Source organism: Streptomyces cavernae (assembly GCF_004023625.1).
GTDB classification, from domain to species: Bacteria; Actinomycetota; Actinomycetes; order Streptomycetales; family Streptomycetaceae; genus Streptomyces; species Streptomyces cavernae.
On the sequence record NZ_RPDJ01000015.1, the window covers coordinates 56,095 to 286,780 of the forward strand.

The window sequence follows — 230,686 nt, forward strand, 5'->3', positions numbered from 1 at the left end:
AGGACGACGGGTGCGCCGGTCCGGGGCTCGGGTCTTCATGGTGACCTCCAAAAGAGTCGAGGCTCCGTCAGATGCCGGGGTTCCTCGCCAGCCGACGGCGCAGCGCGACGGACGCGAGGGTGAGCAGGGCGACCGCGAAGAGCGCCAGGACACCCACCTCGCGCGCGATCGCGGTCAGGTCTCCGTCCCGGGAGAGCAGCGTCGTCCACGCGTCGACCGCCCAGGCCTGGGGGACCGCGTGCCCCGCGGTGCGCAGCCAGTCGGGCACGAGTGCCAGTGGCCACATGCAGCCGCCCAGCATGCCGAGCCCGATGCCGAGCGCCGGACCGACGGCGTTCACCTGCTCCGGCGTGCGGAACAGGGCTCCGGCCAGCACCCCGGCACCCGTTCCCACCAGCGCCCACACTATGACGAGGACCCCGGCGGCGAGCGGGTCGCCCCATGCCACGTCGAACGCGAGCGAGCCGACACCCACGATCAGCAGCGACTGCATCAGGGCGAGCAGCAGGTAGGCGACAGTCTCGCCGAGGACCAGGGTGCGGGCGGAGACCGGTGCCGCGAGGGCACGGGCGTACACCCCCGTCCTGCGTGTCTGCACGATGGCCGCACCGCCGGCGAGGGTGTTGATGAACACGAACAGCACCAGCATGGTGGGGGTGCTGTAGCTGTAACCCAGCGGCAGGAAGTCGCTGGTCCCGTTGACGGTGACCGAGCGCACGGCGATCGGGGACGCGGCCCGTTCCGCGCCGCGGGCGAGACCGAGGCTCTCGTCGAAGCCGGTTCCGGTCTCGTCGGCGGCGAAACGGGCGGCCTGCAGTCGTGCCGCGTGGTCGGCGACGACGGCCGACACGGAGGACACCGCCGCGTGCCCGGCGCTGCCGGAGGGCTCCACCAGCACCCGCACCGTGACCGAACGCCCATCCCGCACCGCCTCGTCCAGACCGGACGGCACCACGACCACCGCGTCCAGCTCGGCCCGGCGCAGCGCCGTGCGGGCGTCCGCCGCGGAGTCGTAGACACGGCTGCGCAGACCCGGCGCGTCGGCCAGATCGGACACCAACTCTCTTGCGACAGGGCCTGTTTGCGATGAGGTGACGACGCCGGTCCGGAACTGGTCGAAGCCGCTGACCGTCACCCCGATGACGACGATGATCGCGACGGGGAGCAGCACCATGAAGAACAGCGCCGTACGGTCGCGCACCGCACGTGCGATGGTGGCCCAGGTGACGGCGAGCGCGGTCATGGCGTCCTCCTCAGCCGCAGGATCAGGGCGGTCAGCGCCGCCACGGCCGCCGAGAAGGCGGCGATGCCGAGCAGCGGCGCACCGACCGCGGCCCAGCCGCGCACCCCTGTCCCCAGATCGGTGAATCCGCGCAGCGCCCAGCCGTTGGGGGTGAACAGCGTCAGGCTGCGCATCAGCGGGGTGCCCGCGGCGAACACGAAGTTGCCGCCGAGCAGGGCGAGCGCGAACACGACCACCGACGCGATCCCCTCGGCCTGCCGTTCGGTCCGGGCCAGTGCGATGACCAGGGCGGTCAGACACACCACCGCGACCGCCATGCCCGTGCTGAGGGCGGCGACCCCGGCCGGGTCCGCCCAGCGGGCACCGAAGGCCAGCCACGACACGAGCGTGACGGTGGCGAGTCCGGCGAGGCTGTAGACGAAGGTGGACAGCGACTTGCCCAGCAGCAGCGCGCCCCGGCCGACGGGTGCCGCCGCTATCCGGTCGAGCGTGCCCTGTTGCTGCTCGATGAAGTAGCCGCGCGCCCCGAAACCGACCGTGAACAGGACGAAGAACATGCCCATGCTCGGCCCGAAGTAGCTGATGACCTTCAACGGGTCGTCCGCGAGGCCCTGCGGCCGGACCTGTTCCGGCAGCCGCAACACAGCGGCTTTCGCGGCCAGTTCGGGTATGTCGGACCGGGCGGCTCCCGCCGTGACGGCCGTGGCGACCGACAGCCGGTCGGCGTTGACCTGGGCGACGTACGACTCGGTGACCGCACGGGCCAGCTGGGCCTGCAGACCGTAGTCGACGCTGTCCAGGACCGTGACGGGGCGTGCGCCGCCGCCGCGCAGCGCGGCCGTGAACCCCTCAGGGACGACGATCGCGGCATGCACCCGCCCGGCGTCCACCGCGCGCCGGGCGGCGGCCTCGTCACCGTAGGAGCGTGTGCTGACCGTGCCCTCGAGTTGCGGGCTCTTCAACACCTGGGTGAGGCCCGTGGCGGCCGGCCCCCGGTCCAGGTCCACCACGCCGATGTCGGCGCGGAACTCGGAGCTGTTGCTGAACGCGAGGGCCATCAGACCGGAGATCAGCACCGGCGCCAGGAACACGATCACCCAGGCCGACCGGTCGCGCATCCGCTGCCGCAGGTCCTTCGCCGCGATGGTGAGAACGACGCGCATGGCTCGCTCACTCCCTCAGCGCGGTGCCGGTCAGCTGGAGGAAGACCGCCTCCAGGTCGGGCTCGTCGATCTCCACGCTCCGGATGTCGAGGCCCTGTTCGTGGGCGAGGTCGAGCAGCTCCGGCAGCAGACTGCGGGCGTCCTTGACGACCAGCTCGACCACGTCGCCGCGGTCACCGCCGCGGGCCGCGCCCTCGACCCGCGCGAGCCGCCGGCACGCCTGCGCGTACCCGGTCAGGTCCCCGCCGGCCGTGAGCCGCACCCGGTCCCGTTCGGCCACCAGCGCCACCAGCTCGCGGGGCGTGCCCTCGGCGACGAGACGGCCGCGGTCGATGATCCCGACGCGGTCGCACAGGCGCTCGGCCTCCTCCATGTAGTGCGTGGTGTAGAGGACGGCCATGCCCTCCTCGCCGAACCGGGTGACGCTCTCCAGGATGGCGTGCCGGCTCTGCGGATCGACGCCGACCGTCGGCTCGTCCAGCACCAGCAACGTCGGCGAATGCACCAGCCCGGCCCCTATGTTGAGACGTCTGCGCATCCCACCGGAGAGGGAGTCGACGCGGTCACCGGCCCGGCCGGCCAGATCGATCAGCTCCAGCACCTCGTCCACCCGGCGCTCCAGTCGGCGGCGCCCCATCCGGTACAGCCGCCCGAAGAATCGGAGGTTCTCGCGGACGGTGAGGTCCGGGTAGAGCGCCACGTCCTGCGGAACGAACCCGATGAGCCGCTTGGCGCGTCCGGCGGCCGTGCCCATGGGCCGTCCCGCCACCCGCACCGTCCCGGCGTCGGGCCGCAGCAGCCCGCAGACCATCCTGATCGTGGTGGTCTTCCCGGCACCGTTCGGCCCGAGCAGCCCGTACGTCTCGCCGGGCGCGATGGTGAGCCCCACGTCGTCGACAGCGGTGCGTTCGCCGAACCGGCGGACGAGATGGGCGCATTCGAGCACCGCCTGCCCGCCCGCACCGGGCACGGGTTCCACCGGATCGCTCATGACGTCACCTCGACGGATCTGGTCCCACGGCAAAGTCCCCTCGATCTCGAGCCTGGTCCGCGCCGAGCGTCCGGGACAGGGCCCTTCCGGACCCGCCCACAGGGCCCTTCCGGGCCCATCCACAGGGCCGTTCGGCTCCCTAGTGCCCCGACGGGCAAAGAGCTTGGGGGAGTGCCGGGCGTCGCGACGGGGCGAACTGCCTGTCGGGGCACTAGGTCGTCCGAGGGCGGTTCACCGTGCGCGGGAGAGGTGCGTCTCCTCCTCGCGCGCGCCGTGCAGCCGCGGCACGGTGTGCGGACCCTACGGGCAGGCGCGCAGGCCGTCGAGCCGATCGGGGCGAGTTCCATCGCGGAGCGCGCGGGGTGGAGCTCGTGCGCCGTGGGTCCCGCGCCCCACCGGTCGGGCGGGACCCGTCGGCCGTCGGCCTACGGTGGAAGGTGATCGCCTGTCCGACAGGAGGAGAACACATGGAGATCGTCGCGTACGGCGTCCTCACCGACGAGGAGCCACTGCTGCGGGAAGCCTTCGACCGGGCATTCGCGGACCGTCACCGCCTGCGCTGTCTGAGGCTGTTCCTGGACCGCGACACCGCTCCAACCGCCGCAGGGCGCGAGATCGTCCTCAGCAGCGTCAACGACACCCTCGACGAGGAGGTGCTGCGAGTCCTGGCCGAGGGCGGCACCCGGATGATCGCCCAGCGGTCCACCGGCTACAACAACATCGACCTGACCGCTGCCGAGGAACACGGGCTCACGGTTGCCCGGGTCTCGTACTACTCGCCCTATTCGGTCGCCGAGTTCGCCTGGACCCTCGCGCTCGCCGTGAACCGCAGGATCGTGCGGGCGGCCCATCGCACCCGCGAGTTCGACTTCCGGCTGGACGGTCTGATGGGCCGTGACTTCCGGGGCCGCACGGCCGGAGTCGTGGGCACCGGAAAGATCGGCACCGCGTTCGCCCGGATCGCCCACGGCTTCGGGATGCGCCTGCTGGGCTGGGATGTCGCGGAGAACCCCGAGTGCCGGGCGCTCGGCATGGAATACGTCGGACGTGAGCGGCTGTTCGCCGAATCCGACCTGGTGAGCCTGCACGTGCCGCTGCTGCCGGACACCCACCACCTGGTGGACGCCCAAGCCCTCGCCCTGATGAAGGACGACGCGATCCTCGTCAACTCCAGCCGCGGTGGCCTCGTCGACACCGACGCCCTGCTGGCCACGCTCCGCGCGGGCCGCCTCACGGGTGTCGGTCTGGACGTCTACGAGGAGGAAGCCGGTGTGTTCTTCCTCGACAAGTCGCTGGAGGTGATGACCGACGAGCGTCTCGCCCGGCTGATGACCTTCTCCAACGTCCTGGTCACCTCGCACCAGGCCTACTTCACCCGCGACGCGGTCGGACAGATCGTCGAGACGACCACGGCCAACGTCGAGGACTACCTGGCCGGTCGCGCCGGAGACAACACGCTCGTGTTTCCCGCGGCCCGCCGCCGGTAGACGAGGTACGGGCGGGCGAGAAGACCGACCGTTCATGGCTGGGCCAGCCGCCCTGCCGCGGCTGGGGGGGCGGTCAGCTCGGACACGCGGACGGCAGCGGTGAGCGGCCGCCACCGGCGGCTCCGCACGGACGCCGTGCGATCCTTCGCGGCCGGGCCACGAACGGTAGTGCTGGTGGCCGTGCCGTCTTCGCCGCCGACGTGGTGCCGCAGGCCTCTGACCGTCTCCGGTTCACCGGGCCGCGGGACCGCGCCCCGATGTACCCATGAACATGATCAGTCCGACAATTCCGGTCACCATCAGGGCGAATCCGACGACGATCGAGCTGTAGCCGAACACCATGCAGGCGCCGACCACTGTCGCGCCGATCAGGACGAGGGGAACCATGAGTGCCTTCCTTCGCTCGGTCGGCTCCCGGTGCGTGCCGGTGCGGCGAGGTCGGCTTCGTGCTGCTCTGTGTCGCCGCCCGGTGCGGGAGCCGGGGTGTTCATCGTCAGCGTCCGCCAGGAACGCACCGGCTCACAGGGGCTGAACGGGCCGGTCCGGGGCCGAGTGGCCTCTGAATGACCCGTGGCTTTCCTCGGACCGGGGTCGGATTTCCCGGGCCGGGGCTCCTGGAGCGGGTGAGCCGGGCGGCACCATGGGCCGAACGGTCCCCACCGGCGCCGAACCACCTCTGTCGCCACCCGGCTGAGGATGCGAGGGTGAAGGTGAAGGCGTCTTGCTGCACGATCTCCGCAGCCCGACGGAAGGCGGTGGCAATGATGGAACTGCCCCTGGTCGTAGGCGTCGACGGATCCGACGGAAGCCTGGCCGCGGTCGACTGGGCGGTGGACGAGGCCGCCCGGCACGGTCTGCCGCTGAGGGTGGTGTACGCCTCGCTGTGGGACCGCTACGAAGGTGTCGCGTGGCCCGGCAGCCCGAAGCGGCCCTCCGAGCGGGTGCTGGCCGAGCACATCGTCGCATCCGCGGCCGAGCGGGCCCACAAGCGCGACCCGAATGTGAAGGTGTCCACCGAGATCCTGCCCCAGGAAGCGGCGTCCGCCCTGGTGAGCGAGGGCGCCAACGCTTCCCTCCTGGTGACGGGCTCACGGGGCCGCGGCGAGCTGAAGGGACTGCTCCTCGGCTCGGTCGGACTGGCCGTGGCCGCCCGCGCCCACTGCCCGGTGGTCGTGGTCCGCGGCGACAAGGCAGGCCTGACCGGGCTCCACGAACGGATCCTGCTCGGTGCCGGGGAACCCGCGACGACCGGGGAGGCGGCGCGGTTCGCCTTCCGCGAGGCCGGGGTACGCGGGTGCGTCCTCGATGTCGTACGGGCATGGCGACGGCCCGCGCACGAGACCGCCGACCACCCGCTGCTCACCGGAGAACCGGCGCACCGCCACGAGGACCAGGCATCCGCGCTGCTGGACGCGCTGCTCGAGGAACCGACGGCGGACCACCCGGATGTGCGGGTGCGCCGCGCCACGATCGAGGGACCGGCCCGCAAGGTGCTGCTGCACCGCTCGGCCGCCGCGGACCTCCTGATCATCGGAAACCATCGCCGGCACGGCCACTTCGGCCTCCAGCTGGGCCGAGTGGCGCACACACTGCTGCACCACGCCGAGTGTCCCGTCGCGGTCGTACCGCAGCGGGTGTGAGCGCCCAGCGCCGGGCCACTCGCGGGTGGACCGCACCCACCGCCCCGACCCCTTTGCTGAAGGAGCCCCCATGGCCCCGATCACCGGCCGCCCGCTCCACGTCACCGCCCCGGTCCACGTCACCGCCCCGGTCCCCGGCGGAGCGCTCGAGACGGGTGCGCCGAGGTGACCGGCTGGACCTGGGAGTACGACGGCTACGACCCGGCCGACGAGCGCCTGAGGGAGGCACTGTGCACCCTCGGCAACGGCTACGTCGCCACCCGCGGCGCGCTTCCCGAATGCGCCGCGGACGACGTGCACTATCCCGGCACGTACGCCGCGGGCTGTTACGACCGGCTCACCTCCGGCGTCGCGGGCCGCCGGGTCGAGAACGAGGACATGGTCAACCTGCCCAATTGGCTGCCTGTGCGCTACCGACTCCACGGCAGCGGGGACTGGCTCACCCCGGACAAGGCGACCGTGCTCGAGCACCGCCAGGTCCTGCACCTCGCCTCCGCGCTGCTGGAGCGCCGCACGCGCTACGACCTCGGCGAGGGCCGCCTCCTGTCCGTGCGGCAGCAGCGCATCGCCCACATGGCCGACCCCCATCTCGCCGCCCTGCGCACCGAGTTCACCGTGGAAGGGCCGACCTGCGAACTCGAGGTCGAGGCGGCCCTCGACGGAGGCGTCACCAACGCCGGCGTACCGCGCTACCGCGACCTCGACGGCCGTCACCTCACCCATGTGCACACCGGTGAGGCCGCCTCCGACACCGTGTGGCTGCGCTGCCGCACCCGTACCTCCGACATCCGCGTCGGCCTGGCGGCCCGGCTCACCGCCGACGCGCCCCTGTCCACCGGGCACACACCGCCCCGCGTCACCCAGCGGACGCTGCTCCGCCTGACACCCGGCCGAACCGCCACCGTCGACAAGACCGTCGTCCTGCACACCTCACGCGACCCCGCCATCAGCGACCCACTGCGCGCCGCGATCGACCGGGTGCAGGACGCGCCCGGCTTCGACGAACTGCTCGAACGTCACCTCACAGCCTGGGACCAGCTCTGGCGCCGCGCCGACCTGGACGTCCGCGGCGAGGCGGGCGGCATCCTGCGGCTGCACCTCTTCCACGTGCTGCAGACGCTGTCGCCGCACACCGCGGACCTCGACGTCGGAGTACCCGCCAGGGGGCTGCACGGCGAGGCCTACCGCGGGCACGTCTTCTGGGACGAACTGTTCGTACTGCCCTACCTGAACCTGCACTTCCCCGAGGTCTCCCGCGCCCTGCTCCGCTACCGCCACCGACGCCTGGACCGGGCCTGCGCCACGGCCCGCGCGGTCGGCCGACGCGGTGCGCTGTATCCGTGGCAGTCCGGCAGCGACGGACGCGAGGAGACCCAGCTCCTGCACCTCAACCCGCGTTCCGGGCGCTGGCTGCCCGACCACTCCCGGCTGCAGCACCACGTCGGCACGGCCGTGGCCTACAACGTGTGGCAGTACTGCGAGGCGAGCGGGGACGCGGAGTTCCTGCACACCAAGGGCGCCGAGATGATGCTGCAGATCGCTCGCTTCTGGGCGGACTCGGCCGACTACGACGAGCACCTCGGGCGGCACCGCATCCGCGGGGTGGTCGGCCCCGACGAGTACCACGAGGGCTACCCCGGGGCGCCGCGGCCGGGCCTCGACGACAACACGTACACCAACGTCACCGCCGCCTGGGTGCTGGCCCGCACCCTCGAACTGTTCGACGCGCTTCCCGAACCGCGCCGCCGGGAACTCGTCGAACGCACCGGTCTCGACGGAGGCGAACTCGAGCAGTGGCAGGACGTCTCGCGCAGCCTCCACGTGCCCTTCCACGACGACGTCATCAGCCAGTTCGAGGGCTACGGCGAACTCGCCGAACTCGACTGGGCCGGGTACCGCAAGCGGTACGGCGACATCCGGCGCCTGGACCGGATCCTGGAGGCCGAGGGCGACACCGTCAACCGCTACAAGGCGTCCAAACAGGCCGACGTCCTGATGCTCGGATACCTCTTCTCACCGGCTGAACTCCGTGACCTCTTCCGCCGCCTGGGCCACCGCCTCGACGAGTCCATCTGGCAGCGCACCGTCGACTACTACCTGGCCCGCACCAGCCACGGCTCCACCCTCAGCGGACTGGTCCACGGCTGGGTCCTCGCCCGCGCCCGGCGTGCGGAGGCGTGGACGTTCTGCCAGGAGGCGCTGCGGGGCGACATCGCCGATCTGCAGGGCGGTACCACGGGCGAGGGCATCCACCTGGGCGCCATGGCCGGCACCCTCGACCTCGTCCAGCGCGGCCTGACCGGACTGGAGACCCGCCACGGAGCGCTGTGGCTGGACCCCGTGCCGCTCCCCGAGCTGTCCTCGTACCACTTCGCCATCCGCTACCGGGGCCACTGGGGGGTGCGGCTGCGGCTGGAGCGCGGGCTGCTGGAGATCGCGGTGCCGTCGTCCGACCGGTTGCCGATCGACGTACGCCTGCCCGACCGGGCCGTGTCCGTCGGGCCGGGGGAGCGGTGCCGGCTGATGCTCGCGGACTGACCTGCCGTACCGCCGGATCGCGGCCACGGAAGCGGCGGCGGCCCTGGCGAGTGATGACATCGCCCGTCTCGTTTCTGGGTCGACGTGGTTACTATGTCCTCCTTGCCTGCCCGGGAGGGTGCGCAGGCTGGTCGTCCACGGGCGAGGGCCAGTGCGTGTGGATGAGGAAGTCGGCGCTGCCGGACAGCGTGGTGAGCCGGGGTGTGTCCTTGCCGGGGTGTGTCCTCGTCCTCGATGCGGACGCGGACCGTTCGCTGAACCGCCGATGTTTCGAGCCGGGTGCCGCCCGGTTCTTGCGGGCCCGAATTGCAGGGTGCGCGGTCTCGCTCCCTGCCGATCGCGGGACTTACGGGCCTGTCGCCGCGGATACCGGGCCTGTCGGCCCATGCGGCGGCCCGGCGCGCGTGGCACGTTGGATACAGCACCATCTGAGGAGAGGGCGACGATCATGCGAGCTCACCTCGGCGACCAACTCATCATCGAAAGCCCGACGACCGGTGCTGCCAGGCGCGACGGCGAGATCGTCGGACTTCACCATGAGGACGGAACACCGCCCTACGACGTGCGCTGGTCGGACACGGACGAAGTGACGCTCGTGTTCCCCGGACCCGATGCGCACATCCGCCATCTCGGGCACGAACGGTTCCGGACCGAGCCCGGGTCTTCCCAGCCGGACAGCGCTGCGGCAAAGGCGCCCGTGGCCGCCCCGCCGGGGACACGCAACCCCGGAGACATCGGCCGGCGCGTGGCCGCCGAACGACACAGGCAGGGGACGAGCCGGGAGGAAACAGCCCGCCGCGCCCGCATGTCGCCCGACTACCTGGCCTACCTCGAAGAACAGCCCGCCGACCCGACTGCGGCCACCCTCATCAGGCTCGCCGACGCGCTGGGCACCACCGCCGCCGCTCTGCGCGGCGGAGGCATCGATCTGCCACCCGGCCGGGGTCACGCACTGCTGCATCCTCAGCTGCGGGACCTCGGCCCGGAGGAATGCCGTGCCCTGCTGTCCACACATGGTGTGGGGCGCGTCGCGGTGTCGGAGCCCGACGGACGCCCGGCGGTCGTCCCGGTCAACTACGAGGTCATCGATGACTCGATCGTCTTCCGGACCGCGCCCGACTCCCTGCCCGCGGCGGCCGTCGGAACGGAAGTCGCCTTCGAAGTCGATCATGTCGACGACGTCCTGAGCCAGGGCTGGAGCGTGCTGGCCACCGGCCCCGCGGGCGTTGTCACAGAGCCCGACGTCGTGCGACAGCTCAGCCGGCGCGTCCATACCACTCCATGGGCGGGCGGTGAACGCGAGATGTGGGTGGCGATCCGGCCCACGCGGATCACCGGCCGCCGTATCACTCCGGCCGATCAGTAAGGCCGATCGGCACATCAAACGGTGTGGACAGGGGTTTCCGGTCATGGCCGGGCAGGAAGGCGGTGGTGACCATGGAACTCCCGCTGGTGGTGGGTGTCGACGGATCGGATTCCAGTCTGCAGGCCGTGGACTGGGCGGTGGACGAGGCGGCGCGCCTCGGGTTGCCCTTGCGGCTCGTCCACGCCTCCCTGTGGGAGCGCGCTACGAGGGACGCCGCTCGTCCTTGAGCACCGCCCGTCCGGCCGAAGAGATCCTGTGTGGCGCATCACGTCGCCGATCGTGGTGGTGGAAGGCGCTCGGAGCGGGGAGCGGTTGACGAGGCGGACGATGACCTGACCGGCCGCCGTGCCGTCCGCCGCGAGGACTGGGAAGGCGGAGCGGCTGGACACCCCGCGCCACCTCCAGGCACTGGGCCGCCAGGCCCCCAGCCGGTTCTCTGCATCGCGCGGCCACCGCCCCCGGGGCGTGCCGGCGGCGTGGGCTACGGCGCCGCGCCCCGCACTACCGCAGGAACTCCTGCACCTTCGCCTTGAGCCCCCGCTTCACCACGGCCCCACGCTCGGAGTCGCCCTTCAGAAGCGACGCCGCGGTGGACTCCATCTGTTCCCACGTGGCGTGCGGCGGGACCGGCGGTACGGCCGGGTCCGTGAGGAACTCGATCACCGCGGGCCCGTCGGCCTCCAGCCCGGCCCGCCAGCCCGACTCCACGTCCTCCGGTTTCTCCACCCGGACCCCGGTCAGCCCGAGCGAGCGCGCGAAGGCCGCGTACTGCACGTCCGGCAGCTGCTGCGAGGGCAGGAACGACGGTGCGCCGCCCATGGCCCGCAGTTCCCACGTCACCTGGTTCAGGTCATGGTTGTTCCACACCCCGACCACCAGCCGCGGGTCCTCCCAGCGGTCCCGGTACTTGGCCGCAGTGATCAGCTCCGCCAGCCCGTTCATCTGCATCGCCCCGTCCCCGACCAGCGCGATCACGGGCCGGTCCGGATGGGCGAACTTCGCACCGATCGCGTAGGGCACCCCGCAGCCCATCGTGGCCAGCGTTCCCGACAGCGAACCGCGCATCCGGCCCCGCATGGTCAGATGCCGCGCGTACCAGTTCGCGGTCGAACCGGAGTCGGACGTGATGATCGCGTCGTCCGGCAGCAGCGGATCCAGGGCATGTGCCACGTACTCCGGGTTGACGGGGTCCGCGGACAGCTCCGCCCGGCCCTTCATCACCTCGCGCCACCGCGCCACGTTCGCGCACACCGTGTCGTACCACTCGCGCCCGCGGTCCCCGTCGATGAGCGGGATCAGCCGTTCGAGGGTCGCCCTGGCGTCACCGACGACGTTCACCTCGTACGGGTAGCGCATCCCGACCATGTGCGGATCGATGTCGATCTGCACGGCCCGCGCCTTGCCGAACTCCGGCAGGAACTGCGAGTACGGGAACGAGGAGCCGATGGTCAGCAGCGTGTCGCAGTCGCGCATCAGCTCGTACGACGGACGGGTACCGAGCAGGCCGATCGCCCCGGTGACGTACGGCAGCTCGTCACTGAGGACGTCCTTGCCCAGCAGCGCCTTCGCGACCCCCGCCCCCAGCAGCTCGGCGATCCGCTCCACCTCGGCCCGTGCGCCCGCCGCACCCTGCCCGGCCAGGATGGCGACCTTGTCGCCGGCGTTGAGCACCTCGGCCGCCCGCTCCAGCGCCTCCTGCGACGGGATCGAGGTCCACCCGCTGCGGTCCAGGCTGGAGGGCACCATCTTGAACTCGTGCGGCGGCGGCGAATAGTCCAGCTCCTGTACGTCGCCGGGAATGATCACGGCCGTCGGGGCGCGGCGCGCGTACGCCGTGCGGATCGCCCGGTCGAGCACGTTCGGCAGCTGCTCGGGCACCGTCACCGTCTCCACGAAGTCGGACGCGACGTCCTTGAAGAGCGTGTGCAGATCGACTTCCTGCTGGTACGAGCCGCCCATCGCGCTGCGGTGCGTCTGCCCCACGATCGCCAGGACAGGCACATGGTCCAGCTTGGCGTCGTACAGACCGTTCAGCAGATGGATCGCCCCCGGTCCGGAGGTCGCAGCGCACACACCGAGGCGACCCGAGAACTTGGCGTAACCGACCGCCTGGAACGCGGACATCTCCTCGTGCCGTGACTGGATGAACCGTGGATGGTCGTCGGCCCGGCCCCAGGCGGCGAGCAGCCCGTTGATGCCGTCCCCGGGATAGCCGAAGACCTGCTCGACGTCCCACTGCCGCAGCCGCTCCAGAACATGGTCAGCGACCTTTTCACTCATTTCGGGACCTCCCGGTTCCAAAGGGCGTTCCAGGCCGAGTCACCACGGGAGGGCACCCGAAAACCTGAGCAAGTGTTTGCGCCGCATGAGCTGGGGCAGGCGACACCCAGTGCTTCGGAACGGAGGCACGTCCGTGGGAGCGGTGTATGCCGTGGCCCGGACTGTGCCGGAGTCTGTTGAAGGTGCTGTACCGGAGTCCCGTCCCCGTAGAGGGACCGCTCTCCCGCGGTGACCGTCCAACCCAAGGCACTTCTAGGGAGTTGCGACGCACCATGCGAACCCAGGCGACCCTGAAGCAGCATCCGCACGACGACGCCCCCGACACCGCCGAAGACTTCCGCCGACTGGCGACCCTGCCCCCCGGTCCCCAGCGCGACACGCTGCGTGACCAGATCGTCGAGGCATGGCTCCCCATGGCGGAACGACTGGCCGGACGCTTCCGCAGCCGTGGCGAGTCCTTCGAGGACCTGCGCCAGGTCGCGGCACTCGGCCTGGTCAAGGCCGTCGACCGGTACGACCCCGACCGCGGCAACGCCTTCGAGAGCTACGCGGTCCCGACCGTCACCGGTGAGATCAAGCGGCACTTCCGCGACCACATGTGGACCTTGCACGTCCCCCGACGAGTCCAGGACCTGCGCAACCGGGTCCGCTTCGCCTGTCAGGACCTGTCCCAGACCATCTCGGGCCGCAGGCCCACCGTCGCCGAGATCGCCCAGCACGCCCACATGAGCGAGGACGACGTCCGGATCGGGCTGGAGGCACTGGAGAGCTTCACCGCGCTCTCCCTCGACGCCGAGCTCCCGGGCAGCGAGGACGGCTACTCGCTCAGCGACGCACTCGGCACCACGGACCCCGCCCTCGACGTCGTCGTCGACCGCGAGGCCGTGAAGCCCCGCCTCGCCGCACTCCCCGAGCGCGAGCGGGCCATCCTCTACATGCGCTTCTTCGGGGACATGACGCAGAGCCGGATCGCCGAGCAGCTGGGCATCTCCCAGATGCACGTCTCCCGGCTGATCACCCGCTGCTGCGACCGACTGCGCGAGCAGGTGCTGTCGGACGCCGCCTGATGTCCGTCGGGGCGCGGAGGCAGCTCTCCCGGCCCTCCGCGCCCTGCCGGTCAGCCCTCACCACCCCGCCGGCCCGCCGTCCGCGCCCTGCCGGTCAGCCCTCACCACCCCGCCGGCCCGCCGTCCGCGCCCTGCCGGTCAGCCCTCACCACCCCGCCGGCCCGCCGTCCGCGCCCTGCCGGTCAGCCCTCACCACCCCGCCGGCCCGCCGTCCGCGCCCGGTCGGCCTGCCCTCCTCGCCCGGTCGGCCTGCCCTCCTCGCAGTGCCGACCGCAGTGGCGGCTTATGGCAACCGGCTTAGTACCAGGGCGATGTGACGGGACATCATGTCCATCGCCTGCGCTTCGGACATCGAGAAGGCCAGCCTGGCACCGGTACGGAACAACGTGAGAACACCCTGGACCGGACCGTCCCCGGTGATCAGCGGCACGCACAGCAATGACGTCACATCGGCCCTGACGAGGACAGGAGCGCCGGAGGCATCCTGACCGAAACCGTCCGGGTCGTCCGGGCGCACCTGAAGCGCGGTCGACCCCCCGCGAGCCGCCTCCACCACGAGGGGCGCCGCAGTCGGGTCCTGCTTCGCCAGCGCCGCGGCCTCCTCCTCCGAGGGGCCGAGGACGACCGTACGGGTGGGGCGCGCGGCCCTGTCGTCGGCCACCACCCAGTCCGCGAACCGGCCGTGCAGCACCCCCGCCACCCGCCGGAGCACATCGGAACGGTCGCCCAGGGGGACGGAGAGCAGCGCCGTGGTCATCGCGTCCAGCACCTCCATCAGCCCCGCGTGCCGGGTCGCCTCGGTCAGGTCCGGGACCTGGGTCGGGCCGATCTCCGCCGTGGGCACGCGGGTACCGGCGGGCTGCAGCACTGTCAGGACCGCGGTGCGCGGCTCGCCGCTGGGCCGCAGCCCGGTCAGCGTGGCGTTCACCGGCACGTCCGGACGCTGCTGCAGGTGCACGACGAGGCTGCGGTCGCCCTCGCCCCGCGCCACCGCCGCCACCTGGGAGCGGAACGCCGCGCGGTCGGAGTGGGCCAGAAGACCCGTGAGCGGACGGCCCGTGGCGTAACCGGCGCGGACGCCGGTGAAACGGGTTGCCGCGAAGTTCAGCCGTCGTACCACCGTCTCGCGGTCCACCAGTGCCAGCGGCATCGGCAGCCGCTGGAAGATGGCCCTGAGCAGCTGCTGCTCCAGCCGGTCCGCAGGGGCCGCGGCGGGCGCCGACAGCCGTTCGTACCAGGGCCACAGCTGATCGGCCACATGGTCGAGCTCGAAGATCGCCGCGTCGAGAACGGTCTGGAGATCCCCGGTCGGCACCGACCGGGCCGACTTGAGTTCCGCGACGCGGCGTACGAAGTCCGCGAGTTCTTCACCGAATTCCTCCGCGTGCGCCATGGGACGAACGTATCCCGTAGCGGGCGATCGTGGGGTGCGGGAGGCCAACCTGCCGATTGGTTCAATCTGACCGTTTTGCCGGGCTCCCATCGGGCACGCGCAGAGAGGAGCGGGAGGCAGGAGGATGGACCAGAAGGCACCAGCAGTTTCAGGAGGGCGGGGGAAGATGCCGGAAACCGATCAGCTGGACCAGCTGGGGACGGAATCCCCCGAGTCGGCCCTGCCCGGACGCAGGCTCGCCGAGCTCGCCGAGCAGGCGATGCGCTGCACCGTGGAGGCGTGCGGCGCCGCCGCCACCGTCACCGACTCGGGCCCGGAGCGCCCGGCCGCGGTGACCCATCCCGACCTGGCCAGGCTCGTCTCCGTCCAGCTCCGCTCCGGACAGGGACCCATTTCGGATGCCGCCGCCGAAGGACGGACCGTCGACGTGACGGACCTCCTGCGGGACGAGCGCTGGCCGCAGTACCGGGCCATGGCCCTCGACGCCGGCGTACGCTCCAGCGTCACGTTGCCGTTCCGACGCTCCGGGCTCACGGTGACGCTGAGCCTTTTCAGCTTCCGCCCCGGCGCACTGCGGAACGCACCGCACGGCCCGGTCCGCGCACTGGGCAACCTCGCCGCGACCTGCCTGGCCCGCGACCGCTCGTACCGCGCGGCCCTCACCGAGCTGGACCAGCTCGGCAACGCCCTGCGCTCCCGCCCGATCGTCGACCAGGCCTGCGGCATCGTCATGCACGTCCTCGGCTGCGACGCGGATTCCGCCTTCGCGGTGCTGCGCCGGGTCTCCCAGGGCACCAACCGCAAACTCTCCGAGGTCGCGGCGGGTCTGGTGGAGGCACGGGGGCGGGGTCTGGAGAAGGAGCTGCTGTCACTGGGCAACATGGCGAACTGAGACCGGGGGGCCGAGAGCGGGCCGCGCGTCGCACGGATGCGCCGGGGTGGCCGGTGCGGCGCGTGGCTCTCGCCTTGCGCAGGGGCGGGACTGTCGCTGGTGGCAGGGGCTCGTCGAGGCCGAGGACTGTCGGGGCCGGGGGTGGTCGGCGCCGTTGCTTGTCAGGGCTGGCGCTTTGTGGGGGCTGGGGCTTGTGTGTGGCGTTGAGGTCGGAGGCGCAGGAACCCTCGAAGGAACCCACTGGAGCGCCCCCGTCGGCGCCCGGCGTCACCCACCCGGCCCCCCGCGTAGCGCGAATGGTGTCCGGCCACGGGCGGCGCGCGCGATGCCGGGCTCTGATGGGGACGGGCACGACCGTCGTGTCCGTCCCCTCGGTCGAAGGAGCTCCACATGCGCCGCACCGCCCGTGTCCTGTCCGTCACTGCCCTGACCTGCGCTGCCGTGGGCACGCTCGCACCGGGCGCGAGCGCCACACCTGCGCAACCCTTGGATGCCGCCCACGCCTCGTGGCCGGCGGCTGCCGACCGTACGGCTGCACACACGGACGCGGAAGCGGACGCGGACATGAACCGGGGCGGAGAGGGCGGCTCCGGCTCCGGACCGGACTCCGGGCCCGGTAGAGAGAACTCAGGCCGGGACTGGAGCCAGGGCCGCGGCGAGGCGGGCGCGGGTTCGGGTTCGGGTCGTGGCGAGGCGGGTTCGGGTTGGCATCAGGGTCGTGGTGAGGCGGGGGCTGCCTCGGGTTCTGGTCGTGGTGAGGCCGGCGCGGGTTCGGGTTCGGGTCGTGGTGAGGCGGGTTCGGGTTGGCATCAGGGTCGTGGTGAGGCGGGGGCTGCCTCGGGTTCTGGTCGTGGTGAGGCGGGGGCTGCCTCGGGTTCTGGTCGTGGTGAGGCGGGGGCTGCCTCCGGCTCCGGTCGTGGTGAGGCCGGGGCCGCTTCGGGTTCCGGTCATGGTGGGTCGGAGGCCGCTTCGGGTGCGGGTCGTGGTGGAGCGGGTAAGGAGTCCGGCTTCGGTAACGGTGACGCGGGTGTCAGTGGCGCGGAGGGCGCCGGTCGTGGTGGAGCGGGTAAGGAGTCCGGCTTCGGTAACGGTGACGCGGGTGTCAGTGGCGCGGAGGGCGCCGGTCGTGGTGGAGCGGGCAAGGAGTCCGGCTTCGGTAACGGTGACGCGGGTGTCAGTGGCGCGGAGGGCGCCGGTCGTGGTGGAGCGGGCAAGGAGTCCGGCTTCGGTAACGGTGACGCGGGTGTCAGTGGCGCGGAGGGCGCCGGTCGTGGTGGAGCGGGCAAGGAGTCCGGCTTCGGGCACGGCGACGCCGGTGTCAGTGGCGCGGAAGGCGCGGACGCCGGCGGCGACGGCCGTCCCGCCGCACCCGTCCTCGGCACCGTCCAGCGTGGTGTCAACGCCGGCGTAGGCGGTGCCTTCGGCGACTCCCCGGCCACCACGATCGCCGGCGGAATCCTGGTCGCCGGCGCACTGGCCGCCGCCGCGCACCGCACCGCCGGGCACCGCCTCCGCCGCCGCGACACCCAGGGCTGACCCCGGTCAACCTCCCGGTATGGGTCGGCCCGGCGTCTCGACAGAGGAACGTGAGAGGCGTGACACGCCCCGCCAGGGTGGAAACGGCCGAAGGGGGCACTGGGTACGCAGAGCCCAGGGAGGTCAACGCGGTGCCGATGAACAGGCCGACAGGCCGGGCAGTGGAGGAAGGGATGCGGCGGACGGACGCGGAGGGGCACGGGCCCGTTCGCTACGGGCCGCCGCTGCCCGGCCAGGGCCTGCCCGTGCTGCCGGACCTGGCCGCCGTCGTGGCCGCCGTCGCCGGCCTCGGCCGGGCGGAGCCCGCCGGCGGCGGCCCCGCACTGCTCGACGCGGCCTGCGGCTACTGGTCCCGGCGCGGGCTGCCCGCCAGGCCGGAACTGACCGCCGCGGCACCCGGTGGCACCGCCCTGCTGCTGGCTCTGACCGCCGCGGTCGGCGGCGATGTGCTGGTGCCCCGCCCCTGCGCGGCCTGGTGGGAGCCGCACGCCCGGCTCCTGCACAGCCCCGTCTTCCACGTGCCGACGCCCGCCGAGTGCGGCGGCGTCCCAGACCCGTACGCCTTCCTGGAAACCGTCCGAAGGGTGCGTGACGAGGGTGGCGATCCGCGGCTGCTCTTCCTTTCCGTCGCCGACGACCCCACCGCCACCGTGGCCCCGCCCGAAGTGCTGCACGAGACCATGGAGGCCGCCGAGGCCGAGGGCCTGCACCTGGTCAGCGACGAGACCTGGCGCGACACGGTGCACCCACCCAAGGACACCGTGCTGGTCAGCCCGGCCGAGATGATGCCCGACCGGGTCACCGTCATCGCCGACCTGGCGGGCGCCCTCCTGCCGGAGGGCTGGCCCGCCGCCGTCGCCCGCTTCCCGGACACCGCCTGGGGAGCGGGGCTGCGGGCCCGGGTCCTCGACGTGCTCACCGCGCTCGGCGCGCACATCGCGGCGCCGCTCGCCGCTGCGGCCGCGTACACCCTCGACGAGCCGCCCCCCGTCACGGCGCGCCGCGCGGCCGCCGTAAGGCTGCACGCGCACGTGGCCGACGCCGCGTACCACGCGGTGGTCGCGGCCGGGGCGCTGGCCCGGCCGCCGCAAGTCGGGCGCCATCTGTACGCGGACCTCGACCCGCTGCGCCCCGCGCTCACCGCGCACGGCGTCGGCGACGCCCAGGAACTGGAGGACTTCCTCAGCGCCCGGCTGGGCATGCCCGCGCCCGGCGGACACCGTTTCGGCGAAGGCGTCGACGCCCTGAGTGTGCGGCTGTCCACCGGACCGCTGCTCGGTGCCACGGACGAGGAGCGGCTGGCCGCCCTCAGCTCGCCCGAGCCTCTCCAAGTGCCGCACGTGAAGCACGCGTTGGCCGCCTTCGGAGCAGTATTCGACGATCTCCGCGACGACGCTCAGCGACGGGAGTCTCCTCGATGACGCATCAGCCCGAGTCGACCACCACCCAGGACTCCGGCGAGTCGTCTCCAGGCGCGGGCCCGGTCAGTACCGGCGATGCCGGGTCCGCGACGCCCCCCGGCGGTGCCGGGTCCGCGACGCCCCGCCCCCTCGGTGAGCCGCGCATGTGGCCCCGTTCCTTCACCGACCGGCTGACCGCGCCGCTGCCGGGGCTGCGCGGGTTCGCGCGGTTCGCCCGCGAAGGCGCCGTACGACCGGGACCGGAAGGCCTCGTCGACATCCCCCGGCTGCCGTACGAGCCGGGGCCGCTGCCGCGCGTGGACGCCCGCACGGTCGCGGTCACCTGGGTCGGCCATGCGACCTGGGTGGTCCGGATCGGCGGACTCCTCGTGCTCACCGACCCGGTCTGGTCCCGCAGGATCCTCGGCACCCCGGCCCGGATCACTCCCGCCGGGGTGACCTGGAGCGCGCTGCCCCGCGTGGACGCGGTCGTCATCAGCCACAACCACTACGACCACCTGGACGCCCCGACACTGCGTCAACTTTCGCGAGACACACCGGTGTTCGTCCCGGCCGGACTCGGACGTTGGTTCCGGCGGCGGCGGTTCACCGTGGTGACCGAGCTCGACTGGTGGGAAGGGGCCGAACTGGACGGTGTCCGCTTCGACTTCGTGCCCGCGCACCACTGGTCCAAGCGCACCCTCACCGACACCTGCCGCACGCTGTGGGGCGGCTGGGTAATGACCGATCCCGACGGGCAGCGCGTCTACTTCGCGGGCGACACGGGATACGGCCGCTGGTTCGAGCAGATCGGCCGCCGCTACCCGGGCATCGATCTGGCCCTGCTGCCGATCGGCGCGTACGACCCGCGCTGGTGGCTGAGCGACGTCCACTGCGACCCGGAGGAGGCGGTCCGCGCGGCGCAGGACGTGGGCGCCCGCCGGATGGCTCCCATGCACTGGGCGACGTTCATCCTCTCGACGGAGCCGGTGATGGAACCCCTGACACGGGTGCGCAGGGCGTGGGACGCGGCGGGACTTGACCGCGCGGACCTCTGGGACCTTCCGATCGGAGCGTCGAGGGTTCTCGACCGGGATCCGTCACGTTCCGGCTGAAGTCGCGTTCCGGCTGAAGTCGCCTTCCGCCTGTGGTCGCGTTCCGCCTGTGGTCGTGTTCCGCCTGAAGTCGTGTTCCCCGGCGCTTTTCCGGACCAGGGAATTGATGGTGAGGGGAGCCGAAGGGCAGCCGGAGGGCAGCGGACGCAGGGTGGTGCCTGGTGATCTCACGGCGTGACCTGCTTGACCTTGACACAGTGACAAGGTCTTGGCTGTGTCGAGGAGGTGGTCCCGATGACTTTGGAGAGGCTGGAGGACAGCCGCTCGTCAGTGCGGCTGCGGGCAGCGCTGGCGGTCGGCTCGACCCCTGACCCGCGGTACATCGACAAGCTCGTCGAACGCTGCGCGATCGAGCCCGAGTTCTACGTGCGTGACATGCTTACGTGGGCACTCACCCGCCACTCAGCGTCCATGACGGTCCCCAAGCTCATCGATGAACTCCGCTCGGAGCGTGCGCAGGCACGAAGCCAGGCGTTGCACACGCTGTCCAAGATCGGGGATAGGCAAGCGTGGCCGGCGATCACACGGGAGCTGCTGACCGACGCCGACGACGAGGTGGCGCGGAGCGCCTGGCGAGCAGCGGTCATACTCGTGCCCGAAGGTGAAGGACCCGAGTTGGCCGCGGTGTTGTCGACACAGCTCGGGCGGGGTGAACGTGAGACACAGTTGAGCCTGAGCCGGGCGCTGATCGCACTCGGTGAGGTGATCATGCCGACCCTGCGCACCGCGATGACGGATCTCGACCCTCGCGTGCGAGCGCACGCACTCGCGACGGAACGGCTGTTGCGCGACCCGGACGCCGGATTCGAGTTCGCGATCGAGGAGGCGAAACGCGTCGTCGCCCTCGGCGGGGCCGGTCAGAAGGGGGCGGTAGGCAGTGCTGATCGGTGATGTCGCGCGACGGTCCGGGGTCAGCGCCCGCATGCTCAGGCACTACGAGTTACTCGGTCTGGTACGGCCAACGGGTCGTACCGATTCCGGCTATCGCGAGTACTCCAGCGAGGACATCCGGCGAATCTTCCATATCGAGAGCCTGCGGTCATTGGGGCTGTCGCTGCGCGACGTCGGGCGCGCGCTCGATGACCCCGGCTTCGCGCCAGCGGAGCTCGTCGACGACCTCATCCGCCAGACGCGCGACCGCATAGCAGCGGAGACGGAGCTGCTCACGCGACTCCGTCGGATCGGTGCCGCGGAACCCGCGGGCTGGGAAGAGGTCCTCCAGACCGTCGCGCTCCTCCAGGCGTTGGGCTCGAAGAGCGCCGGGGTGCGGCAGCGCGCGGCCCTGTCCGCGGTGGCGGAAGTTCCCGTGCCGGTGGAAGCACTGGTCGAGGCCGTGCTGAGCGAGTCGGACCCGAACGTCGCCGGAGCCCTTCGTTGGGCTCTGGCACAGGCGGGCGAGGACGGGCTGGCCCTGCTGGCGGAGGGCCTCGGCTCACCCGCGGCCGAGGTGCGGAAACGCGCCGTCCAGTCCATCGCCGAGATTCCGAACGGTGAGGCGACCGCGGTGCTGCGGGACGCCCTGACGAACCCCGACATCGTGGTTCGCAGATACGCAGCTCTGGCGCTCGGGGCACGTGGCGTAGCCGACGCGGTCCCGACGCTCATCGACATGATCGTCGAGGAACGGAACGACGCCGACGCGGCCGACGCACTGAGCGCGCTGGCGAACGAGCCCGCGTTGGCGGATCAGATCGCTACCAGGCTCGTTGACTGCCTTGCCCACGGCAGCACCGATTCGTCTGTACGCCGACGGCTGACACAGGCGCTCGCGGACATCCCGGGAACCACGGCGTCAAGTGCCCTCGCGGGTCTGTCACATGACGAAGACCGCGCCATCGCGCTTACCGCGGCCTACATTCTGCGGATACGCAACGCACGATGACGGATCTTGGCGGATCCTGACGTCGTCCCAGTGACTGCGATGGGCTCGGTGGACTCAGTGGAGGCACAGGCAGAACGGATGGCCGGCCGGGTCCGCGTAGATCCGCCAGTTGGCCCCCGGGCGGTGCTGGTCCGTCCGCTCCAGCACGGTCGCGCCGAGGGCGAGCGCCCGCTTCTCCTCGCCGTCGAGGTCGTCAACGTCGAAGTCCAGGTGGAGCTGTTGCGGGCGCTCCTGGCCGGGCCATTCGGGCGCTCGGTAGCCGTCCACCCGCTGGCATGCCAGCGGCGTCCCCTCGAACCCGTGCACCTCGACCCAGCCGGAATCCTCCGGATCCGCGACCACCCGCCCGCCGAGCAGATCCGCGTAGAACTCCGCGAGCCGTAACGGATCGGCGCAGTCCAGCGCGACCGCCTGCAGCTTTCGAATCACTTCCGACACCCCTCGCTCTTCGGCCGCTTCCGCGACGCCCCCTACGGCAGGGGTCGTACCCGCCGCGTCGACGGGCATGCGCGGCGGCACGCCGGACCGCCGCCGCGCTTCGCACCGAATGGGAAGGCAACGGCAGGATCCGCCATCCGCTACGCGAAGCCAGGCGCCACCTCCGGAACAAGTCCACCGGTACGCACAGCCAGTCACGTCGTGGCGCGCAGCGCCGCCCAGGTCTCGGAACCCACGACACCGTCCACACCGATGCCCCGGTCGCTCTGGAACTGCCGCACCACCGCCTTGGTGTCCTTGCCGAACTTCCCGTCCACACCGCCGCCGCCGACTCCGTACCCGCGCTTCACCAGCATGCACTGCACCTGCAGCACCCGTTCGCCCTTGTTGCCCTGGCGCGTGAGTTCGTCCCCGGAGTAGTACGTGCAGTCGGTCACCCAGGGAGGCGCGTCCGGTTGCGTGGCGGGAGCGCTCGACGAGGGACCACCGCTGCCCTCGGCGGTGGGTTGTCCCCCGCCTGGTGCGGCGCTCGGTGAGCCGGATGGTGAGGAACCGTTTCGCTCGATGTCGTCGGCCGTGTCGGTGCCGCCGTCGGGAACGGGGTTCGGGTTCCCGGCCGCGCCCTTCCCGTCGTACTCGCCGGACTCACCGGACACGCCCGAGGTGGCGTCGTCCGGACTGCCGGGGAGCGGCGGGGCGGCGGGGGCGCCGCCTGTGGTGCGCGTGGCCGTCCCCGCCCCGTTCCCGGGGGCGGCGCTCGCGGGCTCGTCCGACCGAGTCAGCAGCACAGTGCCCGCTACGGCGAGACAGACGGCCACACCCGCGGCGACGGTGAGGACCAGCCGCCTGTTGCCCCGCCTACCCGCCTCGTCCGGCCCGTCGGCCTCGTCCGGCCTCGCGGCCTCGTCCGGCCTCGCGGCGTTGTGCGGCCTGCCCGCTTCGTTCGACCCCGCGGCCTTCTGCGGGTTGCCCGCCTCGTTCGGCCCGCTCGCCAGTCCGGCTTCCGCCGGCCCCGCGGACTGCGGGCGCGGCAGCGGACGCGGGGGCGTGGGACGCTCCGAGGGTGCCAACTGCGGTGACGGCGGGACCGGCGACGCACCGGGCGGCGGGGGCGGGGAAGCCGATGCCACCGGCGGCCCGAAGCCGGCAACGGCGCGGTGCTGGTCCACTGGGCCGGGCGGGGTACCCACGCCGTCCCGTTCGCTCAGCGCTCGTACGCCGTCCCGTTCGCTCAGCGCTCGTACGCCGTCCCGTTCGCTCAGCGCTCGTACGCCGTCCCGTTCGCTCAGCGCTCGTACGCCGTCACCTTCGCTCAGCGCTCGCACGCCGTCACGTTCGCCCGGGGGCCGCATGCCACCCCACTCGCTCGGGAGCCGCGCGGCCCCCGGTGCGGCCGGGGCCCCAAGGTGTCCGGTCTCGTCCACCGCGGCGTGCCGCAGCGCCTCGTACGCCTGTCGGCGGCCGAGCAGTTCACCGTTCAGCGGCTCCGGCCAGGCGGTGACTCCTGGACGCCGGGCGGCCGCGTCGATCAGGGCCCGCGGGGTGGGCCGGAGGGCGGGATCCTTGACGAGGCAGGCGGACAGCAGCGAGCCCAGGTCGGAGTCGGCCGCCCGGAGTTCGTCGATCACCTCCCGCTTCGGTTCCTCGAAGGCCACCCGGTGCATGACGTCCACGCCGGTGCCGTCACCGAAGGGCGCGTGTCCGGTCGTCGCGTAGACCAGGGTTCCGGCGAGCGCGAACACGTCCGAGGCGGTGTCGCACCGGCCGTCCCTGAGGTGCTCGGGAGACATGTAGGCGGGCGTGCCGACCCGGTTGCCGGTGGTGGTGATGGCGCTGGCGTCCACCGCCTTGGAGACCCCGAAGTCGATCACGTAGGCGGCCTCGGTGCACAGCAGTACATTCGACGGCTTGAGGTCACGGTGCACGATCCCGGCGGAGCCGAGGTCGAGGAGGGCCTGCCCGAGTTCGCCCACGAGCCGCCACACGGCGGCCGGGTCCAGCGTGCCGCAGGCGCGCACGGCCTCCGCGAGATCCAGGCCCGGCAGGTACTCCGTGGCCATCCAGAGCAGTTCCTCCTGGAAGCCGGTGCCGAGCAACGGGGGAGTGTGGCGCGTGTCGACCCGGGCGTGCACCGACGCCTCCCGCTCGAACCGCCGCCGGAACGCGGCGTCCTCCGCGTACTCGGGTCTGATCACCTTCACCGCGGCCAGTCCCGGGGCTCCGTCCCGGGGGCGGGCCAGATAGACGCGGCCCATGCCACCGCTGCCGAGCAGCCCGAGCGGCACATAGGGCCCGATCAGCCGCGGGTCCCCCTTCTTCAGCGGTTCCGTACCCGCACCCCCCAGGATGGCCATCGCACTCGCCGGTAAGGGCGGCGGTACCGGTCGCTGCTCCGACACTGATCTCCCGAGACTTCTGGCTCAACTACAGGACCGCGAGGCTATCGCAACCGGGTCCGAATTTCGGTCACTTACTCGAAAGCGGTTTCTCCCCGCAGCTCAGAGGTCCGAAACTCGGAGGTCCGAATCACGGAGGTTCGAATAGTGAAGTTCGCAATCGCGGAGCTCCAAGTGCGGACTTCCGAATTGCATGCATTCGAAGCGCGTAGTCCGAATCGTGGAGTCCGAATCGCGGAGTGCCGAATCCAGGAGGTTCGAATCTCGGAGGTTCGAAACGCAGAGATCGGAAAACCGCAGGTCGGATACCCGCAGGTCAGGTCGGAAACCAGCAGGTTGGAAACCGGCAGTCCGAAACCCGCAGGTCGGAAACCCGCAGGTCGGAAACCTCCAGGTCGGAGATCCAGAAGTCGGAGATCCAGAAGTCGGAGACCCGGAAGTCGGAGGCTCAGAGGTCCGGAACTCAGGCGTCCGTCGCCCGGCGGATCCGGCGCCACACGCTCGGCCCCGTGCCGATTGCCACGGTCAGTGCCACCGCCGCCAACACCCCCTGCCACGGCTCGGGGAACAGCGATCCCCCGAGGACCCCGATCAGCTGGTAGGTGAGCGCCCAGGCGAGACAGGCAGGGGCGTTGCCCCGGGAGAAGCGCCGCAGCGACATCTCGGCCAGCAGACACGCCAGCATCACCGGGATCCGCCCGGCAGGGATCAGCCGCGACAGCACCAGCACCGCGACCCCGTGGTCGTCCAGCTTCCGCCGGGCCTGCGCCAGCCGGTCCTCCGGTGCGCGGGCGCGGATCGCCGCCAGCCACCGTGAGCCGTTCCTCGACCGCAGCCCGCGCCGGCCCAGCCAGTACAGCGCCCCGTCCCCGAGGAACGCCGCGAGCGCCGCCGTGATGAAGACCAGCGTCAGCGTGAGCGGTTCCCCGCGGTGGAAGGCCACCACGGTCGCCGAGCTGACCAGGGCACCCGTCGGCACCACCGGAACCAGCGCTCCGATCAGCACCAGCAGGAACAGCATCGGATAGCCGACGGCCTGCTGGCCGGGCGAAGTGGGCGCCAGGGAGGCGGCGGCCAATACCGGGTTCACCGCGCCCCGACTTCCGGTCGCACGCTCTGCCCGTGCTCCAGCCGGTGCACGCTCACCTCGGGCGCCCGCTCACGCGCCAGGCGCACGAACTCATGGCCCGGCGCGTGGAACTCATGGGGGCGCACGGCGTCCATCCCGATCGGCCAGTAGGTGCCGTAATGCACCGGAACGGCGCTGCGCGGGGTCAGCCGCGCAAGGGCCTCGGCCGCGCGCGCCGCGTCCAGGTGCCCCTCGCCCAGATAGGGGCCCCAGCCGCCGACCGGCAGCAGCGCCACATCGACCTTCCCGACCTCCTCGGCCATCGCGTCGAACAGGCCCGTGTCTCCGGCGAAGTACGTGCGTGCCGCCCCCTCGACGACGTACCCGAGCGCGGGGGAGCGGCGCGGTCCGAGGGGCAGCCGGCGGCCGTCGTGCTGGGCGCGGACCGAGTGCACGACCAGGTCACCGATCTGCGTCCGGTCACCCGGAGCGACCTCGGTGAGCCGCAGATGGGACAGCCGCCGAAGCCCCGGGACGCCACCCGTCGCGCCGCGCGGGACCAGGACCCGGGTGCCCGGCGCGAGCCGCGCCAGCGAGGGTACGTGCAGATGGTCGGCGTGCAGATGGGAGACCAGGGCCACGTCCGCGAGCGCGGCCCGGGGTGGCGGCGGGGCCCCGCGGCGGCGTCGCAGATGGGCCAGCCGGCGGGCGAAGAGGGGGTCGGTCAGCACGCGCACGCCCGAGTCCTCCACCGTGCATGTGGCGTGACCCCACCAAGTGATCTCCACCGGCACCTCTTTGCCTCCTCCGAGCGACTCCCCCCGAGCGTACGGGCAGGAGTAGGGTCGGCGGGAAAACCCGGAGGTGAGGGGGACGCCATGGGAGACGCGCGCGACCATTCGGACCTGGCCGCCTCCGAGGAGTGCCCGCCACCGGTGCGCGTCACGGCGATCGCCAGTCTGACGCCCCTGGAGGAGCTGGACGTCGACCCCTTCCTGGTGGACTCCCGCAGCCAGTACGCGATGTGCGCCCGCTGGGCGGCCGAGCGCGGCTACGTGGTGACGAGGGAGCTGCTCGTACGCGGGCTGCGCCCCGACCACTGCGCCCTGTGGACCGACGTGGAGGCCGGCCTCGTCGACGTCTTCGTCGCCCCCAGCCGCCGGGTGCTCGAGCGCGCGTTGGCCTCGGTGGACGAGTTCACCGCGGAGTGCGCCCGGCGCGGGGTGCGGGTGGAGACGGTGGGCCACGCGGAACCGTCGTACAACGCCGAGATGAAGGCTCATGTGCACCGCCGGCTGTCGATGCCGACCGCGGGCTACGACGGCCGCTGAGAGCCCGGGTGCGATGTCGTGTGCCGGGGCGGCCGGTGTGAGGTCGGGTGCGATGTCGTGTGCCGGGGCGGCCGGTGTGAGGTCGGGTGCGATGTCGTGTGCCGGGATGGCCGGTGTGAGGTCGGGTGCGATGCCGTGCGCCCCGACGCCCGTTCACCGGTCCGCGCGATCCCATCGACCAGGACCCGCCTCCGGCCCGTTGCCCGGGCGTCGCCTGGAGCCACCGCCCCCTCCGAAGGCCCGGCCGCCCCGACCCCTTGTGACAAGGTGACAAGGTGGAAGAGGGGCCCGTACGGCCGGGGCCTGGGCCGGGACGTGAGGTGGGTGGCGTGGGGCGTTGGCGGCGGGTGGTCAGCGGTGTGGGGCGGAGCATCGCCGTGTGGGCCGTCTCCACCGTGACCATGCTCTTCCTCGCGGGGATCCTGCCCGACTTCCGGCTGAAGTCCCACGAGGACGGCAGCGCGACCCAGATCGGCATCACCGCCGCCGCGGGGGCGGGCGTGTTCGGTCTGCTCTCCGCCCTGGTGTGGCCGTTGCTCGTACGCGCCCTGCTGCTCGTTCCCGCACTCGTCCTCGGTCTGCTCGTCTTCTTCCTCAACGGCTCCCTCCTCCTGCTCGCCCTCCGCCTCAGTCCCTCGGCCGGCGGTGAGGCGGCCCCCGAGACCGCCGTCGTGGTCGCCGCCGTGATGTCGGCCGTCGCCTCCGCCACCGGCGGTGCCCTTGCCGTGCGCGACGACGACGCCTACCGGCGCAGGCTCTACCGGCTCGCGGACCGCCGCCGCCGACGCGACACCGGCGGCGTCGGGCCACCCACCCCCGGCACCGTCTTCGTCCAACTCGACGGCGTGGGGTACGACGTGCTCGAGGACGCCGTCCGCCGCGGTCTCATGCCCACCGTGGCAGGGTGGCTCTCCGGATCGGCAGCCACGGCTGCGTCCGGGCGGCCGGACGGATCCGCCGGGATCGGGGCCCCCTACGGCGCCGAAGTCATGGACCAGCCCGACGGAATCGACGCACCCGACGGAATCGACGCACCCGACGGATTCGACGGCCCCGACGGGCCCGACAGGCTCCCGGTCCCGAACGAACCCCCAGCACCTCCTGCACCCCCCACACCCGCAGCAACCCCCGCACCCCCCACACCCGACGGACCCGAGGGAACCGACGGACCCGGCGGCGGGCGGCCCACCCACCGCCTCGTCCCCTGGCGCACCGACTGGTCCAGCCAGACCGGGGCCAGCCAGCTCGGCATCCTGCACGGCACCAACCACGACGTCCCGGCGTTCCGTTGGTACGAGAAGGACAGCCGCGAGGTCATGGTCTGCAATCGTCCCTCCAGCGCCGCCGAACTGCAGCGCCGGTGCATCGAGCGCATCGGTGACGGCGGACTGCTCACCGTCGACGGGGCCAGCCGCGGCAACCTGTTCAGCGGCGGCGCCGACCAACTCGCCCTCGTCCTGTCCATAACGAACCGCAGAGGCAAGGACAACCGCTCCCGGTCCGGCTACTTCGCCTACTTCAGCGACCCCGCCAACGCCGTCCGCACCGCGCTGTCCTTCATCGCCGAAGTCGGCCGTGAGATCGGGCAGTCGACGAGGGACCGGCTGAGGAAGCGGCGGCCGCGCGTCAAGCGCGGCGGGCTCTACCCCTTCATCCGGGCCTTCGCGACCGTCGTCGAACGCGACGTCGTCGTGGCGGCCGTCATCGGCGACATGCTTGCCGGACGCACCGCGGTCTACGCCGACCTCGTCGCCTACGACGAGGTGGCCCACCACTCCGGCCCGCACAGCAAGGACGCCGCCCAGGTCCTCGGGCGGCTCGACCGCTCCCTCGCCCTGATCGAAAAGGTCGCCGAGCATGCCCCGCGCACCTACCGGATCGTGGTCCTGTCCGACCACGGCCAATCGCCGGGCGAGACCTTCCAGACCCGCTACGGCCTCAGCCTCGGCGATCTGGTCCGGGCCGGCTGCGGGCTGCCCGTGCCGCGCCGGGCGCGCCGCACGCACAGCGGCGCCGAGGCCCGCTCCGCAGTCCGAGCCGCGCTGCACCGGCCGGTCGAGGAGGGGGGCGAACAGCACCGGCCCGCGGGCCGCCGCTCCGAGCCCATCGTGCTGGCCTCCGGCAACCTCGGCCTGGTCTCCTTCCCCGACGTGCCGCACCGGATGAGCCGCGAGGAGATCGAACGCCGCCACCCCGCGCTGCTGTCCACCCTCGCCAACCACCCCGGAATCGGCTTCCTGCTGGTCGCGAGTGAGGAGCACGGCGGTGTCGTGCTCGGCGCGCACGGGGCGGCGACCCCGCTCGACGACCTCGACCACGACCCGGGCCCCCTCGCCGACTTCGGACCCGGCGCCGCCGACGCCGTACGCCGCACCCACTCCTTCCCGCACACCGCCGACATCATGGTCAACTCCTATTACGACCCGGCCGACGGAGAGGTGCTCGCCTTCGAGGAGCAGATCGGCTCCCACGGCGGCCTGGGCGGTGCCCAGGGGCGCCCGTTCCTGCTGGCGCCCCTCGCCTTCTCCCCGCCGGTCGACGACGGAGCCGAACTGGTCGGTGCCGAGCATCTCCACCAGGTCTTCCGCCGCTGGCTGCGCGAATGCGACGGCCCCCAGATACCGCTCGACGACGTACGGCTCAAAGCCCCCGGCGAGGCACCCTTCATGGTGCCGGACCCCACCGCCGTACGGGACCCGAGCGCCTGAGCCACCTCGCCGTCGCGGACCTTCCCCCGAGGGGATCCATTCCGGTCGCGGTCATCGCGGACGGGTACTTTGACTGCTCCCCTCCCCGAAGGGAGGGATTCCATCCTTCAGGGCTGAGTGGGGATTCCTGGCTCAGGCTGCCTCCGGGAACAGCGCTCCCGGAGGTCTTGGGCCCTCGACACCAGCCGGGTTCAGACCTGCCCGGACGAGCATTACGCGTGCGGAGTTCTTGTCCCGAGGTGAGACGGCTCCGCATGCGGTGCAGGTGTAGGTGCAGCGGCAGGGCGTGCTTGGTTCTCGCTCCGCAGGCTGCGCAGTCCATGGTGGTGTGCGCGGGATGGACCAGGCGGATGTCCCGCCCGTGTTTGCGGCCCATCTCGATCAGAGCCTGCTGCACTGCCGTTCACCGCACGTGCGGCTGTCTTCCGCGTGAGCTGAGCCGTGGTGTGATCGGATGGGGGGTACGGGGATCCGAGTCGGGGACCCCATGTCGGAAAGGGATTCATAGTGGCTACCACGCGCACCGCACACACCGTCTGGGAAGGCAACCTGCTCGAGGGCAACGGCGTCGTCACCTTCGACTCCTCCGGCATCGGCCAGCAGCCGGTGTCGTGGCCGTCGCGCGCCGAGCAGGCGAACGGCAAGACCAGCCCGGAGGAGCTGATCGCCGCCGCCCACTCCAGCTGCTTCTCCATGGCCCTCTCGCACGGCCTGGCCGGCGCCGGCACGCCGCCCACCAAGCTGGTCACGTCCGCGGATGTGACGTTCCAGCCCGGTGAGGGCATCACCGGTATCCACCTCACCGTGGAGGGCACGGTCCCGGGCCTCGACAACGACGGCTTCGTCGCCGCCGCCGAGGACGCCAAGAAGAACTGCCCGGTCAGCCAGGCGCTGACCGGCACGACGATCACGCTGTCGGCGAAGCTCGCCTGACGGCTGAGCCGCTCCGCGTCACCTTCATGACCGCCGCGCTCCCCGAACGGGGGCGCGGCGGTTCTGTTCTCTTCTCTCTTTTCTGTCGGCCTCCCGGGCGTAACCAGGTGCGGTGGTCGCCAGGGGGCGCACCGGGTGGTTTCCGGGTCTTTTGGGGCACGCGGCATTGACAACCGCCCGCTCGAGTCTTGGGCTGGAGGTCGGGGGAGTCGGGAAGGGCCCGGGCGGAAGGGGACGGACATGGCACGTGCGGTCGGTATCGACCTCGGTACGACGAACTCGGTGGTCGCCGTTCTCGAGGGCGGCGAGCCCACGGTCGTCGCCAATGCCGAGGGCGCGCGCACCACACCGTCCGTGGTGGCCTTCGCCAAGAACAACGAGGTGCTGGTCGGCGAGGTGGCCAAACGGCAGGCCGTGACCAATGTCGATCGCACCGCTCGGTCCGTGAAACGCCATATGGGCGACACGAGTTGGCGTTTCCCCGAGCGGGGCGCCGTGGACGGCGCCCGCTACCGCGCACAGGAACTGTCCGCGCGCGTGCTGCAGAAACTCAAGCGGGACGCGGAGGCGTACCTCGGTGAGAACGTCACCGACGCCGTGATCACCGTCCCCGCCTACTTCGACGACACCCAGCGCCAGGCCACCAAGGAGGCGGGGGAGATCGCGGGACTGAACGTCCTGCGGATCATCAACGAGCCCACGGCCGCTGCGCTGGCCTACGGACTCGACCGCGGCGAGGAGCAGACCGTCCTCGTCTTCGACCTCGGTGGCGGCACCTTCGACGTCTCACTGCTGGAGATCGGCGACGGCGTCATCGAGGTCAAGGCCACCAACGGCGACACCCGACTCGGCGGCGACGACTGGGACCAGCGCGTCGTAGACCATCTCGTGCAGCGGTTCAGGGGCGGGCACGGGGTCGATCTCGGCCGGGACCGGATGGCGCTGCAACGGCTGCGTGAGGGTGCCGAGAGGGCGAAGATCGAGCTGTCCTCGTCGACCGAGACGACGATCAACCTGCCCTACATCACCGCGTCCGCCGAGGGACCCCTCCACCTCGAGGAGAAACTGACGCGAGCTCAGTTCCAGGAACTGACGGCCGACTTGCTCGACCGCTGTCGGACGCCCTTCCATCAGGCGGTCAAGGACGCGGGCGTGAAACTGGCCGCGATCGACCATGTCATCCTCGTCGGCGGCTCCACCCGCATGCCGGCCGTGACCGACCTCGTGAGGGAACTGACCGGCAAGGACCCGCACAAGGGGGTCAACCCCGACGAGGTGGTGGCCGTGGGTGCCGCGCTCCAGGCGGGTGTCATCCGTGGGGACGTCAAGGACGTTCTGCTCCTGGACGTCACCCCGTTGTCCCTGGGCATCGAGACCAAGGGCGGCATCATGACCAAGCTGATCGAGCGCAACACCACCATTCCGACGCGGCGTTCGGAGATCTTCACGACGGCGGCGGACAATCAGCCCTCGGTCGGCATCCAGGTCTACCAGGGTGAGCGTGAAATCGCCGCGTACAACAAGAAGTTGGGGGTCTTCGACCTCACCGGCCTGCCGCCCGCGCCACGCGGGGTGCCGCAGATCGAGGTCGCCTTCGACATCGACGCCGACGGGATCATGCACGTCTCGGCGAAGGACCTGGCGACGGGGCGCGAGCAGAAGATGACCGTCACCGGTGGCTCGGCCCTCCCCAAGGACGACATCGACCGGATGATGCGGGAGGCGGAGCAGTACGCCGACGAGGACCGCAGGCGCCGTGAGGCGGCCGAGACCCGCAATCAGGCGGAACAACTCGTGTACCAGACGGAACGGTTCCTGCGCGAGAACGGCGAGAACACGGCGCGAGTGCCGGCCGACACGAGGGGGGAGGTGGAGGCCGCCGTCGCGGAACTGCGGTCGCTGCTGGAACAGGAGGCGGACACGGCCGCGCTGCGTGCGGGGGCGGAGAAGCTGGCAGGAGTGAGCCAGCGGATGGGGCAGGCGATGTACGCGGCGGCCCAGGCGGGGCCCTCCGCCGGTGACGGCGGGGCCTTCGGCGCCGGTGCGGCGTCTGACGCTGATGAGGAGGAGGGTGTGGTGGACGCGGAGATCGTGGACGAGGACCGGGGGAAGGGCGGGGCCGCTTAGAGAGCACGGCCGCCGGGGGAGTAGGGCCGCCAGAGGGGCAGGGCCGTCAGGGGAGTATGGCCGTCAGGGGGAGTATGGCCGCCAGAGGGGCAGGGCCGTCAGGGGAGTAGGGCCGTCAGAGGGGCAGGGCCGTCAGGCAGGTAGAGCCGCCAGAGGGGCAGGGCCGCTGGAGGGTTGGGCCGCTAAAGGGGGAGGGGCGGGGCCCGGTGGCTCCTACAAAGCCTCGCGGAACTCGTGCAGGATCTTCCTGGTGCGTTGGGCGGAGGCTGCCTGGGCGGTCATGTGGTCGAGTACTTCCAGGTGGGCGGCCACCTCGGAGCGGGAGTCGAGGTAGAGGGCGCCGGTGAGGTACTCGGTGTACACCATGTCCGGGAGTTCGGGCTCCGCGAAGCGGAAGAGGGAGAAGGGGGCGTAGGTGCCGGGGTGCGGGCCGGTGGCGAACTCGGCCACCTGAACGGTGACTTCGGGTCTGTCCATCAACTCCAGGAGCCGGGTCAGCTGGTCCCGCATCACCGAGGTTCGGCTGCTCACCGGCCGGTGGAGGACCGTTTCGTCCATGACGACCCACAGGTGGGGCGGGTTGTCGGAGTCGAGCAGCCGCTGACGGTTGAGCCGCAGCTGCACATGGCGTTCGATCTCGTCGGGGTTGCTCTGTCCGACCGTGCCGGAGGCCAGCACCGCGCGCGCGTACTCCTCGGTCTGCAGCAGACCGGGCACGAAGTGGGGGTCGTAGGAGCGGATGAGCCGGGCGGCACCCTCGAGGCTGACGTACAGGCTGAACCAGTCCGGCAGCACGTCGTGGTACCGCTGCCACCAGCCCGGGAGGTTCGCGTCCTCGGCCAGCGCGCAGAAGGCCGCCACCTCGGCGTCGGGCACGCCGTACGTGGTCAGCAGCACCTGTACGTACGGGATCTTGAGCGCGACCTCGGCCATCTCCATGCGCCGAACGGTCGCCGCGGCGACACGAAGGATGCGGGCGGCTTCCTCCCGCTTGAGCCCGCTGGCCTCCCGCAGCTCCTGGAGCCGCTTCCCGAGGACCACCTGCCCCACCGTCGGCGCAGGCCGCCGTTCACTCACGCCACGCCTCCCCACGCGCCCAGGTCACAAGGCAGTGTGCCATGACCACCCCGGGATGGTTCAAGAGATGGAAGCTTCAAGGGATCAGTGAACGAAGGTACTTGACGGTCGCCGGGTCCGCGGGAAGGAACGTCTCGATGGCCAGTTCGGCGACGGTGACGTCCATGGGGGTGTTGAACGTGGAGATGGAGGAGACGAAGGACAGCACCCGGCCGTCGTGCTCGATCCGCAGGGGGAGGGCGAAGTGCACGACCGGGTCGTCGAAGGTGGCGGGCTCGTCCTCCTCCGGTACCGGATAGGCGGCCACCTCCTCGTACAGCTCCCGCAACGGCTCCAGGCGGTGCAGGGCGAGCTCCCGCTCCATCTGGTGCAGCAGGTGGCCGCGCCAGGCGCGCAGATTGCGGATGCGGGGCGCCATGCCCTCCGGGTGCAGGGTGAGCCGCATCGCGTTGAGCGGCTCGGTCAGCAGGTGCTCGGCGACTCCGTCCAGCAGCATCGCGATGCCCCGGTTGGCCGCCTGGACGTGGTAGGTGGCGTCCAGCACCAGCGCCGGATACGGCTCGTAGCCCTGGAGCAGTCTCTGCATGCCCTCGCGCAGTGCGGCCAGGCCCGGGGCGTCCAGCGGGGTCTGCGGGTAGTGGGGCGCGTAGCCGGCGGCGAGCAGGAGCGCGTTGCGGTCACGGACCGGGACGTCGAGGTGCTCGGCCAGCCGCAGGATCATCTCCTCGCTCGGACGGGCCCGGCCGGTCTCGATGAAGCTGATGTGCCGGGCCGAGGAGTCCGCCTTCAGGGCGAGCTCCAGTTGACTGATGCGGCGCTGCTCCCGCCAGCCGCGCAGCAGTGGCCCTATACCTGGCTGAGGGGCGAGAGTTGTCATAGGAGCAACCTAACAAGGGAGCAGGTCATGGCCGTCGAACCGCTGACGCAGAAGGAGATCGAGGACCGCCTCTCCGAGCTGCCTGGATGGTCGCTCGACGGCGACCGCCTCGCCCGGTCCTACCGGCTCGGCTCGCACTTCGCGGCGACCGCGATGGTGGTGCACGTGGCCCAGGTGCAGGAGGAGCTCGACCACCACTCGGACCTCACGCTCGGTTACAACACCGTGTCACTCACCGTGAACACGCACAGCGTGGGAGGTGCGGTCACCGAGCTGGACTTCACGCTGGCCCGCAGGGTCGAGGAGCTCGCTCCCGGGCACGGTGCACATTGAACAAACTGGTGTTCGATTACGATGAGGAGGCCGTACGGTACGACGCCACGCGCGGCGGTGAGCCCCGAGCCGCCGCTGCCGCCGAGGCCGTCGTGGGCCTCCTCCCGCTGGGGACCCGCCGAGTGCTGGACGCCGCCTGTGGCACCGGCACCGTCACCCGGCGACTGGTCCTGGCGGGGCTGGACGTCACGGGCGTGGACGCCGCCCCCGGCATGCTGCGCCGGGCCGCCGAACGCGTCCCGGGCCGGCTCGTCCTCGCCGACAGCCGTCAACTCCCCTTCCCCGACGCCACGTTCGACGCCGTCACCACCATCTGGCTGCTGCATCTGCTGGACGACGCGGCGCTCGTCGTCGCCGAGGCCGCCCGGGTGCTGCGGCCCGGCGGGACGTACGTCACCACCGTCGACAAGGCCGCCGCGCACGACGTCCGCAGTGACATAGACGCCGTCATGGCGCCACGCCCGCGCCGGGCCCCGCGCGACGAGTCCTCACTGGTGACGGGATTCGCCGAGGGCTGCGGCCTGTCGGTGGCGGGTGCGTCCAGCTTCCGCGGTGTCGGTCAGGGCCGTACGCCCGCGCGGGCCGCCGCCGACGTACGCCGCGGCTGGTACACCCTGCTCACCCCCGGCGATCCGCTCACCGAACGGCTCGCCCGTCGCCTCGAAGAGCTGCCCGACCAGCAAGTGCCCCGTCGAGAACCGGAGTTCAGTCTGCGGGTGTATCGGAAACCTCCGACTGACGACGAGTGAAGTCCATGCCCCCTTCCAGCCCTGGCTCGGCACATCGAGCTCGCCGATGTTCGCTGCCCCGTCGAACAGGCACCAGCAGCGGCTGGTGGCCGGGAACTCCTCCCAGTCGCTGTCCGGGTCCAGGAAGTCGGTACGCCGCCGGTGGGCGACGTCCCACTCGCCGATGAGGAAGTCGACGCCATGCGGTGCGCCGGTGATGCTCATGAGCGGCCTCCTGTGGTGCCCTCGGGGAGGGTGCCGGTCAGACAGGCGTCGAGGTGGGGGACGTCCGGCACGAGCAAGAGAGCGCTTGCTGAACGGCGGCAACTCCCTTGCCCCGAGCGGCAACTGACGGAACAGAACCCGTCTGTCCTCCCAGGAGGTGTCCTGAAGTGCACCCGCACAAGCACCGCAGACGTACGCTGCTCTCCGCCCTGGCCGCCACGGCTCTCGCCGCCACCGGGCTCACCACCCTCACCGCCGGTCCGGCCGAGGTCGTCGCCGCCCTGCCCCAAGTTCTCGGATCCGCTCGAGCCGAGGCCGCCATGGTCGAGGCCCTCGACCGGGGTGTGGTCAGTGTCCACACCGACAGCGGCAACCTGATCAGCTGGCGCTGGCTCGGCACCGACCGGAACGACGTGTCCTTCAACGTCTACCGCGCCGGCACCAAGGTGAACGCGACCCCCGTCTCCGGCTCCACCAACTACTTCCACGCGGGAGCCCCCGCCCACGCCGACTACACGGTCCGCGCCGTGGTGGACGGGGTGGAGCAGGGTGACTCGGTCCACGCGATGCAGTTCCGCACCGGGTACAAGGACGTGCCCCTCACCCCGCCCGCCGGTGGCACCACCCCCGACGGCGTCGCCTACACCTACGAGGCCAACGACGCCTCCGTGGGCGACCTGGACGGCGACGGCGCGCTCGACTTCGTCCTCAAGTGGCAGCCCACCAGCGCCAAGGACAACTCCCAGTCCGGCTACACGGGCAACACCATCGTCGACGGCGTCAAACTCGACGGCACCCGGCTGTGGCGCATCGACCTGGGCCGCAACATCCGTTCCGGCGCGCACTACACCCAGTTCCAGGTGTACGACTACGACGGCGACGGCAAGGCCGAGGTCGCCATGAAGACGGCGGACGGCACGAAGGACGGCACCGGAGCGGTCATCGGCAGCTCGACCGCCGACCACCGCAACTCCAGCGGCTACGTGCTGACCGGACCCGAGTACCTGACCATGTTCAACGGCCAGACCGGCCGGGCGATGGCGAGCGTCGACTACGTCCCCGCCCGCGGCACGGTCTCGTCGTGGGGCGACTCCTACGGCAACCGCGTCGACCGGTTCCTCGCCGGCACCGCCTACCTCGACGGGGTGCGGCCCTCGCTCATCATGGCGCGCGGCTACTACACCCGTACGGTGATCGCCGCGTGGGACTGGCGGGGCGGCGCCTTCACCCGCCGCTGGACCTTCGACACCAACTCGTCCACGAACAGCGGCAAGGGCTTCGACGGCCAGGGCTCGCACAGCCTGTCCGTCGGCGACGTCGACAACGACGGCAGGGACGAGATCGTCTACGGCGCCATGGCCGTCGACGACAACGGCAACGGTCTGTGGACCACCAGGACCGGGCACGGTGACGCCCAGCACCTCGGCGACCTCGACCCCTCCACCTCCGGCCTCGAGTACTTCAAGGTGTCGGAGTCCACCTCCCAGCCCGCCGAGCTGTACATCAACCCGGCCGACGGGGCCGTCCGCTGGCAACTCGCCGCGTGCTGCGACAACGGCCGCGGGGTCGCCGGAGACATCCACGCCGGCAACGCGGGCCCCGAGATGTGGTCGGCGTCCGACTCCTCCGTACGCGACCGGTCCGGTGCCACCAAGGGCCGTGAACCGTCCTCGGTGAACTTCCTGTCCTGGTGGGACGGTGACCCGGTCCGTGAACTCCTCGACGGCACCCGCATCGACAAGTACGGCACCTCGTCCGACTCCCGCCTGCTGACCGGCTCCGGTGTTTCCTCGAACAACGGCACCAAGGCCACACCCGCGCTGTCCGGCGACATCCTCGGCGACTGGCGGGAGGAGGTCGTCTGGCGGACCAGCGACAACACGGCCCTGCGCATCTACTCGACGCCGCACGAGACCACGACGAAGATCACCACCCTGCTCCACGACACGATGTACCGAACCGGTCTGGCGTGGCAGAACACCGCATACAACCAGCCACCGCACCCGAGCTTCTTCATCGGCGACGGGATGGGGACGGCACCCAGGCCGGCCGTCACCACGCCGTAGCAGGCAGAACGTCTCCAAAAGGCGACGGGTCGGGAGGACCGACCGAGCCCACGGACGACCCTCCCGCCCGTGAGCGAAACCGCTCTGGGGAGAATCTGGGGAGATCCAGAACCGTTACTGGCCCCCAGGCGATTCCGAGGGGCCGGCAGCGGTGGGCATCTCCTCGACCGGTGCCAGACGCTGCCCAAGTGCTGCTCGGCACATGGGACATGCCGCGGGAGTACGGCTTCCACGTTCTGCGGCACACCTTCGCCGGCGTCGTACTTGCTGCCGGGGAGACAATTACCCAGCTGGCCGCGTGGCTTGGGCACACTGACCCGGCGTTCACGCTGCGGACCTGTGCACTTCATGCCGAAGTCCGACAGGCGCGACCCTCGGGTTCCCACCGGGAACCCTTCAGTTTTCGCGAACTCGCGAGGCTCTAGGGGGTGTGAAAGTTCGGTCACTGGTCCGATCGTCACGCCCGCGCCGCCCTTGCGGTACTACCGCAGTAAATGCGTATCCGGCCTGGCCTATGTGCCGCTGGCCGCCACCCCCACCTACAACGCGACCAAGGCCGCGATCCACTCCTTCAGCGAGTCGCTGCGGGTGCAGCTGACCAAGAGCAACGTGCAGGTGATCGAACTGGTCCCGCCGGCCACCCGAACCTCGCTGATGGGCCAGCAGAACAGCGACGTCGCCATGCCCCTGGAGCAGTTCCTCACCGAAGTCATGGACCTGCTGCGGACCCAGCCAGACGCTGAGCAGATCCTCGTCGAGCGGGTGAAGTGGCAGCGCAATGCCGAGGCCGAGGGCCGCTACCAGGACGTCCTTAACGTCCTGAGCGCCCGCTACCGCGAGTGACCCACCGGACCGGGACGGGCGACGTCCGCGCCGCCGTCCCGGTACCCTGCCGATCTCCTGGCAGGAGCCGTGAACACCGTCGCGTTGAACGACGGCCGGCGCCTCTCGCAACTCGGTTTCGGCACCCTCAATCGCCAGTCAATAAGGACAGCCGGTCTGGACGCCCGCGCCGACAAGGGCCCGGAACCATAGGAGGTGGCTTCGGGCGCAGCTTCGACTCTACGGCCCGTGCTCACACGAGAAGGCTCGCGGTCGGTCAAGCGGCCCGGCCGAGTCCGGCGGCGGTCAGGTGCTGCTCGCGCGGGGTGAAGTCAACGTCGAGTTCCGGGTCGTACGCGTCGGGCTGGATACCGAGTTCGTGGGTGCTGTACTCGCCGAACCGGTTGATGTGCTCGGTCAGGTACGGCGAGATGTGCGCCAGGTCCTCCGGGTCGATCTCCCATCCCTCCTCCAGCAGCTGCCGCACGATCTCCGCGATGTCCAGGGCAAAGGAAGCCGTGGCGATGGTGAACCTGAGGGTCGTCGGCCCCGCGCAAAGCGATGATCTGTTTCATTGACTCTCCTGTGCTTTGGAGGGGGAGAGAACCCAGGCTATGTTTCCGACAGGAACCAGCAGGTGCCTTAAGGAGCCAGCAGGTACCTTCGGCGCCATGAGCGGTTTCGGTCCCCGTGATTTCTTTCTCGCCGACTGTCCGGCGCGTCTGGCGGTCGAGCTGATCGCCGACAAGTGGACGGTGGTCGTGCTCTACGGCCTCAGCGAGGGCCCGGTGCGCCATGGCGAGTTGATCGAGCTGATCGGCGGCATCTCCCGCAAGATGCTCACCCAGACGCTCCGACGGCTCGAGGCGCACGGACTCATCCGCCGCCACGCCTACGCCGAGGTGCCGCCCCGCGTCGAGTACGAGCTCACCCCGCTCGGGGCGACGCTGATCGATCCGATCCACATGCTGACCGAGTGGGCGAGGGCGAACGGCGACGCAGTGCTCGATGCGCTCGACGCCGATCCCGAGCCGGTCGCCCGGAGCGGCTGAGGCCCCCGCTAGGACACTGAGTATCCTCTCGGGCGCTACTCGGTATCGGCCCGGCCGCGCTCGGTCTGCAGGCTCCCGATGTGTTGGACGATCTGCCGCATCGGGGTGGTGGTCCTGGCCACGACCCCGAGCGTCTCACCGGTCTCACCCAGGTGTGGTACACGAGGTCAAGCTCGTGGTCCACGGCGGACGCGACATTCCAGTCGGCGGGGGCCGGTCATAGCGCAGCCGAACCCGCACGGAACTCGCCTCTCAGCTCAAGGAGGAGGGCGGCATCCTCCTCGACCTCTCGATGACCTCGCCGTCGAGCACGGCCTGCACGCCACCGACCAGCTCGCGGTCAGCGTCCAGGACCTCTCGGTCATCGCCCGCGCCATGGAACAGCTCCGGAAGCAGCCCCCGACCTCCCTCGCGGGCCTGACCGCCACCTTGGCCGAGGACCTCACGCGCGGCACGGACACCCTCCCGCCCACCGAAGGCCTGCGCTACACCTTCGAGGGCGCCCGCGTCATCGTCCGCCCGAGTGGCACCGAGCCCAAGCTGAAGTGCTACCTGGAGGTCGTCGTCCCCGTCCCCACCCACGCCGACCTCCCGTCCGCCCGCACCAAGGCGAACGGCCTCCTCACGGCGATCAAGCGGGACCTGCCGACGGCGGCGGGCATCTGGCAGGGCGCGGATGTACGCAAGGTCAATTGCTCTTGCCCCAAAGGGCACATCGAGTAAATCCGCCGTAGACGAGCAACCGATTCCGCCGACCGCCGGTCTTCCTGGTCGATTCGATGCACATCCCCCACTGCAAGGACCAGAAACACAGTGAAGACCCGCTCCACAAGTCGGAACATCCTCCGCTTCGTCGGCGTGACCGCCGCGGCCGTCGTGGCCACCCTCGCGACCTCCCTCCCCGCAAGCGCCGCCGTGGACAGGACGGACTGCGGGAACAGGGATGACATCCTGAAGCTGGAGACCAACACCGGCAACCTCTGCTTCGCGAACCCGGGCGTTGCAGACGTGGCCATCTACGGCGTGAACGTAGTGCGCCCGAACAAATACACGGTGACCATTGGCTACCAGTACGCCATAGGCAGCGAAGTGCTGTGGGTCACCCGCGAGCCCGGGCGGAGCTGGGAAGCGCCGATGCACAAGATCACGAGGATCGTGATCTGGGGTTAGAGATCCACAGCTGAATCAGCCGAATTACCGGTGGGTGACTCCCCGCAGTCACCCACCGTCGTCATTCGTCGGCCTCGCCGGCAGCAGCCCGCCGCTCCAGGCGCCGGGCGTCCCGAATCCCCCCGCCTCACCCCACAACCAGGAAGATCCCCAGCACCACGGCCCCCGCCAGCGTCGGCCCCATGATCTCCCAGGCCCAGCGCACTCTCACACCTCGGCCTGCGCGCTCCCCTCCTTCTCGTGGGCGTCCCACAGGTGCCGCACCTCGTCCGAGTGATCGCCTCAGACGGCTTCTCTCTGTTGGCGCAGTTCGTGGACGCTGGCGGTGAGGGTGCCGTCCTGCTGTTCGTACTGGGAGAGGGCGACGCCGAGGCCGAAGAAGGTGGGCGCCCATTCGCCGACGAATATGCCCCACCGGTCGGCGCGGGCGAGCCCTTGGCCGGGCTCGGCGCCGAGGGAGCTGGCCCAGGTCATGATGGATGCGCCGATGCTGAGTACGGCCGCCGCGTAGGCGTGTTCGCTGCGGATGCCCATGTCGTGCATTGCCTTGATGAACACTGGAGGCTCCATTCGAAGAGATGGACATTTCCGGACGAGGTGCCCAAAAGTTTCGATGGTATGCCGTGCCTCTTTGTCGACATGCCGGACGGTTTCGTGATGTCGATCGCCGCGACGCTGGCGAGCGTCCCTTCGTCGTGGCGTCGGCGGGCAGCCCTTGTACCGATCGTCATGCACGGGAGGCGCCATCCGCGGGGGGCGGCCGTCAGAGCTCGTCGAAGGCGGCTCGGGCGAGGTCGACGGCGTCGGTGTCGGAGCCGGGTCTGGGCTGACCGCCGCCCAGTCTGTCGAGAACCTGGGACTTCCGCAGGTCAGACGGTTCTCGTCACCGGCGCGGAAGGGGCCGTCGGGGGCTACGTCGTGCAACTCGCCAAGCACCGGGGACTGGTCGTCAGCGCCGGCGACTTGTCCGCCGATGGACGGTTCGCCACCGAGGTGGCCGGTGCCGACGCGTACGTACCCGGCGGCGGGGACGTGGTCGGGGCCGTCCGCGCGCTGTATCCCGACGGTGTGGACGCGTTCTGGACGCGGCCATGCTCGGGCAGGCGGTCATCGGGGAGATCGCGGACGGCGGCACCTTCGTGATCACGCGTCCCGGCTGCGATCGGAATCAGTCGGCGTGCGCCATGAGCTACCGGGCGGACGTTGCTCGTTGCGGGACTGGCTGAACCGCTCCGGGCGGGCGGTAAGCGTCTCGGAAACTCTGTGTGTGCCTGAGGGCGTCAGGCTTTTCGGGCGCGGCGTGGCCGTGTGCCGTCACGGTGGGGTCCGAACCTCGGGGTGAGGGGGTGGACTTCGGTGGCGTGCAGGTGGTGGAAGCCGGTCCGCTTGGCGGCGCGGGTGCGCCGTCGGCAGGTTTCGCGGGAGAGCCGCCCTGTCCTGGCCGGAGGTGGCTCCGGCAGAAGCCGGGCCAGGAGTGTTCCAGCCCAGGCGGCGCAGGGCCATCCAGCCCTTGGACGGCAGCACCTCGCCCCGCTCGTCCACCCCAGCGGCCAGCGCATCCAGCGACGTCTCGTCCCACCGGGCAGCGACCAGCTCAGCCGTCAGATCCCGGCACAAGGCGGCCAGGAACCCACCCGTTCGTACAGCACCCGCTGCCCAACCGGCCGGCCGTTCTCCTCCCGGACGGCTCGGAAGGCGGTACACGTCGCCGTCGCCATCAATCCAGCCACGGCTGTCCCCCGCCCGCACGGCCTCGGCACCCTGGGGCTGGTGCGATGCCGATGTCCTGGGCCGGAGGTGTCAGCCGCCGTCGGATGGGTTTTCCATCAGGTGGTCGATGTGGCGTTGGAGGATTGCCAGCGCCGTGGCCGGGGCGTGGTGGCCCGCCAGCACGTGGACCGTGAGGCCGTCGGCCAGGGCGAGGAGCGTGTGTGCCTCCCGATCGGGGTCGAGGTGCCGGTGAACTTCCCGGGTGTCCTGGCCGTAGCGGATGAGCCACGCGACAAGGCCGTGGAGCTTGACATAGGTGTCGTGCAGGACGGCGGCCAGTTTCTCGCTGGCAGGGGCATGGGTGACGAAGGCCAGCCAGACGTGAGCCTGTGTCTTCGATTCCTCGTCGAGCAGGGCGAGTTCGGCCAGGGTGTGGGACAGCAGGGTCGCTGCGGCCTCGGGGGTGGCGGTGGCGGCGATGCGCCGGTTGGCGCGTTCGCTGACCTGCTGGGAGATGTGCTCCAGCGCGAAGAGCAGCATGTCCTCCTTGGTGCGGAAGCACCGCTGGACGGCGCCCATGGAGACATTGGCCTGGGCGGCGACGTCACGGAGGCTGACGGCCTCCATGCCCGAGTGCGCGATCAGGGTGCATACCGCCTCGGCGATCCGCCGGCGTCGGTCCTCGTAGTCGACCTGCCTGGGCACGGTTTGCTCCTTCCCGCGTTCTGATGCACTTGCATCGTATCCCGCTTCACTGCACGATGTGATGCGTTCGCATCGGAACGGTGCGTCGGATTCCGGGAGGGAAATCTCGTCATGGCGAAGCAGGTCAAGAGGGCGGACAACGGCTCAGGTCAGGGGCTGCTGTGGCTGTTCGGTGCCATCCTCGTCATTCAGGGCTTCGGCTCCGCCGTCACGGAGGCCCGGTGGGACACCAGCTTCGGTGTCGCCGGCCTCCTGCGGGCGGCCCATATGCCCGAGTGGGCCACGCTCCTGGTCGGCTCGGCGGGTTTGGCCCTGTTGGGAGTGGCGGCGCGCCGTCACTGTGTGAGGAAGCGGGGGGATCGTCACTCGTGAGAGGTCCGCAGGCGAACCGCTGGTGCCCCGGCGGGCAACGTTCGCCCCTCAAGGAACGGCGTCATGGGGGTCCCGCTGCTCGAGCGAAGTCGAGAGCTCAGACTTTGCCATCCCTTTACCAACCCGTCGCACCGTTGCCGAGTCTCCAAAGTCGACCCCAACTCGGTCGCCAGTCCTCCGTCAGAAATCCATGCCATCCGGCGCGAGGAAGGACCTGTTCAACTGAATCCTGACGAATTAGCCAAACCATTGATATCCATAGCATCGCGGGTGTTCTCGCGAATAAGACGCAGAACCACGTTCGCCGGGTGGTGTCAACCACGGGTGATGCTGTGGGCCGCTGCGGGGGTGGCGGCCCTCGCACTCTTTGTCGCGCTGGAGATCACCGCGCGTCGCATCGGCGTGCCGGGGCCGATCACCAACCAGCTGCAAGAGGTGATATTCGCCCCCAGACCCGGGCCGCTGTACGCCGGTATGGCGTTGATGATGGTGGTGCTCACCTGGCGGCAACGGTTCATCGCGACTGGTGCCGCGATCGGCATCGACGCCGTCTTCCTGCTGGTGAGGTGGGCGGTCGACGCCAAGTTGGCCTTCGGCAACGGCGCGTTGTGGGTGATTCTGGGCTGCGCGGTCATCGCTGTCACGCGACGCACCGGCCGGGAACGTGTCCTGCTGCTGAAGGGCGTCGGGCTGGGCCTGCTGCTGGTGGCCGTGCGCAAGGCCGGCGATACCTGGCTGCTCATCACGGCGAAGACCCGCCCGACGGTGCTCGACCAGTACGTGGCGACCGCCGATCAGGCGCTGGGCAACCCGTCGTGGGTGGCAGGCCGGATCGTCGCGGCCACCAGCCCGGTCAGCACTCAGGTTCTTGACTTCGTCTACGGCCAGATCGCGGTCGCCGCGGTCGTCGTCGCGCTGTACCAGATGCGGAACGTGGCGGTCGAGCGCCGCTTCCCGAGCCATCATCTGGTGCGCACATTTCTGGCCATCGGCCTCCTCGGGCCGGGCATCTACATGATCTTCCCGGTGGTCGGACCGATCTTCGCCTACGGCGTCGGCGCCTCCGGCACCGGCGGCGGGCACTGGGCGCTGGCCAACCTGTGGCCGGACGTGCCGCCGCCGATCAGCACCCCGCACCCCATGCCGTACGACGGAGCCACCCCACGCAACTGCATGCCCAGCCTGCACACGGCGTGGGCCACCGCGATCTTCATTCATTCCCGCAAGGGCCCACGGATCCTGCGGTTCGCAGGCACGTTCTGGCTGATCGCCACGCTCGCCGCCACGCTCGGATTCGGCTACCACTACGGCGTGGATCTCGTTGCCGGCGTGGTCTTCACGCTCACGATCGAGGCCGGTCTGCGCTCACACGAACGCGGCTGGGACCGCTCAGGTGTCCAACTGGTCCTCTACGGCACGACGGTCTTCGCCGTGCTCCTGGTGTCCTATCGCTATCTGCCGATGCAGATGGCCGAACAGCCGTGGGTCTTCGGCCCACTTGTGATCCTGGCGATGACCTCGGTGGTCTACGGCTATGTGCGGACCATCAGCCCGTGGGAACCGAAGGCCGCACCAGCGCGGCAACCGCAACCGCGACCAGAACTGGTCTGAGCTCACACCTGCCTCACTACGAGGCCGCCCCGCGAGGGGTGTTGGCCGGCTGCGCCTCGGTAGGAGTTTGCTGCCCGGGGCAGGTGGTGCTCGATCCCTCCCTGCGCCAGGGGCCGGCGTCGGTACTGCCCGTCACGGTCACCTTCGCCTTGTCGAGGTCCGGGTTGGTCATGAGGTGGGCCATGGCGGCCGTGCAGATCAGCTGGTCGGCCGCCATGCCGCGAAGGGGGCTTCTGAACGTCGGGGGCAGTTCGATCGACACCGTGTCGCCGTCCGTCCGCACTTTCGACGCGTACGCCTTCTGCTCCAGATCCCCGAAATTCCGCAGGTTGAAATTCTCCGTCGACAACGGTGGCAGCTGGGTGGTCAGACCTTGGAACTGTTCCGGGAGGTCCGAACCCTTGAGCACCTCCGGCCCCATGAACACCATGGCCACGGCCTTCTCGACAACGACCGGTTCAGTGCTCGTGCGGGGGACGGCGACCAGGGTGGGGCCGTCGACGAACAGGGTGGGGCCGTTGACGACGAAATAGAGCAGCGTGGTCGGCTTGATACCGCTGGCGGCATCTCCCGCCTGCACCACGCCGGTCGGGGAGATGCCGCAGGCGGAGAGCGTGAAAAGCGCCGCCGCCAGGAGCGAGGAGCGCAGAAGCGGGGAGCGCGGAAGCGGGGAGCGCCGAAGCGGGGAGCGCTGAAGCCGGGCGACCGCACGGCGAGCGGGTCTCATAGGGGGCCTCCCGTGGGCCGGTCGTCGTGGAGTCGCAGCGGAAGTTCCACGGTGAAGACGGCACCGCCCCCGGCGTGGTTCGCCGCACGGATGGTGCCGCCGTGCACATGTACGTTCTCGGCGGTGATCGCGAGTCCGAGTCCGCTGCCCTCGGTGCGGGTCCTGGCCGTGTCCGACTTGTAGAAACGCTCGAAGACATGGGGGAGGACGTTGTCGGGGATGCCGGGACCGCTGTCCCATACCTCGATGACCGCCCGCGTCTCCTGCCCGGTCCACTGCCCGTACAGACGCAGCTCAACAGGGCGTGCGCCGTGCCGCAGCGCGTTGCCGACCAGGTTCGCGACGACCACGTCGAGGCGGCGCGGATCGACACTGCCGCGCAGTGCGCCGGGCTCGGGCAGCCGGGTCTCCACCTGCTCCGACCAGGCGCGCGAGGCGAGCGTGCGGCGTATGGACTCGGCGAGGTCGATCTCGTCGAGGTGCACGACGGCCGCGCCCGCGTCGAAGCGGGAGATCTCCATCAGGTCGTCCACCAGGCGGGCCAGTTTCACGGTCTCCTCGCTGATCAGCCGTACGGCCGTGGCGGTGTCCGGGTCCAGCCGGGCCGCGTCCTCGTCCAGTACGTCGGTGACCGCCGACATGGCGGCCAGCGGGGTACGGAGTTCGTGCGAGACGTCGGCGGCGAAGCGACGGGCGCGTGCCTCCATCTCGCGCAGCTCGGCCACCGACGTCTCCAGGGCTGCGGCGGTGTCGTTGAAGGTGCGTGACAGATCGGCCAGTTCGTCGGAGCCGTCGACGGCGAGCCGGGTGTCGAGGCGGCCCTCGGCGATGCTGCGGGTGGCGTGCCGCAGTGCGCGTACCGGCCGCAGCACTCCACGGGCGGCCAGCAGTGCCAGGAGAACGGCGAGGCCGAGGGCGGGTATGGTGGCCCGCTCGACGGCGGTGACGAGGGCGTCGATGACGGCCGTCTCGTTTCCCTGGGACACCGTCAGGAAGACCTGCACACCGCTTGCGCGGATGGTCCCCCCCGCCGAGGGCTCGAAGGTGACCGGCATGCCGACGACGAGTGAGGCACTGTCCCCGTCGCGCACCCGCTGGAAGACGGTGTCGCGCTGGGAGCGCACGGCCTCGCGCACGGCGGGCGTCAGCTCCTCGGACCGGTCGCCGGGGATGGAGGTGGCGCTCACGCCGCGGTAGACGACGAGCACGCGCCAGGGCCGGGGCTGCTCGGTGGCCGCGATGTCGGCCGCGAAGCGCTGCAGATCGGACTCGGTCGGGGGGTAGGCGAGGCCTGGGGCGAGCCGGTTGACCTGCCCGCGCAGCTGCTTGATCACGGCGTCCTGGCTCTGCTGGAGGATGCCGGTACGGGCCTCACGGAAGGTCAGGGTGCCGGTGGTGACGGCGGTCAGGACGGCGACGAGGCCGAAGGCGACGATCAGACGGGCGCGGAGGCCGCGCAGCCGAGAGACCCTGAATCGGTCCCTGATCGGGGCCTTGGCCGGAGCCTTGGTCCAGTCCTTGGTCGGATCCACGGTCGGGGCCTTGGCCGGTGCGTTCACCGGGGCCTTCGCCTCAGCGGGTGCCTTCACTGGGCCGCGAACCGGTAGCCGAAGCCGCGTACGGTCTGGACGTAGCGGGGCCGGCCCGCCGGCTCGCCCATCTTCGAGCGCAGCCGTTTGACGCAGGCGTCCACGAGGCGCGCGTCGGCGTGGTAGCTGTGCTCCCAGACCGTCTCCAGGAGCTGTTGCCGGCTGAACACCTGGTTGGGCGAGGCGGACAGGGTCAGCAGCAACCGCAGTTCGGACGGGGCGAGAGCGACCGGCACGCCCTGCCGGGAGACGGACAGCCCGGCCCGGTCGATGGACAGGTCTCCATGGGTCTCGATCTTCGGTATGCCCTCGGCGGCCGGTGCGGTGGTCCCGCCGCCGGCCGCGCGGCGCAGGACGGCGCGGATACGCGCCTCCAGCACACGGGCCTGCACGGGTTTGACGACATAGTCGTCGGCCCCTGTCTCCAGGCCGATAACGATGTCCACGTCATCGCCTCGTGCCGTCGCCATGATGATCGGCATCGTCTGGTCGACGGCGCGGATCCCGCGGCACACCTCGAGGCCGGTCATCCCGGGCAGCATCAGATCGAGTACGACGACATCCGGCCGGAACGACCGCAGGCGGGCCAGCCCGTCCTCCCCGGTCTCGGCGGCCTCGACTTCGTGGCCTTGTCGGCGCAGCGCGAGCCCGACGCCCTCCCGGACGGCGCGGTCGTCTTCGATCAGCAGAACACGTGGCATGGGCTCAGTTTTCGGACGGGGCCGCGGGGGCCAGGGGATCGTTCCAGGTGATCATATAGTCTTCGTTATCTTTTCGTGACAACATCGGTCAGGTACGCGCAGGGCGCACACGGCGACGGCTCATCCGGGGCGCGGTGCCCCGGACTCGCCGTCGCCGCCGGACCGTTCGGCCCTCGGTCGGCCGTCCTCGCCCTACCGGACCGTGAGGTAAGCCCGGTCCACCGTCTGGACCAGGGTGTTGCCATCACGGTCGGTCAGCTTCGCCCGCAGCGAGACGGAGCCCGGCTCGGCCGGGTGCTCCAGCGACAGGCGGTTGCCGTCGACGGCCTCGGTCGTGGTCCAGTTCTTGCCCTCGTCGTAGGACACCTCGAACTCCAGCTTCTCGACCGTGTCCGTGGTGGCCGCACCCTCCACCGTGAAGGGCACATCCAACTTCCTGCCGGCCTTCGCCGTGCTGGCCGACGACAGCTCGGGGGAGAAGCGGACCACGGACAGCGGCAGCCTGGTCCAGCTGTCCTCGGCCACCTCCGCCGAGCGGAACGTCCACTTCGCCCGCACCCGGGTGCTGACCGGGAACATCTCCGGGTCCCGGGAGGCGTCGAGGCTCAGCTCGTACGCGCGGTCCCCCGCGGGGACGGTGTAGCTGGCCCGGTACACCGGATCGCCCTCGCCGGTGATCTCCTCGCCGTCGGCGCGGAGCGAGGCGTCCACCGTGTAGATGCTCTGGCCCGGGTTCCCTTCGCCGTCGCCGAACAGGGGCAGGGCCGCCTTGACCGTGTTCCCGCGCCGCGCGAGCCCGGGATAGACATCCGACGGTTCACCCTTGCCCGGGGGCACCGGCGGCAGGGACGGACCGAAGACACCGACGTTGAGCCTCTTGGTGTAGCTCCTGCCCGGCTCGTACGCCCTGAACTGCCCCTGCAGCGAGGACAGCGCGTTCCACTGTTCCATGGAGTACCCCCACTTCACGCCGTTGCCCAGGACGTATTCGGTGGTCCGCAACGGCAGTTCCCGCCAGACGGGGGTGCTGAAGTCGGCCGCGATCCATTCGTCGGGCGAGAGGGGCATCGCGTAGAGCAGCCCGGTGTCCGGGGTGGGCGCGCCGACCGTGAGGTCGATCTTGGCGAGTTCCTCGCGCCGGACGTCGGCTTTGAAGGCGCCGAGCGAACCCGTACGGTTCCACGCCATGCGGTAGTTCACGGCGCGCCCGTCGGCGTCCTCGCTCCTCCAGAAACCGCTGTACTGGGCGTATGCCGCGTCCTTCGGCGCCTCGGGGCCGACATGCGCGACCTTGAAGCTCTGGAAATCGGGGTAGGCGTAGACGGCCCAGGCGTCGAGGGCCTTCCCGTCGGTGCCGGTGTAGCCGGGGACGAGCTGGGCGTGGTCGTTGCGCGCCCCGGCGTCGGGCATGGTGATCCCCACGGAGTCGGCCTTCCGGGCGTCCATGACGATCGTGGTGTCCTTGTCCAGCTCCACGGCCGGGGCCAGGAAGTACGAGTCGGTGGCCGACCCGGCACCGGCGCCGAGGATCCCGGTGAGCGCGTAGCTGCCCTTGGGCAGGCGCACGGTGACCTCGCCGTCCTCCGGGTCGGCCAGGTCCGCCATGTAGTCGCGGTCGTCCCGGCCGTTGATCAACGTCCAGCCGTTGCCGGACGGCTTGCCCTCGTCGTCGAGCTGCTTGATGGTCAAGTTGTACGACTCGTCCTCGCGCTCCACGCCGAACGCGGTGCGCACCGAGGTCCGGCCGTCGGCCGAGGCCGCGGTCACCGAGCCGCCGTAGGAACCGTAGGTCTCGCCGCCGACGCGGGTGTCGGCGGTCACCGTGACGCTTGCCGTACCGCCCGCCGGAACGGTGACCTGCCGCGAGGAGATCTCGAACATGCCCTCGGGGGCGGGCTTGCCGTCCACCCCGAGCGCCTCGACGGACAGGTCCAGGACGACCGGCTCGGTGCCGAGGTTGCGGTAGGTGATCTCCTTGGCCACGGGCTGGTCGTCGGTGTGCGGCCACGCGGGGCGGCCGAAGCTGATCGGGCCGTTCTCGACGACGACGGTCTGCCCGATCGCCCGCGCCACATCGGTGCGGCCGGTGCCCTGCTGGTACGCGCTGTACGGGTCGGGCTTGGTGGAGCCGGTCAGCGCCGCCTTGATCCGCTCGCCGGTCCAGTCCGGGTGCTGCTGCGCCAGGAGGGCGGCGGCGCCCGCGACGTGCGGGGTTGCCATCGAGGTACCGCTCAGGAGGGCGTATCCGGGCGTCCCCGCGGGGAACTGCTCCTCCATGGCGCTCGCGGTGGAGGCGGCGGCAGCGATGTCGACGCCCGGCGCGGTCAGGTCCGGCTTGAGGCCGCCGTCACCGACGCGCGGGCCGCGGCTGGAGAAGTCGGCGAGCTTGTCGTCCTTGTCCACCGCGCCGACCGTCAGCGCGGAGTCGGCGCTGCCGGGAGATCCGACGGTGCTCTCGCCCTGCTCGCCCTCGTTGCCCGCGGCGATGACGAACAGCGTGCCCGACTCGGCGGAGAGCCGGTTGACCGTCTCCTCCAGCGGGTCGACGCCCATGGTGTCGGTGCCGCCCAGGCTCATGTTGACTACATCGGCGCCCTCGGCGACCGCCCACTCCATGCCCGCGATGATGTCGGAGTCCCAGCCGTAGCCCCGGTCGTCGAGGATCTTGCCGTCCAGGATGCGCGCTCCCGGGGCGACGCCCTTGAGCTTGCCGTCCGACTTGGCGCCCGTACCGGCCACGGTGGAGGCCACATGGGTGCCGTGGCCGACCCGGTCGACGCTGTCCTCGGAGTCGGAGAAGTTCTTCTCGGCGATCTCCTGGCCCGCCAGGTCGGGGTGCGTCTGGTCCACGCCGGTGTCCAGCACGGCGACCTTGACGCCCTTGCCGTCGAACCCGGCGTCCCAGGCCGTCGGCGCGCCGATCTGGGGCACGCTCTTGTCCAGGGTGGCCTTGCGCTTTCCGTCCAGCCAGACCTTCTTCACCTTCTTCACGGCCGCTGAACCGGTCAGCCGTGCGGTGCCCTCGCCGCCGTCCCCGCCGTCGGTGAAGGTGTCCCAGAGCGCGGTGCCACCACTTTTGTCGGCCCGCAGCGCCACGCCGTTGATGTTGTCCAGCTTCTGGCTCACGCGGGCCCGTGCGTCACGGAAGGCGCTCGCGGCGGGGGTCTCGTCCCCGGTGTAGGTGACGATCAGCGGCAGGTCGGAACGGCTCTTGTTGTCGTACCCGTACGCGACGAGCTGCGTCACGTCGAACAGCCGCCGGTCGAGCTTGCCCTGGGCGACGGCCTGCGCCGCGTCACCCGGTATGACGAAGTGGTGCCCGTCGGTCTTCCGGACCGAGAACGACGCGTCCTCGCGTCCCTTGGCCCGCTCGATCCGGGCGATGGAGCCGTCCGCGGCGACCGACACCTTGTCACCGGTGATCAGCGTCACCGTCTTCGTGTTCTTCGCACTCTTCGCCCCCTTGAGGGGCAGGGAAGTCCCCAGATCTGCCGGGGCGTCAGGGGCCAGGGCGAAGGCCTGGCCCGTCCCCGGCATCCCCATCCCGGTCGCGGTCAGTACGACCGCGATGGCGAGAGCCCCCAGCGGTGCGGTCACACCTACGCGTCTGTTGGGAGGTCTGTTGGGGGGTCTTCTGCGAGGCCTGTTGGGAGATAAGGGCATGCTCATGCCACATCTTTCGCATCGGGGAACGAGGGAGCGAAGCGCTGGAGCGAAGAGGCCCGCCCGCGGTGTCCCTGGGTGCTCGAAGGTCACGCCCTGCCGTACACCGGCCGGGACAGGCCACGCCAACGACTCCAGCGCCGGAGGCAGACCGCTCCGGCGGCGGGATCAGAATGCCGAGGACCCCGCGCGCTGAGCGATCATGGTCGTTGAGGCTAGGCCCGCGGTGTGATCGGACCTGGCCCGGACGGTAACGGAACCATAACGGCGGCTCGGCGGAGACCCGCCCGGGGCAGCCACCCGGACGTGCCCGGCGCCGCCGAGCGCCGGGCATCCCGCGAGGACAGAGCGGTGTGCGTCGTCGTGCGCCGACTCACCGCTCCGGGCCGGGGGTTGGCGGCCCGCAGTGCGGCGGAGCCACGCAGGCCGCACCCCTCCGCGAACGACTCCAGCACACGACAGTCCTTGCGGCCTCACCCTCACCGGAACGGTCCGCCGCCCACGCCCGCCGCCGTCACCGACCGGGGCCGCCTCGCGCTTCGGTCACGCCCGGCCCGTGAAGGCCCACTCCCCGTGCCCGACCCGGAAGACGACGAACGCGCCGTCCCCGCGCAGGAACTCCGCGCCCTTGGGTGCCGTCACCCGGTCGCGCGCCCTGCCCGGCACGTGCACCTCGGCCGTCGAACCCACCGGCACCCGCACCGACAGCCGCAGTCCCCGGTCCAGCCGCGACCAGGACACGGCGGCCTCGCCGCGCACCGTACGGATCGACGTACGGGCCCAGTCGACCCCCGTACGGGCGTCGGGGCGCACCGTGAAGGTGCGGTAGCCGGCGTCCCCGGGGCACAGCCCGGCCACGTTCTCGTACAGCCACTGCGCGACCGTGCCCAGGAAGTAGTGGTCACGGGAGCGGGAGTCCAGCTGCCATATCTCCCACATGGTGTCGGCGCCGTTGGCCTGCCAGTACCCCCAGCTCGGATAGGTGCGCTGGGTCGCGACGGCGTGTGCGACGTCCGGGCGGCCGTGGGCGCACAGCACCTTCAGCAGCACACTCGTGCCCAGGCAGCCGGTGTTGAGATGGTTGCCGCGCGCCTCGATGTCCGCCACCAGACTCTCCAGCACGGAGGAGCGGGCGCCGGGCGGCACCAGACCGAAGGCCAGCGGGATCGCGTTGGACGTCTGCCGGTAACCGGGGTCCTTCGCCGTGCGGTAGTGGCCCTCCGGGCCGAGGAACGCCTCGTTGAACGCGGCCTTCAGATTCTCGGCCGCCTCCCGGTACCGCTTCACCACCTCGACGTCGCCCAGCAGTTCGCCCAGTTCGGCGGTGTGCACCAGCGCCCGGTGGAGGTACGCGGTCGCGGTCAGCCGGGTGTCCTCCGGGGGAATCTCGTAGCCGGGCGCCACCCAGTCGCCGAGCGCCGTGACCGCCAGCCCGTCCCGCAGCCGGGCGAGCTCCCAGTCCAGGTACCGGGTCAGCGTCGCCCAGTGCTCACGGGTCGCGCGCTCGTCCCCGTACACCCGGTACAGCTCACGGACGACGAACGGGTAGACGGTCGTCCACTCCGGGGCGGGGGCCAGTTCCTGGTAGCCCCAGCCGCCGCTCGGCACGATCACCGGGATCTGCCCCGCGCCGTTCTGGCTGTCCGCCAGATCGCCCAGCCACTTGGACAGGAAGCGCTGCACATCGAAGGCGTACGTCATCACCGGCGTGCCGACGTGGGCGTCGCCGGTCCAGCCGTTCTTCTCGTACATGGGGGTGTCGGTCGGGACGCCGTGCAGGTTGTTGAGGACCGTGCGGCGCATGGCACCGTCCAGCCACTCGTAGAACGGCTCCGAACAGGCGAAGGAGCTGACCTCCTCCACACGCGTGTGGACCAGCCGCCCCAGGACCTGCTCCGGGGAAGGCCGCTTGGGCAGGCCGTGGATCTCCACATAGCGGAAGCCCTTGTACGAGAACTTCGGCTCCCAGACCTCGCGTTCGCCGCCCTCGCCGCCCGCGCAGATGTATTCGTCGGTCTGGAAGCGGCCCGGGACATGGCCGGTCTCCGCCTGCACACTTCCGTCGGCCTTCAGCTTCTCACCGTGGACGAGGCGGACGACCGTGCCCGGCTCGGCGCCGCGGACGGTGAGGCGGGTCCAGCCCGCCATGGTGCGGCCCATGTCCACCACGTACACGCCGGGCCGGAGCTCGGAGATCTCCTTCGGCCGTACCGTCTCCACGATCTCGATCGGTTCGTGGGGCTGTGCCTTGAGCGAGCCCCGCGGGGCCTGTTGCACCTCCGCCGCCCGCCACCCCTTGTCGTCGAAGCCGGGACCGCTCCAGCCCTGCGGCGCCCGGCGTGCGTCGTAAGTCTCGCCCGCGTAGAGGGAGTTGGACAGGGTGGGTCCCTCGGTGATCCGCCACTCGCCGTCGGAGGCGACGGTGGTGCGGGAGCCGTCCGGGTGGTCGATCTCCAACTGGGCCAGCAGCCGGGGCTCCCCGTGCCACGGAGGACGGTGCCAGTTCCAGACGTTGGGGGTGGTCATGCCGAAGAAGCCGCGGCCGAGGGTGACGCCGATGGCGTTCTCACCGCGCCGGAGCAGCCCGGTCACGTCGTGGACCGCGTACAGCACGGTCTCGTCGTAGTCCGTGAAACCGGGGTCGAGCACCTGCCGGCCGACCCTGCGGCCGTTGATCTCCGCCTCGTAGTAGGCGAGTCCGCTGATGTAGAGGCGGGCCCGGGAGATCCGCTGCCGCACGATGAACGCGCGGCGCAGCAGCGGCGCGGCCTGCTCCGGAACGGCGACGCTCACCCCGCTGCCCCAGGGCCCCTGCCCGTACGGGGCGAGCACGGCCGCCTCGGCCCAGGCCGCGTCGTCGAACTCCGGGCGCTGCCAGCCCTCTTGGGGTTCGGTCGCCGCAACGCGCCAGCCGGGCCCGGAGACCAGTTCGTACGTGCCCTCGCCCGGGCCACCGTCCGCCGTCTCCACCACCAGCCGGACCAACAGACCCCCGGGGTTCACGGAGGCGCCGGGGCGGTTGGTGGCACGGGCGGCGAGCACCACCAGATCGCCGGCGGCGCGAACCTCCTCGGTGACGTCGACCGCGCGGCCGGTGCGCCAGCCGTCCTGCTGCTCCGGCGCGTGCAGCACCTGCCGGCCGTCCAGATGGAGGGTGAAGTCGTCGTCGGCGGTGGCCACCAATGTGGCCCGCCGCACCTGTGTGCCGTCCGGCAGGCGCAGTCCCGCCCGGAACCAGCGCGGCCCCGCGGGGGCGTCGGAGGAGGTCGCGCCCGGCGACCAGATCCACGAGGCGCCCGAGAGGGAGGGCGGCTGCGGCGGCGGGCCGGCACCGATCCAGCGGGCACCCGCGGCCTGCCGGTCGGCGTCCGACAACGTTGTCTCCCACCAGCCGGTCTCACTCCAGCGCGAAGGCCGCCCGGCTCCGTCCCAGACCCGTACCCGCCAGTGGTAGCGGGTACGGGGGCGCAGTGCGGGCCCGGCGTAGGGGATGCCCACGCTGCGGTCGGACGCCACTTTCCCCGAGTCCCACACCAGCCTGGCCCCGGACCCGGTGCCCTTCAGCTGCCCGGGGTCGAGGGCCACCTGGACCTGGTACGCGCTCTGTCGGGCGCCGCGCCCCGGAGCGGACAACTCCCAGTTGAGGCGGGGGCGTTCGACGTCGGTACCGAGGAGCCGCTCGGTGTGCTCGACGGTGGTGCGCTCGATGCGGAGCGCTCCGGCGCGATCGCCCTGTGGGCCCCTGGCCGGTGTGCCGGCGGCCGCCGCCGGGCCGCCGGACAGCGCGGTGAACCCGGCGCCCGCGCCCGCCGTCGTGCCTTTGAGGAAGAGTCTTCTGTTCCAGAACTGGCTCATGCGTTCCTCGCTCGCTGTGTCGCCGCGGACAATCGAAGCCGCGTTTGAAACGATTCAGAACTCTGGGTGCCGGGAAATGCTATGTACCCGAGGGGCGCCCAACAAGACGTGTGACAGCGGTGGTTCAGGCACGGCGGGACGGGAACGGCACCCCGGCCGGCCGTCGGCATGCCCTGAACGGCACAGCCCGCGCCACGGACCCGGCGGAAAGGGCGGCCAACCGAACCCTTCGGGTGGCCGTCTGCATAGGGTGTGGGCTGGACTGACAGCCCGACAGCCACCACACCGCGCTCACAACGACCTGGACCGCGCGTGTGTGAGTGAGAGGTATGGGCCGGGAGAGTCGTGCTCCCATGAATCACGCAAGGGGAATTGGTGCAAGGGTTGATCGAACAGAAGGCGGTCGGGCTGTCGCCCGACGAGCTGACCGGGGCAGGCATCCTGCCGGTGGGGGACCCCGGACGCGCCGGGCCTGAACGGGCAGGGGGTCCGTCCGGAGCCGTGGCCGAGGGAGAGCCCGCCGTCCGATGAACCAGATCCTCTTCGCGGGGGCCATCGCCCTCTGCCTGACCCTCATAGGCACCCCGCTGCTCATCAAACTGCTGGCCCGCAAGGGGTACGGGCAGTACATCCGCGACGACGGCCCCCGCGGCCATCACGGCAAGCGCGGCACCCCCACCATGGGCGGTATCGCCTTCATCCTGGCCACCCTCATCGCCTACGTCATGACCAAGGTGATCACCGGCGAGGACCCGACGTATCCCGGCGTCCTCGTGCTGTTCCTGATGGCGGGCATGGGACTCGTCGGCTTCCTCGACGACTACATCAAGATCGTCAAACAGCGTTCGCTGGGACTGCGGGCCGGGGCGAAGATGTTCGGTCAGCTGCTCGTCGGCGTCGCCTTCGCCGTCCTGGCGATCCAGTTCGCCGACGACCGCGGACAGACGCCCGCCTCCACGAAACTGTCGTTCGTCACCGACTTCGGCTGGACCATCGGGCCCGTCCTCTTCGTCGTGTGGGCTCTGTTCATGATCCTCGCCATGTCTAACGGGGTGAACCTGACCGACGGTCTGGACGGGCTCGCCACCGGGGCCTCGGTCATGGTCTTCGGCGGCTACACCTTCATCGGCCTGTGGCAGTACCAGAACTCCTGCGCCCAGGCGATGTTGCTGCGCGAACCCGCCACCTGCTTCGAGGTACGCGACCCCCTCGACCTCGCCGTCGTCGCCTCGGCGCTCATGGGCGCCTGCTTCGGCTTCCTGTGGTGGAACACCTCTCCCGCCAAGATCTTCATGGGTGACACCGGCTCCCTCGCCCTCGGCGGGGCGCTGGCCGGACTGGCCATCTGCTCCCGCACCGAGTTGCTGCTCGCCCTCCTCGGCGGTCTCTTCGTCCTGATCACCCTGTCCGTCGTACTCCAGGTCGGCTCGTTCAAGCTGACGGGCAAGCGGATCTTCCGCATGGCACCACTGCAACACCACTTCGAACTCAAGGGCTGGTCCGAGGTCCTGGTCGTGGTCCGCTTCTGGACCATCCAGGGAGTGTGCGTGATTGTCGGGCTCGGCCTCTTCTACGCGGGATGGGCGGTGAGTTGAGGCCCGGCGCGGGAAGGCAACGGGGCACGATGCCCCCGCCGCCGCTTTGTCCTGCCTCGCCGTCACCCCAGACAGGCCCGAGGGCCTGTGTCGGAAGTGGCGACTGCCGGCCGACGCCTGGCACGCTCCCCCAAGCTCTCCGAGCAGGGGGCACCCCCACTCGCCGCACCGGGCGAAAGCCCAAGTACATCCAGTACGAGGACTTCCGCCCGGCACACCGAGAGCACGCACCAGACGCCGCCCGGCCCGCCCTTCGGGCGAACGACGCCACTTCCGACACAGACCCTAGTTGTCTCGGAGGAACTGCTTCGCCAGTCGGTCGCCGAGAGTCACGGCCGCGCTGTGGCTTTCTATGGGGGACACCTGGGAGTTCTTGAACAGGATGTAGGTGACCCCGGAGTCGGTACCGCCGTCGGCCGGGTCCGGGTCGATGCCGAGAGCTTGGGCGGTCGCGTACGAGGCCTCGCCGATGATCTTCGAGGGGCCGGTGTCACCGACGACCGCGTACTGGACCTTGTTGCCGTGGATCACCGCGACGACTCCGCCGCCCTTGATGCCGGCCGAGGCGTAGTTCCAGATGGAGCCGGCGCTGGGCACCACGACGTACGGCAGGGTGTCGGCGCGCAGTGGCCTGCCGTCCGACTGGTGGAAGGCCGTGTCGTCCTGGTACCAGGGGTCGGTGTTCTCGTTGCACCGGTCGGTGCGTTGGCCGTCGCAGTCGATGTCCATGTCGGCCTTCCAGAAGACCGCGCCGTTCTTGCCGCACACCGGGACCGTGGCCGTAGTCCCTTCGTCGGTACGGTACTTGCCGGTTGAGATCTGGGAGCACGTCGTCACCTTGGCGAGCAGGTCGGCCGCGCTGACCGAGCCTTCCCGTGCCGACGTGGGGTCGGCCGGCGATGTGGGGCCGGCTGCCGATGTGGGGCCGGCGGTGATCAGGAGGGCGGCACCGGCGGCCGCGGTGAGGGTCAGTGTTCGAGAGCGCACTGTGGGGGGACCCTTCGTTAGGAAAGTTTCCTACCGGGCGACGTACACGGTGGACCCGTTTCCGTGATGCCGTCAACTCCCCCTGGTCAGGCCCGCGTTGTCGGGCACGACGAAGGCCCGGTCGCGCGGGATGCGCGACCGGGCCCTGGTTGGCGCGAGCCTCGGTGGGCCGGGCCGGTCAGTTCACGTTGAAGGTCGCCGGGTCTGGGCCCAGGCGCCGGCCCTCGTTCAGCGCGCTGATCGCCGCGAGGTCCTCGGTGTCCAGGCTGAAGTCGAAGACCTCGATGTTCTCCTTGATCCGGGACGGCGTCACGGACTTCGGGATCACGACGTTGCCCAGCTCGAGGTGCCAGCGCAGCACCACCTGTGCGGGCGTGCGGCCGTGCTTCTGGGCGATGGCCACGATCGCTGGGACCTCCAGCAGGCCCTTCCCCTGCCCGAGCGGCGACCAGGCCTCGGTCGCGATGCCCTGCTGGGCGTGGTACTCGCGCGCCTCGTGCTGCTGCAGATGCGGGTGCAGCTCGATCTGGTTGACGGCCGGGATGACGGAGGTGGCCTCGGTCAGCTGCTCGATGTGCTCCGGAAGGAAGTTGGAGAGGCCGATGGCGCGGACACGGCCGTCCGCGTGCAGCTTCTCGAACGCCCTGTAGGTGTCGATGTACCTGCCCTTGGCCGGCAGCGGCCAGTGGATCAGATACAGATCGAGGTAGTCCAGGCCCAGCTTCTCCATGGACACGTCGAAGGCGCGCAGCGTGGAGTCGTACCCGTGCTCGCTGTTCCAGAGCTTGGTGGTGACGAAGAGGTCCTCGCGGGGGAGGCCGGACGCGGCCAGCGCCTTGCCGGTGCCCTCCTCGTTGCCGTAGATCGCCGCCGTGTCGATGCTGCGGTACCCGGCCTCCAGCGCGGTGGTGACGGCCCGCTCCGCCTCGTCGTCCGGAATCTGCCAGACCCCGAAGCCCAGCTGGGGCATCTCGACGCCGTTGTTCAGAATGATCGGGGGGACCTTGCTCACGAGCTCTCGATCCTTCAAGTCGTCGGTTGGTTACTCCCATCGTCGACGATCACGGAGCCTCATGCATTCCTGACCGGTGGATTGGCTGTGGAGACTTGTGGTGATCTCCACATTGGCCGGAAATGGCTCCGAGGTTGGGGGCTTATCGGTCCGGACCATTGACCGAGTGCGGCCGTACCGGGACGCTGTTGGACGCCACTGGACCCGTTGGTGAACCACGTACACGCATGTGAACTTCCCGGCCCTCCGTACCGGCACGTGGGCCCCACTGACCTCTCCAACCCCCATCTTCACGAGGTGAGTCAGCCATGAGTACGAGCCGTAGAACACTGCTGGGCGCGACGCTCGGGGGCGCCGCCGGAGCCGCGCTGGGCGGCCTGCCCGCCGCCACCGCGCACGCCGCCTCCTGGCAGCAGAAATGGGCGCCGTCGGCGAGCAGCGACGGAATGCGCGCCTTCGAGACCATCGAGGACGACCGCGCCGACTCGCACACATCGGCCAGTCCGCACATCTTCGCCACGGGCAACAACTGGCGCTTCAACATGCACATGGTCGACCGCGACACCTCGACCGACCGGCAGCGCCACGAGGTCACCGGACTGCGCAACGGCAGCGGCAGCAACTACCTCAAGTGGACCGAGGGCCAGACCTGGCGGGTCACCTACTCGATGTACATCCCCAGCTCGCTCAAGGCGACGACCACCTTCACCCACATCATGCAGATGAAGCAGCCCGGCGCCGGCAGCGCGCCGATCGTCGTGCAGTCGCTGCGACGGGTGAACGGGACGCAGACCATCGAACTGAAGCTCTTCGAGTCCGACACCCTCGTCGGCCGCACCAACCTCGAGCCCCTGCACAACAAATGGACCGACGTCGACTTCCAGATCAAGGTCGGCAACGGCTCGGCGGGCTCGGTCCGCTGGATCCTCAAGAGCGGCGGCAGCACCGTCATCGACGCATCCAAGACAGGCGACACCTTCCTCGCCGACCGGGTCCGGCCGAAGTGGGGCATCTACCGCTCCCTCGGCGACACCTCCGGATCCCTTCAGGACTGCTACCTCCTCCTGACCAATATGCGCGGATACCAACTCGTCTGAGACACCGGGTACTTCAGCGTTCGACGGGGACGGCACCCAGGTACGCGTCCCTGACCCTCGCATCGGCGTGCACCTGCGTCGCCGTTCCCTCCGCGAGGACCGAGCCGAGGTCGAGGACGACGACCCGGGTGCACAACGCCATGACGAAGGCGACGTTGTGCTCGACCAGGAGGACGGCCGCGCCCTCCTCCTCGGCCAGCCGGCGCACGACGGCCGACAGACGGTCGCTCTCGCCGGCCGACATGCCCGACGCGGGCTCGTCCAGGAGCAGCACCCTGGGCGGGTCCGCGAGCGCACGTGCCAGCTCGACCATCCGGGCCCGGCCGACGGGCAGGGTACCGGCGTAACTGCCTCCGACGTCCTCGAGACCGCAGTCGCGCAGTACTTGTTCGGCCCGGCGGCGGCGGTCCCGCTCGTACACCCGCCGGGTCGGCGCCGCCAGCAGGTCCGCCGCGAGACCGCCTCCGCCGCCGCGCCACTCCTGGGCGACCAGCAGATTGTCGGACACCGTGAGCTGGCCGAAGAGCTGCTGACGCTGGAAGGTACGGCGCAGGCCGTGGCGGGCGCGCCAGACGGGGGAGCGGCGGGTGATGTCCGCGCCGTCGAGGAGGACGCGGCCCTCGTCGGGGCGGCGGATGCCGGACAGTACGTCGAACAGGGTTGTCTTTCCCGCGCCGTTGGGCCCGATCAGTCCGCACACCTCGCCCGGACGCAGGGCGAGGCTCACCCCGGCCAGGGCGCGGACGCCGCCGAAGCGGACGCCTATGCCGCGGGCTTCCAGCACGGGCTCCGGGTCCGAGCCGGTCACGCTCTGCGTGGGCTTCACGACCGGATCGCCCCCTTCGGCGCGGCGGCGATCCCCAGGTACGCCTCGGTGAGCCGGTCCGCCTCGACCGCGGAGCGCGGACCGCACCAGCTCACCCGGCCCCGGGCCAGATAGGCGACGGTGTCCGCGACCCGGAGTACCTCGGTCGCCTTCTCCTCGACCAGCAGCAGGGCCGTGCCGGCCGACCTCAGCTCGGTGAGCAGCCGGAACACCTCCTCCACTACGCGCGGGGCGAGCCCCAGTGACGGTTCGTCCGCGATCAGCACCTTCGGCGGACGCTGCAGGAGCGGGGCGAGGGCCAGCATCTGCTGCTCACCCCCGGACAGCGAGCCCGCGGTCACCCGACGCCGGCCCGCCAGTTCGGGGAACCGCTCGTAGACGGCGTCGCGTTCCGCGGCGGAGCGCAGGTGCAGGGTCAGGTTCTCCTCGATGGTCAGGGCCGGGAAGATGCCGCGTCCCTCGGGGGCGAGCAGTACGCCGGCCCGGGCGCGGCCCACCGCTCCTGTGCGAGTGGCGTCGCGTCCGGTGACACACACCTGGCCCGCGAGGGGTGTGAGGAGTCCGGCGGCGACCCGGCATGTCGTCGACTTCCCCGCCCCGTTGGGGCCGAGGAGGGCGAGGATCTCACCCGGACGTACGGCGAGGTCGACGCCGTGCAGCACGGGAGCCCCGCCATATCCGGCGCGCAGGGCACGCAGTTCGAGGGCGGGCTCCCGCTCCGCCGTGTCGGCGGGAGCGGCGGTGTTCGCCGGGGCGGGCGTCAGTCCTGCGGTGTTTGCCGGGGCGAGGGCCGGTCCTGCGGCGTCTGCCGGGGCAGAGGCAGAGGCAGAGGCAGAGGCAGAGGCAGAGGCAGAGGCAGAGGCAGGGGCAGGGGCAGGTGCCGGGGCAGGGATGGGGGCGGGTCCGGCCGCGTCGGCGGAGGCGCGGGGCCCGGCGGACGCCTGCCGGTCGTCGTCCGTAACGGGTTCCCGGGCGGGTTCGGGGGCGGGTTCCAGGGTGGGCACGGTGGCCGCCGCCCGCCTGAAGTGCCTCCGTACCGACAGGGCCGCGCAGTACCCGTCCGGGTCGTTGGCCAGGGCCAGGCCCGCCAGGCCGAAGAGGACCACGGGGAGATGCGTCGACTCCGTCACGTAGTCCGACAGCACAGGCGGTACGACGGCGAAGACGAGGCCCGCCACCACCGCGAACTGGGGGCGTCGCAACCCCGCGGCGACGACCACGGCCAGCCAGATCAGGCCGGTCATCGCCGTGAAGTCGGTGGCGGTGATGCGGGTCGAGTACGACGCGTACATCACTCCGCCGAAGCCCGCCAGGCCGGCGGAGAGCGTGAACAGCAGCAGTTTGGTGCGGACTACCGAGACGCCCGAGGCCATGGCCGCCGCCGGTGCCGAGCGGACCGCGAGCATGGCGCGGCCGGACGGGGAGTCGCGCAGTGCGCTCAGCGCCGTGACGGTGAGCGCGACGAGGACCAGCATGGCCACTCCCATCGCCCGGTCGTCGCTCAGGTCGACCGGCCCGAAGACCGGGCGCGGGATCTCCCAGCCCGTGTCGCCGTTGCGCAACCAGCCCATCTGGAACAGCACCTGATCCGCGAGGAAGGCCAGCGCCAGGGTGGCCAGGGCCAGGGACCGGCCGCCGAGCCGCAGCGCGGGCAGCGCCACCAGGGCGCCGAGTACGGCCGCCGCGCACGTGCCCACCGCTGCCGCCGCCACGAACGGCCAGCCGTGGCTCATCAGCAGGCCCGCCACCAGCGCCGCACCGGTGACGAAGGTCGCCTGCGCCAGCGACACCATCGCGCCCAGTCCCGTCACCACCGTGAAGGACACGAAGACCAGGGACAGGGCGAGGCCCTGCGCGATGACGCCGCTCCAGAACGGGGTGGTGACGGTGTAGAGAGCGACGGCGAGGAGCAGCGCGGCCGCCGTCCACGGGCCCCAGCGGTGCGGCCAGGACCGCCCGGCGAGATAGTCGGTGGGCGGTGGGTCGACGGCGGCCGTCCCCGCCGTGCGCTGTCTGCGGGTCAGCACCAGCAGTCCCGCGAACAGGATCAGGAACGGTACCGCCGTGCGGAAGCCCGTGATGCGTTCGGCGAAACCCGCGTATCCGGCGACCAGGTTCTGCAGCACTCCCAGCCCCAGGCCGCCCGCGAACGCCAACGGCACGGAGGCGAACCGGCCGAGCACCGCGGCCGTCGCCGACACGAACAGGAACAGGGTGAAGTCGTGGGCGGACAGCCCGAGGAGGGGGGTCGCCAGGACTCCCGCGAGTCCCGCCAGCGCCGAGGACAGCATCCACGCGATCGACGACAGCCGGTCGGCGCTCATCCCGCGCAGTTCGACGAGGGAGCGGTTGTCGACGGTGGCCCGCAGCCTGAGGCCCAGCGCGGTGTGTCGCATCAGCAGCCACAGTCCGACGGCCACCGACGCGGTGACCACCCAGGTGATCAGCTGGTCCGAGTCGACGCCGACCCCGTCCGTCAGCTGCCAGGACCGCGCAGGACTGGGCCCCACGCCGGGGAGCCCGAACTGGTTCTCGGCGGGTTTCACGGGCGCCCCCGCGTCCTCGAGCAGTTCCACGATCCACAGACCGAGGGCGGGCAGCGCCACCAACAGGCCTATGGTGGCCACTATCTGCGCCGTCTCGCCGACCCGTGCCAGCTTGCGGAACATCAGCCGGTCGAGGCCCCAGCCCAGGGCGGGCGCCGCGACGCACACCAGGAGCAGGGCGGTCGGTACGGCGGGCCAGCCGAAGCCCGAGTGCAGTTCGTAGAAGGCGAGCGCGGTCACGTAGGCGGTCGCGCCGTGGGCGAAGTTGAAAAGTCCCGAGGCGGAGTACGACAGCACCAGTCCGGTCGCCAGTAGAGCGTACAGCGCGCCGGAGACCAGTCCGCTCAGTACGAAACCCAGCAGGTCCGACATGCGGCGGCCCTACGTGAAGGGGATCGGTTCGTAGCACTCGAAGGGCGCCGACACGACGTACCGGCCGTCCTTGAGCTGGACCAGCGCGCCGCAGCCGAACGACTCCTTCTGCCCCCTGGGCTCGGTGCGGTCGCCGACCAGGGTGCCGGTGTCGGAGAAGCCCCGCGCCGCCTTCTGGAAGGACTCCGTAGTCAGGTTCTTGCCCGCCTTTTGGGCGATGGCCAGGAACAGGTCGGCACTCATGTAGCCGGTGACCATGTGCATGTTCAACGGGACGTCCTTCCCGGCTGTCTTGCGGATGTCCTCCTTGAACTGCCGCATGGCGGCGCTGTCCTGCTCGAACGGCTGGAACGACAGCAGGATGTGCACCCCGTCCAGGGCCTTCCGGGTCGCGCTCCGGGCCAGCAGCGCCGGGTCGTAGTCAGTGGGGTCGGTGAGCACGCCGTCATAGCCCGTGCGCTTGATGGCGGTGAACAGGCCGATGTTGTACGGCGTCTGCATCACGGACACGATCGCGTCCGGTGCCCTGCCGCCGTCGCTGCGCAGGATCTCCTTGGTGTAGGCCGACCAGTCGCTCGGTACCGAGCCCGCGGGCACGGACGCCTCGGCGAAGGTCACCTCGTACCCCGCCGAGGCGAAGCTCTGTTTGTAGGTGCGGATGGCGAAGGTGCCGGCGTCGCTGTCATTGGCGAGGATCGCCACCGATTTGCCCTCGGCGCCGCCCGTCACCCGCTTGAGTCCCTCGGGCCAGGTCTGTGAGATGGTGCCGCCCGGGGTGGGGACCATACAGCCGCCGAAGCCGTAGATGTAGCTGGGTCCGCAGAACGAGGGCAGGGTGCCCCAGCCGAAGGTGGGCACCTTCTGCTGCTGCAGGAAGTCGGCCCCCGAGAAGGTCGTCGAGCTCATCGGGGCGATCGCGAACACCTTGTCCTGCTGGACGAGTTTGCGGGCCGCGGCGAGGTTCCTGGCCGGGTCCTGGCCGTCGTCCTCCGCGCCCAGGTAGTCGATCGTGCGGCCGCCCACGCCGCCCTCCGCGTTCGCCCTCTCGAAGCGGGCTCTGGCTCCGAGGTCGGTGTCCTTCTTCGAGTAGCCGGTGGAGGTGGTCATCGACACGATGCCGCCCACCTTCACGGAATCGTCGGTCACCCCGCGTACCGAACCCCCGGCCTTCTGCGGACCGGTGTTGTCGGCGGCCGAGTTGCAGCCGGAGACGAATAGCAGCAGCGCCCCTGCGCAGGCGACGGTGGTGCGGATGCGCATCGCTCGTGACACGGTCGGTCCCCCTCATGCCGAGTGACCAGTCGGGTGACCGAAAGTCTCGAACCGATCTGACGGACCGTCAATATCTGACGCGACGACAGATGACGGTTAGTCAGGAAACGTCGCCGCCCTCGTGGGCCTGGTACAACGCCTCAACCTCCTTGGCGTAGGCCCGCTCGACCGCCTTCCGCTTCAGCTTCAGCGACGGGGTCAACAGGCCGTGCTCCTCGGTGAACTGGTGGGCCAGGATCCGGAACGTACGGATCGACTCGGCCTGCGAGACGAGGGTGTTCGCGGCCACCACCGCACGACGCACCTCGGTCTCCAGATCCGGGTCGCGCACCAGCTCGGCGGGGGAGAGCCGCGGTTTGCCGCGCATCTCGAGCCAGTGCTCCACGGCCTCCGCGTCCAGCGTGAGCAGCGCGGCGATGTAGGGCCGGTCGTTGCCCACGACGATGCACTGCGCGACGAGCGGGTGGTCCCGTACCCGCTCTTCCAGTTGTCCGGGCGAGACGCTCTTGCCGCCGGAGGTCACCAGGATCTCCTTCTTGCGCCCGGTGATCGTGAGAAAACCGTCCTCGTCGAGCGAGCCGAGGTCCCCGGTGGCCAGCCAGCCGTCCTGCAGCGTGGCGTCGGTGGCCTTCTGGTTGTTGAGGTAGCCCTGGAAGACGTTGTCGCCGCGCAGCCAGATCTCGCCGTCGTCCGCGATGTGCACGGTGGTGCCCGGGATGGGCTGGCCCACTGTGCCGTAGCGGGTGCGATCGGGCGGGTTGGCCGTCGCAGCCGCGGTGGACTCGGTCAGCCCATACCCCTCGTAGATCTGGACGCCCGCGCCCGCGAAGAAAAGTCCCAGCCTGCGGTCCATCGCCGAGCCGCCGGACATCGCGTGGCGCACCCGGCCGCCCATCGCGCCCCGGATCTTGGAGTAGACGAGCTTGTCGAAGAGCTGGTGCTGCATGCGCAGGCTCGCCGACGGGCCCGGACCGATGCCCCAGGCCTTCGACTCCACGGCGTCGGCGTAGCGGACCGCCACGTCCACCGCCTTCTCGAACGGGCCGGCCCTGCCCTCCTTCTCGGCCTTGCGGCGCGCGGCGTTGAACACCTTCTCGAAGATGTACGGCACCGCCAGGAAGAACGTCGGCCTGAACGCGGCCAGGTCGGGCAGCAGCGCCGCCGCGCTCAGCTGCGGCTGATGGCCCAGCTTGACCCGCCCGCGCACCCCGGCCACCTCGACCATCCGCCCGAAGACATGCGCGAGCGGCAGGAACAGCAGGGTGATGGCCTCGTCGCCGCGCTTGGTGTGGAAGATCGGCTCCCAGCGCTCCAGCACGGTGTCCGCCTCGAACATGAAGTTGCCGTGCGAGATGACACAGCCCTTGGGGCGCCCCGTGGTGCCCGAGGTGTAGATGATCGTGGCGATGGAGTCGGGGGTCACCGCCTGCCGGTGCCGGTGCACCACGTCGTCCTCGATGGTGGCACCGGCCTCGTACAGCTCCTGGACCGCGCCCACGTCCAGCTGCCACAGCTTGCGCAACTGCGGCAGCCGGTCGATGACCGTCGCGACGGTCATCGCGTGGTCCTCGTGCTCCACCATCGCCGCCGTCACCTCGGCGTCGTGCAGCGTCCAGAAGACCTGCTCCGCCGACGAGGTCGGGTAGATCGGCACCACCTGGGCGCCGATCGTCCACAGCGCGAAGTCGAAGAGCGTCCACTCGTAGCGGGTGCGGGACATGATCGCGACCCGGTCGCCGAACCGGACGCCGTGTGCCAGCAGCCCCTTGGCCAGGGCGAGCACCTCGTCACGGAACTCGGAGGCCGTCACGTCACGCCACTGACCGCCCTCGTCCTTGCGTCCGAACGCGACACGGAGGGGGTCGTCCTGGGCATGCTCGAACACGACATCGGCCAGGCCGCCAACCGGCCTCGCCGACCCCAACGGAGGGTTGGTGAACTCGCGCAATCCCCGCTCCTTGTGGCGCTCCAGCGCCGTGAAAGCTACCCCACGGGGTCGCCGCCCGGGAGAGGCCGGAATCCACCGTTCGATCGTGCGTACGCCCTGGTCAGCCGGTGAAATAGGGTCACAAGAGGGAAGTACGGGGCCGAAATCCCTACGGTTCAGTAAGTTTCGCTGCCGTAATCTCCACGGAATCTGTACCGGGTGCTTACGGCCGCCGCGCCTCTACGGAGCAGTACCTGCACCGTACGTCACAGACGCGTGCAAGACCGTACGACCTCGGCCGAGACACACGACACCGGTCGCCCCTCACCCCGGCCCCTCGGTGAAGTCCGGTTCAGCGCCCGCGCAGCCGGTCCCCGCCACCCAGGACGGCCGCCGCCAAGGCGTCCGCCGCCCCCTGGGCCGCGCCGCGCCGCGGCCCGTGCACGACCACGAAGTCCACCTCGCCCAGCTCCGGCAGTCCCGCCCGGTCGGGGACCCGCACCAGACCCGGCGGGATCATCCCCCGGGAGTGCGCCATCACGCCGAGCCCCGCGCGCGCCGCGGCGATCAGGCCGTTGAGGCTGCCGCTGGTGCAGACGATGCGCCACGCGCGCCCCTGCTTCTCCAGCGCTTCCAGGGCCAGGGCCCGGGTGATGCCCGGCGGCGGATACACGATGAGCGGCACCGGCCGCTCGGGGTCGAGGCGGAGCCGCTCCGCGCCGATCCACACCAGCCGGTCGTGCCGTACCAGCTCACCGCGCGGATCCTGGGGACGGCGCTTGGCGAGCACCAGGTCCAGTTTTCCCGCGGCCAGTTGCTCGTGCAACGTACCGGACAGCTCGACCGTCAGCTCCAGGTCCACCTCGGGGTGGTCGTGCCGGAAGCCCTCCAGGATCTCGGGCAGCCGGGTGAGCACGAAGTCCTCCGACGCCCCGAACCGCAGCCGCCCCCGCAGCCTGGTCCCCGTGAAGAACGCGGTCGCCTGTTCGTGCACCTCCAGGATCCGCCGGCTGAAGCCCAGCATGGCCTCGCCGTCCTCGGTGAGCTCCACGGAGTGGGTGTCCCGCTGGAACAGCTGCCGCCCGGTCGCCTCCTCCAGTCGGCGCACATGCTGGCTGACCGTCGACTGGCGCAGCCCGAGCCGCCGGGCCGCCCGGGTGAAGCTCAACGTCTGCGCCACCGCCAGGAACGTACGCAGATGGGAAGGGTCGTACACCATTACAGGTTATCGCGGAACGTGATGACAGTCAGAGTGGTATGCCGGATTCCCGATCGCTGTCTCCAGGAGGACGATGGAGAGGGCACGTCCCGTGCCAGGCGCCGACGCGGGCGCCGACGCACAGCACAGCACCATCGAAGTAGTGGAGCACAGTGAAACGCCTGCAACGGCCGCGCCGGATGCCCGTCGATCCGTACATCCTCCTCCTGCTGGGCACCGTGGGCCTCGCGGCCCTCCTCCCGGCCCGGGGCACGGCCGCCGATGTGGCGTCGGGGGCGTCCACCGCCGCGATCGCCTTTCTCTTCTTCCTCTACGGCGCCCGGCTGTCCACCCGCGAGGCACTCGCCGGACTCAAGCACTGGCGACTCCATCTCACCGTGCTGGCCTGCACTTTCGTGGTGTTCCCGCTGCTCGGCCTCGCTGCCCGGGGCCTGGTACCGGTGGTCCTGACGCACTCCCTCTACACCGGACTGCTCTTCCTGACCCTCGTCCCCTCTACCATCCAGTCGTCGATCGCCTTCACCTCCCTCGCGCGCGGCAACGTGCCCGCCGCGATCTGCGCCGGCTCCTTCTCCTCGCTCGCCGGCATCGTCATCACTCCGCTGCTCGCGGCCGTACTGCTCGGCAGCAGCGCAGGCGGCTTCTCCACGGACTCGCTCGGCAGGATCGTCCTGCAGTTGCTGGTGCCGTTCGTCGCCGGTCAGCTCCTGCGGCCGTGGATCGGTGACTTCGTCACCCGCAACAAGAAGGTGCTCTCCCTCGTCGACCGCGGCTCGATCCTGCTCGTCGTCTACACCGCGTTCGGCGAGGGCATGGTCCAGGGAATCTGGCACCAGGTCAGCCCGCTGCACCTGGCCGGACTGCTCGGCGTCGAGGCCGTCCTGCTCGCCGTGATGCTGACGCTGACCTGGTACGGCGGCAAGGCGCTGGGCTTCGACCGGGCGGACCGGATCGTGATCCAGTTCGCCGGCTCCAAGAAGTCCCTCGCCTCCGGGCTGCCCATGGCGAGCGTCCTGTTCGGCGCCCAGGCCTCACTGGCGGTGCTGCCGCTGATGCTCTTCCACCAGATGCAGCTGATGGTCTGCGCGGTCATCGCGGGGCGCCGCTCCCGCGACCCCGAGGCGGTCAGTCCGGCCCCAGCCGCAGCGTCACGAATCGCGGTCGGTACAGGGACACGTTCCGACTGATCCGTTCCACCGCCGTGGTGGCGGTGGCGTCCAGCCAGTTGACGTCGTAGCTGAGCACCAGCCGTCCGCCGCCACCCACCGCCAGGTGGACCTGGGGGTTGTACGCCGCCACGCCCGCCGCGGGCAGCGGTGCGCCGAAAGCCTTGGCGGGACCGTGCCAGGGCCCGCTCGGCGAGCAGGCCCAGTACGAGGTGACGTCCGTCAGTCCCGCGGTGCCCGCCGCCATGGTGAACAGCACATAGGTGTCCCCGTCGCGGACGACGCTGAAGGCGCTCCCCACGCCGGTGTTTTGCGCATTGCCCTGGACCGCGACCTGCCCGCCGCCCGGTACGCCGCCGCCACCGTTTTCCCGGGCCGCGCCGAGGACGGGTTTCATCCGGGCGCGGGCCTGCCACCCCGAGCCGTTCCAGAACTCCCAGGCCTCGGGCCGGCCGAGCCCGCCGCGCGGCACCCGCGCCACATACGCGTTGGACGCCGGCGCGGACGTGGCCTGACGGTCGTCGCCGCCGAAGACGTACGTCCACTCGCCGTCGTCGACCGCCGTCGTCCCGAACAGCACCCGCTTGGCGGGATCGGCCACGGACCGCTGGTCCAGCACTGTGACGATCCCCTCCAGCCGCAGATCGGGCAGTGAGAGGGTGGCCACCTCGGTGGCGGTGGGGACGCCGTAGATCCACGGCGCCTGACCTGCCGTACGGGTCCACAGCAGTACGCGCAGGACCTGCTCGCGGGCGCCCGGCGAGCGGGGTTCCACCCGTGCGGCCACCGGCCAGCGCCACTGCTGCGGACTCGGCTGCGCGAACAGCGCGGGAAACGTGCTCTGCAGCCGGCCGTTCGCCATCACGACCGCCGAGTTCCGCACCATCGGGGCCGAGTTGTCCCGCCAGGCGTACGACTCGCCCATCGGATTGGGCGGCCGGTGCACCTGGCCGAGGAAGGTGTCCGAGAACAGCCACAGCACCCGCCCGTCCGGCAGCCGTACCGAATGGGTGCCGTCACCGCCGGTCCAGTCGTCGACGCGGCCGCTGTCGTCGCCGTAGCGCGCGAACTCGCCGGTGAGGCCCTCGTCCGCCGACCAGGATGTCACCGTCCGCGGCGCACAGGTGCCGGCGCCCTCCCGGTCGCCGTCCGGCAGGGCGGTGAGCAGCACGGCCGCCAGGACCAGCGCGAGGATCAGTCCAAGGCCGGTCCCGGTGGTCCGTCGAGCCGTTGCGTCGTCGGGCATCCCCCGGGACGTTAGCGGCTGTTGTGCACCCGGTCCATGGGGCGGTGTTCCCCTCGCAGGAGGCTTCGCCCCCCGGCCCGGCCCAGCACACAGGACCGAGGAACGACTGAAGCAGGACCCCGCCGGCGCAGGGGGCGCTCCCCGCCGGACGAGGCCCCGCCGCCGTGCCGCGGGGAGCGGGTCAGCCCTGGGTGGCCGCGGCCCGCAGGGCGATGCGGTGCTCGCCCGCGTACACGTTCATGGAGGTGCCCCGCAGGAAGCCCACCAGCGTCAGCCCCGTCTCCGCCGCCAGGTCCACGGCCAGTGACGAGGGCGCCGAGACAGCCGCGAGCACCGGGATGCCCGCCATCACGGCCTTCTGCGCCAGCTCGAACGAGGCGCGCCCCGAGACCAGCAGGATCGTCCGGGACAGCGGGAGCAGGCCGCTCTGCAGGGCGCGGCCCACGATCTTGTCGACCGCGTTGTGACGGCCCACGTCCTCCCGGATGTCGAGCAGCTCGCCGTCCTCGGAGAACAGGGCGGCCGCGTGCAGGCCCCCGGTCCGGTCGAAGACCCGCTGGGCCGCACGGAGCCGGTCGGGGAGGCTCGCGAGCAGCTCGGGCTCGAGGCGGACCGGGGGAGCGTCACCGCCGTGCGTGTCGTCGACGGCCCAGCGGGCCGTCGTGCGGACCGCGTCCAGCGACGCCTTGCCGCACAGACCGCAGGACGACGTCGTGTAGACGTTGCGCTCGAGCGTGATGTCCGGGATCGCGACGCCCGGCGCCGTCTTCACGTCCACCACGTTGTACGTGTTCGAGCCGTCCACCGTGGCGCCGGCGCAGTAGACGATGTTCTGCAGATCCGACCGCTCCCCGAGCACTCCCTCGCTGACCAGGAAGCCCGCCGCGAGCGCGAAGTCGTCGCCCGGGGTGCGCATGGTGATCGCGAGCGGCTTGCCGTTCAGCCGGATCTCCAGGGGTTCCTCGGCGACGAGCGTGTCCGGGCGCGAGGAGAGAGCCCCGTCCCGGATGCGGATCACCTTGCGTCGTTCCGTGACTCGTCCCATGTCCCGTTCCCGATCAGTCCCGGTTCTGTACGTGCTGGTAGCCGAAGCGGCCCTTGATGCAGAGGTTGCCGTGCGTCACTGGGTTGTCGTGCGGCGAGGTCACCTTCACGATCTCATTGTCCTGCACGTGCAGGGTGAGGTTGCAGCCCACACCGCAGTAGGCGCACACCGTCGTCGTCTCCTCCTGCGCGGACTCGTCCCAGGTACCCGCCGCGCGCATGTCGAACTCCGACTTGAACGACAGCGCCCCGGTGGGGCACACCTCGATGCAGTTGCCGCAGTACACGCAGGCGGAGTCGGTGAGCGGAGCGTCGTGCTCGACCGCGATCCGGGCGTCGAAACCGCGGCCGGCCACCGAGATCGCGAAGGTGTTCTGCCACTGGTCACCGCAGGCGTCCACGCACTTGTAGCAGAGGATGCACTTGTCGTAGTCACGGACGTACAGCTCGTTGTCGATCTTCGGTTCCTCGTCGAGGCGGGCCGCGTCGGAGCCGAACCGGTCGGGCTTCGCCTCGTACTCCTTGATCCACCCGGCCACCTTCGGGGTGGTCGACAGATCGACCGAGGAGGCGAGCAGCTCCAGGACGACCTTGCGGCTGTGACGGGCCCGCTCGCTGTCGGTCCGCACCTCCATGCCCGCCTCCGCCTTGCGCGAGCACGCCGGGACCAGGGTGCGGGCACCCTCCACCTCCACGACGCACACCCGGCAGGCGTTCTTGGGAGTCAGCGTGTCGCCCTGGCAGAGCGTGGGCACGTCCTTCCCGGCGGCCCGGCAGGCGTCCAGGATCGTCGAGCCCTCGGGGACCCTGGCCTCCTGCCCGTCGACGGTGAACCCGACGAGCCGGCGCGGCACCCCCAGCGGTATCGCGGTCATTCGTAGGCCCCCAGACGGTCGATGGCGGATTCCACGGCGTTCCACGCGGTCTGTCCCAGACCGCAGATCGAGGCGTCCCGCATGGCCCGCCCCACCTCCCTCAGCAGGGCGATGTCGTCGGCCGCGGCGGCCCCGGTGCGCTCGACGATCCGGCTGAGCGCCTCCTCCTGACGCACGGTCCCCACCCGGCAGGGCACGCACTGGCCGCAGGACTCGTCACGGAAGAATTCGGCGATCCGCAGCAGCAGCCGGGGGAGGGGGACGGTGTCGTCGAAGGCCATGACCACGCCCGAGCCGAGCGTGGTGCCCGCCTCCCGGGTGCCTTCGAACGTCAGCGGGACATCCAGCTCGTCGGGGCGGACGAAGCCGCCGGCCGCGCCGCCGAGCAACACCGCCCGCAGCCCCTCCCGTACCCCCGCGAGCGTGAGCAGTTCACCGAGCGTGGCACCGAACGGCACCTCGTAGATCCCCGGCCGGGCCACACTGCCGGAGACGCAGAACAGCTTCGGACCGGTGGACCTGCCGGTGCCGACCGCCGCGTACGCCTCGGCACCCATGGTGAGGATCGGCAGGACGTTGACCAGCGTCTCCACGTTGTTCTCGACCGTGGGTTTGCCGAACAGACCCTTCTCCACGGGGAACGGCGGCTTCGACCGGGGCTCCCCCCGGTACCCCTCGATCGAGTTGAACAGGGCGGTCTCCTCACCGCAGATGTAGGCGCCCGCACCGCGCCGGATCTCGATGTCGAAGGCGTAGCCCTGACCGAGGACGTCGTCACCGAGCAGACCGCGCGCCCGCGCCTGCGCGATGGCGCGGCTCATGCGTTCCAGGGCGCGCGGGTACTCGCCGCGCAGGTAGAGATACCCCTGGTGCGCGCCGGTCGCGTACGCGGCGATCGTCATTGCCTCGACGAGCGCGTACGGGTCGCCCTCCATCACCACCCGGTCCTTGAAGGTGCCCGGCTCGGATTCGTCGGCGTTGCAGACGAGGTAGTGCGGATGGTCGGGCTGAGAGGCGGTGGCCTGCCACTTGCGGCCGGTGGGGAAGGCGGCGCCGCCGCGTCCCAGCAGACCGGAGTCGGTCACCTCGCGGATCACCCCGGCGGGGCCCAGCGCGAACGCCCGCCGCAGGGCCGTGTAGCCGCCGTGGGCCCGGTAGTCGTCGAGGGACGAGGGGTCGACGACACCGACGCGCCCCAGCAGGGTCAGCGACGCATCCCCCGCCTGGGGCACCGCCATGACGGCGGGAGGTTCCTCGGGCGCCGAGTCGGGCGAGCTCGCCGCGAGGACGGCGGCCTCGACGCTCGCGGGCGCCGACACCGCCGTACGCACCGGGTCCCCGGCCCTGATCGCCAGCGCGGCCGGGGCGCGCTCGCACAGTCCCAGGCAGGGACTGCGTTCGACGCTCACCCCACTGCCGAGCCCCAGCCGGGCCTCGACGCCCGCGCACAGCTCTGCCGCCCCCGCCGCCGCGCACGCCAGATCGGTGCACACGTGCAGGACCGTCGCCGGGCGGGGCTTGACGGAGAACATCGCGTAGAACGTGGCGACCCCGTACGCCTCGGCCGGCGGCACCGTCAGCCGCCGGCACAGATAGTCGAGGGCGCCCTCACTGATCCAGCCGACCCGGTCGTTGATGGCGTGCAGCCCCGGCAACAGCAGGTCCCGGCGGTCGCGCGCCTCCCGGCCGCCGCGCGCCCACCTCAGATCCACGGCCCTCATCTCGTCGCGGGCGGCACCCTCCCACGAGGAATCCGGAGGGCCGAGCAGGGCGTCCACCGCCGCCCGTTCGTCGTCCGTCGGTTTGCTGTCGCCGAAGTGCAGGTCCACCACATCACCTCACGTAGGTCGCCACGGGCAGCTTCTCGATCCGGATCGCCGACGCCTTGAACTCCGCCGTGCCCGCGATCGGGCAGTTCGCCTCGATGGTCAGCTGGTTGGTGTCCACCTCGTCGGGGAAGTGCATGGTCATGAAGGCGAGCCCGGGCCGCAGACCGGGGTCGACCCACACGGGCGCCACCACGGATCCGCGCCGCGACGAGACCCGGACCTCCTCGCCGACCACGACGCCGAAGGCCTCGGCGTCCTCCGGGCACAGCTCGACGTACTCTCCGCGCCTGAGCGGGGAGGCGAAACCACCGCTCTGCACACCGGTGTTGTACGAGTCGAGCCGCCGTCCGGTGGTGAGCCGGATCGGGTACTCCTCGTCGGTGAGGTCGACGGGCGGGTCGTGCTGGACGATCCCGAACGGCGCCCGCCTGCCCCGCTTCGCCGGGTCCGTCTCCCACAACCGGCCGTGCAGATAAGTCGGTTCGAGCCTGCCGGTGTCCGGGCAGGGCCACTGGATGCCCTGGTGCTCCTCCAGCCGCTCGTACGTCATCCCGTAGTGGTCCGGCGACACCGACCGCAGTTCGTTCCAGACCGCCTCGGCGTCCGCGTACTTCCAGTCGTGGCCGAGCCGGGCCGCCAGGTCGCAGATGATGTCGATGTCCTCGCGGGCCTCACCGGGCGGGGTGAGAGCGCGGCGGACGCGCTGGACCCGGCGTTCGCTGTTGGTGGTCGTACCGTCGGTCTCGGCCCATCCCGCGGTGGCGGGCAGCACGACGTCGGCCAACTCGGCCGTCCTGGTGAGGAAGATGTCCTGGACGACGAGGAAGTCCAGCTGCTCCAGTCGCCGTACGGCCTGCTCGCTGTCGGCCTCCGACTGTGCCGGATTCTCACCGATGCAGTAGACCGCCTTGAGCGTGCCCTCCTCCATCGCCTCGAACATCTCCGTCAGGTTCAGCCCGTAGTGGGGCTGGATGACGGTGTCCCAGGCGGACTCGAACTTCAGCCGCGTCTCGGGTTGGAGGATGTCCTGGAAACCGGGCAGCCGATTCGGGATCGCCCCCATGTCTCCGCCGCCCTGCACGTTGTTCTGACCGCGCAGCGGTTGCAGACCCGCCCCGTAGCGCCCCACGTGCCCCGTCAGCAGGGACAGGTTGATCAACGCCCGGACGTTGTCCGTCCCGTTGTGGTGCTCGGTGATGCCGAGCGTCCAGCACAGCTGGGCGCGCTCGGCGCGGGCGTAGGCGTGAGCCAACTCCCTTATGGCGGGCGCCGGCACACCCGTCACCTTCTCCGCGAGCGACAGCGTCCACGGCTCGACGAGCGCCCGGTACTCCTCGAAGCCGCTGGTCGCCCGCTCGATGAACGCATCGTTGGCCAGGCCCGCGTGGATGATCTCGCGGCCGATCGCATGCGCCATCGGGATGTCGGTGCCCACGTTCAGCCCCAGCCAGCTCTCCGCCCACTCGGCGGTCGACGTACGGCGCGGGTCGACGGCGTACATCCGGGCCCCATTGTGTATGCCCTTGAGCACGTGCTGGAAGAAGATCGGGTGTGCGAAACGGGCGTTGGAGCCCCACATCACGATGAGGTCGGTGTGCTCGATCTCCTCGTACGACGACGTCCCGCCGCCGGAACCGAAGGCGGCCGACAACCCCGCCACGCTCGGGGCGTGACAGGTCCGGTTGCAGGAGTCCACGTTGTTGGTGCCCATCACGACCCGGGCGAACTTCTGCGCCACGTAGTTCATCTCGTTGGTGGCGCGGGCGCACGAGAACATCCCGAACGCGCCGCGCGCCCTCCGCAACCCCCGGGCGGCACGGTCCAGCGCCTCGTCCCAGGTCGCCCGCCGGAACGGCTCGTCGCGGGAGTCCCGGACCAGGGGATGGGTGAGCCGGGTGTAGGTCTTCGGGGTCCGGTCGCGTTTCCTCGTGCGGGGTTCGTCTGCCTTCATGCGGCTTCCTCCGCCTTTCATGCCGCGCTCCGCAGCGCGAGCAGGTCCGAGATGGCGTGGACGGTGCGCAGGGTGGGCACCTCGATGCCGGTGATCTCCGCCAGCTCGACGACGGCGGCCAGCAGTACGTCGAGTTCCAGCGGCTTGCCGCGCTCCAGGTCCTGGAGCGTGGAGGTGCGGTGGTCGCCGACCCGCTCGGCGCCCGCAAGGCGCCGCTCGATGGAGACACCCACCCGGCAGCCCAGCGCCTGGGCGACCGCGAGCGTCTCGGTCATCATGATCTCGATGACCCGGCGGGTGCCGCCGTGCAGGCACATCTGCCGCATGGTGGCGCGGGCCAGCGCGCTGATGGGGTTGAAGGAGATGTTGCCCAGCAGCTTGAGCCAGATGTCGTTGCGCAGATCGGGCTCGACCGGGCACTTCAGACCGCCGTCCCGCATGGCCTCGCTGAACCGCACACAGCGTGCCGAGACACTGCGGTCCGGCTCACCGACGGAGAACCGGGTGCCTTCGAGGTGCCGTACGACTCCCGGTCCCGCCAGCTCGGTCGCCGCGTAGACGACGCACCCGACGGCCCGTTCGGGCGCGAGCACCGCACTGACCGCGCCGGCCGGGTCCACGCTCTCGACACGGTGGCCGTCGTACGGGCCGCCGTGCCGGTGGAAGTACCACCAGGGGATACCGTTCTGGGCCGCGACGACCGCCGTCGTGTCGTGCAGCAGTGGCTCGATCAGCGGCCCGCACGCCGCGTACGAGTTGGCCTTCAGGCCGAGGAAGACGAAGTCGACCGGGCCGATCTCGGCCGGGTCGTCGGTGGCATGGGCGCGCGCGGTGAAGTCCCCGCGCGTGCTGAGCACTTGCACTCCGTGCTGCCTCATGGCCGCCAGATGCGGTCCACGGGCGATGAGGTGCACATCGGCACCCGCGCGATGCAGCGCGGCGCCGACGTAGGCGCCGATCGCACCGGCGCCGAGAACTGCGACTTTCATACGAGGGAGCTCCGATCGGTCGAGGGGTACCGAGGAACTGCCGAACTCTGTCGACGAAATATTGTCTACAGTATGTGACTTGGGGCAGCAAGGTTTTGCGCAGCAGGGGTCTTCCCCACCCCCGGGGTCCACCGATCGGTGGACGGCAGGTTCAGCCTGACACCCCTGTCCGTCAACCGCCCTGACCGGCAAGGCTTTCTGGCATGAGCTCACTCACTGTCCGCACGGCACGCTGGAGTGCACGGCACCCCCTGGCGGGCGGTCGCCGGATGGCTCGTGTTCATGGTGCTGTGCCTGGTCGTCGGCGCTGCCGTCGGCACCGACAACATCGGCGAGATGACGCAGACCGGCTTCGTCCTGCGGCGGCCGTGCTCCTCGACGCCTTCGTCGCCCGCGTGATGGTGCTGTCGTCCGCCCTGCTCCTGCTCGGCGAGGCGACCTGGTGGCCGTCACGCGCGATGCGACGGGCACCGGCCACCGAGGGCAGAGCTGCCCACGGGCAGCCCGTGGTCGACGTACGTTGATCGGTATGACCACTCTCGCCGCGCCCTCTGCCGACCCCTTCTGGGCCGCTTCGCTGCGCCGCTGGAACACGGTGTGCTGGGTGCTGTTCGCCGCGATGGCCGTCGGGCTGGTCGCCATGGACCCGCCCGGCGGCACCAAGTTCGCGGCGTTCGCGCTGCTCGGCAGCGTGGTGCTGTGCTACGCGGTCCTCGACCGCTTCCCGGGCAATCCCGTGGTACGGCCGCACGTCTGCCTCTGCGTTCTGGTGCTCGCGCTGGGCGGGCTGGCGTATCTGGGCAGCAGCTACGCGGCGCTGTTCATGGTGACACTCCCGCACTACTGGATGTTCGGGCGGACACCGAGGGTGTCGATGGGCTTCCTCGGGCTGGCAACCGCCGTGACGTTGCTGAGTATTTGGTGGCGTCAGGGCTGGTCGGGGGAGTTCCTGGGGGAGACGGTGGTGTCCACCCTGATCGTGGTGGCCGTGGGGGTCCTGATCGGGCTGTGGGCACACTCGGTGGTCGCTCAGAGCACCGAACGTGCCCGGCTCATCGTGGAGTTGGAGCGGACCCAGGCGGAACTGTCCGAGGCGCACCAGCGTCAGGGCGCGGCGGACGAACGGGAGCGGATGGCACGGGACATCCACGACACCCTGGCGCAGGGGTTCGCGTCGATCGTCGTGCTCGCGGAGGCGGCCCGGGCGGGGCTCGCCTCCGATCCGGCACCCAGCGGCCGGCAGTTGCGCTCGATAGAGTCGACGGCCCGCGAGAACCTCGCCGAGGCACGGGAGTTGGTGGGCTCGGCACGGCAGCGGGGCGCGGCGGCGCCCGGATCCGTCGCGCGGACACTGCGCCGCATCCTCGACCGTTTCGCGGAGGACACCGGGACCCCCGCGCGCCCCCTCCTCCTCCGGATGTGCAGGCCCGGTGGCGGCTCCGGTTACGCGACGGCGCTGGCCGTTCCGTAGGCGCCGCCGAAGAAGTCGGTGTGGCCCGACCCGTCGTACAGCATGAGGTCCACGAACGCGCCCTCGGGGATGTCGAAGTCCAGGGTCGAGTAGTCCACGACCTCAGAGGTGCCCGGCGGGCTGAAGGTGCCGAGGCTGTGGGTGGTGCCGTTGTAGGCGTACTGGACGCGCACGTAGTAGGAGTCGCCGTCGTTCCTGGTGTCGTACACCCAGAGCTTCTCGTCATTGGGGTGGAACTCGACCTTGCCGATGAACCAACCGCCCTGGTACAGCTCCAACTTGACGGCGGTGCCGCCCGCGTCGTTCTGGAAGTAGGTGCCGTCGAACGGGTCACTGAGGTTCCCGCCGCTGCACGGACAGTCACTCGTTTGGTAGTAGTACCGGTTGACGCTCGGGTTCGGATCGTACGCCTGGGCCGGCGCGGCCAAGGCAAGCATGGCACCCACCAGCAGAACGACTCCCCCGACCAGTCCCGCTAACCGCCGTCTGAAGTGCATTCGGACTCCCTCCGCCTTCCGGGACGGTGGCGCTCAGCGCCCACCCTGTTCCGGACCGGTGCCCGCTGGTCCGGTCAATGAGATCCAGTATGGGATCCCGTCCGCTCTCCAGGGGGCCACTTCGGGCAGCCCGGCACTCGGGGGTCGGCTCCGGGCGCCGGAGAGGATCCGACCGCTCGTCCCGCCCCAACTACCGCTCACCGCACGCGGAATACCGCTCACCGCATACGGCCCGCGGGGGACGGCGGGCCGCCTTCCCAACGGAGCAACCGCTTCCTACCCTCCCGGATCATGAGCCCACCCCTCGCACCGCCCGGCTGGAGCCGCTGGCTCGTTCCCCCCGCCGCGCTCTCCGTCCACCTCTCCATCGGTCAGGCCTACGCCTGGAGCGTCTTCAAGCCGCCCCTCGAATCCGCGCTGGACCTCAGCGGCACCCAGAGTGCGTTGCCCTTCCAACTGGGCATCGTCATGCTGGGGTTGTCGGCCGCGTTCGGCGGAACCCTCGTCGAACGCAACGGCCCCCGCTGGGCCATGACCATCGCCCTGATCTGCTTCTCCTCCGGTTTCCTGATCTCCGCGCTCGGCGCCGCCACCGAGCAGTACTGGCTGATTGTGTTCGGCTACGGCTTCGTGGGTGGCATAGGGCTCGGCATCGGCTACATCTCACCCGTCTCCACGCTCATCAAATGGTTCCCGGACCGACCGGGCATGGCGACCGGCATCGCGATCATGGGGTTCGGCGGCGGAGCGCTCATCGCCTCGCCGTGGTCCGCGCGAATGCTGGACTCCTTCGGCGACGACCCCACCGGCATCTCGCTGGCGTTCCTGGTGCACGGTCTGACGTACGCCGTCTTCATGTCGCTCGGTGTGCTGCTGGTGCGGGTGCCCCGCAGTGAGAAGCCCGCCGGCGCGGCACCCGGCGCGGATGCCGGTCCGGCCGCGGACGCCGGTCCGGGCGCAGCAGCCGGTCCGGGCGCTGCTGCCGGACCTGCGGCCCTCCAGGGCGTCCAGGTCTCGGCCCGCAACGCCGTGCGCACCCCGCAGTTCTGGTGCCTGTGGGTGGTGCTCTGCATGAACGTGACCGCCGGCATCGGAATCCTGGAGAAGGCCGCGCCGATGATCACGGACTTCTTCGCGGACACCTCGACCCCCGTGTCGGTGTCGGCCGCCGCGGGCTTTGTGGCGCTGCTCTCGGCGGCCAACATGGCGGGCCGCATCGGCTGGTCGTCCACCTCCGACCTGATCGGCCGCAAGAACATCTACCGCGTCTACCTCGGTGTCGGCGCCCTGATGTACCTGCTCATCTCGCAGTTCGGCGACTCCTCGAAACCGCTGTTCGTGGTCTGCGCACTGGTGATCCTCTCCTTCTACGGGGGAGGGTTCGCGACCATCCCCGCGTACCTGAAGGACCTCTTCGGCACGTACCAGGTCGGCGCGATCCACGGCCGGCTGCTCACCGCCTGGTCACTCGCGGGTGTCCTCGGCCCGCTCATCGTCAACTGGATAGCCGACCACCAGGAGAGCGCCGGAAAGAGCGGCTCGTCGCTGTACGGGCTGTCATTCCTCATCATGATCGGGCTGCTGGTCGTCGGGTTCGTCGCCAACGAACTCGTCCGCCCGGTCGCCGCCCGCCACCACATCCCCGCACCCCGGGAGAGCAAGGAGAGCACCGATGTCCAGCAGCGACAGCAGTCCGCCTGACCGGCGGCCACTGATCGTCCTCTCCTGGCTGTGGGTGGGCCTCCCGCTCGGCTACGGGGTGTACGAACTCGTACGGAAGGCGACACAGCTCTTCACGGGATAGCCGTCGGCCGTTGCTCACGGGATGGCCGTCGGCGGTTCCTCGGGGGATGGCCGGCGGTCGTTGCTCACGGGATGGCCGTCGGCGGTTCCTCGGGGGATAGCCGTCGGCCGTTGCTCACGGGATGGCCGTCGGCGGTTCCTCGGGGGATGGCCGGCGGTCGTTCCTCGCGGTCTCAGCCGACGGCCTTCCCGATGAGCTCGACGATCCGTGCCTCGGTGGCGGCGGTCGCTCCGTAAGGGCATAGGTGGTGGGCCACATGGTGCCTTCGTCGAGCTTCGCCTGGTCGCTGAAGCCGAGCGTGGCGTACCTGGTCTTGAACTTCTGCGCGCTCTGGAAGAAGCAGACGACCTTGCCGTCCCTGGCGTACGCGGGCATCCCGTACCAGAGCTTGGGCGCAAGGTCCGGCGCGGTGGACCTGATGATCTCGTGGAGCCGCTGGGCGAGGACGCGGTCCGGGTCCGACATCTCGGCGATCTTCGCGAGCACGTCACTCTCCCCGTCCGCCTTGGCCTTGCGTGGGCTCCGCCGCGCGGACGCCTTCAGCTCCTGGGCGTGCTCCTTCATCGCTTGACGTTCCTCGGCCGTGAACCCGTCGAACTTCTCGTTGGACGTGGACGTGGTGGTGCTCTTGGCAGGCTTCCGCGTGTTCGTCATGGCGGGTTTCCCTTCGCGCACAGTTCGGTCGGAGATCTGAAGCGGGTGTGCTCTCGTACGGTCGTCGGTGGTGTCGTTCTCGTACGGGGATCAGCGGAGGTGTTCTCGTATCGCTGGTCAGTCGAGCCAGCGGCCGTCGCGCATGAGCTCGCGTCCCCGCAACTCGTCCTCCTCACGCCAGGCCTGGATGCGGCGCGGGGTGACACGGAACCAGCGGTAGGGCGTGGCCAGTGGGCGCGGGTCGAAGCCGGTGCGTGCGGCAAACCGCTCACCCCGCTGCCGAGGCAGGGCGTCGATCTCGAGGACCTCGACCTCGCCCTCGATCATGGACACGTCGCGGGTATGGCCCAGTGCCAGCCGAGTGGTCCGGGTGGCGGCCAGGTTCCTGCCGGTCGGACTGCCGGACGGGGTCGCCATCAACAGCGTTGCACCGTCCCAGTCGAAGGACAACGGCACCAGGTGCGGAGCGCCGTCCGGCGAGGCGCTGGCCACCCAGAGGTCGGTGTCGTGGGTGAGTCGATGTTCGGTGTCGCGGCGACGCCGAGCGCGGGGGCGCGGGCCGGCATCGGTCATGGTCGATCCTTTCGTCGTCGTCACGCCGGCAGGCTGAGCCCGGTGTTTGCGGCCGGCTTGATCGCGGTGGTCACAGACTCTCCCGGCCGGGGCACGGTCCGCCTCCGTGGTGAGCACGGAAACCGCCACGGAGACGGCCACGGACCACCACCGATGAACGGATAATGACGCGGTGTCCAGTCCAGCGATCTCGCCACGGGAAGCAGAAGTGCTCGCGCTGCTCGGGGAGCACCTCAGCAACGCGGAGATCTCCGCGCGGCTGTTCATCTCCGTGCGCACGGTGGAGTCACATGTTTCCGCACTGCTGCGCAAGCTCCAGGTGCCGGACCGGCGGGCGCTTTCCCGGCGCGCGGCCGACCTCGCACGCGCCGAGCAGTCGCACCAGGCACCCGGCCTCCCGGCACCCGGCCTCCCGGCACCCGGCCTCCCAGTACCCGGCCTTCCGGCACCAGCTCTTCCGGCACCGCTGACGGCGTTCGTCGGCCGGGTACTGGAGCGCGCGGAGCTGGCCGAGGCGGTGAAGAAGCGTCGGCAGGTGACCGCGGTCGGCCCGGGTGGGGTGGGCAAGACCCGGCTCGCGCTGGCGGTGGCGGCGGAGGTGGTCGGCGACTTCGCCGACGGGGTGTGGTTCGTCGATCTGGCCCCGATCACCGATCCGGGGCGGGTGGGGGCGGCGGTCGCGGCGGCCGTGGGCGTGGGCGAGCAGCCCGGGCTCGGTGTCGACGCGGCGGTGATGGCCGCGCTGGCGGACCGCGAGGCGCTGCTGGTGCTGGACAACTGCGAGCAGATACGCGACGGGGTGGCGCCGTTCCTGGAGCGGCTGCTGGTGGCCTGCCCGCGGTTGCGGGTGCTCGCGACGAGCAGGGCCCGGCTGATGGTGCCGTTCGAGTGGGTCTTCCCGGTTCCGCCGCTGTCGCGGGCCGGCGGCGACGAGTCCGATGCGGTGGCCCTCTTCATGGACCGGGCGGCGGCGGTATGCCGGCCGCTGGGCCCGGCCGTGAGCGAGGGGGTCGTGGCCATCTGTGAACGGCTCGACGGCATGGCGCTGGCGATCGAGCTGGCGGCGGCGCGGTGGCCCACACTCGGCCTGGACGGCCTCACGGCCGGCCTCTCCGACCAACTGCGGATCCTCACCGGCGGAGTCCGCGCCGATGGCAGGCACCGGTCGGTGCGCGCGGTGCTGGACTGGAGCTACGACCTGCTGGAGCCGCAGGATCAGGCATTGCTGCGCCGGGTGACGGTGTTCGCCGAGCCGTTCACCGCCGAGGCGGCCACGGCGGTGGCCGCCTTCGGCCCGCTGGATCCGGCCGAGGTCGCCGACGGGCTCGGACGGCTCGCCGAACAGAGCCTGCTCAGCGCGACACCGTCCCAGGCGGGCACCCGGTACCAGGCGCTGGAGACCATCCGCCAGTACGGCACGGAGCGGCTCGCCGAGACCGCTGAGCTGGTCGACATCCGATCCCGCCACGTGGATTGGTGCCTGGCCGGCGCGACCGCCCTCATGGGGGCCGGCGGCGCGGACTGGCGCGCCCGGTTCGACGCTCTGGCGGACGACCTCAGAACCGCCCTCGCCTGGGCCGCCGGCCGGCCCGAGCAGCGCGCGGACGCCCACCGTCTCGCCCTGTCCCTGGCCGAGCTGGCCTTCAACCGCAACCTGCTCGGCGAGGCCCAGCAGAGGTTCGAGCAGGCGGCCGCGCTCGCCGGTGGCGCCGGGCTCGCCGATGGTGCCGCGCTCGCCGATGGTGCCGGCCTTGCCGGTGGCGCCGGGCTCGGAGGTGATGCCGGGCTCGCCGGTGGTGCCGGGCTCGGAGGTGATGCCGGGCTCGCCGGTGGTGCCGGGCTCGGAGGTGGTGCCGGGCTCGCCGGTGGTGCCGGGCTCGCCGATGGTGCCGCGCTCGCCGGTGGCGCCGCGCTCGCCGGTGGCGCCGCGCTCGGAGGTGACGCCGCGGGTGCCCTTGCCGCCGCGGGCGCGGCAGCGCTGCGGGAGGCCGCGGCGCTGCGGGATGCTGCCGGAGTGGCCGGTTGCCGCAGGCTCGGCGACGACATGTTCCGCCTGCACCGTTCCGCCGCGGTGGCCGCCCGCCGGGCCGGTGACACGGCCGGCGCTTGCCGTGACCTGGCGGCCGCCGCCACCGTCGCGTACCGCTTCTCCACCACGTTCACGCGCATCCCCCCGGTGGAGGAGGTGACGGCCATGCTCGTGGAGGCTCGAGACTTGTCCGGCGACGATCCGGCCGCCGAGGCGGCTGTGGCGCTGGCCGAGGCGGCGGTGGTCGCGGACGCGTACGGCGCGCTGCAGGGAGCCGCGGAGAACACCGTGCAGGAGACGGTCGAGCGCGCCGAACGGGCCGTCGGACTCGCCCGGCGCGCGGGCGACCCGGTGGCGGAGTCCGCCGCCCTCGACGCGCTCTCCGGCGCCCGGAGCTGGGCCGGTGATGCCTTCGCCGTCGCAGGCGCCGCCCGGCGCCGGGTCGACATCCTGGCCTCCGTGCCGCCTGCCCCCGCCGGTACGCACGAGTTGATGGACGCCCTCGCCATGGCCGCCGGAACCGCCCTCGGTGTGGGGAAACTACCGGAAGCCCGACGGTGGGGCAGACAGCTCGCCGACCACCCGCTGCAGGCCGAGGCGGGCCACCACGCCACGTCCTGGATCCTGGTCGCGGACGCTTTCGCCGGCCATGCCGACGAGGTACTCACCCGCAGCGTCAGGTTCCTCGACGCGTGGGAGCAGAGTGGCCGGCAGCGATCGCTTTCCCTCGGCGCCGCCGCCGCGTCGGTCGCCATGGTCCACGGGCTGCGCGGCGACCACGACGCCCGGGCGACCTGGTTGGCGATCGCCGACCGGGCGGACACGGTGCCGGAGCACCGTCATGGCTACGGTGCGGTCCTCGACGCCATGTTCCTGCTCCACCACGGGGAGGTGGACGCCGCGCTGGAGCGGCTCGCGCCGAAGCCGGAGGAGGTGTGGAAGTGGGTGTGCTGGATCTGGCTGCACTGGTACGTGGCCCTCAGGGCAGAGGCGGCGGTACTCGCCGGGCACCCGGACGCCCGGGGCCGGATCGACGCCGCCCGGAGCCTGGTCGCCGGCAACCCGGTCGCCACCGTCCAACTGGACCGTGCGGAGGCGCTGTTGGACGGTGACCTGACGCGGCAGCTCGCCGCCGCGGCGGCGTTCGACGCGGCGGGCTGCCCCTACCAGTCGGCGCGCACACTGCTGCTCGCCGGGAACGGCCATGCAGCCACCGGCGCGGCGGCGCTCGCCGACCTGGGCCTCGCTCCCGGCTCCGGACGGGCGGAACAAGATCCGTCGAGCCGCGCCGCTGCGACGATGTTCGACATCCCTCCGCAGTCGATGTGACCGAAACGTGTGGTTCCTGTGCACGGACGCTGATGGAAGCCGACAATCCGCACGGCGCATTCCTGTGGCATCACCCTTCTTCGTACCCGTGAGTCACTGAGCAGAGTGGTGGGTCCCGCATCTTTGTAGGCCACGAGGGGGACCCACCCATGACCGGTTCACGTATCACCGCCGTCGGCCACTACCAGCCCCCGAGGGTTCTCACCAACGAGGAACTGGCGGGGATGGTCGACACCAGTGACGAGTGGATCACCAGCAGGGTGGGCATCCGCACCCGCCATATCGCCGGCCCCGACGAACCGGTCGACGAACTCGCCGCCCACGCCGCCGCCAAGGCGCTCGCGGCGGCGGGCACTTCCCCGGAGACAGTCGATCTCGTGGTGGTCGCCACCTCCACTGCCATCGACCGCTCCCCGAACACGGCCGCCCGTGTCGCCGCCCGCCTCGGCATCCCCTCGCCGGCCGCCCTGGACGTGAACGTCGTGTGTGCCGGGTTCACCCACGCCCTCGCCACCGCCGACCATGCCGTGCGGGCCGGTGCGGCCACCCGGGCGCTGGTCATCGGCGCCGACAAGATGTCCGAGGTGACCGACTGGACGGACCGGACGACCTGCGTCCTGGTCGGCGACGGAGCGGGTGCGGCGGTGGTCGAGGCATCACCGGGAACGGCAGGCATCGGACCCGTGCTGTGGGGCTCCGTGCCCGAGATGGGGCACGCGGTACGCATCGAAGGCACGCCTCCGCGGTTCGCGCAGGAAGGGCAGAGCGTCTACCGCTGGGCCACCACCCGGCTCCCCGCCATCGCCCGGCAGGCCTGCGAACGAGCCGGTCTCGCCCCGACCGACCTCGCCGGGGTGGTGCTGCACCAGGCCAACCTGCGCATCATCGAGCCGCTCGCGGAGAAGATCGGCGCCGTGAACGCGATCGTCGCACGTGACGTGGTCGACTCCGGCAACACCTCGGCGGCCAGCATCCCGCTCGCGCTGGGGAAGCTGGTGGAACGCGGGGAGCTGGGAACCGGTGACCCGGTGCTGCTCTTCGGCTTCGGCGGGAACCTGTCGTATGCGGGCCAGGTCGTCCGCTGCCCCTGACCAGCCGTTCTCCGGCCGTGTGACCGGATCAACTCCCCCTCGCCCTGGCCATGGTGGTCGGTAGACTGTATTCCAAAGACAATTCATACTTGCTTCTCCATGCCGGATACCGGCTTCCCGGCTGCCGCAGCCGCCCAGGAGGGGGACCGCGATGTTGTCCGCAGGACTGCCGCAGGGGGCTGTGCCCCGGCTCGAACGGCCCGGACCGCTGCGCGACCGTGTCTACGAGGCGCTCCTCGAACTCATCACCACACGCGCGCTGCAACCGGGCCAGCACCTGGTGGAGAGCGAGCTCGCCGGACATCTCGGCGTCTCCCGCCAGCCGGTGCGCGAGGCGTTGCAGCGGCTGAACACCGAGGGCTGGGTCGATCTGCGGCCCGCGCAGGGCGCGTTCGTGCACGAGCCGACGGAACAGGAGGCAGACCAACTCCTCACGGTCCGCACCCTCTTGGAGGCGGAGGCGGCCCGACTCGCCGCCGCGGGCGCCACGACGGCGGGCATCGCCGCGCTGGAGGAACTGTGCGCGGAGGGCGAACGAGCGGTCGCCGACGACGACGTCGACGCCGCGGTCGCCACGAACGCCCGCTTCCACGCGAAGGTGATGGAGCTGGCCGGCAACGCGGTCCTCGCCGAACTCGCCGGACAGGTCGACCGCCGGGTCCGCTGGTACTACACCCCGGTCGCCAGGCAGCGCGGACAGCAGTCCTGGATCGAGCACCGCGACCTGATCGCCGCGATCACGGCCCGCGACGAGACCCGCGCGACAGAGGTCATGCGAGCCCACACGGAACACACGCGCCGGACGTACCACGCACGCGCCGAGGCCTGAACGAGGCCCAGACCGGGGCTGCGGCCCCTACCCCCGCGCTGGGTGCGCCCTTCAGGGGCGCGGGGAACTGCGCGATCAGCCAGGTATCACCTGCACGTGACGCGTGACGGGACATGGTCCGGGGCATTCGGGGGTGGGCCCGGGTTTGCTCGGGGTTCGAGGGGACCGAGGTCCGGGTGCGCCCTTCAGGGGCGCGGGGAACTGCGCGATCAGCCACATATCACCTGCACGTGACCGGATACGGTCCGGGCGGCCCGGGGTGGCCCCGGGGTCGCGCGGGGTTCGAGGGGCCGTACCCTTGCCGGGTTCGAAGGGCCCGCAACCCCTGCCGGGAGGCGAAAGCCCGCAGCCAAAGTGCACCCCTCTTTGTCCTTTCGCAGGAAAAAGTAGACCCCAATTCACGCCCGACTTCTTCCCAGCCCCGGCACCCGCTGCTACGTTCCCCTCCAAAGCCCGGCAACGAGGCCGGAAGGGAGGGGCATGTGAGACGTATGACGGCTCGACCTGCCAACGCCCACCAGGCGAAGCTTCTACGGCTGTTGCGCGACGGCGGCCCCAACTCCCGTGCGCAGCTGGGCGACCAGATCGACCTCTCGCGGTCCAAACTGGCCGTGGAGGTGGACCGGCTCCTGGAGACGGGCCTCGTCGTGGCCGACGGTCTCGCCGCCTCACGCGGCGGCCGGCGTTCCCACAACATCCGGCTCGCCCCCGCCCTCCGCTTCCTGGGCGTCGACATCGGCGCGACCTCCGTCGACGTCGCCGTCACCAACGCGGAGCTGGAGATCCTGGGACACATCAACCAGCCCATGGACGTACGCGAAGGCCCCGTAGCCGTCTTCGAGCAAGTCCTGGCCATGGCCGCCAAGTTGAAGGCCTCGGGCCTCGCGGAGGGCTTCGACGGCGCCGGGATCGGCGTCCCGGGCCCCGTCCGCTTCCCGGAGGGCGTCCCCGTAGCGCCGCCGATCATGCCGGGCTGGGACGGGTTCCCGGTGCGCGAGGCACTCAGCCAGGAACTGGGCTGCCCCGTCATGGTCGACAACGACGTGAACCTGATGGCGATGGGGGAGCAGCACGCGGGCGTCGCCCGCTCCGTGGGCGACTTCCTCTGCGTCAAGATCGGCACCGGCATCGGCTGCGGCATCGTCGTCGGTGGTGAGGTCCACCGCGGTACGACGGGCAGCGCGGGCGACATCGGGCACATCCAGGCCGTGCCCGACGGCCGCCCCTGCGCCTGCGGCAACCGGGGCTGTCTGGAGGCCCACTTCAGCGGCGCGGCACTCGCCCGCGACGCGACGGAGGCCGCCCAGCAGGGCCGGTCGGCGGAACTCGCGACCCGGCTGGAGACGAACGGCACCCTCAGCGCCGTCGACGTCGCCGCCGCGGCCGCCGCCGGTGACGCCACCGCACTGGAACTGATCCGCGAGGGCGGCGACCGCACCGGGCAGGTCATCGCCGGACTCGTCTCCTTCTTCAACCCCGGCCTGGTCGTCATCGGCGGCGGTGTGACCGGCCTCGGCCACACCCTGCTCGCCGCGATCCGCACCCAGGTCTACCGCCAGTCGCTACCCCTCGCGACCGGCAACCTGCCCATCGTCCTCGGTGAGTTGGGGCCCACCGCCGGAGTCATCGGCGCGGCCCGACTGATCAGCGACCACCTGTTCTCACCCGCATAAGCCCGCCAGCACGCCCGCCAGCACGCCCGCCAGCACAGCCCGCCACCCACGCCCGCCCACCAGAGCAAGGGCACGACAGCACACCCGGCACCAGGACCCACCAGCACAGCGCCCTGCTCCGCCCTGCCCTGAAACCGGCCCGCACGCCTGCCAGGGGGAACCGTCATGGCACCAGAACCACCGTTGCTCACCATGTCCGGCATCACCAAGTCGTTTCCCGGAGTCCGGGCCCTCGACGGCGTCGACCTGGACGTCCTGGCCGGTGAGGTGCACTGTCTGCTCGGCCAGAACGGGGCCGGCAAGTCCACCCTCATCAAAGTCCTGGCCGGCGCCCACCAGCCCGACGACGGCACCATCGGCTGGCGCGGCGAGACGGTCACCTTACGCTCGCCCATCGCCGCCATGCGCCTCGGCATCGCCACCATCTACCAGGAACTCGACCTGGTGGAGGGCCTGTCGGTGGCCGAGAACGTCCACCTCGGCCATGAACCGACGGCCGCCGGTTTCGTCGTACGGGGAAAGGCGGCAAGGGCGTCGACAGCCGCTCTCCTCAAGCGACTCGGGCACCCGGAGATCGATCCGGCCCGGCTCGTGGGGGAGTTGTCCGCGGCCCAGCAGCAGATCGTGTCGATGGCGCGTGCGCTCTCCCACGACGTACGCCTCATCGTCATGGACGAACCGTCCGCGGCACTCGACCCCGACGAGGTCGACAACCTCTTCCGCATCGTCGGCGACCTCACCGCGGACGGTGTCGCCGTCGTCTACATCTCCCACCGTCTCGAGGAGATCCGCCGCATCGGCGACCGGGTCACCGTACTCAAGGACGGGCGCGCGGTGGCGGGCGGACTGCCCGCGAAGACCACCCCGACCCGGGACGTCGTCGCGCTGATGACCGGCCGCAACGTCGAGTACGTCTTCCCGGACCGTCCCGTCGGCCCGCCGTCCGGGGAACCCGTCCTGAAGGTTCAGGGCCTCGCCCGGGACGGGGAGTTCGCGCCGCTCGACCTGGAACTGCGCCCTGGGGAAATCGTCGGTCTCGCCGGGCTGGTCGGCTCCGGACGCTCCGAGGTCCTCGAGACCATCTACGGAGCCCGCAAACCGACGGCCGGTCAGGTCCTGGTGGACGGACAGCCGTTGAAGTCCGGCAGTGTGCGCGCCGCCGTGCGCGCCGGGCTCGGGCTCGCCCCCGAGGAACGCAAGGCACAGGCCCTGCTGATGCTGGAGTCCGTCACCCGCAATGTGTCGGTCTCCTCCATGTCCCGCTTCTCCCGTGGCGGCTGGCTGGACCGGCGCGCGGAGTCCGGGGCCGCCCGCGCCGCCACCCGGGAGCTGTCACTGCGCCCCGACAACCCGGACGTGCCGGTGCGCACCCTCTCCGGCGGCAACCAGCAGAAGGCAGTCCTCGCCCGCTGGCTGCTGCGCGGCTGCCGGGTGCTGCTGCTCGACGAACCGACCCGCGGCGTGGACGTCGGCGCCCGCGCCGAGCTCTACGCCGTGATCCGCCGACTCGCCGACGAGGGCCTCGCCGTGCTGCTGGTCTCCAGCGAGGTCCCGGAGGTCCTCGGCCTCGCCGACCGGGTGCTCGTACTGCGCGAGGGCCGCGTCGTGCACACCGCACCGGCCCGTGAACTCGACGAACACCGCGTACTCGACCTGGTGATGGAGGGAACGTCATGACGCAGCCGGCGTCACCACCCCGCCCCGATGAGACCCGGAAGGAACCACCGGCGGACCGTACCGCCTCATGGCGGACGCTCACCGCCCGCGCCGACGTCCGCACCCTCTCCCTGCTCGGCGTGCTGGCCGTGCTGATCCTCATCGGCGGCATCACCAAGCCCGACGAGTTCCTCGACACCCGCAACCTCCAACTCGTCCTCACCCAGGCCTCGGTGATCGGAGTCGTCACCGTCGGCATGACCTTCGTCATCACCTCCGGCGGTATCGACCTGTCGGTGGGGGCGATCGTCGCGCTCGCCTCGGTATGGGCGACGACCGTCGCGACCCAGGAGTACGGGTTCGCCGGCATCCTCTTCACCGCGGTGATCGTCGGTGTGGGCTGCGGCCTGGTCAACGGCCTCCTCATCGCCTACGGCGCCATGGTCCCGTTCATCGCCACCCTCGCCATGCTCGCCTCGGCCCGCGGACTGGCCCTGCAGATCACCGACGGCCAGACACAGATCGTGACCGTCGAAGGCGTCCTCGACCTCGGCGAACGCGACTCCTACATCCTCGGCGTGCCACCGCTCGTCCTGGTCTTCGCGGTCGTCACCGTCATCGGCTGGCTGGTGCTCAACCGCACCACCTTCGGCCGGCGCACGGTCGCCGTCGGCGGCAACGCGGAGGCCGCGCGGCTCGCGGGCATCGACGTCCGCCGGCAGCGGCTCTACCTCTACCTGCTCTCGGGACTGTGCTGCGGAATCGCCGCGTTCCTTCTGATCATTCTTTCCGGCTCCGGCCAGAACACCAACGGCAACCTCTACGAACTCGACGCCATCGCCGCCGCGATCATCGGCGGCACACTCCTCAGCGGAGGACGCGGCACCATCACCGGCTCCGTGCTCGGGGTGCTGATCTTCACCACGATCACCAACATATTCGCCCTGAACAACCTGCAGAGCGACGTCCAGCAGATCGCCAAGGGAGCGATCATCGTCGCCGCCGTGCTCGTCCAGCGCCGCACCGCGCACACCACTTGAGCATCTGCTCCCCGCTCGTCCCGCCTTCTCCACCTCCGCAACGACTTCCTTCGTCCTCCTCAAAGGGAAGGGTCCGCCGCCATGCCAGAGCCGACGTCATTCACCAGCCGCAGAGGACTGCTGTTCGGGACCGCCGCCGTGTCCGCCGGTGTCCTGCTCACCGGTTGCACGAGTAATGAGCCCAGCGAGAAGGAGCCCGCGGCGAACGACCAGCCGGCCGCCGACGACAAGCCCGGCAAGCAGGTCACCATCGGCTTCGCCGGCCCACAGGCCGACCACGGCTGGCTCAACGCCATCAACGACAACGCCAAGGAACGCGCCAAGAAGTACTCCGACGTCACACTGGAGATCACCGAGGGCTCCAACGACACCGCCGCGCAGATCGGCCAGATCGAGACCCTCATCAACAAGAAGGTCGACGTCCTGGTGGTCCTCCCCGCCGACGGCAAGGCCCTCACCCAGGTGGGCCTGAAGGCCATGCGCGCCGGCATCCCCGTGGTCAACCTCGACCGCATCTTCAACTCACCGCAGGCGTACCGCTGCTGGATCGGCGGCGACAACTACGGCATGGGCCTGAACGCCGGCACCTACATCGGCGAGCAGCTCAAGGACAAGCCGGACGCCCGTGTCATCGAACTCGCCGGGATCGACAACCTGGAGCTGACCCGGCAGCGCACGCAGGGCTTCGACGACGCACTGAAGAACTACCCCAACATCAAGAAGGTGGCGCGGCAGGCCGCCGAGTTCACCGTCGAGTCGGGTCAGGCGAAGATGGCCCAACTGCTGCAGGCACAGTCGAAGTTCGACGCGCTCTGGAACCACGACGACGACCAGGGTGTGGGCGCGCTGCGCGCCATCGAGCAGGCCGGCCGCGACGACTTCCTGATGGTGGGCGGCGCCGGCGCGCTCTCCGCCTTCCAGGCCATCGAGGCCGACAACAGCGTGCTGAAGGCCACCGTCCTCTACCCGCCGACCATGGCGGCGTCCGCCATCGACCTGGCCCGTGCGCTGGGCCAGGGCAAGGGAGCGAGCGGCCTCGCCGAGTTCGAGATCCCGGCCTCGCTGACCCTGTACTCGGCCGTGGTCGACAAGGAGAACGTCAAGCAGTACATGCCCACCGGCTTCAAGTGATGCGCCCTGCCCACACCCCCACCGCGCCACGACGAACAGGAGGACTTCGGTATGGGACAGCCGCACCGGCAGGACGACGACGCCGACGAAGCCGGGGTCGACGCCGGGGCTGAGGCCGGGAAACCGCCGCTCGGCGTGGGCATGGTCGGCTACGCGTTCATGGGCGCCGCCCACTCCCAGGGCTGGCGCACCGTGGGCCGCGTCTTCGACCTGCCCCGCCGTCCCGTGCTCGCGGCTGTCTGCGGCCGGGACGCAGCGGCCGTACGCTCTGCGGCCGACCGGCACGGCTGGGCGGCCGCAGAAACGGACTGGCGGGCGCTGATCGAACGCGACGACGTCGACCTCGTCGACATCTGCACCCCCGGCGACAGCCATGCCGAGATAGCCGTCGCCGCCCTGGCCGCGGGCAAGCACGTGTTGTGCGAGAAGCCGCTCGCCAACACCGTCGAGGAGGCGGAGGCGATGGCTCTGGCCGCCGAAGACGCCTACCAACGCGGCCAGTTGGCCATGGTGGGCTTCAACTACCGCCGGGTTCCCGCGACGGCGCTGGCCCGGAACATGGTGGCTGAGGGACGCATCGGCAGCTTGCGCCACGTCCGGGTGACATACCTTCAGGACTGGCTGGTGGACCCCGAGTTCCCCCTCACCTGGCGACTGCGCAAGGAACTGGCGGGCTCGGGCGCGCTCGGCGACCTCGGCGCGCACATCGTCGACCTCGCGCAGTACGTGGCGGGGGAGCAGGTGGTGGGCGTCTCCGCGCTCACCGAGACGTTCGTGCGCGAACGGCCCCTGCCCAGTGGAGCGTCGAGCGGTCTCACCGCCGTCTCGGCGGCCGGCGTCGGCCAGGTCACCGTCGACGACGCGGCCCTGTTCACCGCCCGTCTCACCTCCGGCGCACTGGCCTCCTTCGAGGCCACCCGGTTCGCCACCGGCCGCAAGAACGCACTGCGGATCGAACTCAACGGCGACCGCGGCTCACTCGCCTTCGACCTGGAACGGCTCAACGAGCTCTCGTACCACGACCACACGGAGCCCGGTGAGCGCGCCGGCTTCCGCCGTATCCTCGTCACCGAGCCCGAGCACCCCTACCTCGACGCGTGGTGGCCGCCGGGACACGGCCTCGGCTACGAGCACACCTTCGTCCACCAGGCCCGCGACCTGGTGCACGCCATCGAGTCCGGCCGCCCGCCGGCACCGTCCTTCGCCGACGGACTCCAGGTGCAGCGCGTGCTCGCCGCCGTCGAGGAGAGCGCCGCCAAGAACTCCGTCTACGTAGCGATCTGACAGGGAGGCACCCGTGCCCCGGAACTTCACGCTCTTCACCGGCCAATGGGCAGACCTCCCGCTCGAGGAGGTCTGCCGGCTCGCCCGTGACTTCGGCTACGACGGGCTCGAACTCGCCTGCTGGGGCGACCACTTCGAGGTCGACAAGGCACTCGCCGACCCCTCGTACCTGGACTCCCGCCACCAGCTCCTCGACAAGTACGGCCTGAAGTGCTGGGCGATCTCCAACCACCTGGTCGGCCAGGCCGTCTGCGACGCCATCATCGACGAACGCCACCGGGCCATCCTGCCCGCCCGCATCTGGGGCGACGGCGAAGCCGAGGGCGTACGGCAGCGGGCCGCGTCCGAGATCGCCGACACCGCCCGCGCCGCGGCCGCCTTCGGTGTGGACACCGTCATCGGGTTCACCGGCTCCGCCATCTGGCACCTGGTCGCCATGTTCCCGCCCGCACCCGAGTCCATGATCGAGGGCGGCTACGACGACTTCGCCATGCGCTGGAACCCGATCCTCGACGTCTTCGACCACGAGGGCGTGCGGTTCGCGCACGAGGTGCACCCGAGTGAGATCGCGTACGACTACTGGACGACACAGCGCGCCCTCGAGGCGGTCGACCGCCGCCCGGCGTTCGGACTGAACTTCGACCCCTCGCATTTCGTGTGGCAGGACCTCGACCCGGTCGGTTTCCTGTGGGACTTCCGCGACCGGATCTACCACGTCGACTGCAAGGAGGCCCGTAAACGCCTCGACGGCCGCAACGGACGCCTCGGCTCCCATCTGCCGTGGGGCGACCCGCGGCGGGGCTGGGACTTCGTGTCGGCCGGCCACGGCGATGTGCCCTGGGAGGACGTCTTCCGGATGCTCCGCTCCATCGGCTACTCGGGCCCCATCTCCGTGGAGTGGGAGGACGCCGGCATGGACCGGCTGCAGGGCGCTCCCGAGGCGCTCACCCGGCTCAAGGCCTTCGACTTCGAACCGCCGTCGGCGTCCTTCGACGCGGCGTTCGGCGGCAACGGCTGACATTCCACCCGACGGCTCCGGGGTGACGGCGCACCCCGGAGTAGTGCACCCGCCCGTACCACCGGCCCCTTCATGGAGGCATGCGTGTACAGCAGCAACGGCAACTTATGGGACAGAAGCGGCAGAACCAGAAGACCGAGGCTCCGCAAGACGCTCGCCCTGCTCACCGGGGCCCTGCTCGCGGGCGCCTCACTCACCCTCGCCGCGCCCCCGGCCGGGGCGGCCGCCGCCGACCCGGGTGCCGGAACCGCGAACGCCAACGCCGCGGCCGCCGACGCCTTCCAGCAGGTCACCCTGGCCAAGGGCGAACCCGAGGTCGGCGAGCCCATGTCGCTCGCAGTGCTCCCCGACCGCTCGGTACTGCACACCTCACGTGACGGCGAACTCCGCCTCACCGACGCCGCGGGCGACACCCGGCTGATCGGCAAACTCGCCGTCTACTCGCACGACGAGGAAGGCCTCCAGGGCATAGGCGTCGACCCCGACTTCGCGAACAACCGCGCCATCTACCTGTACTACGCCCCGCCCCTCGACACTCCCTTGGGCGACGCCCCGGAGACCGGCAGCGCGGCCGACTTCGCGCCCTTCGACGGCGTCAACCGGCTGTCCCGGTTCGTGCTGAAGGCCGACGGCACCCTCGACACCGCCAGCGAGAAGAAGATCCTCGACGTCCCCGCCACCCGCGGACTGTGCTGCCACGTCGGCGGCGACATCGACTTCGACGCGGCCGGCAACCTGTACCTGTCGACCGGCGACGACACCAACCCGTTCCAGTCGGACGGCTTCACCCCGATCGACGAGCGGGAGAACCGCAACCCCGGCTTCGACGCCCAGCGGACCTCCGGCAACACCAACGACCTGCGCGGCAAGATCCTGCGTATCAAGGTGAACGCCGACGGCTCGTACACCGTCCCCGACGGCAACCTCTTCCCGCCCGGCACGGACAAGACCCGCCCCGAGATCTACGCGATGGGCTTCCGCAACCCGTTCCGGTTCAGCGTCGACAAGAAGACCGGGATCCTCTACGTGGGCGACTACGGCCCCGACGCGGGCGCCGCCGATCCGGCGCGCGGCCCTGCCGGACAGGTCGAATTCGCACGTGTCACCAAGCCGGGCAACTTCGGCTGGCCGTACTGCACGGGCAACAACGAGGCTTACGTCGACTACGACTTCGGGACGAAGGCTTCGGGCGCGGCCTTCGACTGTGCCGCACCGAAGAACACCTCCCCGAACAACACCGGCCTGACCGACCTGCCTCCGGCCGAGCCCGCCTGGATCCCGTACAACGGCGCCTCCGTACCCGAGTTCGGCGACGGCTCCGAGTCCCCGATGGGCGGCCCGGTCTACGACTACGACCCCTCCCTCGACTCCCGGGTGAAGTTCCCGGAGGCCTACGACGGGGACTTCTTCGCCGGTGAGTTCGGCCGCCGCTGGATCAAGCGCGTCACCTCCGACGCGGACGGCACCGTGCAGTCCATCGGTGACATCCCGTGGACCGGCACCCAGGTGATGGACATGGCCTTCGGACCCGACGGCGCCCTGTACGTCCTCGACTACGGCATCTCCTGGTTCGGCGGCGACGAGAACTCCGCCCTCTACCGCATCGAGAACGCCACCGACGGCCACTCGCCCGTCGCCCGGGCCGCGGCCGACCGCACCTCCGGGCAGGCGGCGCTCAAGGTCCGCTTCTCGTCGGCCGGTTCGTCCGACGCGGACGGTGACGCGCTCACCTACACCTGGGACTTCGGGGACGGTGCGACCTCGACGGCTGCGAACCCGACGCACAAGTACGAGAAGAACGGCACCTACACGGCGACCCTGACCGCGAAGGATCCCGGTGGCCGTACCGGAAGCGCGAGCGTGCAGATCGTCGTCGGCAACACCGCACCCAAGGTGACGCTCCAACTCCCACAGGACGGCCAGCTGTTCAGCTTCGGTGACGCCGTCCCGTTCAAGGTGAGGGTCACCGATCCCGAGGACGGCCGGGCGATCGACTGCGCCAAGGTGAAGGTCAGCTTCGTCCTCGGCCACGACAGCCACGGCCACCCGCTGACCACCGCGAACGGCTGCTCCGGCACCATCCGGACCAGCGCCGACGGCGGCCACGACGAGGACGCCAACATCTTCGGGGTCTTCGACGCCGAGTACACCGACCTGGGAGGCGGCGGCCAGGCACCCCTGACCACCCACGACCAGAGCGTCGTCCAGCCCAGGCACCGCCAGGCCGAGCACTACGACGAGGCATCGGGTGTCTCCGTCATCACCAAACCCGCCGCGAACGGCGGCAGGACGGTCGGCGACATCAACAACGGCGACTGGATCTCCTTCACGCCCTACGTCCTGGACAACGCCCAGAAGATCACGGCACGCGTGTCGTCGGCCGGCACGGGCGGCACCCTCGAGGTCCGCGCGGGCTCGGCTACGGGCCGCCTGCTCGGCACGGCGACCGTCCCGGTGACCGGCGGCTGGGAGAACTTCCAGGACGTCACCGCGAACCTGTCCCGGGCACCCCGGGGCACGACCACGCTGTACATGGTCTTCAAGGGGAGCGGAACGGGCGCCCTGTACGACGTGGACGACTTCACTTTCACCACACGCTGAGAGGGGTGAGACGTCATGCGAGCAACCAGCCGACTGACGACGATCGTCGCGGGCGCCGCCCTGCTCATCGGGTGTGTGTCCGGACCTGCGTCGTCGAAGGAGCGCCCCGGTGAGCGGGTGCTGGTGTTCTCGAAGACCGCCGGGTTCCGGCACGACTCGATTCCCGAAGGGATCGCGGCCGTTCGGGAGCTGGGCGCGGAGCACGGATTCACCGTCGACGCCACCGAGGACGCCCGGGCCTTCACGGCGGGGAACCTGCGCCGGTACGCCGCCGTGGTGTTCCTGTCCACAACGGGCGATGTCCTCGACGCCTCCCAACAGCGGGCGTTCGAACGGTACATCGGACGAGGCGGCGGCTATGTGGGCGTGCACGCGGCCGCCGACACCGAGTACGACTGGGAGTTCTATGGCTCTCTCGCCGGGGCCTACTTCCAGTCGCACCCGGCGATCCAGAGGGCCCGGGTCACCGTCGAGGACCGTGCCCATCCGGCGACCTCGGGTCTCCAGCGGGCCTGGGAGCGCACCGACGAGTGGTACAACTACCGCTCCAACCCGCGCGACCGGGCCCATGTACTGGCCTCGCTCGACGAGTCCTCGTACTCCGGCGGCACGATGAACGGCGACCATCCGATCGCCTGGTGCCAGGAGTACGCGGGTGGCCGCACGTTCTACACGGGCGGCGGCCACACCAAGGAGTCCTACGCAGAACCCGCCTTCCGGCAGCACCTGTTGGGAGGCATCCGCTGGGCGACCGGCGCGGCACAGGCCGACTGCCGCCCGGAGAACGGCTACCGCCCGCTCTTCGACGGCACCTCGCTCGAGGGGTGGCGGCAGGCGGGACCCGGATCGTTCACGCCGGCTGAGGACGGCACGCTGACGTCCTCGGGCGGCATGGGTCTGCTCTGGTACGCCGACAAGAGCTTCTCCGCGTACTCGCTGAAGCTCGACTGGAAGGTCGCCGGGGACGACAACTCCGGTGTGTTCGTGGGCTTCCCGCCCTCGGACGACCCGTGGTCGGCCGTGAACGGCGGCCACGAGATACAGATCGACGCCACGGACGTGCCCGAGAAGACCACGGGCTCCGTCTACGGCTTCCAGTCCGCCGACCTGAAGAAGCGCGACCGTGCGCTGAACCCGCCGGGGGAGTGGAACACCTACGAGATCCGCGTGGAGGGCGAGAGGCTCCGCGTCTGGCTCAACGGTGTGAAGATCAACGATTTCACCAACACCGATCCGGCCCGGAGCCTCAGGGACGGTCATATCGGCCTCCAGAACCACGGTGCCGATGACCAGGTGTCCTTCCGGGACGTCCGGATCAAGGAACTGCCCGTGCGAGCCGCTGCGGCGGACTACTCGCAGGGCCACTGAACGGCGGTGGGCGGGGGACGCCGGACTCCCGCCCACCGTCCGCCCTTTCCGTGTGCTGTGTGTACGAAGAGGAGGCTGCCCATGACTGTGTCCCCTGGCCGAGACCGGGTGGGGGTGTGGCTGATCGGAGCACGCGGCTCCGTGGCCACCACTGCCGTGGCGGGCTGTGCCGCCGTCACCGCGGGACTGCACGCCCCCACGGGCATGGTCACGGAGACCCCGCCCTTCGCCGATTGCGGACTGCCCCCGCTGTCGACCCTGGTCTTCGGCGGCCACGACACGGTCGACTGCCCCCTGCCCAAACGCGCCGAGGCACTGGCCGCCGAGGGCGTGCTCCCGCACGGGCTGCCCTCGGCGATCACCTCCGAACTCGCCGCCGCCGACGACGAGATCAGAGCGGGCGGTCCCCTGCCGGGCGACACCCGCGCCCCGGACGAACTGATCGACTCCTTCGCGGCGGACATACGCGATTTCCTGCGGCGGCACTCGCTGGCCCGTGCGGTGGTGGTGAACGTGGCCTCCACGGAACCCGCAGCCACCGGCTCCGCCCTGCCGCCCAGCTCCCTGTACGCGGCGGCAGCGCTGCGCGTCGGCTGTCCCTACGTCAACTTCACCCCGTCGACCGGGCTGCACCACCCGGCCCTCGCCGGCCCGGCCGCCGCGTCCGGGCTGCCGTACGCCGGCCGTGACGGCAAGACGGGCCAGACCCTGCTGCGCTCGGTACTGGGCCCCATGTTCGCGCAGCGCGCGCTGACCGTCCGCTCCTGGTCGGGCACCAACCTGCTGGGCGGCGGCGACGGCGCGGCCCTCGCCGACCCGGACGCCGCGGCGGCGAAGAACGCCGGCAAGGAACGCGTCCTCACCGACACCCTCGGGACCACCCCCGAGGGCGAGACCCACATCGACGACGTCCCCTCCCTCGGCGACTGGAAGACCGCCTGGGACCACATCGCCTTCGACGGCTTCCTCGGCACGCGCATGATCCTGCAGACCACCTGGCAGGGCTGCGACTCCGCCCTCGCGGCACCCCTGGTCCTGGACCTCGCCCGGCTGGTCTCCCGAGCGCACGAGACCGGGATGTCCGGCCCGTTGCCGGAACTGGCCTTCTACTTCAAGGACCCGCTGGGGGACGCTCCGTCGGCGCTCGGGGACCAGTACGCGGCCCTGGTGGCCTTCGCCGGACGGCTCGGGGCCGCACGATGAACGCGACCGGTCGGGGGCGGGCGGGCCTGGCGGCCTGGGCCGAACTCCTGAGGCTCCCCGCCCTGTTCACCGTCCCCGGTGACGCCCTCACCGGCGCCGCCGCGACCGGCGCACGCCCCAACTCCCGTACTCTGCTCGCCGTCGCCTCCTCCCTCTGCCTCTACGAGGCGGGCATGGCCCTCAACGACTGGGCCGACCGCACCGAGGACGCCCTGGAACGCCCCCACCGCCCCCTTCCCTCGGGCCGCGTCAAGCCGGCTGCGGCCCTCACCGCGGCCGGCGCCCTCACCGCGGCGGGCCTGGCCCTCGCCACCCGCGCCGGCCGCCCGGCCCTGGCCGTCGCGGCACCCCTCGCGGCCACCGTCTGGGCCTATGACCTGGGACTGAAACGCACCCCTGCCGGCCCCGCCGCCATGGCCACCGCCCGCGCCCTAGACCTGCTCCTGGGCGCAGCCGCCACGGCCGGCCGGGTCCGCCCCGCCGTCGCGTCCGCCGCTGCCCTGGGCACCCACACCCTGGCGGTGACCGCCGTCTCCCGCCACGAGACGCGCGGCGGCTCACCCCTGCCCCCACTGGCCGCCCTGGCCACCGCGGCGACGCTGGCATGGCACACAGGACGCCCCCGCCCCCGGCCGCGCACGACCCCCGCCCGCGATGCCTCGCGTGCCACGCCTGTCGGCGACGCCTTGCGCACCACCCCCACCAACGACGCCGGCGCCTTTCCTGTAGGCGACGCCCCGCGCACCACCCCTGTCGGCGACGCCCTGCGCACCACCCTGGCCCTCGCCTACGCGACCACCTCCGCCCGCCCTCTCTTCCACGCCGTCCTCAACCCGTCCGCACCCCTCACCCAACGAGCCGTCGGGGCCGGGATCCGCGCCATGATCCCCCTCCAGGCAGCCCTTGCCGCACGCACCGGATCCTTGGGAACGGCCCTGCTCACCGCCGCCCTCGCCCCGGCCGCCCGCACCTTCGGCCGGAAGGTGAGCGTGACATGACCACACACCCCACCCCGAGCACCCGGACGGACCGGCCCGCCCTCCGTTTCGGCTACGGCACCAACGGCCTCACCGACCTCCGGCTCGACGACGCCCTCGCCCTCCTCGCCGACCTCGGCTACGACGGCGTCGGCCTGACCCTCGACCACATGCACCTCGACCCCCTCGCCCCGGACCTCGCCAGCCGCACCCGGCACCTGGCCCGCCGGCTGAGCACGCTGGGCCTCGAGGTCACGGTGGAGACCGGCGCCCGCTATGTACTCGACCCGCGCCACAAACACGGCCCGTCGCTCCTTGACCCGGACCCCGACGCCCGCGCCCGCCGTATCGAACTGCTCCACACCGCCCTGCGGGTCGCCGAGGACCTCGGTGCGCACGCGGTGCACTGCTTCAGCGGCGTCACCCCGCCCGGCACGGACGAGGACACCGCCTTCAAACGGCTGGCCGACGCCCTCACCCCCGTCCTGCACACCGCCGCCTTCTCCGGCGTTCCACTGGCCGTGGAACCCGAACCCGGCCACCTCCTCGCCACCCTCGCCGACTTCCACCGCCTCCGCACCGCCCTCGGCGACCCGGACGCCCTCGGCCTCACCCTCGATCTGGGCCACTGCCACTGCCTCGAACCCCTCTCTCCCGCGGACTGTGTACGCACTTCCGCACCCTGGCTGCGCCACGTCCAGATCGAGGACATGCGCCGCGGCGTCCACGAACACCTGCCGTTCGGCGACGGCGAGATGGACTTCCCGCCCGTGCTCCAGGCGCTGGCCGCCACCGGCTACCAGGGCCTGACCGTCGTCGAACTTCCTCGGCACTCCCACGCGGGCCCCCACTACGCCGCACAGTCCCTCCCGTTCCTCCACCGCGCGGCCCGGACCACACCCGAAGGCCCCGAAAGGCGAATCCCGTGACGCGCCGACCGTCGGAAGACCCACCCGAGGCCACCACCGCCGAGGCGAGCGGGGACACCAGCCGACAGCAGACCCTCTCCGCACCCGACGCGACCACACCCGCCGCCCCCGGCATCAGCTACCTCCACGAGCGGCTGACCGCCCGCCTGGCCCCGGCCGCCCGCGTCTGGCTCGACCGGGCCCTCCACGAGGCCGCCGCGCACCCCCGCTCCCACGGCCCCATCTCCGTCTGGGAGCTGCGCATCGCCGAAGCGGGACGCCGCTGCGGGCCCGAGTTCGCCGACACCGCCCGCGTCCTCATCCTCCACGCGGCCCGCGCCGACACCGACGCGCTGGCCCGGGTCTACCGCCAGGGCACCGCCGACGAACGTCGAGCCGTCCTGCACGCCCTGCCCCATCTCGTGCCCGGCCCGGAGGCCCTCCCGCTCGTCGAGGACGCCCTGCGCACCAACGACACCCGCCTCGTCGCCGCGGCCGTCGGCCCCTACGCCGCCCGCCACCTCGACACCCACAACTGGCGCCACGCCATCCTGAAGTGCCTGTTCACCGGTGTCCCCGTGGAGGCCGTCGCCGACCTGCCGCGGCGCGCCCGGGCCGACGCCGAGCTCGCCCGGATGCTCGCTGACTACGCCGCCGAACGCACCGCCGCGGACCGTCCCGTGCCCGAGGACCTGCACCGCGTCCTCGCCCTGACCGGGCAGCTGCCCACCGGCGCCCCGCCGCCGGCCGGCCCGGACACCCCCGCGTCCCCTTCCCCTTCCGGCAAGGACTCCTGATGCGCATCTTCGACCCCCACATCCACATGACCTCCCGTACCACCGACGACTACGAGGCCATGTACACCGCCGGTGTCCGCGCCGTCGTAGAGCCGTCCTTCTGGCTCGGGCAGCCCCGCACCTCACCCGCCTCGTTCTTCGACTACTTCGACTCCCTCCTCGGCTGGGAACCCTTCCGCGCCGCCCAGTACGGCATCGCCCACCACTGCACGCTCGCCCTCAACCCCAAGGAGGCGAACGACCCGCGCTGCCGGCCCGTCCTCGACGAGCTGCCCCGCTATCTCGTCAAGGACCATGTCGTGGCCGTGGGCGAGATCGGCTACGACGCGATGACCCCGGCCGAGGACACCGCGCTGGCCACCCAGCTCCAGCTCGCCGCCGACCACGACCTGCCCGCGCTGGTCCACACCCCCCACCGCGACAAGCTCGCCGGTCTGCGCCGCACCCTCGACGTCGTCCGCGAGTCCGCCCTGCCGGTGGAGCGGGTGCTGATCGACCACCTCAACGAGACCACCGTCAAGGAGGCCAAGGACAGCGGCTGCTGGCTGGGCTTCTCCGTCTATCCCGACACCAAGATGGACGAGGAACGCATGGTCGCGATCCTTCAGGAGTACGGGCCGGAGCAGGTCCTCGTGAACTCCGCCGCCGACTGGGGCAGAAGCGACCCCCTCAAGACCCGGCGGGTCGGCGACGCCATGCTGAACGCCGGTTTCACCGACGAGGACGTCGACGGTGTCCTGTGGGGCAACCCCGTGGCGTTCTACGGGCTCAGCGGACGCCTGAACCTCGACGTCGCCGGCACGGCCGCCACCCACGAGGGCAACTCCGTCCTCCGCGGCGGGGAGTGAGCGATGCGCTTCCGCCACCCCGACGGCTCCACCGTCCACCTCGCCTACTGCACCAACGTCCACCCCGCCGAGAACCTCGACGGTGTCCTCGCCCAACTCCGCGACCACTGCGAACCCGTACGCCGCCGCCTCGGCCGCGACCGCCTCGGCATCGGACTGTGGCTCGCCAAGGACGCCGCCCACGCCCTGGTCACCGACCCGTCCGCGCTGCGCGCACTGCGCACCGAACTCGACCGGCGCGGCCTCGAAGTCGTCACCCTCAACGGCTTCCCCTATGAAGGATTCGGTGCCCAAGAGGTCAAGTACCGCGTCTACAAGCCGGACTGGGCCGACCCCGAACGGCTCGCCCACACCGCCTCCCTGGCCCGCGTCCTCGCCGGCCTGCTCCCCGACGACGTCACCGAGGGCAGCATCTCCACCCTCCCGCTCGCCTGGCGCACCGCCGACGACCCGGTGCGCGCCGCCACGGCCCGCGCCGCACTCACCACCCTCGCCGAACGTCTCGACGCCCTCGACGAGTTGACCGGCCGCTCCATCCGCGTGGGCCTGGAACCCGAGCCCGGCTGCATCGTCGAGACCACCGCCGACGCCATCGCCCCGCTCACCGCGATCGGCCACGACCGCATCGGCGTCTGCGTCGACACCTGCCACCTCGCCACCTCTTTCGAAGATCCGCGCACCGCACTGGACGCCCTCGCCACCGCCGGCGTCCCCGTCGTCAAAGCCCAGCTGTCGGCGGCCCTGCACGCCGAGCACCCCCACCTCCCGGAAGTCCGCGAGGCCCTCGCCGCCTTCGACGAACCCCGCTTCCTGCACCAGACCCGGGTCAGCACCGCAGCGGGCCTGCGCGGCACCGACGACCTGGGCGCGGCTCTCCAGGGCGACGCCCTGCCTGACGCGGCCCCCTGGCGCGCCCATTTCCACGTCCCGCTGCACGCGGCCCCCGCCGCGCCCCTCACCTCCACACTCCCCGTGCTCCGGGCCGCCCTGACCCGCCTCGTCGGCGGCCCGACCCCGCTCACCCGTCACCTGGAGGTCGAGACCTACACCTGGCAGGCCCTCCCACCCGAGCTGCGCCCCCGTGCCCGCACCCAGCTCGCCGACGGCATCGCCGCCGAACTCACGCTCGTCCGTGACCTGTTGACGGACCTCGGCCTGAAGGAGCTGCCGTGAAGCCCGAGCCGACACAGACCCCGGAGCCGACGAAGGCCGCGGAGCCGACACAGAACCCGGAGCCGACGAAGGCCGCGGAGCCGACACAGAACCCCGAGCCGACACAGACCCCGGAACCGACGAAGGCCGCGGAGCCCACAGTGAGCCCGGTGCCGACAGCGGGCCCCACTCCTCTGCTCGTCCTGGACGTCGTTGGCCTCACCCCCCGTCTCCTTGACCACATGCCGAACCTCAAGGCCCTGGGCCGGAACGGCTCCCGCGCCCCGCTCGGCACCGTCCTGCCCGCCGTCACCTGCGCCGCCCAGTCCACGTTCCTGACCGGCACCCTCCCGGCCGAGCACGGCATCGTCGGCAACGGCTGGTACTTCCGTGAACTGGGCGACGTCCTGCTGTGGCGTCAGCACAACGGACTCGTCGCCGGCGACAAGCTGTGGGACGCCGCCCGCCGCGCCCACCCCGGCTACACGGTCGCCAATATCTGCTGGTGGTACGCCATGGGCGCCGACACCGACATCACCATCACCCCTCGTCCGATCTACTACGCCGACGGCCGGAAGGAACCCGACTGCTACACCCGGCCGCCGGCCCTCCACGACGAACTCACCGCGAAACTCGGCACGTTCCCTCTGTTCCACTTCTGGGGGCCGGGCGCCGACCTCGTCTCCAGCCGGTGGATCATCGACGCCACCCGCCATGTCATCGCCACCCGCCACCCGGACCTGACCCTCTGCTACCTCCCGCATCTCGACTACGACCTGCAGCGCTACGGCCCCGACGACCCGCGCTCCCACCAGGCCGCCACCGACCTGGACGCCGCCCTCGCGCCCCTCCTCGACGACGCACGAGCGGAAGGCCGAACCGTCGTCGCCCTGTCCGAGTACGGCATCACCCGTGTGAACCGGCCCGTCGACATCAACCGCGCCCTGCGCCGAGCAGGCCTGCTGGAGGTGCACGCCCAGGACGGGATGGAGTACCTCGACCCGATGGCCTCCCGAGCCTTCGCCGTCGCCGACCACCAGATCGCCCACGTCTACGTGCGCCGGCCCGAGGACCTCCAGGCCACCAGGGAAGCACTGGCCGACCTGCCCGGAGTCGAGCAACTCCTGGACGACGAGGGCAAGAAGGCCCACCACCTCGACCATCCGCGTTCCGGCGAACTCGTCGCCCTCGCGGAGCCCGACGCCTGGTTCACGTACTACTACTGGCTCGACGACGCCCACGCGCCCGACTTCGCGCGGCTCGTCGAGATCCACCGCAAACCCGGATACGACCCCGTCGAACTGTTCATGGATCCGCTCGACCCCTACGTCAAGGTCAAGGCGGCCACGGCACTGGCCCGCAAGAAACTCGGCATGCGTTACCGCATGGCGGTCGTGCCCCTGGACCCCTCACCTATTCGCGGCAGCCATGGCCGCCTCCCCGCGAGCGACGACGACGGTCCGCTCATCATCTGCTCCACCCCCCGTGCCGTCGGCGGACGCATGGAGGCCACCGATGTGAAATCACTGCTGCTCCAGCTGGCCGGACTCGACTGACCCGACCGACCACCAGTGAACCACCCACTACTGACAGTCGGTGCATCACCAGCCACTGACAGTGAAGCACCCGCCACTGACATTCGGTGCATCGCCGGTCACCGAAAGTGAAGCACCCGCCACTGACAACGGACCCAGATCCGGAGGAGTTCCGCATGAGCCGCATGTCCAAGCATCACGACCCCGAACTCGCCCAGCGTCTCAGCAGAAGAGGAATGCTCGGCGTCGCCGCCGGCGCGAGCGCCGCCGCCCTGCTGGGAACGGCCGCACCGGCCACGGCCGCCACCGGTACCGCGGCCACCGACTCCACGGCCACCGACACGGCTGCCGCCGCGGGCCGGAGCCGCCCCGTCCTGCCCCCCGGCCGTCTCGGCATCCAGCTCTACAGCCTCCGCGACAAGGTCTCCACGCTCGGCTTCGCACCCGTCTTCGCCGAACTGGCGAAATACGGGTACGACGAGGTCGAGTTCGCCGGATACACCCAGGGTTCGGCCGGCCCGATCACCCTCGCCCAGCTGAAGCGGCTGGCGCGCGACCACGGCCTGAACCCGATCGGCAGCCACGTCGGCTACTACTCCAGCGACCCGAACGCGTACACCTTCGCCCAGAACCTGAACAAGGTCCTCGACGACGCCCAGGCGCTCGGGCTCAAGCACATCGGCACCGCCTCGGGCCCGTTCCGCTACGGTTCCACCGTCGACGCGTGGAAGCGCGCGGCCGAGGAGTTCAACACCTATGGCGCGGCGGCGAAGGCGCGGGGCATGAAGTTCTACCAGCACAACCACTCCGAGGAGTTCTCCTTCGCCACCGACAAGCCGAAGGTCCGTCTCTACGACGTGCTGCTCGCCGAGACCGACCCCGACCTCGTCTACCTGGAGATGGACATCTACTGGGCGTACGTGGGCCAGTTCCGGTTCTCCAAGCGGCCCGACGGCACCGCCGCTCCCTTCGACCCGCTGAAGTACGTGCTGAAGCGGCCCGACCGCTACCCCCTGTTCCACGTGAAGGACGGAGTGAGCGACCCGGCGAACCCGTTCGGGTACCGCATGGTGGACGTCGGTGACGGCGACATCGACTACCAGCGCTTCATCTCGGCGGTGACCCGCCTGAAGGGGCAGCGCCTGGCGCACCACTGGCAGGCCGAACACGACAACCCCACCGAGTCGTTCACCTTCGCGCGGCGGTCCAGCGAGCACCTGCACTCCCTGCGAGAGAAGTGCTGAACCGTCCGCCGAGGACAGCACGTCAGGCGCCCGCCCCGGACGGGGCGGGCCGCCGCTTCACGCGGTGCTGGTCACCGCTGCGGGTGTAGAAAGCGGCGCAGACGGCAGCGCGCGGTCAGGCCTTTTCCGGTGGGCGTGTGGACTTGCGCCATTTGACGATCTCTTTCTCGGGATCCCCCGTGCAGGCCCAGGGCATCCGGGTGGCACGTGATCCGGGCATCGCGAAGAGCGAGGCGGCGATGGCCGGCAGCCCGGCATGGCAGGCGGCGTGTGCCAGGTAGTTGAGCTCGCGCACTTCCCCGGGCGGGACGGGACCGTCGACGCGCTGAGTGATCCAGCGATCCCAGGTGCGGCGTACGTCGCTGACGGCGCCTTCGTTGTTCCAGTGCTGTCCGGCCCCGACGAGGGCGGAGTGCTGCCCCCGCGCCGCGTCCAGCATGAAGCGGTATTCCTCCACACGTGCGAACTGCACCAGGACCGGTAACGCGGAGCCGGGCGGTGCCACGCTCGCGGCGTCGAAGGCGAAGTCGTACATCAGGCCGTGGGTGCCGTGCCAGCGCGCCGAGTAGTAGTGCATGACCTGGACGTGGCCCTCCATGCTGTACGGATCGCGCTGGTGCAGCTCGTCCCACCAGCTGTTGAGGACTTGGCGGCGTACCCCGCCCGCGTAGAGCCGGCCGACCGAGATCAGCGAGATCCAGGGGGTCGGGTCCTCGGGATACGCGTTGGCCGCGTCGTAGCAGGCCGTCACCGCGGCATCGACCCGCATCGGGTCGATCGGCACGCCGCGACCCGCGGCCATGGCCAGGTTGAAAACCCTGGCCGTCTCGGTCGCGGCCCGCAGCACCAGGGCGTCGGCGCTGTGGGGCTCGGCGGCCAGCCACGACTCGACCGTCGAGGTCCTGGCGCAGGACTCGGCGAGCCGCCGGATCCGGTGGCCCCGCATGAGCCACACGGTAGTTGATCCCAGCAGGTCCCGAAGGCCCTGCCAGCGGCCGATCACGATGTCCTGGCGGGCTGAGGTCAGGGGTGCGTCCCCGCAGTCGGGGTCGAAATCGGGGGCGAAGCGCTCTCGCGCCATCGGGACCTCTCTCGGAAGTCACTCAGAAGTCGGTGGACATGCCCTCGTGGGCGCGGGACTGGTCGGTGACCGCGTCGGCGTAGACGTCGGGGACGTAGTCGGCCTCGATGGCGCGGGTGGCATCCAGCTTTGCGGGCCGGTAGTAGCCGCTGCCCTGCTTCCAGTACCAGAGCATGGGGATCAGGCCGGCGGCGAGTCCGCCCAGGCCGATCACGATGGAGGCGGTGCTCAGGTCGCCCAGCGACTCGAAGAAGATCCAGAACATGAACACCGCCCCGAGCAGTGGCCACAGCCCGCCGAAGAGGAAGTTGGCGGGTGACTTCAGCAGCATCTTTCGGTAGGCGACGACCACGGCGACGCCGGTCAGTCCGTAGTAGACGGCGATCTGTAGACCGATCGCGGAGATCGCGTCGGAGAGGATCTCGCCGATCGTGCCGAGGGAGTTGGAGGCCACGAACATCATCAGGGCCACCGCGCCCACCACGCCGATGGCGATGTACGGGGTGTTCCACCGGCGGTGCACCCTCCCCAGCGCGTTCGGCATCGTCCGGTCGCGCCCCATCGCGAACAGCGAGCGGGTGACCTGGATCAGCGTGGTCTCCAGGGTGGCGATGGTGGACAGCATCACGGCGAGGATCAGCAGCTTGCCGCCCCAGCCCGGCATGACCTCCTCGCCGAGCACGGCGAGCACATTCGCGTCGTTCTCCTCGATCTGCTTCGAGGTGAGGATGATGTTCACCGCGATGGTGAACACCTCGAAGAGCAGGAAGACGACGCCCACGCCGATCAGGCCGGCGAGTCCGGTGGTGCGGCGGCTGTTGCGGGTCTCCTCGCTCAGGTTGCTGGTGACGTCCCAGCCCCAGTAGTAGAAGGCGGCGACCAGTGCCCCGGAGGCGAAGCCGCTGACTCCGTCGAAGTGGCTGAAGCCGAGCCAGGACCAGTCGAAGGGCCGGGCCTGGTCGCTGTGCAGCAGGGCGCCGACGGCGAACACGGCCAGGATGACCAACTCGACGCCGGACATGATGAGCTGTGCACGCACGGTGAGCCGGGCGCCGCCGAGCACCACGAACAGCATGACCAGGAACCAGGCCGCGCCGACCACGGTGGCCAGGGCGGTGTTCTCCGCGAGCCCCTCGTCGAAGAGGGAGAGGGTCATCGATCCGGCGGGTAATGAGCCGGCGACCATGAAGATGGTCGCGGAGACGACCAGGGCCCAGCCGCTGATGAAGCCGAGGAAGGGGTGGAGGGTGCGGCCGACCCAGGAGTAGCTGGCTCCGGCGTTCACGTCGATGCGGCCGAGGTAGTTGTACGCCAGCGCGATGCCCAGCATGGGTATCGCGCACCAGAGGAGCGCCGCGGGGCTGGCGAGGCCCACCGCGCCGACGAGAACCGCGGTGGTCGCGGCCAGGGAGTACGCAGGGGCGCTGCCCGCGACCGCCATCACCACGGTATCGAACATACCGAGGGCGTTGGCTTGGAGCCCTCTGTCTCTGTTGTCGCTCACTGAATGCACTTGTCTTTCTGTCTCGCGACGGCCGATGCCCGTTCCGGGACGCGCGACCGTTGCCGTGGGCAACGATGGAAGGTCGGTGTCTTCGGGGGAAGGCGTTCGGGCCTGGATCGGTGGTGGAAGCCGTTCAGCCGACACGACAGGCAGGCGTCATCGCCGTCCGCGCGCATGGTTGACCGGCGACTGCCCCTGCCGCAGCGTGCGCCTGCATAAAGAGGAGTCGCGAGGATGATAGTGGATGGGCTCGATGGTGCAGCTGTGAAGGTCGGGTGAAGTGCCTTCCAGCAGGCGGCAGTTGACGGAGCGTGCGCATTGTCCGCCTCGGTCGCTGTCCGTGACCCGGGACATGCCGCGACCCCGCCCCTGTGGCAGAGGCGGGATGCCTGGAATGTGTCACTGTGCGTCTGCGGTCACCCTGTCACGCCGTCTCGTCCCCCAGCGGCTGCGGGTTGGGGACGATCGGGCGTGACTTCGGGCGGCCGGGTGCCTTCAGGAACGAGGCCAGCACCGCAGAGCCGAGACCGATCCCTCCGGCCAGCGCGAACGCGCCCCCGTAACCCCAGGCGCCGACCACGATCGCGCCCACACCGGAACCGACGAGGCCCGAGATCAGCTTCGAGCTGTAGACCATGCCGTAGTTGGAGGCGTTGTTGTTCTCGCCGAAGAAATCGGCGGTCATCGCCGCGAAGAGCGGGAAGATCGCACCTCCGCCGAACCCGGACACCATCGAGCAGAACAGGAAGAAGGGCATGGAGCCCATGTCCCCGGACACGAACACGCCGAACTGGGCGGTGCCGAGGACGACACAGACGATGATCAGGGTGTTCCGGCGGCCGTAGCGGTCCGAGATCCAGCCGATGACACCGCGCCCGGTGCCGTTCACGATGGCCTTCAGGGACATGGCGGTGGCCACGATGCCGCCCGCGAAGCCCATCTCCTTCCCGAACGGCACCTGCATGGCGATGCCGAAGATATTGATGCCGGCCGTGCACAGCAGACAGAACCACATCATCCACAGCACCGGGGTCCTGGCCGCCTCACGCGGCGTGTACTGCCGCACCGCCGGCGGGTTCTTCTGCAGTGCCCGCTGAATCCGCGGGTCGTCTGAGGCCCTCAGCGGGTCGACATGAGCGGGCCACCAGTTCTTCGGCGGGTCCTTGAAGAACCAGCCGGCGACCGCGACGGTCGCACAGCAGATGACGCCGACGAACACCAGCACACCCTTGTAGTTGGACAGGTCCATGTACGAGGTGAACAGGAACACGAAGGGCACCGAGCCATAGGCGAAACCGCCGTTGACCAGGCCGGTCTTGCCGCCCTTGCGCTCCGGGTACCACTTGCCGACCATGTTCACGCACGTCGCGTAGACGAGACCGGCGCCGATGCCGCTGAACATGCCGAACCCGATGTACGCGACGATGACGTGCGGCGCGTAGGCGAGTGAGAGGTAACCCAGGATCGTGCCGAACGCGCCGAGGAACATGGCATACCGCGCGGGCAGCCGTCCGCTCTCGCGCAGTTGTCCCGCCGGGAAGGCGACGGCGGCCTGGAAGAACACCCAGACGCCCATCAGCCAGAAGATGTGCCCACTGCTCCACAGGTGGGCCTCGTGCAGGGTGTCCTCGGCGGACGTGAAGGCGTACTCCGAGGAACTGATGCCGAGCATCCCCATCCAGGGGAAGAGCACCATGGTCCAGCGCGGTCGTCCCATGACGTCCCGGTCGGTCTCGCCGATCCGGTACAGGCGGCCGTTGCGGTCCGTCACCTCCCTGAAGGGGACGGATGTGGTGAAGTCGGTGGTTGTCATGTCGCGAAGCACCCCTTGCGTCGAAAGCTCTGGCCAGCGCCCCCTGTCCAATGCCTTTCGTGTGCGCACGGGTCCCGGGGCGGGGCCGACGCGCACCGTCGGCCCCGCCCCCGCCCAGGTCACCTCATGAACCGCCCCCCAACAGTCCCGCGGCCCTGGCCCACCGGTACTTGGCGCCGAGCACGGCCACCGGCTTCTCGGTCGTGTACGGGTACGCCACGACCCCCCGCTCGAACAGGTACTGGCAGGCCTCCTCCACCTCGACGTCACCCGCCAGGGAGGCCACCACCGGCTTCTCGATCCCCCTCTCGCGGAACTCGGCCACCACGCGCGCGGTGAGCTCCGCGAACACCATGGGAGGCGTGACGATGGTGTGCCAGTAGCCGAGGACGAGGGCGTGGATCCGGGGATCCTCGAGGCCCAGCCGGATCGTCGCCTCATAGGTGGAGGGCGGCTCGCCACCGGTGATGTCGACGGGGTTGCCCGCGGCCCCGAAGGGCGGGATGAACTTCTTGAAGGCCGTGTCCAGGTCCGGCGGGATTTCCATCAGCGACAGCCCGTTGTCGGTCACCGCGTCCGACAGCAGCACACCGCTGCCGCCGGCACCCGTGATGATCACGACGTTGTCGCCCCGCGGAGCGGGAAGCACCGGCAACGCGCGCGCGTATTCCAGCATGTCGTTCAGCCCGGGAGCCCGGATGACCCCGGCCTGCCGCAGGATGTCGTCGTACACGGCGTCGTCGCCGGCCAGCGCGCCCGTGTGGGAGCCCGCCGCCCTCGCTCCGGCCGCCGTGCGCCCGGCCTTCAGGACCACGACCGGCTTCCTGGGGACGGTCGCCCGCGCCGCCTCCACGAACGCACGGCCGTCCTTGAGGTCCTCCAGGTGCATCGCGATGCACTCGGTGTGCGGGTCCTCGCCGAACCAGGTCAGCAGGTCGTCCTCGTCCAGGTCCGACTTGTTGCCCAGCCCCACGATCGCCGACACACCCGTCTTCGTGGCGCGCGCGAAACCCAGGATCGCCATCCCTATGCCACCGGACTGCGAGGTGAGCGCGACACCGCCCTTGACGTCGTACGGCGTGCAGAACGTGGCGCACAGGTCCTGCCACGTCGAGTAGTAGCCGTAGATGTTCGGCCCGAGCAGCCGGACGCCGTGCCGCTCGGCGATCGCCACGATCTCGGCCTGGAGCGCGTGTTCACCGGTCTCCGCGAAGCCGGAGGGGATCAGTACGGCGTTCGGGATGCCTTTGCGCCCCACCTCCTCCAAGGCCGCGGCCACGAACTTGGCGGGGATCGCAAAGACCGCCACATCCACCTCGCCGGGAACGTCCGTGACACTCTTGTACGCCTTCCGGCCCAAGATGTCATCGGCTTTGGGGTTCACCGGGTGGATCTCCCCGGAGAAACCGCCGTCGACGAGGTTGCGCATCACCGAGTTGCCTATCTTGCCCTGCTCGTTGGACGCGCCGATCACGGCGACCGACGAGGGCTGCATCAGCCGGCGCATCGAGGTGAGGATCTCCTCGCGCGTGTACCTGCGCCGGGGCCTCGGCACCGACTCCGCGAGGATGACGCGGATGTCCGCCGCGACCGCGCCCTCCGGGGTGGCGATCACCGGGTTGAGGTCCACCTCGGCGATCTCCGGGAAGTCCGCGACGAGTTCGGAGACCCGGCGGATCTGCTCGGCGATCGCCCACCGGTCCACGGCCGGACCGCCGCGTACCCCGTGCAGTATCTCCGCCGAGCGGATCGAGTCGAGCATGGACAGGGCCTCGTCCGCGGAGACCGGCGCCAGCCGGAAGGTGATGTCCTTGAGCACCTCGACCAGCACCCCGCCCAGCCCGAACGCCACCACCTTCCCGAAGGTCGGATCGGTGACGGCGCCGACGATGACCTCCTGCCCGCTCGGGAGGAGTTCCTGCACCTGGACGCCCTCGATCCGCGCGTCGGGCGCGTACGCGCGCGCGTTGTCGACGATCGAGTGGAAGGCGGTCCGGACGTCGGCGGCGCCTTCCACCCCCACGATGACGCCGCCCGCGTCGGTCTTGTGCAGGATGTCCGGGGAGACGATCTTCATCACGACGGGGCCGCCGAACCGCGCCGCGTACGCCACCGCCTCGTCCACGTCCCGCGCCAGCTCCTCGCCGGGCACGGCGATCCCGTACGCGTCGGCGATCACCTTGCCCTCGGGAGCGGTCAGCGCGCTCCGCCCCTCGGCCCGTACGGCGTCGAGGAGCGACCGCACCCTCAGCACCCGGTCTTCGGCCATCACGTCAGATCACTCCGTTCGACTTGAGCAGGCGCAGCTCCTCGTCGCCGAGGCCGAGCTCGCCGATGTAGACCTCTTCGTTGTGCTCGCCGAGCAGCGGCGAACTGGTCACGTCCACGGGGGAGTCGGAGAGCTTCAGCGGGCTGCCCACGGTGACGAACTCGCCCCGCTCGGGGTGTGGGACCGTCACGACCATCTCGTTGGCGACCAGTGACTCGTCCTCGATGATCTCCTTGGTGGACAGGATCGGCCCGCACGGGATGTTGTGGGCGTTGAGCCGCTCCAGCACCTGCCACTTGGGGAGCGTCGACGACCACTCCTCGATGAGCTGGAACATCTTGTTGAGCTTGGGCAGCCGCGCCTCCGGCGTCGCCCACTCCGGGTCCTCCGCCAACTCGGGCCGGCCGATGAGCTCGCTGATGGGCTTCCAGCCGACGGGCTGGACGATCACGTACACGTAGTCGTTCGGGCCGCCCGGCGCGCACTTGACCGCCCAGCCGGGCTGACCGCCGCCGGACGCGTTGCCCGAGCGGGGAACCTCCGTGCCGAAGTCGTCGTTGGGGTATTCGGCGAGCGGGCCATGGGCCAGGCGCTGCTGATCGCGCAACTTCACCCGGCAGAGGTTGAGCACGGCATGCTGCATGGCGACGTTGACCCGCTGACCGCGCCCGGTGTTCTCCCGCTGGTACAGCGCCGCGAGAATCCCCGCCACGGCGTGGATGCCCGTACCCGAGTCCCCGATCTGGGCCCCCGTCGCCAGCGGCGGCCCGTCCTCGAATCCGGTGGTCGACATCGACCCGCCCATGGCCTGTGCCACGACCTCGTAAGCCTTGAAGTTGGTGTACGGGCCGTCGCCGAACCCCTTGATGGAGGCATAGACGATCCGCGGATTGATCTCCTGGATGCGGTCCCAGGTGAAGCCCATGCGGTCGACCGCGCCCGGTCCGAAGTTCTCGACCATGACGTCGGAGCGCCGGATCAGCTCGGTGAGGATCTGCTTGCCGCGTTCGGTCTTGGTGTTCAGGGTGATGCTCCGCTTGTTGCAGTTGAGCATCGTGAAGTAGAGGGAGTCGACGTCCGGGAGGTCGCGCAGCTGCTTGCGCGTGATGTCACCGGTCGGCGCCTCCAGCTTGACGACGTCCGCGCCGAGCCAGGCGAGCAGCTGGGTCGCCGAGGGACCGGACTGGACGTGGGTCATGTCGAGGACGCGGATGCCTTCGAGTGCCTTGGCGGTCGTAGCCGTCATGCGGGCCACCTCACTTGTACATCGTCTGGTTCATGGTTCCGGGGGCGTACGCGTCCGGGTCGACCCAGACGTTGATCAGGGACGGCTTGCCCGACTCACGGGCGCGCTGGAGCGCGGGGCCGATGTCGGCGGGGTCGCGGACCTCCTCGCCGTAACCGCCGAGCATCTGCGCGAACTTGTCGTAGTGGACGTCGCCGAGGGTGTTGCCGACGCGCTGGCGGTCCGGGCCGTACTTGGCGGCCTGGCCGTAACGGATCTGGTTCATCGAGGAGTTGTTGCCGACGATGCCGACGAACGGGAGGTCGTAGCGGACCAGGGTCTCGAAGTCCCAGCCGGTGAGGGAGAACGCGCCGTCACCGAAGAGGGCCACCACTTCCTTGTCGGGCCGTGCCTGCTTGGCCGCGAGCACGAAGGGGACACCGACGCCGAGGGTGCCCAGCGGACCCGGGTCCATCCAGTGCCCGGGCGACTTGGGCTGGACGACCTGACCGGAGAAGGTGACGATGTCGCCGCCGTCACCGATGTAGATGGAGTCCTCGGTGAGGAAGTCGTTGATCTCGCTGACCAGGCGGTAGGGGTGGATCGGCGAGGCGTCCGACCGCAGTTGCGGCAGCCGCTTGTCGATGGCGGTCTGCTCGGCGGCGCGCAGCTCGTCGAGCCACTCCTTGCGCTTCGACGCCCCCCCGTTGATGCGCCCCGAGGCGGCTTCGGTCACCGACTTCAGGATCAGCCCGGCGTCGCCGACGATGCCGAGGTCGATGTCGCGGTTCCTGCCGACGGTCCGGTAGTCGAGGTCTATCTGCACGACGGTCGCGTCCGGCGAGAGCCGCTTGCCGTAGCCCATGCGGAAGTCGAAGGGCGTGCCCACGATGACGATGACGTCGGCGTTCGAGAACGCGTACCGGCGGGAGAGCTGGAAGTGGTGCTGGTCGCCCGGCGGCAGGGTGCCGCGCCCCGCGCCGTTCATGTAGGCGGGGATGTTGAGGGTCCGCACGAGCTCGATGGCGGCCTCGGTGCCGCGTGTCGTCCACACCTGGCTGCCCAGCAGGATCGCGGGCTTCTCGGCGTGCACCAGCAGGTCGGCGAGCTGCTCGATCGCCTCCGGGTCGCCGGCCGAGCGCGTGGAGGCACGGTAGTGGCCGGCCTTGGGGATACGGGCCGCGGACAGCGGCACCTTGGCGTCCAGCACATCGCGCGGGATCTCCAGGAAGGACGGCCCGGGCGCGCCGTGGTAGCACTCGCGGAACGCCATCGACACCATGTCGGCGGCGCGCGCCGTGTCCGGCACGGTCGCCGCGAACTTGCTGATCGGCGTCATCATGTCGACGTGCGGCAGGTCCTGCAGGGACCCCATCTTGTGCTGGGTGTGCGCCCCTTGGCCGCCGATGAGCAGCATCGGGGACTCCGCGCGGAAGGCGTTGGCGACACCGGTCACCGCGTCGGTGGTGCCGGGACCCGCCGTCACGACCGCACACCCGGGTTTGCCGGTGATGCGGGCGTAGCCGTCGGCGGCGTGGGCGGCGACCTGTTCGTGGCGAACGTCGACGACCTCGATGCCCTCGTCCACGCAGCCGTCGTAGATGTCGATGATGTGGCCGCCGCACAAGGTGTAGATGACGTCGACACCCTCCGCTTTGAGTGCCTTGGCGACGAGATGTCCACCGGAGATGAGCTCTTCGTTCTGGTCGCGGCTGTCGTCAGGCATGGCGAAGTCCTGTCCCTTCGTAGGGGGTTGGAACGCTCTCGCGGTAGATTGCATACAGTCGACGAATACTGTATGAAGCTTGTTATCCCGCATCCGACGGGTGGTGTCCAGGGGGCGTGCGGCACTTTTAGGTCGTCGGAGATCGGCCTCCCGACGACTGTCCACACACAGCCGGTGACGACTCTTCAGAAGGGGTCGCGTCGGCTCTTCAGGCAGGAGCCGGGATGGACCTGTTCGAACACCAGGCAAGGGAACTCTTCGAGGAACACGGCATCTTGGTGCCTCGGGCGGAGGTCACGGACTCGCCCAAGCAGGCCCGCGAGATCGCCCGCAGGCTCGGCGGCCGGGTCGTCGTCAAGGCCCAGGTGAAGACCGGCGGGCGGGGCAAGGCGGGCGGGGTCAAACTCGCCGCCGACCCGGCCGCCGCCGAGATCACGGCTCGTCAGATCCTCGGCATGGACATCCGGGGCCACACGGTGGGCAAGGTGATGCTGGCCGAACCCATCGACATCGAGAGCGAGTTCTACGTTTCCTACGTCCTCGACCGGGCAACGGGCCAATTCCTCACCATCGCCTCCGCCGAGGGCGGCATGGAGATCGAGGAGGTGGCCGCGACGAGGCCCGAGGCCGTGGCGCGCGTCCCCGTCGATCCGGCGCAGGGCGTCACCTCCGCGAAGGCCGCCGAGATCGCCGAGGCGGCCGGGCTACCGGCGCAGACCGTCGACGTCCTGGTCCGCCTGTGGACTGTGCTGACCCGCGAGGACGCCCTGCTCGTGGAGGTGAACCCCCTCGTAAGGACCCGGCAGGGCCGGATCCTGGCCCTCGACGGCAAGGTCACCCTCGACGACAACGCACGCTTCCGGCAGACCCGTTGGGGCGACCGGGACACCGCGCACGACGACCCGCTGGAAGCCGCCGCCGCGGCCAAGGGCCTCAACTACGTGAAACTGGACGGCGAGGTCGGCATCATCGGCAACGGCGCCGGGCTGGTCATGTCGACGCTCGACGTGGTCGCCGGCTGCGGCGCCCGCCCCGCGAACTTCCTCGACATCGGCGGCGGGGCCTCGGCCCGGATCATGGCGGACGGCCTGTCCGTCGTCCTCTCCGACCCGGCCGTGAAATCCGTCTTCGTCAACGTGTTCGGCGGCATCACCGCCTGCGACGCCGTCGCCGACGGCATCGTGCAGGCCCTCGACACCGTACGGCTGACCAAGCCGCTGGTGGTACGCCTCGACGGCAACAACGCCGCACGCGGACGCGCCGTACTCGACGACCGCGCCCACCCGCTGGTCGAGCAGGTCACCACCATGGACGGCGCCGCCCGCCGGGCCGCCGAACTCGCCACCGCACGCTGAGGAGCCCCGACATGGCCGTCTACCTCACCAAGGAGAGCAAGGTCCTCGTCCAGGGCATGACCGGCGGCGAGGGCATGAAGCACACCCGCCGCATGCTCGCGGCGGGCACCGACGTCGTCGGCGGCGTCAACCCGCGCAAAGCGGGCCGGACCGTCGACTTCGACGAGCGGGCCGTGCCCGTCTTCGGGTCGGTGCGCGAGGGCATCGACGCGACCGGCGCGGACGTCAGCGTCGTCTTCGTGCCGCCCGCCTTCGCCCGGGCCGCCGTCGTCGAGGCCGCCGACGCCGGCATCGAACTCGCCGTCGTCATCACCGAGGGCATCCCCGTCCACGACTCGGTGGCCTTCCTCGCCCACGCGCGGTCGAGGGGCACCCGCGTCATCGGCCCCAACTGCCCCGGCCTGATCACCCCCGGCCAGTCCAACGCCGGCATCATCCCCGCCGACATCACCAAACCCGGCCGCATCGGCCTCGTCTCCAAGTCGGGCACGCTCACCTACCAACTCATGTACGAACTCCGCGACGTCGGCTTCACCACCTGCGTCGGCATCGGCGGCGACCCGGTCGTGGGCACCTCGCACATCGACTGCCTGGCCGCCTTCCAGGACGACCCCGACACCGAAATGATCGTCCTCATAGGGGAGATCGGCGGCGACGCGGAGGAACGGGCCGCCGACTACATCCGGCAGCACGTGCGCAAACCCGTCGTCGGCTACATCGCGGGCTTCACCGCCCCCGAGGGCAGGACGATGGGACACGCCGGGGCGATCGTGTCCGGCTCGTCCGGCACGGCGCAGGCCAAGAGGGAGGCGCTGGAGGCGGTCGGTGTGCGGGTGGGGCGAACACCCACCGAGACCGCCGGACTCGTGCTGGAACTCCTCGAAACACGACATTAAGTAACCGATAGTTGACGTGTCGTGACGTTCTGTCGTCACGACACCTCACTACCGTCGTCCGTACGACGTCCTCGTACGCCACCGGGTCAGCACGTCGTACGGGGACGAGCCATGGACGACCCTCCCGCCCGTCACCCGCCACCGTCCCTCCAGGAAGGCGCGACGCCGAGCCCTTTCCTCCTCGGCCGGGCCTCCATCCTTCTCGACTGTGCACCGAGAGCGGAGCAATCGAATGGCATCCACCCTCACCCCGAACCGTCCCACCCTCACCCTCAAGTCCGGCACCGCCTGGGCCGACGCCTGGCAGCGCTGCCTCGCCGTCGCACCCGAGGCGTTCCAGGACGACCGAGTCCGTAACCTGTGGAACGCCTCCTGGCAGGCCGACGGACGGGCGCTGCCCGCCACCAGCCCCGTCGACGGGAGCCCCATCGCCGGTCCGCCCCGGCTGGACGCCGCCACCGCCCGGCAGGCTGTCCGGGCCGGCCTCGACCAGCACCGCGCGTGGCGCCACGTACCCCTCGACGATCGCCGGGCCCGGGTCGCAGCGACCCTCGACGCCCTCACCGAACACCGGGAACTGCTCGCCCTGCTGCTCGTCTGGGAGATCGGCAAGCCCTGGCGGCTCGCGCAGGCCGACGTGGACCGTGCGATCGACGGCGTCCGCTGGTACGTCGACGGCATCGAGCCCATGGTCGAGAACCGGTCCCCGCTGGACGGCCCGGTCTCCAACATCGCGAGCTGGAACTATCCGATGAGCGTGCTCGTTCACGCGATGCTGGTACAGGCCCTGGCGGGCAACGCGGTCATCGCCAAGACCCCGACCGACGGCGGCGTCTCCTGCCTCACCCTGGCCTGCGCGCTCGCCGCACGCGAAGGGATTCCCGTCACCCTCGTCAGCGGCAGCGGAGGCGAACTGTCGGAGGCTCTCGTCCGCGCGCCCGAGATCGGCTGTGTCTCCTTCGTCGGCGGCCGGGACACCGGCGCCGCGGTGGCCACCGCCGTCGCCGACCTCGGCAAGCGGCACATCCTCGAACAGGAGGGGCTCAACACCTGGGGCATCTGGAACTACTCGGACTGGGACGCGCTCACGGCGGTCGTACCCAAGCTCTTCGACTACGGCAAGCAGCGCTGCACGGCCTACCCGCGCTTCGTCGTCCAGCGCGAGCTCTTCGACGAGTTCCTGGCGGCGTACCTCCCGGCGGTCCGCACCCTGCGGATCGGTCACCCGCTGGCCGTCGAGCGTCCCGACGACCCCTGCCCGCAGCTCGACTTCGGCCCGGTCATCAACGCGGCCAAGGCCAAGGAACTGCATGACCAGGTCGCCGAGGCGATCGACCGCGGCGCCGTACCGCTGCACCGCGGCCGGCCGGCCGACGCCCGTTTCCTGCCCGGCCAGGACACCTCGGCGTACGTCCAGCCGGTGACGCTCCTGAACCCGCCACGGTCCTCGCCGTTGCACCACGCGGAGCCGTTCGGCCCGGTCGACACCATCGTCCTGGTCGACACGGAAGCCGAGCTGCTGGCCGCCATGAACGCGTCGAACGGCGCGCTCGTGGCCACGCTCTCCACCGACGACCCGGCGACCTACCAGCGCCTCGCCCCGCAGATCCGTGCCTTCAAGACCGGTCACGGCAAGCCGCGTTCCCGGGGCGACCGCGAGGAACTGTTCGGCGGTTTCGGCGCGTCCTGGCGAGGGGCCTTCGTGGGCGGCGAACTGCTGGTGCGCGCGGTGACCCAGGGCGCGGCGGGGGAGCGGCTGCCGGGGAACTTCCCGGAGTACCAGCTCATGCCGTAACGGTTCGGCGGGCGGCGTCGGGCGCCGCCCGCCACTGCGGTGCGGTCACGGGGTGACCGTGTACGTCCGCACATCGAAGGTCTCGCCCAGCGCGTCGGTGGGCGTCACCGTCACCGAGGTGCCGTTCACCGAGACCTTCGGATAGTGGTAGACCCGAGCATCGTCCGTCGGGACGGGTGCGGCGCCGCAGGCCGAGCCGAGGTTGCGGCTGTAGGACCAGCCGAGGGCGTACGCGTCCGTGCTGGAGCATCCCGCGGCGCCCACGGAGCTGACGTCGGCTCCACCGCCGCCGGTCACATACGACACCGGAGTCGTCGTGTTGCGCTGGTAGATGTGCGAGTGCCCGTTGAAGACGAGGTCGACCCCGGCGTCCGCGAGCGTCCGCTCGAGGTCCGCGAGATAGGTGTCACTGGGCTCGCTCGCGCTGTCGGAGTGCAGCGGGAAGTGGAAGAAGGCGAACTTCGGCCCGGTCGGATGTGCCGCGAGATCGGCCTTCAGCCACTCGTACTTCGCGGACCCGTCCTGCCAGTGGAAGTGCGCGTCCTGCTCGTAGATCTCACAGTGCGATCCGCAGGTGCCGCCCGTCGCGGCACCGGTGTTGGAGTTCCCCCACGCCGTGTCCAGGACGTAGAAGCGGATACCGCCGGTGGTGAAGGCGTAGTAGGTGGTCGGGTAGCTGACCGGGTTGGAGCCGAGGTACGACGGATAGTCGACCATGGCGAAGACACCGCCGGACGAGGCCGCGAGCGCCGACTGCTTCCACACCGAGGGATAGGTGGCCGTCATGCTGTGGTTGCCGACCGTGCCGAGGAGCGGGATGCGCATGCCCGGCTGCGCCCAGTAGGACGGCCCGAACCAGGATGGCGGGTCGCGGGCGTCGACGTCCTCTGCCGACCGGGGCCCGCCAGCCCCTCGGGCTGGCCGGTGCCGGCGTAGCGGGTACCGATGGCGATGTCCACACCCTCGCGCATCGCCGTGCGCGAGGAGAGCGGCGGTATGCGGCGGATGCTGCAGGTCACCGTCCATGACCAGGACCCAGGCGCCGCGGGCGACCCGGGTACCGGCCACGACCGCGCCCGACAGACCTCCTGTTCGCTCGCCCGGCGGGCGGTGCAGCAGACGGACGGGGACCGGGCAGCCGGGCGCCAGGGACGCGATCTCGTGCACCGTGCCGTCGTCGCTGTCGTCGACGAAAAGGATCTCCGCGTCGAGCGGGGCCAGCTCGCGCCCGAGCTTGTCGAGCAGCAGCGGAACGCTCTCCTGCTCGTCGCGGGTGGGGATCAGAACGGTCAGCCGGGGTGCGGCAGCGTCGCCGCCTGTGCCGCCACCGGGGTATTGGACGCGGGGATCATGGGGGCCGACGACTCCACGTGACCGTCCGGTAGTGGGCCGACTGCTGCTGGTAAGCCCTCGAACCCCGCCCGGCCGTGCCCGCCCGCAGCCGGGATATGCAGGTGAAGGGCACTCCGAAACCTTGGTATTCTTGTCCCTGTCGCCGCACGGAGCACCTCTGTCCAGGCGACAGACACCAAGTCCGGGTGGCGGAATGGCAGACGCGCTAGCTTGAGGTGCTAGTGCCCTTTATCGGGCGTGGGGGTTCAAGTCCCCCCTCGGACACAACCACTGACGATACGGAGACGAGGGCCTCGACCTGACGGTCGCGGTCCTCGACGCGTGTTCGTAGCTGATGGTGATGCCCAGGGCTTCGTAGAGGGGGCTTTTTCTTCTCTGCGTCGGCTGCCTGGATGCGTTGCGCGATGTCTCCAAGACTCTCAGTGATTTCTCGGATCTGTTGCGCGTCGAGTGGGGATTCCTTCTTCCGAGTGGCGGTGGGGAGCGCGTCGAGATTTTTGCGCGCCGCCGCCCTGTCTCTCTGTGCCTCGTTGATCCACTGGGCGACGACGGCTGGGTCGGCTCCCGCTTCGAGGGCTGCTTGGTAGCGGGCGAGTCGTCGCTCGAGACCCGCGACCTGGCCCTGCCGCCCGCGCTCACCAACACACCGCTCGCGAAGCGCCCGTACGACCTGCGGCACTCGGCGCTGTCCACTTGGCTGTGCGCGGGCGCGGACCCGGCCGAGGTCGCCCAGCGGGCTCGCAACAGCGTCGAGGTCCTGCTGAGCCGGTACGCGAAGTGCCTCCATGACCGGCAGCCCATCAACAACCAACACATCGAAGGGCCCCTGAGCGCCTACGACCAGCCGCCTGTATCGGACCAGTAGCGATCACGATGACCGCGTCGGCGAAGCGGACCTTGTCGGGTCTGCAGAGCCTCGTCGCGACGTACTACGGCGCCCACAACACGCCCTCTGGCATCGCGATCTCCTTGGGGAACGCGGCGGTCGGGGGACGGTTCGACACGGGCGTGCGGTGGCTGCCTGGGCGGCCTTCGCGGCCGGTTCCGCTGTCGGTGCCGGGACTTGACGCAACCGTCCGGCTCAGCGAGCCCCGGTCACGGCGGCCGGGACCGCGGCCGGGGTGTCGCGCAGGCCGAGGCGCAGGTGCTCGACGTGGTAGAGGGCCTGCTCCAGGAGTTCGGCGACGTGGTTGTCGTAGAGCGCGTAGATGACTGAGCGGCCCCGGCGCTCGCCGGTGACGAGGCCGAGGTTGCGCAGCAGGCGCAACTGGTGGGAGCAGGCGGACTGTTCCATGCCTACGGCGTCGGCGAGTTCGGTCGCCGCGCACGGGCCCTCCTGAAGGCGGGCCAGGATTCGCAGTCGGGAGGGCGTGGCCAGGGCCTGGAGGGTGGAGGCCACGTCGGCGGCGCCCACGGTCTCGAGTCGCTCGCGCGCGGTGGCGGTGTTCTTGGCGTCAGATGCATGGCCCATGGTCTTCATCCTACGGAGTGCAACCCACGAACACATGAATACCTCTTCATGTAGTCCTGTACGGTGGAGGGAGCGGAGCCGGATTCCGGCCGACCGCTGTGCCCTCATGCCGTCGTTAAGGACTTCCGCTCCGATGACCTCCACCCTCGCTCCCGCCCCGGCCGACCGGGCCACCTCTCCACGCGAAGGCGCCGAGCCCCGGCGCCGTACCCGCGTCCTCGCCCTGCCCGAGGCACGCTCGGCGGCCGCGTCCACCGTCTTCTTCCTGCTCGCGCTGCCGCTGCAGCTGGCCGGCGCCCCGGCCTGGGCGTGGGGTCCGCTGTATGCGGTGACGTACGTGGCAGGCGGCTGGGAGCCGGGGTGGGCGGGCCTGCAGGCGCTGCGGGATAAAACCCTCGATGTCGACCTGCTGATGGTCGTCGCGGCTCTCGGTGCGGCGGCGATCGGGCAGGTGATGGACGGCGCGCTGCTGATCGTCATCTTCGCCACGTCCGGTGCCCTGGAGGCGCTGGCCACGGCACGGACCGCCGACTCGGTCCGCGGCCTGCTCGACCTGGCGCCGGCCACGGCCACCCGCGTCGACGCCGACGGCAGCGAGGCGTCCGTCGCCGTGGAGGAGCTGGCCGTCGGCGACACCATCCTCGTACGGCCCGGGGAGCGCATCGGCGCCGACGGCCGGGTGCTCGACGGGGCGAGCGACGTCGACCAGGCGACCATCACCGGTGAGCCGCTGCCCGTGGCCAAGGAGCAGGGCGACGAGGTCTTCGCGGGCACCCTCAACGGCACCGGCGCCCTGCGCGTCCGTGTGGAGCGTGATGCCTCCGACACGGTGATCGCCCGGATCGTGCGGATGGTGGAGGAGGCGTCCGAGACCAAGGCGCCGACCCAGTTGTTCATCGAGAAGGTCGAACAGCGCTACTCACTGGGCATGGTGGTCGCGACGCTGGCCGTGTTCCTCGTGCCGTTGGCCTGCGGCGTGAACCTCACCGACGCCCTGTTGCGGGCGATGACCTTCATGATCGTGGCCTCGCCATGCGCGGTCGTCCTGGCGACGATGCCGCCCCTGCTGTCGGCCATCGCGAATGCCGGACGGCATGGTGTGCTGGTCAAGTCGGCGGTGGTGATGGAGCGGCTGGGACAGGTCGACGCGGTGGCGCTCGACAAGACCGGCACGCTGACCGAGGGCATGCCGCGGGTCACCGACGTCCGTCCGCTGGCCGGATCCGGGCTGGAGGATGGCGAGTTGCTGGTCCTCGCGGCCGCTGCGGAGCACCCGAGCGAGCATCCGCTGGCCCGTGCCGTGGTGGACGCGGCACGCGAACGCGGGCTCGCGCTGCCGGTGGCGGAGGACTTCGACTCCACGCCCGGCGTCGGGGTGACCGCCACCGTCGACGGGCATCTGGTCGCGGTCGGTGCCCCGGCGCGGCTCCTCGCTGGGGCGGCGGACGCGGGCTCCGCTCGTGCGGCGGTGCTTGGCGGTGAGCTGGAGGACGGCGGGCGGACCGCGGTCCTGGTCACGGTGGACGGTACGCCGATGGGCGTGCTCGGTATCGCGGACCGGCTGCGCCCCGACGCCACCGCCACCGTCACCTCGCTGACGTCGCTCACCGGGACCGTGTCCGTACTGCTGACCGGCGACAACCCGCGCGCTGCCGCACGCCTGGCCGCCGAGGTTGGCATCGAGGACGTACGGGCCGGGCTGCTGCCCCAGCACAAGGTGAGCGCGGTCCGGGAGCTGGAGGACTCCGGCCGCAAGGTGATGCTGGTCGGCGACGGCGTCAACGACGCCCCGGCGCTGGCAGCCGCCCACACCGGTATCGCGATGGGCCGGGCGGGCTCCGACCTCGCTCTGGAGACCGCCGACGCCGTCATCGTCCGCGACGAACTCGCCACCGTCCCCGCCGTGATCGCCCTGTCCCGGCGCGCCCGCAGGCTCGTCGTGCAGAACCTGGTCATCGCGGGAGTCTTCATCACCGGCCTGGTGATCTGGGACCTGGCCGGCAACCTGCCGCTGCCGCTCGGCGTCGCGGGACACGAGGGCTCCACCGTCATCGTCGGCCTCAACGGACTGCGGCTGCTGCGCGAAGCGGCCTGGAAGCGGGCCGCCGAGTGAGCCGCCGCAAGGCTCCCGCACAGGCGGCGCCCCGGTGCACGGTGACCGTGTGCCGGGGGTGCTGCTGCGGCACGGCCAAGATCCCCGGCGTCGACCACGCCGCCCAACTCGCCGTGCTGAAGGCCGAACTGGGGCCGGTGGCCCAGGTCCGGGCGGTGAACTGCCTCGACGCGTGCGAGCAGGCCAACGTCATCGTCGTGCAGCCCTCATCGGCCGGGCGGGCCGCAGGCGGGAGGCCGGTCTGGCTCGGGCTGGTCAACGACCGCGATGCGAGGGGCGACATCGTGGCGTGGGTGCGTTCCGGCGGGCCGGGGCTCGCCGAACCGCCGGACATCCTCGACCTGTACGAGTTCGGCCCGTCCCGGCGCGTACGGCGGGCCGTCGAGGGCTGAGCGGCACACGGCAGCTCGTCATGAGTGGGTGTGGAGTCCATCCTGCCCTGGACGTGTCCGGCTGTCGGCCGCCGAGGCGCTCGCACCGGTCGTCGGCTCCACCGACCCCGTCGAGCGGGTCGCCTTCGCCTGTGAGTTCTGGTATCAGTTTCGCACTGATCGACCACGCGCTGCTCCCGCTGGAGGACACGCTCGACCCTGCGGACCCGGACGCCTTCAGCCGGCACCCCGTGCCATGCTGTGCGCCATGATATCGGTCAAGTGCTCGGCCGGGTCTGCGGGTTCCGTCGCGAGGACGGAATAATTCGAGAGCGCCGGAGAGTTGGCGGTGAGGGAAGAGATCACCTGGTACGGGATGGCGACCGTCGGCAGGCGGGTCCACGGCAACCTGCCCTCCGGGCCACCAGTGGCCCGGGCCGGTGTGGTCGTCCTGCCGTCGGCGATCCCGCCCGGATCACCGCGGCCGAGTGGGAGGACGAGGGGTACGGCCGCTGCGAACCGGAGCCACGGGACGGTTACGCCGTCCTGTGCAGCGAGCCGTTGGGCCCAGTGAAGATCGGCGGACGCGACGCCGAGGCTGATCTCCGCGAGGTCAAGCGTGTCATCGTGGATGGAGACGGTGAGGGCCGCCGAGCCAACTACGCCGAGAACGCCACCGATCCGGAGCGCGGTGTCGACGCTCGGTTCTTCCCGGCCGAGGCGGAGGAAAGGACCCCTAAGAGCGATCGAGCAGGGCGGGACGATCGTCTGCCTCGCCTTTACCGCGTACGACCTGTAGTGGCCGAACGGGTCCGGTCGACCGCTGTCGACCCCCCGACCATCGTCTTCGAGGCAGGAGGAACCGACATTGAGCCGTGGGTACCGGTGGGTGGGCCGCGAACTGGATCACATGGACCCGGAGGCCGACTGGGAGCGGATGATCTCGCTCTACGTCGGCCACCGCGTCCCGGAGTTCGCTCTGGCGATGATGATCTATCCCGGCACCATGCGCATGATGCAGCCAGGAACGGTTTCCGCCACCCTGGCCCACACCTCGAAGCTGGAGACAAGACCGCACAGGCGCTTCCAGGACGGCAACGACTTCCTGATGGCCTGGATGGTGGACGGCCTGTCCACCGCGGCGGGCCGCGGAGCGGCCGAGCGCCTGAACCGCATCCATATGACCGTCGCCCGCAGAACCCCGCACTTACCCGGCAATTTCGATGACATCGACGACTTCGTCTACCCCTTGGTCCTGCTGGCCACGTTCGGCGACCGCCTGCAGACTTCTCTGGGCCTGCCCGGTACGAGCGAGAACATGAAGACCGCGTGGCACCACTGGGCTCAGGCGCTCTTCCGCCTCCTGGTACGCGAGTCCGGCCCCTTGGCCGGTGAGGCGTTCCCCGAAGACTGGGACGCGATGACCGAGTTCGCCGTGAAGTTCGATTCCAGGCCGTACGAGCAGACGGAGTTCGGCCATCGGGTGGCGACCTCGATGATGGACCACTTCGCCGACCGCTGGTTTCCCGCACCCTTGCGCGGCTTCGGCAGGGACGTGACCCGCTACCTCGCCGGCGAGCGGGTCTGCCGCCTCCACCGCATCGGCTGGATGAGCCCCCGTCGCGAGCGTGTCGTCCGTATCTTCCTCAAGTCCGCGTTCCGTGCCCAGCGCCTTCTGCCCGACTACCGCAAGCCGCTTCCTGAACGCCTTCGTCGTACCCGGCGCAGACCCGATCAGCCGAACAGGACGTCGCTGTGACGCGGACATCACCAGATCGTTGGTGGGGCGAACGCCGCGCGGGCCGCGGTCGTGCTCTCCGTCATGCTCGCCGGTCGCGACCGCGTCAACATCCTGATCACTGACAGGCACCGCGGCCCAGCATTTCCGTGCCTCAGCCAGCGACGTCCCGGCCCGCGGACCGAGGCGAAGATCCGCTACGTGCACGTCAACGACCTCGCCGTCTTCGGCCCCACCCTGCACTGACCGTACGCTCTTCATGAGAAGGCGACTTTGCGTGCAGGGTTTTGTGGTAGATCACGAAATCGCAAGGAGTGGCCAGGCCGGGAGCCGACTCCGGATAGGACTCGTCGATCGAACCTGTGCGGGCCACCTGGTAGCCGATGCATTCATACCAGGCGGCCAGGAATTCCTTGGAGGGATGCGACCACTCACGCGGAACAAGCAACTGCAGCTGACATCGAGTCCGGCTTCCTGACCGTACTGTTCGGCGTACCGCACCAGTTCCCTGCCGATCCCTATGCCACGTCGCTTGGGAGCAGCAGCCAGCATGCCAAACTCGCAGAAACCATCGGAGAGTTGTTGGATCCGCACGCATCCGACGAGCTCATCGTGCAGCCATGCCACCGTGATCTCGTTCGCTTGAGTGAGTGATGTAACCTCCTGGCGGCTGGTCCGTGTTGTGCCAGGAACCCACAAACCTTCCTCGACCACTTCAATGGGCCGTGGCCTGGGGTCCCTTCGTCGATCTCCTGCCTCCCGGGTAGCCCGTCAGCACCAGCGTGAGCACACGCAGGTGCTGGCGTTGCAGCGTCGGCTGCTGCCCCGGACCGGCGGCGGCACCGTCGATATCGCCAGCGTCTGCCAGCCGGCGCCCGGCCGGTGTACCTGGTCCCCACCCGCAACGGCTGCGGCCTCGCCGGACCGCTGCGGCCGGTCCAGATCGGCCCACGCTGAAGACTCCGATCTCATGTCAGCGTTGACCTCGCTGATCCGAGCTGCTGCGGCTGCTGGCGGAGCGCGACGGGGGCGGTACTGCCCCAGAGCCTCCGCCCTTACCTGTCTGCACCCCTGAAACGGGGTTCTTGCCGACTTCCGCGCATGGTCTTGCCCGTCATGTGGCCATGGCTGTTCCTTCGTTGGCGGCGACCGCCCTCGCCAGCAGTTCTGGATCGGCCAGCGTGGCGGGGTGGCGCAGCATGTAGGAGACATTGTTGAACGCGCGCGTGACGTCCCCGTCGAGGACGGTGGCCGCCGTGATCTGTTCCATGGCCCACCGCTGCTGCCGTATGTCCTTCGGTACCTCCGTACCGTTCTGCGCGTCGAGGCGGGCCGCGTCACCCCCGGCGGAGACAGCCCAGGCGGCATCCACGACCACCTGCTGGAGACGGAAGAACTCCCGGGCGGCCGTGCCGAGATCGGGGCCACCGCCGAGGTACGAGGCCAGGCAGGAAGCGTGCAGCGCGGCGGAGCTCATGCCCTGGCCGTAGATCGGGTTGAACGAGGCCACGGCGTCCCCCACGCTGACCAGGCGTGCGGGAAAGCGGCTCACTTCGGCGAAGTGGCGCCGTCGGCTCTCGGCCTGGTGGTAGGTCACCACGTCGCCCATAACGGCGCCGGCGGTGGCCGTGGCGAAAACCGGGGGCAGTTTGGCGCAGGCCGCACGGAACTCGGCGACCGTCCGGCCGGGTCGGCTGTCGCCGTACCCCATCAGCATGACGATCCACTGCATTCCCTCGATCGGCTGCGCCGCCGCGACGGACACCCCGTCCGATGGGTACTGCGGCGTGAAGAGTGCCAGGGCGCCGGCCGTCTCGAGGTCGGCGAATTTCACCGGCCGATCGAACAGAGCCGTCGCGTAGTTGATGGGAGCTTCCAGCCGCTCAAGCCTCGGCTGGTCGTAACCGCTCTCCTTGAGCCAGCTCGACAGCCTGCTGGAACGTCCCATGGCGTCCACGACGAAGTCCGCGTCCAGCACCCCCGCGCCCCCGTCGCCCTGATCTTTGCCGGCGGCCGCGACGTAGCGGACGGCGCTCACGGCGTCGTCGCGGTACCGCAACCCGGTCACCCGCCCGCGCAGGACGGTCACGTTGGGGAGGGACGTGATCCGGTTCCGGATCAGGGCCTCCAGCAGGGGGCGCCCGATCGCGAGCAGGTGGCGGCCCTCGCCGTCCGGCACCTGGGGCACGCCGTTGAGGAGGGTGGTCCCCTGGTCGGGCACGAAGTTCGCGCCGCGGTCCTGCGCTTCCTTCGTGATCCCCGGAATCCACCGCTCCGCCCACTGTTGGCCTGCCGGGAGCAGCGTGTGCACCTGCTGGTTCTGAGGCACGCCGGGACGCGACCCGGTGTCCTCGGTCTCCGCGGAGATGTCGTCGGGCTCGATGACGACGACCCGGCGTGCGTGATCGGAGAGCACCCGCGCCGCCAGGAGCCCCGCGATGCTGCCGCCGATCACACATGCAGTGTCGAACAGCACGCGCACGCAGTCGGGCGGGTCGGCCTGGACGAGCTTTTCGAAGAGGGAGACCGTGGACTCGGTCATGAAACCTTCTCCCGTTGGTGAAGGAAGGCCCACGCGGAGCGGGTGCCCGGGCGTGGCCCGGCCCGGAGGGCCCGTGATGGCGGTGCCTGCCGGTCCCGGCGGGATGGCAGAACCCCTTGCGGCCACTCTCGTGCGCTCAGGCCGTCGAAGTCCTGTTCCTGCTGGCCACCCGTCTTGTACTTCTTTGCCAACTTAGGGAGTTGCGGGCACCCTCGCTGTCGTCGAGGCCCGCGCACGTACGCTGCTGCGGTGGACAGCACAGTCAGCACATCACTCTGGCGGGTGGGTGGCGCCTCGCCACCCGCGGTCGACATCGCCGTGCCCTACGCCGACGAAAAGCGGAACCGTGTGCTGCTCAGTGAATGGCGACGCCAGGCCGGCGAATCGTTACCGGCCCCTCCGTTGTCGCTGCCGCGGTACAGCGAAGGGACGTACCGGGTCCGTATCCACGCCCAGAAGCTGCTCGACATCCCCGTCGAGGACCAGTACAGCGACGCAGTCGCCGGGGGCACCGGCGGTCCGGACGGCCACCACGGGGACCTGATCGTCACGCACATCGTGCTCAGCGGCGAGTGGCGCTTCACCTCGCGCAACACGCGGTCCAGGGCGGCAGCCGGGACACTGTGTGTCCGCAGGAACGAGGAACCGTGGGACATGGAGGCCGTCCGGGGTACGCGAGCGGTCGCGGTGGGCCTGCCCGCGAGCGCGATCCGCTTCCCGTCTAACACCCTCGCCATCACCGCCGAGCAGACGTCCCCCGCCGCGCGGTTACTGCTCGCCCAGCTCCGTCTCTTCGCGGAGGTGGCGGACGAGCTCAGGCCCGCACAAGCCACGGCGGCACGCAACGCGACACTCGAGCTGTTCCAAGGGCTGGTGAACGACCAGGTCATGGACGACGCGGACTTCACGCCGGCGCTTCTCGAAGCGGCGACGGGCTACATCGAGGACCGTCTGCTCGACGATCCCGACCTGAATGCCCGAGCCATAGCCGAGGCGCTCCATGTGTCCGTCCGCACCCTCTACCGCGTGTTCGCCCAGGAGGCCACGTCGTCGGTCATGGCGTACGTCCGTGAACGACGCCTCGAACGTGCCAGGGCGGAACTCGTCTCCACACGCCTTACCGTGTCCGAGGTCGCCGCCCGCTGGCACTTCGCCGACGGCAGCCATTTCGTCAAGGCGTACAAGAAGCACTTCGGCGAAACACCGACCGCCGTCAGGCGGCGCTGACTGCTCCTACTGTGCGACATCCGCGAGTTCCTCTGAGCCCCGCCGAGTACCCGGCCATGGCCAGGGAGTTCTTCCTGCTTCGAGTGGCCTGCGGCCTCTGTCCCCGCTCCCGCCGGTCGGCCGCGGTCTTCCGGAAGTACAACGACCGCCCCGGACGGCGGATGCGCCGGTCACTCCTCGTCCTCGTCGTCCTCGACCGCGTCCGGGTCCCGCAGAGGACGCAGGCCCTGACCGGGGCCGCTGGCCTTGATGTTGAACAGGTAGCGGCCCAGGAAGTTGATGTGCCTGTCCTTGAGCGGGTAGAGCCGGGCGACGTCCTCGTCCCTGATGCCGTGGGCCCTCGGCGCGGAGCTGGGCAACAGCAGCGTCCAGGTAGCTGGTGTTCCACAGCACGACGGCAATGAGAACGAGCCCCAGACTGGCCAACTGATCTTCCTGGCCCTCGCGGTACGCCTGGCGGATCTGGCCCCGGCCGCCCTGGCAGACAGCGCGGACCTTGTTGCGGGGCCTGTTGTTGAGTGCCAGAGCAACAGCCTCGAGCTCGTCGGCTTCCCACCGCGGCAGGTCCCTGCCCTTTGGAAAGTACTGGCGCAAGAGGCCATTCGTGTAACTCGTCGGTGCCCCGTTGCCAGGGGCTGTGCGGGTCGGCGAAGTAGACCTGCAGCCCGGTGTCGACGGTCAGTTCCCGAACTGCAATGTCCGGTGTCCCCGGTGACCAGCAGATCGCCCTCGGTACCGTTGATCTCCCACAGGAAGTTGGTGGAACGGGCGAGCCCGCCGCGGAAGTGGACGAAGGCGACCGCGCCCGATTCGAGGGTTCCGGTCACTGCGATCTGGTCCTCGACGTTCATCGGCAGGCGCTGCCCGGTCCCCTCGTCGCGCACCTCGCTGCGCCGGGTGGCCGTTGTGGCGCTGAGCTCGGTGAACTCGCCCAGCATTTTTCGAGGCGAGTCCGTCGAGGGTGTGGCCGAACGGCTTGCGCTCTCGGCTCCAGGAGCGCTCCTCAGTGGCCCGTGCGATTCCCTGCCCACACCGGGGGAATTCGGCCCGCCCATGGGCTTGCCTGTTCGATTTGGCCGGCGAGACGGAAGAGGCGGCTTTCTTGGCCGTATCCGGCGGCGAGAACTGCATACCGATCGGAAGCCCCGTCTCGGCGTCGGCCGTCACCGGCACGGACATGGCGGGCGTGCCCGCCATGTTGAACGGCATGCATCGCCGCCCCCTCAAGTCGCTGACCGAGTGTCCGCGCGGCTTTGCGCCGGCTGGGTCACCCGCACCGGTCGGCGCATGACGGCCCGTCGACTCCAGGGCCGTTGAGTCCGGCACCGTTGACGAAAAAGAGCGTGTCGCCCAGCAGGGAAGAGTCTGCGGTCCGGCCAGTACTCCTGGCCGGACCGCAGAGGCCGCAGAAGCGTCATGGCCCAAGTTGCCGTTCTTGACGGCGGCTCCGACCGGCTCCCGCTCAGAACGGGTACCGCTCGATCTTCGCCTGCGCGGTCACCCACTGCACCTCGGTGAAGGTGTCGAGGTTGGCTCCGCCGCCGAAGCGACCGCCGGCCGCGGACGCCTTGGCGCCGCCGAAGGGCGCCACGGCCTCGTCGTCCACGGTCTGGTCGTTGATGTGGACGGCGCCGGACTCGATGCGTTCGGCGAGTTCCAACGCACCGAACACGTCCTCGGTGAGGATGGCGACCGACAGGCCGTACTCGGAGCGGTTGATCAGTTCGATGGCCTCCTCGACGGTTTCGTAGACGGAGACGGGGGCGACCGGGCCGAAGACCTCGTCGGTGTACGCGGGCGCGTCGTGAGGAACGTCGGCCAGGACGGTGGGCCGGTAGAACAGCCCGTCGAAGCTTCCGCCCGCAGCCAGACGCGCACCCTGGGACACACTGCGGGTGACGATGTCGTGGACCCTGTCACGCTGGCGCTCGTCGATGATCGGGCCGAGCATGTTCTGAGGATCGGTCGGGTCGCCGACGGTGATGGCCCCGGCCTTCTCCGCGAGCTTGGCCACGTACTGCTCGGCGACGGAGGCGTGCACCAGGTGGCGCCCCGTGGTCATGCAGATCTGTCCCTGGTGCAGGAAGGATCCCCAGGCTCCGGCCGACGCAGCCGCGTCGAGGTCGGCGTCGGGGAGCACGAGGAGGGCGTTGTTCCCGCCGAGTTCCAGGTGCACCTTCTTCAGCAGGGGCCCGGCGGCGGCACCGATCGCGCGGCCTGCGGCCGTCGAGCCGGTGAAGGATATGCAGGGCACGCCGGGATGGGTCACCAGCGTCTCACCGACATCGGCGCCGCCTGGCAGTACGTGCAGGAGCCCTTCGGGTAGCCCTGCCTCGGCCAGGAGCTGGGCGAGAGCCAGTCCTCCCGAGACCGGGGTGCGCGGGTCGGGCTTGAGGATGACGGCGTTGCCCAGGGCGAGCGCGGGTGCCACCGAGCGGATGGAGAGGATGGAGGGAAAGTTGAAGGGCGATATGACCCCGACCACCCCGAGGGGGACCCGGCGGGCGAGCGACATCCGTGGCCGTGTACTGCGGAGCAACTCGCCGTAGGGCTCCGCGGCGAGGGCGGCGGCCTGGAAGAGCTCGGAGACCACCAGACCTGTCTCGAAGGCGGCCTTGCCCGCTCCCGACCCGGCCTCGGGAACGAGCCAGCGCACCAGACGGTCGGGGTCGCTCTCCAGGGCGAACGCCGCCCTGCGGAATACCTCCGCCCGCTGGTCGTAGGGCAACCGGGCCCAGTCCCGCTGGGCCTTAGCCGCGCGTTCGACGGCTCGGTCGACGTCGGCGGGGGAGGCGGCGCCGACCGTGGCGAGCGGCCCGCCGGTGGCCGGTGCCGTCACTTCGAGGGTCCCGCCGTGGCCCTGGATCCAGGTGCCGTCGAAGATCCTGCCGTCCCATGGCAGGCGGTCGGGGGCTGACGAGGTCTCAACTGTCGTGGTCAAGGTGGTCTCCGGGGTCGGTGCGGCTCAAGGGGGCGGCTCAGTGCCTGTCGCTGAGGGCGGACACGCTTTTGTCGAGGACGGCCTGGTCGGCCCAGCTGCCGTGGAAGCCGAACGGCACCCGCACGGGCAACCGGACCTGGGCCAGCGGCTCTGCGACGAGGTCGGAGGCGTCGTGGATCAGCAACTCGCTCAGACCCGTCTCGGGGTTCCACCACAGGGTCAGCAGATAGCCGTCGTTCTCACTGGCCGGGTTGTCACGGGGGACGAACACCGGCTCGCTGGGGCTGGTGAGCGGGTGCGGTCCCTCGACGACGGTCGTGGAGTCCTTGAGGTAGTCGTGTACGGCCAGGCCGTCGGTCATGGTCTGCGGCGCCAGGTCGCGGGTGGTGACGAAGTAGCCGTAGCGGTGCCGGCGGCCGACGTAAGCGTCGTTGATCTTCGGGAATTCGCCGGCGACGCCGGAGACGCGGCGGTCACTGACCTTTCCGGTCGCCGTGTCGATCCGCCACTGCCATGAGTAGCCCGGGGGGAACCACTCGTGGGAGCCGAGCGGGGTGAGCGCGTCGGCGGGGCTGCCGATGCGGGAGATCCGGTGCATGTCGATGACGACCTCGTCACCGGTCTCGTAGGCGTTGTAGAAGTGTGTGGGCGCGAGCATGCCGCCGGCTTCGTACCACTTCACCTCGTGGGTACGACGGTCCATGAGCACGATCTGGGTGCCGTGCGGCAGCACCGACTCGTCCCAGACCACGCCGGGGCGGCCCTGGGCGATCAGGTCGAGACGGAACAGGTTGGGCGCGACGAAGAAGATCGCGTAGTTCTCGCTCACGACGAAGTCGTGCATGAGTGCCGGGATGCCGATGTCGATGGTGTGGGAGTCGATGACCTGCCCGGTCCGGACATCGGCGCGGTACCAGGTGATGACGGGGCCGGTGGCGGCGAAGAACAGCAGGTCGCCGGTGGCCGGGTCGGTCTTGTAGTGGGCGGTGCACAGGACGTCGATGCCGCCGTGGAAGTCGTAGGCGCCGTACGTCTCCAGCGTCTGCGGGTGCATCGCCGTCGGCAGACCGCCCTCGAAGTAGACGAGCAGGTGGTCGTCGAAGATGCCCACATTGGTGTTGGCCACGTTCTTCGCGGGCGGGGCGCCCTTGGGCAGTCGCCCGGGCGTGCCGCCGTTGACGAAGCCGCTGTAGACGGCCTCGCCTTGCTCGACCTCGAACTTCATCGAATCCGTCGCCACCCAGCCGGTACGGAAGGCCGCTTTGCCGTCCCGCAGGTAGAGCGCGGCCACCATCCCGTCGCCCTCCCACCAGTGGTAGCGGTCCAGGTTGCGGGGCTGGAAACGAGGGTTGGAGGAGATGCGGAACAGCGCGCCCACGAGATCGTCCGGGATGGTGCCCTTCACGGGCAGGTCGTAGCCGTGGCTCTCCTCCGCCCACGGGGAGAAGGGGCCGTGCAGCCACTTGTTCTCCGTCGGCCAGTTCTGGGTGGGGCCGGCAGGCTGAGCCTGCGGCGCAACGGACATCGGTGTGGTCGCGACCACGGGGACGGACGGGGTGCTCATGAAGTCCCTTTCATGAAGTCCCCCTCGGCGGGGAACAGCCTCTTCGCCGGGGCTCTTCGGCTCATGGGCCGCTCCGCTGCCCGGTGGGCACCACTTCGTGCCCGGCCCGGTCATCTTCGGATGTCGTCCTGCGCGTGTCCTCGGCGCCGTACGACAGATTCGCGCCCCGGCTTTGTCGTCGCGGAGCAGTCGGGGCCCGCGGTCAGGGGGTGATGACCCGGCTGATCTCAAGCGCCAGGAGCAACGGCAGATGGTCCTGCGGCAGGGGGCGGCCCATCAGCTCTTCGGCCCGCTTGACCCGGTAGGCGACGGTGGTGGGCGCCACGAAGAGGTCCTCGGCGGCCAGGCTGCGGCTCCGTCCGTGCGCCAGGTACAGACGCAGCGTCTCCCGGATCACGGCAACCTTCGGGTCGGGGACGGCCAGCGGTCCCAGCACATCGCGCATATAACGCTCGGCGTGCTCTGCGTTGGCGGTCAGCAGGGACAGCACAGCGATGTCGGCGTAGGCGTACGTGCCCGGGTTGCCGAGTGCCTGTGCCACCCGCTGGGTCTCCCGGGCCGCCAGGTGGCTGGCGCGGAAACCCTGGTTGCCCCTGGCCTGCGGCCCCAGCGCCGTGTAGACACCGCCGGCGCAGCGTGCTGTCGGCGCCGTACCTTCGCGGATCAGGGCGGCGAGATCCGCCGGCGGTTGCCCGGGCCAGCTCAGCCATACCCATACCTCGGACGTGCCGGTAGGCAGGACGAGGGAGCGTACGGCCTGTGACGCGCCGACGAGATCGGTGGCGAGCCGGTGCAGCGGCGCGGACGAGACCTGCGCCTCCTCCCCGTCGGCCGTCCACAGGATGGCGGCCATATGGTGGTGGCCGAGGTCGAGGCCCAGGGTGTTCTCCACGGCGGTGGGGTCGGCGGGTCGGCCGGCGAGCAGGTCCTCCACGAGCTTGCGGCGGGCCGCCGTGCGACTGCCCGCCCAGTGCTCCCGCTCCGCCGCGTACTGCGTGGTGAACGCCGTGGTCAGCTCTTCCACGTAGGCGAAGGACAGGCGTGCGACACGCTCGCTCTCGTCGGGCCGGCGGTCGGCTTCGACGAGGAGCCGCAGTGCGGCGAGCAGACGTTCGTAGGTGTGCACGTGAGAGGTCCACACGGCCCGCAGGATCCGGTCCAGCGATACGCCCCGGTGCACGAGATCACGGTTGCCGTCGACCGCCTCGGGCGGGACGGCGATGAGGTCCGGGGGAGTGTCGTGGAGCAGCCCCCGCAGGATCGCGATGCAGCACGCCTCCGCCGACCGGCGTGCCGTCCGCAGCCCCACTGGTCCGTCGGCGATCTCGGGAGACTGCCGGACGAACTTCTCGGCGGCCCCGGCGGCCGTCTCCACCGCCCAGGCCACGGGACCGGGGCCCAGATCGGCTTCGGCCTCGGCGACGGTCGCGGGGGAGGAGGCCGGTGCCGGGCCGAGCGTGTCGCCGTCCGGCCGCAATCCCAGCAGCCACTCACCCGCGCTCGTCATGACGGCCACCTCGCTCGCCTCGCTCATCCGCAGTCCATCATCCTCTGGCCACGGCACCCCGCGGGATCCTGCTGGTCATCCGTGTGCGGCCGGGGCGGGTCCGAGCGGGGCGCGGTCGAACAAGGGAGCCAGCAGCTCGCGTGCCCGTTCCGGAGTGATGACGTCCGCCGGGTCCATCTTCTCGATGCGGCGGCTTCCGGTGTCCTCGTAGATGTGCTCGCCGATCAGGCGGCAGTCCGCGTCGTACGGCCAGAACGACGCCATGTAGTGGGTGAGTTGATAGTAGGCGTCCGGGTCGTCGATGTCCTCGCCCTGCTCGGCCAGGACACGGCCGGGGAGGTGGTGGCCGAAGAAGGACTCGATGGCCAGGCCCCAGTCCGCTACGGCCACGTGGTCGGTGATCGGCCCGAAGACGTTGGCGCGCGCGTCGGTGATGCCCGCGTAGAACGCGCCGATCTCGGCCCTGCCGCGTAGGTGGAGCGAGGTGCCGTTCTCGTTGATGCGGTAGACGGGCTCGTCGACGATCATGTCCGGCTGGAGGATCTCCCGCCAGCGCCCGGAGACCTCCAGCAGCGCGTGCCTGCGGAAGTTCAGCAGGATCGCCCTGTGCCGCGGGTTCTCCGTGACCGCGAGGAGAGCGTCGGGCTCCTTGACGACGTCGCGTACGTCGAAAACGTTCATGCCGGTGCCTTTCGAGCCGAGTGGTTCAGGGGCGGATCTGCATGGGGTCGCTGGCGTCGACGCCGCCGTCGATGACGTGGACGGCGCCGGTGATGTACGGCGCCTCGTCGCTCAGCAGGAAGGCGACCAGGGCGGCGACCTCGGCGGTCGTGCCCATGCGCCCGAGCGGGCCGTGCTTGTGCAGTGCGGTGAGCGCCGGCTCGCCACCCAGTGCTTCCGTGAGGGGCTGCTGCATCGGTGTCTCGATCAGCCCCGGTGCGATGACGTTCACCCGTACCCCGAGCGGGGCTCCCTCGATCGCGGCGCTGCGGGCCAGGCCGATCACGGCGTGTTTGCTCGCCGTGTACGCCACGATCGCGGCGCTCGCCCGCAGCCCGGCCAGGGAACTGGTGACCACCACGGCGCCGGGCCGGGCGGTGGCACGAAAGTGACGCAACGCGTCGCGCAGACCGAGGAACACACCGCGCTGGTTGACCGCGACGACCCGGTCGTAGTCCGCCGCGTCGAGATCGGCGAACGATCCGAAGGGGCCGGAGATCCCCGCGTTGAGGTGGAACAGATCGACACCGCCGAAGTGGTCGACGGCGGCCCGGAGGTAGACCGCAGCGTCGGGCTCCTGCGACACGTCGGCCGTGATGGCCAGTGCCTGCGGCCCGCACTGTGCGGCGACGGCGGACACGGCGTCCTCGTCGCGGTCGACGAGGGCGACCGAGCAGCCCTCGTCGGCGAGGCGCCGCGCGGTGGCCGCCCCGATCCCGCTGCCGGCGCCGGTCACCAGCGCCACGCGTCCGGTCAGCCCAGCGAAGGACATATCGGCCGCTCCTCAACTCTTAGAAGTCCCGTTATTTAGGACTGGTTTTTCGATGGGAGGGACACTAACCTGCGTCCACACGTCGGTCAACGACATGGAAGGAGTCGCGAAGGTGAGTACTTCGGACACCGCGCTGACCGTGCGGGGACTGGGAAAGAACTTCGGCGGTGTGACGGCGCTCGAAGGTGTCGACCTCGCCGTGCGCCGTGCCGAGGCCGTGGCGGTCATCGGGCCGAACGGGGCCGGAAAGAGCACCCTCCTCAAGCTGATCGCCGGGGTGCACCGGCGGGATTCGGGAAGCATCCATCTCGGAGACCACCGGTTGGACCGGTTGCCGCCGCACCGCATCACCAGGCTGGGCGTGGCTCTGGCCCACCAGGTCCCCCGGCCCTTCCATGGCCTGTCCGTCCGCGACAACGTGCGGATCGGGGCCATGGCTGCAGGGCCGCCCATGCGCGGGCCGGAAATCGCTGACCTGCTGGCCCTGTGCCGTCTGGACACCAAAGCAGCCCGTTCCGCGGACTCGCTGCGCGTCCTGGATCTGAAACGACTGGAGGTCGCGCGGGCGCTGGCCACCCGGCCGCGGGTGCTCATGCTCGACGAGGTGGCCGCGGGGCTGGTGGGCCGCGAACTCGACGAGGCGATCGACCTGATTCGCCAGGTCCATGAGCGAGGCACCACCGTGATCCTTGTAGAGCACATCGAACGGGTCGTCCGCGAGATCGTCGACCGCGTTCTGGTGCTCAACTGGGGGCGTCCGATAGCGCACGGCACTCCGGCGCAGATTGCTGTCGACGAGCAGGTGCGCGCGGTCTACCTCGGCGACAGCTCTTCACCGGGCGGCAGCGCTACCGCCCGTTCTCCTAGCGCTAATCAGGACATGCGGAGCGTAGAGCAGGACACCGCAGTCACCGCCTCTCAGCGCGGCACCGACGACGTGCTGGTCCTGGACGGAGTCACCTCCGGATACGGCGACATGGTGGCCCTACGGGACTTCTCACTGCGCCTGGGGCGCGGACAGATCGTCACCGTGCTCGGGGCGAACGGCGCGGGGAAGTCCACGCTCTGCGGCACCCTCATGGGCACCGTCGCCACCCGTACCGGCCGCATCACGGCGTTCGGCCGGGACATCACCCGCCTGCCGGCGCACGAGCGGGCCCGCCTGGGCATCGCGTACTGCCAGGAGGGCCGCCGCGTCTTCGGCGATCTGACCGTCGCCGAGAACCTGCGACTCGGCGCCCCGCTCTCGCTGGGCAGGGGCGAGGTGGAAGGCCGGATGGAGCGGGTGCATACCGTGTTCCCCGTGCTCGCCGAACGCGCGGGGCAGCGCGCGGGCACGATGTCCGGCGGGCAGCAGCAGATGCTCGCCGTGGGACGCGCCCTCATGGCGGATCCGTCCGTGCTGATCTGTGACGAGATCTCGCTGGGCCTGGCCCCTGTCGCCATCGACGCGTTGTACCGGGCACTCGCCGAGATCAACGCCCAGGGCGTGGCGATCCTGCTCGTCGAGCAGAACGTCAAGCGTGCCCTGGGCATCTGCGACCACGCGGTCGTCCTCTCCCGGGGACGCGTCTCCTACCAGGGCGGATCGGCCGGCCTGCTGGACGACGCGGACCTGGACGCCGCCTACTTCGGCACCGACACCACGGATGCCCCTGCCTCCACCGGAGCCTCGCACTCGGGCTCGCCCGCACGCACCACTGGAGAACCCTCATGAGAACAGTCAGACCGTCCCTGCGCCTGGCCTGCGCCACCGCCTGCGCCGCGTTGCTCGTGGCCGGCTGCGCCGGCAACGACACATCGAGCGCGAGCAGCGCGAGCAGCAGCGGCCCCATCGTGATCGGCACCAGCATCTCCCTGTCCGGCACCACGGTGCTGACCTCGATCAAGGATGGCTACCAGCTCGCCGTCGACAAGGTGAACGCGGCCGGCGGAGTCAAGGTGGGCGGGGTCAAGCGCAAGATCAAGCTGGTCGTGCTGGACAACCGGAGCGACACCAACACGATGGTGCAGCAGGTCCGCTCCCTGGTGCTCAGCGACCACGCCGTCGCCCTGCTGGGCTCCTGCTGTCAGCAGAACATCGACATGCAGGGTCAGGCCGACGCGCTGAAGACCCCCCTGATCATGGGCGCCCTCCCTGTGGAACTTCTGCCCGCGGGCAAGGGCTACGCCTGGAACTCCTTCCAGTCCCTGACTGACGGCGCCGACAAGTTCTACGAACTCGCCGCCACAGCGTCCACCAATAAGAAGATCCTCATGGTCAGCACCAATGACGCCCAGGGCAAGGCCACCGGACAGCTGTGGGGCGGGCTGGGCAAGAAGGCCGGTTTCACCGTCGCCTCCAGCAAGGCGGTGCCGGGCGGCACCACGGATTTCTCCGACGTCATCCAGTCCGGCAAGTCCACCGGTGCTCAGATACTCATCGCGAACATGACACCACCGGACTGCTTCGCCATGTGGAAGCAGATGAAGGCGCTGGCGTACAAGCCGAAGCTCGCCATCGGCCTGCAGTGCGCCCAGACCCCTGGCTGGAGTTCCCTGGGCTCGCTGGGCGACGGCACCCTCGTCCAGCTGAACTGGACGGATTCCGCGGGACTGCCGGACACCCGGATGATCGTCGACAAGTTCGCCGCGAAGTACCCCGCCCTCAACGATCTGGGCTCGGTCGCGCTCGGCTACCACGAGGCCGAACTCCTGATGAGCGCCATCTCCCGGTCCGGCACCGCCACCCCCGCCGCCATCAACAAGGCCCTCGCCATCACCGACATGTCGTCCGCTCTGGGCCCCGTGAAGTTCACGGACAACAAGAGCACCACACCGTCCTTCATCGGGCAGTGGGAGAACGGCAAGATCCAGCAGGTCTGGCCGGCCAAGGGTGCCATCCCCCTGAAGTCCCTCTCCGGCCTGCGCTGAACCGTCCGCCGAAACGGCAGAAGGGAATCGAGACATGAGCCTGGACGTGCTGGCCGCCGGCATTCTGGCCGGCGGTCTGTACGCCCTGATCGGCCTGGGGATCTCCCTGGTCTTCGGGGTGCTCGGACTGATGAACCTCGCCCACGGCGAACTCGTCATCGGCGGCGCCTACCTGGCCTCGCTGCTCGTGGTCGACGCCGGCTGGGATCCGCTCGCCGCGCTGCCGCTCGCCATGGCCACCATGGCGCTGATCGCCTACCCGCTGCAGCGCTATCTGCTCACGCCCCTGCTCAGGGACAGCAAGAGCGCCCCGCTGGTGGCCACCTTCGGCCTCTCACTGCTCGGGCAGGCGCTCTTTCAGGCCGCCTTCGGAACCCACCCCAAGGCGCTGCCCGCCTCCTACGCCGACACCGGTCTGTCCATGCTCGGCGTACGGGTCCAGACCGTCTACGTCATCGCCTTCGGGCTCACCGTCGTGCTGTGCGCCGCGACCCACCTGGTGCTCACCAGGACACGGGCCGGCAGCGCGGTGCGGGCGGCCTCAGCTGATCCCGGCACCGCGGCGGTACTAGGAATCGACGTCAACCGCGTCTACGCCATGACCTTCGCCGGTGCGGCGGCGCTCGCCGCGGCCGGCGGAGTGCTCACCGGCGTCGCGCAGAGCTTCACCCCCAGCAGCGGCCTGCCGCTGCTGCTCACCGGCTTCGCCGTGATGGCCCTCGCGGGCATCGGCAGCGTGGGCGGCGTGCTGGCGGCGGGCGTGGCGCTGGGCGTTCTCCAGTCCGTCAGCGTCAGCCTCTTCGGCGGCGGCTGGCGCGACGTGGTCGTCTACCTGGCCTTCTTCCTCGTCCTCGCGGTCCGCCCGCAGGGCCTGTTCCGAAAGGCGCATGCCGCATGACACCCACGCCCACCCTGCGGCGCTGGTGGCCCGCGCTCGCCCTGCTTCTCGCCACCTTGGTCTGCTTCGCGCTCGGAGGCGTGCTCGACCACGGGGCCCTCGACCTCGGCGTCACCCTGCTGTGCTACCTGGCCATCGCCCAGGCGTGGAACGTGCTCGCCGGCTTCGGCGGCCTGGTCTCGCTGGGTGCCGCGGCCTTCGTCGCGGCCGGCGGCTACGCAGCCGCGCTGCTGCTCGTCCACACCGGCCTGAGCTGGCCCCTGGCCGTAGTGGCGGCGCCGGTCGCCGCCATGCTGCTCGCCCTTCTGCTGTCCGCCGCGCTGCTGCGCCTGCGCGGCGACTACTTCTCCATCGGCACCCTGGCCATCGCCATCGCTCTCCAGGCACTGATCCGCAACTGGGACTGGGCGGGCGGTGCCAGTGGTGTCTCCCTGCCCGTCGACTCCGTGCCCAGCGGCGGCAACCTGTTCCAACTCGCCGTGATCGTCGCGGCGCTGGCCATGGCCCTCACTCTGCACGCGCGGCACAGTGACTTCGGGCTCCGGCTGGCCGCGATCCGCGACAACGAACCGGCCGCCGCCGGACTCGGTGTTGCCGTCCGCCGCCACCAGCTCGCCGCGCTGCTCCTCTCCAGCGCGATCACCGGACTGGCCGGGGCGGTGGTCGCCTTCCAGTTCGTCGTCATCTCCCCGGACGGTGTGGCCGGCGTGTCCTGGAGCCTCAACGCCGTGCTGATGGCTGTGGTCGGCGGAGCCGGCACCGTGCTGGGCCCGCTCCTGGGCGTGGTCGTCGTCTATTACGGCCTCACCCGCGGACTGCAGAATGAGCAGACGCTTTCTCTGGTGATCGAGGGCGTCCTGCTCATCCTCATCGTTCGTTTCGCCCCGCAGGGCGTGTGGCCGATGTTGTGCAGGGTCGCCCGACGACTGCTCGGCCGACGCTCCCCGAGCGGTCGGCCGACCGCCGACCGCGGTGACGAGGAAGAAACCGTCCCTTCGGGGACCGAGCCTCTCGCCGTGGACCTCGCATGAGTACCGGGGAGTTCACCGGTCGTACCGTCTTGATCACCGGGGGCGGCGGCGGTATCGGGTACGCCACCGCGGAGCTGCTGACCGAGCGCGGGGCCACCGTGGTCGCCTTGGGGCCGGACGATCCGGGTCTCGAAAGGGTCGCAGGTCTGCCCCGGACGACAGCCGTTCCGGGCGACGCCGCCGACGAGAACGACGTACGGCGCGCGGTCGACACCGCGCTCCTGGACGGTGGGCGACTCGACGCCGTGGTGTGCTGCGCCGGCCTCGGTACCTTCGGCACAGTCCTGGACTCGGAGCCCGGCTGGCGGGACACGCTGCGGGCCAACCTGGACACCGCCTACGTGACGACCCGCAGCGCGCTTCCCGCGCTGATCGACACCGGCGGTGCCGTGGTGCTCGTGTCCTCACTCGCGGGGACGCTCGCCGTGCCCGCCGCCGCCGCGTACACCACCTCCAAACACGCCCTCATCGGACTCACTCGGTCGTTGGCCGCCGACTTCGGCCCCCTCGGGGTCCGCGCGAACGTGATCTGTCCCGGCGCCGTGCGCACCCCGATGCTCGACCGCGTGATGGACGAGCTCGGCTCCCGGTCCGGCCAGGACCGGGAAACCGCCTACCGACGTGCCGGATCGCTGGTGCCGCTGCGCCGTGCAGCGGAACCGTCGGAGATCGCCGAGGCCATCGCGTTCCTCGCCGGGCCGCGCTCGGCGGTCGTCACCGGCGCCGTACTCATGGCGGACTGCGGTGTCTCCGCGGTGGACCTGAGCCTGTCACCACTCGACCAGAACCCGTCCTGACAACAGACAATCCAGTCCTGAAAGGGAGATACCGAAAATGATCACTGGCCTCGGGCACACCGGTTTCTGGGTGTACGACCTGGAGCTGATGCGCGACTTCTACAGCCGCGTGATGGGGTTGACCGTCACCGACGAGGACGAGGAACGGGGGATCGTCTTCCTGTCCGCCCGCCCCGACGAGGAGCATCACGAGTTCGTGCTCCAGCGCGGTCGCACGGCACCCGACGGAGCGAAACTCACACACCAGGTCTCCTGGCGGGTGGACTCCCTGGAGTCGGTCATCGACTTCCACCACCGCTTTCGTGCCGAGGGCATCGAGGTCCAACAGGAGGTCACCCACGGCAACGCGATCGGGATCTACTTCTTCGATCCGGAGGGCAACCGCAACGAGGTCTACCTGCGGCTGGAGCGGGACGTGCGCCAGCCCTTCCGTAAAACGATCGACCTCGACCTGCCGCCCGAGGAGATCCTCGCCGAGTCCGAGCGGCTACTGACCGAAGGAGGGCCCGCGTATCAGCCCGTCCAGTGAGTTCGCCGCCCCGTCCCGACGACCACAACGGAGCCCCACTTGATGAGTGAACCGGCATCGGGAACCAGCCCTCCACCGGGTCAGGCGCAGACCACCGCCGACCCCGCCGTGCTGATCGTCGGCGCGGGCCCCGTCGGCCTGACCGCGGCCCACCTGCTCGGCTCGCTGGGTGTACGGGTCCTGTTGGTCGAGCGCAACACCACCACCAGCGACGCGGCCAAGGCGATCAGCCTGGACGACGAGTCGCTGCGCACCCTGCAGTCCGCGGGCCTGTCCACCGCGGTGTACCCGATCATCGTGCCCGGTACCGGCACGAGGTACTTCGGCGTGGGCGGCCGCCCACTGGTGCACGCCCGAGGCAGCGGTGATCGGCGCTTCGGCCACCCCTTCAAGAACCCGTTCGCCCAGCCGGACCTGGAGCGGGTGCTCCAGGCAGAACTGGCCCGTCACCGGCACGTCGAGGCCCGCTTCGGCACCCGGCTGGTGGGGCTGGCACAGCACGCCACCCATGTCCGCGTCTCCCTCAGCACCGGCGGTGCCGCCGAGGACCTGGACGTCTCCTACGTACTCGGGTGCGACGGTGGACGCAGCACCGTGCGCCGGCTGTTGTCCGTTCCCATGCGGGGGCGCAGCTTCCCCGACGACGTGTGGCTCGTGCTGGACACCCTGGACGACCCGCACCGCGAGCGATACGGCATGCACATCGGTGACCCCTCTCGCCCCACAGTGATCGTGCCCGGCCGCGACGGCCGCTGCCGCTACGAGTTCCTGCTGCGGCCCGGCGAGAGTGCGGCCGGTCAGGAGCCGCCGTTCGATCTCGTGCGCCGGCTCCTCCAGCCCTTCCGGGAGATCACTCCGAGGCAGATGGAGCGGGCCGTCGCCTACAGCTTCCACGCGCTGCTCGCCGAGCGACTGCGGGTGGGCCGTTGTTTCCTGCTGGGCGACGCCGCGCACATGATGCCGCCGTTCGCCGGACAGGGCCTCAACTCCGGCATCCGGGACGCTGCCAATCTGTGCTGGAAGCTGACGGAGGTTCTGAACGAGCGGGCTGGCGACGCCCTCCTCGACACCTACGAAGTGGAACGCCGACCGCACGCCCAAGCGGTGATCGACCTGTCCGTCCGGCTCGGCCGGACCGTCATGACCACCAGCCGCCCGCGTGCACACCTGCGGGATCTGTTGGTGCGCGCCGCACTACTGACCGGCCCTGGACGCCGCTACCTCACCGAGATGCGCTACCGTCCGGACACCCGGGCACGGACCGGAGCCGTCGTCCGGCCCGGCAAACGAGTTCACCCGCTCGTCGGCACGGTGCTTCCGCAGCCGCGCCTACTGCTCGGTCCCAGCTACCGACTCGTCCTCCTCGACAATGTCCTCGGCACTGGCTGGAGTCTCCTGGGCGTGGGACTCACCGAAGCCGACTGGACCTCGGTCAGAGAAGTCGGCCTCCCACCTGGCACCGAGGTTGATGTGGTCATCGGTGACCTGGCACTCGGCCGCGCCACCGAACGGCCCGCGATCACGGATGCCGACGGTGGCCCCCGGTCCTTTCTCCAGGACCTGGCCGGGCACTTCGTACTCGTACGTCCCGACCGGATGGTGGCCGCCGTCTTCCCTCCCGACCAGGCGGGCCGGGTCGAGGTGGAGCTACGGCGTTCGACCGGCACCCGCGCCTCCCGCCCAGCCACCCCCGAGACACCGCAATCCCAAGGAGTACGCCGATGAGGCTCAGCACGGTCCGTCTCGACGACGGGAACCGCACCACGACCGCCGCTCGTCAGGACGGCGACGAATTCGTCCTGCTTCCGTACACCGACGTCGGCACGCTGCTCGCCTCTGGAGCCGACTGGCGGGAACGAGCCTCCTGGAACGGGGACCGGATCCCGCGGGACAGCGTCTCCCTCGCTCCGACCGTCCCGCACCCGAACAAGATCGTCTGCTTGGGACTGAACTACGCCACCCATATCAGGGAGATGGGTCGCCCGACCCCGGCGCACCCCACCCTCTTCGCCAAGTACGACGGCTCCCTGATCGGTGCCCGCGACGACGTTCACATGCCACCGGTCAGCGACGACGTCGACTGGGAGGCCGAACTCGGCGTCGTCATCGGCCTGGGAGGCCGCCATCTGTCGCGTGAGGAAGCACTGGAGCACGTCGCCGGGTACACGGTCGCCAACGACGTCACGGTCCGGGACTGGCAGCACCGCACCAGGGAGTTCCTCGCCGGCAAGACCTTCGAGGGCACCACTCCGGTAGGGCCCGTCCTCGTCACGCCGGACGAACTCCCGTCCGGCGCCTCCGGGCTGGCCATCGAGTGCGCCGTCGACGGCCAGACCATGCAGAAGTCCAACACCGCAGACCTGCTCTTCGACGTCGCCGACATCATCGCCTACGTCAGCACCATCATCACGCTGCTGCCCGGCGACCTCATCCTCACCGGTACCCCCGGCGGCGTGGGCGCGGGCCGGGACCCCAAGGTGTTCCTGCGCCCCGGGCAGGAACTCGTCACGACCGTCGAGGACATCGGGGAACTGCGCAACACCGTTGTCAAGGACCACCGGTGACATGCCCCCCACCGACCCGCCCCCAGCCGCTAGAGTGTCCGGCATGTCAGGAACAGTGTCCCCCAGCTACCGCGAGCGTAACTCCACGGCCGACCGGGCCCTCGACATCCTGACCATGTTCGACGACAACCAACTCGTCGTCTCCGGAACGGCCGTGGCGGAGCGGCTGGGTGTGGCCCGCTCCACCGCGTACCGCTACCTCCAGAGCCTGGTCGCCGGGCGTTTCCTCGAAGAGGCGCCCGGCGGCGGCTTCCGGCTCGGCCTGCGGGTCCTGGAGATCGCCCGGCTGGCCCGCCGCAGCTACGGCCTCTCCGAGGTCGCCCTGCCCTTGATGGAGGCACTCGCGGCCGAGGTGCAGGAGACCGTCCTGCTCACCCGCCGCGCCGGCGACCTCGTCGTCTGCGTCGACCGCGCGGAGAGCGAGTCCCGCGCGGTCCGCATCTCCTACGAACGCGGCAGCACCCTCCCCCTCAACGCCGGAGCTGCGGCTCTCGTTCTGCTGGCCTGGAGCCCCGAGGACGAGGCTCGCCGGCTGTTGGCGGCTGCCGAGCTGCGCCGTTTCACTCCATCCACCCTCACCGATGTCGATGCGTTGATCGAACGTATGGGCCGCATCCGCAGACTCGGCTACTCCGTCACCCGCGGCGAACTCGACCTCGACGTCGTGGGTGTCTCCGCGCCGATCCGGAGTCAAGGTGGACAGGTCGTGGCGGCGGTGAGCGTGGCGGCCTTGGCTTCCCGCCTCTACCCCGAGGCGGAGGCCGAGGTCGCCCAGAAACTGCTGACCACAGCGGCGGAAATCAGCGAGCGCCTGGCCCTGGCCGCTGCCTGAGGCCGCATCGGTCGGCGCCGACGGCTCCGGCGGAATTGTTGAACTCCGTTGGTTTTACTGTGCCTTGGGAAAACAGGTATTGAGGTGGCTCTGGCCTCGCGAGTGGCACCACCACCTCTCTCGCTCCGAAGTGCCTCCCACCTCGAACGGAGTTACCGCGACAGGGTGTCATGTCATGAACGGGCTCAATATGTGCGCTCGCTGCCGTCTTAGGGCTTGCCGGGAAATAACTTGCGTGCTCCAGGTCTTGACACCGCAGCTCAGGAGCGATGCTCGCCGACGAATTATTTATCGGCGAGCCCTTAGGGGTCCTTGCACTATGAGCGTCCGATGAGGTCGCGTGGTCTGGTGCCGTGCATCGCAAGGCGCCGGAGAGCCCTGGATGGGGGTGCCCCCTGCTCGAGCGGAGCCGAGAGCTTGGGGGAGCGGTGCCAGGCCGCGCGACCCGGGCGGGCATAGTGCAAGGACCCCTTACTCGTCGCCACCCAGAACGCCACATCGTCGGCCTCCCCTCCCGCGACCGTCCGCACGGCCGCCAGTGCTGAGACCCCCAACAGCCCCACCGCCCTCCTCGGTAAACGGTTCACCCTTCTCACCGGTGACGTCGTCACCGTGGGACGACCTCAACGTCATCCCCACCGACGCGGCCCCGCTGCCCGCCTCGGGCCAGGTCGACGAACAGTTCTTCAACCGGCGCACTGGCTCGCTTCGGCCTTGATGACGAGGCGGACCGCACCGAGCACGCCGGCGGCCTGCCGCTGATCATCCGGCACAACGGCAAGAGGCTGCCCGCCGCCGCCCGGTCCGAGATCGCCGCCGCGGACACCGTCGCCCTGGAATCGATCGGCGCCGGCGCGGTCACTCGCCCGGCCGACGACCGGGCGAGCTGTGGCGGGCCCTCACCGCGGACGCCGATGACACCACACCCGCACTCGCGCCCGCCGTCGGAAAGATCTGGCTGGACACCCCGGTCGAGAGACCGACATCGGCGTGACCCTCCGCGGCGGACGAGCCGGAAACCACCCCGGGCGGGGGATGTGGCGGTCGCCGACCTGGTGGACCAGATCAACGCGGACGGCCTCAAGGCGCGCGGCCTGGACGGCAGCGGCGTGCGGGTCGCCGTCCTCGTCACCGCGGTGTGGTCTCCGCCCACTCCGATCTCGCGGGCCGGATCTTGGAGGACCTCGTCGGGACGTTGCTCCCGCATCACCAGGAGGCGCTCGTGCAGCAATTTGGTGCTGTGAAGAAGGCCTCGAACTGACGCTTCGGATCCCAGATGACCCTGACCGCGGGGGCGTCGTATGCGCACCGGGCCACGGCGGTGGCGGTGTTCCCATGTGCTGTCGTGGCCTTGGAAAGCGCACCGATCACCTGCTGCGTGTCGGCGGACCGAACGGCGGTCGTGTTGTCACTGTTGGCCGCCGTCCACACGCCGCCGATGAACCGTTCGCCGCGGTCGTCGGTCATAGGGATTTCGGGTCGGCTGGTGTGACACGGACGGGCGTCACCGTCTTCGGTGGTACGGGGCCGCGGTGTGCGCCCTTGGTGGGGCAGGGGACAGCGCCTTGCGTGCTCACCGTGGATTCGAGGCGGCCGACGTGGCCGATATCGACCGTGATGCGGTCGCCCTCGGTGATGGTGCCGACGCCGGCCGGGGTCCCGGTGGTGATGATGTCGCCCGTGCGGAGGGTCATGACCGAGGACGCGTAGGCGATCAGCCGGGGAACGCTCCAGATGAGGTCCTTGATGTCGGCGTCCTGCCGCAGTTCGTCGCCGACCCAGGTGCGCAGGGTCAGTGACTCCAACGGGCCGACCTCGTCCGGGGTGACCAGGTAGGGGCCGACCGGGGTGAAGGTGTCGAAGGACTTGCGGGTCGAGCGGTCCTCGCCGCCGCGCATGGTGATGTCGAGCAGGCAGGTGTATCCGGCGACGTGCTTCAGGGCGTCGGTTACGGTGATGTCGCGTCCGGGTCGGCCGATGACGAGTGCGAGCTCGCCCTCCTGGTCGAAGCGCCGGTCGGTGTACGGCAGTCGGATTGTGCCCTGGTGGGCGAGGACCGACGACGGGGCCTTGAGGAAGATGCCGAGAGCGTCGATGTGGTAGGCCTCGTTCATCTCGGCCTGGTGGTCGCGGTAGTTGACCGGCGCAGCGATGATTTTCGACGGCTCGGGAACGACCGGCTGGAGAGTGACCTCTTCAGGGTGGAAAACGTCCGCACCGCGCGGCGTTCCTTCCGGTATGGGATCGCCGAGCAGCGTCCGCAACGGCCTGCCGAGGTCCACGACGCGGTCGTCGTCGAGCCGTCCGGCGGTGGCGATGCCGTCCGGCCTGATGAAGCTGAGCAGTTTCATGCGGTGTCCTCAGAGGAAGCGGTGTAGAGCCAGTCGAGATCGGAGTAGTCGTCGGGCCGGCGCAACCGGAACACGCGGTTGCGCAGGGCGAGCAGTGTCGGGTCCTGGGTGTGCCAGAGGTTGCCCCACGGCCGGGCCACGGTCTGGCAGCGGGAGGCTCGGGCGATACGCCGTTCCTCGTACTGCTTCAGCGCCCGGTCCCGGGAGTGTTGATGGCCCGAGACGGCGTCGCCCAGCGCGACCGCGTCCTCCAGGGCCTGGCACGCGCCCTGCCCGAGGTACTGGAGCATGGCGTGTGCGGCGTCGCCGAGCAGCGCCGTGTGTGCCGTCGTCCAGGTCGGCAGCGGGTCCCGGTCGTACACAGGCCAGTCCCGGTGGGGATCGAGGAGCGCGACATACTCGCGGACACTCGGGTGCGCGATGGCGAAGGCGGCGCGGAACTCCTCCGCATCGCCACGCGGCTCCCGCGCACCTGGGGGGCGCTCGTAGACGGCGACCTGGTTGTACAGCTCGCCGCGTCGCACGGGGTACTGCATCAGGTGGATGCCTGGGCCGATCCAGAGTGTCACGTCGTCGGGCGCCAGGCCCCTGCCGAGTTCTGACCGGTCGCTCGCGCCCCGGTAGGCGACATGACCGCTGAACCGGGGTGGGCTCGTGTCGATGAGGCGGCGCACCTGGGACCGGAGGCCGTCCGCCCCGACCAGGAGCTGTGTGGTCAGCACCTCGCCGTCGGAGAAGGTGACGTCGGCGTGCTCGTCCCGTTCACGCACGCTGGCGGCGGTGCGGCCGGTCCGCAGCTCGATGCCGGGTTCGGCCCGGCAGGCGTCGAGCAGGACGGACAGCACGTCGTGGCGGTGCGCGACGACGTACGGGTAGCCGTACCGGGCACGGAACGGGCGCCCGAGGTCGAGCACGGTGAGCTCATCGCCCGTGACGGCGTCGCGGATCACGGCGCGGGCGGGCAGTACGGCGGTTTCGAGAACCGGCCCGAGCACGCCGAGCCGGTCGAAGGCCCGCATCGCGTTCGGCCCCAGCTGGAGTCCGGCACCGATCTCGGCGAACTGCGGGGCCTGTTCCGTCAGCAGCGTCCGACGGCCGGCGCGGGCCAGGGCCAGTGCCGCCGCGAGCCCCCCGATGCCGCCGCCGACGACCAGTGTGTCGTGCCCGCTCATGAGTCAACCTCCTCGGACCGGTGCAGGTGCAGGGCTTCCAGTACCGGGCTGTCGCTGGTGGTGAACAGGTCCAGGCGGGTGCGCGCGTGCAGTTGGTGGGTGCACCAGGACGGCACGACGAACACGTCACCGGGAGACAGGTCGAACGACTCGCCGCCGAGCACGACCGTGCCGGACCCGTCGAGCACCGCTGTGACGCGGGTTCCGGTCTGGCGTTCCCGGCGCGTCGTCGTGCCCGGATTCACCCGCCGCATCTCACAGCGCATCGTTGGCATGACGTCGCGGTCGCGGGAGGGATCCTGGAACCGGACGGTGACGTCGTTGGTGTCCTCGACCTCCAGCAGGTCGTCCAACGCTGCATCGGTGTCCTGCCAGCGGTAGACCAACAGGGGGGAGTGCGGGGGCAGATCGGGTGTTCCGACGGGGGACAGACCGGCTCCGGCACCCCAGCGGCGCTCGGCGGTCGAACGGGGGATGCCGGTCCGGTCCGCTTCGGAGTCGCCGCCCGGTTCGAAGAAGACCGCGTCGAGCGCCGCGACCACCGGAAGGTCGAGCACGTCCAGCCACATCATCGGCATGTCGCCGGGGTTGTGGTGTTCGTGGAAGGCCCATGACGGTGTCAGGACGAGATCTCCGCGGGCCATCGCGATCGGGTCGCCGTTCACGAGGGTGTACACGCCCTCCCCGTCGAGGACGAACCGTAGCGCGGCCGGTGTGTGCCGGTGCGCGGGTGCCGACTCGTGAGGCTGAAGGTACTGAATCGCCGCCCATAGCGTCGACGAGATGAACGGCGCGCCGCCCAAGCCTGGGTTGGCCATCGCCAGCACCCGCCGGTCGCCGCCCCGGTCGATCGGGACCAGATCACCGGCCCGGCGGCCGAGCTTGGCAAGGTCATCCGCACACCAACGATAGGGAATCGCCCGCACACGGGGTGTCGGAGTGAGCAGTCCGTGTAGTTCCCAGAGTGGCTGAAGTTGCTTGGCAGATAGCTCAAGGTAGAAGGAGTCGAGCGCTGGCTCGTCTGACCTGAACCGGCAAGTGGACATCGTTCACCTCGCTAATCTTCCGTACACGTAGTATTAGCTTGCTGTGAATGGTCGAGGTGTGTCAACGGGTCCGGACAGACCGTCCAAATGTGGGGGCGAAGCTCTACATGTGCCGCCTGGCGAACGCCACTTGCTGGAGGTGGCTGATGAACACCGCTTGCTCGTCGGGTCCGAGCGGAGCCAGGACGTCGGACTGGACTGCTTTCACCGGCTCCGCGAGGGCGTGCAGCGCTGTCCTCGCCGGAGCGGTGAGCCGGACCTGGGTTCTTCGCCGGTCGTTCGCCGCGGTCTCCTTGGTGACCCATCCCTGGGCGCTGAGCCGGGCCACGATGTCGGCGGTGCTCGACGTGTCCAGCGAGGCGGCCTCGCCGATTCGGGACTGGTCGGCGACGCCCAGCTGTGCGACCGCGGCGATCAGGGCGTACTGCGGCCCGGTCACGTCGGGGACGGCGGCGCTCCAGAGTGCGGTGTGCACCTGTTGGGCGCGGCGGATCAGGTATCCGGGGGTGGTGCGCATGAGCAGTACGCCGTCCTCGTGCTGCTGTCCGGCGACGTCGGCCTCCTCGATGCGTGCGACCCGGCCCAGTCGTTCGATGAACTCCCGGCGGTCGGAGTGGCGAAGCGGGGTCAGGATGTCTTGTTGAACCGAGCGCGCAACCTCGGTGACCTCGGCCAGCCGATCCAATGATCCGCTGGTGAGGGTCAACAGACGGCGCCGACCGTCATCCGGATGGCGCACCCGCCGCACCCACCCTTTCCCGACAAGTCGGCTCACAACTGCGGCGACGGTCGACTTGTCCAGTGAGGCCAGCTGCCCGGCGCGCCGCTGGTCGACGTCGTCCCATCCGGCGATCGCCACCAGCGTCGCGTACTGCGGTCCCGTGAGGCTGTCGATTCGTGAGCCCCACAGCTCGGTGTGTACCTGCTGCGCCAGGCGCAGAAGGTGCCCTGGGGCGGTCGTAGGCGACACGACGGGTACCGGCGCGGGCGCTCGCCGGACGGCGCGTCCAGGGTCGCGCAACCTCACCGCTCCCGCTGAAACCGACTCGACCACGTCCTCAGCTCCGTCCTGGTGGAAAACGTACACGGAGTATGTCGGATTGGAGACCGAGTCCTGTCCATTGCGGACCGCTGGCGCGCAGCCGGCACCTCGATACTCCGTAAGCATACTAATGGCCATGGGGCCTGTTGGGCAGCGATGTGGGCCACTGATGAACCTGCTGCCGGCCGGAGTCACCATTGGCGCACAGCGCGCACCGTACCCGTCCCCGCAGGGCGTAGGCCCGCTGCCCGCCTTGCCGACCCGGGCGTTCTTGCCGCTGGTGCGTGAGGCAACAGGCGCGAGTGTCGACGGCGGCCGCACCGGCAGAGCCGGACCCGGGAGCAGCAGACCCGGATAGCAGTGCTGAGAGATCAGCCGGCCGCCCGGCCGAACTCCTCGGCACGGGTCACGCAAGCTCTTCCTCGAAGCCCTGGCGCCACGACGGATGGCGCAGCTGCCAGCCGAGCTCGCGCTTGGCCTTGGCATTGGAGAAGCCTCGCCCCTCGGTCATCATCGTCACCACCAGTTCCCCGGCCAGGAGCCGGGCCAGCCACTTGGGGACCCGCATCGGCGGCTTCGCCCCCGCGCACGCGGCGAGACAGGGCAGCCACGCGCTGGCCGGCGCCGGTTCGTCGTCGACGATGTTGAACACACCCGTCGCGTGCTGCTCCACGGCCAGGACGGTAGCGCTCGCCGCGTCGTCGAGATGCACCCATGACATGTAGCCGGTGCCGCCCCCGACGAGCGGAAACATCCGCTTGCGCACGAGGTTGACCATGTCGTCGGTGGCGCCCGGCCCGTAGAGCCCTCCGTAGCGCAGGGCCGCGCCGCCGGCCTTGACGACCACCTCCTCGAGGTGGCGGATCGCCTCCGCCGCCGTGCGGAATTTGCCCGTCTCGAAGGGCAGCGGGTCCTTCTCGGTCTTCACCCATCCGCCCTCGCGGGTGCCGTTCCAGATGCCTGCGCTCTGCGCGACGACGTGGGACACGCCGTTCGCCTGGGCGGCGGCCAGCAGGTGGTCCGTCCCCTCGCTGCGCAGCCGGTTGGTCGTGGCAAAGAATCGATCGAAGTGCCTCATATCGGGCTTGCCGGCGTGCGCCATGGAAATGGCGGTCATCTGGTTGACGATCGCGTCCGGTCGGGCCGCGGCCACCGCCTCACCGACCGATACCGCATCCAGCCCGTCCATCACGACGCCGTCTGCGCCCAGCTGCTCCAGCAAGCCCAGCTTGGCCGCGCTCGTCGTCGTAGCCGTCACCTGGTGGCCACGAGCCACGAGCTGCGGCACCAGCCGCCGCCCCATGACCCCGCTCCCGCCTGCCACGAACACTCGCATGGCCATCACCTTCCTTATTCCACCAGTCTGTCCCTGAATCTGGGACGAGGCATGGGGCGGCCGTATGTGACATGGCGGGGGAGGACAGACGGGAGAAGATCGTTGGCGGCTGTTTGCCAGGTGGCAGCGGGCGGCAGGCCGCTTCAGTTGTTCGTCGAGCCGAACGGTCGGCCAGGTCCTGGTCGTGCGGGTGTCGGCGCTTGGGCAGTCTCGTCTGTGGCCGATGGCAGTAGCGGAGCTCGGGCCTTCGCCCGGGGCAGTTCCTCCGCCATCCCCGCCGGCCCCGCGGCAGTCGTGGCCGAGAACGGTGACCGCCCCGCTGCGGCGGGCTGAACCTGCCCTGCTGCATCCGTCCGCGGAAAGGGCCCGGCGGGCGACGGCCACTGCCCGGTGCCACGCTGGGTTCGTACAGGATCTGCGGAAAGGAATCACCGCCATGATCACCACGGACTTCGCACCCGGTTCCCCCTGCATGCTCGATCTCGGCGCTCCCGACGTCCGAGCCGCCGCGGCCTTCTACAGCGCCGTGCTGGGCTGGGACTACCAGTCCATGGGCGAGGGGAAGGACATGGAAGGCGGCATGTTCCGGAAAGACGGCAAGATCGTCGCCGGACTCGGCAAGCTCACCGAGGAAGACGCGCGCTCGGCCTGGATGATCTACTACAGCGTCACCGACGCCGACGCCACGACCCAAGCCGTGGAGCGCGCGGGCGGCACGGTGCGGGTGGCGCCGATGGACCTCGACGAGTGGGGCCGGATGGCGCAGTACAGCGACCCCCTGGGTGGCCAGTTCGCCGTCTGGCAGCCAGGCACCAACAAGGGCGTCGAACTCGTGGACGAACCGGGCTCGCTGTCCTGGACCGAGCTGTACACGAGCGACGCCGCGGCCGCCAAGGAGTTCTACGGCGGCATCTTCGGCTGGCAGTTCAGCGACATGGAACTGCCCGGCGGCGGGGGCACGTACGCCCTCATCACCCCGTCCGGACTCCCCGCGGAGCGCATGCACGGCGGCCTCATGGAGCTCCCCAAGGAGAACCTCGCCCTGGCGAGCGGACGACCGTACTGGCACCCGGTCTTCAACGTCACCGACTGCGACGCCGCGGTCGCCACGGTCACTGAGAACGGCGGCAGCGTGCAGATGGGACCACAGGACGCGGAGGGCGTCGGCCGGCTGGCCGTCTGCCTCGACCCGTCGAACGCGGACTTCGTGGTGCTCACCCCGACCCGGAGGTGAGCCCCGGCAGGCCGGGCCGACGGGCGGTCGTACCAGGCGGCCGGTTTCGCATCGAACGGCTGTTGGGCGCATACGACCAGTCGCCTGAGTCGGACGAGTGGCACCGAGGCGGAAAACAGTGACGACCCCGGAGCGCCGTGCATCGCTGCATCCCGCTCCAGCGGCACCAGCTCATGCCGCGATGGCGGCGTACCAGCTGTGGCGGCCAGCGCCAGCATCGCCACCGCGGCGATCCTGGTGAGCAGGTGCAGCGGGACGTGCTTCATCAGGGTGCGGCCGCCGAGGGTACCGAGCGCGGCCACGGTCCACTGGGGCGCGTATCGAGTCGCGATCAATATGTGGGATTCGCCTACGTGGCGGGGTCTGGACCGGTAGACCGTCTTTTGTGACGCGAGTGCAACTGACGGACAAGGAATGGGAATCATCGAGCCGTACCTGCCGATCGGCGAGTACGGCCCGTACCCCGAGCGGCTGCGGCAGCAGTTCGAAGGCGTGATCTGGCGGTTCAGGACCGGCGGACAGTGGCGCGAGATGCCGCAGGAGTTCGGCGCCTGGCCGACCGTCCACAACCGCTTCCGGCAGTGGCGTGACGCCGGTGTCTTCGAGGCCCTGCTGGAGGGCCTGATCGCGGAAGCCGCGAAGCGGGGTGAGATCGATCTGTCCCTGGTCAGCATCGTACCGACTCAACCGCGGCGGCGACCGGCAGGCCAACCGTGCGCTGCACATGATCGTGCTGGTCCGCATGCGTCACGACCCACGCACCCGCGACTACGTCGCACGACGCACCCTCGAAGGGTTCAAGACGAAGGACATCCTCAGACGCTTCAAGCGATTCGTCGCGCGCGAGGTCTACCACGATCTCAGCAGCGGCTTCAGGAGCAGACCATCGGTATCTTCGGCCACTTGACGATCTACAGGAGCTGCAGAGTCAAGGTCAGGGCTTCAGCTCTCCCGGCCACAGGTACTCGTCCGCGGGAACCCCCTCGTCGTGGAACCAGGCCTTGAGGAAACCGGTGAGGTCCTGGCCGCTGGTCTTTTCGGCGAAGGACTCGAAGTCGGGCCAACTTGCGTAGGTGCCACGCTGCTTCTGCGGCCACTGCTTGATTATCCGGTTGAACGCGGCGTCGCCGACCTGACGGCGCAGTGCGTGGAGCGCGAGCGGCCCCTTGGTGTACGTAGTGATCCCCGCTGCCTTGCCGGGCTGGTAGAGCCTTGGCCACCAGTCGGCGTCGTCCTTGTGCTCCTCCACCTGCTCGCGGTAGCGGGAGTCGAGATCGGTGCCGTCCTTCTCCTCGTCCCACAGCCAGGTGGCATACGAGGCGAAACACTCGTTCAGGCAGGAGTCCTCGCTGTCGGCGATGGTCACCGCGTTCGCGTACCACTCGTGGGCCTGCTCGTGGACGACCTGGTCGAGGGTCATGAACTCGGCGTTGCCTGCGCCGAGATAGACGGGCCGGGTCGCCGGCGCTGTTCCGGGCCCGTCGTCATTCACGTTCACGAAGACGTTGCCGGCCGAGGAGTAGGGGTAGGGGCCGAACTTGTCCGAGAGGAAGTCGATGATTTCCGGCAGGTGGTCGGCCAGGGGCTTGGTCGACTCCCGGAGTCCCGGTGCGTACGCGTTGACCACGGGCGTACCGTCGGGCAGTTGCGATCGTTCGACGGTCAGGCGGTCGATGGTCACCGCGACCTGGGCGGGGTCGACGGCAGGTTCCGACCAGGGTTCCGGGCAAGCTCCTGGACCGATACCGTCAGGACAGCCACAGCGCGGGAAATGCCGGCGGTCCGACTCCACTCGTCCTGGGGCTCCAGGTCTGGCCCGGAGCCTGGGCCACCCGCCTGGCAGGGGTGCACGGGAAGGACGGCGAAGTGATGAGCGGACGGTCACTCGGACGCGGGGTCCTCGACGGGGCCTTTGCGATCCTCGGCGCTCTGGAGGCCTCCGGTGCCCCTGTGCGCTGCGCGGAGATCACGCGCGCGACGGGGATACCGAAGCAGACGGTGTCCCGGTTGCTGGCACAGCTGGAGGTGTACGGTGCCGTGGCTCGGGTCGGCGAGTGTTTCACGCTCGGCTCCGGCCTGTTCTGCCTCGGATCGCGCTGGTCGGGGGCGCAGTTGGCCGCGGTGGGGCAACCCGTCCTGGCTGAGCTGCACCGACGGACGGGAGCGACCGTGCACCTCGCGGTCCTGGTGGACGACGCCGTTTGCTATGTGTCCAAGCTCGTGGGGCGTGACGGGGATGTTGCGCCTTCACAAGTCGGAGTCCTTCAGCCACCGGCTGGTAGCGCGGTCGGGAGGGTCCTCATCGCGGGTCTCCCTTGGGAACAGCGCAAGCGCGTACTGGGAGCCGTGACCGACCGAGAGATCGCGAAAGGCGCCCGTGCGGCCCTCGACGGGTTCACCCGCTCCGGCGTGGCTTTCGACCACGAGGAGGTGAGTGCTGGGCTGTGCTGTGCCGCTGCGCCTGTCATCGCCCGCAGCGGGTCCATCACCGGGGCGCTGTCGGTGTCTGTCCCGGCGTCCCGTCCGTTGTCTCCCTTGGCGGACCAGGTCCGTGCGTCTGCCCGGGCGCTTTCGCGGCTGAGCGACGCCGTCTCGGCGTGATGCGCCATGCACCGGGCCGATCGTCTTGTCACGGTCCGGGCCGGCCGGTGCCCTGCGTGTCCCGCTGAATGGGTCAGTGGCTTCCCTGACTGCGTCGCCATCGGCACTCTGGCGGGCATGACCAGTGACGAGAGCACTTACAGCGGCCGGGACACAGGTTCCGGCCAGGCGAGAGTCGTTCGGACCGGAGTGGTGCAGGCCGCTGCGGTTCCGTTCGATCCGGTGGCCACGTTGGGTGTGGTGGAGCGGTGGCTGTCCGAGGCGGCCGAGCGGAACTTGGACCTTGTGGTGTTCCCTGAGGCGTTCATCGGCGGGTACCCCAAGGGATCGGCGTTCGGGGGAGTGGTGGGCGACCGCACCGCTGCCGGACGAGACGAGTTCGCCCGGTACTGGAACGGAGCCGTGGAGGTGCCCGGCCCTGTCACGGACCGCCTGGGCGAACTGGCGGCCGGGGCCCGAACGCACCTGGTCATAGGCGTCGTCGAACGGGACTTGGGCACGCTCTACTGCACGGTCCTGTTCTTCTCCGACACAGGAGCCTTCCTCGGGAAGCGGCGCAAGCTCATGCCTACCGGCGCCGAGCGGATGATCTGGGGGTTCGGCGACGGCTCGACCCTTGAGGTGCACCGTACGAAGCTCGGCCGGCTCGGGGCCGTGATCTGTTGGGAAAACATGATGCCCGCGACGCGGATGGCCATGTATGCGCAAGGCATTGAACTGTACTGTGCGCCGACGGCGGACAGCAGGGAAAGCCACCACGCGACCATGCGTCATATCGCCATGGAAGGCCGATGCTTCGTGCTGGCGGCGAACCAGTGCCTGCGCACGAAGGACTTTCCCCCGGACCACCCCACGCCGTACGGCGACGACCCGGAGCACCTCATATCCCGGGGTGGCAGCAGCATCATCGGCCCGCTGGGCGAGGTGCTCGCCGGGCCTGTCCTGGATGAGGAGGTCCTGCTGACCGCGGACCTCGACATGGGGCAGATCCCGTGGGCTCGCTACGACTTCGACGCCGTCGGCCACTACGCGCGCCCCGACATCTTCCGCCTCCACGTCGACACCACAAGCCGCCGTGCCGTACCGACCAGCGACAGCCTCAGCAGCGTATGTCTCTCGGACGATCTGCCGAGCGAGTCCGCCTCATCGCGTGCCGCGCCCGACGGCACGACCGACACTTCCATCCCCTCTCCGAGGCCTTCCGGCTCGTTTGGACACCGCCCATGAATGCACAGCCCGTCAGCATCCCCTCCCTGGACGACATCGCGGATGCGGCCAGACGGATTGGCACCGTAGTGCGCCGCACACCCGTGCTGCAGGTGGCGGCCGGGGAGTTGGACGTGCCCGTCCCCGTTACCTTGAAGCTGGAATTCCTCCAGCACACCGGCTCTTTCAAGGTCCGCGGCGCGTCGAACGTGCTCGCCCTCCTGATCGCCGCGGAATGCGGTGCACCGGCCGCCGGCGTCTGCTGCGCTTCGGGGGGCAACCACGGGGCGGCCGTGGCCTGGGCGGCGCGCGAAGCCGGCCTGCGCGCCACCGTGTTCGTGCCCGGCTTCGCACCCAAGGCCAAGACCGACATCATCGAATCGCTCGGCGCGCGCCTGCGCCGGGTCGACGGCTTCTACGCCGATGCACTCGCGGCCAGCCAGGACCATGCCCGGCAGGAGGGCGCCTTCCATGTCGACGCCTTTGACGATCCGCTGACGGTGGCGGGGCAGGGCACGCTCGGTCTGGAGCTCGCCGAGCAGGTACCAGAGGGGCAGCCCGTCCTGGTCGGGTGTGGTGGAGGGGGCCTGTACGCAGGGACCGCCCTGGCGCTGGCGGGGCGTAACCGCGTGATCGCAGCCGAACCGTCCTCCGCGCCCTCGCTCACAGCGGCACTGGAGGCAGGAGAACCGGTGGACGTCGAGGTCGGCGGAATCGCCGTGGACAGCCTGGGTGCCCGCCGGGCGGGCCGTATCGCCACCGCCGTCGGCCTCGCGCTCGGCATGAAAACGCTCACCGTGTCGGACGAGACCATCGCCGTCGCCCGCGAACTCCTCTGGCAGCGGCTACGTATCGTGGCCGAACCCGGCGGAGCCACTTCCCTCGCCGCGGTGCTCGCCCACTCCGACCACTTCCCGGACGGTGCAACGGTCGTCATCTCAGGAGCCAACACAGACCTCCCGCCGAGCGTTGACTCCTGAGAGACCGAATCAATGTTCGGCTCAGGGTCGGTCCCGCAGTGACTGCGCCGCCGGGCACAAAGGCGCCGTAGCCAAGGCACAGCCAGTGTCCCTGTCGCCGGCGGGCTGCCGGGGAACACGGCACTGGAGGTGGTGGGCGGGAGGCTGAAGCCGGCCAAGCTCGGCAGGGCGGAGGAGTCCAAGCTCGTGCGCCGTTCAGGCAGATGGCCAGCGGCATGCTGCCGAAGGTCGGCTTCCCGGAGCTGATGCTGGAGGTCACCGAGCTGCTCGTTCGGAGAAATCTTACCCACAGATATGGACGCCGCGTTCATTACGTGCTTATATGTACGTGTCGTTCATTTGCTGGACCGGAAGGAGAACAACCATGAATACGTCCACCACCAACCGCGTCGCGTTGGTCACCGGCGGATCGGGCGGCATCGGCCGTGCCGTGGCCGAGCGGCTCGCCCAGGACGGTCTCGCGGTCGCCGTGCAGTACGCGGGCAACAAGGCCAGGGCCGAGGAAACCGTTGAGGCGATCATCGCAGCCGGTGGCAAGGCCCTCGCGGTGGGAGGCGATGTCGCTGACGAGAGTGCGATGAGCGCGGCGTTCGACGCGGTCGAGTCGGCCTTCGGCGGCGTCGACGTGGTCGTGAACACCGCCGGCATCATGATCCTGGGCCCGATCGCCACGTTCGACCTCGCCGACCTGGACCGGATGCACCGCACGAACATCCGCGGCACATTCGTCGTCTCCCAGCGGGCGGCGCGCAGCGTCCGCCCGGGTGGCGCGATCGTCAACTTCTCGACCTCGGTGGTGCGCACCCAGCTGCCGGCCTACGGCGCCTACGTCGCCAGCAAGGCCGCAGTGGAGGGTCTGACCCTCACCCTGGCCCGTGAGCTGCGCGGCCGGGACATCACCGTCAACGCCGTCGCCCCCGGCCCCACCGCCACACCGCTGTTTCTGGACGGCAAGGACGACGCCACCATCGCGAAGTTCGCCAAGGCGACCCCGCTGGAGCGGCTGGGTCGGCCCGAGGACATCGCCGAGGTCGTCTCGTTCCTCGCCGGCCCCGCGCGCTGGGTCAACGGACAGATCCTCTACGCCAACGGCGGCCTCGCCTGACCCCCGCCGCCCCCGCACCATCCCGCCTTGCTGACACTGCTGAAAGGAACCACGTCCATGTCCACCACCGGCAACGTCATCGTCATCACCGGCGCCTCCAGCGGTTTCGGGGCCCTGACCGCCCGCGCGCTGGCCGACGCAGGCCACACGGTCTACGCCGGCATGCGCCAGACCACCGGCCGCAACGCGCCCCAGGTCCAGGCCGCCGCCGACTACGCCCACGAGCACAACGCCGACCTGCGCTCCATCGAGCTCGACGTGAACTCCCAGGACTCGGTCAACACCGCCATCAAGCGGATCGAGGCCGAGCACGGCCACATCGACGTGCTGATCCACAACGCCGGCCACATGGTGACCGGGCCGGCCGAGGCCTTTACCCCCGACCAACTCGCCGAGCTCTACAACGTGAACGTGCTCTCCACCCAGCGCGTCAACCGCGCCGCGCTGCCGGGCATGCGCAGGCGCGGTCAAGGACTGGTGGTCTGGGTGTCCAGCACCAGCGTCAAAGGCGGCACCCCGCCCTACCTCGCCCCCTACTTCGCCGCCAAGGCCGGCATGGACTCCCTCGCGGTGTCCTACGCCGGCGAACTCTCCCGCTGGGGCGTGGAGACCTCGATCATCGTCCCGGGCTCGTTCACCAGCGGCACCAACCACTTCGCCCACTCCGGCCACCCCGACGACACCGCCGTCGAGGCCGAGTACGAGACCAGGTACGCCGGCCTGATGGATCAGGTGGCGACCAAGCTTGCCGCTCTCGCCCCGGAGGGCGCGTCCGCGTCGCTGGTCTCCGACGAGATCGCCCGCATCATCGCCCTGCCCGCCGGACAGCGCCCCTACCGCGTTCACATCGACCCCGCCGACGACGGATCCGAGGAGGTCTCCGAGGTCGCCGACCGCATCCGCCGTGAATTCCTCACCCGCATCGACCTCGCCGACCTGCTCACCGTCCAGCGCTGAAACTTTGGACCTGGGACGGGCGCAGGACGTCAGCCCCCTCCCGTCCCGGCTCCCCACACCACCGAGGCAGTCACCATGACCACCATCGAAACCCCGGCCGCCATCGAGACGTTCATCGAGGCGACCAACCGCGGCGACGCCGAGGCATTCGCCGCCGCGTTCACCCACGACGCCGACCTCAACGACTGGGGCCGCGCGTATCACGGTCGCGACGGCGTGCGCGCCTGGGACCGCACCGACAACATCGGCGTCCAGGCACACTTCGACCTGGACGCGATCGAGCCCGGCTCGTCCCCCGACACCTATGTCGCGACCCTGACTGTGACCGGCAACGGCCACAACGGCACCGGCCCCATGACCTTCCGCCTGCGCGACGGGCTGATCGCAAGCCTGCGGATCACTCCGTGACACCGGCCACGACGGAAACTGCCACGACGGAAACTGACATGACCCCTGGCAACCGAGCAGGAGCACACGTGGCGAACAAGGCGAACGGCCCCGCCGCCAAGGAAGGCAACGGCCGCGGACGAGGGCGCCGGCCCGCGGACGAGGTCCGAGCAGACGTCCTGCGCACCGCAGGCGACCTGCTGCTCACCGAAGGTATCGCCGACCTCACCTTCGAACGCATCGCCAGGGCCTCGGGCGTCAGCAAGACCACCCTCTACAAATGGTGGCCCTCCAAAGGAGCGCTCGCCCTGGACGGCTACTTCCACGCCGTCGAGGAAACACTCGCCTTCCCCGACACCGGAGACATCCACGCCGACCTGCTCACCCAACTTCGCGCCTTCGCCCATTTGATGACCCAGACCCCGGGCGGACGCGTACTGACCGAGCTGATCGGCGAGTCACAGACCGACCAGGACCTGGCCGCCGCCTACCGGAAGCTGTACTCCTCGCACCGGCGTCGGCTGGCGGGAGAACGCCTCCACCGGGCTCAGGAACTCGGCCAGATCCGCACCGGCATCGACGTACAGGTCCTCGTCGACCAGCTCTGGGGCGCCGTCTACCACCGACTGCTCATCCCCGACGAACCTGTCACCGACGACTTCATCGTGGCGCTCGTCAACAACCTCCTGTACGGAGTCCGCCCGACGTAGGGCGGTCGTGACCACGGTGAACGCGGTGGTTGATGGCACACGGTGGCCGGTCAGCCACCTGCCCGGATCGTCGTTGAGAGGCTACGGATCACTGCGGCCGTCATGTCCCAGCAAGAGCGGTGACCGGGCCCCAGAACGAAACAGCGGGCAATCGGCCCGGGACTACGGACATGAGCCGATCAGGAACAGCGCTGACCAACGCCGTCGGGCACGTCCGCATGATCCACCCGCCGCCTCCGACCAGACCTCACCGAGAATCACACGGCGGCGATGACACCGGGCGCGGGCTGCTCCGCGCTCACGGGCTGTCAGGCTTCGAAGCCCTGCCGGGTGGCACCTCCCAGATCGCCTGGGACACGGAAGGGGGCACGGTCAGCGAGGGCAACCTCGCCGCCCAGGTCGAGCAGTGCTGTCTCAACAGCGCCACCACGCGCGCCGAGGCGGTGGCCATCTTCGCCGGCCCGGCCCGGTGGATCAACGGCCAGATCCTCTACGCCAACGGCGGCATCGCCTGCCCCTCACGCGCTGAAGCGGCCGTCGCCGCCACCGGCGACAAGCCCAGGCCCCACCCTCGAGACCCACCAAACAGAGATCATGAGCAACATCGTCGTCATCACCCCTGCCTCCAGCGGTTTCGGCGCCCTTATCGCTCGCACCCTCGCGGACGCCGGGCACATCATCCAAGCCGGAATGCGCCAGACCACCCCCCGCAACGCCGCGCAGGCCGAAGCCGCTGCTGCCTACAGCAAGGACCACGGAGTAAACCTGCGCTCCCTCGAACTCGACGTCGCCCCGCAGGAATCCGGCGAGTTCCTCACCCGCGTGGGGCTCGCCGATTTGCTCACAGCGCGCCCGGGCGATGGCGCAGCCGGCTCTCCGCGTGGGGCCACCGGGACTTCCCGGTCGCCCCTCCTCTGCGCGCCGACTGCACGCCCCGCACGTCGTACACCACGAAGGTGACCAATGATGCGTCTGCCACGACTTCTGATCGCCGGGATCTTGTTGTCCGTCACGGTTTTCCTGCTCTCGGCCCTCTTCGCGCAGCCCGCCTCCCGCTCGGTGGGCGCAGCTTCGGCGGCTGTGTTCGTACCTCTCTGGTACTGCCTGACCGCGGTGCATGCGGGGCTCGGCATGGCATACGGGATCCGAGGCGCCGACGAGATCGTCGTCTTCGGGACCACGTTCTCCTTGCCGACCACCGCGAGCCTGGTGATGTGGTGGGTAAGCGCGAGCGAGTGGGAGGGCGGTCCCGTCCTCACCACGGGCCGCACGCCGGTGATGCTCACGGCCGGCATGGTGCTCTGGGCAGCCGTGGCACTCCTGGTCGCTGTGCTGGCTCCCGGCGCCGCGGACGGGGCGGGGAGTTGGGCCGCAGCCGCGGCCGCGGCCTTCCTTCCGCTGTGGTTGCTCGTGTGCGGCGCCAATGCGTTGCTCGGCGTGTTCGCCGCCGGCTACACCTGGCGGGAAGAGCTGTTCATCATGGTCGCCAACCTGTCACTTCCCACCGTGGTCGCCCTGCTTGCGCCGTGGGCGATCAGCCGCAGGCGGCACGAAGAAGACGTTGCCGGATACGGGGCGGAAAGCCGGGAGACGACAGCCTGAAGCGGGCTGCCCGACCCGGTCGCCCTGCGGGTGCCGAGAACCCTATCCATGGCCTGTGACCTGCGGATTGTCGCGAATGGTCAGTGATCGCCGGATGAGCGCGCCCGCGCCCGCAGCGGGGGAGCGGGGGGCAGCGAACTCCGCCATGATCTGCTGGTAGGCCGGACGGTCCGGCAGCTTCGCAGCCGGCGGCGCGGGCGAAGTCGGATCGGGCAGTTCCAGCAGCGTCTTGCTGGTGATCCGGATTTCCTCGGCGGCCTTGTCGAACTCGTCCAGCAGCTCAGTCAGCTCCGCGATGCGCTCTTGGGCCGCCCCGGCCTCGGCCGTGATGTCCCGCTCCTGCTCTGGGTGTCGAGCACCACCAGGCTGGGGCCGGCGTCCGCCCCCTCATCTCGCGAACCTGCCATCGCAGCAGGTCGTGGCGACAATGTGCCGCGCGGTGCTGGATGGCCCGGCCCGGCTCACGCTTGCAGGGTCTTCTGCGGGCTGGTCTTCCGGAGGAGGGGCAGCAGTCCGGCCGCCACGAGAGCGGAGGCGAGGCCGAGGGCGCCGACGGCTTTCGTGAGGTGGCCGGTGGCGGACTCGAGGGCGAGCAGGGAGAGCGGGCAGAGGAACTGCCCGAGGAAGAACGACGCGATCCACAGTCCGGTGCCCCGGCCGCGCTTGCGGTATTCCAGCTTTGACATGGCCCAGGTGAGCAGCGTGGGCAGCAGAAAGCCGGTGCCGATACAGTTCAGGAAGGTGCCGAGGATCAGAATCGCCACGTTGTGGGCCAGGCTGATCAGCGCGAACCCTGCTGCGCACAGGGCGAAGATCGCGGCCAGTCTGCGCTCCGGCCGGCCGATCATCGAGGCGAAGATGACGGAGCCGATGACCGTGGCGGTGCTGGCGATCGCGGTGACCATGCCGATGAGGGCGCTGGACTGTATGCCCAGGCCGTTCATCAGGTAGGCCGTTTCGGCCGGGACGACGTAGAAGACGATGCCACCGAACACCGAGAGCAGGCAGATGCCGGCCAGCCGGCCGGCCGAGGAGGGCCGATGCCCGACGGTGAGCGCCTCGTCCACGGGGGCGCCCGGCCCGGGCTTGGACAGGAATGCGGCCATCGCGGGGGCGAGGAGCAGCCCGACGGCGTAGAGCTGGAACGGGGCGCGCCAATCCGAGGTTGCCATCGCCCCGCCGAGTATGAAGAGGGCGGTGGCGGAAATGGTGGCGCACACCGTCTGCAGGGCCAGGTAGCGGTCGCGTGCCCGGCCCGCGTAGTAGTCGCCGATCAACGTCGTGCAGGAGGTCATGACGAAGGCTTCGGCGACACCGAGGAGGGCACGGCTGGCCACGATGGCACCGAGCGAGTCCAGCCACAGCGGAGCGGTGCCGAACAGCGCGTACAGGCCGGTCGCGACGACCAGTGGAATCCTGCGTCCCAGGCGGTCGAGCAGAACACCCGCGAGGGGGGCGACCAGGGCGAGGGTGAGCGCTGGAATCGTGAGGATCAACGGGACCAGTACGTCCGCGTCCGGCACCGTCCTGAACAGCTCCTGCAGCTTCGGCAGCACGGGAGCGAGTAGCACTGCGCCGAGGACCGGCAGACAACTCCCGCTCATCAGGAGCGTCAAGCGCAGACTGCCCCCGGATTCCGGCACGGGCTCGGTGCTCCGGACGGCGAAACCGTCGGTGGGAACGGGCGAGGAGGTGAAACCGGGCACGCAAGGCCTCCACGTGGGCGGTGACAGGGCACGCGGCAAGCTGCCGCGTGGCTGTGCCCACCGCGGAGCGCCAGTGCACCAAAGGGAAACGCCCGGAGGAATGAGGGGGCGTCTGGACTTGCACGACTATCGGGCAAGTCGCTCCCTGTTGCCTACCCCCTACGCCATTCAACTGGTAGATCTCACCTATCCATCTTCTGGATGGTTCCCGGAACCGATCTCCCGCCGAAGGTCGGTTCAGGGCTCCGGCCTGCGGCAACGCTGCAACACCGACACTCTCCTGCCGCTCGCACCCGTCTCCAGGACCGACCGGCATGAACCCCGCGGCAACCAGCACAAGTGCTCAAGGCTGATCAGGTGCAGGCGTATATGGACATTCTCCATCGCCTGCTGAACACGCGTGATACCCGAACACTGATCCCTGGCGGGGAGGGTGTGTGGCTCACGGTCCTGTGAGTCGCACACCCTCCCTCCCGCCATGGCTCCGCACTTTCGATTGGACCGACCATGGCACCCGGTAACTGCTCGTCCTATACGTCCTTGCCCCGCTTGCTCACCCGGTTCCGCGCCCGGACCGCCCTTTCGGTCCTGCTCATCGCGGTCAACGCCGGGACGGTTGTCGTGCCGGCTTTCCTTGCCCAGCGAATCATCGACGAGGGTGTTCTGGCGGGCGACCGAACCCGCCTGTGGGGCCTGAGCGCGGCTCTGTTCGCCGCCGGCCTGCTGGCCGCCGGTTCCGCACTCGGCGAGCGCTGGCTGGTGACCCGGCTCGCCGAGGATGTCACGGCCCGCGTCCGCTGTGACATGTTCTCCCACCTCCAGCGCCAGTCCGCCGCCTTCTTCAGCGGCGCGCGTTCCGGGGCGATCGTCTCCCGCCTCCACGGTGACGTACACGGTGTACGCGACCTGATCGCGCGGACGCTCCGTACGACTGTCTCCTCCCTGCTCACCCTGAGCGTCGGCGTCATCGCGCTGCTGCTGCTCGACTGGCGGATCGCCCTGGCGGCGGTCGCTGTGACCCCCGTTGTCTACGTGCTGACCCTGCGGTCCGCCCGCATCCTCCCCGGCATAGCCCGAAACGTGCTGACCGCCACCGCGGACGTCGACTCCCTCGCCGCGGAGGGGCTGAGCGCGGCCGGCGCGGAGACGATCCGGCTCTACGGCGCGGCCTCCCGTACGAACGACCGTTTCCGCCGTGCCGCCATGCGTGTGCGCGACACAACCGTACGGGGCATGTTGCTGGACGCGAGGCTCGGCGCGGCACTGGCCGTGGTCACTACCTCGGCCACTGCGGCTGTCTATGTCACCGCAGGCGCCATGGTCATCGGCGGCGACATGACCGTGGGCACGATGATCGCCATGGCCAGCCTGCTCACCGTGCTCTACGGGCCCATCACCGCGCTCCCTGGTTGTCGCCTGGAACTCGTCCGAGGGCTGGTCAGCTTCGAGCGGATCCGGGAGGTCATGCTTTTCGAACCCGCGATCTCGGACCGGCCGGGCGCCCGTACCGCCACCGGACGCGGGGTCACCTTCACCAACGTGTCCTTCGCCTACCCCCCGCAGGAGACGACGGCCCCGGCCTCTCTCCAGTCCGCCCGCGAACCGGGCGAGCAGACGGGCACTTCCGGTGGCCCTCCGCGTGATGTTCTCAAACGCGTCACCTTCACCGCCGAGCCCGGGACGACAGTGGGCATCGTCGGTGGCTCGGGCTCCGGAAAATCCACCCTGACCCGCTTGCTCACCCGCTGCTGGGAGTCGACCGGGGGACGGGTGGAGATCGGTGGCCAGGATGTTCACGACCTCACCCTGCACAGTCTCCACCAGCACATCGGGGTCGTCACCCAGGAGCCGTTCCTCTTCCATGGCACCATCCGGGACAACCTGTTGATGGCCCGGGCAGACGCCGACGACGCCCGCCTCTTGGCCGCCTGCGAGACCGCCCAGATCCGGGACTTGATCGAGCAACTGCCCGATGGCCTGGGCACCGTGCTCGGCGACCGGGGCGTCCAGCTCTCCGGCGGCGAGCGCCAGCGTCTGGCCATCGCCCGGATGCTCCTGAAGGAGCCCGAAATCGTCGTCCTGGACGAGGCGACCTCACATCTGGACAACGCCACGGAACACCGTCTGCAGACGGCCCTCCAGCCGTTCCTCCGGGAGCGCACCTGCCTGATCGTCGCCCACCGGCTCTCGACGGTCCGCCAGGCCGATCTGCTCCTGCTGCTCGACGACGGCGAAATCACCGAGCGCGGCACGCATGTCGAACTCATGGGGCGAGACGGCCCGTACCGCCGTCTCCTGAACGCCAGGTCCCTCGACACGCGGAGCGGGAACATCACGCCCATGTCCCCGGCATCATCACCGGGGCCGACCACCGCAGCCCGGGCCTCGGGCAGCGATGCCAGTGGCTGAGGGAGACGGCGCGGGCCCTGCTTCCCGCAGCGCTTCCCGGCCACATCAGCTTGGCTCTGAGCTTGTCGCCCACCCCGTGCGGCGCGGTTGGTGCGGACCTTGTGGTGGGTCGGGCGGCTGTATGTTTCGCCGGTCACGAGGACTCTGCCCACTTCATGGCGGGTGGCAGGGTGACGGTTCTTCGAGCCCGGCGGTCGACCGGGGCCGGGACGGGACGGTTTCGGTGCACCGGCTGGGAGCCGGTCTTCGTTGCGCGGGTTTCTGAACCCCCGCCGGACACAGGCGGGGGTGAGCCTGCTCGACTCGCCGGCTTCTTCCAGGGATGCCGCAGATCGGTAGCCAGCGGGCGGGCGAGTCGGAGTTGGGCGTAGGCGGCGATCACCCAATGCCTCGAAGTTAAGGGCCCGGAGACGGTGTCAATTTGTCGGGCAGGGTGATCTTGTACGTATTCGGCGCGGTGTCACACCAATGCCGACACACCCTCAGCCGTGTCCGTGCCCCTTGCCCAGACGTTCCAGTACGGCCTGAGCCATGGCTTCCTCGCCCTTGGCGTTCGGATGTGCGGGGGCCGCGGGGGAGGTCGGCCGCAGGGGCTCGATCCAGCGGTCCGCGGGCGGCTTGCACATGTCATGGCCCAGCGTGGGCCCGTAGGTGTCGACGTACTCCGCGCGGTCCCACGCGGCCACCAGACGGAGCATCAGGTTCAGCCGCTTGGCCGTGTCCCGCAGATAGGGGAAGTCCTGGGCCGCGAACGGCACCGAGGGGTAACAACCACTGCCGTCGTCCGGCAGCAGGTCCGGGTAGCCGACGACGAGGACCCGGGCGTGCGGCGCCCTGGCGTGCACGGCCCTCAGCACACGGTCGACCTTGGGCGCCGTCTGCACGATGTTGACCGCCAGCTGGTCGACCCCGGAAGAGGTGTAGTACCGCTGGCACGGGTTGCCCGTCGGATCCTGGGAGCTGAGGCGGGCACAGGTGCCGATGATGGTGCTGAAGCCGATGTCGTTGCCGCCGATCTGCACCGTCACCAGATCGGTGTCTCGTTGCAGCGCGTTCAGCTGGGGGTCGTTGGTGCCCTGGGCCTTCCACATGTTCTCGGTCGTGGCTCCGGCGCAGCTCATGTCCTTGAACGCGGTCGTGTTTCGCTCCGCCGCCACGATCGAGGGGTAGTTGTGGTCGGAGCGGGCGCAGTTCGCGTCCACCTGCTTCGGAATGAGCGGACCCGATGTGTAGGAGTCCCCGAGCGACACATAGCGTGTGTGACGGCCGGAGTGCGCGCCGTCCGCCGCGGCCGGCACCGTCGAGGCCGCGAGGAGGGCGCAGCCGCCGAGCGCCGCCCCTACCGCAACAGCCCGCCGACGACGTGTCAGCGCCCTTGACGCTCCTGACGCTCCTGTCGGAAACATGTCGTCCGTCATCGCGTTCCTCCCCCCTGAGGCCTGGCCGTCGCGCGGAGCAGGCAGCGAGTGCGGGCTTCAGACGCGACTGAGTCTGTATACCGTTCGGTATGTCCCCGGGGCCAGAGTCAGGAAGCAAACACCCGACCGAGGATGGTGCGTGTGGCGCCGGGCACGCACGCGTTCAAGGAAGTGGGATGTTGCGCAGGTTGGCCCGGGCGAGATGGACCATGCGGCCCACTCCGCCGGTCAGGACGGCACGGCTCGCCGACAGGGCGAAGCCGGTGAGCTGTTCCGTGGTGATCTTGGGCGGGACGGCGAGCGCGTCGGGGTCGGTGACCACGTCGACCAGCGCGGGCCCGTCGTGGGAGAACGCCTCGCGCAACGCGTCACGCACCTCCGTCGGCTTCTCGACCCGGATGCCGCGGGCTCCGGCCGCGCCGGCGATGGCCGCGTAGTCGGTGTGCGGGTAGGCGGTGCCGTGCGGAGGCAGGCCGTCGACCATCATCTCCAGATCGACCATGCCGAGGGTGGAGTTGTTGAAGACCACCACCTTCACCGGCAGGTCGTACTGCACGAGCGTCAGGAAGTCGCCCATCAGCATGGAGAACCCGCCGTCGCCGGAGAGGGACACCACCTGCCGGCCCCGCTCGAGGAACTGTGCGCCGATGGCCTGCGGCAGCGCGTTGGCCATGGAGCCGTGCACGAAGGAGCCGAGGATGCGGCGTTGCCCGTTCGGAGTGAGGTAACGGGCCGCCCACACACAGCACATACCGGTGTCCACGGTGAACACCGCATCCTCCGCGGCTACTTCGTCGAGCACCGAAGCCACGTACTCCGGATGGATGGGGGTGTGCTTCTCGACGCCCCGGGTGTAGGCGCCTACGGCGCTTTCGAGCGCGTGCACATGGCGGTCCAGCATGCGGTCGAGGAACCGGCGGGAGGGCTTCTCACGCACCGCGGGCGTCAGACACTTCAGCGTCTCGCGTACGTCCCCCCAGACCGCGAAGTCCAACTGGGTCCGCCTGCCGAGCCGTTCGGGCTGGATGTCGATCTGCACGGTCCGCACGTCGCGGGGCAGGAAGTCGGTGTACGGGAAGTCGGTGCCGAGGAGCAGCAACAGGTCGGCCTCGTGCATCGCCTCGTACGCGGCACCGTAGCCGAGCAGTCCGGACATGCCGACGTCGTACGGGTTGTCGTACTGGATGTGTTCCTTGCCGCGCAGGGCGTGTCCGACCGGGGCCTTGACCTTCTCGGCGAAGGCCATCACCTCCGCGTGGGCGCCCTCGACGCCCCGGCCGCAGAAGACCGTCACCTTCTCGGCGGCGTCCACGAGTTGGATCAGCCCGGCCAGTTCCTGGTCGCCCGGGCGGACGGCGGGGCGCTCCAGCGGCATCGCGAGTTCGGCTCCCCGGTCCGGGGAGTGCTCGGCGGCGACGTCCCCTGACAGGGCCACCACCGACACACCGCGCCGGCCGACCGCGTGCTGGATCGCCGTCTGCACCACCCGTGGCATCTGCCTAGGCGTGGAGATCAGCTCCGAGTAGTGGCTGCACTCCTGGAACAGCCGGTCGGGGTGGGTCTCCTGGAAGTAGCCGGTGCCGATCTCGCTGCTGGGGATCTGCGCGGCCAGGGCGACGACGGGTGCCATCGAGCGGTGGGCGTCGAACAGGCCGTTGATGAGGTGCAGATTGCCCGGCCCGCAGGATCCCGCGCAGGCGGCCAGCCTCCCGGTGAGCTGCGCTTCGGCGCCGGCGGCGAAGGCCGCGACCTCCTCGTGGCGGACCTGGATCCAGTCCATGGCGTCATGCCGTCTGACCGCGTCGACCACGGGGTTCAGGCTGTCGCCGACCACGCCGTACATCCGGCGCACACCGGCGCGGGCCAGCAGGTCGACGTACTGCTCGGCAACGGTCTGCTTGGCCATGGTGCTCCTCAGCGGCGGTCCGGGTCATGAGCCGTGGTCAGGCTAGTGAACCGTGGAACCGCAGGGTGGCCCGACAGCGCACGGGTGGCAGCCCGGGAGTGCACGGGCCGGCGTATGCGAAGGGTGCGTCGACCGCCATCCGTGGTCCCACCGGCCCAGCAGGGACGGGCCAGCCAGTCGCCGGCGTCCACCGGATCCGTGTGCTGCACAGGGAGACCACGGCCGCCCCTGCCGCGACCACCGCCAGACCCCACACCAGACTGCTCGAGTTCGCCACGAAGCCGATGAGGGGCGGTCCGGCCAGCAGGCCCGCCGTGCCCATGGCAGCCACCAGGGCCAGTGCGTCCGAGCCCTGTTTCGCCGCGGCCACATAGACGCAAGGAGTCACGGCCGCGCAGCCCAGTCCGACGAGGGCGAACCCGATCAGGGCGGTGGCCACTCCACCGCCCACCAGGGCGAAGGCGAGCCCCGCGGCGGCCAGCGCGCTGCCGAGGAAGACGACGCGCCCGTCGCCCCAGCGGCTGCGCCAGCCGTCGGCGAAGAGGCGGGCCAACACCATCATCCCCGAGACCACGGCGATGCCCATGGGCGCCAACTCCGCTGACGCCTTGGCGACTTCCCTCAGATAGAGGGCGGACCAGTCGTTCATGGCGCCCTCGGTCACGGTGCCGAACACCATGGCACAGCACATCCACAACGTCATGCGGGGCGGCAGGGTCCATCTCCGGCGCTTCTTCTCCGCGGCGGCAGCCTCGGGAGGCGCGTCCTCGGCGAGAAGACTCGGACGGGCGCAGACAGCCAGCAGGACGAGAACGACGGCCGCCACGCCGAAGTGGCCCACCACCGACGAGGTCACCGCGTTCATGCCGGACGCGAGGAGGGCCGCGAGCAGGGACCCCGCGCTGAAGGTCGCATGCAGTCTGGCCATGGCGTTGCGCTCGTGCCGGGTCTCGAGCGCCGCTCCCTGCGCGTTCATGGCGACGTTCAGACACCCCACGAACACGCCGTCGGCGAGGAGAACCAGCAAGGCGACCGGATAGTTGGGCGCCGTGCCCAGGGCCAGGAGCAGCAAGGTCAGGCAGAGCGTCGACGCGAGCGCCAGCCGTGCGGAGCCCAGCCGTCTCATCAGTACCGGCACCAGGGGAAAGGACGCGACCGCGCCGATCCCCGCCGCCATCAGCAGCACCCCCACCTCGGCCGCGGTCAGCCCGAGGTCCGCCTTGATCGCGGGAATCCGTGCGGCCCAGGTGGCGTACTGGAAGCCGAGAGAACAGAAGAGCGCGGCGATCGCCAACTGCCCGCGAAGGAAGGGGTCATGGACACGGAACAAGGAGATCAGCTCGCTTCGTCGCCTTGGACATGTAGACGGCGTGCGTGCCGTATCCGCCGGGAGAGATCCCCGGGTGCGCGGTGAATCCGCGCGCCGACCAGAACGGCTCGGTGCGGCCGACGGCGATCAGTGAGATCCGCTCGTCCTCACGCGAACTCGCCGTCAGAGTGAGGTGGTTCAGCAGGTGGTGCGCCAGCCCTCTGCCCCGAAGGCGCTCCGTGATGACGAGGTCGTGGAGATGCAGATTGCGCGAGGGAGGCGAGGAGGCCGCCGCCTCCTCCGCCGCCGTCTCCTCCACCCGCTGCAGGTCCGGGTACCGGAAGGCCGGATACGGCAGTGCCAGCAGATATCCGGCCGGCCGTGCACCGACGTCCAGGACGAAACACGTGCTCGGCGAGGCGTCCGCCCTGGACCTCAGCGCCGCACGGCCCTCCGACAGGCCGAGACCGGCGTAGGCACGGGACTCCATCGCCACGATGGCGTCCCAGTCGGCCTCGGCGATGTGGCGTATGCGGATGTCGTCGCTCACGGGCGCCCCTCTGTCGCCCAGGTGTACGGAAGCGGGTCGAAACCGTTGAAGCCCTGGGTCATGTAGCTGATCGCGTAGGCGCCGCTGGACAACACCCAGACCGGATCCCCCGACGCCAGGTCCTTGGGTACCTGGACGAGACCGTGCTCATGCGGATAGGCGTCGTCGCTGTCGCAGGTGGGACCCGCGACGACGGCGGGGACGTACTCTTCGGCGTCACGGTGTGTGGGGAACACGAGCGGGTACTGCAGCGCGTCCATCTCGTAGAGGCCGTTGAACTTGCCGCAACTCAGGTAGAGCCAGTACTGACGCTCGCCGTTCGGTCGCCGCCGCTCGGGCATCCGCGCCACATGGGCCCGGATGGCTCCGTGGTCGGCGACCAGATGACGCCCCGGCTCCATGACGAACTCGAGGTGGTCCCCATGGACGTCCCTGAGGTATCGCATTCCCTCGCGGATCACGGCGAAGATCTTGTCCATCGGGGGGTCCAGCGGCGTTCCGTGACGGTCGAGGTAGCCGAGTGCCGGCAGTCCGCCGCCGAGGTTGACGTGGTCCAGGGTCATCCCCCGCCGGCCCAGGGCGGTCAGGACGTCGGCGAGTGACTCGACGGCGTCGTGCCAGGCGTCCGCGGTCATCTGCTGGGAGCCGACGTGCACGGACAGGCCCGACGGCTCAAGCCCCTTGTCCCGTGCCGATTCCAGCACCCGCACCGCGTCGGCGGGCGAACAGCCGAACTTGTTGCTGAGGCCCCAGAGCGCCCCTTCCCCACTGGTCGCCAGTCTGCAGAACACCCGGGCACCAGGGGCGTGGACCGCGAGGGCGGCCACGTCCTCCAGGCTGTCGGTCGCGAAGTCCCTGATCCCGAGACGATGGGCTTCGGCGATGTCCCGGTCGGACTTGACGGTGTTGCCGTAGTGCATCCTGGCGGCCGGCACACCGGCCCGCAGCGCCTGCTCCAGTTCACGGGGGCTCGCCCCGTCCACTCCGGCGCCCTTCCCGGCCAGGCACGAGAGGACCTCGTCCACCGGACAGGCCTTCATGGCGAAACGGACCGCGACTCCGGGCAGTTCCTGCCGCAGCGCCTCGTAGCGGTCCTCGATTCCGGTCAGGTCGAAGACGATCCGGTCCTCGGTGGCGGCCGCGAGTGCGGCGAGCAAGGGCGAGGACCCCTGTGTCATGGCCGTGCTCATTCCGGCTGCCCGGGCGCCGGGTGTACGGGAGCGAGCCGGGCCGCGCCGACCAGCGACGCCCATGCCTCCACCAGCAGCGCGAAGTCCTCGATGTCGCTGCGCGCTTCGTCGAGGAGGCGTTCGCGGCGCCAGGCCAGGAGGTCGGCGAACGTGGCGTATCTGCCGCCGAGTTTCCGGTACGCGGCGTCGAGGACGTCCAGGCGCTGGACGTTCTCGCCGGTGTCGAGACGTGTGCTCTCCCGCGCCAGCCGGGCGACGGCCAGGGCACTCACCTGCCCACGCTCGTCGAGCAACGACGCACCGGCCCGGCCCATCCCGTCGTAGATGAAGTTGAAGTAGAGCATCGACAGCAGGAACTTGACGAAGCGCATCTGGTACGCCATGAACCCGGAGTCGGTGCGTCGTTCACCGGTGTAGTAGTTGACGATGTTCCGGTTGTGCAGAACGCCCGGCAGCGCGGCGTCGTGGACCAGGTGGATCAGGAAGTAGTCACTGCCGATCGTGTCGGTCGCGGGTGGCAGCGGTACGCGTTCGTGCACCCCGTGGAAGCTGATGTTGCACATGTCCACGCGCATGGGGTCAACCAGGCTGAGGGAGCTGTGGTCGCGGACGAACGCCTCCGAGCCCGCTCCCCGGAAGGACTCCTCGACGAGTTGCCTCTTCTGCTCGTCCGACCAGTGGAACGGCGCCCAGAGACTGACCATGTCGTGGTAGACATCGTTGTCTCGTCGGTGGATCTCGGCGATGTCCACGGAGAGTTCACCCACGAAGGAGCTCCCGACCATCGCGACGCGTTTGTCCGCGTGCCGCGCGGCCAGTCCGTTCTCGGTGACGTCGTGCGCGGCGTCGCCCGCACGCCTGCCGAGCGACAGGAGTTCGTGATGGACGGGAAAGATCGTCTCGCCGTTCACGACCTGGTACCGGCTGTCGGAGTCCCGGCGGTGAACGGACTCGCAGCCGAGCGCGACGCCGATCAGGAAGGCACGGTTGGTGCAGGCGCCGTAGGAGACGTCGACCGGAAGCATCAGATCCAGCAGCAGTTCGGGCTTCATGGCCCCGGCTCCGCCGATCACCCGCTGGAGGAAGTCCCGCTGCTCCACCTCGCTCAAGTGATGGACCACGATGCGCGGGTTGCTGGGAAGGCGGCGCACGGCCTCGGCATGCTCGGCGTAGGCGGGCGCGTCGCAGGAGTCGAGGATCAGCAGGTGGACCTCGACGTCGAAGGATTCGGCGGCGTAGGCCGCTTCCTCACCGACAGCCGCGATCGTCGCGGAGCACGGCCGGTTGGTGGGCAGGGTCAGACATATTCGGCGCATGTCTCTTCCCCCACCGGATCGACCACCTCGTCCAGGTCGGCACCGCGCCAGGACGTCCGCCCGAGCAGCCGCGCACCGAGTTCGTCGAGTTCGGCCCTGCCGTACCGCAGGGATTCGTGCCGCGTGGCGTCACCGAGCAGAGTCGCGTTCCAGTCCGGCGTGCTCAGCGTGCGCCAGGACTCGACCCGGGAACGCCTGAGCTGCTGATGGGTCTCCAGAGCCGGCATCATCGACAGGTACTGGGCCACTCGTACCCCGTTCTCGGAGGTGTTGGGCGCCACGCCGTGCGCCAGCAGACCGTTGAAGATCAGCAGATCGCCGGCCTGGAGCTCCGGTCGCACCACCGGGAACTCCGCGCGGTCGATCCTGGGCCGGATCGGGTCGCGGTCGTCGGGCTGGAGCGCCTTCCACCGGTCGAACCGCCTGAACAGTTCGGGGCAGCACTGGAATCCGCCGAGTTCCGGCCTGGTGTCGTTCAGGGCGATGATCCCCTGGACCCGCTGCGGCAGTACCCCGAGCGTGGTGTCGACATCCCAGTGGAGCTCGATGTCGAACCCCTCCTCCGTGCGCGGGATCAGCGCCCGGTCACGGTTCTTGACGTTGGGCGGGTTCAGGTTGAGCCGGTCGAGCGTCACCCACAGTTCTTCGCAGTCCCATACGTCGACGAACGCGTCGTAGACCCGCTGTGTCTGGCGGCTGTCCCACATGAGCTGGTGGTGGTAGGCCTCGACGAACCCGTAGATGTGCAGTTCACGGTCCAGGTCCGAGCGGTACTCGCGGTCCTCGTACCAGGTGTCCGGACGGTCGGGGTCGAGCCCTTGGAAATCCCAGGCGAAGTCCAGCAGACGTCGGGCCGACGAGGCGGGGATCGCCTGTTTCACCACGACGTAGCCGTACGTCTGCCAGAAGGCGAAGTCCTCCTCGGACAGGACTCGGAGCGGGCGGGTCTTCTTCAGGTCCCGCAGGGGAGTGGGGGCCAGGTAGGTTTCGCCGTCCGAGCTGAAGTAGGGGACGTCCGACGGGGCTCGATGGAGGAAACGGTCAGGCATTGGCATTGCTGTTGCTCCAGGCCTTGATCTTGTACCGGTGACTCCCGGCCGGGAGTCACCAACTGCGCGGTGTCAGGGGGGTTGTTGGCAGGAACACGACGGGTGCCTCGTCGCCCGAAGGGTGGTGGACGTTCCCGCAGGGTCGCTGCACCACGTGCCACACCAGCCCCTTCGAACTCGCGTACCGCAAACTTGGACTAGACCAACTCGCGTTGTCAAACATGCGAGTTGAGCGCGTGTCGCTGTCAAGTTGGCTGGAACCGGACCAACTTGACATGACCGGTTAGCCTGAGCGGAGACTGATTGGTCTGTACCAAATGGGAACCCCATGCCGTCGACCCGAGACGTCCGCGGCATGGACGCGCGAGCTCTATCCGAAAGGCGCACTCGATGCTCTCCAGCAAGAACAGCAAGGAGGTGCGCCGGCTGGCGCTCTCCGTCCTGCAGCCGGGGTTCGTGGGTACCGAGGCGCCGGAGTGGGTACTGCGAAAGATCGGTGACGGGCTGGCATCCGTCGTGCTCTTCGGCCGCAACATCGTCTCGCTGGAACAGGTTGCCCGGCTGACCGGACAACTTCGTGCGGAGAACCCCGAGTTGATCATCGCGATCGACGAGGAGGCCGGCGACGTCACCCGGATCGAATCCGCGACCGGCTCCACCAGGCCGGGCAACTTCGCCCTGGGAACGGTCGACGACAGTGACCTGACCGAGGCCGTGGCCGCCGATCTGGGACGCCAGCTGCACTCGGCCGGGATCAGCCTCGACTACGCGCCCAGCGCGGACGTCAACTCCAACCCCGACAACCCGATCATCGGGGTCAGGTCCTTCGGCGTCGACCCCAAGGTGGTGTCCCGGCATACCGCCGCCTGGATCCGGGGCCTCCAGTCGGGCGGGGTCGCCGCCTGCGCCAAGCACTTCCCCGGTCATGGCGACGTCGCTGTCGACTCCCACCATGGTCTGCCCACCTACGGCGCGGGCCGCGAACAGATCGCCGCCGAGGCCCTGCCCCCGTTCCGCGCCGCCGTGCAGGCGGGCGTGCGCGCGGTGATGACCGGCCACCTCCTGGTCCCCGCCTACGACCCCGACCTGCCCGCCACGCTCAGCCGGCGCATCCTGCTCCAACTCCTGCGCGAGGAGCTCGAGTTCGACGGCCTGATCGTCACGGACGCCATCGAGATGGGAGCAGTGGCCGACCGCTACGGGATCGGCGGGGCCACGGTGAGGGCCGTCGCCGCCGGTGCCGACGCCGTCTGTGTCGGCGGCGAGAACGCCGAGGAGACCACCGCCCGTATGCTCACCGACGCTCTCGTCGCCGCCGTCGGATCCGGGGAGCTCACCGAGGAACGACTCCAAGAGGCGGCCGGCCGCGTCCGGGAGTTCGCGTCCTGGTCGTCGGGCCTGGGCACGACCGGCCCCCTCGGCACCGACGGCACCGACCGCTCTGGCACCGGCCTTACGGCCACCCCCACCGACATCGGCTTTACGGCCGCCCGCCGGGCCATCCGGCTGGCCGGAGCCGCACAGCATGCGCTGCCCCTGTCCGCCGCGCCGCACGTGGTGGAGCTGGTGCCCACCACCAACCTGGCCATCGGCAAGGAGACCCCCTGGGGTGTCGCCGGCCCGCTGGGTGAGCGACTGCCCGGAACCACCTCCGTCCGGGTGCACCAGGAGCTGAGTTCCCGGGCCACCGCCCTGCGGACACAGGCGCTGGGGCCCGCCTCGGGACGTCCCCTGGTCGTCGTCGTCCGGGACGCCTCCCGCCACGCCTGGATGGCGCAGGCCCTCGGGGACCTCGTCGCGGCCCGTCCCGACGCGATCGTCGTGGAGATGGGCCTGCCCGGCACCCCCGTCCCGGGAGTCGTACAGATCTTCACGCACGGCGCCACGACCGCCTCCGGGGTGGCGGCGGCGGAAGTCCTGGCGGGTGTCCGTCAGCCCGCCGTCTCTGAGCGGGGGTGAGCCGGCACTCGCCGTACCCCGCCCCGGCCTGTCACCCCAGGTATGCGGGGGCGACAGCCGAAGTCATCAGCCGGCGGGCCGTGCCGGTGCCGTCGGCGCGGATGGTCCACAGGTCCGAGCCGTAGTCGCCGGGGAGGGCGTAGACGAGGATTGAGCCGTCGGCCCACCGGGCCTGGTCGTCGATGTTGCGCTGCTCGGCGGTCGGGGTCTCCTTCAGGGTGCGCACGTTGAGGACGTACAGCCGCCAGGGGGCGTCGGGCGAGGCTCCCTTGAGGCGTTTCCTGTACGCGGTCCGGGTACCGTCGGGCGAGAGTGAGGGGCATTCGACGTTGCGGTGGAGGGTGGTGAGGGTGTGTGCGGCGACGTCGCCGCGGCTACTCAACGCTGCGATCCGCCCGAGGGATTCGGTGCGACGTGGGAGTACGACGGTGACGTCAGCTGGATCGAGCCGCGGCTGACCGAGGCCCCCGAGGGCGGGACCCGCTTCGAGCTCGACCACATCATGCGTGTGGACGACAACGCGCGCTGGGCGGAGTTCGGCCCCGGCGCGGTCGGCATCGGCTGGGAGATGGGCCTCGTGGGCTCACGCTCCACCTCCGGACCGGGGCATCCGTGGACCCGAAGGAGGCCATGGCCTGGTTCGGGAGTGAGGAGGGGCGCCGCTTAGGGCTTGCCGATAAATAATTCGTCGGCGAGCATCGCTCCTGAGCTGCGGTGTCAAGACCCGGAGCACGCAGGTTATTTCCCGGCAAGCCCTTAGGGGTCCTTTCACTATGCCCGCCCGGGTCGCGTGGTCTGGCACCGCTCCCCCAAGCTCTCGGCTGCGCTCGAGCAGGGGGCACCCCCATCGCCGCGTTGCCAAAAGGTCCTAGTAGCTCCGCTACGAGGACCTTCCGGCGCCTTGCGATGCACGGCACCAGTCCGGCGAAGGAGTGAGTCCTCCGGCCGCCCTGCTGTGGTGCGGGGGCACGTCATCCGGTCCGGAGGCGGACGCCCCGGCACCTCGACGGGCAGGTCATTGGGGCAGCCGCCCCGAAGAGGCGGACAGGGCCGACGCCGCGAATCCTTACGAGACCCTGACGAGGCACCCCAAGTCCTCTCACGCGCTTGTCCCATCCGTAACTCTGGTGACGAAGTCACACCAGGGTGGCGGGACTTGAGGACTCCTGCGAACCATCAGTGATCAAGTGCAGCACTGGGCCGGTTTCCACGAACCCCGTCGAGCCTTCTCTGTCGGGCTCGCCCGGGACGCCCCACGCCGGCCGCACCCGGAGTTGATCCGATGCCGGCGCAGGTGCCCGTGACTTCGGCAGGCAAGCAATCTCAGAGGAGTCGGCAATGCGACGCAACACGCGCAAGCGATCGAAGACGACCCGCCGGGCCATCGCCGCTCTGGCGGCGACCGCCCTCGGGGCAGGGGGACTGGTGGCGGCGAATGTGTATGCCTCGGCCGGTGAGAACGGTGGTGGCAACACCACCAAGAGTTCGCCCCAGGACCAAGCGAACCAAGTCCTTGCGGCGGGGGCCACCACCATCGACTGTCCCGATGTCGGCAACCGGCTGCGGCAGGTGCCTGACCAAGCCAGGGCCGAGGTCGACAGGGAGCTCGCGCTGCTGGACCAGCAAGTCGCGGATGCCTACCAGCGGTTGCAGAACTCGGCCCAGGCCATACGGCAGGACGGCAACTTCGCCGACAACGCCATCATGGGCCCGCTCCAGGACAAGCGGACCGCGACCATCGACCGCATCGCGATCGCCATCGGCCGTACGGCCGACCGGCCGCAGGGCCTTGAGTCCCTCGCGGCCTGCACGCTCCGTGCCGCCGGAGACCAGGCGGACACCGGTAACGGCGAGGGCGGCGAGAGTCAGAACGGGCAGGGCCCAGGCCAGGGCGAAGGTCAGGGCCAGGACCAGGGGAACGGGCAAGAGGAGCCCGGCAACAACGGGCAGGCCGGAAACGGTCCGGTCGCCGCCGACTTCGTGGACATCACCACCGTCCAGCCCAACGTCAACAGCTCGCAGCGGCAACAGAACGCCTCGCTCGGCAAGTTCACCACCGACTGCGGAGTGAACGCGAACAAGCTGTACAACACCGACAACATCATCGTCGCCCCCGGTGTGGAGAACGGGGCGCACCACACGCACGACTACGTCGGTAACCAGGCGAACGATGCCTTCGCCGACAACGAGGACTTCGCGGCGGGCGAGACGACCTGCCAGAACCAGGGTGACAAGTCGTCCTACTACTGGCCGGTTCTCCGGCTGCAGGACGGCACCCGGGAGTTCGACGCCGACCAGCCGGGCGGTGGCGCCGAGGGCAACGCCGGCAGGATCCTCACGGCCTCGCAGGTGACGCTGGAGTACGTGGGCAATCCGAGCAGCGAGGTCGTGGCGATGCCCAAGTTCCTGCGGATCATCACCGGAGACGCCAAGGCGTTCACCAACGGAACGGCCAATGCCAACGCCGCATGGAGCTGCACGGGCTTCGAGGACCGGCAGCTGACGGACAAGTACCCGATCTGTCCCGAGGGCAGCAGCGTCGTCCGGACATCCAAGTTCCAGAGCTGCTGGGACGGCCAGAACGTCGACAGCGCCAACCACCGTGATCATGTCGCGTTCGCCGACCCGGCAACCGGTGCCTGCCCGAACGGCTTCAAGGCCATTCCGCAGCTGGTGCAGCGCCTGGTGTACGACGTGGACGCGCCCAGTATGAACGACAACGGCCGGTCGAGCGCTTTTTACGCGGTGGACGGCTTCCCGGAGCAGATGCACAAGCCGATCACCGACCACGGAGACTTCGTCAACGTCTTCGACGAGCAGCTGATGAACACCATGGTCGAGTGCATCAACACCGGCCGGGAGTGCCAGTGACCGTGACGCGCTGAGCCGTCGGGGGGCCTGCCTCGCCAAGCGGTTGTCGGTGGCTGTCCTGGTCGCCGCGGCTGTCTTCGAGGTGTCCACCGGCCTGCTGAACACCGTCCAGTGGTATCCGTGGCCGTTCTCCTTCGTGCCGGTGCACTATGCCGTGGCCTGGCTGCTGGCGGGGGCGCTGATGCTGCACATCGCGGTCAAGGCGCCCGAGATCCTGGCCCATTGGAACCGCCGGTCACCGGGCACACTGGCCCTGCCGGCGGAGGAGGCGGCCGACCGGCGTTCGCTGCTGACCGCGGTGGCCGCCGCGGTGGGGGCGGTCACCGTGACCACGGTGGGCCAGTCCTTCACCCCTCTGAAGGATCTCGTTCTGTTCGCGCCGCGCCATCCGGACCACGGCCCGCAAGGTCTGCCGGTCAACCGGACCGCCGCCGCAGCCGGGGTCGGACTGATTTTGGCCGAGCCGTGAGCGTCGTGCGCGTGCTGTCCGGCGTGGCCGGTGCGGCGCTGATGGGCGTCGGCGTTTGCCTGCTGCTGGACGTGCGCGACCTGACGGGTGTGCTGGTCTGGCTGGGCGGGGCCGTGGTGCTGCACGACGCGCTGATCGCGCCGCTGGTCCTGCTCGTCGGGCTGGTGCTGGTACGGGTTGGTGCGCGTGGGCCGCTGCGGGGTGCGTTGTTGGTCGCGGGCGCGTTGACGGCGGTGGCGCTGCCGGTGCTGCTGCGCCCGGGGAAGCCGGCCAACTCCTCGGCCCTGCCGTTGGATTACCCGCGCAACTGGCTCCTGGCGCTGGTGGCGGTGGCGGTGGCGACGGTCTTCGTGCTGGCCGTGCGGGCAATCAGCCGCATCCGGCGGCGGCCACGTTCGTAAGGGGTCCTTGCACTATGCCCGCCCGGGTCGACGTGGTCTGGCACCGCTCCCCCAAGCTCTCGGCTGCGCTCGAGCAGGGGGACCCCCATCGCCGCGTTGCCGAAAAGCCCTAGGGCGCGTATCGAGTCGTGATCAATTTGCGGGATGTGCCTTCGTGGCACGGTCCGGTCCGATAGACGGTCTTACGTGACGCGAGTGCAACTGACCGATCTGGATTGGGAGTTCATCGAGCCGTACCTGCCGATCGGCGAGTACGGCCCGTACCCCGAGCGACTGCGGCAGCAGTTCGAGGGCGTGATCTGGCGGTTCAAGACGGGCGGGCAGTGGCGGGAGATGCCGACGGAGTTCGGCGCCTGGTCGACCGTCCACAACCGCTTCCGGCAGTGGCGTGACGCCGGCGTCTTCGAGGCCCTGCTGGAGGGCCTGATCACGATAGCCGCGAAGCGGGGTGAGGTGGACCTGCCCCTGGTCAGCATCGACTCCACCACCGCCCGAGCCCACCACGACGCGGCCGGGATGCACCTCGCCGAGGACGTCGTCACCGCCCTGGAGAAAGCCGCGGCCGAGGAGGAGAAGGCCAGGTCAAAGGGGGCGGCCTCGAAGAGTGAAACGGGCAAGAGACCGAAAGTGATCCCGCGCTGGAAGAACGACGACGCATCCGGCGTCGGCGGAAACTCCGGCTGAAGGCCGCCCTCCTCGGACGCTCCAGAGGCGGGCAGACCAGCAAGGTCTACCTCGCCGCCGACCGCAAGTGCCGCCCGCTGGCGTTCATCCTGACCACAGGCCAGGCAGCGGACAGCCCGCAGTTCATCCCCGTCCTGAAGAAGGTACGGGCACGCGGGCCCGTCGGTCGACCCCGCATCCGGCCGGACGCGGTCGCCGGGGACAAGGCGTATTCGTCCCGCGGAAACCGCGCCCACCTGCGCAAACGCCGTATCAAGGCGGTCATCCCGGAGAAGAAGGACCAGGCCGCCAACCGGAAGAAGAAGGGCTCCAGAGGTGGCCGACCCGTCAGCCACGACGCCAATCTCTACAAGGAGCGGAACACCGTCGAACGCCTGATCAACAAGCTCAAAGCATGGCGAGGCATCGCCACCCGATACGACAGGACTCCCGACAGCTACCTCGCCGGTCTCCACCTGCGCGCCTCGATGATCTGGATCAAGGACCTCACCAGGACCACCCGATGATCACGACTCGATATGTCCCTAGGTGACGCGCTGAGGCCGGACGCCAAGGGCGGGCAGGAGTTGAGTCAACGGTCAACCAGCCGTGGACGCGGGGCCTCACCCGTGGATTCCGCGTCGGTGCCGACCGGGCCGCGGGGAAGCATCCGGTCCAGCCACTTCGGCAGCCACCAGTTGGTCCGGCCGAGGAGTGTCATGGTCGCCGGTACCAGCACCATGCGTACGACCGTGGCGTCGATGAAGATCGCGGTGGCCAGGCCGAGCCCGAACATTTTGGTGGAGGGGTCCTCGGCGACGGCGAAGGACAAGAAGACCGCCACCATGATGAGGGCGGCCGAGGTGATGATCCGGGCGGTGCCCGAGACGCCCTCAACGATCGCCGTGCCGTTGTCGCCGGTGCGCAGGTACTCCTCGCGTACGCGGGAGAGGAGGAACACCTCGTAGTCCATCGACAGGCCGAACAGGATGGCGAAGAGGAACATCGGGATGAACGACACGATCGGAACCGTCGCTTCCAGCCCGATGAGTGCGCCTCCCCAGCCCCACTGGAAGACCGCGACCATGATGCCGTAGGCCGCGCCGATGCTCAGCAGATTCAGCAGTACCGCCTTGAGCGGTACGAGTATCGAGCGGAAGACCAGCATCAGCAGCAGGAACGACATCGCCAGCACGGCGGCGACGAACACCGGCAGGCGTTGGCTGGTGCGTTGGCCCACATCGGACAGGCTCGCGGCGGCGCCGCCGACGTGGGCCCTGGCCGGGCCGTCCCCGATCGCCGCGGGCAGCACGTCCGTGCGCAGCCGGGCGATGGTGTCGGCCGTGGCCTTGTCCTGAGGGCTGGTGGTCGGGAACACCACGAGGGTCGCGATGCCGGTGGCCCGATCGATGTGCGTCGGCGCGACGGATGCGATGCCCGGATCCGCCGCGACCGCCCCGACGAGTCGGTCCAGCACTCCCGGATCACCGGCGGGGTCCGCGGCGATGACGAGGGGACCGTTGGTGCCCGGGCCGAAGCCCTCGGCGACGAGATCGTAGGCCCGACGCTCGGTACGGCTCTGCGGCAGTGAGCCGTCGTCGGGCAGGCCGACGCGCAGACCGAGCACGGGCAGCGTCGCGGTCAGCAGCAGCCCCGCCGCGCCGACCGCGTACGGCACCGGGTACCGGCTGACGTGCCCGATCCAGCGACGCCACCCGGCGGCGTCGGCGGCGCCTGCCGCCGGGTCCTGCCGCCGTGCGAGTCGGCCCAGCTTCCTGGTCTGCAGAGCCCGGCCGACCCGGCTGGCCCGGGCCAGGCGTGGGCCGGCGGCGCCGAGGAAGGCCGGCAGCAGCGTCACCGACGCGACCACCATGGTCAGAACGACGATCGAGACGGCGAGCCCGCCCACCGTCATGAACGGTACGTTCGCGACCGCCAGGCCGAGGATCGATACGACGACGGTGCCGCCGGCGAAGACCACGGGCCTCCCCGCCGTGGCCACCGCTCGCCCCGCCGCCTCGCGGGGATCGAGCCCGCGCGCGAGGTACTCCCGGTGCCTGGCGAGCACGAACAGCGCGTAGTCGATGCCCACTCCGAGCCCGACCATGCTGCCCAGGACAGGGGCGAAGGTCGGGACGTCCGTCACCCCCGCCAGTACCGTCATCGTGGCAACCCCGACGGTCAGCCCGAAGACCGCCATGCCGATCGGCAGCGCGGCCGCGACGAGCGAACCGAACGCCAGGAACAGGATCGCCGCCGCGGCGAGGAGGCCGATCAGCTCGCTCACGCCGCCGTCGGAGCCGGAGAAGGCGTAGAAGAGGTTCCCGCCCATCTCGATGCGCAGGGGCAGTTCGGCGCGCAGCCGGTCGCCGAGACCGACGAGGGCGTCGAGGTCTTCGGCCGACAGCCGGCTCTGGTCGGGGTACTGCACCCGGACGACCGCGATCCGCCCGTCGGCCGAGACGAGGCCGCCGCGCACGGCCTTTCCCCCGCCTGCGTCGAGTGCCCCAGCCGGGTCGCTCGTGCCGAGCACGTGCGGCAGCCGCTTCACCTCGGTCTGCAGCCGCGTGAGAGCGGTGCGCGCGCTGTCGTGGTCGAAGAACGTCGCAGCGCCGTCGAGGGGGGTGACGACCACTTGGGCGGTCATCCCCTCCTGGCCGGTGCCGGCCCGCTCGATCAGTTCCGCGGCCCGTTGGGAGTCCAGTCCCGGAGCGGTCATCGAGTCCGCGGTCCGCCCGCCGATGGCGATCGCGGCGAGGACGGCGAGCGTGGCGGCGACCAGCCATGCCGCGATCACCCGCCAGGGATGGCGGGCGGCACTTGCGCCCAGGCGCAACAGGGCTTTCGAGAGCATCGGGTCCTCCAACCACCTCGTCGGCCGTCCTTGTACGGCCGCCGATGCCGAGGTTCGTCGCCACGAGACTCTGCGGCATCGGCTCGCGGGCCGCGGATCCATCGGCCCCAGGGCGGAGTGACGCCCCGTCCTTTCGGCCGATGCGCGGCACGGCTCGGTCCCTAGGCTGAGAACCGTGCTCAGAGACGACCTGCGAACCCTGTGGACCGAACCCCGGCCGCCCGACGCGCCCGCCCGGGTGTGGCGGGACTGGGCGCTGCTCGCCGCGGGCCTGGGCGGTGTGGTGCTGGAGGCCACCCTGCGCGAGAACGTCGTGTGGCGGCCGGTGGCGGTGGTGTTGGCGGTATGGCTGTGCCTGCTGCCCCTGTGGCGCCGGACCCGCCCGCTGGCGATGGTCACGCTGGCGTTCGGTTCGGTGGTGCTGCTCCCGGTGGCCTCGCTCGTCGCCGCACCGCGCGAGCCCGTCGGCCTGGACACCGGCGCGGTCGTGCTCGTGCTGGTGTACGCGCTGCTCCGGTGGGGATCGGGACGCGAGATCGTGCTGGGCGGCGCGGTGATCCTCGCGGTCGGCGCGCTGTGTGTCGTCACGTACGAGAGCCCGGTCGTCGAAAAGGTCGTGGGCTTCGTCTTCCTGCTGCTGCCCGGCGTGGTCGGGGCCGCCGTGCGGTTCTGGGGGACCGCTCGCGAGCGGCAGTTGGAGCAGGTACGGTCCCGCGAGCGTGAGCAGCTCGCCCGGGAACTGCACGACACGGTGGCCCACCACGTGTCGGCCATGGTGATCATCGCCCAGGCGGGCCGAGTGCTCGCGGACACCGACCCGTCCGCCGCCGTCGAGGCGCTGGAGGGGGTCGAGGAGGAAGGGGCGCGCACGCTGGAGGAAATGCGCGCCATGGTCGCCGCGCTGCGCGACCGCGGGGTCGGCGCCGAGCTGGCGCCCCCCGCCGGAGTCGCGGATCTGGAGCGCCTGGTGCGCACCCCGGGTGGCCGCCTCAGGGTCGACCTGGGGCTCGACGGCGAACTGGACACGCTGCCCCCGGCCGTGGACGCGGCCGTCTACCGGATCGTGCAGGAGTCGGTGACCAACGCCATGCGCCATGCGGTCGACGCGACCGAGCTCGTCGTACGGGTCGCCGCGGAACGGCACACGGTACGCGTGAGCGTGCGCGACAACGGCCGGCGCACCGGCCGGGGTCGCGACGGATACGGACTTACCGGACTGCGCGAGCGCGCGACCCTGCTCGGCGGCAAACTACAAGCCGGCCCCGGCGCCGACCAGGGCTGGCATGTCGACGCCGAACTGCCGAGAGCGAGGAGCGACCGTGTCCATTCGCGTCCTCGTCGCTGACGACCAGACGATCATCCGCACCGGGTTGCGGATCATGCTGAACGCCCAGCCCGGAATCGAGGTGGTCGGCGAGGCCGCCGACGGACGCGAAGCGGTACGTCTGGCCCGCGAACTGCGCCCCGACGTCTGCCTGTTCGACATCCGCATGCCCGTACTCGACGGGCTCGAGGCCACCCAGCTGATCGCCGGCCCGGGCGTCGCCGACCCGCTGGCCGTGGTCGTCATCACCACGTTCGACCTCGACGAGTACGTCTACGGCTCACTGCGTGCCGGCGCCCGCGGATTCCTCCTCAAGGACACGGGACCAGAACTTCTGGCGCAGGCCGTGCGGTCGGCGTCCGACGGTGAGGCGCTCATCGCGCCCAGCGTCACCGTCCGTCTGCTCCAGGCATTCGCGGACCTGCCCGCCGGCCGTCCCGCGGCCCAGCCGGTCTCCCCCGTCACCGCCCGCGAGGAGCAGGTGCTCCTCGCCGTCGCCCGCGGGCTGACCAACACCGAGATCGCCGACGCGCTGCACATCAGCCTCAGCACGGTGAAGACGCATCTGGCCAGCCTGATGGCCAAACTCGGCGCCCGCAACCGGGTCGAGATCGCGATGTGGGCCTACGAAACGCGCCGTATCCTCCCCGGAACCTGAGCTGGGTGCCGGGCCATGTCCCATGAGTCCCCGCCCGGACATCAGTGCACCGGTCGGCTCACGTCGGCTCCACGTGCCTCACCCGCCCCAGAGCGTGACGTACCAGGAGGCCGGAACTGGGACGGTGAGACACCCGTACGACAAGACTCCCGACAGCTACCTCGCCAGTCTCCACCTGCACGCCTCAATGATCTGTGCATCAGTTCCTCCCGGCTCGTGGCCCGCCCGGGGTTGCGCAGGAAGAACTCCAGCAGGTCGAACTCCCGGATGGTCAGGGCCAGTTCATGCCAGTGGCGGGTGGCGCGACGGGCGGCGGGCTCCAGGGCGAGCGGTCCCGCCCGCAGCCAAGCCCCGGCGGGTGCCGTCCGTGAGGCCGCCACCGCTCCGGCGCGGCGCAGGACCGACTCCGCCCGCAGGACCAGTTCGCGGGGGCTGAAGGGCTTGGTGATGTAGTCGTCCGCCCCTGCCGGCCCTTTCCTCGAGGACGCCCCAGGCGCGGAACATGGCGGCGGTGACGCGCCGGTCGAAGAGGGTCTCCTCCACTCCCACGTCGATTGGGTCCTGGCCGGGGGAGGAGACGTCCTCAGGGGCGCGGGCCTGGCTGATGAGGGCACGATGCACGAGCCGCGCCGGGCCTGCCCGAGACGGACTTCCTGTAAGGTCTCGCGGTTGGTGTCGGAGACCCGCCACCGGGACCTGCTTCTTCATTCACCTGTGTCGGGTTCATTCACCTGTGTCGGGCTATTCACCTGTGCCGGGCTTGTGACCAGGGCTGTCGCGCACTTTCCGAGTTAGTAGCCCGCACCTCTCCCACCTGCGCGGTTGCCAGTGGTTCGGGGAAGCGCAGTGTCGGGTCGGCAGTGCGGGCACGTGCCGACACCCCCTAGGGCCTGGACGCGGGCTGCCGGAGCGGAACGCGCGGTCGGTGGGCGGATCAGCGCAATCCGGCGAAGAGATCGTTCTCGGGTATGGCCGCGCCGGTGGCGTCCTGGACACGTACGAAGGTCTCCATGCCCATCAACTCGCCGAACCTCTCCCTGCCCATCTTGAGGAAGAAGATGTTCTCGCCCTGACTGGCGTGCGCGGCCAACGCGTCGAACTTCTGCCCGCTGAACGCGGTCGTGTCCACCCACGTGGTGATCTCATCGTCGGGGAGGCCGATCTCGGCCATTGCGGCGGCCTCGGCAGGATCCGGCTCCGGCATGTCCGGATGAAACTCGCGCATGATCTCGCCGAACCGCTGCATCATCGAGCGGGGCATCGTGGTCCAGTACACCTTCGGTGTCAGCGCGGTCATCTCCAGCGCCGCCATCGTGATGCGGTGGGCCTGGATGTGGTCGGGGTGGCCGTAGAAGCCGTTCTCGTCATAGGTGACGACCACATCAGGGCGGTAGTGCCGCATGAGTTCCGCGAGTCGGGCTGCGCCTTCCTGCACGGGGGTCTGCCAGAAGGATCCGGGGGCGTCGTTGCTCGGCCAGCCCATCATCCCGGAGTCGGCATAATCCAGCATCTCCAGATCGCTGACCTTCAGGACGTCACAGCTCGCCTCAAGTTCGCGACGGCGCATCAATGCGACTGCCGCCGGATCGTGCCCGGGATCGCCCGGCTTGACACCTCCCGGTCCGTCACCGCAACCGCCGTCGGTACACGTCACGAGAACCGTGCGGATGCCTTCCGCCGCGTACCGTGCGAGGACCCCTCCGGTTCCGGTGGCCTCGTCGTCGGGGTGGGCGTGCACCGCCATGAGCGTCAAAGGCCGGTCAGTCATGAAACAGTCCTCCTGCAGAACTAACTACGTTGCGTCTTGGTCCGAGTGCGCGGCGGGTGTACCGCGACCCTGGTGGGCGGAACCTTGTGGTCGCCGAGTTCCCGGCCCGTGCGGCGCCGGTCCCTCGGTCGATGCAACCGTGCCGACCGGACCGGCTGTTCCCGGCGCGGCGCTTGGCCTTCCAGGCGTCTGCGTTTCAACGCGAACCAGGTACAGGCGCGACCTGCACGTCAGCGCCACGTCGGATTGGGTTTCCTCCGGCACAAGTCGTGAGATACCGGCACGAAGTTTTTCAGGCGGCCGGCACAAGCACCACGGCACGCCGGGCATCAGGAGCTCCTGCACGGAGATGGTACGACGGAGGGCGAAGCCCGCCCTCGGCGGACCGCAATGCCGGCGAGCGTTCCTTCGGTGCCGCATCGGCTCTGACAACGTGTTCTTCCAATAACGGGCTTCGGTGCAGGGTCTGTCTAGAGGATCGACAGAAACATGTGATCACGGCTGGTGTGCACTCGATCCTCAGGTGGGTGCCGTCGAGAAGCGGGATGCGGGAAAGGTGATAGATCGGGTGAAAATACTTCGGGGGAGTGGTCCAGTAACTGCTCCAGGACGACCCGGGTCTCCAGTTGGGCCAGTGGCGCGCCGAGGCAGGTGTGGATGCCGAAGCTCGGTGACCTGGCCGGCTTGTGTCACGCCTCGCCCCCGGTTCCGGGACGCACCGTGCAGGCCCTGGCGGTTGAGGGCCTGCTCCTGCGTGAACAGTCGCCGCACGACGCGCGGTCGTTCAACGCCGCCCTCACCGACGCCGGGTGCGCCCGTTTGGAGCAGGCGCTGCCCGTCTACGTCGCCACAGTTCGCCGCCTGGTCCTGGATCACCTCCATCGCGAAACCGTCGACGTGGCCAAGCTCGCCGCCGCCTGGGGTCCGGTGGCGGCGGCCTATGAGCCGGGCCGACCGGGTTCGGACTGGCCAGGGCGTTGACGGCGGCGGGTGCGCGGTGTGTGGTGGTCGCGCCGTCGAAGGTTGAACGGCTGCCGGGTGACCGGGTCAAAACAGACCGGCGGGATGCGGAGCGGCCGGCGAGGCTGTTGCGGATCGGGGAACTCCCGGCCGTGCGGGTGCCTACCGAGGAGGATGCCGCGCGGGATCTGGTGCGGGCCCCGCGCGGACGCGCGCGGAGGTCTGTTGCGTGCGCGGCACCGGCTTTCCAAGTTACTGCTGCGCCAGGGTCTGGTGTGGCAGGGCCCGGCCCGGACGCAGTAGCACGAGAGTCGGCTGCGCTCTCTCTGTTTCGACCGGCTCGGTGCGCAGCTGGCCTTCGACGAGGCATTCGACACCGTGCTGCACTGTCATGCCCGCCGCGGGCGGCTGGATGGGGCCATCGAGCAGATGGCCGCCGTCTCGCCGTTCGTGCCGGTGGTGGGGCGGCTGGGTTGCCTGCGCGGGGTCAGCACACTGACTGCCTTCGGGCTGGCCGTCGAAGTCGGTGACTGGCACTGGTTCACCGGCGCCACCATCGGCTCCTATCTGGGGCTGGTGCCGTCGGAGGGCTCTGGCGGCGAGCGCCGGATGCAGGGTCCGATCACCAAGACCGCAACAGCCACGCCCGCAGGTTGCTGGTGGAGGCGTCCTGGCACCACCGCAAGCGGTACCGTCTGGGCCGCGAGCTGATGCGCCGCCAGGCCGGTCAGCCGCCCGCAGTCCGGGACCGGGCCGAGCGGGGCAACCGGCGCCTTAACCAGCGGTGGAAGCGATTCGACGCCCGCGACACACGGCCCACCATCGCCGCCGTGGCCGTCGCCCGTGAACTGGCCGGATGGTGCTGGAGCCTGGCTGTGATGGACGAACCGTCCTGACACCAGCCGGCCCACAAGCCGCCGGTGGCAGACCGGCGCTGGACGGGCAGCGCGAGGAGGACCCGCGGCACACCGATGAGCAGCCCCGCCGGGGATCGGTGCGGCCACGCTCGGCCCTGGACCCGCGGAACACTCCCGACGCACAACCGGTCATGCGGTAACCAACCCATGCATATCAGTCTGACCGCTCGTCGAGCCGACACGCCTCACCGCACCCTCTCTCCCACCGGCCCAACAGCACGAAGAGCAGGCCCGGCACCTGAGTGTCGAGCCGGACACCGCACGTCCCTTGACACCCAGGTTCTCCATATCAGCTGTGGTGTCTCATGACGTTGGTGCCACGGTCGTGATCACTGAGCGCCGGGGTTGTTGCCGTCGTTGAGAAGGGCGCTGTGGCGTTCGGTGAGCGGGCCAACGCCGAGATCTTCACGCATGAGCTGGCGCATCCTGGCAGCTGCTTTGCCGCGGGCCTCCCAGCGGGCGTGATCCTCTGGACTGCTGACAACGGTCCCGTCGATGTAGCCGTCGCAGATGCGTTGCAGGCAGTGGTACACGCTGTTGGAGGCCTTGACGACAGGTTGGGGCGCGATGAGCCACATCCGTTCTGATGCGATGGCTATGCCTGAATCCCGAAAGGCTTCGCGCAGCGTAACCGCCCGCTCGTCGTCGGAAGGGTGTTCTCGCTCGGCCAAGGTCCGCAGAGTCTCACCGAGGACCTTCACGGCGGTGGTGTACTGCGTGTAGATATCGAGCCGCAGCCGAAGAGCTTCTTTGGCCTCATCGTGCTTCCATCGATTCCGATCGGCGATGAGAGTGGCGACGATGCCGATCGCGGCCCCGGCCAAGGTGGAGAGCAGTGGCAACCAGTCCATGTGGGCTAGCTTGGGTCATCCCGTGACGGCGGCACCAGGTGGGCTTCGAGGACGAACCTGTACCGCCAGCGCCCGAGACCACCGGCGCTGTGCCGTAACCAGTCTCCCGGGACAGCACACCCAAAAGGATCTTCTGCGGTACCACGGGAGTTGTACAACCATCGCGGATACCGCGTGCCGTGGAGCCAGAGCAACTGCTGCGGATCCGGGACGGCGACTGCTTCGCCCGGGGGCGCTCGGCTATGAGACGGATGCCGCGCACCTCGACATGACGCACGGTGTCCCTCAAGCAACTGGAAGAGACGGAACCCCACCGTCGTTCGTGGTACTGGCGACTGCGGACCTCGGTCACTGGCGTCACTTCGGCCAGGGCGGCATGGCGACCATGGGCGTCTGCGGACTCGGCAGGGGCACCGTCTGCAATGCCGCCACCATCAACTGGGGCAGCACACTGCACGACCCGATCGTCGACCGGATCACCTCCAACGTGCTGGACCGGCTCAGCGCCGACGCCGATGCCGCCCGGGGGCGATGGGACAGTCAAGCCTGCGAGGATAAACCGATGACGGTGAGTGAGAGTCAAGCATGCTCGCGTGTGGTTGCCGCGGAGCATCCGCGCTGCTGAGTGACCGGGCGTCATGGCAGGCAGGTGAGTTCGCCGCGGGCCACCGCGATGACCGCACCGCGGACCGATGTCTCCATTGCCCGACCACTTTCGGCGCGTACCTCGACGTCCATGGTCGATGTCCGCCCGATTTCGGCTCCCTGGCTGATGATGAACGCCGAACGGCCGTCGGGGCTCAGCATGCCGCGGTGGACGAGGTGGACGCCCAACGCGACGGCGGAGGAACCCCCGCCCGGATCCTCGGCAACTCCCGAGCCCGGAGCGAACATCCGTATGTGTGCTCGTCGCGACTCCCGTGAGTAACTGAACAGCACGAGCCCGACCATGCCGACGGTCCGGGCGATGAGCGCCGCGGCGTCGGGGCGGGCCCGGGCCACGGCCTCATCGTGGACCGGCAGGAAAGCGAACCATGCGCCGGCCGCGGCGGCCCCGGGAGCGCCTGCGACGTCCACGTCATCGACTGTGAGACCGACCGCCGCGGCCAACGGTGCGGCATCCAGGTCCTTGCCGATCTCCGGTCGGCCACCGGCGATCCGGGCGCCGTCATCGTCCACACGAACCGGGATGACGCCCGCGCCGCACTGCTGCCGGACCTTGCCGTGTCCGATCACGCCTCTGCGGGCCAGCAGCCATGCGGCGCCGATGCTGGGGTGGCCGGCGAATGATAGTTCGACGGTCGGAGTGAAGATGCGCACGCGGTAATCGGCGCCCGGGACAGTCGGGGGCAGCGTGAACACAGTCTCGGAGAGGTGGAACTCACGGGCGATGGCCTGCATCGCCGTGTCGGTCAGCGATTCGCCGCCGTGCACCACTGCCAACGGGTTTCCCGCGTAGGGGCGATCGGCGAACACATCAAGAATGTCGTATTGCAGATTCGTCATGATCCACTCTCATGAGGTATTACGCGGCACGCCTGCGGATCGGCTGAGGCGCCTGTGCCGAGCCTGGTGACCGGGTCCCACGAGCCACTGGCCGATGCGCGGGTTACAGGCTTCAGTCCTTCAGCACAAGGCGGGAGCTTTTCGGGGCGAGGGTGTGTCGGTCACGGGAGTGCCCCCGCCGGGACGGTCGGTGGATGGCTGCTCGTTCGATTTTCGCTCCGGGACACGGCGGCCTCGCGGGCCGCGCGGGCCAGCGACCGACGGTCGGTGTAGGTTCCCGGCGGAATGGGTGGCAGGACGGCGAGTTCGGCGGTCAGACCGCGGACCGCGGACACCCTGCGCAGCGAGGACAGCAGGGTGTCATCACCCACGTACGCCGCCGCCTCGGCGGGCTGCCGGTGCCCGAGGCCGTAGCGGATGCGTACCGGCTGCACGGGGACCGACGCGTCGATCGCGGCCTGGAAGGCGGCGTGCCGGAAGGGGCCGTGCTCTCGGCCGCACCAGGTGGTGCCTTCGGGGAAGACGATCACCGATGAGCCGGCGCGCAGTGCCGCGGCGAGCTCGGCGACCTTGGCGGGCAGGACACGCAACCGGTCGCGTTCCACGAACAACGTGCCTCCGGAGAGGGCCACTCGCCCGAGCACCGGATAGGACGCGATCTCCTGCTTAGCCACCATCCGGCCAGGCAGGGCGGCGGCGATCAGAGGTATATCCAGCCATGAGACATGGTTGGCAACCACGAGCCTGCCCGTCACCGGCCGTGCCGCCCGTCCGTCGCCGGTCCCGGTGATCCTCGCCCGTACGCCGAAGGCCGAGAGAATGGTGCGGCACCAGCGCCTGATCAGCCGGTCGCGGAAGGGCCGGGAGAAGCGCCGGATCAGGGGGATGAGAGAAACACCGAAGGCGATGACGGCGATCCCCGTCACGAGTCGGGCCGCGCGCAGCAGCCGCGTCACGGACGGCCCGGGATCGGAAACACAAAGGGCGGGCGTGCATGGGGCGCTGGGCAGCCAGATGCTGGTCGGCAGGGGGCCGTTGGCCGAAGCTTCGTGGGGCGACGCGCCGTGAGCGCCGCTGGCGGGGACGCCGGCAGGGGCGCTCACGGCGCGGACGCCAGGGAGAGGAAACGGCTGAGGTAACGCGGGTCGGCGCGCCGCACAGACAGCAGTACGTAGAAATCGGCCACCCCGAAGTCAGGGTCGTACGCCGGCTCTCCGCACACCCAGGCGCCCAGGCGCACATAGCCGCGCAGGAGCGGCGGGAGCGGAATACGCCCGGAGGGAGCGGAGGTGGGACGCCAGGGGAGGCGAGGGGTGACGCGGTACTCCTCTGGGGAAAGGTGCTTGGCGGACACGGTCTCCCACACACTGGTGGCCAGTGCCCCGCCGTCCGCCAGAGGGACCGAACAGCACCCACCGAGCCAGTCGTGCCCGGCCTGGGTCATGTAGCGCGCGATACCGGCCCACATGAGGGAGATGACTGCCCCGTCGCGGTGGTCGGGGTGGACGCAGGAGCGGCCCGCCTCGACGAGGTCGTGTCGGATCCCCGTCAGACCACCGAGGTTGAACTCGGTTTCCGCGTACAGGCCCCGGACGGCGGTAGCCTGAGCGGGCGGCAGCAGCCGGTACGTGCCGACGACCGCCCCTGTGCCTTCCTCACGGACCAGCAGATGGTCGCAGTGGTCGTCGAAGGCATCTGCATCCAGACCGGCCTCGGGCGTGGTGAGTGAGGCGCCCAACTCGCCGGCGAAGACCTCGTGGCGCAGCCGCTGGGCCGCTCGTATGTCGCGCTCGTCCCTCGTGAGGGAGACGGTATAGCGACGAGGGGCCGTCTGAGGGGGCGATGCGAGCGCTGTCGACGCGGCCATGTCTGTTTCTTCTTCCAACGCGCAAGCCAGTTGCATCCCGTCAGCCCCGGACGGTGAAGCCGTGCTTCGCACCGAGCTTGGTGAGGGTGCTCTTTCCCGGGATGCCGTCCGCCTCGGCTCCGGTGAACCCGTACCGTCGCTGCAGGGCGGCATAGGCCTCGATGGTCGTCGTGCCGAAGGAGCCGTCGGCCCGATGCGACGGCAGGAGGCCCTCGGCGACCAGGGCCTTCTCCACGAGGAGTACATCGGCCTTGTGCGTCGTACCGCCCTGGGGGAGGGAAGGGTCGCGACGGGCGGCGGCGACGACATTGCTCAGGTCGACCGTCGGCTTGGAGCCGGAACCCGATCCCGAGCCGGGACTCGTGGTCGGAGCTGCCTTGAACAGGGCGGACTGGTCGATGTTCCCCGGGTCCCAGTGGTCGTTGCCCGGGATATTGGCGTGGCCGTAGTGGCCCCCCTTGTTCAGCCACACGGAGCGGGAGCGGTTGTCCGCATCGCCGGCCGAGGTCGCCAGCCGGCCTGCCGGCCAGGTGTCCGGGATGTGCCAGGAGCGGATGGCACGCATAAGGCCCCTGAAGTTGGGCCCCGGCTTCCAGTACCCGGTGAACGGCTTGGACGCTCGGCCGAGTACTTCGATCTGCACACAGGCCCTTCCGACCCGGTTCGTTCGCGCCTTCCCGTCGTTCCGGAGCGCGCGGGCGCTCATGTCGAGTGGACCGAACTGGCCCAGCCTGTCGGTGGTCGGGTCGTACAGCAGGTGCGGCTCGGCGCTGTTGCGGATCAGGTGCGCGGCGACGGCGCGGAACGCCTCGTCACCCGCACCGCTCTCCGTGGTGTGCCAGACGGCGCGTGCGGGAGCCACCACGAGGTCCATTGCCCCGCCGATGGTGCCGTCCCCCAGTCGCTCTGCTTCCTTGATCCAGATCTCGCTCACGCGGCATTCCCTTACTCGTTCATGTCGTTGTCGGTCGCTGATGGCCGACGTGAACCAGCGTCGAGGCCGCCGTTGCTCACTTCCCAGTCCAGGCTGCTGTCCACCTCTGACCACTGCCGGGACGGGATCGACATGTGCTTGCCGGCGGTGGAGACACGGACCGGCGGGCGGCACGGGATTGAGGCCGGATGACGGGCTGGTGGTGGTGAACCAATGCACGGAAGCGACCGTTGCGGTGTGTACGGGCCCGCAACCCGTCAGGGCTCTGGCATCCCACCCCGAGGTGTCAGAGCCCGCCCCCTCATGGTCGCGTCCGGAACGCAGCTGCGATGAGTCCACTGCCGGAAACATTGTTCCCGCTGCGCGCCGGGCGCGACTAAGGGGTCCTTGCACTATGAGCGTCCGATGAGGTCGCGTGGTCTGGTGCCGTGCATCGCAAGGCGCCGGAGAGCCCTGGATGGGGGTGCCCCCTGCTCGAGCGGAGCCGAGAGCTTGGGGGAGGAGCTACCTGGGCTTTTCGGCAACGCGGCAATGGGGGTGCCCCCTGCTCGAGCGCAGCCGAGAGCTTGGGGGAGCGGTGCCAGGCCGCGCGACCCGGGCGGGCATGGTGCAAGGACCCCTAAGGCGCTTGTCATCCCCGGATATCTGTCCCGGCGAACAGGAGTTTCCCGCGCATGGCACAGGACACTGCCACTGACGCCTTGCGCCGCTCACGGTTGTCCGTACAACGGCGCCACCAAATCCTGACGACGGTGACGGAGGAACTCACGACCCTCGGCTACGAGGTCATGACGTTGGACTCCGTGGCCGCGCGCGCCCATTGCAGCAAGGCAACCCTGTATCGGTTGTGGGCGACCGAGGCTCAGCTGGTGATCGCTGCTCTCGACGCCTGCCTGTCGGACCTCCTGACGCAGGAGGACAGAGACCGGTGCGACACCGGTTCCCTCGCTTCGGACGTGCACGCTTTCGCCGCCACTCTTTGCCAGGCAGGACAAGAAGTACGTCGAAGTTCTGACCGGCCTGAGCCAAGCCTGCTCGAGCGATCCGCTCTTGGCGGCGGCCGTATGCAGAACCGTCGTTGCCCCTGCGTCGTCCGCCTGGACGCCATTGTGCGGCGCGCCCGGGAACGTGGTGAGGTTGCGCGCCACAGCGGCTCCGGCGCGGTGCTGGACCACCTGGTTCCGGGTTTCCCGTCCCATCGCTCACTGCTCGTTGGCTCCGCGCGGACTACTCCGCCCCACCCCTTCGCGGACCAGGTGTTGTGCCAACGCTGCTTGCCTAGCGGGCCGCTCACAGCGGTTTGTCAAATCACCTTCGACCAAAGGGACTTCATGACTGGCAATGTGCTCATCCGCGGCTTCATCGCGGTGCTCCGGTGTGGCGCCGGTGTGTACTGGTACGCGTGGCGGCGACACACCTATGTCCCGTACCACGACGACATCGTGCCGCTTGACCTCCCCGCAAACGACACGCCGGCGCCTCGAGGTGACGGCGACCGATGGGTTGGCACGTGGGAGCTGACACCGTCGCTCAGATCTCGGCATCGGTGAGGGACGAAGTACACCGGCGAGGTGCGGATACCCGTCCTCGTCGATCGTGCCGAGCACCATGTAGCGGATCCGGTCCAGCACGTTGCGGGCGGTCGCGGCCAGGGCGGGGGCTGCGGTGTCGGAGGTCATGGGGCTCGGGCCCTCGGGCGAGTCCTGCGCTGGGCCGGCGGGCGGTGTGCTGTGGCGTCATGGGGCCAGCGTCGTCGGTGGGTGTCGCCGGCGGCCAGGTGACCGTCGTGGAGTGCTTGGTGTACGAGACGGCGTGATCAGGCCGCGGCGTCGAGCTGCGCGGCGATGCCTTCCAGGCACCACGTCCAGCCCACGCGCATGTGCTCGGCGGTCAGGGCGTCCGACAGGCCCTCGACCGTGAGCTCCAGCCGGGTCCCGCCCTCGACCGGCAGGAGCAGCATCGTGCAGCGGGAGCGCTCGGCCATGTCCTCCCCCGCGGTGAGCACGTCGAGCACGAGCCGCTCCACGGGCTCGAAGACCGCGAAGGTGGCCGTCTCGCTGTACGCGTCGCCGGCCGGACGAGGGCCGAACCGCAGTCGGTAGCCCCCGCCCTCGCGGGCGTCGACCTCGCAGGTCGACACGCGCCAGGCGGGGTCGGGGCAGGCCCAGCGCTGCAGCAGGTCGGCGCGGGTCCAGGCGGCCCAGACACGCTCGGGCGACGCGGGGTAGGTGCGCTCGAGGTCGAACGACAGGAGCGGGGTGGCGGTCACGTGTCCTCCAGGAGGGTGCCGAGAGCGTCCAGCCGGGTCGACCAGAGCGCCTGTTGCTGTGCGGTCCACGTGGCCACGGCGACGAGGGCGTCGTCGCGCAGCCGGCACTCGCGCACGCGGCCGCGCTTGACGGTCGTCACCAGGCCCGCCTCCTCGAGCACGCGGACGTGCTTGAGCACGGCGGGCAGCGAGAGCGTCGTCGGCGCCGCGAGGTCACCGGCGGACGTCGGCCCGCGGGCGAGCCGCTCGACGATGGCCAGGCGGGTCGGGTCACCCAGGGCTGCGAACTGATGGTGAACCATATGGTTTACTGTTCCGTCTCGACGCGCCCGTGTCAACCCGCTCGCCTACGCAGCTGGGCGGTGGGTTGCACGGCTGCCGGCGCAGGGCTCGCGGTCGCCCGGGCGACCGGGAGGGATGCCACCTTGGCGGGCCGCACGCTGCGCTCCACCGAGGCACCCGAAGCGATCGGCTGGCGGGAGCCGGTGAAGAAGCGGCTCGCGGCATGCTCGAAGCAATAGTCCAGCCACCGCGCCGACGGCAGCGGCCAGTGCCACCGCCCACGGCGCCGGGCTCACGGGAGACGGCAGGCCCCTGGTGGGGGCGCAACGATGCCTCGGCACACCGGCGACTCGGTCCCGGCCCAGCCATACCGGAAGGCCAGTAGCTCCGCGACCGCCGAGCCCGCGATCGCCAGGGCCAAGCCCACGACTCCGCTCCGCATGTCGGGAGACTTCGCCGCGACCGGAGCTGCGTCAACGTCCGCGCGAGGAACGGCCACCGGGATGCCGACCACTGCCACAGATGGATACGTCGCCGTACATGAGGCTGCGCGCCTGCACGTCCCGTTGAACCCGTCCGGTGCAGATGCTCACGCAGGTACCCCATGCGGGACACCTGTCAGATGGAGGGCCGGAGCACCCCCGGCAGGCGGGGAAGCCGACGGCTCGATGAACGTCAGGCTGCGTTGATGTCCTCATCTTGCATGGCGGGCGGCGGCCCACCGGTCCCCGGACGCCCGTCTGACGAACGCGGTCTCCGAGACGGCCTGCCCCGCCCTCCATCGCGTCCTCGGTCATCTCGACGCGGAATCATTCGGCGAGCTCCTGGAGTTCGGCCTGTCCGCGATCCTCGCGCGAAGGTGACCGAGGGCGAAGAAGGGACCAGGGAGGACCCGCCCACCGAGCGGCCGTAGTCCCCGTCCGCGAGCGACACGAGTTGAGCCAGAGCCCGCGTTCACTTAGGGCTTGCCGGGATACAACTTGCGTGCTCCGGGTCTTGACACTGCAGCTCAGGACAGATGCTCGCCGACGATTTATTTCCCGGCAAGCCCTTGGGGGTCCTTTCACTATGCCCGCCCGGGTCGCGTGGTCTGGCACCGCTCCCCCAAGCTCTCGGCTGCGCTCGAGCAGGGGGCACCCCCATCGCCGCGTTGCCAAAAGGTCCTAGTAGCTCCGCTACGAGGACCTTCCGGCGCCTTGCGATGCACGGCACCAGACCACGCGACCTGATCGGACGCTCATAGTGAAAGGACCCCTTACAGGACCAGCCCGGCATCGGCTGAGCCTTCTCCATCTGCGGGTAGAGATGCCAGTCCTGCCAGCGGCTGATGATTGGGCGTACGGTCACCGGAATGCTGGTCGCCATGACCTTCACTTCACTCATCATCGTCCTCAGCATCGTCGTGATCTGCGCCTCCACAGCCGTGTCGATGTCCACTGAGCCACCGTTCTGGATGGTGCTGGTCGTCTGTCTGATCACCTATCCGCTCAGCACTGGGCTGCTTGCCATGCCCCAACTCGCAAAAGTCGGACAGGGGTTCGTAGGCGAGTGGAGCATACGGTTGGCGATGGCGGGCGCGGTCACCGCACTACTGAGTCTCCTCATCGGCAAGGGCAAGCGCGGGCCTCGTACCCGTGCTGCCGATTGACCGCCCCAGGCCTGCAAGTCACCTCTCCCCGCCCCGACTTGAGTTCGGGGCGGCGGATGAACCTCCCTTTCCCTTTGCTCGTAGCAGTGTCCGGACACATGCTCCGCCGGAGCTACGAGAAAGTAGATGTAATGAAGACCTGGAGTTCTGGAGCAGTCGTTCTGACGTCCGTCGCGCTCATGTTGACCGCTGCCTGCGGGGCCAGTACTGGTGACGGCGAGCCCAAGTCCCGTGCATCGGCGACTGCTTCGGCGCAGGTGACGGTTCCGACGACCAAGGCCCCCGAGGCGAATGGCTCGGCTCCGGCGGGAACGCTTACGTTGGCCAGCAACGCCAAACTCGGTCCGATCGTCACGGACTCCACCGGCTTCACCCTCTACCGCTACACCAAGGACAGCTCCAAGCCCCCCAAGTCCGCTTGTGCGGAGGACTGCGCGAAGCTTTGGCCCCCAGTACCTGCGGGCGGCGCCTCGCTGCCGTCGGCCCTGGATCCTGCCTTGATCGGCTCAGTGACACGGCCGGACGGTACAAAGCAGCTGACGGTGGCGGGAACGCCGGTCTACCGCTACGCCAAAGACACCAAGCCGGGTGACGTCAAGGGCGAAGGAGTGGGCGGCGCGTGGTTCGCGTCTCTGCCCAAGGAGGGCGTGCCCGGTCTCGAAGATGCCCTGGCAGACTACATGGGCAGCACCCGCTTCAGGAGAAGCGACTCGGACGCCACCCCCGCCGGCTGAAGCAATGACATGAAGTCGGTTGGAGCACAGGCCGATCCGGGTCTGAGTTGAACTGAGTCGTCTCAGGCTCCGCAGGCCTCGTCGACGCAGAGACAGTCGTAGTACTCCGCGGCGTCCACACCGGGTCCGAGAGCGGCCTGTCCCTCGACGACGGTGGATATCGAAGTCAGCCGCCACAGCAGGCCGCGAGCCGAAGAGGGCCCCAGCACGCTCCACATCGGCTGCGGGCCTCTCGTCGTGTCCAGGGCGGGGCCGCTCGGCCCGCACAGACAACTCGTGTCAGAACTGATCGCCTTTCGAGACAAGGGCACTGCTGGGTGCTGTGCCCGGAGGTAACCATGCGCAAGAGAGTCAAGTTCGGTGTCACCGGGGCGGTTGTGCTGTTGACAGGTGTGGGCGGTTACGGTGCGGTCGATGCCCTTGGGCTGCTGAAGAAGACCGGACCGCTCACGACCGACGAGGTGCACTCGACCGCACAGGACTTCCTCGATGCATGGGGAAAGGGAGATCTGACGACCGCGGCCATGCTCACCGACGATGGCAGTGCAGCAGGACAGGCGCTGACTCAGTTCCGCAGAGGGGCCGGGGCAGATGTCTCTTTCAAGGCGGAACGGCAGAGCGCCGCGCGTGTGGACTTCTCCGTCACCCTCCGGTTCCGTCACGACGGTGGTGCATCGACCTGGACGTACGGTTCCTCCATGAGGCTGGTACGGGACCCGGGTACGGGGGAGCCGCGCGTCGCGTGGTTGCCGTCCGTCGTGCATCCGAAGCTTCGAAAGGGCGACACCCTGACGGTCGCCGAGGCCGCAACACCCGCGGTCGAAGCCGTTGACAGGGACGGCAAGAAACTGACGACCAAGGAGTTTCCCTCTCTCGCCGGCGTGCTTCCGGCGCTGGGAGAGCGCTACGGAGACAAGCTGGGCGGAACGCCACGAGTGGAGGTCCGGCTCACAACGTCGAGTGGCAGGCCGGCCGAGTCTCTGCATGTCATTTCGGCGGGCAAACCGGTGAAGCTGCGCACCACCCTGTCCGCGAAGGTTCAGCGGGCGGCGGAGCAAGCGGTCAAGGAGTTCCCGGAGTCCTCTGCGGTCGCGGTGAAGCCCAGCAGCGGCGAGATCCTCGCGGTGGCCAACAACCGCAAGGACGGATTCAACGCGGCTTTCCTCGGCAAGCTCGCCCCCGGATCCACCATGAAGATCATCACCGCGGCTGCACTGCTGGAGAAGGGGCTGGTCACCGCGCCGGGCTCCGCACCTTGCCCAAAGCTTTCGAGTATTGCGGGAACGACCTTCCACAACCTGAACAACTTCGAGCTGCCCGGCGGCACCTTCTCGGACGGCTTCATCCGCTCCTGCAACACCACGTTCATCGAGTTCGCGGACGACATCGACGCGGACACCCTGTCCCGGGAGGCACGCGAGGTTTTCGGCGTGGGCCTCGAGTGGCAGAGCGGAGTCGCCACCTTCGACGGCAGCGTCCCTGAGGCGACCGGGGCCGAGAGGGCCGCGTCGATGATCGGGCAGGGCCAGGTGCAGATGAACCCGCTGAACATGGCCTCGGTCGCTGCGACCGCCGCGACCGGGACATTCCGGCAGCCGAACCTGGTGTCGCCGGATGTGGACGACCGAACCCTTGCGGAGGCGCAGCGTTCTCTGCCGAATGATGTCGCGCGGCAACTGCGCGACATGCTGCGCAGGACGGCAAGGGAGGGAACGGCGGCCAAGGCCATGCGGGGGCTGCAGGGAGACATCGGCGCGAAGACCGGCTCAGCCGAGGTCGCGGGGGACGCCGTGTCCGACAGTTGGTTCACCGGCTACCGCAACGACATCGCCGCGGCGGCCGTCGTGGAGCAGGGCGGTCATGGAAGCGACGCTGCGGGGCCGATCGTGCGGAACATGCTCGGATCGGAGTAGCCAAGCAGTATGAACAGGTGCGCAGGGCCTGGTCGTGCGGCCCTGCGCACCGGTTCGTTCGGCGACAGCCGGCCCCGATCCGCCACTACGTCCGGGAGCGGAGCGCCGCTGCTGCGACGCGCGCGACCATCGACGGGCGGAAGAGCAGCGCCGGCGGCTTCGCGAGGTGGGCCACGGACGCGAAGGCCTTGGCGACCGGGGGAGAGACCTGAGCGGCCAGGGAGACCCTGCGCACATAGCGGTTGACCAGGTCGGTTCCCCGCGGCTTGGAGCCGCGCGTCTGGGGGAACGCGAAGTCTCCTCCGGCCGCCAGAGCCCAGGGAACCTCGACCACCTTGGCTGCTGCGGCGTAATAGACGGCGGCCGTCAGGGGCCCGCGGGGCCCGAACCGGTCAAGGGCCCTGCCCAGGGCGAGCGCCTGGAGGGCGGCGCTGGTCATGCCTTGCCCGTAGACGGGATTGAACGTACAGAGCGCGTCCCCGACCGTGACGAGGCCCACGGGAATCTCCGCCAGGCGCTCGAAGTGCCGTCGTCGGCTTGCCGGGAAGCGATGCAGGGCGATGTCACTCATCGGCTCGGCGCGGGCCACCAATTCCGCGATCGACGGATCGGGCAGCCTCTTGGCGAAGTCGAGGAACGAGGCCTCGTCGTCAGGAAGGCCGCCCACGTGCAGCGCGTGCAGACTGATGAGCCAGCGATCACCTTCAACCGGCACCGCATTACCCCCCTGCGGACTCTTGGGAGGGGAGGCCAGGATGTAAGCAGCTGCTGCCCCACCGACGCGATCGCCCGGGAGCCGCCTGAACATCCGGCTGGAGTATCCCGCGCCGATCTTCACCTGTGACACGTCGGGCCAGGAAGCTCCCAGGGATGCCAACCACCTTTCGGAACGTCCCGACGGGCCTGTGCAGTCGGCGACGAGGTCCGCGGTGAGCACCTCGCCGTCGGCGGTCGTCACCCCGGTCACTTGGCGCGCGTCGCCCAACAGACCGGAAGCTGCGCGACCTTGATGGATCGTCACATTCGGTAGACCAAGAACACGTTGGCGCAGCGACCATTCGAGAAGCGGTCTCGTGACACTGAGGAAGTGGCACTCGGAGATGGTGTGATGAAACGGGTGACCGTACTGGAACACCCTCGAATCGGCGAGATGGTCCAGACGCGCCCCACCGGCCGCGACGAGTTCCGCCGTGACACCGGGGAACAACTGCTCCAACGCTTGCTGACCGGCCTCGAGGAGCCCATGGGCGTGCCGCCCCTGGGGCACCGCTGACCGGAACTCCGGACCCGCGGGGAGGTTGTCACGGTCGACAACCACCACCTGGTCGAATCTGTCCGCCAGCACGCGTGCGGTGCACAGTCCCGCAATGCTTGCACCCATCACCACAGCTCGCCGCTGCTCACTCACTCCAGAGCCTTCCTGTACGTCAATGCCTTGCGAGGTCGCAGCATGGCTGGGGCGGCTTGTTTTTCCCGTGCCGTGCTGTTGTCGGGCGAAGCTCTTCGCCTCCGAGCACAGCGCGAGGGCAGACGGTGAACCGTTCAGGCGAAGAGCTCGTTGTACGGACCGAAGGCGACTCGAACGCCTTCCGGTGCCAGTTGATTCTCCGGACCTGAACCCCCTGCCAGGGACGCGGAGACCGCGAACGGCTGTCACCGCACATCGTGTGCGGTGACAGCCGCAAGTGGTGCGAACGGCGCGGACAACCGTACGCAGTACCGCACTGTGCACATCACGTACCGAATGGCCCGCTCGCGGGGAGGAAACGATGACCGGAGCCGCCACCGTGCTGGCCCGATGTGCCGAGGCCGTCACCGGCACACGGCTGCCCGTGGCCATCAAGGCGTGGGACGACAGCATGGCCGGGCCGGCTGACGGCCCCGCGTTCGTCCTGCGCAGCCCTCAAGCCTTGCGGCGGCTGCTGTGGCGGCCGGGACAACTCGGGCTCGCCCGTGCCTGGGTGGCCGGCGAACTCGATGTCGAGGGCGATCTGTACGAGGCGCTGGACCGGATCTCGCGACTGCTGTGGGAGCGCGAGCCGGCAGGCGGCGACGACGCGGCGCACCGCCTGCCCGCGTTCCTGCGCAGTTCGACCGGTGTACGAGCCCTGTACGACACGGTTGCTTTGGCTCGTCCCGGGCTGCCGCCCACCCCGCCCGCGGAGGAAGTGGCCGGTCGCCGTGGCCGGGCCCACACGCTGCGCCGCGACCGTGCGGCGATCAGCCACCACTACGACGTGGGCAACGACTTCTACCGTCTGGTCCTGGGGCCCAGCCTTGTGTACTCGTGCGCCTATTGGCAGGGCGGCCCGGACGAAGGAGCCACTCTGGAGGAGGCGCAGGAGGCCAAGCTCGAACTGATCTGCCGGAAGCTCGGTCTCCGCGCGGGAGAGCGCATGCTCGACGTCGGCTGTGGCTGGGGCTCACTCGCTCTGCACGCCGCGCGGCATCACGGAGTCCATGTGGTGGGCGTGACGATCTCCACAGAACAGGCCAACCTGGCCCGCTGGCGCGTTGAGCGCGCCGGTCTGACGGATGAGGTCGAGATCCGTGTGCAGGACTACCGGGAGATCTCTGACGGCCCGTACGACGCCATCTCCTCCGTAGGAATGGCGGAGCACGTGGGCACGCAGGCATATCGCGGGTACGCGGCAATACTGCACGGACTGCTCAAACCCGAGGGCCGCCTCCTCAACCATCAGATCGCCCGCCGTCCCGTCCCCGGCGAGAAGGCGTACCGGATGAACTCCTTCATCGACCGCTACGTCTTCCCGGACGGTGAGCTGGCCCCGGTGGGCTCGACCGTGGCGCTGCTGGAGGAAGCGGGATTCGAGGTGCGTGACGTCGAGGCCCTGCGAGAGCACTATGCGCTGACACTGCGCGCGTGGGTGACCAACCTGGAGCGGCACTGGGATGAGGCGGTACGGCTCACCTCGCCCGAGCGGGCCAGGATATGGCGTCTGTACATGGCTGCCTCGGCACTCGGGTTCGAGCGGAACACGATGGGAGTGAACCAGGTGCTGGCCGTCAGGACCGCGGCGGACGGTTCCTCGGGCATGGCACTGCTCAGAGGGGTTGGCCGTTGGGCAGAGCCGGCGATTTCGGGGCGGCGGGCGGAAGCCGCGGCACTCCTGCCCGAGGACATGTTCCTGACAGGGGACGGATGCGACGGTCCTACTGGAGAGGATTGATGACGCGTGCTCGTCAAACACAAGGTGAGTCTCCCGAAGTTCTTGTTGGAGGACGCGGTCGGTGAACCGCTGCCTCAGGGGCTGCGGCGTCACCGGCAGTCACAGTGCGAGGAACATCCGCAGGACGACGAGGACTGGGAGCGGGCGGCACTTCGGCTCCAGTACTGGTGCGACACGGGTGACTGGGCGGACGAGCCAGATCTGGTGGAGTGCTGTGCCGACCCCCTGACGATTTTCGACTCGCCCTCGTGCGTCCTGTGGGACCACCACGGAACGGACTGGGACCCAGCTCGCCGGGAGGAGTGGCGGGGCAGGATGTGCGAGTTCGCCTGGGCCGTCATCCCGACTCCGCTCGACTGGCCGGGGGAGGGAACTGAGCTTGACGTTTGAGTTGATGGGAGAGGGAGACCATGAGCGGCACCAGTGACAGCGGCGCGGTCCCGGCGGCTCCTGTGCTGACCACACCGCAGGAGTGGCGCAAATACCTGCGTGAGTACAGCGAACTGTATCTGCGGACTGCTGACGAATATCAGCGTCGGGCGCTTGAGCCCGAGCAGGAGGCGACGCGCTGGATGGGCCACGAGCCGGCCGCCGAGGAAGCGGTGTTGTCGGCCGAGCAACGACTCGGGGTCCGATTCCCGCCGATGCTTCGCAGCTTTCTGCTGACCAGCAACGGGTGGAGTGGTGTCGGTGGCTGGGTTGACCTCGTCTACCCGTGCGAGCGCGTTTCCTGGATGCGCGATACCGACGGGGGCAGTGACCTCATAGGCACTTACCGCGATTTCTCCGACGAGGACGACGAGTACCTGAAGCTGTTCCAGCTGTCGCTCGAGATCGCGAGTGGCGAAGACTTCTGGTTGCTCGACCCTACGCAGACCGGTCCGGACGGCGAATGGGCTGCCTACCTGTACGAGCCCAAGTACGGGGAGCTGGAGGAGTTCGCCGGCTTCGTCGAACTGTTTCACGCCAGTTGGCGAGACATGGAAACGTCCGGTGGCAAGCGGCCCGTCGTGCGTGGGGCCAGGAGTGGTGCCGAGCCGCCGCTGGATGCTGTGGGTGAGTGAGCTGTGCCGCTGAAGCCACGGCCGATCGTCCAGCAGACCAAGCAGGCGCCCCGCGGCTGGGCCTTCTGACGCCGTGGGACCGGGTGCCCACCGCCAAAGAGGTCGCGGAGACCAGCGCACTTTCACAAGAGAAGGAGCGGTACGCCGAGACCACGGCGGCCGTCGGCACAACGTGATTCCAGAATCGAGGTACCAGTGAGTAAGGCCAGGGATGCCATGGGCGTCGGGGGCCCGGCGGAGGCGTCGGCGATTGAGGCCTACGGGGTGGGCGTGAAGTACCGTCGGGGCTGGGCCCTGCAGGACTGCTCGTTCCGGCTGCCGGCCGGCCGGATCTGCGGGCTTGTGGGCCCCAACGGCGCGGGAAAGACGACGTTGATGGGGATCGCCGCCAATCTGCTGCAGCCGACCAACGGCACCCTCAAGGTATTCGGCGAGGCACCGGAATCCTCGGAGGCCAGACGGCGTACCGCGTTCCTCGCCCAGGAGAAGCCGCTGTTCCGCCGCTTCACCGTGGCCGAGACGCTGCGCATGGGCCGCGAACTGAACCCGGCCTGGGACCAGCGGGCCGCCGAGAACATCGTCCGCGCGGGCAATGTGCCCATGGAGGCGAAGATCGGCACTCTCTCCGGCGGGCAGCGCACCCGGGTCGCCTTCGCCCTCGCCTTCGGCAAGCGCCCGGACCTGCTGATGCTCGACGAGCCGATGTCCGACCTCGACCCGCTGGTACGCCACGAACTCATGAGCACGTTGATGGCCGAGGCCGCCGAACACGGCACCACTGTCCTCATGTCCTCCCACATGCTCTCCGAGCTCGAGAGTGTCTGCGACTTCCTCCTCGTCATTTCCTCGGGGGGCCTCCGCATGGCCGGTGATGTGGGCGAACTCCGGAGCGCTCACCTGCTGTTGCACGGCTTCGAGAGCGGCGAGGGAAACAGTCAGTGGCAGGGCCACGCCCACGGTGTTCCGGCGGAGCTCGCCGGCCACACCGTCGTCGAATGCCGAACCAGTGGACGCGAGGTCACCGCCCTCATCCGCCCCGAAGGCCCGGTGACCGGCCGGTGGCAGGCCCACACGCCGAACTTGGAGGAACTCCTGCTCTCCTATCTGCGCTGCCCTGACGCGCCACCTCTGATCACGTCCGAAGCCCACGTCCCGGGGCGGGCTTACGGCTCCGACGGCTCGCGGACGGTGGCGGCATGAGCAACCTGACCAGCACCTCCGCCGTCGGACCCCACGGGCCGACTGCGTCCCCCGCGTCCCGCATGGCCACCCGCGGCCCCCGGCTCGGCGGCCTGGTCTGGCTCATCTGGCGCCAGCATCGGGCCGGCTTCTGGACCGTCCTCGCCGCCACCGCCTTCTCCGTGGCGTTCATCGCCTATCAGCGCACCGGCCTGATGGACGACCTTGCCGCCCATGGCTGGCCCGACGCGGCGCCCGACAAGTGGATGGAGGGCGCACTCCCGTACGCCTCCAGGTTCCAAATGGTGGGGTACGGCCTTGGCTTCATCCCTATCCTGCTCGGCGTCTTCCTCGGCGCCCCTCTCCTCGCCGGCGATCTGGAAAGCGGCACCGCCAAACTCGTCAGTTCCCAGTCCGTCAGTTCGAGCCGCTGGCTGGCCGCCAAGCTTGGGATCAGCGCTCTGGTGGTCATCGTGTGCACGGCGGCGCTGTCCGTCACGTTCGGCTGGTGGTGGGAACCGGTCAGGAAACAGAGCCAGATTCTGGCGTGGAGCGAGGGCTCCGCGTTCGACAACACCGGCCCGGTGCCCGTCGCGCTCGCACTCTTCACCGTCGTGGGCGGCGTGGCGATCGGCATGCTCCTGCGCCGGACCCTGATCTCCATGGTCGTCACCTTCGGCTTCGCCGTCGTCGTCCAGGTGGTCTGGCACTACCAGCGGCAGAACCTCGGTCAGGTCACCACGATCACCACCAGCAAGGGAATCGGCGACACGAGTTTCCCGAGCCTGCCTGAAGCCGCTTTCGAGATCGACCGGTCGTTCGTCTCGGGTTCGGGGCAGACCTACGGCTGGGGCACCTGCGTGCGCGAGACGTCGGAGAAGGTCTGCATTCAGAAGTACGACATCGTGGGCTGGTCGGTGGACTACCTGCCGATCTCGCAGATGAGCATCATGCAGTGGCTCGGCGCATCGATACTCTTCGCTCTGACTGCAGCCGTAGTGGTGTTCGTCTTCATCCGGGCCCGCAAGCGCATCGTCTGACACCCATGAGCCGGTCCCCCGGCGCTCGAGTCAGCCCGTCACCTGCGCGTAGTCGCCCCTGGCTGCCCGCGTTCCTGGGTTCGCAGGAGTGCCGGCGCAGGTCCGACGTCGAGGTGACGAAGCCTCGTTGAGTTTCCCAGGGAGTCCGGACGATGTTCGCTCATGTCACCGCACTGCTCTTTCTGATCTTCTGTGTCCGCGTCCTGCGCGACCCCCGCCGCTTCAGCAACGCCATCCTTCTCGGCATCACCCTCATCCTCCCGCCCATGTACGAGTTCGTGGACTCCGACGAGCGGTCGATGCCATTAACGATCACGGTGCTGGGAGCCTGCGCACTCCTCGGCCTGGGTGCCTGCGCGCTCGCGTTCTTCCTGATCGCGAACGGGGTGAAGATGGTCCGCAAGGAGGGCAGGAGCCCCGCCAACCTGCTCTCGCTTCTGACCGGGCTGGCGACCCTGGGTTTCATCGCGCTGCTCGGCACGGCCCTCGTCTACGACTCGCCCACGCTGGTCCGCATCGCGAGCGTCGCAATACCGGTGGTCGGCTACGTCTCCTTCCTCTTCCTCAGCTTCCTCGGCTACGCGTTCCTCTACGGCCGACTGCCGATCCGGCGGAACGTGGACTTCGTGGTCGTACTTGGCTCCGGTCTCATCGGCGGCTCCCGGGTACCGCGACTGTTGGCGAACAGGCTGGACCGGGGGCGCAAGGTGTATGAGGCGCAGGCCGCGCGCGGCAACCCCCCGGTGCTGGTCACCTCCGGCGGTCAGGGCACTGACGAGGATCTACCGGAGGCCGACGCGATGGCCGACTACCTCGTCCAACGCGGTGTCCCCGAAGACCGGATCCAACGTGAGGACCGCTCCCGCACCACTGAGGAGAACCTGCGGTTCAGCAAGGCGATCATGCAGGAACTCAAGCCGGACTACCGGTGCCTCGTCGTAACGAACAACTTCCATGTCTTGCGTGCCGCGCTCACGGCTCGCCGTACCGGTGTCAGAGGCCAGGTCGTCGGCGCGCCCACCGCCGCGTACTTCTGGCCCAGCGCGACGATCCGTGAGTTCATTGCGGTCTTCCTGTCCCACAAGGTGGCCAACCTTGGGATTTGTCTGGCGCTCGGCCTGCTGGGACTGGCCGGCGCCATGGTGACACCCAGGTGACTCGCGTCGGCTCCCGCCGGCGATCCGCCTCCCTGTCGGGACGGGGCCACCGGGCCGGGCCACCCGGGAGAGGAACGGGAGCATGCCCATGGCACAGAGACGCAGAACCACCTCGTGTGCGTGTCTCCACAGCCGCGGGTTTTCTTCGCTGCGCGTCAACACCCCCTAGCACTGGCAGCCGGAAGTCGACGTCCTCGCTCTCCCGCTCAGATCGTTACGCGCCTGGAGGAAGGCGGCATCGAGGGTGGCGGCGTGGTGCTGACACGCGGCTTCACGGCGGGACAGTTGCGGCTGCGGATCGCCAGCTGAAGCGCCCGTAGCGCAGGGCCCGGCTGAAGCCCGAGTTCCATCATCAGTAGTCGGCTCACCCGCTCGTAGGCCTGTATCGCTTCCGCGGGTCGACCCACCAGGCGCAAGGCGTGAATGAGCATCTCCCACGCTGTCTCCCGCAGGGGTTGGTCGGCGGTCAGGTCTTGGGCGGCTGTCACCGCGGCGGTGTGGATTCCGGCCCGCAACAGGGCCGCAATGTGAAGCTCCCGGGCGGCTGACCGCAGTTCCTCCAGTCTCGCGATCTCGCCTGCGGCGAAGGGGTGGTCGGCGGCATCCGTCAGGGCCGGACCGCGCCAGTAGCCGAGTGCTGTGGTGACGGTCTCTCGGGCTTCGGATATCCGGCCCTGGTCCAACAGCTCCTGTGTCCGGTACGTGCTGCGCTCGAACTGCACAGCGTCCACGGCTTGTTCAGGAATGAGAAGAACGTATCCGTGCGGCCCGCTTGTCAGCGGCTGATGGGGCGCGCATGTCGCCCCCTGCGGCTGGAGCAGTCGGCGCAGGCGGCTGATATGGGCGTGGACGGCGGAGGTTGCTCCCCGCGGTGGGTTGCCTGCCCACAGGTCATTGCAGAGCGTATCCATGCTGACCGGGCGGCCGTACGCGACGATCAGGCGCGTGAGCAGTACGCGGCGCTGAGGCGGCCCCAGTTCGAGAGGGGTGCGATCGCTGCTGACCGCGACTGGGCCCAGAACGGAAAACCGCAGGTCAGCGTGGCCCATAAGATCCGTGGACGCCCTTGTGCTCGCCCGATCGGCCAGGTGGAGGGTGCAGACGGTGTGCGTCCTCATGGCCGCGTGCCCTTCGTCGCGGACCAGGCTGTCTGCGGGTGCGCCTCGGCTACGACCGGAGCTGCCGGTTCGCCGGCGCTGCCCGCGTGCTGTTGTCCTTCCGCTGTCTGGGGCGCACAGGCGATTTCGTAGGGGTGCGGAGACTTGTCAGCAGGTCGAGTGGAGGGGGAGGAAAACGCTCCATTGTGCCGGCGGCGCCGGGCAAGCCACAGCACTGCCGCGGCGTAGACGACGGTCATCGTGGTGTCGAGGGCCGCCAGCTGCCACGGCAGGTCGGCCGCCGTCTCGTCGGAGTCCAACCCGCCGACGACGGCCGCGCCCACCGCGAACGACGTGAGGTTGTTCAACGCGTGCAGCGCTATCGCAGCCTCGAGTCCGCCAGTACGCACGGTCAGCCATCCGGCGACCCCTCCGTATACGGCGAGGTCAATGAAGCCCGCAGTGGTGCCCCAGCCATGAGCGGCGGCGAAGAGCACCGCCTGTGGCAGCACAGCGATCCAGGGTGAACGGAAGAATGCCCCTACCACCTGCAGCAGCCAGCCACGGAACACATACTCTTCGGCGGCTGCCTGTAGGGGCACCAGTACCACCAGCATCCCGAGGATCGGCAGGTAGCGGTGGAGACCGATCCAGACGTCATCGCCGGCCCCGGACGCCCCGGCGCCGGGCAGGAACAGCATGCCTGCCATGGCCAGCGCCACCACGGGTACGGCCACCAGCACGCACAGCGCCAACCAGCGCTTGCGCAGTCGCCCCTCCACCGAGGAGACCGTGCCGGCAGGTCGTCTTCCGGCCCAACGCACCGTCAGCAGGACGACTGGTATCGCGACGGCGAGATAAGCAAGATCCTGAGCAACGCCGACGACGGGGCCGAAGTCGATACTGCCGTCACGGTTTTCGGGGTATCCCTTGGCCTGGCCGAAACCGTAGGCGAAGGCGTCCGCCACGATGAACAGCAGGAGCCAGCCCCCGATCAGCATGACGGTGCCGACAAGAGACCGCCACCAGCGGTGGCGGCCGGTGGCGTGGGCCAACCGATGGTAGAGGTGAGAGCCGTCCGCAGCGGAGACACCGGGCGGCGGGGAGGGAGCAGGCGCTGAGAAGGTCATGACTCAAGGTTCTGGGCGGCTGTCCGCGATCGCGTCCCGCTGCGGCATGAACGGGACGTCTATCTCTGGGTGGAGAGTGTCTCCTGCCCCGGGCAGATCCCCCGTGCGAACTGTGGATCTACGCTCGTGTCCACCATGGACACCATACGAAATTGGCTCTTGCCGTTGACCTTGGCCGTCGGTCAGATGACGCTGCTATGGGCCGGCACCGACCTCACCGGCGGACCGTTGTCCGGCACCGAGACCGCTCTCCTTGTACTGGCGGCCACCGCCGTGGAATGCACAGCGCTGGGGTGGCGACGCCGCAGGCCGCTGCGCGCGCTGGCAGGAACTCTCGCGGCCTCGCTGCTGGGCAAGCTCACGGTCCAAGGCGATTACCCCGACATCGGCATCCTGGTCGCGCTCTTCTCCGTAGCGGTGCGGTGCCGCAGCAGGGTCACCGCGTGGGCCACGGGCGCGGTCGTCCTCCATCAAGAGCTGCTGATGGTGACGCAAGACGGCATGAGTTCCGGGATCGTCACGGACCTGGCAGTCACGGCTCTCATAGTCAGCGCCTGTGCTGGTGCCGGCGAGGCATGGCGACAGTGGACAACTGGCCGTTGGGCGGCGGTGCGGCGGCTGGCCCAGGCCGAGGACGGCGGGAGGCGAGCTGCCGACTCCGAGCGGCACAGGTTGGGCCGCGAACTGCACGACATCAGTGCCCACCACCTCACTTCGGTCGTCGTCACGGTGGAAGCGGCCCGCAGACTAGGTGAGAGCAGGCCCGAACTGGCCGACGAGGCGCTCTCCTTCGCCGAGCGCACAGGACGTGAAACCCGCACCGCCCTGCAGCGGTTGGTGGAGATCATGCGCACCATGGACGAGCCGGATCCGCAGTTGATGTCGGGGCGCATCGAGGAGCTTGTCGCCGGGTTCGGCCTGCTGGGACGTCCGATCCAGCTCGAACTTCCCCCCGATGTGGCCGGGCCTGCGGCCGAAGCGGTTTTCGGCATTACGCGGGAGGCTCTGACCAACGCCCTGCGCTATGCGCCGGGCGCCGCAGTGCGCGTCCAGGTACGGCGGGACGACGGTGTGCTCGAGGTGACGATCGACAACGCGGCTCCCCGCAACGTCGGGCGCGCAGACGGCAGCGGTCTCGGCTCCGGACGTGGGATCGCGGGGATGCGGGAGCGCGCGGCCGCTGTCGGCGGGGAACTGTCGGCGGGGCCGAGTAAGGACGGTGGATGGCGGGTGTGGGCCCGCCTGCCCGACTCCGCCGGTCCGCGCCGACAAGTGTCTGCCCGACGGAGCCGTTTCCTGCGGAGTGCGTGGTTGACCAGTTCCTGGCTCGTAGCCGCTGTCGCTTTGCTGCCCGTGATGTTCGTGCTTTTTGCCGCGCAGGAGGGTCTCGACGTGGCTGGGCCGGGCGGCCCAGCCGTGCTGGTGGTGCTGGTCGCTGTGCATGCGCTTCCCTTGCTGTGGCGGCGCCACCGGCCCTGGGCCGCCCTGATAGGAGTGGCCGCCACCGCATGGCTGTGGCCCCTGGCGCGTGTCTCGGGCTTATTGCCCTCGCCGATGGTCTATTGCCTGATGGGTGGCGCGGTTGCCGAGGCCGTGGCGGTGTACGCGGTGGCCGCCTACGGGGCGGGTGCCCGGCGAACCTGGCCGGCACCGACCGTCGCAGGTACGTCCCTCGCGGCCGTGGTGGCGATGACGGCGGTGGCCGACGGCACGCTGTGGGGTGTTGAGGTGTCGCCGTTCGATGCCGTCCTGCTGCTGTGCGCGTTGGCGGTGCCCGCGTGGATCTTCCTGACCTGTGTGTGGGGGGTGGGTGCCGGGGTGCGCGCCCGTCGCCTTCGCGTCCTGGCCCGCGAGGATACGGCCGTGACGGACTCGGTGCGGCGTGCGGCGGTTCTTGCGGAGTCCGAGAGACGTCGGGTCGCCGACGGCCTGCGGGAGGCCGTTCTGGAGCACACGGAACGGGTTGTGGCCAGTGCGGCGAACCGGCGGCTGGATGAGGTGGCCTGTGAGGCGCGTGCGGCGCTGGAAGCCATGCGGGAACTGCTGCACCGGCTGAGTGACGAGGGCGAGACGGAGTGGAAGCACGCGCCGCAGCCGACCCTCTCCGAACTTGAAGGGCTGTGCAGGACGCTACGGAACGGCGGTAGGAGAGTGACGCTCAAGTCCCTGCCCGAGCCGGCCGGGGAACTGCCGATGTCCGTGGCCTTGGCGGCATATCGCGTAGTGGAGGCCGCGCTCGGTGCGGGCGACCGAGAGGCGGCCAGGGTTGTGCTGCGCCGTCGGCGCGACGAGTTGCTCATCGTGGTGAGCGGGGTCCGGCTGGCGGTCGCCGGCCCGGTTTCGGAGCGTCTTCGGGTGCAGACAGATGCGGCGGGCGGACGCATCTCCTTCGACCGGGCCGGTACGGTGCGGGTGTCGTTGCCGGCCGAACTCGCGCCGGCCCCTGTTGAGGAGGCGTCCCCATCTCCATACGAGTGATGGTCGTTGATGACCAGGCGGTGGTTCGCGCGGGCTTCGCCGCGATCGTCGACGCCGAACCCGACCTGTCAGTGGTCGGAGAGGCAGCCGACGGCGCGATGGCGGTGGAGCTCGCGAAGCAGGAGGCGCCGGATGTGGTGCTGATGGACATCCGGATGCCCGGCATGGACGGGCTGACGGCAGCGCGGCTGGTCACCGCGTTGGACAGCAGACCGCGCGTGCTGGTGCTCACCACGTTCGACCTGGATGCCTACGTCTATGAAGCGCTGCGCGCCGGGGCGTCGGGGTTTCTGCTCAAAGACGCCCAGCCCGAAGACGTACTGAGCGCCATTCGTGTGGTGGCATCCGGAGACGGCATTCTGGCCCCGGCCGTGACCCGCCGTCTGATCGCGGCGTTCGCTCAAGGCGCCCCGCTGCCTCCCACGGTTACCGGTGCTCTTGAGCGGCTGACCGCCCGTGAGCGGGAAGTGCTGGTACTCATCGCATCCGGTCTGACGAATGCCGAGATCGGGCTTGAACTCGGGGTGACGACCGGGACCGTCAAGTCGCATGTGAACGCGCTACTGACGAAACTCGCGCTGCGTGATCGAGTCCAGGCAACGATCCTCGCCTATGAAACGGGCTTGATCCGTCCTCGAGCGGCCGGCGCGGGGTAGGTACGGCCACCCCCGGGCGGGGTGAGCACCAGTGAGCAGGAGTGAGCACAGGACCGGCCTGGGCCTCGGCCCGAACAGCGGACAGCATGGGGCGTGCCGACGGAAACGACGGCGCGGGGGAGAACACCGCCGGGTGGTACGCACCCGGTCGCTCCACCGGGTGTGCCCCGGTCCCAGCAGAAGCCTGAAAGGTCGCTGTCATGCGAGTCCACACACTTTCGCGGTACTCGGGCAGCCGTGGTGTCACGCTCGCTCTGCTGACCGCCGCGCAGTTCCTCGTCGTACTCAACACCTCCATCGTGAACGTGGCGCTGCCCGCCATCGGCCGGGATCTGGGCCTTTCGCAGACCGGGCTGACGTGGATCGTCAACGCCTATCTCATAGCCTTCGGCGCACTGCTGCCGGTGGGCGGACGGCTGGCCGACCTGTTCGGCAACCGCACCACTTTCGTCGCCGGGCTGGTGTTGTTCGCCGGTGGGTCACTTGCGGCAAGTGTTCCGTCCGGAGCCGGGCTGCTCATCGCTGCGCGTGCTGTGCAGGGCGTCGGCGCCGCCGTGGCGTCACCGGCGGCCCTGGCCATCTTGCTGTCCCGGTTCCCGCCGGGGCCGGACCGCGGCAGGGCGCTCGGCATCTGGGGGGCTGCCTCAGCGGCGGGGGGAGCGGCAGGAGTACTCCTCAGCGGTCTCCTCACGAGCGCCCTGGGGTGGTGGTCGATCTTCGCGGTGAGCGTGGCCGTCGGCGTTCCCGTGTTGCTGTCCGTGCCGGTCCTGATCCCCTGCGACACCGGCGGCCGCGGCGCCCGGCTCGATGTGCCGGGCGCGCTCGCCGTCACCGCCGGTCTCACGCTCTTGGTGTACGGCCTCGGCTCACGTGACGGGTCCGGTGCGGAAAGGCTCCTCGTCCCGGCGGCAGGGATTCTCCTGCTGCTCGCACTCGTACCGCTCGAACGCCGCGCGACGGATCCGCTGATCCCGCCCGTCCTGCTCGGCAACCGGTCCGTGGTGGCGGGCAACCTCCTCATGCTGCTGCTCGGCATGGTGTGGGTCGGCACCTTCTTCTTCCTGCCCCTATACCAGCAGAAAGTCCTGGATTACTCGCCACTGACCGCCGGCCTCACCCAACTTCCCCTCGCCGGCGCGCTGATGGCGGCTTCCGCGGCGGCAGGACGGCTGCGGTCGACACTCCTACCCGGTCTCGTGGTGTTGGCCGCCGGGCTGCTCTGGCTGGCACGGCTGCCCCTCGACGGCACGTTCCTCGCGGACCTGTTGGGCCCGAGCATCCTGATCGGCCTGGGTCTGGGCCTGGCCTTTGTACCGCTGACCGCCCTTGGGGTGAGTGGCGTCGACTCCCGGCACGCAGGAGTCGCGGGCGGGCTCATCAACACCACGCGGCAAGTGGGCGGGGCGCTGGGCCTTGCCATCCTCACCTCGCTCGCTTCAATGTCCGTCGTCCGAAAAGGGGTTGGCCCGGCTGCCCTGGCGCACGGATACCGGCGCGCTCTCATAGGGGCAGCCGTGATTGCCCTTCTGGCGGCCATCGGCGCCGGCGTCCATGCGCGCCGCGGCTCCCGCCGTACGTCACGGCCGACGGTGAGCACCACTCACTAAAAGCTCCGAACAAAAGGGGAGCCCGGCTCGCGGCGTCTGGCACGCACTCCCCCAAGTTCTCGGCTTCGCTCGAGCAGGGGGGACCCCCATGCCGCGTTGCCGAAAGCCCCTAGTAGCTCCTCCCCCCCACTATCGGCTCCGCTCGAGCAGGGGGGACCCCCATGACGCCGCGAGCTGATCGGACTCCCCTTTCGTTCGGAGCTCTAAGTCGGGGGGCGACTGTGAGCACGACTCAGTAACCCCCCGGTCGGCGCACCAACTCCACCTCAACAGAAATGGCAGTCATGAAGCCCTACCTGACGGGTCACTACACCCCGCACGTCGATGAAGTCACCGCCCACAACCTCCTCGTGGAAGGACATCTGCCTCTCGAACTGTCCGGTCGACTGATACGCAACGGCCACAATCCCAAGCCGGGTATCACCCCCACCCACTGGTTCAAGGGCAGCGGCATGGTGCACGGCATCCGGCTGCGGGACGGACGCGCCGAGTGGTACCGCAACCGCTGGGTCAGGACGCCGGCGCTGGAGGGCGCGCCGTACATGACGGAGAAGGGTCCCGATCTGACAGCCAGCACCGCGGGCACCCACATCATCGAGCACGCCGGCCGGCTGCTGGCGCTGTGTGAGTCCAACCTTCCCTTCGAACTGACGCCTGAGCTGGAGACGGTCGGCGCCTACGACTTCGACGGCAAGCTCACCAACGTCATGACGGCACACCCCAAGCAGGACCCGGTCTCCGGCGAACTGCACTTCTTCAGCTCCTCGCCGTTCCCGCCGTACCTGACCTACCACGTCTCCTCGGACAAGGGAGAGCTGATCCGCAGCGAAGAGGTGCCGGGCGCCAGTGCCTCACTCAAGCACGACTTCGCCCTCACCGAGCGGTACGTGATCTTCGTCGAGGGAACGGTGACCTTCGACCACACCGAAGCCTCGGGGATTCCCTACGCCTGGAAGGACGAGCAGCCCGCCCGGATCGGCGTGATGCCGCGAGGGAAGGGCGGAGCCGCGGCGGTCAGGTGGTTCGACATCGAACCGGGGTCCATGCTGCACGCGGCGAACGCCTATGAGGACGACCGAGGCAGGATCGTGCTGGAGGGGCCGACGGTCGACCGGGACGGTTTCCACACCTCTTGGAACTGGTGGGTCGGTTCCCCGGAGAGAGGCGCTGTCCCCAACTCCCGCTCCTTCAACAGGCAGTGGGTGATCGACCTGGTTTCGGGCACGGTGCGCGAGCGGATCATCGACGACCTGGTCGTGGAGTTCCCCACCATCAACGACGACCGGGTCGGCCGGGAACACCGCTACCAGTACGCGATCTCCTTCCCCGACGACCGTGGCATCGGCAACTTCGGCATCGTCAAGTACGACCGAACCACCGGAACCCGACACGTCAGGCATGTCGGCGATGGGCAATTGCCCAGCGAGGCGGTCTTCGTGCCCGCCGAAGGCAGCGACGGGGAGGACGAGGGGTATCTGCTGACGGTCCTCAGCGACCTGCACGCCGACGCCTCCCAGCTGCTGGTGCTGGACGCCACCGACCTTCGCGCCGACCCCGTCGCCACCGTTCACCTGCCCCGCAGGGTCGTGGCCGGCATCCACGGGTCCTGGATCGCCGACCGAACCTGACCGGACCCCGACACCCACGCCCACGCATACTCAAACGCATCAAGGAGACACCATGAAGGACATCGACCGTACTGCCCCCGTCATCGTCGAGCTCCAGACAACCATCAACGCCGACCCTGAAACTCTCTGGCACCTGCACACTGCCGTCAACGAATGGCCCACCTGGAACCCCGGGATCGACAAGGCACTGCTGCGCGGTGACTTCGCCGAGGGCAGCGTCTTCGACTGGGAGACGGCAGGCCTGAGCATCAGTTCCACCGTCATGGAAGTGCAGCCGCAGCGCCGCACCGTCTGGGGCGGCCCTGCCCACGGCATCGAGGGGGTCCACGTCTGGACGTTCGAGCCGACCCCGGAGGGAACCGTCGTCACGACCCAGGAATCCTGGGCCGGCGCTCCGGTCGACGCCGACCCGGAGGGTATGCGCGCTGCCCTCGAAGGCTCGCTCCTGGCATGGCTCGATGCGCTGAAGGAAGCCGCCGAACGCAGTCGTGGCTGAGCCACTCACCCCCACTTCCTTCCAGGTCCGGTTCGCCGTTGGGGGGTGAACCGGACCCGGGGATGCCCCCGCAGCAAGACGGTGACGTGACTTGTCACCAGGCCGGCTGTGCGGGCGGCGGCTTCGGAGCAGGTTCCGGCACTTCGCCGCTGATTCAGCAGAGCAGCGTGTGCGTGTGCTCAGGAATGGTGGGAGAAAAAGTTCTCAACCGGAGGACCAGCGTGCAGGCGGGTGTAAGCGCCCTGTTCGCGGCGGCAGTGGCCCTCTCGCCGTCCCAGGCATCGGCTGCCAGATCCGTGCAGTTCTCGTCTCATAAGGCGGTTCGGTCCGCAGCCGGTGGTCTGCCGGGGTGGCGGGATGAGTGAACGCAGGCCGTACTCGGACCATCTCCACCACCGCCGACCAGTCCTGAGGACGATAAGGCGCCTCGTACACCTCTCCGTTGCCCCGCCACGAGTGGTAGGCCATCTTGAACGGCCCATGGTGCATCAGGTAATTCGCCGCGCGTGCGGCCATCAGCACCGAAGGGCCTGAGGCGCGCCGGACTTGCTCGATGGCGTATTCGCGTACCCTGCGGTGCATCTTCTGGTAGCCGGTGAAGTCCCGCCAGCGAAGATCCGAGTCGAGCGCCTCACGCACCACGTCGTGCGGGAAGACGCCGCCGGGCCCGGACTCGACGAACGGCAGACCGCGCAGCCAGTCGAAGAGTTCCCCGGCATGCTCGTCGCCGAACACACTCTGCAACAGGTCCTCGGTGGTTGTCATGGCGTGGGCGCACACTTCCAGAGCATGCCGATGCAAGGGGGAGGGGGTGCTGCCGACAAGGTGTCGCAGCAGCGTCTCGACGATGTTCGGAGTCGGTGTCCAGTCCATCGACGACGACATGCGCCGGGACACGACGGCGGCCGTAAGGCTCAAGGCCAGTGGATAGCGGCCTGCGAAGGAAGTCACCGATTCGTAGAGCCCCGGCGGCACTCCGCGCGCTCGGATCAGGGCGAGCGCGTCATCGTGCGCCAGGTCGCCCAGGGGCAGGACGTGCAGGGTCTCGTCCCATGCGGGGTCTATGTACCAGTCCGTGGAGGGCGCCTCCCTGCCCGCCACGACCACGGTGGTGTCGTGGGGAAGCGTAGGCAGGAAGCGTTCACGCAGCCCTTCCTCCAGCCCCTGGCACCGTTCGAAGGTGTCGATCAGCAGGACGGACCCTTCGGGCACCGTCCCGACCGCTGCCTGGAACGACTCCGGCGAGGGGTCGGTTGTCCGGCCGTCGACCTCGATGACGTGCCGCCCCCTGTCCACGGCCTCGTCGGCCAGGCGCCGGAGCAGGGTGCTCTTACCGACGCCGCCCGGGCCGTGGATGTACAGCACCGCAGCGTGGCCTCCATCCCCGATGGCAGCGCGGAAGAGCGCCAGTTCCTCCTGCCGACCGACGAACACCCGCTTCCTCCTGTGGGCGAGATGGCTGCCGAAGCTCCGTCGGCGTTCGTCGCCGACAGACTCGGCATATGTGGCGAACGTATCGCTCATGATTCCCCCTGAACCCTGTCCTCCCCTGCGGGACTGCTCAGCCCAGAACAACGGTGAAACCGGCAATACGGTTCGAGTGCACCCGCAAGGTGCGGTGCATGTGTCCGTTGGTCATCTGCGAGTGAATGGGTCTCCGGCCGGATGGATGTGGGTTTTTCAGGGCATGCACGCGCATGACCGTGCTCCTCGAAGAAGCGCACTGCTCACGGTGTCATCATGGGCAGGCACATCTTCTGGGGAGGTAAGAGTGACGGACGGCACGGCAAACTCTCTGGCGGCACGGCTTGTGGCGGCGGAGGAGAGAGCGTTTGTCGGCCGTGAGGCCGAGCTCGAGCGTTTCGCCGCGATGCTTCGGCAGGAGGCCGACTCGCCGGCTGTTCTCTATGTGCACGGGATAGGCGGCGTGGGGAAGACGACGCTTTTGCAGCGACTGGCGACCAAGGCGCGAGAGGCCGGACGGGCGGTGGTGCGGATCGAGGGAAGGCGCGTTGACCCCTCACCGAGAGGCTTCGAGCAAGCGGCCTCCGGAGCGCTCAGCGACGCCAAGAGCGTTCTGCTGGTCGATTCGTTTGAATACTGCCAGGGCCTTGAAGGCTGGCTGCGGGAGCAGTTTCTGCCCGGCCTGCCCGAGACGGTGCCGGTCGTGGTGGCAGGCCGTCAGCCGCCGAGCTCCCAATGGATATGCGACATCGCATGGTCCGACGCACTGGCAGTCCTGGAGATGTGTCCCCTGGATGAGGAGCACGCACAGGCTCTTCTCACGCGGCACGGGATCCCTTCGGCGCTCCGTAAGAAAATCATGGCCTTCGCCGGCGGCCACCCCTTGGCTCTGCGTATTGCCGCATCGCTGATGTCGGCCGACGGTGATACGCAGGCGGACTGGGAGCCAACTCCCCACATCATCAGCGCACTTCTCGCCGATCTGGTCGGTTCTCTGCCCACGCAGCAACACCGCACCGCTCTGGAAACCGCGGCGCATGCCCTGACGCTGAACAGAAACCTGTTGGCTGCGGTCATGGGCGAAGCGAGCGCCGGTCCCATGTTCGACTGGTTGTGCGGACTGCCCTTCACCGAGCTCGGGCCCCAGGGGGTGTCCGTTCACGATCTCGTGGCCCAGATCCTGGACCGCGACATGCGATGGCGTGATCCCGAAGGTTATCTCCTCATGCATCACAGGGCGGGACGCTACCTCCTGGACCGAACGCGGGCGACGCGCGAGGCCGAGTCCATACAGGCCGTGCGGGAGCTGACGTATCTGAAGCGTCATGGCCCTATGCAGGCGTATTTCGAAAGTACCCAGCAGGAAGGCGATGTCTGGGAGGAACGCCTCCACGCCGATGATCACGACATCGTCGTCAAAATGATCGCTCAGGTCGAAGACGAAGAGTCCGTCCGCATCGGACGCTACTGGCTCGAACGGCAGCCGGAAGCCTTTTGGCTCTACAGAGATACCCGAACCGGCGCCCCCAAAGGTTTTATGGCGTGGCTGCGTCTGACGCGGCGCGAGGAGAGCGATCTGATGGACCCGGTCGTTGCAGCGGCCTGGGAGCATGCCGAGAGCCATGGCCCCCTGCGCACCGGGCAGCACCTGCGCATAGGGCGCTTCTTCGTCGGCGAGAGTTCCTATGGCGGTATCTCGTCCGTGGAACACCTTATGCAGTTGCACGTGGTCAAAGACTGGCTGCGGGCGGTAGGTATGGCGTGGACCTTCATCACCACGGCCCATGCCGACCTGTGGCGAAATCTGATGCATTTCAACAGCCATCGGCAGGTCAGCAAGACGGTTTTGGACAGCGGGCGCGTTTGGACGACTTTTGGTTACGACTGGCGCACCGAATCACTGGGGTCATGGTTCGACCGGACATGGTCACTGCTTCCCCCGGCCGAGCCCGAGAGCGTGGGACACGGGAGAGAACCTGCGCTGGAGAAAGGCGCCTTCGCGGAAGCGATACGCGCCGCTCTGCGTGATCTGCATCGCTCCGAACTGCTGCAGGAGAACCCCCTGGTCACCACTCTGCTCATGTCTGACAGAGCCCACCACACCGGCACGCCCGCTCAGCAGCTGCGCCACGTGCTGCTGGAGACGGTGGAAAGCCTTCGGCGGGATGCTCGTCAGGCCAAGGCGTACCAGGCCCTCAGGGCTACCTACACGGTTCAACACCGGACTCAGGAGGCTGCGGCGGCTCTCCTCGGCATTCCGTTCAGCACCTATCGACGGCACTTGGCGCAGGGAATCGATCGCGTGGTGGAGTTGCTCTGGCAGCGGGAGGTGACGCTGTCAGGAGAGAGCTCGTCACTCTCCCAGGAAGCAGCACGCAACGCCGAGTGACGTTGTCGGCCCCGGCCCACGCCCTTGACTTGGACGAGGGCCTCTGCGCTGCCGGTCGGACGGTGACTCGCGGTGGTTCCGCCGACGGTGACGAGGGATCGCTGAGCGGGAAAGACGCCTCCGCTCAGCCCACGACCTTCCTGATCCACCGCTGGCCGATATCTTCCTTCCAGCAGTTGGACGCGTACGTCGCACCGGTCTCGTTGGCGTCGAGGCACATGTTGTCCTCCGGCCATCTGATCATCGCCAAGCCTCCCCCGAGCTCGACGTGGTTGATAATGGGGGGATAGCGCTCACCGGTGTCCGGATGCCTGCACGGCGCCAGCTGGATCCAAAAACCCTTGCTGAGCCGGGTTTTCGTCAGGCAGCCGCCAGACTCTTCGTGCACCCAGAGCTTGAGGCTGCTGTCCCACCACCACCGCTGGCCGGCGCTGTTCGAGCACGGCTCCGTCTCGGCCACGGAGTTCAGGCACTGATTGGTCTGTTGATTGATGAGCTGGTAGATCGGTCCGCTGGAAGCCGCGTTCCGGATGGATTCCGACTGCCGGGTTTCCGCCTGAGCCACTGTGGGCGTGGCGAGGGCGGTCAGGGCAAGCGCGGAGGCGCTTGCGGGAGCGACCAGCCGTCGCAGCCATCTCGTAAGGCCTCCGGGCTCTGACTGATGCATCTTGTTTGCTCCTCTTCCACGGGAACGTCGGATACGCATCGAGACGCCCCGGCCACGGGAGTGAGGCGAGAGGATCCGGGCTCGTCGGAACCCACACCGGTGTGTCGCTCGATGACGGTTCTCGGTCGCTCACCATCGGGCCATGGGCTACCGGCGCCCGGTTCGTGCCGGGGGCGCGTTGATCAGGTCCAAGATGGCACAGGCGACTGCTCACAACCCCGCCCGAAATACTGATCACCTATGTCCGCAACTGCTTGGTTGCGGCTATGCGTTTGACGTGCTCGCCCCTCCCCGCGGCACCGAGGATGCGGCACTCGCCACCGATCCACCCCCTGGCGGCAAGGCTGCCGTCGGAACACGGCGGCTGACGGCCGGGGGAAGCCGGCGGCGGTTCGCTTCGGCCGGGGCAGCCATCCGGCACGCGTCCGCACATGCGCGGCGACCGCACTTCGTATCGACGGCGCTCACGCCACGCACCTCGCCCCCAACCTTCTTCCGGGTCCGGTTCACCGTTGCGGGTGAACCGGACCCGGGATGTGCCCGTAGCAAAGGCGATCTAGCAGGGGCAGGAGTAGGAGCAGGAGAGCGCGTGATCCTTATCCGGCGCACAATAGTCGCCGCTGCCGCGTTATTCGCGGTGTTTGCGGGGTTGCCAGGGCCGGCATACGCAGGCCAGGCTGCCGCACCAGTACCGTCCGCGCCGTCGGACGGCGCCGAGGGTGGCCCCGGCGGTCAGCTTCCGGCGGGTTGGCAGGTCACCGGCACAGGTGCCGAGCAGCAGTTGATCTGGCGCTCGACCGCACCGGTGCCCATGGTCGACGCCGCCGTTGAGTTCTACTCCGGAGACAGGCTCCTCGGTCGGCCGCTGGTCGCTGCGGACCAACGTACGTTCCGTCTCAGCCTGATCGGCGTGGAGCTCGGCCCGGTGACGGAGTTGCAGGTGCGTGCCGGCGGGCGCCGCCTCGACGCAGCAGGCACCGAGGCGGGCCCGCAACGGCGGCGTTCCACGAAGACGGTGAAGCCGTCGGCCCTGCTGCCGGCCAACCGCGTGGACCCCGGTGTCCCCGGCCCGTACCCGACGCGGACCGGCGAGTACGCGCTGGAATCGGTGAAGCTGCCCGACTTGCCGGAGCCGGTGGAGATGCGCGCCGTGGTGGTGGCACCGACCGGGGCTCCGGGCCGCCGGCCGCTGGCCCTGTTCCTGCACGGCCGCCACTCCGTCTGCTTCACTCCCGACGGTGATCAGCCCGGCAGCTGGCCCTGCCCGACCGGTTCGAAGCCGGTACCGAGCCACCGCGGCTATCTGCGCGCCCAGCAACTACTGGCGTCCCAGGGATATGTGACGGTGTCCATCGCCGCCAACGCAATCAACGCGCAGAGCAACCTGACGGAGGATTTCGGGGATCAGGCCCGCTCCTCCCTGGTGCGGCAGCACCTCGCCCGCTGGGCCGACTGGGCCGGCACTGGCCGGGCCACGGTTCCGGAGATCGTGCGGGACACGTCACGCGCCGACCTGTCCCGAG

181 protein-coding genes, 1 tRNA gene and 18 pseudogenes (1 of these 200 cut by a window edge) are annotated in these 230,686 nt (G+C 69.9%); 110 read left to right on the forward strand and 90 right to left on the reverse strand.

Annotated features, from left to right (window positions below):
• Positions 1-67: 67 nt before the first annotated feature.
• The 3 genes from EF387_RS25135 to EF387_RS25145 are packed head-to-tail and all read right to left on the reverse strand — an operon-like array spanning position 68 to position 3,397.
• Positions 68-1,243, reverse strand: coding sequence for an ABC transporter permease (locus tag EF387_RS25135; RefSeq protein WP_128378892.1), 1,176 nt, complete (start codon positions 1,241-1,243; stop codon positions 68-70).
• The gene (locus EF387_RS25140) at positions 1,240-2,406 is read right to left on the reverse strand and encodes an ABC transporter permease (protein ID WP_128378893.1); all 1,167 of its coding nucleotides are present in this window, start codon (positions 2,404-2,406) and stop codon (positions 1,240-1,242) included. Before EF387_RS25140 ends, EF387_RS25135 begins: the two co-directional genes overlap by 4 nt.
• Positions 2,407-2,413: 7 nt before the next feature.
• The gene (locus tag EF387_RS25145; RefSeq protein ID WP_128378894.1) at positions 2,414-3,397 is read right to left on the reverse strand and encodes an ABC transporter ATP-binding protein; all 984 of its coding nucleotides are present in this window, start codon (positions 3,395-3,397) and stop codon (positions 2,414-2,416) included.
• Positions 3,398-3,864: 467 nt separating this feature from the next.
• Between EF387_RS25145 and EF387_RS25150 the strand changes: the two genes are divergently transcribed.
• Positions 3,865-4,884 (forward strand): 2-hydroxyacid dehydrogenase, encoded by a 1,020-nt coding sequence (locus tag EF387_RS25150; protein WP_128378895.1) that lies wholly within the window; start codon positions 3,865-3,867, stop codon positions 4,882-4,884.
• Positions 4,885-5,115: 231 nt separating this feature from the next.
• On the opposite strand, the gene EF387_RS25155 is transcribed toward EF387_RS25150, so the two are convergent.
• Complete coding sequence (locus EF387_RS25155; protein ID WP_202918364.1) at positions 5,116-5,271, reverse strand: hypothetical protein; 156 nt, start codon at positions 5,269-5,271, stop codon at positions 5,116-5,118.
• A 377-nt stretch (positions 5,272-5,648) separates the two neighbouring features.
• Between EF387_RS25155 and EF387_RS25160 the strand changes: the two genes are divergently transcribed.
• The 4 genes and pseudogenes from EF387_RS25160 to EF387_RS25175 form a co-directional block, all read left to right on the forward strand.
• On the forward strand, positions 5,649-6,524 hold the full coding sequence (locus EF387_RS25160) for a universal stress protein (protein ID WP_128379045.1): 876 nt from the start codon (positions 5,649-5,651) through the stop codon (positions 6,522-6,524).
• Positions 6,525-6,689: 165 nt separating this feature from the next.
• Positions 6,690-9,062 carry a glycoside hydrolase family 65 protein gene (locus EF387_RS25165; protein ID WP_128378896.1) on the forward strand — a complete coding sequence of 791 codons (2,373 nt, stop codon included), beginning with the start codon at positions 6,690-6,692 and terminating at the stop codon, positions 9,060-9,062.
• Between the two features lie 448 nt (positions 9,063-9,510).
• Positions 9,511-10,428: a pyridoxamine 5'-phosphate oxidase family protein gene (locus tag EF387_RS25170; RefSeq protein ID WP_128378897.1), complete on the forward strand. Its 918-nt coding sequence runs from the start codon at positions 9,511-9,513 to the stop codon at positions 10,426-10,428.
• Between the two features lie 71 nt (positions 10,429-10,499).
• Positions 10,500-10,684, forward strand: a pseudogene (locus tag EF387_RS25175) (universal stress protein); the annotation flags it as partial.
• Positions 10,685-10,929: 245 nt separating this feature from the next.
• Here EF387_RS25175 and EF387_RS25180 read toward each other — a convergent pair.
• A complete protein-coding gene (locus EF387_RS25180) occupies positions 10,930-12,708 on the reverse strand; it encodes a thiamine pyrophosphate-requiring protein (RefSeq protein WP_128378898.1) in 1,779 nt (592 codons plus the stop codon).
• A 272-nt stretch (positions 12,709-12,980) separates the two neighbouring features.
• Here EF387_RS25180 and EF387_RS25185 point away from each other — a divergent pair, with 272 nt between their 5' ends.
• Positions 12,981-13,775, forward strand: coding sequence for an RNA polymerase sigma factor SigF (locus EF387_RS25185; protein WP_128378899.1), 795 nt, complete (start codon positions 12,981-12,983; stop codon positions 13,773-13,775).
• A 283-nt stretch (positions 13,776-14,058) separates the two neighbouring features.
• On the opposite strand, the gene EF387_RS25190 is transcribed toward EF387_RS25185, so the two are convergent.
• Positions 14,059-15,168, reverse strand: a complete 1,110-nt coding sequence (locus EF387_RS25190) for a PAS domain-containing protein (protein WP_128378900.1) — start codon at positions 15,166-15,168, stop codon at positions 14,059-14,061.
• A 166-nt stretch (positions 15,169-15,334) separates the two neighbouring features.
• Here EF387_RS25190 and EF387_RS25195 point away from each other — a divergent pair, with 166 nt between their 5' ends.
• From EF387_RS25195 to EF387_RS25220, 6 genes are all read left to right on the forward strand, one after another.
• A complete protein-coding gene (locus tag EF387_RS25195; RefSeq protein ID WP_128378901.1) occupies positions 15,335-16,060 on the forward strand; it encodes a GAF and ANTAR domain-containing protein in 726 nt (241 codons plus the stop codon).
• Between the two features lie 390 nt (positions 16,061-16,450).
• Positions 16,451-17,596: a hypothetical protein gene (locus EF387_RS25200; protein WP_128378902.1), complete on the forward strand. Its 1,146-nt coding sequence runs from the start codon at positions 16,451-16,453 to the stop codon at positions 17,594-17,596.
• Positions 17,597-17,769: 173 nt separating this feature from the next.
• The gene (locus EF387_RS25205; RefSeq protein WP_128378903.1) at positions 17,770-19,017 is read left to right on the forward strand and encodes an aminotransferase class I/II-fold pyridoxal phosphate-dependent enzyme; all 1,248 of its coding nucleotides are present in this window, start codon (positions 17,770-17,772) and stop codon (positions 19,015-19,017) included.
• Positions 19,014-20,111: an MBL fold metallo-hydrolase gene (locus EF387_RS25210; RefSeq protein WP_128378904.1), complete on the forward strand. Its 1,098-nt coding sequence runs from the start codon at positions 19,014-19,016 to the stop codon at positions 20,109-20,111. The genes EF387_RS25205 and EF387_RS25210 overlap by 4 nt, the downstream gene beginning before the upstream one ends.
• Before the next feature lie 234 nt (positions 20,112-20,345).
• A complete protein-coding gene (locus EF387_RS25215; protein WP_128378905.1) occupies positions 20,346-21,002 on the forward strand; it encodes a HEAT repeat domain-containing protein in 657 nt (218 codons plus the stop codon).
• Entirely contained in the window at positions 20,989-21,993 is a 1,005-nt protein-coding gene (locus EF387_RS25220; protein WP_128378906.1) for a HEAT repeat domain-containing protein, read from the forward strand. Before EF387_RS25215 ends, EF387_RS25220 begins: the two co-directional genes overlap by 14 nt.
• A gap of 54 nt (positions 21,994-22,047) precedes the next feature.
• Here EF387_RS25220 and EF387_RS25225 read toward each other — a convergent pair whose 3' ends face one another.
• The 5 genes and pseudogenes from EF387_RS25225 to EF387_RS25240 form a co-directional block, all read right to left on the reverse strand.
• Positions 22,048-22,422 carry a VOC family protein gene (locus EF387_RS25225; RefSeq protein ID WP_162467208.1) on the reverse strand — a complete coding sequence of 125 codons (375 nt, stop codon included), beginning with the start codon at positions 22,420-22,422 and terminating at the stop codon, positions 22,048-22,050.
• Between the two features lie 203 nt (positions 22,423-22,625).
• The gene (locus tag EF387_RS50105; RefSeq protein WP_420802620.1) at positions 22,626-23,783 is read right to left on the reverse strand and encodes a peptidoglycan-binding protein; all 1,158 of its coding nucleotides are present in this window, start codon (positions 23,781-23,783) and stop codon (positions 22,626-22,628) included.
• 15 nt (positions 23,784-23,798) lie between these two features.
• Positions 23,799-24,785: pseudogene (locus EF387_RS50110) on the reverse strand (serine/threonine-protein kinase); the annotation flags it as partial.
• Between the two features lie 505 nt (positions 24,786-25,290).
• Positions 25,291-25,917 (reverse strand): DedA family protein, encoded by a 627-nt coding sequence (locus tag EF387_RS25235; protein ID WP_420802617.1) that lies wholly within the window; start codon positions 25,915-25,917, stop codon positions 25,291-25,293.
• Positions 25,914-26,690 carry an MBL fold metallo-hydrolase gene (locus EF387_RS25240; protein ID WP_128378909.1) on the reverse strand — a complete coding sequence of 259 codons (777 nt, stop codon included), beginning with the start codon at positions 26,688-26,690 and terminating at the stop codon, positions 25,914-25,916. Before EF387_RS25240 ends, EF387_RS25235 begins: the two co-directional genes overlap by 4 nt.
• 84 nt (positions 26,691-26,774) lie before the next feature.
• Here EF387_RS25240 and EF387_RS25245 point away from each other — a divergent pair, with 84 nt between their 5' ends.
• Together EF387_RS25245 and EF387_RS25255 are read left to right on the forward strand one after the other, a co-directional pair.
• Positions 26,775-27,227, forward strand: a complete 453-nt coding sequence (locus EF387_RS25245; RefSeq protein ID WP_128378910.1) for a hypothetical protein — start codon at positions 26,775-26,777, stop codon at positions 27,225-27,227.
• Positions 27,228-27,628: 401 nt separating this feature from the next.
• Positions 27,629-29,935, forward strand: a complete 2,307-nt coding sequence (locus tag EF387_RS25255) for an alkaline phosphatase family protein (protein ID WP_238431700.1) — start codon at positions 27,629-27,631, stop codon at positions 29,933-29,935.
• A gap of 132 nt (positions 29,936-30,067) precedes the next feature.
• Here EF387_RS25255 and EF387_RS48550 read toward each other — a convergent pair.
• Positions 30,068-30,335: pseudogene (locus EF387_RS48550) on the reverse strand (zinc ribbon domain-containing protein); the annotation flags it as partial.
• 107 nt (positions 30,336-30,442) lie between these two features.
• Here EF387_RS48550 and EF387_RS25265 point away from each other — a divergent pair.
• Positions 30,443-30,868: an OsmC family protein gene (locus tag EF387_RS25265; protein WP_128378911.1), complete on the forward strand. Its 426-nt coding sequence runs from the start codon at positions 30,443-30,445 to the stop codon at positions 30,866-30,868.
• Between the two features lie 240 nt (positions 30,869-31,108).
• Entirely contained in the window at positions 31,109-32,995 is a 1,887-nt protein-coding gene (gene dnaK, locus EF387_RS25270) for a molecular chaperone DnaK (RefSeq protein ID WP_128378912.1), read from the forward strand.
• A gap of 213 nt (positions 32,996-33,208) precedes the next feature.
• Here the strand turns inward: dnaK and EF387_RS25275 are convergent, their stop codons facing one another.
• A complete protein-coding gene (locus EF387_RS25275; RefSeq protein ID WP_128378913.1) occupies positions 33,209-34,072 on the reverse strand; it encodes a helix-turn-helix domain-containing protein in 864 nt (287 codons plus the stop codon).
• A gap of 76 nt (positions 34,073-34,148) precedes the next feature.
• Positions 34,149-34,949 (reverse strand): helix-turn-helix domain-containing protein, encoded by an 801-nt coding sequence (locus tag EF387_RS25280; RefSeq protein WP_128378914.1) that lies wholly within the window; start codon positions 34,947-34,949, stop codon positions 34,149-34,151.
• A gap of 27 nt (positions 34,950-34,976) precedes the next feature.
• Between EF387_RS25280 and EF387_RS25285 the strand changes: the two genes are divergently transcribed.
• The 4 genes from EF387_RS25285 to EF387_RS25305 all read left to right on the forward strand — a co-directional run bounded on the left by EF387_RS25285 (position 34,977) and on the right by EF387_RS25305 (position 39,144).
• Entirely contained in the window at positions 34,977-35,282 is a 306-nt protein-coding gene (locus EF387_RS25285) for a 4a-hydroxytetrahydrobiopterin dehydratase (protein WP_128378915.1), read from the forward strand.
• A gap of 8 nt (positions 35,283-35,290) precedes the next feature.
• Positions 35,291-36,031, forward strand: coding sequence for a class I SAM-dependent methyltransferase (locus EF387_RS25290; RefSeq protein WP_128378916.1), 741 nt, complete (start codon positions 35,291-35,293; stop codon positions 36,029-36,031).
• Between the two features lie 371 nt (positions 36,032-36,402).
• Positions 36,403-38,301 (forward strand): rhamnogalacturonan lyase, encoded by a 1,899-nt coding sequence (locus EF387_RS25300; RefSeq protein WP_128378917.1) that lies wholly within the window; start codon positions 36,403-36,405, stop codon positions 38,299-38,301.
• Between the two features lie 474 nt (positions 38,302-38,775).
• A complete protein-coding gene (locus EF387_RS25305) occupies positions 38,776-39,144 on the forward strand; it encodes an SDR family NAD(P)-dependent oxidoreductase (RefSeq protein ID WP_238431677.1) in 369 nt (122 codons plus the stop codon).
• Between the two features lie 256 nt (positions 39,145-39,400).
• Here EF387_RS25305 and EF387_RS25310 read toward each other — a convergent pair whose 3' ends face one another.
• On the reverse strand, positions 39,401-39,649 hold the full coding sequence (locus EF387_RS25310) for a Tn3 family transposase (protein WP_128378918.1): 249 nt from the start codon (positions 39,647-39,649) through the stop codon (positions 39,401-39,403).
• A 145-nt stretch (positions 39,650-39,794) separates the two neighbouring features.
• On the opposite strand from EF387_RS25310, the gene EF387_RS25315 reads away from it, so the two are divergent.
• The 3 genes and pseudogenes from EF387_RS25315 to EF387_RS25325 all read left to right on the forward strand — a co-directional run bounded on the left by EF387_RS25315 (position 39,795) and on the right by EF387_RS25325 (position 41,345).
• On the forward strand, positions 39,795-40,175 hold the full coding sequence (locus tag EF387_RS25315) for a winged helix-turn-helix transcriptional regulator (RefSeq protein ID WP_128378919.1): 381 nt from the start codon (positions 39,795-39,797) through the stop codon (positions 40,173-40,175).
• Between the two features lie 238 nt (positions 40,176-40,413).
• Positions 40,414-40,838: pseudogene (locus EF387_RS25320) on the forward strand (phospho-sugar mutase); the annotation flags it as partial.
• A gap of 150 nt (positions 40,839-40,988) precedes the next feature.
• Entirely contained in the window at positions 40,989-41,345 is a 357-nt protein-coding gene (locus EF387_RS25325; RefSeq protein WP_128378920.1) for a hypothetical protein, read from the forward strand.
• Positions 41,346-41,627: 282 nt separating this feature from the next.
• On the opposite strand, the gene EF387_RS25330 is transcribed toward EF387_RS25325, so the two are convergent.
• Together EF387_RS25330 and EF387_RS25335 are read right to left on the reverse strand one after the other, a co-directional pair.
• Positions 41,628-41,903, reverse strand: a complete 276-nt coding sequence (locus EF387_RS25330; protein ID WP_202918366.1) for a hypothetical protein — start codon at positions 41,901-41,903, stop codon at positions 41,628-41,630.
• A gap of 1,242 nt (positions 41,904-43,145) precedes the next feature.
• Complete coding sequence (locus tag EF387_RS25335) at positions 43,146-43,760, reverse strand: TetR/AcrR family transcriptional regulator (protein WP_128378922.1); 615 nt, start codon at positions 43,758-43,760, stop codon at positions 43,146-43,148.
• 111 nt (positions 43,761-43,871) lie between these two features.
• Here EF387_RS25335 and EF387_RS25340 point away from each other — a divergent pair, with 111 nt between their 5' ends.
• Together EF387_RS25340 and EF387_RS25345 are read left to right on the forward strand one after the other, a co-directional pair.
• The gene (locus EF387_RS25340; protein ID WP_128378923.1) at positions 43,872-44,132 is read left to right on the forward strand and encodes a hypothetical protein; all 261 of its coding nucleotides are present in this window, start codon (positions 43,872-43,874) and stop codon (positions 44,130-44,132) included.
• 327 nt (positions 44,133-44,459) lie between these two features.
• Entirely contained in the window at positions 44,460-45,743 is a 1,284-nt protein-coding gene (locus EF387_RS25345; RefSeq protein ID WP_202918373.1) for a phosphatase PAP2 family protein, read from the forward strand.
• A 16-nt stretch (positions 45,744-45,759) separates the two neighbouring features.
• On the opposite strand, the gene EF387_RS25350 is transcribed toward EF387_RS25345, so the two are convergent.
• The 5 genes from EF387_RS25350 to EF387_RS25370 form a co-directional block, all read right to left on the reverse strand.
• Positions 45,760-46,470 carry a hypothetical protein gene (locus EF387_RS25350; protein ID WP_128378924.1) on the reverse strand — a complete coding sequence of 237 codons (711 nt, stop codon included), beginning with the start codon at positions 46,468-46,470 and terminating at the stop codon, positions 45,760-45,762.
• Positions 46,467-47,906: a sensor histidine kinase gene (locus EF387_RS25355; protein WP_128379048.1), complete on the reverse strand. Its 1,440-nt coding sequence runs from the start codon at positions 47,904-47,906 to the stop codon at positions 46,467-46,469. The genes EF387_RS25350 and EF387_RS25355 overlap by 4 nt, the downstream gene beginning before the upstream one ends.
• 149 nt (positions 47,907-48,055) lie before the next feature.
• A complete protein-coding gene (locus tag EF387_RS25360; RefSeq protein ID WP_128378925.1) occupies positions 48,056-48,760 on the reverse strand; it encodes a response regulator transcription factor in 705 nt (234 codons plus the stop codon).
• A gap of 192 nt (positions 48,761-48,952) precedes the next feature.
• A complete protein-coding gene (locus EF387_RS25365; protein ID WP_238431678.1) occupies positions 48,953-52,357 on the reverse strand; it encodes a S8 family serine peptidase in 3,405 nt (1,134 codons plus the stop codon).
• A 609-nt stretch (positions 52,358-52,966) separates the two neighbouring features.
• Positions 52,967-56,278, reverse strand: a complete 3,312-nt coding sequence (locus EF387_RS25370) for a glycoside hydrolase family 78 protein (protein ID WP_128378926.1) — start codon at positions 56,276-56,278, stop codon at positions 52,967-52,969.
• A gap of 527 nt (positions 56,279-56,805) precedes the next feature.
• Between EF387_RS25370 and mraY the strand changes: the two genes are divergently transcribed.
• On the forward strand, positions 56,806-57,873 hold the full coding sequence (gene mraY / locus EF387_RS25375; RefSeq protein WP_128378927.1) for a phospho-N-acetylmuramoyl-pentapeptide-transferase: 1,068 nt from the start codon (positions 56,806-56,808) through the stop codon (positions 57,871-57,873).
• Positions 57,874-58,158: 285 nt separating this feature from the next.
• Here mraY and EF387_RS25380 read toward each other — a convergent pair whose 3' ends face one another.
• Positions 58,159-58,860 carry a glycoside hydrolase family 75 protein gene (locus EF387_RS25380; RefSeq protein ID WP_128378928.1) on the reverse strand — a complete coding sequence of 234 codons (702 nt, stop codon included), beginning with the start codon at positions 58,858-58,860 and terminating at the stop codon, positions 58,159-58,161.
• A gap of 178 nt (positions 58,861-59,038) precedes the next feature.
• A complete protein-coding gene (locus EF387_RS25385; RefSeq protein ID WP_128379050.1) occupies positions 59,039-59,830 on the reverse strand; it encodes an aldo/keto reductase in 792 nt (263 codons plus the stop codon).
• 350 nt (positions 59,831-60,180) lie between these two features.
• Between EF387_RS25385 and EF387_RS25390 the strand changes: the two genes are divergently transcribed.
• Positions 60,181-60,969 (forward strand): polysaccharide lyase family protein, encoded by a 789-nt coding sequence (locus EF387_RS25390; protein WP_128378929.1) that lies wholly within the window; start codon positions 60,181-60,183, stop codon positions 60,967-60,969.
• A gap of 13 nt (positions 60,970-60,982) precedes the next feature.
• Here EF387_RS25390 and EF387_RS25395 read toward each other — a convergent pair whose 3' ends face one another.
• The 5 genes from EF387_RS25395 to EF387_RS25415 form a co-directional block, all read right to left on the reverse strand.
• On the reverse strand, positions 60,983-61,795 hold the full coding sequence (locus tag EF387_RS25395) for an ABC transporter ATP-binding protein (RefSeq protein ID WP_238431679.1): 813 nt from the start codon (positions 61,793-61,795) through the stop codon (positions 60,983-60,985).
• Positions 61,792-64,713, reverse strand: coding sequence for an ABC transporter permease subunit (locus EF387_RS25400; protein WP_128378930.1), 2,922 nt, complete (start codon positions 64,711-64,713; stop codon positions 61,792-61,794). Before EF387_RS25400 ends, EF387_RS25395 begins: the two co-directional genes overlap by 4 nt.
• A 9-nt stretch (positions 64,714-64,722) precedes the next feature.
• Positions 64,723-65,973, reverse strand: a complete 1,251-nt coding sequence (locus EF387_RS25405; RefSeq protein ID WP_128379052.1) for an ABC transporter substrate-binding protein — start codon at positions 65,971-65,973, stop codon at positions 64,723-64,725.
• Between the two features lie 112 nt (positions 65,974-66,085).
• The gene (locus EF387_RS25410; RefSeq protein WP_128378931.1) at positions 66,086-67,933 is read right to left on the reverse strand and encodes an AMP-dependent synthetase/ligase; all 1,848 of its coding nucleotides are present in this window, start codon (positions 67,931-67,933) and stop codon (positions 66,086-66,088) included.
• A gap of 331 nt (positions 67,934-68,264) precedes the next feature.
• Entirely contained in the window at positions 68,265-69,128 is an 864-nt protein-coding gene (locus EF387_RS25415; protein ID WP_128378932.1) for a LysR substrate-binding domain-containing protein, read from the reverse strand.
• A gap of 182 nt (positions 69,129-69,310) precedes the next feature.
• On the opposite strand from EF387_RS25415, the gene EF387_RS25420 reads away from it, so the two are divergent.
• Positions 69,311-70,318, forward strand: coding sequence for a bile acid:sodium symporter family protein (locus EF387_RS25420; RefSeq protein WP_162467217.1), 1,008 nt, complete (start codon positions 69,311-69,313; stop codon positions 70,316-70,318).
• On the opposite strand, the gene EF387_RS25425 is transcribed toward EF387_RS25420, so the two are convergent.
• The 6 genes from EF387_RS25425 to EF387_RS25450 form a co-directional block, all read right to left on the reverse strand.
• Positions 70,257-71,543: a hypothetical protein gene (locus EF387_RS25425; RefSeq protein WP_128378934.1), complete on the reverse strand. Its 1,287-nt coding sequence runs from the start codon at positions 71,541-71,543 to the stop codon at positions 70,257-70,259. The genes EF387_RS25420 and EF387_RS25425 overlap by 62 nt on opposite strands.
• A gap of 181 nt (positions 71,544-71,724) precedes the next feature.
• Complete coding sequence (fdhD, locus tag EF387_RS25430; RefSeq protein ID WP_128378935.1) at positions 71,725-72,588, reverse strand: formate dehydrogenase accessory sulfurtransferase FdhD; 864 nt, start codon at positions 72,586-72,588, stop codon at positions 71,725-71,727.
• Between the two features lie 13 nt (positions 72,589-72,601).
• Positions 72,602-73,462 (reverse strand): 2Fe-2S iron-sulfur cluster-binding protein, encoded by an 861-nt coding sequence (locus EF387_RS25435; protein WP_128378936.1) that lies wholly within the window; start codon positions 73,460-73,462, stop codon positions 72,602-72,604.
• Positions 73,459-75,291 (reverse strand): NAD(P)H-dependent oxidoreductase subunit E, encoded by a 1,833-nt coding sequence (locus EF387_RS25440; RefSeq protein WP_128378937.1) that lies wholly within the window; start codon positions 75,289-75,291, stop codon positions 73,459-73,461. The genes EF387_RS25435 and EF387_RS25440 overlap by 4 nt, the downstream gene beginning before the upstream one ends.
• Positions 75,292-75,295: 4 nt before the next feature.
• Positions 75,296-77,242, reverse strand: coding sequence for a molybdopterin oxidoreductase family protein (locus EF387_RS25445; RefSeq protein WP_128378938.1), 1,947 nt, complete (start codon positions 77,240-77,242; stop codon positions 75,296-75,298).
• A 17-nt stretch (positions 77,243-77,259) separates the two neighbouring features.
• Positions 77,260-78,231, reverse strand: coding sequence for a 2-dehydropantoate 2-reductase (locus EF387_RS25450; protein ID WP_128378939.1), 972 nt, complete (start codon positions 78,229-78,231; stop codon positions 77,260-77,262).
• Between the two features lie 237 nt (positions 78,232-78,468).
• Between EF387_RS25450 and EF387_RS50115 the strand changes: the two genes are divergently transcribed.
• Positions 78,469-78,630 (forward strand): hypothetical protein, encoded by a 162-nt coding sequence (locus EF387_RS50115; protein ID WP_420802618.1) that lies wholly within the window; start codon positions 78,469-78,471, stop codon positions 78,628-78,630.
• 130 nt (positions 78,631-78,760) lie between these two features.
• Positions 78,761-79,621, forward strand: a pseudogene (locus EF387_RS25460) (sensor histidine kinase); the annotation flags it as partial.
• Between the two features lie 53 nt (positions 79,622-79,674).
• Here the strand turns inward: EF387_RS25460 and EF387_RS25465 are convergent.
• Positions 79,675-80,199: a hypothetical protein gene (locus EF387_RS25465; RefSeq protein ID WP_128378940.1), complete on the reverse strand. Its 525-nt coding sequence runs from the start codon at positions 80,197-80,199 to the stop codon at positions 79,675-79,677.
• Positions 80,200-80,490: 291 nt separating this feature from the next.
• Between EF387_RS25465 and EF387_RS25470 the strand changes: the two genes are divergently transcribed.
• Positions 80,491-81,900 carry an OFA family MFS transporter gene (locus EF387_RS25470; protein ID WP_128378941.1) on the forward strand — a complete coding sequence of 470 codons (1,410 nt, stop codon included), beginning with the start codon at positions 80,491-80,493 and terminating at the stop codon, positions 81,898-81,900.
• A complete protein-coding gene (locus tag EF387_RS49475) occupies positions 81,872-82,003 on the forward strand; it encodes an MFS transporter small subunit (protein WP_274388956.1) in 132 nt (43 codons plus the stop codon). The genes EF387_RS25470 and EF387_RS49475 overlap by 29 nt, the downstream gene beginning before the upstream one ends.
• A gap of 172 nt (positions 82,004-82,175) precedes the next feature.
• Here EF387_RS49475 and EF387_RS25475 read toward each other — a convergent pair.
• Positions 82,176-82,657 (reverse strand): annotated as a pseudogene (locus EF387_RS25475) (iron chaperone).
• A gap of 117 nt (positions 82,658-82,774) precedes the next feature.
• Positions 82,775-83,230, reverse strand: a complete 456-nt coding sequence (locus tag EF387_RS25480; protein ID WP_128378942.1) for a pyridoxamine 5'-phosphate oxidase family protein — start codon at positions 83,228-83,230, stop codon at positions 82,775-82,777.
• Between the two features lie 172 nt (positions 83,231-83,402).
• Here EF387_RS25480 and EF387_RS48565 point away from each other — a divergent pair, with 172 nt between their 5' ends.
• The 19 genes from EF387_RS48565 (at position 83,403) to EF387_RS25575 (ending at position 108,943) form a co-directional block, all read left to right on the forward strand.
• Positions 83,403-86,588, forward strand: coding sequence for an ATP-binding protein (locus EF387_RS48565; RefSeq protein ID WP_238431681.1), 3,186 nt, complete (start codon positions 83,403-83,405; stop codon positions 86,586-86,588).
• A 149-nt stretch (positions 86,589-86,737) separates the two neighbouring features.
• The gene (locus EF387_RS25490) at positions 86,738-87,679 is read left to right on the forward strand and encodes a beta-ketoacyl-ACP synthase III (RefSeq protein WP_128378943.1); all 942 of its coding nucleotides are present in this window, start codon (positions 86,738-86,740) and stop codon (positions 87,677-87,679) included.
• 151 nt (positions 87,680-87,830) lie between these two features.
• Positions 87,831-88,508, forward strand: coding sequence for a GntR family transcriptional regulator (locus tag EF387_RS25495; RefSeq protein WP_128378944.1), 678 nt, complete (start codon positions 87,831-87,833; stop codon positions 88,506-88,508).
• Positions 88,509-88,999: 491 nt separating this feature from the next.
• Positions 89,000-90,181, forward strand: a complete 1,182-nt coding sequence (locus EF387_RS25500) for an ROK family transcriptional regulator (protein WP_128378945.1) — start codon at positions 89,000-89,002, stop codon at positions 90,179-90,181.
• A 165-nt stretch (positions 90,182-90,346) separates the two neighbouring features.
• Positions 90,347-91,858, forward strand: coding sequence for a sugar ABC transporter ATP-binding protein (locus EF387_RS25505; RefSeq protein WP_128378946.1), 1,512 nt, complete (start codon positions 90,347-90,349; stop codon positions 91,856-91,858).
• Positions 91,855-92,877: an ABC transporter permease gene (locus EF387_RS25510; RefSeq protein WP_128378947.1), complete on the forward strand. Its 1,023-nt coding sequence runs from the start codon at positions 91,855-91,857 to the stop codon at positions 92,875-92,877. The genes EF387_RS25505 and EF387_RS25510 overlap by 4 nt, the downstream gene beginning before the upstream one ends.
• 81 nt (positions 92,878-92,958) lie before the next feature.
• Complete coding sequence (locus EF387_RS25515; protein WP_128378948.1) at positions 92,959-94,008, forward strand: substrate-binding domain-containing protein; 1,050 nt, start codon at positions 92,959-92,961, stop codon at positions 94,006-94,008.
• 51 nt (positions 94,009-94,059) lie between these two features.
• Positions 94,060-95,292: a Gfo/Idh/MocA family protein gene (locus tag EF387_RS25520; RefSeq protein ID WP_128378949.1), complete on the forward strand. Its 1,233-nt coding sequence runs from the start codon at positions 94,060-94,062 to the stop codon at positions 95,290-95,292.
• A 13-nt stretch (positions 95,293-95,305) separates the two neighbouring features.
• Positions 95,306-96,310 (forward strand): sugar phosphate isomerase/epimerase family protein, encoded by a 1,005-nt coding sequence (locus EF387_RS25525; RefSeq protein ID WP_128378950.1) that lies wholly within the window; start codon positions 95,306-95,308, stop codon positions 96,308-96,310.
• Positions 96,311-96,394: 84 nt separating this feature from the next.
• Positions 96,395-98,911 (forward strand): PQQ-dependent sugar dehydrogenase, encoded by a 2,517-nt coding sequence (locus tag EF387_RS25530; RefSeq protein ID WP_238431682.1) that lies wholly within the window; start codon positions 96,395-96,397, stop codon positions 98,909-98,911.
• Between the two features lie 15 nt (positions 98,912-98,926).
• Positions 98,927-100,279: a ThuA domain-containing protein gene (locus EF387_RS25535; RefSeq protein ID WP_128378952.1), complete on the forward strand. Its 1,353-nt coding sequence runs from the start codon at positions 98,927-98,929 to the stop codon at positions 100,277-100,279.
• 81 nt (positions 100,280-100,360) lie between these two features.
• The gene (locus EF387_RS25540; protein WP_128378953.1) at positions 100,361-101,482 is read left to right on the forward strand and encodes an inositol-3-phosphate synthase; all 1,122 of its coding nucleotides are present in this window, start codon (positions 100,361-100,363) and stop codon (positions 101,480-101,482) included.
• A complete protein-coding gene (locus EF387_RS25545; RefSeq protein ID WP_128378954.1) occupies positions 101,479-102,480 on the forward strand; it encodes an SCO3242 family prenyltransferase in 1,002 nt (333 codons plus the stop codon). Before EF387_RS25540 ends, EF387_RS25545 begins: the two co-directional genes overlap by 4 nt.
• Positions 102,477-103,388, forward strand: a complete 912-nt coding sequence (locus tag EF387_RS25550; protein WP_128378955.1) for a sugar phosphate isomerase/epimerase family protein — start codon at positions 102,477-102,479, stop codon at positions 103,386-103,388. Before EF387_RS25545 ends, EF387_RS25550 begins: the two co-directional genes overlap by 4 nt.
• Entirely contained in the window at positions 103,385-104,164 is a 780-nt protein-coding gene (locus EF387_RS25555) for an EboA domain-containing protein (RefSeq protein WP_202918367.1), read from the forward strand. The genes EF387_RS25550 and EF387_RS25555 overlap by 4 nt, the downstream gene beginning before the upstream one ends.
• The gene (locus EF387_RS25560; protein ID WP_128378956.1) at positions 104,164-105,012 is read left to right on the forward strand and encodes a TatD family hydrolase; all 849 of its coding nucleotides are present in this window, start codon (positions 104,164-104,166) and stop codon (positions 105,010-105,012) included. The genes EF387_RS25555 and EF387_RS25560 overlap by 1 nt, the downstream gene beginning before the upstream one ends.
• Before the next feature lie 3 nt (positions 105,013-105,015).
• Positions 105,016-106,185, forward strand: a complete 1,170-nt coding sequence (eboE, locus tag EF387_RS25565; RefSeq protein WP_128378957.1) for a metabolite traffic protein EboE — start codon at positions 105,016-105,018, stop codon at positions 106,183-106,185.
• Positions 106,186-106,325: 140 nt separating this feature from the next.
• Positions 106,326-107,720, forward strand: coding sequence for an alkaline phosphatase family protein (locus EF387_RS25570; RefSeq protein ID WP_128379054.1), 1,395 nt, complete (start codon positions 106,326-106,328; stop codon positions 107,718-107,720).
• A 155-nt stretch (positions 107,721-107,875) separates the two neighbouring features.
• A complete protein-coding gene (locus EF387_RS25575; protein WP_128378958.1) occupies positions 107,876-108,943 on the forward strand; it encodes a sugar phosphate isomerase/epimerase family protein in 1,068 nt (355 codons plus the stop codon).
• Positions 108,944-109,058: 115 nt separating this feature from the next.
• Here EF387_RS25575 and EF387_RS25580 read toward each other — a convergent pair whose 3' ends face one another.
• The 6 genes from EF387_RS25580 to EF387_RS25605 all read right to left on the reverse strand — a co-directional run bounded on the left by EF387_RS25580 (position 109,059) and on the right by EF387_RS25605 (position 118,561).
• Complete coding sequence (locus EF387_RS25580) at positions 109,059-110,024, reverse strand: hypothetical protein (RefSeq protein ID WP_128378959.1); 966 nt, start codon at positions 110,022-110,024, stop codon at positions 109,059-109,061.
• A gap of 22 nt (positions 110,025-110,046) precedes the next feature.
• Positions 110,047-111,528 (reverse strand): APC family permease, encoded by a 1,482-nt coding sequence (locus EF387_RS25585; protein WP_128378960.1) that lies wholly within the window; start codon positions 111,526-111,528, stop codon positions 110,047-110,049.
• 424 nt (positions 111,529-111,952) lie between these two features.
• Positions 111,953-113,341 (reverse strand): OFA family MFS transporter, encoded by a 1,389-nt coding sequence (locus tag EF387_RS25590; RefSeq protein ID WP_128378961.1) that lies wholly within the window; start codon positions 113,339-113,341, stop codon positions 111,953-111,955.
• A gap of 124 nt (positions 113,342-113,465) precedes the next feature.
• On the reverse strand, positions 113,466-115,610 hold the full coding sequence (locus tag EF387_RS25595; protein WP_128379055.1) for an acetate--CoA ligase family protein: 2,145 nt from the start codon (positions 115,608-115,610) through the stop codon (positions 113,466-113,468).
• Between the two features lie 4 nt (positions 115,611-115,614).
• Positions 115,615-116,856 carry a formyl-CoA transferase gene (frc, locus tag EF387_RS25600; RefSeq protein ID WP_128378962.1) on the reverse strand — a complete coding sequence of 414 codons (1,242 nt, stop codon included), beginning with the start codon at positions 116,854-116,856 and terminating at the stop codon, positions 115,615-115,617.
• A gap of 10 nt (positions 116,857-116,866) precedes the next feature.
• Entirely contained in the window at positions 116,867-118,561 is a 1,695-nt protein-coding gene (locus EF387_RS25605) for a thiamine pyrophosphate-binding protein (protein ID WP_128378963.1), read from the reverse strand.
• A 224-nt stretch (positions 118,562-118,785) separates the two neighbouring features.
• Here EF387_RS25605 and sucC point away from each other — a divergent pair, with 224 nt between their 5' ends.
• From sucC to EF387_RS25620, 3 genes are all read left to right on the forward strand, one after another.
• Positions 118,786-119,916 (forward strand): ADP-forming succinate--CoA ligase subunit beta, encoded by a 1,131-nt coding sequence (sucC, locus tag EF387_RS25610; protein WP_128378964.1) that lies wholly within the window; start codon positions 118,786-118,788, stop codon positions 119,914-119,916.
• Between the two features lie 11 nt (positions 119,917-119,927).
• Positions 119,928-120,812 (forward strand): succinate--CoA ligase subunit alpha, encoded by an 885-nt coding sequence (gene sucD / locus EF387_RS25615; protein ID WP_128378965.1) that lies wholly within the window; start codon positions 119,928-119,930, stop codon positions 120,810-120,812.
• Positions 120,813-121,044: 232 nt separating this feature from the next.
• Positions 121,045-122,607 (forward strand): aldehyde dehydrogenase family protein, encoded by a 1,563-nt coding sequence (locus EF387_RS25620; RefSeq protein ID WP_128378966.1) that lies wholly within the window; start codon positions 121,045-121,047, stop codon positions 122,605-122,607.
• 45 nt (positions 122,608-122,652) lie between these two features.
• Here the strand turns inward: EF387_RS25620 and EF387_RS48570 are convergent, their stop codons facing one another.
• Positions 122,653-124,155, reverse strand: a complete 1,503-nt coding sequence (locus EF387_RS48570) for a glycosyltransferase (RefSeq protein ID WP_202918374.1) — start codon at positions 124,153-124,155, stop codon at positions 122,653-122,655.
• Between EF387_RS48570 and EF387_RS25635 the strand changes: the two genes are divergently transcribed.
• Both EF387_RS25635 and EF387_RS25640 read left to right on the forward strand, forming a co-directional pair.
• Positions 124,140-124,224, forward strand: a tRNA-Leu gene (locus EF387_RS25635). The genes EF387_RS48570 and EF387_RS25635 overlap by 16 nt on opposite strands.
• A 340-nt stretch (positions 124,225-124,564) precedes the next feature.
• A pseudogene (locus EF387_RS25640) lies at positions 124,565-124,825 on the forward strand (tyrosine-type recombinase/integrase); the annotation flags it as partial.
• A gap of 216 nt (positions 124,826-125,041) precedes the next feature.
• Here EF387_RS25640 and EF387_RS25645 read toward each other — a convergent pair.
• Positions 125,042-125,431 (reverse strand): ArsR/SmtB family transcription factor, encoded by a 390-nt coding sequence (locus tag EF387_RS25645; RefSeq protein WP_128378968.1) that lies wholly within the window; start codon positions 125,429-125,431, stop codon positions 125,042-125,044.
• Between the two features lie 133 nt (positions 125,432-125,564).
• Between EF387_RS25645 and EF387_RS25650 the strand changes: the two genes are divergently transcribed.
• The 4 genes from EF387_RS25650 to EF387_RS46765 all read left to right on the forward strand — a co-directional run bounded on the left by EF387_RS25650 (position 125,565) and on the right by EF387_RS46765 (position 129,899).
• Positions 125,565-127,544: a heavy metal translocating P-type ATPase gene (locus EF387_RS25650; RefSeq protein ID WP_128378969.1), complete on the forward strand. Its 1,980-nt coding sequence runs from the start codon at positions 125,565-125,567 to the stop codon at positions 127,542-127,544.
• Entirely contained in the window at positions 127,541-127,936 is a 396-nt protein-coding gene (locus EF387_RS25655) for a (2Fe-2S) ferredoxin domain-containing protein (protein ID WP_128378970.1), read from the forward strand. Before EF387_RS25650 ends, EF387_RS25655 begins: the two co-directional genes overlap by 4 nt.
• Before the next feature lie 847 nt (positions 127,937-128,783).
• Positions 128,784-129,674, forward strand: a complete 891-nt coding sequence (locus tag EF387_RS25665) for an oxygenase MpaB family protein (protein ID WP_128378971.1) — start codon at positions 128,784-128,786, stop codon at positions 129,672-129,674.
• A 63-nt stretch (positions 129,675-129,737) separates the two neighbouring features.
• A complete protein-coding gene (locus EF387_RS46765; RefSeq protein ID WP_155589786.1) occupies positions 129,738-129,899 on the forward strand; it encodes a hypothetical protein in 162 nt (53 codons plus the stop codon).
• Positions 129,900-129,950: 51 nt separating this feature from the next.
• Here EF387_RS46765 and EF387_RS50120 read toward each other — a convergent pair whose 3' ends face one another.
• Positions 129,951-130,367 carry a GNAT family N-acetyltransferase gene (locus tag EF387_RS50120; protein ID WP_162467209.1) on the reverse strand — a complete coding sequence of 139 codons (417 nt, stop codon included), beginning with the start codon at positions 130,365-130,367 and terminating at the stop codon, positions 129,951-129,953.
• 400 nt (positions 130,368-130,767) lie between these two features.
• On the reverse strand, positions 130,768-132,195 hold the full coding sequence (locus tag EF387_RS25680) for an FAD-dependent oxidoreductase (RefSeq protein WP_128378973.1): 1,428 nt from the start codon (positions 132,193-132,195) through the stop codon (positions 130,768-130,770).
• A gap of 249 nt (positions 132,196-132,444) precedes the next feature.
• On the opposite strand from EF387_RS25680, the gene EF387_RS25685 reads away from it, so the two are divergent.
• Complete coding sequence (locus EF387_RS25685; RefSeq protein ID WP_128378974.1) at positions 132,445-133,422, forward strand: helix-turn-helix transcriptional regulator; 978 nt, start codon at positions 132,445-132,447, stop codon at positions 133,420-133,422.
• 170 nt (positions 133,423-133,592) lie between these two features.
• Here the strand turns inward: EF387_RS25685 and EF387_RS48580 are convergent.
• From EF387_RS48580 to EF387_RS25730, 9 genes and pseudogenes are all read right to left on the reverse strand, one after another.
• A pseudogene (locus EF387_RS48580) lies at positions 133,593-133,914 on the reverse strand (Tn3 family transposase); the annotation flags it as partial.
• Positions 133,915-133,923: 9 nt separating this feature from the next.
• Positions 133,924-134,083, reverse strand: a pseudogene (locus EF387_RS47555) (transposase); the annotation flags it as partial.
• 106 nt (positions 134,084-134,189) lie between these two features.
• Positions 134,190-134,477, reverse strand: a pseudogene (locus EF387_RS50125) (hypothetical protein); the annotation flags it as partial.
• A pseudogene (locus EF387_RS48585) lies at positions 134,426-134,631 on the reverse strand (amidase family protein); the annotation flags it as partial. The pseudogenes EF387_RS48585 and EF387_RS50125, both read right to left, overlap by 52 nt.
• 253 nt (positions 134,632-134,884) lie before the next feature.
• The gene (locus EF387_RS25710) at positions 134,885-136,363 is read right to left on the reverse strand and encodes an aldehyde dehydrogenase family protein (protein WP_420802619.1); all 1,479 of its coding nucleotides are present in this window, start codon (positions 136,361-136,363) and stop codon (positions 134,885-134,887) included.
• Positions 136,364-136,400: 37 nt separating this feature from the next.
• Positions 136,401-137,927: a carotenoid oxygenase family protein gene (locus tag EF387_RS25715; RefSeq protein ID WP_238431684.1), complete on the reverse strand. Its 1,527-nt coding sequence runs from the start codon at positions 137,925-137,927 to the stop codon at positions 136,401-136,403.
• A 202-nt stretch (positions 137,928-138,129) separates the two neighbouring features.
• Positions 138,130-139,461, reverse strand: coding sequence for a PucR family transcriptional regulator (locus tag EF387_RS25720; RefSeq protein ID WP_128378976.1), 1,332 nt, complete (start codon positions 139,459-139,461; stop codon positions 138,130-138,132).
• A gap of 48 nt (positions 139,462-139,509) precedes the next feature.
• The gene (locus EF387_RS25725) at positions 139,510-140,115 is read right to left on the reverse strand and encodes a hypothetical protein (protein WP_128378977.1); all 606 of its coding nucleotides are present in this window, start codon (positions 140,113-140,115) and stop codon (positions 139,510-139,512) included.
• 25 nt (positions 140,116-140,140) lie between these two features.
• A complete protein-coding gene (locus EF387_RS25730; RefSeq protein ID WP_128378978.1) occupies positions 140,141-140,926 on the reverse strand; it encodes an SDR family NAD(P)-dependent oxidoreductase in 786 nt (261 codons plus the stop codon).
• 112 nt (positions 140,927-141,038) lie between these two features.
• Here EF387_RS25730 and EF387_RS25735 point away from each other — a divergent pair, with 112 nt between their 5' ends.
• From EF387_RS25735 to EF387_RS25775, 9 genes are read left to right on the forward strand one after another with little or no spacing between them, the layout of a single operon-like run.
• Positions 141,039-142,643: an ATP-binding cassette domain-containing protein gene (locus EF387_RS25735; protein ID WP_162467210.1), complete on the forward strand. Its 1,605-nt coding sequence runs from the start codon at positions 141,039-141,041 to the stop codon at positions 142,641-142,643.
• Positions 142,640-143,839 (forward strand): ABC transporter substrate-binding protein, encoded by a 1,200-nt coding sequence (locus EF387_RS25740; protein WP_128378980.1) that lies wholly within the window; start codon positions 142,640-142,642, stop codon positions 143,837-143,839. Before EF387_RS25735 ends, EF387_RS25740 begins: the two co-directional genes overlap by 4 nt.
• Positions 143,840-143,873: 34 nt before the next feature.
• Complete coding sequence (locus EF387_RS25745; RefSeq protein WP_128378981.1) at positions 143,874-144,737, forward strand: branched-chain amino acid ABC transporter permease; 864 nt, start codon at positions 143,874-143,876, stop codon at positions 144,735-144,737.
• Positions 144,734-145,768 (forward strand): branched-chain amino acid ABC transporter permease, encoded by a 1,035-nt coding sequence (locus EF387_RS25750; protein ID WP_128378982.1) that lies wholly within the window; start codon positions 144,734-144,736, stop codon positions 145,766-145,768. Before EF387_RS25745 ends, EF387_RS25750 begins: the two co-directional genes overlap by 4 nt.
• On the forward strand, positions 145,765-146,565 hold the full coding sequence (locus EF387_RS25755; RefSeq protein ID WP_128378983.1) for an SDR family NAD(P)-dependent oxidoreductase: 801 nt from the start codon (positions 145,765-145,767) through the stop codon (positions 146,563-146,565). The genes EF387_RS25750 and EF387_RS25755 overlap by 4 nt, the downstream gene beginning before the upstream one ends.
• A 37-nt stretch (positions 146,566-146,602) precedes the next feature.
• Positions 146,603-147,094: a VOC family protein gene (locus EF387_RS25760; protein ID WP_128378984.1), complete on the forward strand. Its 492-nt coding sequence runs from the start codon at positions 146,603-146,605 to the stop codon at positions 147,092-147,094.
• 42 nt (positions 147,095-147,136) lie between these two features.
• The gene (locus EF387_RS25765; protein ID WP_128378985.1) at positions 147,137-148,819 is read left to right on the forward strand and encodes an FAD-dependent monooxygenase; all 1,683 of its coding nucleotides are present in this window, start codon (positions 147,137-147,139) and stop codon (positions 148,817-148,819) included.
• Positions 148,816-149,658, forward strand: a complete 843-nt coding sequence (locus tag EF387_RS25770; RefSeq protein ID WP_128378986.1) for a fumarylacetoacetate hydrolase family protein — start codon at positions 148,816-148,818, stop codon at positions 149,656-149,658. Before EF387_RS25765 ends, EF387_RS25770 begins: the two co-directional genes overlap by 4 nt.
• 43 nt (positions 149,659-149,701) lie before the next feature.
• Positions 149,702-150,490, forward strand: a complete 789-nt coding sequence (locus tag EF387_RS25775; protein ID WP_128378987.1) for an IclR family transcriptional regulator — start codon at positions 149,702-149,704, stop codon at positions 150,488-150,490.
• Between the two features lie 1,206 nt (positions 150,491-151,696).
• Here the strand turns inward: EF387_RS25775 and EF387_RS25780 are convergent.
• The 6 genes from EF387_RS25780 to EF387_RS25805 all read right to left on the reverse strand — a co-directional run bounded on the left by EF387_RS25780 (position 151,697) and on the right by EF387_RS25805 (position 157,443).
• Positions 151,697-151,957, reverse strand: coding sequence for a hypothetical protein (locus EF387_RS25780; RefSeq protein WP_128378988.1), 261 nt, complete (start codon positions 151,955-151,957; stop codon positions 151,697-151,699).
• Positions 151,954-152,841 (reverse strand): fumarylacetoacetate hydrolase family protein, encoded by an 888-nt coding sequence (locus EF387_RS25785; protein WP_128378989.1) that lies wholly within the window; start codon positions 152,839-152,841, stop codon positions 151,954-151,956. The genes EF387_RS25780 and EF387_RS25785 overlap by 4 nt, the downstream gene beginning before the upstream one ends.
• Complete coding sequence (locus EF387_RS25790; RefSeq protein ID WP_128378990.1) at positions 152,838-154,013, reverse strand: FAD-dependent monooxygenase; 1,176 nt, start codon at positions 154,011-154,013, stop codon at positions 152,838-152,840. The genes EF387_RS25785 and EF387_RS25790 overlap by 4 nt, the downstream gene beginning before the upstream one ends.
• Positions 154,010-154,831, reverse strand: a complete 822-nt coding sequence (locus EF387_RS25795) for a cupin domain-containing protein (RefSeq protein ID WP_238431685.1) — start codon at positions 154,829-154,831, stop codon at positions 154,010-154,012. The genes EF387_RS25790 and EF387_RS25795 overlap by 4 nt, the downstream gene beginning before the upstream one ends.
• A gap of 331 nt (positions 154,832-155,162) precedes the next feature.
• Positions 155,163-156,029, reverse strand: a complete 867-nt coding sequence (locus tag EF387_RS47140; RefSeq protein WP_162467211.1) for a MarR family winged helix-turn-helix transcriptional regulator — start codon at positions 156,027-156,029, stop codon at positions 155,163-155,165.
• Positions 156,030-156,507: 478 nt separating this feature from the next.
• Complete coding sequence (locus EF387_RS25805; RefSeq protein ID WP_202918368.1) at positions 156,508-157,443, reverse strand: NAD-dependent epimerase/dehydratase family protein; 936 nt, start codon at positions 157,441-157,443, stop codon at positions 156,508-156,510.
• A gap of 430 nt (positions 157,444-157,873) precedes the next feature.
• On the opposite strand from EF387_RS25805, the gene EF387_RS25810 reads away from it, so the two are divergent.
• From EF387_RS25810 to EF387_RS25820, 3 genes and pseudogenes are all read left to right on the forward strand, one after another.
• The gene (locus EF387_RS25810) at positions 157,874-158,671 is read left to right on the forward strand and encodes a VOC family protein (protein ID WP_128378994.1); all 798 of its coding nucleotides are present in this window, start codon (positions 157,874-157,876) and stop codon (positions 158,669-158,671) included.
• Between the two features lie 414 nt (positions 158,672-159,085).
• A pseudogene (locus EF387_RS50130) lies at positions 159,086-159,271 on the forward strand (transposase); the annotation flags it as partial.
• Between the two features lie 76 nt (positions 159,272-159,347).
• Positions 159,348-159,578: pseudogene (locus EF387_RS25820) on the forward strand (transposase); the annotation flags it as partial.
• 27 nt (positions 159,579-159,605) lie between these two features.
• Here EF387_RS25820 and EF387_RS25825 read toward each other — a convergent pair.
• Entirely contained in the window at positions 159,606-160,352 is a 747-nt protein-coding gene (locus tag EF387_RS25825) for a M1 family aminopeptidase (protein ID WP_128378995.1), read from the reverse strand.
• A gap of 188 nt (positions 160,353-160,540) precedes the next feature.
• On the opposite strand from EF387_RS25825, the gene EF387_RS25830 reads away from it, so the two are divergent.
• The 9 genes from EF387_RS25830 (at position 160,541) to EF387_RS25880 (ending at position 168,219) form a co-directional block, all read left to right on the forward strand.
• Positions 160,541-161,272 carry an IclR family transcriptional regulator gene (locus EF387_RS25830; protein ID WP_128378996.1) on the forward strand — a complete coding sequence of 244 codons (732 nt, stop codon included), beginning with the start codon at positions 160,541-160,543 and terminating at the stop codon, positions 161,270-161,272.
• Positions 161,273-161,389: 117 nt separating this feature from the next.
• On the forward strand, positions 161,390-162,499 hold the full coding sequence (locus EF387_RS25835; protein WP_238431686.1) for a carbon-nitrogen hydrolase family protein: 1,110 nt from the start codon (positions 161,390-161,392) through the stop codon (positions 162,497-162,499).
• Positions 162,496-163,458 carry a serine/threonine dehydratase gene (locus tag EF387_RS25840; RefSeq protein ID WP_202918369.1) on the forward strand — a complete coding sequence of 321 codons (963 nt, stop codon included), beginning with the start codon at positions 162,496-162,498 and terminating at the stop codon, positions 163,456-163,458. Before EF387_RS25835 ends, EF387_RS25840 begins: the two co-directional genes overlap by 4 nt.
• Before the next feature lie 364 nt (positions 163,459-163,822).
• A complete protein-coding gene (locus tag EF387_RS25845; protein ID WP_128378997.1) occupies positions 163,823-164,563 on the forward strand; it encodes an SDR family oxidoreductase in 741 nt (246 codons plus the stop codon).
• Between the two features lie 57 nt (positions 164,564-164,620).
• Positions 164,621-165,520 carry an SDR family oxidoreductase gene (locus tag EF387_RS25850; RefSeq protein ID WP_128378998.1) on the forward strand — a complete coding sequence of 300 codons (900 nt, stop codon included), beginning with the start codon at positions 164,621-164,623 and terminating at the stop codon, positions 165,518-165,520.
• A 75-nt stretch (positions 165,521-165,595) separates the two neighbouring features.
• Positions 165,596-165,928: a nuclear transport factor 2 family protein gene (locus EF387_RS25855; RefSeq protein ID WP_128378999.1), complete on the forward strand. Its 333-nt coding sequence runs from the start codon at positions 165,596-165,598 to the stop codon at positions 165,926-165,928.
• A gap of 68 nt (positions 165,929-165,996) precedes the next feature.
• Entirely contained in the window at positions 165,997-166,617 is a 621-nt protein-coding gene (locus EF387_RS25860; protein WP_238431687.1) for a TetR/AcrR family transcriptional regulator, read from the forward strand.
• Between the two features lie 594 nt (positions 166,618-167,211).
• Positions 167,212-167,577 carry a Rossmann-fold NAD(P)-binding domain-containing protein gene (locus tag EF387_RS25875; protein WP_128379001.1) on the forward strand — a complete coding sequence of 122 codons (366 nt, stop codon included), beginning with the start codon at positions 167,212-167,214 and terminating at the stop codon, positions 167,575-167,577.
• Positions 167,578-167,580: 3 nt separating this feature from the next.
• On the forward strand, positions 167,581-168,219 hold the full coding sequence (locus EF387_RS25880) for a hypothetical protein (protein WP_128379002.1): 639 nt from the start codon (positions 167,581-167,583) through the stop codon (positions 168,217-168,219).
• Positions 168,220-168,680: 461 nt separating this feature from the next.
• Here EF387_RS25880 and EF387_RS25890 read toward each other — a convergent pair whose 3' ends face one another.
• Complete coding sequence (locus tag EF387_RS25890) at positions 168,681-169,925, reverse strand: MFS transporter (RefSeq protein ID WP_238431688.1); 1,245 nt, start codon at positions 169,923-169,925, stop codon at positions 168,681-168,683.
• Positions 169,926-170,465: 540 nt separating this feature from the next.
• Here EF387_RS25890 and EF387_RS25895 point away from each other — a divergent pair.
• Entirely contained in the window at positions 170,466-172,334 is a 1,869-nt protein-coding gene (locus EF387_RS25895) for an ABC transporter ATP-binding protein (RefSeq protein WP_162467212.1), read from the forward strand.
• 45 nt (positions 172,335-172,379) lie between these two features.
• Here the strand turns inward: EF387_RS25895 and EF387_RS48595 are convergent.
• From EF387_RS48595 to EF387_RS25935, 8 genes and pseudogenes are all read right to left on the reverse strand, one after another.
• A pseudogene (locus EF387_RS48595) lies at positions 172,380-172,716 on the reverse strand (NF041680 family putative transposase); the annotation flags it as partial.
• Between the two features lie 100 nt (positions 172,717-172,816).
• A complete protein-coding gene (locus tag EF387_RS25905; protein ID WP_238431689.1) occupies positions 172,817-173,752 on the reverse strand; it encodes an SGNH/GDSL hydrolase family protein in 936 nt (311 codons plus the stop codon).
• Positions 173,753-173,915: 163 nt separating this feature from the next.
• The gene (locus EF387_RS25910) at positions 173,916-175,658 is read right to left on the reverse strand and encodes a pyruvate dehydrogenase (protein ID WP_128379004.1); all 1,743 of its coding nucleotides are present in this window, start codon (positions 175,656-175,658) and stop codon (positions 173,916-173,918) included.
• 37 nt (positions 175,659-175,695) lie between these two features.
• On the reverse strand, positions 175,696-176,988 hold the full coding sequence (locus tag EF387_RS25915; RefSeq protein WP_128379005.1) for an MFS transporter: 1,293 nt from the start codon (positions 176,986-176,988) through the stop codon (positions 175,696-175,698).
• On the reverse strand, positions 176,972-177,517 hold the full coding sequence (locus tag EF387_RS25920) for a GNAT family N-acetyltransferase (RefSeq protein WP_128379006.1): 546 nt from the start codon (positions 177,515-177,517) through the stop codon (positions 176,972-176,974). Before EF387_RS25920 ends, EF387_RS25915 begins: the two co-directional genes overlap by 17 nt.
• Positions 177,514-178,695 (reverse strand): type III PLP-dependent enzyme, encoded by a 1,182-nt coding sequence (locus EF387_RS25925; protein ID WP_238431690.1) that lies wholly within the window; start codon positions 178,693-178,695, stop codon positions 177,514-177,516. The genes EF387_RS25920 and EF387_RS25925 overlap by 4 nt, the downstream gene beginning before the upstream one ends.
• Before the next feature lie 8 nt (positions 178,696-178,703).
• Positions 178,704-180,023: a DUF6271 family protein gene (locus EF387_RS25930; protein ID WP_128379008.1), complete on the reverse strand. Its 1,320-nt coding sequence runs from the start codon at positions 180,021-180,023 to the stop codon at positions 178,704-178,706.
• Positions 180,005-181,078 carry a phytanoyl-CoA dioxygenase family protein gene (locus tag EF387_RS25935; protein WP_128379009.1) on the reverse strand — a complete coding sequence of 358 codons (1,074 nt, stop codon included), beginning with the start codon at positions 181,076-181,078 and terminating at the stop codon, positions 180,005-180,007. Before EF387_RS25935 ends, EF387_RS25930 begins: the two co-directional genes overlap by 19 nt.
• Positions 181,079-181,462: 384 nt before the next feature.
• Here EF387_RS25935 and EF387_RS25940 point away from each other — a divergent pair, with 384 nt between their 5' ends.
• Complete coding sequence (locus EF387_RS25940) at positions 181,463-183,031, forward strand: glycoside hydrolase family 3 protein (RefSeq protein ID WP_128379010.1); 1,569 nt, start codon at positions 181,463-181,465, stop codon at positions 183,029-183,031.
• 31 nt (positions 183,032-183,062) lie between these two features.
• Here EF387_RS25940 and EF387_RS25945 read toward each other — a convergent pair.
• Positions 183,063-183,404, reverse strand: a pseudogene (locus EF387_RS25945) (TolB family protein); the annotation flags it as partial.
• Between EF387_RS25945 and EF387_RS25950 the strand changes: the two are divergent.
• The 5 genes and pseudogenes from EF387_RS25950 to EF387_RS25970 all read left to right on the forward strand — a co-directional run bounded on the left by EF387_RS25950 (position 183,384) and on the right by EF387_RS25970 (position 187,962).
• Positions 183,384-183,698, forward strand: coding sequence for an SRPBCC family protein (locus tag EF387_RS25950; RefSeq protein ID WP_128379011.1), 315 nt, complete (start codon positions 183,384-183,386; stop codon positions 183,696-183,698). The pseudogene EF387_RS25945 and the gene EF387_RS25950 sit on opposite strands and share 21 nt — an antisense overlap.
• Before the next feature lie 671 nt (positions 183,699-184,369).
• Positions 184,370-185,902 (forward strand): DUF1996 domain-containing protein, encoded by a 1,533-nt coding sequence (locus EF387_RS25955; RefSeq protein ID WP_128379012.1) that lies wholly within the window; start codon positions 184,370-184,372, stop codon positions 185,900-185,902.
• A 37-nt stretch (positions 185,903-185,939) separates the two neighbouring features.
• A pseudogene (locus EF387_RS25960) lies at positions 185,940-186,365 on the forward strand (molybdopterin-dependent oxidoreductase); the annotation flags it as partial.
• 2 nt (positions 186,366-186,367) lie between these two features.
• Positions 186,368-186,772, forward strand: a complete 405-nt coding sequence (locus EF387_RS25965; protein WP_128379013.1) for a hypothetical protein — start codon at positions 186,368-186,370, stop codon at positions 186,770-186,772.
• Positions 186,773-186,958: 186 nt separating this feature from the next.
• A pseudogene (locus tag EF387_RS25970) lies at positions 186,959-187,962 on the forward strand (IS5 family transposase).
• 65 nt (positions 187,963-188,027) lie between these two features.
• On the opposite strand, the gene EF387_RS25975 reads toward EF387_RS25970, so the two are convergent.
• Positions 188,028-190,289 carry an MMPL family transporter gene (locus EF387_RS25975; protein ID WP_128379014.1) on the reverse strand — a complete coding sequence of 754 codons (2,262 nt, stop codon included), beginning with the start codon at positions 190,287-190,289 and terminating at the stop codon, positions 188,028-188,030.
• Between the two features lie 175 nt (positions 190,290-190,464).
• On the opposite strand from EF387_RS25975, the gene EF387_RS25980 reads away from it, so the two are divergent.
• Together EF387_RS25980 and EF387_RS25985 are read left to right on the forward strand one after the other, a co-directional pair.
• Entirely contained in the window at positions 190,465-191,634 is a 1,170-nt protein-coding gene (locus tag EF387_RS25980) for a sensor histidine kinase (protein ID WP_128379015.1), read from the forward strand.
• Positions 191,609-192,271, forward strand: a complete 663-nt coding sequence (locus tag EF387_RS25985) for a response regulator (protein ID WP_128379016.1) — start codon at positions 191,609-191,611, stop codon at positions 192,269-192,271. The genes EF387_RS25980 and EF387_RS25985 overlap by 26 nt, the downstream gene beginning before the upstream one ends.
• Before the next feature lie 197 nt (positions 192,272-192,468).
• On the opposite strand, the pseudogene EF387_RS48600 reads toward EF387_RS25985, so the two are convergent.
• Together EF387_RS48600 and EF387_RS26000 are read right to left on the reverse strand one after the other, a co-directional pair.
• Positions 192,469-192,735, reverse strand: a pseudogene (locus EF387_RS48600) (response regulator transcription factor); the annotation flags it as partial.
• A 470-nt stretch (positions 192,736-193,205) separates the two neighbouring features.
• Positions 193,206-194,039: a PIG-L family deacetylase gene (locus EF387_RS26000; protein WP_128379017.1), complete on the reverse strand. Its 834-nt coding sequence runs from the start codon at positions 194,037-194,039 to the stop codon at positions 193,206-193,208.
• Positions 194,040-194,696: 657 nt separating this feature from the next.
• Here EF387_RS26000 and EF387_RS47560 point away from each other — a divergent pair.
• Positions 194,697-195,020, forward strand: coding sequence for a MarR family winged helix-turn-helix transcriptional regulator (locus tag EF387_RS47560; protein ID WP_202918370.1), 324 nt, complete (start codon positions 194,697-194,699; stop codon positions 195,018-195,020).
• Positions 195,021-195,428: 408 nt separating this feature from the next.
• Positions 195,429-195,710 (forward strand): transposase, encoded by a 282-nt coding sequence (locus EF387_RS47565; RefSeq protein ID WP_238431691.1) that lies wholly within the window; start codon positions 195,429-195,431, stop codon positions 195,708-195,710.
• A 535-nt stretch (positions 195,711-196,245) separates the two neighbouring features.
• Here the strand turns inward: EF387_RS47565 and EF387_RS26010 are convergent.
• A complete protein-coding gene (locus EF387_RS26010) occupies positions 196,246-196,767 on the reverse strand; it encodes a hypothetical protein (protein ID WP_238431692.1) in 522 nt (173 codons plus the stop codon).
• Positions 196,768-197,089: 322 nt separating this feature from the next.
• Between EF387_RS26010 and EF387_RS48605 the strand changes: the two genes are divergently transcribed.
• Positions 197,090-197,392, forward strand: coding sequence for a hypothetical protein (locus EF387_RS48605; protein WP_238431693.1), 303 nt, complete (start codon positions 197,090-197,092; stop codon positions 197,390-197,392).
• 11 nt (positions 197,393-197,403) lie between these two features.
• Here the strand turns inward: EF387_RS48605 and EF387_RS26020 are convergent, their stop codons facing one another.
• The 6 genes from EF387_RS26020 to EF387_RS26050 all read right to left on the reverse strand — a co-directional run bounded on the left by EF387_RS26020 (position 197,404) and on the right by EF387_RS26050 (position 203,645).
• Positions 197,404-198,273 carry a PhzF family phenazine biosynthesis protein gene (locus EF387_RS26020; protein WP_128379018.1) on the reverse strand — a complete coding sequence of 290 codons (870 nt, stop codon included), beginning with the start codon at positions 198,271-198,273 and terminating at the stop codon, positions 197,404-197,406.
• 161 nt (positions 198,274-198,434) lie between these two features.
• Positions 198,435-199,229, reverse strand: coding sequence for a lysophospholipid acyltransferase family protein (locus EF387_RS26025; protein WP_238431694.1), 795 nt, complete (start codon positions 199,227-199,229; stop codon positions 198,435-198,437).
• A gap of 143 nt (positions 199,230-199,372) precedes the next feature.
• The gene (locus tag EF387_RS26030; RefSeq protein ID WP_128379019.1) at positions 199,373-200,140 is read right to left on the reverse strand and encodes a GNAT family N-acetyltransferase; all 768 of its coding nucleotides are present in this window, start codon (positions 200,138-200,140) and stop codon (positions 199,373-199,375) included.
• A 40-nt stretch (positions 200,141-200,180) separates the two neighbouring features.
• Complete coding sequence (locus EF387_RS26035; RefSeq protein WP_238431695.1) at positions 200,181-201,074, reverse strand: peptidoglycan-binding domain-containing protein; 894 nt, start codon at positions 201,072-201,074, stop codon at positions 200,181-200,183.
• A gap of 1,816 nt (positions 201,075-202,890) precedes the next feature.
• Positions 202,891-203,343 (reverse strand): SRPBCC family protein, encoded by a 453-nt coding sequence (locus tag EF387_RS26045; protein WP_162467213.1) that lies wholly within the window; start codon positions 203,341-203,343, stop codon positions 202,891-202,893.
• Positions 203,340-203,645, reverse strand: coding sequence for an ArsR/SmtB family transcription factor (locus EF387_RS26050; RefSeq protein WP_128379022.1), 306 nt, complete (start codon positions 203,643-203,645; stop codon positions 203,340-203,342). Before EF387_RS26050 ends, EF387_RS26045 begins: the two co-directional genes overlap by 4 nt.
• Before the next feature lie 1,331 nt (positions 203,646-204,976).
• Between EF387_RS26050 and EF387_RS26060 the strand changes: the two genes are divergently transcribed.
• Positions 204,977-205,273: a hypothetical protein gene (locus EF387_RS26060; RefSeq protein WP_128379023.1), complete on the forward strand. Its 297-nt coding sequence runs from the start codon at positions 204,977-204,979 to the stop codon at positions 205,271-205,273.
• Between the two features lie 131 nt (positions 205,274-205,404).
• Entirely contained in the window at positions 205,405-206,007 is a 603-nt protein-coding gene (locus EF387_RS26065) for a hypothetical protein (RefSeq protein ID WP_128379024.1), read from the forward strand.
• Between the two features lie 62 nt (positions 206,008-206,069).
• Here the strand turns inward: EF387_RS26065 and EF387_RS46770 are convergent, their stop codons facing one another.
• A complete protein-coding gene (locus EF387_RS46770) occupies positions 206,070-206,216 on the reverse strand; it encodes a hypothetical protein (RefSeq protein WP_155589787.1) in 147 nt (48 codons plus the stop codon).
• 129 nt (positions 206,217-206,345) lie between these two features.
• Between EF387_RS46770 and EF387_RS26070 the strand changes: the two genes are divergently transcribed.
• Positions 206,346-207,920, forward strand: a complete 1,575-nt coding sequence (locus EF387_RS26070; RefSeq protein WP_128379025.1) for a penicillin-binding transpeptidase domain-containing protein — start codon at positions 206,346-206,348, stop codon at positions 207,918-207,920.
• Between the two features lie 85 nt (positions 207,921-208,005).
• On the opposite strand, the gene EF387_RS26075 is transcribed toward EF387_RS26070, so the two are convergent.
• Positions 208,006-209,328, reverse strand: a complete 1,323-nt coding sequence (locus tag EF387_RS26075) for an FAD-dependent oxidoreductase (RefSeq protein WP_128379026.1) — start codon at positions 209,326-209,328, stop codon at positions 208,006-208,008.
• Positions 209,329-209,689: 361 nt separating this feature from the next.
• Here EF387_RS26075 and EF387_RS26080 point away from each other — a divergent pair, with 361 nt between their 5' ends.
• The 6 genes from EF387_RS26080 (at position 209,690) to EF387_RS26105 (ending at position 215,551) form a co-directional block, all read left to right on the forward strand.
• A complete protein-coding gene (locus tag EF387_RS26080; RefSeq protein WP_128379027.1) occupies positions 209,690-211,111 on the forward strand; it encodes an SAM-dependent methyltransferase in 1,422 nt (473 codons plus the stop codon).
• A 6-nt stretch (positions 211,112-211,117) separates the two neighbouring features.
• The gene (locus tag EF387_RS26085) at positions 211,118-211,501 is read left to right on the forward strand and encodes a hypothetical protein (RefSeq protein ID WP_128379028.1); all 384 of its coding nucleotides are present in this window, start codon (positions 211,118-211,120) and stop codon (positions 211,499-211,501) included.
• Positions 211,502-211,521: 20 nt separating this feature from the next.
• Positions 211,522-212,175 (forward strand): SMI1/KNR4 family protein, encoded by a 654-nt coding sequence (locus EF387_RS26090; protein WP_238431696.1) that lies wholly within the window; start codon positions 211,522-211,524, stop codon positions 212,173-212,175.
• Between the two features lie 216 nt (positions 212,176-212,391).
• The gene (locus tag EF387_RS26095) at positions 212,392-213,375 is read left to right on the forward strand and encodes an ABC transporter ATP-binding protein (protein WP_128379065.1); all 984 of its coding nucleotides are present in this window, start codon (positions 212,392-212,394) and stop codon (positions 213,373-213,375) included.
• A complete protein-coding gene (locus EF387_RS26100; protein ID WP_128379029.1) occupies positions 213,372-214,394 on the forward strand; it encodes an ABC transporter in 1,023 nt (340 codons plus the stop codon). The genes EF387_RS26095 and EF387_RS26100 overlap by 4 nt, the downstream gene beginning before the upstream one ends.
• Before the next feature lie 152 nt (positions 214,395-214,546).
• Positions 214,547-215,551, forward strand: coding sequence for a YdcF family protein (locus tag EF387_RS26105; protein ID WP_128379030.1), 1,005 nt, complete (start codon positions 214,547-214,549; stop codon positions 215,549-215,551).
• 206 nt (positions 215,552-215,757) lie between these two features.
• Here EF387_RS26105 and EF387_RS26110 read toward each other — a convergent pair whose 3' ends face one another.
• Both EF387_RS26110 and EF387_RS26115 read right to left on the reverse strand, forming a co-directional pair.
• Positions 215,758-216,669 carry an AfsR/SARP family transcriptional regulator gene (locus EF387_RS26110; RefSeq protein ID WP_128379031.1) on the reverse strand — a complete coding sequence of 304 codons (912 nt, stop codon included), beginning with the start codon at positions 216,667-216,669 and terminating at the stop codon, positions 215,758-215,760.
• Positions 216,666-217,703, reverse strand: a complete 1,038-nt coding sequence (locus EF387_RS26115; protein WP_238431697.1) for a CPBP family intramembrane glutamic endopeptidase — start codon at positions 217,701-217,703, stop codon at positions 216,666-216,668. Before EF387_RS26115 ends, EF387_RS26110 begins: the two co-directional genes overlap by 4 nt.
• Positions 217,704-217,913: 210 nt before the next feature.
• Between EF387_RS26115 and EF387_RS26120 the strand changes: the two genes are divergently transcribed.
• From EF387_RS26120 to EF387_RS26140, 5 genes are all read left to right on the forward strand, one after another.
• A complete protein-coding gene (locus EF387_RS26120; RefSeq protein ID WP_128379033.1) occupies positions 217,914-220,256 on the forward strand; it encodes a histidine kinase in 2,343 nt (780 codons plus the stop codon).
• Positions 220,241-220,912 carry a response regulator gene (locus EF387_RS26125; protein WP_128379034.1) on the forward strand — a complete coding sequence of 224 codons (672 nt, stop codon included), beginning with the start codon at positions 220,241-220,243 and terminating at the stop codon, positions 220,910-220,912. The genes EF387_RS26120 and EF387_RS26125 overlap by 16 nt, the downstream gene beginning before the upstream one ends.
• 200 nt (positions 220,913-221,112) lie before the next feature.
• A complete protein-coding gene (locus EF387_RS26130) occupies positions 221,113-222,519 on the forward strand; it encodes an MFS transporter (RefSeq protein WP_128379035.1) in 1,407 nt (468 codons plus the stop codon).
• A 275-nt stretch (positions 222,520-222,794) separates the two neighbouring features.
• Positions 222,795-224,147 (forward strand): carotenoid oxygenase family protein, encoded by a 1,353-nt coding sequence (locus tag EF387_RS26135; protein ID WP_128379036.1) that lies wholly within the window; start codon positions 222,795-222,797, stop codon positions 224,145-224,147.
• Between the two features lie 52 nt (positions 224,148-224,199).
• Complete coding sequence (locus tag EF387_RS26140) at positions 224,200-224,643, forward strand: SRPBCC family protein (protein ID WP_128379037.1); 444 nt, start codon at positions 224,200-224,202, stop codon at positions 224,641-224,643.
• A gap of 204 nt (positions 224,644-224,847) precedes the next feature.
• Here EF387_RS26140 and EF387_RS26145 read toward each other — a convergent pair whose 3' ends face one another.
• Positions 224,848-226,167, reverse strand: coding sequence for an AAA family ATPase (locus EF387_RS26145; protein WP_128379038.1), 1,320 nt, complete (start codon positions 226,165-226,167; stop codon positions 224,848-224,850).
• A 247-nt stretch (positions 226,168-226,414) separates the two neighbouring features.
• On the opposite strand from EF387_RS26145, the gene EF387_RS26150 reads away from it, so the two are divergent.
• Positions 226,415-228,496, forward strand: a complete 2,082-nt coding sequence (locus EF387_RS26150; protein ID WP_162467215.1) for an ATP-binding protein — start codon at positions 226,415-226,417, stop codon at positions 228,494-228,496.
• A gap of 124 nt (positions 228,497-228,620) precedes the next feature.
• Here the strand turns inward: EF387_RS26150 and EF387_RS26155 are convergent, their stop codons facing one another.
• Positions 228,621-229,163, reverse strand: a complete 543-nt coding sequence (locus EF387_RS26155; RefSeq protein WP_128379040.1) for an RICIN domain-containing protein — start codon at positions 229,161-229,163, stop codon at positions 228,621-228,623.
• A 589-nt stretch (positions 229,164-229,752) separates the two neighbouring features.
• Between EF387_RS26155 and EF387_RS26160 the strand changes: the two genes are divergently transcribed.
• On the forward strand, positions 229,753-230,686 hold the start of the coding sequence (locus tag EF387_RS26160; protein WP_128379041.1) for an alpha/beta hydrolase family protein. The gene runs 1,877 nt beyond the window's last position; 934 of the gene's 2,811 nt are visible here — the first part of the coding sequence; the start codon lies at positions 229,753-229,755; its stop codon lies off the right edge, out of view.

Coding starts and splice junctions, on each gene's coding strand:
- EF387_RS25135 (WP_128378892.1), bottom strand. CDS start 1,243: ATGACCGCGCTCGCCGTCACCTGGGCCACCATCGCACGTGCGGTGCGC.
- EF387_RS25140 (WP_128378893.1), bottom strand. CDS start 2,406: ATGCGCGTCGTTCTCACCATCGCGGCGAAGGACCTGCGGCAGCGGATG.
- EF387_RS25145 (WP_128378894.1), bottom strand. CDS start 3,397: ATGAGCGATCCGGTGGAACCCGTGCCCGGTGCGGGCGGGCAGGCGGTG.
- EF387_RS25150 (WP_128378895.1), top strand. CDS start 3,865: ATGGAGATCGTCGCGTACGGCGTCCTCACCGACGAGGAGCCACTGCTG.
- EF387_RS25155 (WP_202918364.1), bottom strand. CDS start 5,271: ATGGTTCCCCTCGTCCTGATCGGCGCGACAGTGGTCGGCGCCTGCATG.
- EF387_RS25160 (WP_128379045.1), top strand. CDS start 5,649: ATGGAACTGCCCCTGGTCGTAGGCGTCGACGGATCCGACGGAAGCCTG.
- EF387_RS25170 (WP_128378897.1), top strand. CDS start 9,511: ATGCGAGCTCACCTCGGCGACCAACTCATCATCGAAAGCCCGACGACC.
- EF387_RS25180 (WP_128378898.1), bottom strand. CDS start 12,708: ATGAGTGAAAAGGTCGCTGACCATGTTCTGGAGCGGCTGCGGCAGTGG.
- EF387_RS25185 (WP_128378899.1), top strand. CDS start 12,981: ATGCGAACCCAGGCGACCCTGAAGCAGCATCCGCACGACGACGCCCCC.
- EF387_RS25190 (WP_128378900.1), bottom strand. CDS start 15,168: ATGGCGCACGCGGAGGAATTCGGTGAAGAACTCGCGGACTTCGTACGC.
- EF387_RS25195 (WP_128378901.1), top strand. CDS start 15,335: ATGCCGGAAACCGATCAGCTGGACCAGCTGGGGACGGAATCCCCCGAG.
- EF387_RS25200 (WP_128378902.1), top strand. CDS start 16,451: ATGCGCCGCACCGCCCGTGTCCTGTCCGTCACTGCCCTGACCTGCGCT.
- EF387_RS25205 (WP_128378903.1), top strand. CDS start 17,770: ATGCGGCGGACGGACGCGGAGGGGCACGGGCCCGTTCGCTACGGGCCG.
- EF387_RS25210 (WP_128378904.1), top strand. CDS start 19,014: ATGACGCATCAGCCCGAGTCGACCACCACCCAGGACTCCGGCGAGTCG.
- EF387_RS25215 (WP_128378905.1), top strand. CDS start 20,346: ATGACTTTGGAGAGGCTGGAGGACAGCCGCTCGTCAGTGCGGCTGCGG.
- EF387_RS50105 (WP_420802620.1), bottom strand. CDS start 23,783: ATGCGGCCCCCGGGCGAACGTGACGGCGTGCGAGCGCTGAGCGAAGGT.
- EF387_RS25245 (WP_128378910.1), top strand. CDS start 26,775: ATGGGAGACGCGCGCGACCATTCGGACCTGGCCGCCTCCGAGGAGTGC.
- EF387_RS25255 (WP_238431700.1), top strand. CDS start 27,629: ATGCTCTTCCTCGCGGGGATCCTGCCCGACTTCCGGCTGAAGTCCCAC.
- dnaK (WP_128378912.1), top strand. CDS start 31,109: ATGGCACGTGCGGTCGGTATCGACCTCGGTACGACGAACTCGGTGGTC.
- EF387_RS25280 (WP_128378914.1), bottom strand. CDS start 34,949: ATGACAACTCTCGCCCCTCAGCCAGGTATAGGGCCACTGCTGCGCGGC.
- EF387_RS25285 (WP_128378915.1), top strand. CDS start 34,977: ATGGCCGTCGAACCGCTGACGCAGAAGGAGATCGAGGACCGCCTCTCC.
- EF387_RS25315 (WP_128378919.1), top strand. CDS start 39,795: ATGAGCGGTTTCGGTCCCCGTGATTTCTTTCTCGCCGACTGTCCGGCG.
- EF387_RS25340 (WP_128378923.1), top strand. CDS start 43,872: ATGGCGAAGCAGGTCAAGAGGGCGGACAACGGCTCAGGTCAGGGGCTG.
- EF387_RS25345 (WP_202918373.1), top strand. CDS start 44,460: ATGCTGTGGGCCGCTGCGGGGGTGGCGGCCCTCGCACTCTTTGTCGCG.
- EF387_RS25350 (WP_128378924.1), bottom strand. CDS start 46,470: ATGAGACCCGCTCGCCGTGCGGTCGCCCGGCTTCAGCGCTCCCCGCTT.
- EF387_RS25360 (WP_128378925.1), bottom strand. CDS start 48,760: ATGCCACGTGTTCTGCTGATCGAAGACGACCGCGCCGTCCGGGAGGGC.
- EF387_RS25370 (WP_128378926.1), bottom strand. CDS start 56,278: ATGAGCCAGTTCTGGAACAGAAGACTCTTCCTCAAAGGCACGACGGCG.
- mraY (WP_128378927.1), top strand. CDS start 56,806: ATGAACCAGATCCTCTTCGCGGGGGCCATCGCCCTCTGCCTGACCCTC.
- EF387_RS25385 (WP_128379050.1), bottom strand. CDS start 59,830: ATGCCCCAGCTGGGCTTCGGGGTCTGGCAGATTCCGGACGACGAGGCG.
- EF387_RS25390 (WP_128378929.1), top strand. CDS start 60,181: ATGAGTACGAGCCGTAGAACACTGCTGGGCGCGACGCTCGGGGGCGCC.
- EF387_RS25400 (WP_128378930.1), bottom strand. CDS start 64,713: ATGTCGGACCTGCTGGGTTTCGTACTGAGCGGACTGGTCTCCGGCGCG.
- EF387_RS25405 (WP_128379052.1), bottom strand. CDS start 65,973: ATGCGCATCCGCACCACCGTCGCCTGCGCAGGGGCGCTGCTGCTATTC.
- EF387_RS25420 (WP_162467217.1), top strand. CDS start 69,311: ATGCCCGTCGATCCGTACATCCTCCTCCTGCTGGGCACCGTGGGCCTC.
- EF387_RS25425 (WP_128378934.1), bottom strand. CDS start 71,543: ATGCCCGACGACGCAACGGCTCGACGGACCACCGGGACCGGCCTTGGA.
- fdhD (WP_128378935.1), bottom strand. CDS start 72,588: ATGGGACGAGTCACGGAACGACGCAAGGTGATCCGCATCCGGGACGGG.
- EF387_RS25435 (WP_128378936.1), bottom strand. CDS start 73,462: ATGACCGCGATACCGCTGGGGGTGCCGCGCCGGCTCGTCGGGTTCACC.
- EF387_RS25445 (WP_128378938.1), bottom strand. CDS start 77,242: ATGAAGGCAGACGAACCCCGCACGAGGAAACGCGACCGGACCCCGAAG.
- EF387_RS25450 (WP_128378939.1), bottom strand. CDS start 78,231: ATGAAAGTCGCAGTTCTCGGCGCCGGTGCGATCGGCGCCTACGTCGGC.
- EF387_RS25465 (WP_128378940.1), bottom strand. CDS start 80,199: ATGCACTTCAGACGGCGGTTAGCGGGACTGGTCGGGGGAGTCGTTCTG.
- EF387_RS25470 (WP_128378941.1), top strand. CDS start 80,491: ATGAGCCCACCCCTCGCACCGCCCGGCTGGAGCCGCTGGCTCGTTCCC.
- EF387_RS49475 (WP_274388956.1), top strand. CDS start 81,872: ATGTCCAGCAGCGACAGCAGTCCGCCTGACCGGCGGCCACTGATCGTC.
- EF387_RS25480 (WP_128378942.1), bottom strand. CDS start 83,230: ATGACCGATGCCGGCCCGCGCCCCCGCGCTCGGCGTCGCCGCGACACC.
- EF387_RS25490 (WP_128378943.1), top strand. CDS start 86,738: ATGACCGGTTCACGTATCACCGCCGTCGGCCACTACCAGCCCCCGAGG.
- EF387_RS25495 (WP_128378944.1), top strand. CDS start 87,831: ATGTTGTCCGCAGGACTGCCGCAGGGGGCTGTGCCCCGGCTCGAACGG.
- EF387_RS25500 (WP_128378945.1), top strand. CDS start 89,000: ATGACGGCTCGACCTGCCAACGCCCACCAGGCGAAGCTTCTACGGCTG.
- EF387_RS25505 (WP_128378946.1), top strand. CDS start 90,347: ATGGCACCAGAACCACCGTTGCTCACCATGTCCGGCATCACCAAGTCG.
- EF387_RS25510 (WP_128378947.1), top strand. CDS start 91,855: ATGACGCAGCCGGCGTCACCACCCCGCCCCGATGAGACCCGGAAGGAA.
- EF387_RS25515 (WP_128378948.1), top strand. CDS start 92,959: ATGCCAGAGCCGACGTCATTCACCAGCCGCAGAGGACTGCTGTTCGGG.
- EF387_RS25520 (WP_128378949.1), top strand. CDS start 94,060: ATGGGACAGCCGCACCGGCAGGACGACGACGCCGACGAAGCCGGGGTC.
- EF387_RS25535 (WP_128378952.1), top strand. CDS start 98,927: ATGCGAGCAACCAGCCGACTGACGACGATCGTCGCGGGCGCCGCCCTG.
- EF387_RS25540 (WP_128378953.1), top strand. CDS start 100,361: ATGACTGTGTCCCCTGGCCGAGACCGGGTGGGGGTGTGGCTGATCGGA.
- EF387_RS25545 (WP_128378954.1), top strand. CDS start 101,479: ATGAACGCGACCGGTCGGGGGCGGGCGGGCCTGGCGGCCTGGGCCGAA.
- EF387_RS25550 (WP_128378955.1), top strand. CDS start 102,477: ATGACCACACACCCCACCCCGAGCACCCGGACGGACCGGCCCGCCCTC.
- EF387_RS25560 (WP_128378956.1), top strand. CDS start 104,164: ATGCGCATCTTCGACCCCCACATCCACATGACCTCCCGTACCACCGAC.
- eboE (WP_128378957.1), top strand. CDS start 105,016: ATGCGCTTCCGCCACCCCGACGGCTCCACCGTCCACCTCGCCTACTGC.
- EF387_RS25575 (WP_128378958.1), top strand. CDS start 107,876: ATGAGCCGCATGTCCAAGCATCACGACCCCGAACTCGCCCAGCGTCTC.
- EF387_RS25580 (WP_128378959.1), bottom strand. CDS start 110,024: ATGGCGCGAGAGCGCTTCGCCCCCGATTTCGACCCCGACTGCGGGGAC.
- EF387_RS25590 (WP_128378961.1), bottom strand. CDS start 113,341: ATGACAACCACCGACTTCACCACATCCGTCCCCTTCAGGGAGGTGACG.
- EF387_RS25595 (WP_128379055.1), bottom strand. CDS start 115,610: ATGGCCGAAGACCGGGTGCTGAGGGTGCGGTCGCTCCTCGACGCCGTA.
- frc (WP_128378962.1), bottom strand. CDS start 116,856: ATGACGGCTACGACCGCCAAGGCACTCGAAGGCATCCGCGTCCTCGAC.
- EF387_RS25605 (WP_128378963.1), bottom strand. CDS start 118,561: ATGCCTGACGACAGCCGCGACCAGAACGAAGAGCTCATCTCCGGTGGA.
- sucC (WP_128378964.1), top strand. CDS start 118,786: ATGGACCTGTTCGAACACCAGGCAAGGGAACTCTTCGAGGAACACGGC.
- sucD (WP_128378965.1), top strand. CDS start 119,928: ATGGCCGTCTACCTCACCAAGGAGAGCAAGGTCCTCGTCCAGGGCATG.
- EF387_RS25620 (WP_128378966.1), top strand. CDS start 121,045: ATGGCATCCACCCTCACCCCGAACCGTCCCACCCTCACCCTCAAGTCC.
- EF387_RS25645 (WP_128378968.1), bottom strand. CDS start 125,431: ATGGGCCATGCATCTGACGCCAAGAACACCGCCACCGCGCGCGAGCGA.
- EF387_RS25650 (WP_128378969.1), top strand. CDS start 125,565: ATGACCTCCACCCTCGCTCCCGCCCCGGCCGACCGGGCCACCTCTCCA.
- EF387_RS46765 (WP_155589786.1), top strand. CDS start 129,738: ATGCTCGCCGGTCGCGACCGCGTCAACATCCTGATCACTGACAGGCAC.
- EF387_RS25680 (WP_128378973.1), bottom strand. CDS start 132,195: ATGACCGAGTCCACGGTCTCCCTCTTCGAAAAGCTCGTCCAGGCCGAC.
- EF387_RS25715 (WP_238431684.1), bottom strand. CDS start 137,927: ATGAGCACCCCGTCCGTCCCCGTGGTCGCGACCACACCGATGTCCGTT.
- EF387_RS25720 (WP_128378976.1), bottom strand. CDS start 139,461: ATGAGCGAGGCGAGCGAGGTGGCCGTCATGACGAGCGCGGGTGAGTGG.
- EF387_RS25725 (WP_128378977.1), bottom strand. CDS start 140,115: ATGAACGTTTTCGACGTACGCGACGTCGTCAAGGAGCCCGACGCTCTC.
- EF387_RS25730 (WP_128378978.1), bottom strand. CDS start 140,926: ATGTCCTTCGCTGGGCTGACCGGACGCGTGGCGCTGGTGACCGGCGCC.
- EF387_RS25740 (WP_128378980.1), top strand. CDS start 142,640: ATGAGAACAGTCAGACCGTCCCTGCGCCTGGCCTGCGCCACCGCCTGC.
- EF387_RS25745 (WP_128378981.1), top strand. CDS start 143,874: ATGAGCCTGGACGTGCTGGCCGCCGGCATTCTGGCCGGCGGTCTGTAC.
- EF387_RS25750 (WP_128378982.1), top strand. CDS start 144,734: ATGACACCCACGCCCACCCTGCGGCGCTGGTGGCCCGCGCTCGCCCTG.
- EF387_RS25755 (WP_128378983.1), top strand. CDS start 145,765: ATGAGTACCGGGGAGTTCACCGGTCGTACCGTCTTGATCACCGGGGGC.
- EF387_RS25760 (WP_128378984.1), top strand. CDS start 146,603: ATGATCACTGGCCTCGGGCACACCGGTTTCTGGGTGTACGACCTGGAG.
- EF387_RS25765 (WP_128378985.1), top strand. CDS start 147,137: ATGAGTGAACCGGCATCGGGAACCAGCCCTCCACCGGGTCAGGCGCAG.
- EF387_RS25770 (WP_128378986.1), top strand. CDS start 148,816: ATGAGGCTCAGCACGGTCCGTCTCGACGACGGGAACCGCACCACGACC.
- EF387_RS25775 (WP_128378987.1), top strand. CDS start 149,702: ATGTCAGGAACAGTGTCCCCCAGCTACCGCGAGCGTAACTCCACGGCC.
- EF387_RS25780 (WP_128378988.1), bottom strand. CDS start 151,957: ATGACCGACGACCGCGGCGAACGGTTCATCGGCGGCGTGTGGACGGCG.
- EF387_RS25785 (WP_128378989.1), bottom strand. CDS start 152,841: ATGAAACTGCTCAGCTTCATCAGGCCGGACGGCATCGCCACCGCCGGA.
- EF387_RS25790 (WP_128378990.1), bottom strand. CDS start 154,013: ATGAGCGGGCACGACACACTGGTCGTCGGCGGCGGCATCGGGGGGCTC.
- EF387_RS25795 (WP_238431685.1), bottom strand. CDS start 154,831: ATGGCCAACCCAGGCTTGGGCGGCGCGCCGTTCATCTCGTCGACGCTA.
- EF387_RS25805 (WP_202918368.1), bottom strand. CDS start 157,443: ATGGCCATGCGAGTGTTCGTGGCAGGCGGGAGCGGGGTCATGGGGCGG.
- EF387_RS25810 (WP_128378994.1), top strand. CDS start 157,874: ATGATCACCACGGACTTCGCACCCGGTTCCCCCTGCATGCTCGATCTC.
- EF387_RS25830 (WP_128378996.1), top strand. CDS start 160,541: ATGAGCGGACGGTCACTCGGACGCGGGGTCCTCGACGGGGCCTTTGCG.
- EF387_RS25835 (WP_238431686.1), top strand. CDS start 161,390: ATGACCAGTGACGAGAGCACTTACAGCGGCCGGGACACAGGTTCCGGC.
- EF387_RS25840 (WP_202918369.1), top strand. CDS start 162,496: ATGAATGCACAGCCCGTCAGCATCCCCTCCCTGGACGACATCGCGGAT.
- EF387_RS25845 (WP_128378997.1), top strand. CDS start 163,823: ATGAATACGTCCACCACCAACCGCGTCGCGTTGGTCACCGGCGGATCG.
- EF387_RS25850 (WP_128378998.1), top strand. CDS start 164,621: ATGTCCACCACCGGCAACGTCATCGTCATCACCGGCGCCTCCAGCGGT.
- EF387_RS25855 (WP_128378999.1), top strand. CDS start 165,596: ATGACCACCATCGAAACCCCGGCCGCCATCGAGACGTTCATCGAGGCG.
- EF387_RS25875 (WP_128379001.1), top strand. CDS start 167,212: ATGAGCAACATCGTCGTCATCACCCCTGCCTCCAGCGGTTTCGGCGCC.
- EF387_RS25880 (WP_128379002.1), top strand. CDS start 167,581: ATGATGCGTCTGCCACGACTTCTGATCGCCGGGATCTTGTTGTCCGTC.
- EF387_RS25905 (WP_238431689.1), bottom strand. CDS start 173,752: ATGACGGACGACATGTTTCCGACAGGAGCGTCAGGAGCGTCAAGGGCG.
- EF387_RS25910 (WP_128379004.1), bottom strand. CDS start 175,658: ATGGCCAAGCAGACCGTTGCCGAGCAGTACGTCGACCTGCTGGCCCGC.
- EF387_RS25925 (WP_238431690.1), bottom strand. CDS start 178,695: ATGACACAGGGGTCCTCGCCCTTGCTCGCCGCACTCGCGGCCGCCACC.
- EF387_RS25930 (WP_128379008.1), bottom strand. CDS start 180,023: ATGCGCCGAATATGTCTGACCCTGCCCACCAACCGGCCGTGCTCCGCG.
- EF387_RS25935 (WP_128379009.1), bottom strand. CDS start 181,078: ATGCCAATGCCTGACCGTTTCCTCCATCGAGCCCCGTCGGACGTCCCC.
- EF387_RS25940 (WP_128379010.1), top strand. CDS start 181,463: ATGCTCTCCAGCAAGAACAGCAAGGAGGTGCGCCGGCTGGCGCTCTCC.
- EF387_RS25955 (WP_128379012.1), top strand. CDS start 184,370: ATGCGACGCAACACGCGCAAGCGATCGAAGACGACCCGCCGGGCCATC.
- EF387_RS25975 (WP_128379014.1), bottom strand. CDS start 190,289: ATGCTCTCGAAAGCCCTGTTGCGCCTGGGCGCAAGTGCCGCCCGCCAT.
- EF387_RS26000 (WP_128379017.1), bottom strand. CDS start 194,039: ATGACTGACCGGCCTTTGACGCTCATGGCGGTGCACGCCCACCCCGAC.
- EF387_RS47560 (WP_202918370.1), top strand. CDS start 194,697: ATGCCGAAGCTCGGTGACCTGGCCGGCTTGTGTCACGCCTCGCCCCCG.
- EF387_RS47565 (WP_238431691.1), top strand. CDS start 195,429: ATGGCCGCCGTCTCGCCGTTCGTGCCGGTGGTGGGGCGGCTGGGTTGC.
- EF387_RS26010 (WP_238431692.1), bottom strand. CDS start 196,767: ATGGACTGGTTGCCACTGCTCTCCACCTTGGCCGGGGCCGCGATCGGC.
- EF387_RS26020 (WP_128379018.1), bottom strand. CDS start 198,273: ATGACGAATCTGCAATACGACATTCTTGATGTGTTCGCCGATCGCCCC.
- EF387_RS26030 (WP_128379019.1), bottom strand. CDS start 200,140: ATGGCCGCGTCGACAGCGCTCGCATCGCCCCCTCAGACGGCCCCTCGT.
- EF387_RS26050 (WP_128379022.1), bottom strand. CDS start 203,645: ATGGTTCACCATCAGTTCGCAGCCCTGGGTGACCCGACCCGCCTGGCC.
- EF387_RS26060 (WP_128379023.1), top strand. CDS start 204,977: ATGCTGGTCGCCATGACCTTCACTTCACTCATCATCGTCCTCAGCATC.
- EF387_RS26065 (WP_128379024.1), top strand. CDS start 205,405: ATGAAGACCTGGAGTTCTGGAGCAGTCGTTCTGACGTCCGTCGCGCTC.
- EF387_RS26070 (WP_128379025.1), top strand. CDS start 206,346: ATGCGCAAGAGAGTCAAGTTCGGTGTCACCGGGGCGGTTGTGCTGTTG.
- EF387_RS26080 (WP_128379027.1), top strand. CDS start 209,690: ATGACCGGAGCCGCCACCGTGCTGGCCCGATGTGCCGAGGCCGTCACC.
- EF387_RS26090 (WP_238431696.1), top strand. CDS start 211,522: ATGAGCGGCACCAGTGACAGCGGCGCGGTCCCGGCGGCTCCTGTGCTG.
- EF387_RS26095 (WP_128379065.1), top strand. CDS start 212,392: ATGGGCGTCGGGGGCCCGGCGGAGGCGTCGGCGATTGAGGCCTACGGG.
- EF387_RS26100 (WP_128379029.1), top strand. CDS start 213,372: ATGAGCAACCTGACCAGCACCTCCGCCGTCGGACCCCACGGGCCGACT.
- EF387_RS26105 (WP_128379030.1), top strand. CDS start 214,547: ATGTTCGCTCATGTCACCGCACTGCTCTTTCTGATCTTCTGTGTCCGC.
- EF387_RS26110 (WP_128379031.1), bottom strand. CDS start 216,669: ATGAGGACGCACACCGTCTGCACCCTCCACCTGGCCGATCGGGCGAGC.
- EF387_RS26120 (WP_128379033.1), top strand. CDS start 217,914: ATGGACACCATACGAAATTGGCTCTTGCCGTTGACCTTGGCCGTCGGT.
- EF387_RS26130 (WP_128379035.1), top strand. CDS start 221,113: ATGCGAGTCCACACACTTTCGCGGTACTCGGGCAGCCGTGGTGTCACG.
- EF387_RS26135 (WP_128379036.1), top strand. CDS start 222,795: ATGGCAGTCATGAAGCCCTACCTGACGGGTCACTACACCCCGCACGTC.
- EF387_RS26140 (WP_128379037.1), top strand. CDS start 224,200: ATGAAGGACATCGACCGTACTGCCCCCGTCATCGTCGAGCTCCAGACA.
- EF387_RS26145 (WP_128379038.1), bottom strand. CDS start 226,167: ATGAGCGATACGTTCGCCACATATGCCGAGTCTGTCGGCGACGAACGC.
- EF387_RS26155 (WP_128379040.1), bottom strand. CDS start 229,163: ATGCATCAGTCAGAGCCCGGAGGCCTTACGAGATGGCTGCGACGGCTG.